The organism is Pararhizobium sp. A13 (assembly GCF_040126305.1).
Lineage (GTDB): Bacteria > Pseudomonadota > Alphaproteobacteria > Rhizobiales > Rhizobiaceae > Pararhizobium.
In genome coordinates, this window is sequence record NZ_CP149510.1 from 819,299 (window position 1) to 1,048,014 (window position 228,716).

Consider the following 228,716-nt stretch of genomic DNA (forward strand, 5'->3'; position numbering starts at 1 on the left):
GCCAGGTCTCGTGCAGGCGGGAAACCGTGGGCTTTGGCACAGCCCGGAAGGGCCTTGAAGGTCGTGAAGGCGGCAGTCGCTTCGCTGTCAGGGCTGCGTGATGCAAGAAGTGGGCATTTTTTAGCCGTAGTGCCAATGTGTTGCAAGGAGCGGTGCCTATTCTCGGGACGAATTCCATGCTGTCGCGCCAAAGAAGGACCGTTGTCGCGGTCGTCCTTTGCAGCAAATGATGTGAAATCCCCTATGACCGTCTCTTCGACACCGCTCATCCAGCCCGGAACGCGCAATGCGCCGAAAGGTTCCGCATTTTCAATTGCGACGCAGCAAGGTCTTGCAATCACCCGACCTGCGCCGTGATCCAGGCACGAAAGGCCTGACTGACCGGATTTTCGAGCTTTCCTTCCGGCACAACCAAATAGTAGCTGTTTTCGGTCTGCATCGGCCGGTCGAAGACGACACGCAAACGGTCGGCCGCCAGCTCCTTTTCAATCAGATAGCGCGGCAAGAGCGCAAAGCCGAGGCCGGCGGCTGCGGCCTCGATCACCATGGAAAACTGGTCGAATCGATTGCCGCGATAAGCGGACTTCATCTCGCCGCCATTGCTCTCGAACCATTGAGCCCACATCTTCGGGCGGGTGGCGAGATGCAGGAGCGGTTTGTCTTCCAATTCGCCCGGCTCCTTCATCGGATGCTGTTCGTAAAGGGCGGGACTTGCCACGGGCACGATGATCTCGCTGCAGAGATAGCTGCAGGTCGCGTGCGCCCAGACCGGCTGGCCATAGTGGATGGCCAGGTCGAAATTCTGTTCGTCGAAATCGAAGGGCTGTGAGCGGGAGGCGATGTTGATCACCGTGCCCGGATGCCGTTTCAGGAAATCCGGTAATCGCGGCGTCAGCCAGCGGCTGCCGAAGGTCGGCAGCGAGGCGATGGAGAGGGTCGATTCCGAGCGCGCCGAGGCCATCGCCCGCACCATCAGCTCCTCTGATTGCGCCAGCAGTCTGCGCACCTCCGGCAGGAATTTCTGGCCCGCATCGGAGAGGATGACCCGCTGGCGGACGCGTTCGAACAAAAGCACGCCGATCTGGCTTTCGAGGTCCTTGATCTGGCGGCTGACGGCGCTCTGTGTCAGGTTCAGCTCCGCCGCGGCCTGGGTGAAGCTGCCGTGGCGCGCGGCGCATTCGAAGGCCTGCAGCGTCGTGACGTCAGGAATCAGTCTTCTACTCAACTTCATTCCGGCCTCGCATGATCATAGTCAGAACCGTCGCAATCAATGCTCATTCGACCGATATATGATACGAAATGAGAATGATCGACCCTATCGGTTCAATACTGCGAGGCGCGCTGCCGTGAAAGAGAATAGTTTCGTATCCACCGACGATATCCGCTCGGCCTTTTCAGCCGCGATGTCGGCCATGTACCGCACCGAAGTTCCTGCCTATGGCACATTGATGGAATTGGTGGGTAAGGTGAACGCCGAAACGCTCGCCGCCGACCCCGATCTGCAGGCCCGCTTGGAAGGCACGGATTCGCTGGAGCGCATCTCCGAGGAGCGTCATGGCGCAATCCGGCTCGGCACACCTGCCGAACTGTCGATGATGCGCCGCGTCTTTGCCGTCATGGGCATGCATCCGGTCGGGTACTACGACCTCTCGACCGCCGGCGTGCCGGTCCACTCGACAGCCTTCCGCCCGGTCGGCGACGCCAGCCTGAAGAAGAACCCGTTCCGCGTCTTTACCTCGCTGCTGCGGCTCGACCTGATCGCTGACGAGACCCTGCGTGCTGAAGCCGAACAGATCCTGTCCAAACGCGAGATCTTCACGGTTGGCGCCATTGCGCTGACCGAGAAAGCCGAGAAGGAGGGCGGTCTCGACAAGGCCGATGCCGCGCGTTTCGTCGCGGAGGCGCTCGAAACCTTCCGCTGGCACGACAAGGCCAATGTCAGCCCGGACATGTACCACCGCCTGCACGACGCGCACCGGCTGATCGCCGACGTTGTCTCGTTCAAGGGCCCGCACATCAACCACCTGACGCCGCGCACGCTCGATATCGATGCAGTCCAGGCGCGCATGCCGGATTATGACATCGCCCCGAAGGCGATCGTCGAGGGCCCGCCGACCCGCAAATGCGCCATCCTTCTGCGCCAGACCTCGTTCAAGGCGCTCGAAGAGCCGGTCTCCTTCCAGGCCGCAGACGGCAGCTGGCATGCGGGATCGCACACCGCCCGCTTCGGCGAAATCGAGCAGCGCGGCATCGCGCTGACGCCGAAGGGTCGCGCACTCTACGACGAACTCCTGAACGCCTCCCGCAAGATCGTCCGTCCGGCTGCCGACGGCTCGAATGCGGCAGAGTATGAAAAGGCGCTCTCAGACGCCTTCATCCCGTTCCCCGACACGTGGGCCGGCATCCGCGCCGAAGGCCTCGGCTATTTCGCCTATTCGCTGACGGCCAAAGGCCGCAAGGCCAAGGCCGATGCTTCGAAGAGCCTGGACAGCCTGATCGCGGACGGTCTCGTGCAGTTCGATCCGATCGTCTACGAGGACTTCCTGCCGGTCAGCGCCGCCGGCATTTTCCAGTCCAACCTCGGCGACGATACCGCGCAGGAATTCGTGGCAAGCCCGAACCAGCAGCGCTTCGAGCTCGATCTTGGTGCCAGCGTACTGAACGAATTCGAGCACTATGCCGGCATCGAGCAGGCCTCCATTGCCGATTGCCGCCAGATGCTTTCTTCCGCCGAGGCCGCGGAGTAAACCTGAAGCGATGATCGACCAAGAGCACATCGCGGCACTGACCGGCATTCTCGGCGACAAAGGCATTGTCACCGAGCCTGGTGACATGGCAGCCTATGAGACCGGCGCGCGCTATGACGAAGGCCGGGCCGCACTCGTCCTGCGGCCGCAGACGACCGAAGAGGTCTCGGCGGCCGTCGCCTATTGCGTGAAACACGGCATTCCGCTCATTCCGCAATCCGGCAATACCGGCCTCGTTTCCGGCTCGACGCCGGATGCGAGCGGAACGCAAGCCGTGCTCAGCCTCGACCGCATGACCCAGCGTTTCGATCTCGATCTCGACAATCGGTCGCTGCGGGCAGACGTCGGGCTCCGGCTTTCGGACGTCAATCAGAAGCTCGAGAAACACGGACTTTTCTTTCCGATCGACCTTGGCGCCGATCCGCGCCTTGGCGGCATGCTCGCGACCAACACCGGCGGCTCACGATTCCTGAAATATGGCGATGTGCGCCGCAATACGCTCGGCATCAAGGTGGTGCTGGCGGACGATGAGGGCACGATCCTCGACCTCACCTCGGAGCTGCGCAAGAACAACACCGGCATCGACTGGAAGCAGACCTTCATCGGCACCTCCGGTTCCTTCGGCATCATCACGGAATGCGTGCTGAACCTCGAGCCGCTTCCAAAGCAGGTGGCGACCGCCTATCTGGTGCCGGCAAGCGGCGCACATGTCATGCCGCTGCTGCGCGCGATGGAGGACAGGCTTGGCGCCTATCTCTCCGCGTTCGAGGGCATGTCGAAGAACGCGGTCGCGGCAGCACTCGATCATGTGCCGTCGCTGAAAAACCCGTTCCAGGGCGGCAACGTGCCCGACTACGTCATTCTGGCCGAAATCTCCCGGACCTGGGAACCACGCGAGGGCGAGCAGACACTGGATGCGGTGCTGGAAACGGTGCTGGCGGAAATCTGGGAAAGCGACGTTGCGCCGCTCGCCGACGCGTTCGTCGGCCCGGCGCATGAAATGTGGGTCCTGCGCCATGCGCTTTCCGAGGGGGTCAAGCATTCCGGAAAATTGATCGCCTTCGATCTTTCCTTCCGCAGGGGTGATATCATGGCCTTCTGCGACCGAATGAAGGACGAGATGCGACAAGCCTTTCCGGAGGTGACGATCTGCGATTTCGGCCATATCGGCGACGGCGGCGTGCATTTCAATCTCGTCGTGCCGAAGGATAGCGCCTCGGCATCGGACAAGGATTTCGAGCGGCGGCTGCGCGACTGGGTATTTGCCATCGCCGTTCAGGATTTCAACGGCAGCTTCAGTGCGGAACATGCCATCGGCCGGAAAAACCAGGCCTATTACGACCTTTATACGCAACAGAAGATCAAGGACATGGCCCATGGCCTCAAAGCCATCACCTCGCCGGGAAGCCTCGGCACGGTCAGCTTCGGATAGTCCTTCGAGACAAGAAACGGGAGTTTGCTCATCATGAACATTGCAACGAAGACGGTGAACGTCGTCCAGGAAACGGCCGCGCTTCTCGAAAAGCTCGGCGTCGCCAAGGAGCTCTACGCAGGCGGCGACATGGCCTCCTTCTCGCCCGTTACCGGCGAACAGATCGCCAGCCTCAAGACGGTTTCGGCCGCTGAAACCGCAGCCAAGATCGAGAAGGCTGACGCGGCCTTCCGCGCCTGGCGTCTCGTTCCGGCCCCCAAGCGCGGCGAACTGATCCGCCTGCTCGGCGAGGAACTGCGCACCCACAAGGCCGATCTCGGCCGCCTCGTGTCGATAGAAGCCGGCAAGATCCCGTCGGAAGGTCTCGGCGAAGTGCAGGAAATGATCGACATCTGCGATTTCGCCGTCGGTCTCTCCCGTCAGCTTTACGGCCTGACAATCGCCACCGAGCGCCCCGGCCACCGCATGATGGAAACCTGGCACCCGCTCGGCGTCATCGGCGTCATCTCCGCCTTCAACTTCCCGGTTGCCGTCTGGGCCTGGAACTCGGCGCTTGCTCTGGTCTGCGGCAATGCCGTCGTCTGGAAGCCGTCGGAAAAGACCCCGCTCACCGCACTTGCATCGCAGGCTATCCTTGACCGCGCCATCGCCCGCTTCGGTGATGCACCGGAAGGCCTGGCCCAGGTGCTGATCGGCGATCGCGCCATCGGCGAAGTGCTCGTCGATCATCCGAAGGTGCCGCTGGTTTCGGCGACCGGCTCGACACGCATGGGCCGCGATGTTGGTCCGCGCCTTGCCAAGCGCTTTGCCCGCGCCATCCTCGAACTCGGCGGCAACAATGGCGGCATCGTCTGCCCCTCGGCCGATCTCGACATGGCGTTGCGCGCCATCGCCTTCGGCGCCATGGGCACGGCAGGCCAGCGCTGCACGACGCTGCGCCGTCTCTTCGTTCATGAAAGCGTCTACGACAAGCTCGTTCCGCGCCTGAAGAAGGCTTACCAGAGCGTGTCGGTCGGCAATCCGCTGGAATCGACCGCCCTCGTCGGCCCGCTGGTCGACAAGCCGGCCTTCGACAACATGCAGAAGGCGCTTGCCGAAGCGAAAGCCCATGGCGGCTCGATCACCGGCGGCGAACGCGTCGATCTCGGCCACGCCAACAGCTATTACGTCAAGCCGGCGCTGGTCGAAATGCCGAAGCAGGCCGGTCCGGTCCTCGAGGAAACCTTCGCGCCGATCCTCTATGTGATGAAGTACAGCGATTTCGACGCGGCCGTGGCCGATCACAATGCTGTCGCCGCCGGGCTTTCCTCGTCGATCTTCACGCTCGATCTGCAGGAAGCCGAACGCTTCCTGTCGCCTGACGGTTCCGACTGCGGCATCGCCAATGTCAACATCGGCACCTCCGGTGCTGAAATCGGCGGCGCATTCGGCGGCGAAAAGGAAACCGGCGGCGGCCGCGAATCCGGCTCGGACGCATGGCGCGCCTACATGCGCCGCGCCACCAACACGATCAACTATTCGAAGGCCCTGCCGCTGGCACAGGGCGTCTCGTTCGACATCGAATAATATCGGCGACATCGAATAGGACCTGACATGACCATCAACACGAAGGTTGAGGAGGCGGGCTTTTCGCCCGCCTCGCGGATTTCCACGATCGGCGTTTCGGAAATCCTGAAGATCGGCGCCCGCGCGCAAGCCATGAAACGCGACGGTAAGCCGGTGATCATTCTCGGCGCCGGCGAGCCGGATTTCGACACGCCGGACCACGTCAAGCGGGCGGCAACCGCCGCCATGCTGCGAGGCGAAACCAAATACACCGCGCTCGACGGAACGCCGGAACTGAAGGCCGCGATCCGCAAGAAATTCGCACGGGAAAACGACCTCTCCTACGAACAGGATCAAATCACCGTCGCGACCGGCGCCAAGCAGATCCTCTTCAACGCCATGATGGCGACGCTCAACCCGGGCGACGAGGTGATCATCCCGACGCCTTATTGGACATCCTATTCGGATATCGTTGAGATCGCCGAGGGCAAGCCGGTCCTGATCGCCTGCGATGCCGAAGCCGGATTCCGGCTGCAGGCCGAGCAGCTTGAAGCGGCGATCACGCCGAAGACCCGCTGGGTGATGCTGAATTCGCCATCCAACCCGTCCGGGGCCGCCTACAGCGCCGAAGACTATCGCCCGCTGCTCGACGTGCTCCTGAAACATCCGCATGTCTGGCTGCTGGTCGACGACATGTACGAACACATCGTCTACGACGGATTCCGCTTCGTCACGCCGGCTGCCCTTGAGCCGCACCTCAAAAATCGCACGCTGACGGTGAACGGCGTCTCCAAGGCCTATGCCATGACCGGCTGGCGCATCGGCTATGCCGGCGGACCGCGTGACCTGATCAAGGCCATGGCTGTGGTCCAGAGCCAGTCGACCTCCTGCCCGTCCTCGATCAGCCAGGCGGCTGCGGTGGAAGCCCTGACCGGGCCGCAGGATTTCCTGAAGGAGCGCACGGAAAGTTTCAAGCGCCGTCGCGATCTGGTCGTCGCCGCGCTCAACGCCATAGACGGCCTTGACTGCCGCGTCCCAGAAGGCGCCTTCTACACCTTCGCGGGCTGCAGCGGCGTGCTTGGCAAAACGACGCCTGGCGGCAAGCGGATCGAGACGGACACGGATTTCTGTGCCTATCTGCTCGAAGATGCCCATGTCGCCGTCGTGCCGGGTTCCGCCTTTGGCCTCTCGCCCTTCTTCCGCGTCTCCTATGCCACCTCGGAAGCGGAACTGCGCGAAGCGCTGGAGCGGATCGCAAAGGCCTGCGCGGCCTTGCGCTGAATTCCCTCCTTCACGGCCGCGGCATCGCCCGCCGCCGTGAAGACCTTTTCACCCTGTGCTGCGTCGTCGAAAGAATTTTGCACTGCGGGAAATTGCTGCTATCCGGTAAGCCGCAACGATGAGCGCGCGACGCGCCGTGACCGGATACAGACAGGGGCAGCGGGAGCATGTTCTCCAGATTACGGCAAACGACGGATATCATTGAAAAACTCAGGAAGACGTCGTTCGAGCCCGCGCATTCCGACTACTACAAGGGCAAGCCTGGGCGACCGCTGAACCTTATCCTCAAGGCCCGCCACGATTTCCTGTCGATCTGGCGCAAGGGCGACTATACCGACCGCGTCACCCAGATGAAGATTTTCGGACGTCAGGTCGTCGTCGTCAATTCGCCGGACGCGATCCGCTACGTTGTTGCCAAACGGCACGAGAATTTCGAGCGCAAGACGCCGCAGATGCGGCGCGCGCTGGAGTTCCTGCTCGGCGATGGCCTGTTCATTTCCGATGGCGAAACCTGGAAGCAGCGGCGCCCGCTGGTCAACGATATCGTCCACAAGAACCGTGTGCCGGCTTTCGGCAGAATCATGGAGAACACGGCAAGCGAGCTTGTCCAACGCTGGGAGTCACTACCGGACGGCGCACCCGTCAATGCGCTCTTCGAGATGGCTGGACTGACGGCCGAGATCATTTCCCGCGCCGTTTTCGGCAACGATCTCGGTGAAGAAGCTGCGAACGCCGTCAGCGAGGGGTTCGAGAGTTACCAGTCGCTGATCGATTCCGTCAACATCGGCTATTTTCTCGGCTTCGACGAAGGCCTGCCGGTGTTGCGGACGCCGAAGTTGCGCCGGTCCGTGTCGCGCATCCACCAGATCATCGACAAGGTGGTCGAGGACCATCTGGCCGGCCGCGGCGACGACAATTCGATGGTCGAGCTTCTGGTACGCCGGCAGAAACGCAACCCGGAGCTGAAGCTCGACGTGGTAGCGCTGCGCAACGAGGCGGCGACGATCTTCATGGCCGGCCACGAGACGACGGCAGCGACGCTGACCTGGGCCTGGTACTTGCTGTCGCGGGCCGGGTGGGTGGAGAAATCCCTGCATGAGGAGCTCGCCCGCGTCTGCGGCAACCGCGTGCCGACGCTCGACGACATTCCGCAGCTCGAATGGTGCCGCGCCGTGATCGAGGAGACGCTCAGGCTCTATCCGCCGGTGCCTATCCTCGCGCGCCAGGCGAACGAGGCCGACCGGATTGGCGATATCGACGTCAAGCCGGCTTCGCTGATCCTGATCGTGCCTTGGCTGCTGCATCGGACGGAAGCCTTCTTCAAGGACGCGCACCTGTTCAAGCCGGAGCGTTTTCTCAACGGCCAGAAACCCATACCCTACAGTTACATCCCCTTCGCCAGCGGCCCGCGCGTCTGCCCGGGGCTGCAGTTTGGCCTCAACGAAGCGATCCTGTGCCTGGCGATCCTTGCCCAACGTTTCCAGGTCCGGGTCGCGGATGATGCCAAGGTCGAGCCGCAATGCCGTTTGACGCTGCGTCCGCGCGGCGGCCTGCCGGTGACGCTGCACCGGCGCTGAGCGTACATCATGCGCCCTGAACGCGACTCCTCCCGGAAAGTCTGGGTCTACGCGCCCCGTAGAGCGCCGCCGCTCTCTGACGTTTGGCGCGGCGGCAAGGCGCGCAGGGCATTCATCAGCCACTGGATTGGCGGAACACTGCAAAACGCCTTCGACCTGGCAATGTTTTATGCCATGAAGCTGTTGCCCGCCGATGCCTGCTCGGCACTCGGCGCAAAGCTGGGTCTCTTCTCCCTCCCCCGCTGGCACAAGGGCGCCGTTAAAAAGGCACGCGTGAATCTGGCGCGGCTGCTGCCCAACGCAGGCGATACCGAACGCGACGCATTGATGGTCCGGAACTGGGAAAATCAGGGCCGGCTCATGACCGAATTCTCTGTCGTCAACCGTATGGCGAAAGATGGCAAACGCGTCACCCTGCATGGAGAGGAGTCTATCATCGATGCCGCCCGACAAGGTCCGTTGATCCTGATGGGGCTGCATACCGGCAATTGGGAACTGATCTGGTCGATCGTGCACAGGCTGGGCATCGATGCAGCGCTGAACTACGCGCCACCGAACAGTCCTGCGCGGCACTGGATCGCAAGGCGCGTCCGGCAGCAGGCGGGAATATCCTTGCTACCGCCGGGAAAGACGGCCGTCCGTCCGGCGCTGAAACGTCTGCAGGATAGCGGCACCATCATCGTCTTCTGCGACGAGGGCCTGCGCGGAAAAATCCGGGGGCCGTTTCTTGGACGCAAGCCGCACGCGGACGGCAATCTTGCATTGGTCGCGCGGCTTGCCCGCCTGACTGGTGCACGGATCTGCCCGGTCTACACCCTGCGTACCGGCGGCGCGCAGTTCAGCTTCCATGCTCTGCCGGCCATCAGCCTTCCGCCGGAGGAACGATCCGGCGCGCGCCTGATGGAAGACGTCGTTCTTCTGAATTCGGTCATCGAGCCGGTCATTCGCGACCATCTCGACCAATGGTATTTTCTCGACAACGCGCTTTGACGGCTAGCTTGTAGCCAGCGTCATCCCGCACAACTCGGCGACCAGCGCCGCGAAACGCGAACCGGCAATATCGAGGGATCCGCTATTGTCGATCGTGATCACATCCGCATCGTCGAGAATATCCGGTGCCTGCCGCTGCAGGCGCTTCAGGATATCAGCCTCGCTCTCGCGCCCGCGCGCCACGAGCCGCTGAGCGAGCGCCTGCGGCGAAGCTGTGATATTGACGACCACGACCTTCGGGAACACCTGTCGGAACCGCGCAATCGCCCCGCGACTACCATTTGCGATCAGGATCCGCCCCGCACGCACGCGATCAAGTGCCGCGCACGGAATGCCATATTGCAGCCCGTGCGCCTGCCACGCGACGGCAAAATCGCCAGCGGCAAGCCGGGCGTCGAAATCACCTTCGGAAACACTCTCGTGATCCTCACCTCCGGCATCGGAGGGACGGGTAATCACCCGGCGAACGAAGTCGATCTCGGCGCGACTGGCGAAATGCTGCGCGACGAAACCGATGACGCTGTCCTTGCCGGCGCCGCTTGGTCCGACCACGACGATGATCGCACCTTGCCGATGGTCCGATGGATAGCCGTGCATCAGGCGACCCGCCGGCCTTCGCGCCAGACGGAACGAACGACAGGGATGCCCTCGTGACGCTGGACCCTAACGATATCGGCGCGCAGGCCGGTGGCAATCCGGCCGCGATCGGTGAGACCAACCGTGCGGGCTGGGGTCGCCGTGACCATGGCGAGCGCCTGCGGCAGGCTGACGCTTTCCAGCTCGTCCGACAGCACGAAGGGCGCGTGGATGAGGCTGAACGGCACGTAGTCTGAGGAGAGTACGTCGAGCACGCCGCGCTCGGCGAGATCGCGCGCTGCGATATTACCCGAATGCGACTTGCCCCGCACGATGTTCGGCGCGCCCATCAGCACGCTCAGGCCCGCGGCATGCGAGGCTTCCGCGGCTTCGAAGCTCGTCGGAAATTCCGCCAGCCGAATGCCGAAACCGACCGATTCCTCGACATGGGCGATGGTCGCGTCGTCGTGGCTCGCAATGGTGATGCCACGCTCGGCGCAGGCCCTGGCGATCTCGGTGCGATGCGGCGCGGCATATTTGGCGGAAAGCGCCTGCTGGCGGGCGCAGAATTCCGCGAAGGCCTCGTCCGTCATGCCGCGCTTGTTCTTGTAGTAGAGCGTGTACTGATCCATCGTCTGGAACTGCCGCTGGCCCGGCGCATGGTCCATCAGCGAAACGAGGCCGACCTGCGGATCGTTCTCGAATTCCAGGAAATGCGCGAGCACGTTGTCGGTCGAGACCTCGCAGCGCAGGTGGATGCGGTGGTCTGCCCGCAGACGATTTTCCTTGGCGGCTTGCGCCAGCGCGTCTGCCATGTCGCGCATCTCGCCCTGCTCGAAGCCGCCATCCTCGTCGGAGCCCATGCGCAGGCAGTCGAACACCGTGGTGATGCCAGACGTGACGACCTGGGCGTCATGTGCCTGGATCGCCGCCATCTTCAGCCAGCGAACGCCGGGGCGCGGCGAATAGTGGGCTTCCAGATGATCGGTGTGCAGCTCGACAAGGCCGGGGATGAGGTAATCGCCTTCGAAATCCTCGCCCGTGCGGCTAACGCCTTCGGAGATATCGGCGATCTTGCCGTCGCGGATGAGCACCGAGCCGGTGAGTATCTGGTCCTCGAGGACGACGCGGGCGTTGGAGAGAACGTTTTCAGCGGTCATGTCATGCCATCTTTCGTTTGGACGTGCCGCCAAGCGGCAAAAGCGAGTGAACGGTGAAAGGCGCGCCGCGCGCGTGCTCGGTAAACAGCGCCAGCGACGTGACGGCAAGCGGCTTGCCAATGAACCGCGCGAATGTCTGCTCCAGCAGGGCCCTCATCGAGGCCTGCCGCTCCACCGGCACGGGGCCGGTCAGCGTCATGTGGAACTGGAAGCTCTCGAACACATAGGGATAACCCCAGGAGAGCAGATTGCTGCGATGCACGTCGGTCAGTGAATCCGGCTTGCGCCGCGACAAATCGTCAGCCGTGAGAGGCGCTCGAAAGGGCTCGAAACGCCGCACCGTCTCATCGGCAAGCGCCTGCAGCTCGGGACAGTCGCCCGCCGGCACCAGAGCAAAAAACGGTCCGAGCTGCCCCAGCGCCATTTCCGGTATCTCGAAGCGGGCACATTCCTCGGCAAAACCATCGAAGGCAGTGAGCAGTTGCGCTTCGTTTCTCACTGGAGCAAGCGGAAAAGGCGCCTTCAGCGTGCCATGAAAGCCGTAGCGGCGCGGATCGGCGGTAAGCGCCGTCAGTTCAACCGCATCGAAATCGCCGGCGGCTTCAAGCCGCGTGGTTTCGCCGGTGAACGGGTTGCTGCCCAGCCATTTCGCCGCCGCAATCGTCAGCGGGTGGTCTTCGTCCGGCGTCGTATAGAATGCGTAGCGCACGGTCCATTCCCTATCGAGGATGTCACGGGAGCGTCGATCGGACGGGCCGATGAGACGCCGTCGCTACGCGCTTTTCGTGACATTATCGTGATGGCCGGCGATGAGCCGGCACGTTTTTCAATGTGTTTTCTGGCCCATCAGACGCGAGCGCAGAAGATTGGAGACGCTGTCGAATAGGAAGACGACGACGAGAATCAGGATAACCATGTAACAGACGTTTTCCCAGTCGGAATTCGTCCGCATCGCCTCCCAGAGTTTAAGGCCGATACCGCCCGCACCGACCGCACCGATGATGGTTGCCGACCGGGTGTTTGATTCCCAGAAATAGAGCGCCTGGCTGGCAAAAACCGGCAGGACCTGCGGCAGGACACCAAACCGCTGCACGGTCAGCGGCGCGGCTCCGACCGATTTCACGCCCTCGCGCTGCTTGTCGTCGATATTCTCCAGCGCTTCCGAATAGAGCTTTCCGAGCGTGCCGGTATCGGTGAAGAAGATCGCCGACATGCCGGCCAGCGGCCCGGGGCCGAAGGCACGGGTGAAGAACAGCGCCCAGATCAGCATATCCACGGACCGCAGGAAGTCGAAGACGCGCTTGGTCACCTGGTTCAGCACACCGTTGCGGGTGATGTTGCGCGCCGCAAGGAAGCAGAGCGGGAAGGCGACAATCGAGGCAAACAGCGTGCCGACAAAGGCCATGACGATGGTTTGCAACAGCTTGGTCCAGACGTCGAGATGCTGCCATTCGGCATTGTAAAGGATGTTATTCCAGGCGAGCGACAGGTTGGAGCGGCTCGGATCAAGGCGCTCGCCGCTGAAGATCAGGCTCGCCACTTCGCCAAAGGACTTGTTGAAGAACGGCGAGTTGATATCGAAAATGAAATTGGCCCAGCCGGGGAAGCGATTGTGGATGCTGATCTTCTCCACATCGACATCGGCCCAGCCAGTCATGCCGAAGGCGAGCGTGATCTTCTCGCCCGGCCGCTTCTGTGTTGCCCACTTTGGCAGGGCGCCTTCCGGCTGCACGCCGCGGCCTGGATCGAGATCGATCAGCAGTGTTTCGCTGTTATGCGTGACAGTCACCTTGCGATCGGCGACATCGATGCTGGTCGTGCGGTTGTAGCTGATCGTTGCGCGGCTAACGACCTCTTCGGTGCGCCGCCCAATTTTAGCTTCGGTCTGCGCGCCGCTGCCGACCACCGAATTCGGCGCCATGAAGCTCGAACCCTTCCTGGGCGCGGCCTGCTGAGTGACAGCCGGAGCATCGATGGTGCGCTCCGCAATCCTCGTCTCGATCTTGACCCACTCCGGCTTGGCATTCGGCCCGAGCGGCGAAAATCGTGGGTAGACGATCTGCATTGCTCCATCGGCGGCGATCTTGATATCCGGGCGAACTTCGTAAGAGATCCAGTCGGCCAGGTAAGTGCCGGCGATGCCCCAATTGGCGTTCACGAGAACCTGGCCGATCGAGAAGAACCACCAGCTATAGATCATGTAGAAGGCGATGCCGGCAAAGATCAGGGCCGAGCGAATGCGCTTGCGCGACGAACCGTAGATCAGATGCGGATGGCGGACGGCGATTGCTTCCATCTCAGCGGCATTCATCATCGTGTTGACGGTCATGGTCCGCTCCTATTGTGCAAGCTGGAAGGCCTGGTCGCCGACGAGGCGGCGGCGCAACCATGCGGAGAATTGATCAACGGCAATGATCGTCGAGAACAACAGGATGATGATGGCGAGCGTCTTTGCCTCATGCCCCTGCCCGATCGACAGACGCAGCGGCTCGCCGATACCGCCGCCGCCGACAGCACCGATGATGGTCGAGGCCCGCACGTTGATCTCCAGCCGCAGCAGGAAATAACTGACGAAATTCGGCAGGACCTGCGGCACGATGCCGAACCAGACCCGCTCGATCCAGTTGCCGCCGGCGGCTCTTAAACCCTCATCCGGCTTCATGTCGGCATTTTCGACGACTTCGAAGAACAGCTTGCCCAGCGCTCCGATCGTATGGATCGACACGGCGATCATGGCCGGTATCGGCCCGAGCGACAGGACGGCGAGAAAGAAGCCGGCGATGACGACCTCCGGAAAAGCGCGCAATATTTCCATGAAGCGGCGCACAAGGCCGCGTACCCAAGGGTTCGGCATCAGGTTGCGGGCCGCAAAGAAGCAGAGGACAAAACCGAAGAACATGCCGAAGATGGTGGAGAAGATCGCGATGTTCAGCGTTTCCAGCATCTTGTAGAAATATTCGGGCACGTAGATCGCGTCCGTCAAATACATGCGGCCTTCGGGATAATTGTACTTGAGGCTGCCATCGTCATAGGGCGAGGGAAGATCGAAAATGGCGCGGCCGATTTCAGCGCCGTCGCGCGGCACGAGATCGCCGACGAAATCAAAGAAATAGGGCAACCGGTCGAAGAACTTGCCGGCATTGGTCTCGTTGGCAAACCAGAGAGACCCGGAAAGAGCCATGGCAAGCAGTGCGAGACCTATGAAAGTGTAGGTCCGGCGGCGGAGATTAAGCTCCTGCCAGTGGCGTTCGACCAGAGCGCCGTTGTCGCTCAAGGTCGGGGAAAGCGCTGACGTGGCCATAGAGTCTCCGGCAAAAGCGTGGCGGCTTCAGCGGACATCATGCCCCTGAAGCCTGTCCAGACGAGGAACGCTGGCCGGCAGGACCGGCCAGCGCTTTGCATTCAAGCGATATCAGCCGCCGATGGTCGACTTGCGGGCGTCGATGATCGGCTTGTAGAAGTCGGAGTTGACTTCGACGAAGCCCTTGTATTCGCCGCCTTCGACAGCCGCGAAGCAAGCCGCATCGGTCGTCGGCAGGTCGAGCATGAACTGCTTGAACTTGGCCTTGACATCGGCGCTGAGCGACGAACGGACAACGGTCGGGCCGTTCGGGATCAGCGGCGAGCGCCACAGTTCGACCAGGTCGTTCATGTCGAGGATACCCTTGTCGACCATCTTGCGCAGGTTGCCGGAGGTGTAGCCTTCCTTGAATTCGCCGATGCCCGAACCAAAGGTCGTGCCTGCGTCGAAGGTGCCCTTCAGCACTTCGAGAACGAGGTTTTCATGGCCGCCGCCGAAGCCGGTCTCGGCGAAGAATTCCTTGACCGGCATGCCGATCGTTTCCGGCAAGGTGACGTTCGGGATCAGGTAGCCCGAGGTGGAGTCCGGATCAGCGAAGCCGAGCTTCTTGCCCTTGAGGTCCTCGACCTTGGTGAAGCCCGAATCCTTGCGAGCGACCATGATCGAATAATAGCCGGTCGAACCGTCGATCTGTTCGGTGGTCAGGATCGGCTCGACGGCGTCAGCCTTGGCGAGGTAGATCTTGGCGTAGCCGGAAGCACCGAGTTCAGCAAAATCGAGCGTGCCACCCAGCAGACCCTGGATGACGCCGTCATAATCTGCCGCCGGGAAGAACGATACTTTCTCGACATTGAGCGCGGTCTTCAGGTGGTCGCCGAGGCACTGGAAGTTGCGCAGGCGGTCGGCTTCGTTTTCGCCGCCGATGATGCCGACGCGGAATTCCTTGAGGTCTTCGGCCTGAACGTGGCCGACGAGGGCAAAGAGCGCAACGGCGCTCAAAAGGGCTTTCTTCAACATAAGAGTCTTCTCCTGTTATCCCGGCCGTGCCGGTTCACATTCGGTTGCAAAGATGCGCCCGTGACGTGGGCTCTCGATCCTGACGGGAGGTTACAACCCGGCCAGTGCCAGCGGCCTGAGGATTTCTGATTGTCCTGCGCTGCAGGAATATTGATGCTGGTCGAGGTCATCGATTCCTCGATTTCCCCGTTGCCGCCGTAGATTTCGGCGACGGCGGCGGCCGTCAGATCCTGCGGCTGGCCGTCGAAAACGACGCTGCCATGCGCCATGCCGATGATCCGTTCGCAGTAATTGCGCGCCGTATCCAGCGTGTGGAGGTTGGTGACGACGGTGATGCCCTCGCGTTCGTTGATGTCGCGCAGCGCGTCCATGACGATCTTGGCGTTGAGCGGATCGAGCGAAGCGATCGGCTCGTCGGCAAGCAGCATCTTCGGCTGCTGCATCAGCGCGCGGGCGATGGCGACACGCTGCTGCTGGCCGCCGGAAAGCGTGCCTGCCGGTTGCAGCGCCGTCTGCTCGATGCCGAGCCGCTCCAGCGCGCCGATTGCCATGATTCGTTCTTCGCGGGTGAACATGTTGAGAATGCTGAGCACCGTCGAACGGTGATTGAGACGGCCAAGCAGGACGTTGGTGAGCACATCAAGGCGCGGCACCAGATTGAACTGCTGGAAGATCATCGCACAGTCGCGCTGCCAGTTGCGTAAGCTCGCTCCGCGCAGCAAGGACACCTCGAGATCGCCGAAATGGATGGAGCCGGACGAGACGTCGTTGAGCCGGTTGATCATCCGAAGCAGCGTCGACTTGCCCGCGCCGGAGCGGCCGATGATGCCGACCATCTGGCCCTGCGGGATGTCGAAGGTAACCGAATTGACGGCAATCTTCTTGCCGAACTTTCGTGTTACATTCTTCAGCTGGAACATGGGCACTCGTCCTCGTTGGCGGTACCGGTCATCGGTACGGTCTTTGCCATAACGGCGCTTGATGAAGTGGGAATGTCAGATTGATGTAGGTTTTGTTACAGTCCACAATCCCTGCGCAGGCAAGGGTTGTGGAGCAAAAAATCACGCATTGTGACGGGCGAGAAATGCATCGGCGTCCAGCATCCTGAAGTCGTTCAGGGCATCGCGCAGCCTGCCGTGATCCCAGTCCCACCAGGCGAGCTTTTCAAATCGCCCGGCGATCTCCTTGCCGAACCGTTCGCGGATCAGCCTTGCCGGAACGCCGCCGACAATGGTGTAGGGCGCAACGTCCTTCGAGACGACGGCGCCAGCGCCGATCACCGCGCCATTGCCGACCTTGACGCCCGGCAGCACCGTCGCGCCGTGGCCAATCCAGACATCATGGCCGATGACGACGCGGTTTCCCCGGCGCCAGGCGAAGAAATCCTGATCCATATCCGCATCCGGCCAATAATCCTTAGCCCGGTAAGTAAAATGGTGCAGCGTCGCCCGCCAGACCGGATGGTTGGTGGCGTTGATGCGCACCGAGGAGGCGATATTGGCGAATTTGCCGATCGTCGCGCACCAGACCGAGCCGTCTTCCATGATGTAGGAATAATCGCCCATTTCCGTTTCAGAAATACGGCAACGCTCGGCGATTTCGGTGTAGCGGCCGATCGTGCAATCGGTCACACGTGCCGTCTCGTGGATGAGCGGCCTTTCCGATAGCTTGATGGTCATGCGGCAGCCTTTCGCGGCGAGAAGGCGGAGACGTCGAGGATGCGGTCGGCAACGGCGTCGCGCACTTCCTCGTCATGGAAGATGCCGAGAAGCGCGACGCCTTCGGCCTTCTTGGCTGCGATCATCTCGACCACGACGCGGCGGTTCTTCGCGTCGAGCGAGGCCGTCGGCTCGTCGAGCAGAAGGATCGCATGGTCGGTGATGAAACCGCGGGCGATATTGACGCGCTGCTGTTCGCCACCGGAGAAGGTCGCCGGTGGCAATTGCCAGAGCTCGCGCGGCAGATTGAGCTTTGCCAGCAGATCGGACGCCTTTTCGCGCGCGTCCGCCTGTGAGGCACCGCGCGCCAAAAGCGGTTCGGCAACAATGTCGAGTGCCGAAACACGCGGAACGACACGCAGGAATTGGCTGACATAGCCGAGCGTGTCGCGGCGGACTTCCAGAACGGCGCGGGGTGCCGCGCTGGCGAGATCGACCAGATGGCCGTGATGCTCGATCAGGATCTGTCCGGCATCGACAGCGTAATTGCCATAGAGCATCTTCAGGATCGAACTCTTGCCGACGCCGGACGGACCGCCAAGCACGACGCATTCGCCCATTTTGACCGAGAAGGAAACGCCAGCGACCACCGGCAGGGTGACGCCATCGCGCAGATGCATGGTGAAGCTTTTGGCGACTTCGGAAACAACAAGCGGAGTGGCCATGGTTATACCTGCAGAATCGAGGAGACGAGAAGCTGGGTGTAGGGCTCGCGCGGATCGTCAAGCACCCGGTCGGTGAGCCCCTGCTCGATCACCAAACCGTCTTTCATCACCATCATTCGATGGGAGAGAAGGCGGGCGACGGCGAGGTCATGGGTGACGATGATCGCCGACAGGCCAAGATCGTGAACAAGGCCACGCACCACGTCGAGCAGGCGCGCCTGAACCGAGACGTCGAGGCCGCCGGTCGGCTCGTCCATGAAGACCAGACGCGGGGAGGTGACGAGATTACGGGCGATCTGCAGGCGCTGGCGCATGCCGCCGGAAAAGGCGCGCGGCTGGTCGTCGATGCGGTCTTCTTCGATCTCGACCCGACGCAACCAGTCGGTGGCGGTGGACCGGATTTGCCCGTAGTGCCGGTCGCCGACCGTCATCAACCGCTCGCCGACATTGGCGCCGGCCGACACTGTCATGCGCAGACCATCAGCCGGGTTCTGATGAACAAAGCCCCAGTCCGTGCGCATCAGGAAACGGCGCTCGGCCTCACCCATGCGGGCAAGATCACGGTACTGACCGTCGCGCATGTGATATTCAACAACACCGGAGGTCGGCATCAGCCGGGTAGACAGGCACGAAAGAAGCGTCGTCTTGCCGGAGCCGGATTCGCCGACGATGGCCAGCACTTCGCCCGGCCAGAGCTCGAAGGAGACATTGCGGCAGCCGACGCGGCCACCATAGAATTTCGAGACGTCGTTGACTTTGAGAAGCGGGACGGCGGTCATTGACGTGCCTCCTTTTGAGCGCGCGGAGGCTTACCCCCCTCTGTCCTGCCGGACATCTCCCCCTCAAGGGGGGAGATCGGCTGGGCGCACCATCCGGGCCTGCGCGCTATCGAAATTCGTCGCCCCCGGAAAATCATGTTTGACGGATGAGGGTTCAGTACCTCGATCTTCCCCCTTGAGGAGGGTAAGATGTCACGCAGTGACAGAGGGGGGTAAACCCTGAGCGACCTGATAGGCAAATATTCAAAAGCAATCATTCCGCCGCCTCCTGCCGCGCCAGCATCTCGCCGGCATGACCGTGTGCCCGCCGATCCTCGCAATGATCGGTATCGGAGCAGACGAACATCCGGCCGCCCTTGTCATCGAGCACAACCTCGTCGAGATAGACGTGCTCTGCGCCACAGAGCGCACACGGCTTGTCGAAATGCTGGATCTCGAAAGGATGGTCCTCGAAGTCGAGGCTGACGACGTCGGTATAGGGCGGCACGGCATAAATGCGCTTTTCACGGCCAGCGCCGAAAAGCTGCAGCGCTTCCGACATATGCATCTTCGGATTATCGAACTTCGGCGTCGGCGAGGGATCCATCACATAACGACCTTCGACCTTGACCGGGTAGGCATAGGTCGTGGCGATGCGGCCGTTGCGGGCGATGTCCTCGTAGAGCTTGACGTGCATGAGGCCGTATTCCTCCAGCGCATGCATCTTGCGGGTCTCGGTCTCGCGCGGTTCGAGGAAGCGCAGGGGTTCGGGGATCGGCACCTGGTAGACCAGCGTCTGCCCGGCCTTCAGCGCTTCCTCCGGAATGCGGTGGCGCGTCTGGATGATCGTCGCTTCGCGCGTCTTCGTCGTCACCGCGACATTGGCGACCTTCTGGAAGAAGGCGCGGATCGAAACGGCGTTGGTCGTGTCATCGGCTCCCTGGTCGATGACTTTCAGCACGTCGTCCGGCCCGAGGATCGCCGCCGTCACCTGCACGCCGCCGGTGCCCCAGCCATAGGGCATCGGCATTTCGCGGGAAGCGAAGGGGACCTGATAGCCGGGTATGGCGATCGCCTTGAGGATCGCCCGGCGGATCATCCGCTTGGTCTGCTCGTCGAGATAGGCGAAGTTGTAGGTGGCAAGGTCAGTCATTCGGCCGCCTCCTCTAAACGGGAATACGTCTCGAGCCGCTCAGCAAGCGTACCGCTGTGCAATTCGAAGAGATGGTTGTCGTCATCGTGGAAATAGACCGACCGCCCCTCGCCTTCGACACGCGGCCGCGGTGGCATGACGTCGAGATTGAGCGAGCGAATGCGCTCGAGGTAAATATCGATATCCTCGTCGCGTATCTTGAAGGCGACGTGGTTATACGTGCGTTCGCTCAGACCCTTTCCCTGCATGATCGCAATCCAGAGATCTCCGACTGTGAAGAATTTCTCCGGTGCCTGTGAGAACTGCTTTTCGCCGCTCGCATAGACCTGCTTGGCGCCGAAAACCGTCTCGAGAATCTCCGTCATCCGGTCGAGATCGCTGACGATGAAGGTGATGTGGGAGAGATCCTCGATCATTCCGCCGCCTCCGGGAGGCCGCTATCCTTTTCGGCACCGGACTTTGCGTCATATTCGGCACACATGCGGCGGACGAGATCGAGTTCGGCCTGGAAATCCACATAATGCGGCAGCTTCAGGTGCTCGACGAAGCCGGTCGCCTGGACGTTGTCGGAATGCGAAATGACAAATTCCTCGTCCTGTGCCGGTGCGACGATATCCTCGCCGAATTCCTCGGCACGAAGCGCCCGATCGACCAGCGACATGGCCATGGCCTTGCGCTCGCTCTGACCGAAGACGAGACCATAGCCGCGCGTGAACTGCGGCGGGTTCCTGGCCGAGCCCTGGAACTGGTTGACCATCTGGCATTCGGTCACCTGGATGCGGCCGAGCGAGACGGCGAAGCCGAGTTCGGGAACGTCGAGTTCGACCTCGACTTCGCCGATGCGGATTTCGCCCACGAAAGGATGGGTGCGGGCATAGCCGCGCTGGGTCGAATAGGCGAGCGCCAGCAGAAATCCCTCGTCGCCACGCGCCAGCGCCTGCAGGCGCAGGTCTCGGTTCAACGGAAACTCCAAGGGTTCGCGCGTCAGGTCGCCGGGCACATGATCCTCCGGCAGCTTGCCATCACCCTCGATCAAGCCTTCGCCGGCGAGAATATCGGAGACGCGCATCATCGGGCTCTCGTCAGCACTGCGGCGAACGGGATCAGCGACCGGCTCGTCCGTCAGCAGCGACGGATCGAGCAGGCGGTGGGTATAGTCGAAGGTCGGGCCCAGAAGCTGGCCGCCGGGCAGGTCCTTGTAGGTCGCCGAGACGCGGCGCTCGATCTTCATGCTTGCCGTATCGACCGGCTCCGACATGCCGAACCGCGGCAGCGTCGTGCGGTAGGCACGCAGGATGAAGATCGCCTCGATCATGTCGCCGCGTGCCTGCCGGACGGCAAGGGCCGCCAGTTCGCGGTCGTAAAGCGAGGCTTCCGCCATGACGCGGTCGACCGCAAGGCCAAGCTGGGCGACGATCTGGTCGATGGAGATCGCAGGCAGCGACCGATCGCCGCGACGGCGATCGGCGAGAAGCTGGTGTGCATTGACGATGGCCGCCTCGCCACCCTTGACTGCAACATACATGATCAGATCTCCCTGCGGCGAAGCTTGGTGGTGCGCGGCAGGCAAAGAATGTTCGTGCCTGCGACCAGGATCAGATCGACACCCCTTGGAAACAGCGCGCGATTTTCCGCCCAGAGGGTGAGGAAAATGCCCGGCAGGCCGACCGGCGAAATGATGGTCTCGTGCTTGATTCCGGGGCCGGTGGCGACCAATTCCGCGCCGCCTTCGAGCGACGCGATTTCAAGCACCAGCGTTGCGGAGCGATCCGGATATTCCTGCGTGCCAAGCGCGAACTGGTCGAAACCCGGAACGATGCCACCAGCGTCGACGAAGACGAGGCGGGCCTCTGGCTTGACCTCCGTCAGCGACGCGCCGGTGTGGAAGGACAGCCAGGCCGGCACCGATGAATTGGCAAGGGCAGGGCTGAGCCAGACGGGGGTTCCGTCGTCGCACAGGGTCAGCGCAATCGCTCCGGCACCGGCACCAAGCGGCGCCGGTGGACTTGCCGATGCGCCAAGCGGCGCGATCGTGCCGGGGCGTGCCATGGCATCCATCAGAGCCCGGAATACGGCCTGCGACTGGAAAACAGGCTCCGTGAAGGCACCGGCATAGGCGCTGGCGTGGATTTCGGTCTGAACGCCCATCAGTTGTCTCCCCGGACCATCGTGAAGAAATCGACGCGTGTCGCCGCGGTCTGTTCGGCCTGTTTGCGGTCTTCAGCCGCGACATGGTTTTCAACCGCGTCGATCAGCGATTCGACGGCCTGCCTATGTTCTGGTCGCTGGCGAAGCGCATCGAAAACCGCGGCAAGACGCGCCTTCTCACGGTCATTGCCGAGCAGCTGGCCGTGGCCGATCTCGCCCGAGCCGAGCCGCACCGTGGCCCGGCTGACCGTCGCCTCGCCGAGATTGAAGGCGTCACCGCCGCCGCCGATGCGGCCACGCACCATGACAAGACCGCTTTCCGGCCCGCGCACCGCATGCACCTCGGGCTTCGGCTCGATCGCCCGCCAGCCCGCGCTGAGCTCTGCGATCGAGGCCTTTGCCAGCAGCTCCATCGCCCGCTTGCGCTCATTCACCGCCGCGCCGCTCTTTTGTTTCATGGTATCCATTGCTTTCGTCCGAAATGTCTAATAATATAGACAACTATACATCTGATAAGTGTTTCTAGAATCCCAACATGACGAGCTTGTGACATGAATGCGAAAAAGGCGGTCGAGCGACAGACGGGCGTGGCTCTCTGGCGGCAGATCGCCGATCTGATCCGGCTGTCGATCAGCAATGGCGACTACGACCAGACCGGCATGGTGCCGCCGGAAGTCGTCCTCGCCGGCCAGTTCGGCGTCAACAGGCATACTGTGCGCAGCGCCCTTGCCGCCCTCGCCGAAGAAGGGCTGGTGCAGGCGATCCAGGGCCGTGGCACGATGATACAGCGGAAAGAACGGCTGAGCTTTCCGATTTCGAGGCGCACGCGCTTCTCGCAGGGCCTCGGCGGTCAAGCCCGTGAGACGGTCGCGAGGCTGCTCTCCCGGGCCGCCCTACCCGCTGCAGGCGACGTCGCGGCAGGGTTGAGGATCGCTCCTGGAACCGACTGTATCCAGCTCAATCTCGTCAGCAGCGCCGATGGCCGGCCGGTGTCCTGTTCCACCAACTTCTTCCCCTCGGATCGCTTCCCGCACATGGCAGAGAAAGTCGAAAAACTGGGTTCGATCACCAAGGCCTTTGCCGCGGAAGGCCTGCCGGACTACGTGCGCGTCTCCACGGAGCTTGTCGCCCGCCACGCCGATGCCGACGAACTGGCCCTGCTTCGCCTTTCGCCCGGCGCCATCGTCATCGAGGCGACCGCCATCAACGCCGATCCGGATGGCGTGCCGGTACAGTTCGCCCGTACCCGCTTCGCCGCTGATCGCGTCAAGCTGAAGGTCGAAACCTGAGGGCCACGAAAAAGGGCGCGATGCGGTGGCACGCGCCCTTCCTCAATTTATTGCGGCGATCAGACGTCGGCGATGAAGGTCTGCCTCTGCGTTCCCAAACCCTCGATGCCGAGCTCAACGACGTCGCCCGCCTTGAGGTACTGTGGTGGCTTGAACCCCATGCCGACGCCGGGGGGCGTGCCGGTCGAGATGATGTCGCCGGGATGCAGTGTCATGAACTGGCTGAGATAGCTGACGACATTGGCGACCCCATAGACCATGGTCTTCGTGGAACCATCCTGCTTGGTGACGCCGTTGACGGTCAGCCACATCTTCAGCTTCTGCGGATCGGCAACCTCATCGCGCGTCACCAGCCAGGGGCCGGTCGGGCCGAACGTGTCGCAGGACTTTCCCTTGGTCCACTGGCCGGAGCGCTTGGTCTGGAAATCGCGCTCGGAGACATCGTTGATGACGCAGTAGCCGGCGACGTGTTCCAGCGCGCCGGCTTCCGACACGTACTTGGCCTTTTTGCCAATCACCACGCCGAGCTCCACCTCCCAGTCGGTGGCTTCCGAGCCGCGTGGGATGACGACGTCGTCATTCGGACCAACGATGGCGGACGTCGCCTTCATGAAGATCACCGGCTCCGGCGGCACCGTCGCGCCGGTTTCAGCGGCGTGATCGGCATAGTTCAACCCGATGCAGATGAACTTGCCGGTTCCGGCAACGCAGGCGCCAAGGCGCGGGCTGCCGCCGACGACCGGCAGGCTGTCGATATCGAGCCCCTTGGACCAGCCCATATCGCTGATCGCGTCGCCGCCAACATCGGCGATGACCCCGCTCAGGTCCCTGATCTGGCCGTCTTTGTCAAGAACGCCCGGCTTTTCCGACCCTAGGGGCCCATACCGCAAAAGTTTCATGTTTCCTCTTCCCTTGGAACACAGACTATCGTGCCGCCTGACAAATCAAAGGCAGGCAGCGTTGTAAAGCGCTTTTGCTGGTTCCGCGGTGTCGGCGGGTGGGCAAATCTTGCAGCATAACGGGACGCTGCCGCCATCAGAGGTCCAGCATCTGCCCACCGAAAGAAGTCCGTGGCGGGATTTGCTCCCGCCACAATGCGTCCTCAGGCGGCCTTCGAGTAGGCCGTTGCCATGTCCGGCAGGCGCTTGACTCGGATTTTCGATGCCTGGCCGGCGGCGTTGAAGGCGATGAAGCGCTCCTTGCAGACCTCGACCATGCGGGCGGTCGCCGGCTTCAGATAGTTGCGCGGATCGAAATTGTCCGGATGCTGCAGGTGATGCTTGCGGATCTCGCCGGTGAAGGCGAGGCGGAGGTCGGTGTCGATATTGACCTTGCGGACGCCGAGCGGGATGGCCTTCTGGATTTCGGCCACCGGCACGCCCCAGGTCTGCTTCATCTTGCCGCCGAATTCGTTGAACAGGTCCTGCAGGTCCTGCGGCACCGTCGACGAGCCGTGCATGACCATATGCGTGTTCGGCAGCCGCTTGTTGATCTTGGCGATCGTTTCGATCGAGAGGATTTCGCCGTCCGGCGCGCGGGTGAACTTGTAGGCGCCGTGGCTCGTGCCGATCGCAACGGCCAGCGCATCGACGCCGGTCTTCTCGACAAAGTCGAAGGCCTGTTCCGGATCGGTCAGAAGTTCCTCGCGCGACAGTTTGCCTTCGAAGCCATGGCCGTCTTCCTTTTCGCCGGCACCGGTCTCGAGGTTGCCGAGACAGCCAAGTTCGCCTTCGACCGAGACGCCGGCCGCATGGGCGATCTTCACCACTTCCGCCGTGACGCCGACATTGTAGTCATAGCTCGCGATCGTCTTGCCGTCGGCAAGAAGCGATCCGTCCATCATCACCGACGTGAAGCCGTTGGTAATCGCCGAAATGCAGGTGGACGGCTGGTCGCCGTGGTCGAGATGCAGGCAAACCGGTATGTGTGGATATTCTTCGGCGGCACCGAGGATCAGGTGGCGCAGGAACGCGTCGCCGGCATAGGCGCGGGCGCCGCGGCTGGCCTGCAGGATGACGGGCGAATCCGTGGCATCGGCCGCGCGCATCACCGCCTGGATATATTCCAGATTATTCACGTTGAAGGCGGGCAGCGCGTAATTGTTTTCAGCGGCGTGGTCCAGCAACTGCCGCAAAGTGATCAAGGCCATTCAAAAGTCTCCCATTGTGCTGGCGCCATCATTCCTGATCAATGTCGGCACCCATATTCTCCGTTTGAGCAGAAGTGCCCGCCGCAAATGCCAACTGGTATCATCAAGACCAGGCCTCCTGGCGAAATGCGGGCGGATTTAACCGCACCATAATTGATGATCCGGGTTTGGCAACCGCTGACGCGACCGGAAAGATGGGTTTTGGTGAGCGGAAACGTTGCAGATGGGGCTCTGTGGACAAACTATCGCGCATTTTTTTGCCATACCGACTAAAACAACCCGTGATTGAAAGGCGGCCAATGTGCGCGGCGCTTTGTTTGGTGAGGACCAGTGAGCCGCCCTGGACGGCTAGGGAATGGGAATTGCATGATCATTTCCATCAAGAGGCAGCCGACGAATGCATATTACGTAAACTGCTGGAAATAATGCTCAAACTTGCGCAAGGCATTGTGGACCATCCGCCGGCGACGCAATTTACCGGGCGCAATTCCCTCGAAAAATGCCGCGATTGAAATGCAACCGCCGCGCTATAGATACATGCCTGTCAGCGACATTGCGGCGTTTGAACCACGACAGATGGCCTTGCCTTTGCGAAAAAATTGGCATTCTCTCGCCGCTTCACAACCTAAAAAGAGGGGAAGGAAAACAAAAATGACATTGGCAAAAATCAACCTCCGCACAGCGATCCTGCTCGGATCGTTTCTCATTGGCGCGAGCCCGGTGCTCGCGGAAACCGTTCTGCATCGCGGCAATGCCGGCGAACCGCAGACGCTCGATCAGGCTCACACCTCCATCAACATCGAAGAGTTCATCCTGAAGGATCTCTATGAAGGCCTGACCATTTACGATGCGGCCGGCAAGGTCGTTCCGGGCGCCGCCGAAACGTGGGACCTCTCCGACGACGGCTTGGTTTATACCTTCAAGCTGCGCGCCGACGCCAAGTGGTCGGACGGCTCGCCGGTGACCGCCGCCGACTTCGTCTTCTCCATCCAGCGTGTCGAGGACCCGAAGACCGCCGCCGGCTACGCCAACATTCTCTTCCCGATCAAGAACGCCGAAAAGGTCAACAAGGGCGAAGTGCCGGTCGACCAGCTGGGTATCAAGGCCATCGACGACAAGACGCTTGAAATCACCCTTGAGCGTCCGACACCCTTCTTCCTGGAACTGCTGGCGCACCAGACCGCTCTGCCGGTCTCCAAGGCAAGCGTCGAGAAGAACGGCGCCGATTTCGTCAAGCCGGGCGTCATGGTCTCGAACGGCGCCTACAAGCTCGTCGCCCATACGCCGAACGACAGCCTGACCACCGAAAAGAACCCGTCCTACTGGGATGCGGCCAACGTCAAGATCGACAAGGTGATCTTCTACCCGATCGACGATCAAGCCGCATCCGTCCGTCGGTTTGAGGCCAAGGAAATGGACCTTGCCTACAACTTCTCGGCCGACCAGCTGGACCGCCTGCGCAAGTCCTATGGCGAGCAGGTCCATGTTTCGCCGACGCTTGCGACCTATTACTACGCCTTCGACACGCGTCAGGAGCCCTATAGCGACGTTCGCGTTCGCCGTGCGCTCTCCATGGCCGTCGACCGCGACTTCCTCGCCAAGGAAATCTACAGCGGTTCGCAGCTGCCATCCTACTCCATGGTGCCTCCGGGAATGGCGAGCTACGGCGATCCGGCAAAGGCCGACTTCTCCGAGATGTCACAGCTCGACCGTGAGGATGAAGCGCTCAAGCTGATGAAGGACGCCGGTTACGGCGAAGGCGGCAAGCCGCTCAACATCGAGATCCGCTACAACACCAATCCGAACCATGAGCGCGTCGCGACGGCTGTCGCCGACATGTGGAAGAACACGTTCGGCGCCAAGGTGTCGCTGGTCAATCTCGACGTCTCCTCGCACTACGCCTACCTTCAGGAAGGTGGCAAGTTCAACGTCGCCCGCGCCGGCTGGGTCGCCGACTATGCCGACGCCGAAAACTTCCTGGCGCTCAGCCTCTCCTCGAACAAGACCTTCAACTACGGTCATTTCGAGAACCCCGAGTTCGACGCGCTGATGAAGAAGTCCTACGAGGAGATCGATCCGACCGTCCGTTCAAAGACGCTTCATGAAGCCGAAGCGCTTCTGATGAAGGAACAGCCGATCGCGCCGTTCCTGACCCAGGCCGATCTCTGGCTGGTGTCCGACAAGGTGAAGGGTTGGCAGGATAACGCCGTCAACGCGCATCTCAGCCGCTTCCTGAGCGTTTCCGAATAACGGATTTTTGACGCGCGGCGGCTTCGCGCCGCGCGTCACGGTCAGAGAGCAAAACCATGATCTCCTTTGTCCTGCGCCGCCTCGCGAGCGCCGTGCCGACCCTGTTTATCGTCGTCACGATTTCCTTCTTCCTGATGCGGTTCGCCCCCGGCGGCCCCTTCAATCTCGAGCGTCCGCTGCCGCCACAAACCATGGCGAACCTGATGGCGACCTACCATCTGGACCAGCCGCTCTGGAGCCAGTACCTGTCCTACATCGGCAATGCCGTCACCGGCGACTTCGGGCCGAGCTACATCTACAAGGACAACACCGTCGCCGAGCTGATCGGCAAGGGCCTGCCCTATTCGATCGAACTCGGCTCCTACGCGCTCCTGCTGGCGCTGATCGGCGGCGTTCTCGCCGGCACGCTGGCAGCCCTCCGACAGAACAGTTTCCTCGATTTCCTGATCATGTCGATCTCGACCGTCGGCGTTACCGTGCCGAACTTCGTCGTCGGTCCGGTGCTGACGCTTATCTTTGCCATCACGCTCGCCTGGCTGCCCGCCGGAAGCTGGGGCGACGGCTCGCTGCGCTTCCTGATCTTGCCGATGATCGCGCTCGCTCTGCCGCAGCTTGCGGTCTTTGCCCGGTTGACGCGCGGCTCGATGATCGAGGCGCTGCACACCGACCACATTCGCACGGCCCGCGCCTATGGCCTGCCGTCGCGCGTCGTCGTCGTCACCCATGCGATGCGCGCCGCCATGCTGCCGGTCGTTTCCTATCTCGCGCCCGCTGCCGCAGCGCTGCTCACCGGCTCGGCCGTCGTCGAGACGATCTTCACCATTCCCGGCGTCGGCCGCTACTTCGTGCTCGGCGCGATCAACCGCGACTACACGCTGGTGATGGGAACCGTGGTGCTGATCGCCATCTTCGTCATCGTCTTCAATCTCCTGGTCGACATTCTCTACGGCCTTCTCGATCCGAGGGTTCGCCATGACTGATATCGTCACCACCCCGGCTCTGCCGCCCGAAACCGCCAGCCGAAGCCTGTTCCAGCTCGCCACCATGCGCTTCCGCCGCAACCGCGCCGCCATGGCCGGCTGCGTCACGCTGGTGCTGATCGCAATGTTTTCCTTCCTCGGCCCCTATTTCGTCAGCCACACCTACGACCAGGTCTTTCCGTCCTATGTCTCGATCCCGCCGAGCTTCGAGCCACGGCCGGACGCGTCGAGCCTGCAGGAGGTGATGGAAGGCGTTGCCGGACGGGCGCGCGTCGACCTGAAGGAGTTTGCCGTCGAAGGCCAGACCTTCACGGCCACAGTGACATCCGACGAGCCGATCGATCCGCGCGCCACGCGCTACTTCGACCGGGCCAACGAATTCGACAGCACGCAAGTGGTGGCGACCGAAAACGATGGAAAGACGCTGAAGCTCACTGGCCGCGTCTCGCGGGAATATTTCCTGTTCGGCACGGATTCCAACGGCCGCGACCTGATGGCCCGCGTCATGCTCGGCGGCCAGATCTCGATTGCCGTCGGCTTGCTTGCGAGCCTCGTCTCGCTCAGCATCGGCGTTCTCTACGGCGCCACCTCCGGCTATATCGGCGGCCGCATCGACAATGTCATGATGCGTTTCGTCGAAATCCTCTATTCGCTGCCCTTCGTCTTCCTCGTCGTCGTGCTCGTCGTCTTCTTCGGACGCTCGTTCATCCTGATCTTCCTCGTCATCGGCGCGGTGGAGTGGCTGGACATGGCCCGCATCGTGCGCGGCCAGACGCTGGCACTGAAACGGCGCGAATTCATCGGCGCGGCGCAGGCGCTGGGGCTGACAGACTGGCAGATCATCCGCCGCCACATCATCCCGAACACCATCGGCCCGGTCGTCGTCTTCGTCACCGTCGTCGTGCCGAAGGTCATTCTGCTCGAAAGTTTCCTCTCCTTCCTCGGCCTCGGCGTTCAGGCGCCGCTGACGAGCTGGGGCGCGCTGATTGCGGAAGGCGCCAACAACATCCAGTCGGCGCCATGGCTTCTGATCTTCCCGGCGATCTTCTTCGTCCTCACCCTCTTCTCGCTGAATTTCGCCGGCGACGGCCTGCGCGATGCGCTCGACCCGAAGGACCGTTGACATGACTGATTCACGGGAAACAATTCTCGCCGTCCGCAACCTCAAGGTCAGTTTCTCGACCCCGGATGGAACGGTGGAAGCGGTCAAGGGCATCGATCTCGACGTGAAGGCCGGCGAAACGATTGCCGTCGTGGGCGAATCCGGCTCCGGCAAGAGCCAGACCATGATGGGCATCATGGGCCTGCTTGCCGGCAACGGTACGGTCACGGGATCGGCAAAATACCGCGGCCAGGAACTGGTCGGCCTACCTCTGAAGGCGCTGAACACTGTGCGCGGCGCCAAGATCACCATGATCTTCCAGGAACCGATGACCTCGCTCGATCCGCTCTACACGATTGGCCGCCAGATCGCCGAACCGATCGTCCATCACCACGGCGGCACGTTCAAACAGGCCCGCATCCGGGTGCTCGAACTGCTCGAACTGGTTGGCATTCCCGAACCGAAGCGGCGGATCGACAGCTATCCGCACGAACTCTCCGGCGGCCAGCGCCAGCGCGTGATGATCGCCATGGCGCTCGCCAACGATCCTGACATCCTGATCGCCGATGAGCCGACGACGGCGCTCGACGTCACCATCCAGGCGCAGATCCTCGACCTGCTCAATTCGCTGCAGGCCAAGTTCGGCATGGCCGTCGTGCTGATCACCCACGACCTCGGCATCGTCCGCCATTTCGCCAGCCGCGTTGCCGTCATGCGCCGCGGCGAGGTGGTCGAGACGGGAACCACTGCCGACATCTTCGAGCGGCCGCAGGCGGACTATACCAAGATGCTGCTGGCCGCCGAGCCGCGCGGCCACAAGGCACCACCGGCGAACAACGCGCCGATCGTTCTCGAAGGCGCGAATGTTGCCGTCGACTATGCCACCGGCGGCGGCCTGTTCGGCAGCTCCGCCGGGGTGTTTCGCGCCGTCGATGGCGTCAGCATCCGGCTGAAGCAGGGCCAGACCATCGGCATCGTCGGCGAATCCGGCTCCGGCAAATCAACGCTCGGCCGCGCGCTTCTGCGGCTAATCCCGAGCAGCGGGCGCTACCAGTTTGGTTCGACGAACATCTCCAATTTCAGCCGCTCCGCCATGCGGCCGCTGCGCCGTGAGCTGCAACTGGTGTTCCAGGATCCGTATGGATCGCTGTCGCCGCGCCAGACGGTGGGCGAAATCGTCACCGAGGGGCTCTATGTCCACGAGCCGCAGCTCAGCCGCGCCGAGCGTGACAGGCGGGCGATCGAGGCGCTCAAGGAGGTCGGCCTCGACCCGGCCGCCCGCAACCGCTATCCGCACGAATTCTCCGGCGGCCAGCGGCAGCGCATCGCCATTGCCCGCGCCATCATCCTCAAGCCGAAGGTCGTCATTCTCGACGAACCGACCTCGGCGCTCGACCGCTCGGTGCAAGGGCAGGTCATCGACCTTCTGCGCGACCTGCAGAAGGCAAATGGCCTCTCCTACATCTTCATCAGCCACGACCTGTCGGTGATCAAGGCGATGTCGGATTACGTGGTGGTGATGAAGAACGGCAGGATCGTCGAGGAGGGCAATACCGACGCGATCTTCGAAGCGCCGCGCGAGAGCTATACCCAGACCCTGATGAGCGCCGCCTTCACGGCCTGACCGGAACAGGAGTCCGGACTTGAACGTCCGGGCTCACACGGTTCGCTTCGCGTGTTCCTGCGGTTTCAGCCGCTTCAGCTGCTGTTCGCGGAAGAAGATGAACAGGCCGGAGGCGATGATCAGGGCGGAGCCGAGGATAACCGTCCATCGCGGCGTATCGCCGAAGAAGATCCAGCCGAAGACAACAGCCCAGAAGAGCAGCGTATATTGCAGCGGCACGACGGTGGCCGCATCCGCCAGTTTCAGCGAGCGGGTGACGAGGATATGGGCGAGCATGGCGACGATGCCGAGAAGGCTGAGGCACGCCAGGGCCTGCATGTCCATCGGCGCCCAGCCCACGGGATTGGCGCCGACACCGACCAGCGAGAAGATCAGGGCGCCGCTCAGCTGCCAGAAGATCAGCGTCGTATCCGGCGTTGATCGCAAGGTTCGGCCGAGAAGGAGCGCGAAGGCATAGGCCGCGCTGCCAACGAGCGCGATCAGCGCCGGCAGCGAGAAACTCTCGCTTGAGGGCTCGAGCGCGATGACGACACCGGCAAAGCCGATCAGGATTGCCGTCCACCGCCGCCAGCCCACATGCTCACCGAGCAGGAACGGAGACGCCGCGGCGACATAGATCGGCGCCGCCAGCCAATAGGTCATCGCATCGGCAAGCGGCATATAGGCGACGGCGAAATAGAAAGCGGATGCATCGACGGCAAAAAGCAGCGACCGCAGTCCCTGCAGCCACGGCCGATCGACGATGAGCAGGCTGCGCCACCCGCGCTTGACGAAAAACGGAATAAGCACCACCAGCGCCGCCAGACTGCGGATCGTCATCAACTGGCTGACGGAATAGGTCGAAACCAGCCATTTCCCCATCGTGTCGTTGAGCGAGAACATCAGCATGCCAAGCAGCATGAAGAGGACGCCGGTGCGGGCGGCGTTCGAAGTGTGAGCAATGGGGGCTGTTGCGGCAGTCATGGCATCGGTTCCGGGAAAGATGCCTGCCACTCGCACATTCTGGCACTGCAATCCATCCACGAAAATCGATGAGTCGATGAACAATCGGAATGCAAGCCTCGCTCGACCACTTCCATCTCTTTGATGCTGCACTGCAGCATGATAGAAATATCCTATTAGCGCATGCGAAATGGGCCATTGAAAGAAAACCGAAATTCGATCACAAGCCTGTGTAACCGAACTTTTTGATCAAGTTTCTTCTATCGACCGCGCGCGAGGATCGCTTCGTTCATGGGCAAGACTGTTTTCATCGGCAAGCGTTCCAGCGCGGCAGGCGGCTGGGGGGCGCTGAAAAGCTGCGGCAAGCGGCTTCTGGAAAGCGGCTCGCCGCTTTCGGGCGCCCGTGCCTTGCTGAAGGCCAACCAGCCCGATGGCTTCGACTGCCCAGGTTGCGCCTGGGGTGATCCGGAACATGGGTCCTCGTTCGAATTCTGCGAGAACGGCGTCAAGGCCGTTGCCTGGGAAGCGACGGACAAGCGCACGCCGCCCGACTTCTTCGCGGCCCATACAGTCTCCGAGCTGAAGACCTGGAGCGACTACGCGCTGGAACAGCAGGGCCGGCTCACCCATCCCATGCGCTACGACCGCGCCACGGACACCTATGTTCGCGTCAGCTGGGATACCGCCTTTGCCGAGATCGGTGCGATCCTTAACAGCTTCGACACGCCGGACCGGGCCGAGTTCTACACCTCCGGCCGCGCCTCCAACGAAGCCGCATTCCTCTATCAGCTCTTCGTCCGGCTCTACGGCACCAACAATTTTCCCGATTGCTCCAACATGTGCCATGAGGCAAGCGGCATCGCGATGAAGCAGGCGGTCGGCGTCGGCAAGGGCACGGTGCTGCTGGAGGATTTCGAGAAGGCCGATGCCATCTTCGTCATCGGCCAGAACCCAGGCACCAACCATCCGCGCATGCTCGGCGATCTCCGCCGCGCGGCCCAACGCGGTGCGAAGATCGCCGTCTTCAATCCGGTTCGCGAGCGCGGCCTGGAACGCTTCGCCGACCCGCAGGACAAGCTGGAAATGCTGCGCGGCGGCTCGACCGAGATCGCCAGCGACTATTTCCAGCCACGCCTCGGCGGCGACATGGCGGCTGTTCGCGGCATGGCCAAGGCTGTCTTCGCGGCGGATGACGCAGCACTTGCGGCGGGCGAGCCCTCTGTTCTGGACCTCGGTTTCATCAACCGGCACACTGCGGATTTCGACGCCTATCGCGCCGCTGTTGATGCGACCACGTGGGAAGAGATCGAGGACCAGTCCGGCCTGACGCGCGCCGAAATCGAGCGGGCGGCGACAATCTATCTTAGCGCCGAGCGGGTGATCTGCACCTGGGCGATGGGCGTCACCCAGCACCGGCATTCGGTGATCACCATCCGCGAGATCGCCAATTTCATGCTGCTGCGCGGCAATATCGGCAAGCCGGGTGCCGGCCTCTGCCCCGTACGCGGCCATTCAAACGTCCAGGGCGACCGCACCGTCGGCATCAACGAGAAGCCGCCGGCGGCCTTTCTCGACGCACTGGAGCAGGAATTCGATTTCAAGGCGCCGCGGCACGAGGGCCACAACGTGCTTGCCGCCATCGGCGCGATGCTGGATGGCTCGGCAAAGGCGTTCATCGGCCTCGGCGGCAATTTCGCGCGCGCAACACCGGACAGCCCAATCATCGAAAAGGCGCTGGCCTCGCAGAAGCTGACGGCCAACATCGCCACCAAGCTCAACCACTCGCACCTGATGCCGGGCGAGGTGAGCTTCATCCTGCCCTGCCTCGGCCGCACCGAAATCGACCGGAATACGAAGGGCGTCAGCCAGATCGTCACCGTCGAGGATTCGATGAGCATGGTGCACGGCTCCGGCGGCATCAACAAACCGGCATCGCCCGAGCTGCGCTCCGAAGTGGCGATCATCGCAGGCATCGCTGCCGCGACCGTCGGTTCGGTAAAGGTCGATTGGGCAGCACTTGCCGATGACTACGACCTGATCCGCGATCACATTGCCAACGTGATCCCCGGCTTTGAAAACTACAACGAGCGCGTCCGCAAGCCGCGCGGCTTCCATCTGCGCAATGCCGCCGCCAATCGCGAGTGGGAAACGCCGGAAGGTCGCGCCACATTCTGGGCCGGCCCGCTCCCCGATGCCGTCGAACATCAGGTCGCCCGCGGCCAGGACGGCGTTTTCGTGCTGCAGACCTTCCGCTCGCACGACCAGTACAACACGACGATCTACGGCATGGACGACCGCTATCGTGGCGTTTACGGCGAGCGCAACGTCGTCTTCATCAACCCGGCCGACCTTGCCGACCTCGGCGCCGAGAGCGGTGACCGCGCCGATGTGATCGGCCGCCACGGCGACGGCATCTCCCGCATCGCAACCAACTTCCGCTTCGTACCCTATGATATCCCGCGCGGCTGCGTCGCCGGCTACTATCCGGAACTCAACGTGCTCGTGCCCTTGTCGAGCGCCGGGGACGAGAGCGATACGCCGACGTCAAAATCGGTACTGGTATCCTTCCGCACCAAAGCCACAGATGCAGCCTGATGCCGGATAGCCCGTCCGAAGGCGATTTCCTTGCCCTTGTCGAGGCTATCTGCGGCCAGGATGCCACGCTTTCGCCGCTGGGTGCGGGCATCATCGCTGCCATTTCCGAAGGGATCGCCGATGACAGCCGCACCTTTGCCAAGCTATTCGGCATCGCCCACGCGCTCGTCCTGCGGGAGACCAATCTGCTTTGCGGACCGCAGGCGCCGATCGAAATCGTCCGTCGCGACGCCCGCACTCAGAGAGCGCACCTCAAACTTACCGTAAAAGGCAACATACTCATGGCCGGCGTCCTTGACCTTGGCCATATCGTTGCTAAGTAAGAACCATCTCCGCAGTGCAGGGCATTCTAACACGCCTGCGGAGTCAAACCTGATACCGGGCCCCTCTGGCGAGAATCTACGGCGCTCTCGTGATGTCGGTATCACCCGCAAATAAGCCGGCGGACTATAAGCACATGACAATCCATCTCATGCGTTCTTCGCATGCCGTTCGTGGCATGCGGGATTTCTCCATTTATTCAACCCTTGCTCCGAGCTTTGACGGATCGGAGGTGCGCCCATGAGGCCCGCCTCGCAACCCTCGACGCTCGGCTATTTCAAATGGGCCTTCATTACGACGGCCGCAGGTCTGGCGCTCGGCGCCTGGCTCGGCTGGACCACGACAGGCACTCTGGGCGGCATGGCCACCGTCTTCTTCATCTGCACGGTGCTTGCCGTGCTGGAAATCTCCCTCTCCTTCGACAACGCCATCGTCAACGCCAACAAGCTCAAGGAAATGTCGCCGGTCTGGCAACACCGGTTCCTGACCTGGGGCATCATCATCGCCGTCTTCGGCATGCGTATCGTCTTCCCGCTTCTCATCGTCGTGATCGCAGCCAACATCGGGCCAATCGACGCCCTTGTGCTGGCCGCTTCACGCCCCGAGGAATACGCCCGCATCATGAACGAGGCGCATCTGCCGATCGCCGCGTTCGGCGGGACATTCCTGATGATGGTCGGCCTGAAGTTCTTCTTCGACCACGAGAAGGACATCCACTGGATTGCTTCATTGGAACGCGGCATGTCGCGCTTCGCGACGATCAAGGGCGTCGAAATCGCCTTCGTGCTCGTGCTGATCCTGGTGTTTTCATCCTTCCTGCACGGCGAGGAAGCCACCACCTTCGTCTATTGCTCCATCTACGGCCTCCTGACCTTCCTCGCGGTCGAAGTGGTTGGCGGGTTGCTCGACGCATCGCAGCAGACGATGAGTGCTGCGGCAAGGGGCGGTCTCGGCGCTTTCATCTATCTCGAAGTGCTGGACGCCAGCTTCTCCTTCGACGGGGTGATCGGCGCCTTCGCCCTGACGCAGAACCTCTTCGTCATCGCCATCGGACTCGGCATCGGTGCCATGTATGTCCGTTCGATGACGATTATGCTCGTGGAGAAGGGTACACTCGCCGAATATCGCTATCTGGAGCACGGTGCCTTCTACGCGATCCTGATCCTGTCGGTGATCATGTATTGCCAGACGCTGGTGCATATCCCGGAAGTCATCACCGGTCTCGGTGGGGCGGCCCTGATCGGCATCTCGCTGTGGTCCTCGATCCGCCACAACAGGCGCGAGCAAGCTGAACACGCCAACGCCTGACGGCTGTCACGCAAGTCATGACCTCCACCAGAGGTGGAGGTTTGAAACGCTGCGCGTGAACCACTAGAAGTGGTTTTGTTAGCGCTTAGTAGCTAGGCTTGAAGAGGTCGGCAAAGTCGGAAGCTTTGTCGGCCTTTTCCTGATTACGGATGTATTGTCTGACGACCTGCTCATTCTAGCCCGTCGTCGAGACGAAATAGCCGCGTGCCCAAAAGTGATACCCCTTATATCGCCGCTTGCGGGCATATTTGTTGGCAACATAAAGAGCGGTCTTGCCTTTCAGAAAGCCGACAATATGCGCCACTGAGTATTTCGGCGGGATCGATATCAGCATGTGCACATGGTCGGGCATCAATTGGCCCTGCTCGATCTGGCAGCCCTTTTGCAGCGCCAGCCGAAGTAAGAGTTCACCCAACTCACGCCGTCCGTCCCCGTAGAGTCTTTTCGTCCGGAATTTGCTGCCAAAGACCACATGATATTTGCAGTCCCAGGTCGCATGTGAGAGCGATTGGTCATCCATATAACCTCCATGTTCGAATGTCTTGGCCACACCAATGGTTCAAGCAGGAGGTCTCTCAACTACCGTGTAGAACTCGTCCAGCCCTCCACCGTAGGTGGAGGTTTACTTTGCATGCAACGAAAAGCCCGCCAATCCATGGGATTGGCGGGCTTTTTTCATTCTGATTGCTGCGGCTGAACCTGCAGCGCTCAACAGTAGACCTTGGAATTAGCCACGCTTCACGGAACGGAACTTCGCGGGATCGATACCGAGAGTGTAGAGGTCGCGGTCCAGCGGACGGCGGTGGCCCTCAACAGCCGCGGCTGCGGCCGTGGCCGCGCCAAAGATGGCGATGGCATTACCGAAGAAGCCTCGGGCAGGTTTACGAAGGGCGGACATCTCTTTTGCTCACTTTCTGGTCTGGTTGATCGTGTTTCATTCGATGAGTGGAAGATGATCCTTTGGGCACCGCTTTACAATGCACAGGAATTCATCCCAGCCATGCAAATAGGAAAGGCCCGGTTAACATCAGCTAACCGGGCCTTTCCCTGTGACGGTCTTGGGAGGAGCGCCGTCAATCTTCGCTTGCGGCGAGTTGGGCGAGTACCTCGCCACGACCCCGCGCCCGCAGGATCAAGGGAATGATCAGAGCGGCCGCCGCGATCACCAGGAGAACGGCGGCAATCGGCGAGGTGAACAGCACCGTGACATCGCCTTGGCTGATCGCCAGGGCCCGGCGGAGCTGCTGTTCCGCCAGCGGCCCGAGGATCAGGCCGACGACGACAGGCGCGATCGGATAGCCGAAGATGCGCATGACATAGCCGAGCAGGCCGAAGGCGAGCAGCATGCCGAGTTCGAACACCGACGGGTTGGCGCCGATGGTGCCGAGCGTCGCGAACAACAGAATGCCGGCATAGAGCCAGGGCTTCGGGATCGTCAGAAGTTTCACCCAGAGGCCGACCAGCGGCAGGTTCAGCACGAGCAGCATGAAGTTGGCGATCAGCAGGCTGGCGATCAGGCCCCAGACGAGCTGCGGGTTGGTCGCAAACAAAAGCGGGCCGGGCTGCAGGCCGTATTGTTGGAAACCGGCCAGCATGATTGCAGCCGTCGCCGTGGTCGGCAGGCCGAGCGTCAGCAGCGGCACCAGCGTGCCGGCTGCCGAGGCGTTGTTGGCCGCTTCCGGACCGGCGACACCCTCGATGGCGCCGTTGCCGAATTCTTCCGGATGCCTGGTCAGCCGCTTTTCGGTGGCATAGGAGAGGAACGTGCCGATTTCAGCGCCGCCCGCCGGCATCGCGCCGATCGGGAAACCGATCGCCGTTCCGCGCAGCCACGCTTTCCACGAACGCGCCCAATCCTGCCTGTTCATCCAGACGGATCCCTTGACCGCTTCGACCTTGTCCGGCCCGAGGTCACCTTGTGCTGCGATATAGAGCGACTCGCCAATGGCGAACATCGCGACTGCCAGCGTCGTCACCTCAATCCCGTCAAGCAGATCGGGAACGCCGAAGCTCATCCGCGTCTGGCCGGTCAGCTGGTCGATGCCGATGATGGCGAGCGCAAAGCCGATGAACAGCGAAGTCAGCCCGCGCAGCGTCGAATCGCCGAAGGCCGAGGAGACGGTGACGAAGGCAAGCACCATCAGCGCGAAATATTCGCGCGGGCCGAACACCAGGGCCAGCTTGACGACGAACGGCGCGATGAAGGCAAGCGCCATGGTCGCGATCAGGCCGGCGACGAACGAGCCGATTGCAGCAGTGGCCAATGCCGGTCCACCGCGCCCGGCCCGGGCCATCTTGTTGCCTTCGAGCGCAGTGACGATCGACGCACTTTCGCCCGGCGTATTCAGGAGAATAGAAGTGGTCGAGCCGCCATACATGCCGCCGTAATAGATGCCGGCAAACATGATGAGCGAGCCGCCCGGATCAAGCTGGTACGTCACCGGCAGAAGCAGTGCCACGGTGAGCGCCGGGCCGATGCCGGGCAGAACGCCGACGGCGGTTCCAAGCGTCACGCCGATCAGGGCGTAGAGGAGGTTCATGGGCTGGGCGGCGACGAGCAGGCCCTGCAACAGGAAATCGAATGTATTCATGTCAGGGCCTTACCAAAACAGGTGTTCGAGCGGACCGGCGGGCAGCGACAGTTGCAGCAGTCCGGCAAAGACCAGCCAGACGGCGAGACAGAGCGCGATGCCGATCGGGATCGTCATCCACAGCTTGCGCTTGCCGAAGGCTGCCGCCGTTGCGGCAAAGAGCAGTCCGGTCGCGATCGAAAAACCGAGCGTTTTCAGAAGCAGCATCTGTACGGCGAGACCGCCGACGATCCAGACGACGGGGCCGAACTCCTGGCGGTCGCGCGCCGGAAAATCACCCCGGAGTGCTTCAAACACGGTCCAGACCGCCAGGATCAGCAATCCGCCGGCGATCACGAACGGAATGGTGGCCGGGCCGATGCCGGAGTAGCCCCCCATGCTCGCAAGCCGCGACGCATCCCAGAAGATCAGGCCGCCGAGTGCTGCAAGGAAGACGGCGATCAAAAGCGCCGCCCTGTCAGGGCGGCGTGTTTCCGTCGAAGGGGTGTGACCCTTGCTCATTGAACCAGACCAATGTCCTTGAGGACCGTTTCGGTTGCCGAAATGTCCTTGGCGAGCTGCTCCTTGAAGGCATCACCGGCGAGATAGGTATCCTGCCAGCCCTTGGTCTTCAGGGTTTCCTGCCAGCTGGCGGACTTGACCAGCTTCTCGATGTCTGTCGAAACGGCAGCTTTCTGCTCGTCGGTCAGGCCGGGAGCGGCGGCAACCATGCGCCAGTTCTGCACCACCACGTCGAGGCCGCTTTCCTTGATGGTCGGTGCGTCGACGCCGGCGATGCGCTCGGCGCTCGACACGGCGAGCAGACGAAGCGTGCCCGATTTCACTTGGCTTTCGAACTCGCCGTAGCCGGAAATGCCGGCTGTCACCTGGCTGCCGAGAATGGCGGCCAGCGCTTCACCGCCACCGGAGAACGCGATGTAGTTGATCTTGGTCGGATCGACGCCTGCAGCCTTGGCGATGAGGCCGACTGCGATATGGTCGGTGCCGCCGGCCGAGCCGCCGCCCCAGGAGACCGCGCCCGGATCCTTCTTCAGCGCCTCGACGAGATCGCCGAAGGACTTCAGCGGCGAATCCGCCGGAACGACGATCGCTTCGTACTCGCCGGTCAGGCGGGCGATCGGGGTGACATCATTCAGCGTCACCGGTGACTTGTTGGTGAGGATGGCGCCGACCATGACATAGCCGCCGACGATCAGGGCATTCGGGTTGCCATTCGACTGGCTGGCGAACTGTGCAAGACCGATGGTACCGCCGGCACCCGGGACGTTCTGCACCTGGACGTTGCCGGAAATGCCTTCCTGCTGCATCACGGACTGGATCGAGCGGGCGGTCTGGTCCCAGCCGCCGCCCGGATTGGCCGGCGCGATGATGGTGTAGTCAGCGGCAAAAGCCGGCAGCGCGAGAGCACCGGCGAGAATGGATGCCAGAAAAAACTGTTTCAAGATTAGTCCTCCGTCAGGCGCGCTCTTTGATCTGGCGCGCAGTGTTCATCTTCGCGGACGGGGGTTGGCTCACTCTGGATCGGGCGCGCGTTCGCTTCTTGGGCAAAACAACGCCGGGTCTGGTGAAACTCCTCCCATTCGCCTCGATCATCCGCCTCCACGGATGATGAAGAACCACAAGGCACCACAGGAAGCTGTCATCTACCTGACATCGAGCGGAACCTTGCCTGAATAATCTCCGCTAATTTTTCCGCTTCGTCTACTGGAGGCGCAAAACTTCGTTCCAGCGGGCGATCAGCCGCGCCCGCTTGACCTGATCGAGATAGACCATCAGGCCGGGACTGACCGGAACCGGCCGCAACTGTCCGCCCAGCATCTCCCGCATCGTATTGGCCGTGTTGGCGCCGGCGACATCCGGGCTGACGGCGGGTATCTGCAATTCACGCGCCATGATCGTCTGGCCTTCCTTCGACATGAAGAATTCCAGATAGCGCCGGCCGAGATCGGGTGAGGCGGCCGCCTGCGGCACCAGCCCGATGCGCGACATGACGACGGTATAATCCCGCGGCAGGACAATGCCGACATCCGGGTGGCGCGAGGCCCAATCGGCGGCGTAGGAACCGAGAATATTGTAGCCGAGCACGAAGCGACCGTCGGAGACCCGCTCGAGAATGGCCGAACTGGTGGAATAGAGTTTGACGCCTGCGGCACCCATCGTCTGGATCACCGACCAGATATCGCCGAACTGTTCCTGGTCCCGCGCCATGAACAGAAAGCCGACGCCGGACCGCTCGATATCGTAGGTGCCGATCTTTCCATAGACGGCGCTGCCGTGACGCTTGAGATAGTCGACGAACTCGGCCCGCGTCGACGGCGGCTTTTCCTTTGTGAAACTCGGCTTGTGATAGACGAAGACCGCCGGCTCGAAAGTCAGCGCATAGGCGGTGTTGCGCCAATTGGCCCAATCCGGCCAGCGAGCGCTCATCGGCAGGTCGCTGCGCTGGGCATAGCCGTCATTGCTGAGCTTGACCTGCAGGTCCATCGCCGAGGAGAAGGCGAAGTCCGCGGTCTTTTCGCCCGCGTCGGTTTCCTTGACGATCCGGTCGTAGATCTCGCCGGTCAGCATATCCTCGTAGCGCACCGCCACATCCGGATTGGCCTTCTGAAAACCGACGATCATCGGCCGCGCCAGGGGTTCGTCGAGCGAGGAATAGACGACGACGGTCGAGGCAGACGGGTTTCCCGAGAGCGCCGGAAAAACGACCGGCTCGGCGGCGGCGGGCAGCGAGATTCCACAGAGAAAGCTGAGACAGAGAAGGAAGCGCATAAAACGATATTGCCGCAGCCTCTGTCCGTTCACAAGCCGAAGCACGACCGCTAGAGTACCATCAGGGAGACAGCGGATTTGCGGATACTACTGGTCGAAGACAACAAGGCGCTTTCGGAAGGGCTTGTCGCCATCCTGCGCGGCAGCGGCTATGCGGTCGATGTCGTCAGCGACGGCGCATCGGCCGATGCCGTGATCGCGACCGAAAATTTCGATCTAGTCATTCTCGACCTGACCTTGCCGGAAATGGACGGGCTCGATGTGCTGCGCTCGATGCGCGCCCGGCAGAACAAGGCAGCGGTACTGATCCTGACGGCGCGGGGGACGCAGGAGGAGAAAATCCGCGGCCTCGATCTCGGCGCCGACGACTACATGATCAAGCCCTTCGACGTCAGCGAGTTCGAGGCCCGCGTCCGCGTGCTCTTGCGCCGGCAGGCGGGGCTTCGCTCCTCCCTCGTCAGCTATGGCAAAATCTCCTTCGACCTCAACTCCCGCACCTTTTCCGCCGGCGGCATCACCGTCGATATTCCGGCCCGTGAGCTTGGCCTACTTGAAATCCTGATCATGCGGGCCGGAAAGGTGGTCGCCAAGGAGGCAATCATCCAGTCGCTGACCGCCTTCGACGACGATCTGAGCGCCAATGCCATCGAGCAGTATGTCAGCCGGCTGCGCAAGCGGCTGGCACCGCACGGGCTGACGGTCCGCACGGCGCGCGGCATCGGCTATTATCTCGACAAGATGGCGGACGGCTGATGGCGCGGGCTGCCTATTCGCTGCGCCGCAGGCTGCTTGCCTGGCTGCTGATCTCGACGGTGGTCATCGGATGCCTCGCCTTGATCGACACCTACCGCGAGGCGGTGAAGACGGCGAATGTCGTCTCTGACCGTGTGCTTGCCGGCTCGGCGCTGGCGATTGCCGAGCGGGTCGTGGTTGCGGAAGACGGTTCGCTGGAAGTGGACATTCCCTATGTCGCGCTGGAAATGCTGACCTCGGCGGCGCAGGACCGCGTCTTCTACCGGGTCGACGGACCACCCGGCCAATTCATCACCGGCTATCAGAACCTGCCCTCGATCACGGACATGAAGGGCCAGTCCGCGGTGTATGCCGACGCGCAGTTCCGTGGCGAACCGATCCGCGTTGCGGCGCTGGAGCGCTCGGCCTCCACCGGCATCAACTCCGTACCCTTCGTCGTCACCGTCGCCGAGACCACCATCGCGCGGCGGCAATTGACGCAGGCCATTCTTTTGCGTTCGGCCCTGCGCCTGCTGATGATGATCCTCGGCGCCGCGGCGATCGTCTGGGTCGCCGTGACCTTCTCGCTGCGGCCGCTCTATCGTCTGGGAGACGCCATTGCCGAACGAAGTCCCGACGACCTGCACCCGATCGAACAATCGGTGCCGAGCGAAGTCGAGGGGCTGGTCGAGACGGTCAATTCCTTCATGGTGCGGCTGCAAGCAGCACTCGATGCGCTCCGGCATTTCTCCGGCAATGCCAGTCACCAGTTGCGCACCCCCCTTGCGATCATCCGCACCCAGCTTGCCCTTTCCACCCGCGCCACGACGCTGGAGGAAGCGCAGGCCGCGGCGCGCAAGGGCGACGAAGCCGTGGCACATGCCGAACGCATCCTCGCGCAACTGCTCCTGATGGCGAAGATCGACGCCGCCGGCTCGAAGGAGCCGCAACCCGTGGAGATCATCGACCTGATGGCGCTAGCGCAGGAGATCACCGGCGATCGAGTGCCCGGTGCCGGCGACGCGGGCGTCGATCTCGGCTTCGAAGGTGAGGGCGAGGCGCTGATCCGCGCCGAACCCCTCCTGATCGGCGAGCTTCTCCGCAACCTGATCGAAAACGCCATCGCCTATGCCGGCAAGGGCGCGGAGGTGACCGTTCGTGTCGGAATCGAAAACAACACCGTCCGCCTCGACGTTGAAGACAATGGCCCGGGCATCCCGACGGAGAACCGGCAGGTCGTGCGCCAGCGTTTCGCGCGCGGCGGACGCGGCGAAGCACCGGGAATGGGGTTGGGACTTCCGATCGTCGAAGAAATCGCCGGACTGTTCGGCGGACATCTCACGCTGGGCGATGGGCCGGATGGCAAGGGGCTGAAAGCCTCCGTGACGTTTCCGGCCGCTGCTGCTGCCTAGCGTTGGCGACCCGTCATCAACGAGGACGTTTCACGGGTCTGAACGAGAAGGATCGCGTTCCAGATCATCTGGACAAAACCGCGATCAGACGGGTTCGACAGCTTGCGCTGCGAAAACATGATAAGCTCCATAGGATTGTTGCGAGCGCCTGATAGCACGCCGACAGGTATTTCTCCAGAGCGCGGAAGGAAAACCTGCCTTGCGCGGCAAGCATGGCAGATAAATCTGAAATTCATCTTTATTTTATACACATCTTAAGAAGTAAGATGCAGCGATATATTTTGATATAATCGTGGATAATCGCCTGTCGATTCAAGGCTTTGTTTCGAAGCCGCCAGCAAAATTCCGCAGCTTTTTCTGATCCAAACCGTCAGACCCGATCATTGCCGGCCTCACGCCAATCTCCCCCTTGAGCGGGAGATGCCCGGCACGCCAGACGGGAGTGAGAAGGCCACTGTCGTGTGCTGGGCACATAGGCACAAACCGCCTTCCTTTGTCTTTGGTCCAAATGGCTTTTCGCGTTTTCCCATGCGATGTTGCGCCAAAACAGACGGGAGAAAACCATGACGGATCATTTCAGGGCGCTGGTGATCAAGGAGCGCGACGGCAAACCGGTCAGCGACTTCAAGGAACTGACGCTTTCGGACCTGCCAGATCACGATGTGTTGGTCGAGGTGCTGTTTTCGACGCTCAATTACAAGGATGGCCTCGCCATTTCCGGCAAGGGCCGCATCGCCCGCCGTTTGCCGATGGTCGCCGGCGTCGATCTCGCCGGCGTCGTGGTCTCATCCCGTAATTCGGACTGGAAGTCGGGCGACAAGGTCGTCGTCAACGGCTGGGGCATGTCCGAGACCGAATGGGGCGGCTATACCCGCTTTCAGAGGTTGAAGCCGGAATGGCTGACCCGCCTGCCGGACGCCTTCAGCCTCGAGCAAAGCATGGCGATCGGCACCGCCGGCTATACCGCCGCCCTTGCCATTGACGCGCTGGAACGATGGGGCAAGATCAAGACGGATGATTGCGAGGTTCTCGTGACCGGCGCCGCCGGCGGTGTCGGCTCCGTCGCCGTCACGCTTCTTGCCAGACGCGGCTACAAGGTCACCGCGTCGACGGGACGCCCGGAAACCCACGACTATCTTGCGACGCTCGGTGCAATTGGCTTTGTCGATCGCGCCGAACTGGCGGAGAAGGGCGGCGCCCTGCAGAAGGAGCGCTGGGCCGGCGCCATTGATTCCGTCGGCTCGACCACGCTCGCCAATGTGCTGGCGCAGACCGTGCAGAGCGGTGCGGTCGCCGCCTGCGGCCTTGCCGGCGGAGCCGACCTGCCCGCGACCGTGATGCCGCATATCCTGCGCGGCGTTGCGCTACTCGGTATCAATTCGGTGACGGCGCCGCATGCGGAACGCGACAAGGCCTGGGCGATCCTGGCAGAAAGCCTCGATCGCACGCTTCTGGCGGCGATGACGACGGTCGAGCCGCTGTCGAACCTGCCGCAGTTGGCCGACGACATCGTCGCCGGAAGGATCCGCGGCCGCATCGTCATCGATGTGGCGCGTTAGCCTTGGGCTGGTTGCCCATCTTCCTCCAGGCCAAAATGGTCTTCCAGCCGATGCCAGCTTTCATCCATCGCGAAGGCCGGTGAAAAATAAGGAATGGCGACGTGACCGAAGAAAAGGGAGAGCTGCCGTTCCGCGGCATCTTCCGCCATACCGGCAATTTGCTGGCTATAGATGACCGAGACCAGCCCGGTGCGATCCGCACCGGATTTGCAGTGGATCAGGATCGGTTTGGGGGCGTCCTTGAGAAGGACCACCAGCCGGTCGGCCTGCGCTGGCGTCAGCTGTTTTGACGCGGACATGGCGAAATCGATATGGGTCAGATTAAGACGCTTTGCTGTAGCGATTTCGTGATCGTACCAGGCCTTGTTTTCACTCGCACCGCGCAGGTTGACGACCGTTTTCACGCCGTATTTCCTGACGTATAGCTCAATCTGGGAGGGCGATGGTTGAGCCGAGCGGTACAGCTGGCCCGGGATAACCGTATGGAAATTTCCGCTGAGCTGCAAAAAGGCGAGATAAGCCCCAAACCCCATCGTCACGACTAACGCCATTGAAAGAAAATGGGCGATTGGCCTTTTTTTCAGTCGTCCTGACAGCACAGCGCACGCTGACCGCCTTATGAAGACGGCCCCCTGATGATTTCGACATCAGGGGGAATGCCCATCGAAACTGACAATGAGCTGAATGCATTTGCGGCACGATTGGGTGGCGCCTGCGCACGAGACCACCCCCGCGGACTGATCGCTTATTTCATCGTGTACACGTCGATGGTGAAATACTTGTCATTGATCGTCTTGTAGGTGCCGTCGGCACGGATATCGGCCAACGCCTTGTTCAGCTTCTCACGCAGATCGTTGTCGCCCTGGCGCACGGCGATGCCGACGCCTTCACCCACGAATTTCGGGTCGGTGATCGGTGTGCCGATCAGTTCACAGCATTTGCCGTCATCATTCTTGGTGACCCAGTCGAGCATGGGCAGCATGTCGCCGACCTGCATGTCGAGGCGGCCGTTGACCATGTCGAGATTGGCTTCGTCCTGTGTCGGATAGAGCTTGATCTCCGCATCCGGATAGGCTGCGGCGATAAAATCAGCCTGCGTCGTACCGGACTGCGCGCCGATCACCTTGCCCTTCAGCGCCTCGTTGGTGAACGCGGTGATGCCGGCCCCCTTCGGTGCCACATGGGTCATGGCGGCAAGATAGTAGGGATCCGCGAAGGCGACCTGTTTCTTGCGTTCCTCGGTGATGAACATCGAAGCGATGATCATGTCGTATTTCTTGGCGAGAAGGCCAGGAATGATGCCGTCCCAATCCTGCGCCACCACCTCGCATTCAACCTGCATCTTGGCGCAGAGCGCAAGGCCGATATCGACGTCGAAGCCACCGATCTTGCCGGCCGAATCGACGAAATTGAACGGCGGATAGGCGCCCTCCGTGCCGATCTTCAAGGTTTCGGCTGCATTCGCCGATGTCATGTAAATAGTGGCGGCACAGGCGAGCGCCAGTGCGATGACCTTGTGTCTCATCTACTCAGTTCCCCTTGTTGCACACCGTTTTCGGTGCTTCCCGGAAACTGTAGGCCTGACGGGCACATAAACGAAATAGATAACGGCAATAGCCGGTATAAACCAGCTTGATTGCCTCAGGCGCTGAAACACGAGAAGGGAAGCATCAGAATGTCGGCGGCGTGTTGATCCACAAAAGCACCGTCTCGCCGTCATGCCGGTTCGACCAGGCGTGATGGCGGCGGCTCTCGAAATAGAGCGAGTCGCCGGCGTTCAGGTCATGGAACTGATCGGAATCGAGCACGAACTCCACACGTCCCGACAGCACGTAGACGAATTCCTCGCCCTCATGCTTGTAGGCACCCTCGCTGGAGGCGCCGGGTTCGAGCACGAAACGATGGCAATCCATCTGGTTACGGCCCTCGGCCAGAAGCTGAACCGTCACGCCCGGCGTCGTGCGCGGCCAGGTCCGCCATTCGCCGGAACGGATGAGCGCCCGGACCTCCGGCTCGTCCTCGCCGGAGAGGCTGGAAACGGTCGTTCCGAAATATTCGGCAAGATTGTGCAGCACCGCGACGGAGACGCCCTGCGAGGTGCGCTCTAGCGTCGAGAGAACGGAAGCTGCAATGCCGATATCGCCGGCCACCTGCTCGAGCGTCTTGCCTGCCGCGTGCCGCAAGCTCCTGAGCTTGCGTCCGACCTGCGATGCCGGACTTGTATCTGCAGCAGCAGCGGCATCATCGGACTCGCCGGCTTCCGCCTCGAGTGCTTCACGAATGGCTGCCGGATTGAGGCCGCGCTCGGCGCGGAACCAGGAGACGCGCTTCAATTGGGCGACGTCGCTTTCGCTGTATTGCCGATGCCCGGTGACGGAGCGCTCCGGCACGACGAGCCCCTGCGTCTCCCAGAGCCGCAAGGTCGATGCCGAGACGCCGGCAAGCCGAGCTGCCTCCGCGACCTTGTACCGAACGGGGATGGCATCGCTCATGGGCCGCCACACGAAATTCTCATGCCGTCAATGTTCCAGATCGTGAAACAGGTCTTCGCCGCTGTCCAGATGGCGCGGACCCCGATCGCCGGGAAGCACAGGCTCGCCGTCCGGCACCTTCAGTTCGAAGGGCAGGCGCTTTTCTTCGGCAATGCGCAGCATCAAGAGGCGAATAGCGTCGGAAACCGAAAGCCCCATGGCGTCCAGCGCGGCAATGGCTTTCTGTTTTGTTGCGGAATCGATGCGGGCACGGATAATGGCATCAGCAGTCATGGCATCATGCTCCATTGCTACGCGTTACAATGATGCGGCGCCAACCCCGAAAGAGACCCATCGAGCATCGCCGCGAAAATCCTAAGTGCTCGAAGTGTCAGAAAAATATCCATTCAACGCTCACCGCATCAATGTAGCCACACATGCCGCCGAGTGACAAGAAAAAGCATCACAAATGCTGTATTTCCGATCACCATAATTAATTTGCAAACCTACAGAAAAAATATAGGATTTGCAAAAATTACGTTCCTCACACCTCAGGATGACCACCGTGACCAGTTTGACCGATCGCAAGAATGCAGCCATTTCCCGCGGCGTGGGCATGACCACGCAGATCTACGCAGACCGCGCGGAAAATTCCGAAATCTGGGACAAGGAAGGCAATCGCTACATCGATTTTGCCGCCGGCATCGCCGTGGTCAACACCGGCCACCGCCACCCTCGCATCATCGAGGCCGTCAAGGCGCAGATCGATCGCTTCACCCACACCTGCCACCAGGTCGTGCCTTACGAAAGCTATGTCCATCTCGCCGAGCGCCTCAATGCGCTGGCGCCGGGCAATTTCGCCAAGAAGACGATTTTCGTCACCACGGGTGCCGAGGCCGTTGAAAATGCGGTGAAGATCGCCCGCGCCGCGACCGGCCGCCAGGCCATCGTCGCTTTCGGCGGCGGCTTCCATGGCCGCACGTTCATGGGCATGGCGCTGACGGGTAAGGTTGTCCCCTACAAGGTCGGCTTCGGCGCGATGCCGGGCGACGTCTTCCATGCCCCCTTCCCGATCGAGTTGCATGGCGTCAGTGTCGAGCAGTCGATCGCCGCCCTGAAGAAGCTGTTTGCCGCCGACGTTGATCCGGCCCGTGTCGCCGCCATCATCCTGGAGCCGGTGCAGGGCGAAGGCGGCTTCTATCCGGCGCCCGCATCCTTCATGCGCGCCCTTCGCGAAATCTGCGACCAGCACGGCATTCTGCTGATCGCCGACGAGGTGCAAACCGGCTTTGCCCGCACCGGCAAGCTGTTTGCCATGGATCACCACGACGTGGCAGCCGATCTGATGACCATGGCGAAAAGCCTCGCCGGCGGCTTCCCGCTCGCAGCGGTCACCGGCCGTGCGGAAATCATGGACGCGCCGGCACCGGGCGGCCTCGGCGGCACCTATGGCGGTAGTCCTATCGGCATCGCCGCTGCCCATGCCGTTCTCGACATCATCGAGGATGAAAAGCTTTGCGAGCGCGCCGAACAGCTGGGCAGCCGCCTCAAGCAGCGCCTCGCCGCCATCCGCGAACAGGCGCCGGAAATCGTCGATATCCGCGGTCCCGGCTTCATGAACGCCGTCGAGTTCAACGACGTGAAGACCAATCTGCCGAGCGCCGATTTCGCCAACCGCGTGCGCCTCATCGCTCTGGAAAAGGGGCTCATCCTCTTGACCTGTGGCGTGCACGGTAATGTCATCCGTTTCCTCGCGCCGATTACCATCCAGGACGAGGTCTTCGCCGAAGCGCTCGACATTCTCGAAGCGTCGATCATGGCAGCGCGAGCCTGACGCAGACTGGACGGTATTGAAAATCACATCGGGCAGCCGTTCTGTTGCTGCCCGATGGACCCGGCCGTGTTTATCGGCTATCGGCATCGTCCCGCGACGACACGTGCCGCCCCGCGCCCTCGACGCGTGGACCGCCAGAAAGGATCACCGATGATCTTTACCGAGACGCTGATCGCCCATGTGAAGGAGCCGCGCCTGCTCGGGCTGGTCAATGCGACCGGAGCGGCTGCAGTAAGCACGTTCGATGTCCGCAATCCGTCCAACGGCACATTGCTCGCGACCTTGCCCGATATGGGCGTGGCGGAAACACGAACCGCCATCGACGACGCCTATGCGGCCCAGTTTCCCTGGGCCGAACGCCCGGCCGGCGACCGCAGCGCCATTCTGCGCCGCTGGCACGACCTCGTCATCACCCACATCGATGATCTCGCGGCAATCCTGACTGCGGAAATGGGCAAGCCACTGTCTGAGGCCCGCTCCGAGGTCCAGCACGCCGCGGCCTATATCGAGTGGTACGCGGAGGAAGCCAAACGCGTCTATGGCGAGACCATTCCAGCACCCTCGACCGACCGCCGCATGCTGGTAATCAAGCAGCCGGTCGGCGTCGTCGGGACGATCACGCCCTGGAACTTTCCAGCCTCGATGGTCGCGCGCAAGATATCGCCGGCGCTTGCCGTCGGTTGCACGGTCATTCTCAAGCCCGCGGAACAGACGCCGCTCATTGCGCTTGCCATGCACGCGCTGGCGATCCGCGCCGGTTTTCCGAAGGGCGTCTTCAATCTCATCCTCGCCTGTGAAGGCGATGCGATCGGCCGCGAACTCTGCGCCAATCCCAAGGTGCGCAAGATCAGCTTCACAGGCTCGACCGAGGTCGGCCGCATCCTGATGCGGCAATGTTCCGACCAGATCAAGAAAATCAGCCTCGAGCTCGGCGGCAGTGCCCCCTTCATCGTCTTCGACGACGCCGACATCGATGCGGCCGTCGATGGTGCCATCCAGGCGAAATATCGCAATGCCGGCCAGACCTGCACCTCGGCAAACCGCATTTATGTGCAGAGCGGCGTCCATGACGAATTCGCTCGAAAGCTGGCGGCGCAGGTTAGCAAGCTTTCGGTTGGCGACGGCTTTTCGCCCGGCGTCACGATCGGCCCGCTGATCGATGACAGGGCCATCCAGAAGGTCGAGACGCATGTGAACGACGCGACTGCAAAAGGCGCAACCCTTCTGTGCGGCGGAAAACGCGTCTCCGGCGCCTTCTTCGAACCGACCGTGCTTTCCAATGTCGACAAGAGCATGCTGGTTGCCTGCGACGAGACCTTCGGCCCCGTGGCTCCGATCATTCGCTTCGAGACGATGGAAGACGTCATCCTGCAGGCCAACGACACCATCTACGGCCTTGCCGCCTATTTCTATGCGACCGAACTCAAGAAGGTCTGGCGCGTCGCCGAAGCGCTGGAATACGGCATGATCGGCATCAATACCGGCCGCATGTCCTCCGAAGCCGCCCCCTTCGGCGGCCTCAAGCAATCCGGCATCGGCCGCGAAGGCTCCCGCCACGGCGCCGAGGATTATCTGGAGATGAAATATCTCTGCATGGGGAATATTTGAGGCGACCACTTGGGGTGGTCGCAATCAAGCATCCTCGTCGGTCCAAGGGCGTCGCCTTGGAATATATTCCAAATCCGGCTGACTGCCGCCAAGCTCCGCCAGCCTCGCTGAGGCTTCACGCTGGATAAGGGATTTCAACGCGTGCCGGATGACTGCCGATTTCTTCGCAAGTCCTGTATAGGCCTGCGCTTTGGCAAACATTTCATCGTCCAGAACGACTGTAATCCGCATAAATCAATCCCCCAAAAGAGACATGGTTTGCCACGGAACAATCCCTAGTTGGATACCCCTGGCCTCATGCCGATCTCTGCCAAGACCTCCTGCGTGTGCTCGCCCAGCCGTGGAGCGCCGTGGTCCAGCGCAAGGTCTGCCGCTGAAAACGTGATGGGCGTGCGCACGCCCGGCGCCGTTCCCGAGGCGGCTCCGGTGTGCGGCGTATCGATCCGCATGCCGCGGTGAATGATCTGTGGATCGGAAAACACATCCGCCACGGAATTGATCGGCCCTCCGGGCACACCGGCTGCTTCCAGCATGGCAAGCAGCGCGTCGCGGCTGAACGTTGCCGTCCGTGCGGCCAGTTCCGGCGTCAGGCTGTCGCGGTGTTTCACCCGGGCTGCATTGGTCATGTAGCGCGGGTCCGTCGCCAGATCGTTCAGCCCGAGCAGCGCACAGAACTTGACGAACTGCCGGTCATTGCCGACGGCGACGATCAGGTGGCCGTCGGAGACGGGAAAGACCTGATAGGGCGCGATATTCGGATGCGCATTGCCGAGCCGGCGGGGGGATTTTCCGGAGACGAGGAAATTCAGCGCCTGGTTGGCGAGAACACCGGTCATGCTGTCCAACAGCGCCATATCGATCTGCTGGCCTTCGCCGCTGCGTTCGCGCATGTGAAGCGCCGCCTGGACCGCAATGACGCCATAGAGCCCGGTGAAGATATCGGCAAAGGCGACGCCGATCTTCTGCGGCTCGCCGTCCGGATCGCCGGTCAGGTCCATGATGCCGCTCATGCCCTGGATGATATAGTCGTAGCCAGCGCGGTGGGCATAGGGGCCGTCCTGGCCGAAGCCGGTGACGGAGCAATAGATCAGCCGCGGATTGATCTTTTTCAGGCTTTCATAGTCGAGCCCGTATTTCGCAAGGCCACCGACCTTGAAATTCTCCAGAAGCACATCCGACTGCGCCGCGAGACGGCGCACCGCCTCCTGCCCCTCTTCGGTGGTGAAATCGAGGACGACCGAGCGTTTTCCCCGGTTGCAGGCGTGGAAATAGGCGGCGTCGAGATGTTCGCCACCCTCGCCCTCGACGAAGGGCGGCCCCCAGGTCCGGGTGTCGTCGCCCGCCGGGCTTTCCACCTTGATAACGTCGGCACCGAGATCGGCGAACGTCTGGCCGATCCATGGCCCGGCGAGGATGCGGGCGAGTTCGAGAACCTTCAGTCCCTTGAGTGGCGTTTCCATCGCCGCGCTCAAAAGAAGGCCTGCAGCCCGGTCTGGGCGCGACCGAGGATCAGGGCATGCACGTCGTGGGTGCCTTCATAGGTGTTGACTGTTTCCAGGTTCACCATGTGGCGCATCACCTGATAGTCCTCGGAAATGCCGTTGCCGCCATGCATGTCGCGGGCCGCACGGGCGATGTCCAGCGCCTTGCCGCAGTTGTTGCGTTTGACAAGCGAGATCATCTCCGGGGCCATGCGGCCCGCATCCATCAGCTGGCCGACCCGAAGCGACGCCTGCAGGCCGAGGGTGATTTCCGTCTGCATGTCGGCAAGCTTCTTCTGGAAAAGCTGCGTCTGCGCCAGCGGCCTTCCGAACTGCTTGCGGTCGAGGCCATATTGCCGCGCCGCATGCCAGCAGAATTCCGCCGAGCCGAGCACGCCCCAGGAAATGCCGTAGCGGGCGCGGTTGAGGCAGCCGAACGGGCCTTTCAGCCCCTCGACATTCGGCAGCAGCGCCTCCTCGCCGACTTCGACACTATCGAGCACGATTTCGCCGGTGATCGAGGCGCGCAGCGACAGCTTGCCGCCGATCTTCGGCGCATTCAGTCCCTTCATGCCCTTTTCCAGCACGAAACCGCGGATCGCATTCCCATGCGCTTCGGATTTCGCCCAGACGACGAAGACGTCGGCGATCGGTGCGTTGGAGATCCACATCTTCGAGCCGGTCAGCCGAAAACCGCCCTCAGTCTTCACCGCCCGCGTCTTCATCCCGCCAGGATCGGAGCCGGCATCCGGCTCGGTCAGGCCGAAGCAGCCGATCCACTCGCCGCTGATCAGCTTCGGCAAATACTTTTGGCGCTGCTCCTCGGAGCCATAGGCGAAGATCGGGTAGATCACCAGCGAGGACTGCACGCTCATCATCGATCGGTAACCGGAATCGACGCGCTCGACTTCGCGGGCAATGAGACCGTAGGCCACATAGGAGGCACCGACGCCGCCATAGGTATCCGGCACCGTGACGCCAAGCAGCCCGAGTTCGCCCATCTCGCGGAAGATCGAAGGATCGGTCGTCTCGTTTCGATAAGCTTCGATCACCCGAGGCTGCAACTTTTCCTGCGCATAGGCACGCGCCGTGTCGCGGATCATTCGCTCGTCTTCGGAAAGCTGGTCCTCCAACAGAAAGGGATCGTCCCATTGGAATTCCTGTCTGGCAGCCATGTCTTCCTCCCGTCGCTTTCCTTCTTGAAACGGTTATGGCAAGCCGGGCGGAACGATACAAACGAAAATGCGGCACTGCCTCATGCGCCCCGGGAATGCTGGACAAGCCGGCTTGCCACCGGGCTCACCATCGTGAATATCGTAACGAAATGCCGTGCGGGATTTCCATGCCAGACAATCGCCTCGAACGCTTCGCCCATAATCTCGATTGGAACCTGCTGCGCACCTTCGTCGTGGTGGTCGAGGAGGGCAGCATTACCGCCGCCGCCAACCGGCTGCTCCTGCAGCAGCCGGCGGTCAGCATGGCGCTGAAGCGGCTGGAACAGACCGTCGGGCAGAAGCTGATCGACCGCCGTCCCGGGCGCTTCGACCTGACGGAGGCCGGCGAGAAGCTGCACCGCCAATGCAGGGATATCTTCGCTGCCGTCGTTCGGCTGCCCAATGCGCTCGAGACGGCTGGCAAGGACGTGAAGGGCCATGTCAGCATTCATTCGGTCAGCCATGTGCACAATCCCGCCTGGGACAGGCGTCTTGAAAACTTCTTCCGCGTGCACCCCAAGGTGACGATCAGCATCACCGTGGAAACGACGGTCAGCGTCATCAGCGCCGTCGAACGCAACATCGCTACCATCGGCCTCAGCGACGGCAATATCCCGGAGGGCCTGAGCAAGGCTTTCCACATCCGCGAGCAATATGCGCTCTATTGCGGCCGCGGCCACAGGCTGTTCGGCGTCAAGGATGCCGCGCTGAACGACCTTCGCGGCGATCCTTTTATCGCCTTCATCGCAGACGTTCTCGGCGGCCAGCACATGAACGCCATAACGGCCGTGCGCGCCATGGGCTCCTTCGGCCAGCAAGTTCGCGCAGTCTCCTGCAATGTCGAAGAGGTCATTCGCCTGATCGCGGCCAATACCGGCATCGGCATGCTGCCCTGCCATCTGGCCGCGCCGGGGCTGGCGGCCGGCAGGCTCTGGCAGTTGCCGCCCTACGATCTGCTGCCGACAACGGATGTTTTCCGCATTTCGAACCCCAATGCCATTCTCAATCCAGCTGAGGCGGCCTTTCTCAAATATGTCGAGGACGTCGAGCCGTTGGATCATAGCGTCGAATATCAATGAATCTTATAGTCGCCTTTGCCGCTATAAATTTGAACGGCGGTAAAGAGACCCATAAGGTCTTCGCACCAAAAGGCGCAAAATAGGAGCCGGCAGAGAATTCTGGCGGAGAGCTGCGCCGATCGAGGGGCGGAGCACATCCCATGCAGACTTTCGACGTGGCGATCATCGGCGGCGGCATCGCCGGCCTCTCGCTTGCCTATTTCCTCAGCCCGCATCGGTCGGTCGTCGTTCTGGAGCGCGAAACGGCGCTCGGCTATCACAGCACCGGCCGCTCCGCCGCCGAATTCGTGCTGCGTTACAATGCACCCGAGGTCTGCGCGCTCGCCGCGATCTCCAAGGGCTTCTTCGACAGCCCGCCAGATGGATTCTCCAACATTTCGCTCCTGAAGCAGCGCGGCGGCGTTATGATCGCCAATGCCGAGAAGACCGCGCGGCTGGCAGAGGTTTTTCGCGCCGAGCTTGCCTTCGCGCCAGAGCTCGAACCGCTGGAAGAGGAGGAATTGCTGCAGCGGGCGCCGATCCTGAAACCCGGCTATGCGGCCGCTGCTTTCTATGATCCGAACTTCTGGGATATCGAGGTCGAAAGCCTGCTGCAGGGCTATGTCAAGGGCGCGCGGCGCCATGGCACTGAAATCCATGAGCGCCACAACGTCGTGTCGGCCCGGCATGACGGGAACGCCTGGATCATCGAGACCTCGTCGGGCACCGTGCGGGCAAAAATTGCCGTCAACGCGACGGGCGGCTGGGCCGATCCGATGGCGGAGATCTTCGGTGCGAAGGCGCTCGGCATCGTGCCGCATCGCCGCACGGCCATCACCGTCGACCTGCCCGAGGGGATCGACACATCGAGCCTGCCCGAGATCAACGAGATCGACGAGGATTTCTACATGAAGCCCGATGCCGGGCGGTTGCTCGCCTCGCCGGCCGATGCAACGCCCTGCGAACCCGGCGACGTGCAGCCGGAAGAGCTCGACATCGCCTGGGCCGCACACTACGTCGAGGAAGCGACCACCATCCCGGTGCGCCGCGTCGCCAGGAGCTGGGCCGGCATGCGCAGCTTTTCGCCCGACAGGCTGCCGGTTGTCGGCCTTGCTCCCGATTGCCCGGATTTCTTCTGGCTGGCCGGCCAGGGCGGCTCCGGCATCCTGACCTCCCCGGCGCTTGGCGCCTTGGCGGCAAGCCTCCTGACCGGCGGCGCCCAGCCGGAAGGCTTCAGAATGCGGGCACTCGATCCGCTAAAGTTCAGTCCACGACGCTTTAAGGCTTGAGCGAGAAGCAGTGAACGGACATTCCTCGTCGGAAGCTCTTAACCGTTACTACAGAGAAAAGCGGCCGTAGCGGCCATTGCTGTAGACGAGCGAGTGGCCATCGCCGGCAACGATCGAGACCACACGGCCGAGAATGATGGCATGGCTGTGCCGCTCGATCACCTCGTCGACCTCGCAGTCGATGCCGGCCAGCGCGCCGCGCAGAACGGAAGCGCCGCTGGCAAGCGTGAACCACTCAGCCCCGTCATACCGCTCGGCGCCTTTCAGCCCGCCCTTGCCGGCGAAGCGGTCGGCAACGTCCTGCTGGTCGGCGGAGAGGATATTGACACAGAAATGGCCATAGCGGCTGATCACCGGCCAGCTGGAAGAGCCGCGGTTTATACTGACGATCATCGTCGGCGGATCGACGGAAAGCGCCGTCGCGGACGTCACGGTCGCGCCCGTGCGCTCGTCACCGACACCGGCCGTGATGACGGAGACCCCGCCCGACATCCGCCGCATGGCCGCTTTCAGCGCGTCCTGATCAGCCACATGCACGAACGGCTGTTCCGGTGTCGGGGCGACCCGGTCGATCGAATTTCGCAAGGCAAGGTTCATGCGCTTCCACTCTTTTGCGTTTCGTCCATGGTGCGTGATTTACGCATGGAAAGCCCGGTCTTCTCAAGCAAAGAACGCCCGCGCACGCAGTTGAAGCCGGATCGATTTTTCAATCATCATTAAATTTATAGATTATATTATTTTCCCGCAAGCACGGGATTTTGCGACAGTGATGTGCTGCCGAAATGCAGTCCTTAGCAATAAGGCATGATTTTCATAGACTATTGACAGTTTCCTCAATTGTGGCAGGATTGTGTTAACAGCCGTTAATAAATCCAAGGGAACAGCGGAGAACGAATGTTTTATCACGGTGGAATGACACTCGGTTACCTGACGCCGCCAGCCAAGCCGGAAAAGACCGTTCGCGCCGAAGAAGCCCTGCGGCGGAACCGGGAGGAAACCATCGCGGTCGAACAGGAACGCGATCAGGAACTGAGCCGCGCGTTCCTCACGCCCTGGCATCTCTTTTACTGATTTCCGAACCAAGGCCCCGCCGCGCCAGCGGATTTATTCAGCGGCTGATGACGCAGGCGCCGCCCGGCCATTGGTAGCAACGCTGGAATACATGCCGGTGGTGCGGAACTCCGTCGGGCTTGCGCCGAAATAGCGGCGAAACACCTTGGCAAAATAGTTCGGATCCTCAAAGCCGGACATGATCGCCACTTCCTTCACCGACAAATCCGCCGCCTTAGTCAGGAGCTTGGTCGCCCGCTGCAGCCGTTTGCGCAGCACGAACTCGGCCGGCGGCATGCCTTCGCTCGCCGCAAAGACCCGGGAGAAGTGGGCCCGACTGAGGCCGGAAACATCCGCGAGTTTCTCGACGGGAAGCGGATGCTCCAGATTGGCCATGATGTGATCGATGACATGCTGCATCGTCCGGTATTCCTGGCTGAACACCGGATGCGAGCCAAAGACATCGTCGTAAAGCGCCATCGCCGCCTCATAGGCGATCGCCGATGCACTGCCCGGCGCGTCGGCACCGCCTGAAATCAGCCTCAGAGTGCAGTCGGCCAGCCGCTCGATCGTATCCGGCTTGAGGTTCAGGATCGGCCCGGTCGTCGAGAGAATGGCCTTGTGGATGCGCAGCGCCTCCTCGCCGTTCATCGATATCCAGAAGAACTCCCAGCGGCCGTTCTGTTCAAGCCAGTAGCGATGGTTGTGCGGCACGAGCACGAGCAATGTCTCACCCTCGCGAACCCTGTAGTTGCGGCTCTCGTAGCGAAGATTACCGGCACCCGCGATCGTGTGCTGCAGCACGGTGAACGGCGTCTGGCCGCGTTTTCGGCCATCCCAGTCATAGCTCGAATCCGTGCGGATCTCATAGCCCGTGCTGGTCGGCATGGTGTGCAGGCTATGGCGTCCGCGCGGCAGTGAAACCGTCCGCATGACGGGGCCATTCTCGATCAACTGTTTCAGCACAGAATTACCCATGAAAGCACAATACCTCTCTGGCGATGAAGAATATTATACGCATAATGCACCTCAACAAAGCAAGATGACCGGGTTGGAGCGGCATCGACAGGGAGAGCTGGGAGGATAAAAGCGCCAGAGCGCCTCATTTCCCATGCATTGATTTTACCCTGTCCGTTTTTCCCGGCCCAATGACCAACGACGAGGACAGCATGAGCAGCTTCAAGATTGCCATTATTGGCGCCGGCAGTGTCGGCTTCACCAAGAAACTCTTCACCGATATTCTCTGCGTGCCGGAGTTCCGCGACGTCGAGTTCGCGCTCACCGATTTGAGCGAACACAATCTCGGCATGATCAAGTCGATCCTCGACAAGATCGTTGAATCCAATAACCTGCCGGCCAAGGTGACGGCATCGACCGACCGCCGCGAGGCAATCGCCGGTGCGCGCTATATCATCTCCTGCGTGCGCGTCGGTGGTCTTGACGCTTATGCCGACGATATCCGGATCCCCTTGAAATACGGCGTCGACCAGTGCGTCGGCGATACGATCTGTGCCGGCGGCATTCTTTATGGCCAGCGCAACATCCCGGTGATCCTCGATTTCTGCAAGGATATCCGCGAGCTTGCAGAGCCCGGCGCGAAGTTCCTCAATTATGCCAACCCGATGGCGATGAACACCTGGGCGGCGCTTGAATATGGCAAGGTCGATACGATCGGTCTTTGCCATGGCGTCCAGCACGGCGGCGAACAGATCGCGGAGATCCTCGGCGCCAAGGATGGCGAACTCGACTACATCTGCTCGGGCATCAACCACCAGACCTGGTTCGTCGATGTGCGCGTCAAGGGCCGCAGAATAGGCAAGGACGAACTCGTCGCCGCCTTCGAGGCGCATCCGGTGTTCTCGCAGCAGGAAAAGCTCAGAATCGACGTTCTGAAGCGTTTCGGCGTCTATTCCACCGAAAGCAACGGCCACCTGTCGGAGTACCTGCCCTGGTATCGCAAGCGGCCGGAGGAAATTACCCGCTGGATCGATATGTCCGACTGGATCCACGGCGAAACCGGCGGCTACCTGCGCTACTCGACCGAAACCCGCAACTGGTTCGAGACCGAATTTCCGCAGTTCCTCAAGGATGCCGAAAAGCCGATCGATCCGGCCCGCCGCTCCAACGAGCATGCCAGCCACATCCTCGAGGCGCTGGAAACGGGGCGCATCTACCGCGGCCATTTCAACGTCAGGAACAATGGCGTCATCACCAACCTGCCATCGGACGCGATCATCGAATCGCCCGGTTTCGTCGATCGCTTCGGCATCAACATGGTTGCCGGCATCACGCTGCCGGAAGCCTGCGCGGCCACCTGCATTTCCTCGATCAACGTCCAGCGCATGTCGGTTCATGCCGCCATCTCGGGCGATATCGACCTTCTGAAACTCGCCGTGCTGCACGATCCGCTGGTCGGCGCCATCTGCACGCCGGAAGAGGTCTGGCAGATGGTCGATGAGATGGTGGTCGCCCAGGCTGAATGGCTGCCGCAATATGCCCATGCCGTGCCCGCCGCCAAGGAACGCCTGAGCAAGGCCACGGTCAAGACCCGTGACTGGAAGGGCGTCGCCCGCCGCGAGGTTCGCTCGATCGACGAACTGCGGGCCGAGAAGGAAGCGACGAAGCTGAAAGCGGCAAGCTGAACGGTTTCAGCGAGATATGCGAGGCCCGTTTTCCTGAGGAGGAGGCAGGTCTGGGAGTGGGCGATCCGTCGCCCGCTCTCTTCCGGCAGGCGGCATGATGCCGTCCCGCCGGGTGCTTTTAGGAGGAGAGCCGCCCATACCGGGCCGGCCCGAAGCATGAGGGAGAAACAACGACAATGAAACGCTTTCGCCATCTGAAAACGACCACCGCCCTTCTATTGGGCGTGTCGGCATTCGCCGTAACGGCCTGGGCTTCCGAGCCGACCGTCGTGCCCGAGCAGCCGCCATTCCCGGCGCAGGGCAAGATCACCTATGTGCCGCGCGATTCGATCCTCGAATTCAAAGCGCTGCCGGAATATCACGAGCCGGACTGGGTTACGGAGAAATTCGTCAAGACCGGCAAGCTGCCGCCGGTTGCCGAGCGACTGCCGAAGGAGCCGATGGTCTTCAAGACCGGCAACATGCCCGACGGTATCGGCGTCTATGGCGACACGATGCGTCACGTCATCGGCGGACGCCCGGAAGGCTGGAACTATTCGGCCGGCCAGACTCAAGGCTGGGGCGGCATCGATATCGGCATGTCCGAATGCCTTACGCGCACCGCGCCGCTCTATCAGGTCGAAGCCAGCGACGTGGAGCCGCTGCCCAACCTGGCCAAGAGCTGGGACTGGTCCGAAGACGGCCACAAGCTGACCATGCATCTGATCGAAGGCGCAAAATGGTCGGACGGCGTGCCGTTCAGCTCCGAAGACGTGATGTTCTACTGGGAGGACAATGTCGTCGATCCCAATGTGTCGCCGCTCAATGGAGCAACCCCCGAAACCTTCGGCGAAGGCACGACGTTGAAAGCCGTTGACGCCAACACCGTCGAATGGACGTTCAAGGAAGCCTTCCCCCGCCAATATCTCTATGCCATGGCTTACGGCACGTTCTGCCCCGGTCCGGCGCATATCCTGAAGACCAAGCATCCCAAATACAACAAGGATATGACCTACGACCAGTACAAGAACGGTTTCCCGGCCGAATATATGAACATCCCCGTCATGGGCGCCTGGGTCCCGGTCTCATACCGGCCGGACGACATCATCGTCCTGCGCCGGAATCCCTACTACTGGAAGGTCGACGAGCAAGGCCATCAGCTGCCCTACCTCAACGAGATGCACTACAAGCTCTCGACCTGGGCAGACCGCGACGTGCAGGCGATCGCCGGTTCCGGTGACTTCTCCAACCTCGAGCAACCGGAAAACTTCGTTGAATCGCTCAAGCGCGCTGCGTCCGACACGGCCCCGGCACGCCTTGCCTTCGGCGCCCGCCTGATCGGCTACAATCTGCGCATGAATCTCTCGGCAAACGGCTGGGGTGAACCCGATGCCCGCGGCAAGGCCGTGCGCGAGCTCAATCGCAACGAGGACTTCCGCAAGGCGGTCACCATGGCGCTCGACCGCAAGAAGATCGGGGAATCGCTCGTCAAGGGCCCGTTCACGGCGATCTATCCCGGCGGCTTGTCGTCGGGCACGAGTTTCTACGACCGCCAGTCGACTGTCTACTATCCCTTCGATCTCGAAGGCGCAAAGGCGCTTCTCGAAAAGGTCGGCCTGAAGGACACGGACGGCAACGGTTTCGTGAACTTCCCAGCCGGAGCGGAAGACGGTCAAGACGTTCAGATCGTGCTGCTGACCAATGGCGACTACGGCACCGACCGCAATCTTGCGGAAGGACTGATCGGCCAGATGGAGCAGCTCGGCTTGAAGGTGACGCTCAATTCGCTCGACGGCACCAAGAAGGACGCCGCGCACAATGCCGGTCAGTTCGACTGGACGATCCGCCGCAACGATCCGGAACTGACATCTGTGGTGCAGAACACCACCCAGCTCGCTCCGACGGGGCCTCGCACCAGCTGGCATCATCGCGCCGGCACGGACGGCACGGTCGATCTCCTGCCCTATGAGAAAGAACTCGTGGGTATCGTCAACAAGTTCATCGCCTCGAACGACAATGACGATCGCACCGAACTGATGAAGCAGTATCAGAAGGTGGCAACGGAGAATGTCGATACGGTTGGCCTCACCGAATATCCGGGCGCGCTGATCATCAACAAGCGCTTCGCGAACATTCCGGTCGGCGCCCCGATCTTCATGTTCAACTGGGCTGAGGATACGATCGTCCGAGAACGGGTCTTCGTCGCCGCCGACAAGCAGGGAGATTACGAACTCTTCCCGCAGCAGCTTCCGGGCAAGCCGGGCGAAAACGGCCCGATCAACTGATCCTTCTCGAAACACGCTCCGGCCGCCGATCGCGGACGGAGCAGCCCCCTGAACACACAAGAGAACCCAACAGCCATGTTCCGATTTCTGCTTGTGCGCATCGCATCCGCCATCCCCGTGCTCGTCGTGCTGAGCGTCGTGACATTCGCGATTATCCAGGCGCCGCCGGGCGACTACAGCGACTATATCCGCTCGCAAATGATCAACCAGGGCGGTGCATCCTTCGAGGAAGCCGACGCCCAGGCGCAGGCCTACAGGATCGCCAACGGCCTCGATAAGCCACTCCCCGTGCAATACGTCAACTGGATCACCGGCATCGTGACGCGCGGCGATTTCGGCCATAGCCTGTTCTACAACAAGCCGGTGGCCGATGTGGTTGGCGAACGCCTGCCCCGCACATTGGCCTTAGCGCTCGTCTGCCATATCCTCGCTTCCGTCATCGGCATCACCTTCGGCATTCTCGCCGCCACCCGGCAATATTCCTGGGTCGATAGCCTGCTATCCGGCATTTCGTTCCTTGGCATGACGGTGCCGCGCTTCCTGATGGCGCTGATCATTGTCTACATCATGGTCTTCCATTTCAACGTGACCGAGATCAACAGCTTCCATTCCGCCAAATACGGCGGCGCGCCCTGGTCCTGGGGCAAGTTCGTCGATCTTCTGAAACACGTCTGGCCGGTCATCGCCATCGCCACCTTCGGCGGTCTCGCCTACAATATGCGGGTGATGCGCGGCAATCTGCTCGACACGCTGAACGCCCAATATGTCGAGACCGCGCGCGCCAAGGGTCTCTCCGAACGAGCCGTCATCCTGCGCCATGCCGTTCCGAATGCGCTGCATCCGCTCGTCATGTACCAGGGCGTCGTCCTGCCCTACATGCTGACCGGCGAGATCGAGACGGCGATCATCTTTGCGTTGCCGACCGTCGGCCCGGCCATCGTCGGTTCGATGTGGGTGGGCGACGTCTATGTCACCGCCACCTTCATGCTGGTCCTGTCCGCAACACTCATCGTCGGTAACATCATCGCCGACATGCTTTTGGCCATGCTCGATCCTCGGGTTCGCCTTGGTGGAGGAGCACACGCATGAAAGCCGACGTTGAAAACATCGTCACCGTACCCGTCCCGGCACCGCATCACGGCAACGAAACCTATCTTGCCCTTGTCTGGCGCCGCCTGAAGCGCTCCTGGACCGGCATGGCCGGCCTGATCCTCGTCTGCCTGCTGATGCTCATGACGATCCTCGCCGAGTTCTTTTCGCCCGTCGATCCGAAGCTGACCGGCGTTGGCTTCGCCCCGCCGCAGACGATCAGCATCACCGATCAGGACGGCAATCTCGTCTGGCCGCGCACCTATCAGGTTGGCGAGGGTACCGAGCTCGACCCGATCACCTTCCAGCCGATCATCGGCCCGGACTATGCCAATCCGAAGAACCTCGGTTTCTTCGTCAAGGGCTTCAGTTACCGGCTTCTCGGCCTGATCCCGACCGACCGGCATTTCTTCGGTGCCGTCGATGGCACGCCGGTCAATTTCCTCGGCACCGACAAATTCGGCCGCGATGTGCTGTCACGCATCTTCTACGGCTCCCGCGTCTCGCTGATGATCGCGTTGACTGTGGTCTTCATCGTCACGGTCGTCGGCACCACGGTCGGCATGGTGTCGGGCTATTTCGGCGGCCGCTTCGACATCTGGATGCAGCGCTTCGTCGAACTCGTGCTCGCCTTCCCGCAATTGCCGCTCTACCTGGCGCTGACGTCGCTGATCCCGGTAACGGCGCCGACAAACGTCTTCCTCGCCTTCGTCATCGTCGTGATGTCCGCGCTCGGCTGGGCCCAGATGTCGCGCGAAGTACGCGGCAAGACGTTGGCCTTGGCTCGGATCGACTATGTCCGTGCGGCGATGGCGATCGGCGCCACAGACCGGCGCATCATCTTCCAGCACATCTTCCCCAACGTCATGAGTCATGTGATCGTCTCGGTAACGTTGGCGATCCCGAGCGTCGTGCTGCTTGAATCCTTCCTCGGCTTCCTCGGTTTTGCGGTAAAGCCGCCGCTGATGTCCTGGGGGCTGATGCTGCAGGACACCTCGACCTATTCCGTCATCGGATCCTACCCTTGGATCCTTTCCCCCGTGGCCTTCGTGCTCGTCACCGTCTTTGCGTTCAATGCGCTCGGCGATGGCCTGCGCGACGCCGTCGACCCATACTGAGGAGACGACCCATGGCACTCGTGGACATCAGCACTTTGGCTCCCGAACAACGGCACGATCATGCCGCCGCCGTCGGCTCGCCCATCATCGACGCCCGCCATGTGGGCGTGAAATTCAAGGTCGAGCATGGCACCGTCGATGCCGTCAAGGACGTCTCCTTCCAGCTCTATCGCGGCGAGACGATCGCCGTCGTCGGTGAATCCGGCTCGGGAAAATCGGTGACCGCCCGCACCGTCATGGGCCTGCTCACCAAGCGCGCGACAGTGTCGGATCGCTCCAGCATCGACTATGACGGCAGGAACGTCCTGAAATTCTCCGATCGCCAGCGCCGGGCGTTGCGCGGCAACCGCATCTCGATGATCTTCCAGGAGCCGATGAGCTCGCTGAACCCGGTGTATACGATCGGCGCCCAGATCATCGAGGCGATCCGTGTTCACCAGAAGATGAGCCGCAAACAGGCGATGGAGCGGACGCTGGAACTGCTGCGCCAGGTACAGATTCCCGATCCGGAATCCCGCCTCAACCAGTATCCGCACCAGCTCTCCGGCGGCCAGCGCCAGCGCATCATGATCGCCATGGCGCTTGCCAACAGCCCGGATGTGCTGATTGCCGACGAGCCGACGACGGCGCTCGACGTCACCGTCCAGGCGCAGATCCTCAACCTCATCCGCGACCTGCAGAAGACGCTGGGCATGGCGGTGATCCTGATCACCCACGACCTTACCGTCGTCCGCCAGTTCTCCGACTATGTCTACGTCATGCAGAACGGCGAGGTGAAGGAACACAACACCACGGTGGCGCTGTTCCAGAACCCGCAGCACCCCTATACCCGCCACCTGCTCAACTCCGAGCCGAAGGGCATGGCAAATCCGATGCCGGTCGATTCGGCGGCGATTCTCGAAGGCCGCGATGTCCGCGTTTCCTTCATGCTGAAGGCCGGCGGCTTCTTCAGGCCGCAGCTGAAGGAACTCATTGCGGTCGACAGCCTCAGCATCAAGCTTCACCGCCACGAGACGCTCGGCCTCGTCGGCGAATCCGGCTCAGGAAAGACGACCTTCGGCCAGGCGCTCGTCAAGCTTTTGACGACGGAAGGCGGCGAGATCCTGTTCGACGGCCAGCCGATCCAGGACAAGACCCGCGAAGAGATGCGACCGCTGCGCTCGCGCATGCAGATCGTTTTCCAGGACCCCTTCTCCTCGCTCAATCCGCGCATGTCGGTCGGCCAGATTATCGAGGAAGGCCTGATCGTCAACAAGCTCGGCGCAACCCGCAGCGAACGGATCGAGCGGGTCAAGGAAGCGTTGAACAATGCCGGCCTACCGAACAACATCCTGTCGCGCTTCCCGCACGAATTCTCCGGCGGCCAGCGCCAACGCATCGCGATCGCGCGCGCGATCGCGCTCGAACCGGAATTCATCCTGCTCGACGAGCCGACCTCAGCGCTCGATCTCTCGGTGCAGGCACAGATCATCGAACTGCTGCGCAAGCTGCAGGACGAGAAGGGACTGAGCTACCTCTTCATCTCCCACGATCTGAAAGTCGTGCGCGCGCTCTGCCACCGGGTGGTGGTGATGCAGCACGGCAAGATCGTTGAAGAGGGGCCGGTCGAAGACGTTCTATCCCATCCCAAGACCGCCTACACCGAACGGCTCGTCAGAGCCGCCTTCGAAGTGGCCGCATAATCGCTAGACAAGAGGCATATTCCATGGCGAGACAACCCAAAATCACCTTCATCGGCGCCGGCTCGACCGTCTTCATGAAGAACATCATCGGCGACGTTCTGCAGCGTCGGGCGCTGTCCGGCGCGAAGATCGCGCTGATGGACATCAACCCGCAGCGGCTCGAAGAAAGCGAGGTCGTCGTCAGGAAACTGATCTCGACGCTCGACGTCAAGGCGACCATCGAGCTGCACTCGAACCAGCGCAAGGCCCTCGAAGGTGCCGATTTCGTCGTCGTCGCGTTCCAGATCGGCGGCTATGAGCCCTGCACCGTCACCGATTTCGAAGTGCCGAAGAAATACGGCCTGCGCCAGACGATCGCCGACACGCTCGGCGTCGGCGGCATCATGCGCGGCCTGCGCACCGTGCCGCATCTCTGGAAGATCTGCGAAGACATGATGCAGGTCTGCCCCGAGGCGATCTTGCTGCAATACGTCAACCCGATGGCGATCAACACCTGGGCGATCGCCGAGAAATACCCGAAGATCAAGCAGGTCGGCCTTTGCCACTCGGTGCAGGGCACGGCGATGGAACTGGCCCACGACCTCGACATCCCCTATGAGGAAATCCGCTACCGCTCGGCCGGCATCAACCACATGGCCTTCTACCTGAAGTTCGAGCATCGCCAGCCCGATGGCTCCTACCGTGACCTCTATCCGGATCTCGTGCGCGGCTACCGCGAAGGCCGGGCACCGAAACCGACCTGGAACCCGCGCTGCCCCAACAAGGTGCGCTACGAGATGCTGACCCGCCTCGGCTATTTCGTCACCGAAAGCTCGGAGCACTTCGCCGAATACACGCCCTATTTCATCAAGGAAGGCCGTGAGGACCTGATCGAGAAATTCGGCATTCCGCTCGATGAATATCCCAAGCGCTGCATCGAACAGGTCGAGAGATGGAAGGGCGAGGCCGCCGCCTACCGCACGGCCGAAAAGATCGAGGTCGCGCAGTCGAAGGAATACGCCTCCTCGATCATGAACTCGGTCTGGACCGGCGAGCCCTCGGTCATTTACGGCAACCTGCGCAACAATGGCTGCATCACTTCGCTGCCGGACAATTGCGCCGCCGAGGTGCCGTGCCTCGTCGATGAGAACGGCATCCAGCCGACCTTCATCGGCGACCTGCCGCCGCAGCTGACGGCGCTCATCCGCACCAACATCAACGTGCAGGAACTGACGGTCGCCGCCCTGATGACGGAGAACCGCGAGCACCTCTACCACGCCGCGATGATGGACCCGCACACCGCCGCCGAGCTCGATCTCGACCAGATCTGGTCGCTGACCGACGATCTGCTCGCCGCCCACGGCCAGTGGATCCCGGAATGGGCCCGGGTCGCCAAGAAGGTCCAGGCCGCGTAACTCTTTCTCCCGGTTGCGCGACGAGGAAACCCCGGAACAACAATTCCGGGGTTTTCCTTTTGTGCCGGGTGTGGTCGAAAGGAACGACGCCCCACCGCTTGTTCAGGAGATAAAGATGCCCGCCGGTTCCGCCACGACAACGCTCGCCCGCCAACTGTCCGACGCCGACAACGGGGGCATGCGCCTTGCCACGGCGACGCTTGCGGAACCAGGCACTCCAGCGGAAGCCTTTACCGTGCAGAGCGAAACGCTGGCCTTGAATGGCTGGCTGACAGTCGGCTACAAGGTCGCCATCCGCCCGGACGGAAGCTCCATTTCCGCCCCCATGGCGCATATTACCCATGCCAGTGAATCGGGCACCGCCGGATTCGAGCGCCCCGCCGTCGATGCGCTGGAGGTGGAAATCTGCTTCGTCCTCGGCAAGGACCTGCCGCCGCCGGGCGCCAAGTCCTATACCCGTGAAACGCTTCTCGGCTATGTGAGCGGCATTTATTCCGGCGTCGAATTTTTGGGACACCGCCTGGATAACGGCAGCCGTTCTCCAGCCCTTTTGTTTCTAGCGGACCGCCTTGGCAATGCCGGCTACGTACTTGGCGAAGAATTGCCCGCCGAGGTGCTCGAACCCGGCCAGGACTTTCCGCTGGTCATCACGATCAACGGTGGCACCGCCTTCTCCGGTCCGGGAAAACATCCCAACGGCGATCCCGTGGCTCCCTTCCTCGCCTTTGCCAATGCATTGACGGAGCCCGTTGCCCAAGGCCGGATCATCACCACCGGCAGCCTCTGCGGCGCCATCCCGACACCCGAACGGGCGGCAATCGCCATCAGCGGCTTTACCACACTGACAGTGACGGCGGCATCGACGCGCGAGATTTGATGCGGGGCCAGCCGCCCCCGCCAAATTTCTACGGGATCACCGAGTCCGCTGTTTCCCTCTCACCATCGTCGGTCCCAGGATGACGGGAGGACGGCACCTTATCGAGGGATGACATCTCGAGCGATGGTCCGGTACTCCAACATAAACCGCTGAAATTTGTCACCAGCCCAAACTTGGAGGCGGGCAGATGCCCGCTTTGCGCCGCCAGAAGCGGACACTCCAGCGCGATGATGTCTCAACCACGCCGAGCAGCTTCGATCGCCCCAACGTCGATCTTCCTCATCGTCATCATCGCATCAAAAGCACGCTTTGCTTGATCACCGCCTACCGCAAGCGCTTCGGTCAGTACGCGCGGTGTGATCTGCCAGGACACCCCCCATTTGTCTTTGCACCAGCCGCAGTCACTTTCCTGGCCGCCGTTGCCGACAATGGCGTTCCAGTAACGGTCGGTTTCTTCCTGATCGTCAGTTGCGATCTGAAATGAAAAGGCTTCGTTGTGTTTGAACGCGGAACCGCCATTCAGGCCGATACAAGGAATACCGGCGACGGTGAATTCAACAACCAACACGTCTCCCTGCTTGCCGGCTGGATAGTTTCCAGGTGCACGAATGACAGCGCCCACTGCGCTGTCCGGGAAGGTCGCGGCGTAGAAGCGGGCGGCAGCCTCAGCGTCCTTGTCGTACCATAGGCAGATGGTGTTCTTTGCCATTGCGTGGTCCTTTCGCTCTTCGTTTCCCGTCTTCTCCCTGAAATAAGAGGCAAACTGTATTTCTCCAGCCCATGCAGATCATTTTGCGCGGGCAATAGCCAAGCCCCTCTAAATGGTCGACGAGCAACGCGCGTGATCTACAGGCCTGCCCGCCGCGCCATAACGGCCTCGATGGCCGACAAGCCGTCATAGATCAGCACGGCCAGCGCGCCGACGATCATCCCGCCCTGCAGGACGAAGGCGATATTGTTGGATTGCAGCCCGGCGATGATCACCTCCCCCAGCGTCTTTGCCGCCACCGTCGAGCCGATCGTCGCGGTGGCCAGGCTGATGACGACGGACAACCGAATGCCCGCCAGGATCACCGGCATCGCCAGCGGCAGCTCCACCTTGAAGAGACGCTGGCGATCCGTCATGCCGGCGCCGCGCGCTGCCTCCATCACGGAGGGCGGCAGGGTCGTGAGACCCGTCAGCGTATTCTCGAAGATCGGCAGGAGGCCGTAGAGAAACAACGCCACCAACGTCGGCTTCTCGCCGAAGCCGAGGGCCGGAACGGCCAGCGCCAGCACCGCCACCGGCGGAAATGTCTGCCCGACATTCACCAGGCTGCGCGACAACGGCAGGAATTCCGCCCCGAAGGACCGCGTGACGAGAATGGCGAGCGTCACGGCAACGATGATGGCGGCAATCGTGGCGATCGCGACGGTGCGCAGATGCAGGAGCGTCAGCGTCAGCAGGCCGCCCTGATTGTAGATCGCCGGCGCATTGTCCTGCACCAGCGGCTTCAACAGCGGCTCGAACCAGCCGGGCGAAACCAGGAATGCAATCAGGGTCGCCAGCAGCACGGCGCGCAGAAGAGAGGGACCCCAAACCCTCATTGCGGCTTTGCTGCGCGCTTGGCGAGCCCTTCCAAAGTGACCTTCCCGAGGATCGTGCCGTCAGCCGCCGCCACCGGCAACGCATCGCGGCCGGTCCAGAGCAGTTCGGAAAGCACGTCGCGCTGGCTCGTTTCCGCGCCAACGGGCTGTCCATCGGCAGTGCCGGGCTCCACCGCCTGCCCCGCCGTCTTGATCGACAGTAGCCGGAACGGCCGTTCGCTGGCGCCGATCAGGGTCTGGACGAACTCCGTCGTCGGATTTTTGACCAGCTCGGCGGGCGTGCCGTATTGAACGAGTTCGCCCTTGTCCATGACGGCGATCTTGTCGGCGAGATGAAACGCCTCGTCCATGTCGTGCGTCACCAGCACGATCGTGGTCTTCAAGAGCTTCTGGATGTCGAGCAGGTCTGCCTGCGCCTTTGCCCGGATGATCGGATCGAGCGCGCCGAACGGCTCGTCCATCAGGAGAACCTTCGGCTCCGCCGCCAGCGCCCTCGCCACGCCGACCCGCTGCTGCTGGCCGCCGGACAGCTCATGTGGAAACCGCGCCGCGAAGATGGCGGGATCGAGCTGGAACAACGCCAGCAACTCCGCCACCTTGGCATCGATGCGCGCCTTGTCCCAGCCGAGGAGCACCGGCACGGTGGCGATGTTCTGTGCGACGGTGCGATGCGGAAAAAGCCCGTGCCCCTGGATGGCATAGCCGATCCGTCGGCGTAGCTCGTAGCCCGGCATGGCGCGATTGTCTTCGCCGTCGAGGCGGATCGCGCCCGCGGTCGGCTCGACCAGCCGGTTGATCATGCGCAACAGCGTCGTCTTGCCGGAACCGGAAGTCCCGACAATGACGGTGACCGTGCGCGGCGCGATCGTCATCGTCACATTGTCGACCACCGCAAGGCCGTCGTAGCGCTTGGTGATGCAGTCGATCTCGATCATGCGGTCCTGCCTTGGTTTTTCGACGGCGTGGTCATTTCAATGAGGGCGTCGAGGACGATGGCCGCGGCAAAGGCAAGCACCACCGTCGGCACCGCGCCGAGAAGCACCAGGTCCATCGCCGTCTGGCCGATCCCCTGGAAGACGAAGACACCGAAGCCGCCGCCGCCGATCAAAGCCGCGATGGTCGCAAGGCCGATATTCTGGACGAGAACGATGCGGATGCCGGTGAGAATGACCGGCATCGCCAGCGGCAGCTCGATGCCGAAAAGCCTCTGCCGGTCCGTCATGCCGATGCCGCGCGCCGCCTCGTTGGCCTCGCGCGGAACGCCGGCAAGCCCGACTACGGTATTGGCGACCACCGGCAGCAGCGAATAGAGAAACAGCGCCACGAAGGCGGGAGCAGCGCCTATGCCGCGAATGCCGATCGCGGCAGCCCCCGGCACATGGACGGCGATCCAGCCGAGCGGCGCGATGAGAATGCCGAACAGTGCGATCGACGGGATCGTCTGGATGAGGTTCAGGGTGTTGAGCACACCGGCACGCAGGGGCTCGACGCGGTGGCAGAGAATGCCGAGCGGCAGGCCGACGACAACCGCGGCAAACAGCGACCCGAGCGCCAGCGCCACGTGCCTGCCCGCCTCCAGCCAGAACACGTCGGCGCGCCCCATATATTCCTTGAGGATCGACAGGCCATCCCAAAGTCCCGATATCAAGATCACCGCTGCGCCACCGAGCGTCATCAGCAGAAGCAGAACCCGTACGACCGGCAGCGGCCGCAACCGCGTAATCGAATCGGCGGCCAGCAGGGCATGGGCAAACAAAAGGATCCAGAAGCCGGATGCCGGCGATACGCGTGCATAGGTGTTTTCCGGCGGGGTCAGATGCGTCGCCGCCATGCCGATAAAAAGCGCAATGGCGGCGAGCGCAACCGCGGCGGTGACGAGCCGCAGCAGCGCCGGCGTTTTCAGAAGGATGACCGCGGCGGCGAGAACCATGAGCCCGATGAGGGCAACACCCGCCTCGCCGGGTAGCGCCGCAAGCATCGATTTCGCCTCGCCTGGCACGATGCGATTGGCGCGAAACGTCGCGAACGGTGCGACAAGCGTGCCATAGGCGACGAGAAGCGCGATGACCACGCCCAGTTTGTCAAAGCGAATGTTCAAGCGGCCATCCCCGTCATCCCGGCTACTGCATAATTCCTTAAATCGGTGTCGATTTAAGGATAAAATTATGCAGCAGTTTCAAAGTGCTACAGCGTCATTTGCGCGTCATATTTGACGCGCTGCGCTGTAAGGCCGGGTCCAGAGGGAACCGGCCGTTTCGCGGCAGCTTATTTCAGAAAGCCGTTCTTCTTCAGGAAATCCTCCGCGACCGCCTTGGCCGGCTCGCCGCCGACCTGGACGCGCCCGTTCAGATCCTGCAGCGTCACAAGGTCGAGCTTTTCGAAGACCGGCTTCAGCAGCGTCTCGATTTCCGGATGCTCCTTGAGCACCGCCTCGCGAATGATCGGCGTCGGCTGATAGACCGGCTGGACGGATTTGTCGTCCTCCAGGACGACGAGGCCCGACGGCGCGATGCCGCCATCCGTGCCATAGACCATGGCGGCATTGGCGCCATTGGTCTGGTTTGCCGCTGCCGCGATCGTCGCGGCCGTATCGCCGCCCGAAAGCGTGATCAGCTGCTCCGATTTCAGCGTGAAGCCATAGGCCGTCTGGAACGCCGGCAGGGCCGCCGCCGAATTGACGAATTCCGAAGAGGCCGCCAACACGACCTTGCCGCCGCCGGAGACATATTTGCCGAAATCGCTGAAGGTCTTGATCTTGTTGCCATCGGCCAGATCCTTGCGGACGGCGACCGCCCAGGTATTGTTGGCCGGCGATGGCGTCAGCCAGACGATCTTGTTGGCGTCGTAGTCAAGCTTTTTCGCCTGCTCGTAGCCCTTGGCCGCATCCTTCCAGAGCGGATCGTCGGCTTTTTCGAAGAAAAACGCCGCGTTGCCGGTATATTCCGGATAGATATCAATCTCGCCGGCGACGATCGCTTTGCGCACCACGGGCGTCGCCCCCAGCTGCACACGATCGGTCGTCTGAACGTTGTTGGCGTTCAGAACGGCGAGAATGATATTGCCCAAGACGCCGCCTTCGGTATCGATCTTGGAAGCGACGACCACCTGAGCATGTGCCGCCATGGCGGAAACGAGCACCGCAAACGCGGCCCCGATAAGCTTTGTGTTAAGATCCACGATACGTCTCCCTTGAAACAGTTCGCAATTTCTCCCACGGCTACCGACCTTCGTCGGGGCATAAACTGCCATATGTGGCGGGGATCGGAGAAAAATAGAGCACTTGGGAGCGAAATCGCGCAGTCGCATTGCAACCGCGCAGCAGCAAGCGCCGCAAAAACAAAGGAACTTGTTTGTTGCGGAAATCAGGTTCAGAGTCAGACGGTTATTTTTGGCGTATGAACGAGTTTCAAACGACCGCCGGCATCACGATAGAGCGAACGATACCCGAGGGTTGGCCTCGAGCCTTGGCCGCGCAGTTCGCCGGCATGACAGCGTCGCTAGATTTCGTCTGCTGAACGCCCCGCAGGCAGAAAGGGAGGAAAGAAATGCGAATGATGCTCAAGGTTTCGCTTCCCGTTGAGAAGGCAAACGCAGCAATCAAGGATGGCAGCCTCGTCACCAAGATTCAATCCATACTCGCCGATCTCAAACCCGAAGCAGCCTACTTCACTGAATTCGACGGGAAAAGAACGGGCCTGATTTTCTTCGACATGAAGGATACCTCGGAGATACCGGCCATTGCTGAGCCGTGGTTCCTTGCCTTTGATGCCTCTGTTGAGATCAAGGCGGTCATGAACGGCGATGACCTGGAGAGGGCCAGGCCCGGGATAGAGAAGGCAGTCAAGAGCTTCGGCTGAAGTGCGTCGGGCAGTCAATTGAATCCAAAGTTAATGCGACCTCGCCCAATGCGAGGTTTCGCAGCGCCTTCTCATGACGCTCAGCCAGCGCCAGAGCGCTGTCAGCGTGGCCCTGCGATGATTTGTGATCGTCGCCACTCAACGGCAAAAGGCGTCGGCTGACGCCGAGGCTTCGCAACGCATTTATGTCAGGTGCCAATGGCGGAGAGGGTGGGACTCTCCGCCAGATAGCTCCGCGATACCCCGAAAACCTGGGGCTCCGTCAAGTGCCTGCCTGCATTGCGGATCGTGCTCTACTTCGATGGCAAAAACTTCCCGATCGGGGTGAATTTACGTTTCTAAGGGCGACACTTCCCGCTCGGTAAGGATGGCATTGAAACTCAGAAAATCTTCCTGTACGGTAAGCCGATATAGGAGATGCTCGATGTTCAGATCCGCACGCGATTTCGGCGCTGCCGTCAGGGAAAAACGCAAAGGTCTTGGCTGGACCCAGACTGAGCTCGCCGCCCGTTCCGGCACGGGCGAACGTTTCATCGTCGAGCTCGAAGCCGGCAAGCCGAGCTGCCAGCTCGAGAAGGCGCTGATCGTCGCGCGCACCGTCGGCATCGAGATCGGTGACCTCAAAACAGCCCAAGTGTCTACAGCCGCGTTGGACGATGATCTTGGCTTCCTGCCGACCTTCGGTGATGGTCGATGACAACAATCTTCTACGAAACCTTCCCCGTCGCGCGGATGACGTTCGAAGGCGAATGGCGACTCGACTACGACCCATCCTGGGAAGCGCGCCGCTCGGCTTTCCCGATCTCGCTGACGATGCCGCTAGGCTCCGGACCGGTCGGCGCCGACAGGCTGCTGCCATGGCTCGCCAACCTGCTTCCGGAAACGCATCTCGCCGAAATCGGTCAGCGGCTGAAAGTCTCTCCTCAAGACATCGTGGGCCTGCTCGGCCACATCGGCCGAGACACGGCGGGAGCGCTCTCGATCGGCGAACCACGAAAGGCAGGCGTCAACCTCCAGCCCATTCCGGACGAGGCGACACTGGAGCGCATTCTCAACGAACTTCCCGCCAAACCCTTCCTGGTCGGTGAGCGAGGGGTCTCCATGTCGCTTGCAGGCGTGCAGGAAAAGCTGCCCGTCTTCGTTGATGAGAATGGCGCTATCTCGATCCCAGTCGACGGTACGCCGTCGAACCATATCATCAAGCCGGACACCGACCGTCTGGCTGGAAGCGTCGAGAACGAAGCCTTCTGCCTGGCCCTTGCACGGGCCTGCGGACTGGAAGCGGCCGAAGCCACGATCGGCGTAGCCGGCAAACGACGCTATTTGCTGGTGAAGCGCTATGACCGTTTCACGGACCCGCAGGGCGAGATCCGCAGACTGCACCAGGAAGACCTTTGCCAGCTAACGGGTCATTTTCCGTCGCAGAAATATGAGCGGTCTTCGACAGGCCGCGGTGTATCCCTGACGATGATGTTCGACGCCGTCAGCGATCTAGTTTCCCCCGCCGAGCGCCTGACGCTTCTCGATGCAGTGATTTTCAACGTGTTGATCTGCAATTCAGACTCGCACGCCAAGAACTACTCCATCCTGATCGGTGCCGGGGGATCTGCGAAGCTGGCGCCGTTTTACGATTTGATGTGTGCGGCGGTATACCGGCAGGTTGATCAGAGCCTGCCTCAAGGCATTGCCGGACGCTTCATCGCGCCTGACTTGAAGCGAGCCGATTGGCAAGCGTTTGCCGAGGAGGTCGGGTTGAGCGGCGCATCGACTGTCAGGCGCGTCCATGAGCTTGCGGCGGCAATTGGTGGCGCCAGCGAAGATGTTGCGAAACAGATCGTCGACACCGCTGGCGATCCGACGAGAGTCCTGGAGCGCATCACCCATAATATTCGGAAGCGATGCAGGCGCATTCAGGGGCAGATTTGAGCCTGATACACAAGCTCGAGAAACACCATCTCGGGATTACAGCCTGGGAAACATTGATTCTCACATGATTTCAATGGTTTATTGAAGTCGCCTTGAAGTCCCTCTGTTTTTCCGTCGCGAGCGATCGTGGATGCCACCTTTGCGCCCTGGCTTTGGGCCTCAGTCAACAGGGGTAGGCGGAGATAATTTCCGCTTTCGGCCCCAGTTCGGCCATGCCTTCATCGACAAAGGATACGGCGACTCCGCGCCCTCAGCTTAGTCGTTCGGGCTGTTTATTTGACTTCCTGAAAGCAGCCATCGAATCTGCTGAGATGAGCTGCGTTTGCGTTCGCCCGCCTTAGCAAATGACGCCCATCGCTGCTCAGAAAAAAACGAGCGAAGAAACAAGCTGGACCATTGCCGCTAGAGCAGCGATGACGTCGATCGCCATCACAAAATTCCCAGCCAGATTCGATCTTGAGTTTGAAGACGTCAAAAGACCGTAGTTACTGATCGCTGAGGCCCTCGGTTGCGCCTTGGATGTGGCCCTAGTTAATGGAAATGCATACACTCGGCCGGCCTACGCCACCCCGACGATATCAAATCAAACCTATCTAGTTGAAAATTAAGAAAGAATGGCGGAGAGGGTGGGATTTGAACCCACGATACCCTTGCAGGTATGCCGCATTTCGAGTGCGGTGCATTCGACCACTCTGCCACCTCTCCGGATGATTTGGTCGGCGCCTTCAAGCGCGAGGCGGTTCATAGCGGCAGTTTGGCGGGATGACAAATATCCGCTCGGAGCGGCATGCAGACGTGCCGGAAGCGTGCCGAACTGTTCTCACGTCGGCCAATAGATCCGCTTCAACGGAAGAAGCTGCTGGGTTTCCACGTCAAGCTTTTCGTAGTGCTCGATCAGCGCCTCGACGAGATTGTCGATGGTCATCAAGGCAAGCGGCACGTTCGATCGTTCCGCCTCATAATAGGCTTCTCGCGTAAAACCTCCGGTCGAGACATAGAGACCTCTGTCCTGGGCATGACGCTGTCCACCGATGAAGCCTCGAATCGCCGGCGCGCCGATGGCGCCCTGGCGATGCTTCACTTCGACGACAATCTTCGGCGCCTGAAAGCCGAAGCCGTCCGGAGAAGCGACGATGTCTTTGCCGCGGTCCGGGCCCACGGGTGATACCTGCGTCTTGTAGCCCATGGCTCGAAGAAGCCCTGCAACAAGTTCCTGCATTTCGTCCCAATCCAGGGCAGAAATACGATCCTTCGTGAACTCGACGGCCTTGGCCTGAATATTGCGGAAGATGTCTTCTTCTGCTTCTGGAGCTTGGTCGACTGCGACCGGTGGCTCGTGCGAACGGAAGGCCCGACGAAGATCTTCCATGACTTCGGCTGACAACAGGAAGAGAGCGGAGATCGCGCCGAGCGTGTTCTTGCTTGCAGCGGACAATAGATCTCTTGATACCTCTCCTTGCCATTTTACGGAGCGCAAATTGGGGTCTTCTGGATCGAATGTCTCGTCAAATCGATAGTCGCCGACCACTGCCCCTATGAGGTAGACGCGCCTGGAGGGATCATATGTGACGATGTCGTCACCGATCTTTATCTCGGATCGAAAACGGTAAATTTGTCCGGTCGACATCGCTATGCGCTGAGGCTTCCAATCCGGCCACGTCTGGGTAGTCTGTTCGGAAATTTGCTCAGCCAACAGGCGGCATCATGTTCGATCGCGAGTATTTTTTCTAGGACCTCGACTTATCCCAGACGACCCACGAGATCGTCGGCACTGAGGTGCGTATATCGCTTCAGCATCCGGAACTCTTTATGCCCTGAAATGCTGCTCACCTCGATCACGTTGAGACCGCGCTCGAACAGGCGGCTAACACCTTCGTGACGTAGATCGTGGAAGCGGAGCCCTGCTATTCCAGCACGTATCAAGAGACGACGCCAGACCTGCTCCAGCGACCCGGCATTCATTGGGAAGACGAGGAGCTGCTCGACATCAGCTCGCGCCTTCCACTCCGTCAGCGCATCAAAAGCTCGTTGTGACAGAGGCACCTCGCGCCCAGATCCGTTTTTTGTCATCATCAAGGAAATGATCCGGCGATTGCGGGAGATGTCGCTCCATTGCAGCCCCAGGATCTCACCACGGCGCATCCCGGTTTCAATGGCCAGGACGAGCAGCGTCCTGAAAAAGGGGATCTTGCCACCGTCGCATGCGTCGAGCAGACGCTGCTCCTCGTTGCCCTCAAGACGACGCTTCCGTTCGTTTCGAATGACTGGGCGTCGCACGAGCTTCACGACGTTCCGACCAAGCGGCAGGCCCCAGTCACGGATCGCGACTTCCAGCACGTGACTGAGGATGGCGAGCTCGCGCACAGTGGTAGATGGAGCTACGGTCTTAAGGCGCTCATCTCGGAACGAGGAGATGTCCTGCGGTGAGAGTCCGACCATAGTCCGGTAGGAGATGTCATGACGCTTGAGCACGTCGATGCGCTGGATCTCCTGGACCGATCCGCGCTTGGTGGGCGACACTTCGGTCTTGTAGCGCTCCAGGAGTTCGCTGAGCGTCGTGCTCTCGAGGATACGAGTGTCTGGCGCGGCACCGAACCGATCGACCTGAGTCTCAAGCTCACGCGCCCACTTCTCGGCTTCGGGCTTGCTGTCGAACGACTTGCAGCGAGGCTTCATGCCGCGCCTGCGCACCTGTGCTTGCCAGCGCCCTCTGAGTTTTCGGATCGTCGCCCTGTGATCTCCAATGGATATTGAAAGATCATGCGTAGGATGCCCCTGGAGGGGAGCCAAGGAGTATCCCGGCCCCGAGAAGCGGTTGCTTGACAGCGTCCAACAGAGCTATTTCAGCAGTTAAGCGCTTCTGCAGACCTCCTTATGCAAGCTACCATGAATTATAATTGCTCGATCGTGTCGGAGGATTGCGTCGGATTGCGCATTGGAACCATTTCCATTTACGTTTGTTTCATTTATTGCGCTTATTGCGATTAATGAGTGACAATAATGGCCGATGGTAGTATCACTGATTTGCACGAGGCTCACCACCTCGGCGACCACCACAGGAGATTGAAATGCTTGCACTCATGGACCAAACGCGTGAGCCGTTTGTCGCTGATGAGGCGGAAGCGGTTATCGCACGAAAGGCTGCCGATAAGCTGAAAGCTGTGGCAGAAGCTAATGAAGGCGTGAAGATCACGTTAGATGGAAAAGAGGACAAGAAGATTATTGTCCCTTTGCCAGCGCGTGCCGTGGCGCTCATTTACGAAGTATTGGAGGCTATGGCTAATCGCACGCCAATGTCTCTAATCCCACACGATGCTGAGCTTACAACACAGCAAGCGGCGGATTATTTAAATGTTTCGCGGCCGCACCTAATACGTCAACTTGAAGCAAACAAACTTCAGTATCGTAAGGTTGGAAGTCATCGACGAGTTAGGTTTTCTGACCTGATCGAATATGAGAAGGCTTGCAAGCACGAACAGAAAAAGGCGCTTCTCGATCTAAATGAAGAAGCAAAACGGCTTGGGCTTGAATGATTTCGACCTTTACTGCGCTTATTGACGCGAACGTATTCTATGGCGCGAGGCTGAGAAGCCTCGTGCTTTTTATTGCGCAATCGAAGATATTCCGAGCCCGTTGGTCCAATGACATCCACGAAGAATGGGTTCGAAATCTTATAAAGAACAGGCCAGATTTGAAGCCGGCAGATTTGGATCGAACAAGACAGCTTATGAACGCTGCGGTTCCAGACTGTCTCGTCGAGGGATATGAGCCCCTAATAGCGGGCCTCCAGTTGCCCGACCCTGATGATCGCCATGTCCTTGCGGCGGCGATAATGACGCGCGCGAACGTTATCGTAACGTTTAACGAAAAAGATTTCCCTGCTGAAGTAATTGCGCCTTTCCGTCTGCACACGAAGCATCCTGATGATTTCCTCGTTGAGGCATATAGCCTGTCCCCCGAAGACTTCGCAGACGCAGTCCGGAATGATTTCATGCACTACGGAAAGCCCCCGCTCGTCTATGAAGATTATCTTGCGAGCCTTGCGAAAGCAGGTGTTCCGAAAATCGCTAAGATCCTGGAGCCGTTCAAGGTTCTCATGCCCTCCGAGAATAACGGTGCGTGAGCACGTGTAATTCTACCGATCAGACAGAATTGCGCCCTGCTCGGAGCGTCTTAGCGCTTCATCGAGAAGCCACTCACCTGACCGAAATCGATCAGGAGCGCCTTGATCAAACCGTGGCGTGGCTCGATGAAATCTCACAAGGGCGTGCCGCAGTTGTGGCTCATGTCGAGAGATTCAACAGAACCGGCGCACTCTGCGGCTCCACATGCGTTCCGAAAAAGTCATTAACATGCTAGAACTATTTAGGAAAGAATGGCGGAGAGGGTGGGATTTGAACCCACGATACCCTTGCAGGTATGCCGCATTTCGAGTGCGGTGCATTCGACCACTCTGCCACCTCTCCGGATGATTTGGTCGGCGCCTTCAAGCGCGAGGCGGTTCATAGCGGCAGTTTGGCGGGATGACAAGGGGTAGGGGCAAGGAATATTTGACGAATTCGTGACGCCTGCCTTGACAGTTTTCGCAGCTTCCATTAATCCGCGCAATTGAAGTGGTGTGGCTTGTCCTCGCCGCGCCGGGTGTCTATTGCGCCCGTTCACCGGCAAGGTCCTGAGGCCTTGTCATGTCCGACTGGCAAAAAGACGGCCCCGCTTCTAAGGCGGAGAGCCGGAACGAACATGAAAGGATAAAAAATGTTCGCAGTCATCAAGACCGGCGGTAAGCAGTACCGCGTGGCCGCCAACGATGTCGTCACGATCGAAAAGCTCGACGGCGTAGCAGGCGACAAGATTGAATTCACCGAGATCCTGATGGTCGGCGTCGGCGCAGACGCAACCATCGGCGCTCCGTTTGTCGAAGGTGCCGTTGTCAGCGCCGAAGTTGTGGAACAGGGCCGCGCCAAGAAGGTCATCGCCTTCAAGAAGCGCCGCCGCCAGAACTCGAAGCGTTCGCGCGGTCATCGCCAGCATCAGACGACTGTCCGCATCCTGGACATCGCTGCCGCCGGCAAGGCGAAGAAGGCTTCGAAGAAGTCCGAAGCCGCCGCCGAAGCTGCAAACTGAGACAACGGATCTAAGGTTTAAAGGAGAACACCAATGGCACACAAAAAAGCTGGCGGTTCATCGCGTAACGGTCGTGATTCCGAGTCCAAGCGCCTTGGCGTGAAGAAGTTCGGCGGCGAAGTCGTCATTCCGGGCAACATCATCGTGCGTCAGCGCGGTACGCAGTGGCATCCGGGCGCCAATGTCGGCCTCGGCAAGGATCACACGATTTTTGCGCTTACGGCGGGCAACGTGGACTTCCGTACGAAGGCCAATGGCCGCGTGTACGTGTCTGTAATGCCGAAAGCCGAAGCAGCGGAATAAGCCGGTAGCGCTCTAAAACAGCCGGCGTCTCATCGACCCGGCTGACCGCACCTGGTTCAGGCCAAGATCAAAAGGGGAGATGGGGCAAGACCCAACTCCCCTTTTTCACGTCTTGGAGGACTGATCATGCAGAGCGAATTGATGAGGGAGAGCCAATCGCGGTCTCCCGAAGAGAGGCCAAGGCCTCAGCGGTCAAGGACCGATTGCCCGATATTGTTATCGCCCCGGCTCGTTTTGCGCGCGCCCCATGAAGACGATATCGACGCCCTTGCCCATCTTGCCAACAACGCCAATATCGCCACCATGGTTTCGCGCATGCCGCACCCGTACACGGTGGCCGATGCCGCGGATTTCGTACGCCGTACGAAGACGGGCGCGATTGGCAAGTGCGTCTATGCGATTACCAAAGCGGATAATGGCGCATTCCTGGGCTGCTGCGGTATCGAGCCGCATCCCGACGGTAGGACGGCGGAGCTCGGCTATTGGCTGGGCGAGCCGCACTGGAACAAGGGCTATGCCACGGAAGCCGCCCAAGCGCTGACCGACATGGCCTTCCGCACCCGCGACATCGACCAGATCGATGCGCGCTGCCGGGTCATGAACGTCGCCTCGCGGCGGGTCATCCAGAAATGCGGCTTCCAGTTCCAGGGATCAGGCATGGTCGACAGCCTGGCGCTCGGCGGCATGATGTCGGTCGAATGGTACCGGCTCGACCGCAAGACCTGGATGTCGCTGAGAAGCTGGGGAGGTCTGCGATGACCGCTCACCTTCGAGAGCGGCCTAAGATTGCGGCCCGCCCCGATCCCGGCCCCTGCCCGGTCATCGAAGGCACGCGATTGGTCCTGCGTCCGCACCGGCTTTCCGATGCGGACGCAGTGGCTCAGTCGCTTGGTGACTACCAGGTCTCGCGCATGCTCGCGCGGGTCTCGGCACCCTACCATCGGCAGGACGCCCTCGACTGGCTGATTCAGCAGAGTTCGGGGCTCAATGCCGGCTGGACACTGGCGATCACCACCGGTGACGATGTCCATATCGGCTGCGTCGGCATCGAGCTGCGGCACGGCCAGTGGCATCTCGGCTACTGGCTGAACCGCTTCTACTGGGGTCGTGGCTACGCCAGCGAGGCGGCCTATGCGGCGATGGAGCGGTTTTTCCGGCGTATGCCGGACACCGTCCTGCACTCCGGCGTTTTCGCCGACAATGCGGGCTCGCTGAAGCTGCAGAAGAAGCTCGGCTTCGAGATCACCGGCTGCGCCCAGATCTATGCGCTGGCGCGCAACAGCCTGGTGAGCCATATCGAAACCCGCATCACGGCGGGCGACCTGCGCAAGCCGTGACACGAGATGAAGCCCGCGGCAGCGATGCCGCGGGCTTTTGCTGTCATGCAAGTTCGAAACCGACGGGTAGATGATCGGAGCCCGCCGCGTCAAAATCGATCCACGCATCCTTCAATCGCGGCGCGAGCCCGGCACTGAGGAAACAATAGTCGAGATGCATGCGCCTGTTATGATCGGCGGGATCGATCCAGCTGTAGCTGTCCGGCGTCAGCCGGCCGAGCTGCGCCAGGGCATCGACCGGGTTTTCAAGGCGCAGCGAGCGTCCGTAAAAGGCGTCGCGCGTGCCGGCCATCGCGCAATATTCGGGGCTCTCCGGCACCATGTTGAAATCGCCCATCAGGACGAAATCGTCCGGATGCGGCAACTCGTCGAAACCGAAATCGGCGCCTCCGGTCATGGCGCCGCCTTCGATGCCATAGGAAATCGCCCTCGCCTTCAGGTAGGAAATCTGGGCGATGCGTTCGGCAGGATAGACATGGTCGAGATGAACCGAATAGACGCGCAGCGGACCGGTTGGCGTATCGATCAGCGCTTCGGTTGCGCCCCGCTGCAGGTTGATCGGCGAGATCGTGCGGGTGCGCGGCAGGGGAAGGAGGCGGGTGGACAAGATCGGGAAGCGCGACAGGATCATGTTGCCGCACTGGAAGCGGCGTTCGATGGCACGGCCATTCTCGATCGCCGATCCGGCATCGACCTCGCAGGCCGGCCAGAAGGCACAGAAGTATTGCGGCTTGAGATCGCGGAAAATCGCGACAAGATCGGCATGGCCGTTGCGATGAAAATTCCGTGTCACTTCCTGCAGCGCGATGACGTCGGCGCTCTCAAGACTTCTGGCAATGCGTTCGGGGTCAAAACGGCCGTCGAGACCGACGCCGTACTGGATGTTATAGCTCAAAAACTTCACGATATTCTTTGACCTCCGGGGTAAGCGCCTATATCGATGGCGGCAAATACGGCAGGCAAATACACAAACCAGATGGCAGTGCGATGAAATTTCTCGACGAAGCAAAAGTCTATATCCGCTCGGGCGACGGCGGTGCTGGCGCTGTGTCGTTCCGGCGCGAGAAATTCATCGAATTCGGCGGCCCGGACGGCGGCGATGGCGGCCGCGGCGGCGATGTCTGGGTCGAGGCCGTCAACGGCCTGAACACGCTGATCGATTTTCGCTTCCAGCAGCATTTCAAGGGCGGCACCGGCATTCACGGCATGGGCCGCAACCGCACCGGCGCCGGCGGCGCCGACGTGACGTTGAAAGTGCCGGTCGGCACGCAGATTTTCGAGGAAGATTCCGAAACACTGATCATCGACATGATCGCAGAGGGCCAGCGCTTCCGGCTCGCCGCCGGCGGCAATGGCGGCTTCGGCAACGCGCATTTCAAGTCTTCGACCAATCAGGCCCCGAGCTGGGCCAATCCCGGCCTCGAGGGCGAGGAAAAGACCATCTGGCTGAGGTTGAAGCTGATCGCCGATGCCGGCCTCGTCGGCCTGCCCAATGCCGGAAAGTCGACCTTTCTCGCAACGACGACACGCGCCCGGCCAAAGATCGCCAACTATCCGTTCACGACGCTGCATCCGAATCTCGGCGTCGCGACCATCGATGGCCGCGAGTTCATCCTTGCCGATATTCCAGGCCTGATCGAGGGCGCCCATGACGGCGTCGGCCTCGGCGATCGTTTCCTCGGCCATGTCGAGCGCACGCGCGTCCTGTTGCATCTCGTCTCGGCCCAGGAAGAGAATGTTGCCAAGGCCTACAAGACAGTGAAACACGAACTCGAAGCCTATGGCGGCGAGCTCACGGACAAGCCGGAGATCGTCGCCTTGTCACAGATCGACGTGCTTGATCCGGACGAGCTGAAGAAAAAACAGAAGGCACTCGCCAAGGCCAGCGGCCAGACGCCGCTGCTCCTGTCGGCCGTCGTCGGCACCGGCATGACCGATACGCTGCGGGCGCTGCGCGACGTCATCGTCCGCGCTCAGACCTACGGGGACGAAGACTGACATGGCCACGACCCGCAAACCGCTGGAAAAATACCGCCGGATTGTGATCAAGATCGGTTCGGCCCTGCTCGTCGATCGCAAGACCGGCCTGAAGAAACAATGGCTGAACGCCATGTGTGCCGACATCGCCGCGCTGAGAGCCAAGGGCGTCGACGTTCTCGTCGTCTCCTCCGGTGCCATTGCGCTCGGCCGTTCGGTACTCGATCTCGCCCCTGGTGTGCTGAAGCTCGAGGAAAGCCAGGCGGCCGCGGCGGTCGGCCAGATCGCGCTCGCCCGCGCCTGGTCGGAAAGCCTGTCGACCGACGAGATCGTCGCCGGCCAGATCCTCTTGACGCTGGGCGACACCGAAGAGCGCCGCCGCTATCTCAACGCCCGCGCGACGATCAGCCAGCTTCTCAAGATGGGAGCCGTGCCGATCATCAACGAGAACGACACGGTCGCCACCACCGAAATCCGCTATGGCGACAACGATCGGCTGGCCGCCCGCGTCGCCACCATGACCGGTGCTGATCTGCTCGTCCTTCTCTCCGACATCGACGGGCTCTATACGGCTCCGCCGCATCTCGATCCCAATGCCCGTTTCCTCGAAACCATCGCGGAAATCACCCCGGAGATCGAGGCGATGGCGGGCGGTGCGGCATCCGAGCTGTCGCGCGGCGGCATGCGCACCAAGATCGATGCCGGCAAGATCGCGACCGGTGCCGGTTGCGCCATGATCATCGCCTCCGGCAAGGCCGATCATCCGCTGTCGGCGATCGGCGCCGGTGCCCGTTCCTCCTGGTTCGCGCCCTCCGGATCTCCGGTCACGGCGCGAAAGACCTGGATTGCCGGGCAGTTGCTGCCGGCTGGTACCCTTGCCATCGACGCCGGCGCCGAAGCGGCGCTTCGCTCGGGCAAAAGCCTGCTTCCCGCCGGCGTCCGCCAGGTGACCGGCTCCTTCAGCCGCGGCGATACGATCGCCATCATCGGCGCCGAAGGCCGCGAGATTGCCCGCGGGCTGGCCGGCTACGACGCCGACGAAGCGCGGCAGATCGCCGGCAAGAAATCGGCGGAAATCGCCGTTATTCTGGGATACGCAGGCCGCGCCGCGATGGTGCATCGCGACGACATGGTGATGACGGCACCGGCAAAGCGGGGAACGGATGCGGTGAGGAGCGACGCGCATGCTTGACGACGTGAGGAAAAAGGAAATCCAGGAACTCATGGCCGTGATCGGCAGGCAGGCCCGCGCCGCCAGCCGCCCGCTCGCCACCGCTTCCGCCGAACGCAAGCACGCGGCCCTCGTCAGCATGGCAAGCAATATTGTTGCCCGCAAGGACGACATCCTTGCCGCCAATGCGCTCGACCTGGAACATGCCCGCGAAACCGGTGTTGCCGCCTCGTTCCTCGACCGCCTGACGCTGTCCGAAAGCCGCGTGCTCGATATGGCCAACGCCATCCGCGCCATTGCCGAGCTTCCGGACCCTGTCGGCGATATCATCGCCGAATGGGATCGACCGAACGGCCTGCATATCGAGCGGGTCCGCACGCCGCTCGGCGTCATCGGCGTCATCTATGAAAGCCGCCCCAATGTGACGGCGGATGCCGGCGCGCTTTGCCTCAAGGCGGGCAATGCCGTGATCCTGCGCGGTGGGTCCGACAGCCTGCATTCATCGCAGGCTATCCATGCCTGCCTGGTACAGGGGCTGAAGGATGCCAACCTTCCAGAGCATGCGATCCAGATGGTCCCGGTCGCCGACCGCTCCGCCGTTGGCGCCATGCTGACGGGTCTTGGCGGCACGATCGACGTCATCGTTCCGCGCGGCGGCAAGAGCCTTGTGGCTCGCGTCCAGAACGAAGCGCGCGTTCCCGTCTTCGCCCATCTCGAAGGCCTGTGCCATGTCTATGTCGATGCTTCGGCCGATCTGGAAATGGCGATGAAGATCGTCGTCAACGCCAAGATGCGCCGCACCGGCATTTGCGGCTCGGCCGAGACGCTGCTGATCGACCGAAAGGCGAAAGATAAATTCGTCGCACCCCTCATTGCCGTGCTTCGTGATGCCGGTTGCGAAGTGCGCGCCAGCGACGACATTCGCGCTATCGTGCCGGGGCTGATTGCGGCGACGGAAGAGGATTGGGCGACGGAATATCTCGACTCGATCATCTCGGTGACGCTCGTCGATGGCATCGATGGCGCCATCGACCACATCGCCACCTGGTCGTCGTCCCATACGGAAGCGGTGATTGCCGAGGATCCGGCCGTCGTCGAACGCTTCTTCGCTGAAGTCGATTCCGCCATCCTGCTGCACAATGCCTCGACCCAATTTGCCGATGGTGGCGAGTTCGGCATGGGCGGCGAGATCGGCATCGCCACCGGCAAGATGCATGCGCGCGGCCCCGTCGGCGTCGAACAGCTGACCTCGTTCAAATACAGGGTGCGCGGCACCGGTCAGGTGCGGACTTAAGTGCATCAAGGGCATCCGGACGGCGTCGATCGATTCTATCTGAAAATGCCGCATGTGGAGCGCGGCATGACGGTCGGCCTGTTCGGCGGCTCCTTCAATCCGCCGCATGACGGCCATGTACTGGTCGCCGATATCGCGCTCCGCCGCCTTGGCCTCGATCAGCTCTGGTGGATGGTGACGCCCGGCAATCCCTTGAAGAACCGCAACCATCTCGCACCGCTTGCAGAGCGCATAAGGCTCAGCGAAGCGATCGCCTTCGATCCGCACATCAAGGTGACCGCGTTCGAGCAGTCGCTTGGGCAAACCTACACGGCACGGACGCTGGAGAAGATCCGCGAACGAAACCGCGACATCCGTTTCGTCTGGATCATGGGCGCCGACAACCTGAAAAACTTCCATCTCTGGCAGGACTGGCAGAAAATCGCGCGCACTTATCCCATCGCCGTCATCGACCGCCCAGGTGCTACGCTCTCCTATCTTTCCTCGAAGATGGCGAGGACTTTCGACTATGCACGTGTCGACGAAGCCCATGCCGCAAGCCTCGCCTGGCGCAAGGCTCCGGCCTGGACCTTCATTCACGGACCGCGCTCGCCGCTCAGTTCGACAGCGCTTCGGGCGAAATCATGAACAATGATTAACCGTCATTTACTTCTCATGTCTTGAAACGTTAAGGCATTGGTGCCTACATTTAGCGTGGCGGTTCGACCGACAATCGAATCGTGGTGCCTGTTCTGTTCAACTGGAAAGGAAAGACCCTGACAACAGTACACGCGAAGGGAAATGTCAGCCGCATTTTCCCGCAAAGCCCGGATCGCAGCGACGAAGCCGCTGCCCGTGCTCTTCACCTGGTCCTCAACAGTCTCGAGGACTCGAAAGCAGAAGATATTGTCACCATCAACATTGCCGGAAAATCGGCGCTGGGAGACTACATGGTCGTGGTCTCCGGGCGATCGAGCAGGCATGTCATGGCGATCGCCGATCACCTGATGACCGACCTGAAGGACGAAGGCTATGGCAATGCCCGCGTCGAAGGCCTGGAAACCGGTGACTGGGTGCTGATCGACAGCGGTGACATCATCATCCACGTGTTCCGTCCGGAAATCCGCGAGTTCTACAACATCGAAAAGATGTGGGCCGCGCCGGATATGGAAGACGGCACTTTGCACTAGGCGCCGAGCCTCCCCGGAGGCGGCCGACGATAGTGGAAATTGTGGATCCTGTGGCGGTCGCGCAGGTGAAATCATCTGATTGCGACCAGTAGCAGAACGAAATTGCGGCACCGGCATTTCGCCGGAACAGATCGACTACGTGTTCAGGCGGCCATCGCGGAAAGCCTGTAGGACTGTCGGCGCGCCGAAAATCGAGGAAACGACATGCGGGTTGGTCTTTTTGCCGTCGGGCGTCTCAAGGCCGGCCCGGAGAAGGATCTTGCGGCCCGCTACCTCGATCGTTTCTCCAAGGCGGGACCGGCGATCGGCCTCGAATTGTCCCGCGTCACCGAAGTGCCTGAAAGCCGCGCCTCGAGCGCCGATACGCGCAAGCGCGAAGAAGCGGCCCTGCTTGAAAAATCCCTCCCCGAAGGCAGCCTTCTCATCCTGCTCGACGAGCGCGGCAAGGCGCTGGATTCGGAAGCGTTCGCCTCCCTCATCGGCTCGTTCCGCGACAGCGGCAAACGCGACCTGATGCTGGCGATCGGCGGCGCCGACGGCCTTGACCCCTCGCTGCACAGCAAGGCGGATGCAGTCATCTGCCTCGGCAAGATGACCTGGCCGCACCAGCTGGTGCGCATCCTGATCGCCGAACAGCTCTACCGCGCCGTCACAATTCTCTCCGGCCACCCCTATCACAGGGTCTAGGCCCACCGCCCCGCCACGCGGATGCCGCAATTGCCGGGGATGGCTGTTGGCGGCGATGGCCAAATCAGCGTAGGGTTTTGCCCGGACGCACGGCTGACAGCGAATGGCGGAATGACGACAGGGTTGAAGAGGCGGGGAAACAAAGGGCAGCCGGCACATGCCGGTTGGCGCGGCCTGCGCGCGAGCCTGTTGACCGCCGGGCTCCTGCTTGCCGCCGACGCACCCGCCCAGACCGCCGAGACGACGGATCGCGTCTCCCGGGCCGCCGCCGGACAGGCGCCCGCACAGGTCGATCCTGTCGCCGATCTCGCACTCAGGCGTGACAGCACCCGCAGCGAACTGGAAGCCCTGTCGAAGACCATCACGCTTTCAAACGACCGTGCAGCCGAACTGCAGGCGGGTATCGAGGAGCTTGAAAAGACCAGCGAGTCACTGAGAGCGGCGATCGTCGATTCGGCGAACAAGCGCAGGGCGCTGGAACAGCAGATCGTCGACGGCGAAGAGAAGCTGACCGCGCTGCGAACGAAGGAAGATGTCGTTCATAAATCGTTGCGCGCCCGGCGCAGCGTGCTCGCCGAGGTGCTGGCGGCGCTGCAGCGGATGGGGCGCAATCCGCCGCCCGCATTGCTCGTCACGCCCGAAGATGCGCTTGCCTCGGTTCGCAGCGCCATCCTGCTCGGCGCCGTCGTGCCCGGCATTCGCCATGAAACGGAAAACCTTGTCGCCGACTTGAAGGCTCTTTCCGGTCTACGCAAGGAAATCACCGCCCAGAAACAGGCGCTCGGCGACGACATGGCATCCCGGCTCGAGGAAGAGCGGCGCATGAACATGCTGATTGCCGAAAAGCAGAAACTGAAGCAACGCAGCGCCACCGAGCTTGCCGCCGAGCGCCGCAAGGCCGAGCAGCTCGCCGCCCAGGCGACCAGCCTTGAAGGCCTGATCGGCTCGATCGAGACCGAGATCGCCTCGGTGCGCGATGCCGCGGCCGCGGCCAGGGCCGAAGAGGAAAACCGCAGGCGGATGTCGGAGGAACAGCGGGCTGAAGCCCGCGAACTGGCCAACAGCGTTACGCCCGACAAAAACCGCATTGCGCCTGCATATGCATTTTCGGACCTGCAGAAAAAGCTCGCATTGCCGGTGGCCGGATCGGTCCTGCGCCGGTTCGGCGATGCCGATGGGACAGGGCATTCGCTCCAGGGCATGATGCTCGAAACCAATGCAGGAGCCTTGGTAACAGCGCCGTCCGATGGCTGGATCGTCTATGCCGGTACGTTTCGCAGTTACGGCCAGATGATCATCCTCAATCCCGGCGACGGTTACCATATCGTTCTGTCCGGGCTCGACGACGTCACGGTGCAGCAGGGGCAATTCGTCGTCGCCGGCGAGCCGCTTGGCACCATGGGTAACAAAAGAGTGGCCAGCGCGACCGCATTGGCGCTGGAAACCGAGCGTCCAACGCTTTACATTGAATTCAGGAAAGACGGAAAACCGGTTGATTCCCGACCATGGTGGACCGCAGCAGACACCGGAAAGGTACGCAATGATTCGTAGAACGTCACTTGTTCTGGTCGGGGCACTCATGGGTGCAGCGGCCACGGGCGTTGTTTATTCCTCCATCGTCCCGGCCGTCGCGGCCAACGCATCCACCTATCGCGAATTGTCGATCTTCGGCGATGTGTTCGAGCGAGTCCGCGCCCAGTACGTGACGCCGCCGCAGGACGACAAGCTGATCGAGAATGCCATCAACGGCATGCTCTCGTCGCTCGATCCGCATTCCAGCTACATGAATTCCACCGACGCCGAAGACATGCGCACCCAGACTAAGGGTGAATTCGGCGGTCTCGGCATCGAAGTCACCATGGAAGACGATCTCGTCAAGGTGACCAGCCCGATCGACGATACGCCGGCTGCCAAGGCAGGCGTTCTTGCCGGCGACTTCATTTCGAAGATCGACGGCCAGGATGTGCGCGGTCTCAAGCTCGAGGAAGCCGTCGACAAGATGCGCGGCGCCGTCGGCAAGCCGATCAAGCTGACCATCCTGCGCAAGGGTGCTGAAAAGCCGATCGAACTGACGATCATCCGCGACATCATCGCGGTGCGCGCCGTCAAGTTCCGCGTCGAGGGCGATGTCGGTTACCTGCGCGTGATCTCCTTCACCGAGAAGACCTATGACGACCTGAAGAGCGGCATCGAGAAGATCAAGGCCCAGGTCCCGGCCGACAAGCTGAAGGGCTATGTGCTCGACCTGCGCCTCAACCCGGGCGGCCTGCTTGACCAGGCGATCAACGTCTCCGACGCCTTCCTGGAACGCGGCGAAGTGGTCTCCACTCGCGGCCGCAATCCGGACGAGACCCGCCGCTTCAATGCCACGGCGGGCGACCTGACGGATGGCAAGCCGGTGATCGTGCTCGTCAACGGCGGCTCGGCTTCGGCCTCGGAAATCGTTGCCGGCGCTCTGCAGGACTTGAAGCGCGCGACCGTTCTCGGCACGCGCTCCTTCGGCAAGGGCTCGGTCCAGACGATCATCCCGCTCGGCGATGCCGGTGCGCTGCGCCTGACCACCGCGCTCTATTACACGCCGTCCGGCAAGTCGATCCAGGGCACCGGCATCTCGCCGGATATCAAGGTCGAACAGCCGCTGCCGCCGGAACTGCTCGGCAAGGTCGAAACGACGAGCGAATCCAGCCTGCGTGGTCATATCAAGGGCCAGAACGAAAACGAGGAAGGCTCCGGTTCCGTCGCTTACGTGCCGCCGGAAGCCAAGGACGACCTGCAGCTGAACTATGCGCTCGACCTGCTGCGCGGCAAGAAGTCGGACCCGGCCTTCCCGGCCAATCCGGAAAAGGCCGAACTGAAGCAGTAAGCCTTCTTGTCCGTGTGTTGCGCGGATTCCGTTGAACATCTCGCCGCCTGGCTCCGGCCGGGCGGCGGTTTCGATTCTTGAACCAGAGGCCTGCCAAGCTTTCCGCCCCTCGCAACCCAGATCGATAGAGACCCTCTTGGGAACAGACCTCAACGCTCCTCTTGGTCAGAACCGCAAGGCGCGCCCTCCCAAATCGCAAAAATTTATCTTTTCTTTCGGCCGCGCCCTTCTCGGCGCAGGCTTTGCGGGGCTGATCGGCGTCTCCGCGTGGACCGTGCTGCGGCCGACCGGCCTCATCGAACCGAAACCCACAGCGGAAGCAGACGCCGCGCAGACAGCTGAAAAACCGGGAGCGGACACGACCGCGGACGGCAAAAAACTCAAGACGTCACCGACAAGCGGCGCCCTTTCCGGCGCCCATGTCGAGGAGACGCTGACGGATGACGGCTCGATCGTCACCAAATTCTCACCCAAGCAACGTGGCGGCGACGGCCCCGCCTTCATCGAGGTCGGCCGCACGAAGGGGCAGGACCCGCGCATGGCCGCCTTTCCTAACGATGCCCTGCTGGAAGACGCGCCGGAAGGCCATTTGCCGATCATCGGTCCGGATGGCCTGCGGCCGATGGATCAATATGCGCGGCCGTGGTCAGGTGCGCGCGGCACGCGCATCGCATTGGTCGTCGGCGGCCTCGGACTGAGCCAGACCGGCACGCAGAACGCGCTGCGCCAGCTTCCGCCCGAGATCACCATGGCCTTCGCCGCCAGCGGCAACAGCCTGCAGCGCTGGATGCAGGAAGCCCGCCGCGACGGCCATGAAATCCTGCTGCAGGTGCCGTTCGAACCTTTCGATTATCCCGACAACAACCCCGGCCCGCATACGCTGCGCGTCGGGCAGGATGCCAGGAAGAACCTGTCCGAACTGCGCTCGTCGCTCGCCAGGATCACCAATTATACCGGCGTCATGAATTTCCTCGGCGGGCGGTTCCTGGCTGACGCCGATGCGCTCGAACCGGTGATGCGCGACATCGGCCGGCGTGGCCTGTTGTTTCTCGACGACGGCACGTCGGCGCAATCGCTGACCGGTACGCTCGCCGATACGATCGGCGTGCCGCACGGCTTTGCCGACATGGTCGTCGACGGCGAACTCGACCGCACCGTCATCCTGAAAAAGCTCGACGAACTTGAGCGCATCGCCCGCCGCAACGGCAGCGCCATCGGCGTCGCCTCGGCCTTCGACGAAAGCGTCGAGGCAATTTCCCAATGGGTCGACGAGGCCGGCACCCGCGGCATCGAATTCGTCGGCGTCTCGGCCCTCGTCAAGGATCCGCAACAACAATAGCGTAAGCCTGTGACGCAGGCGAAACCGCGCACCAGGGTTCATCGGCGCCGGAAAACATGATCAGCAAGGAACACTCGGATGAGCAAGAACAAGTCGAAACCGATCAAGGCGGAAGACCTTCCCTATCGCCCCTGCGTCGGCGTGATGGTGCTGAACAGGGACGGTCTGGTCTGGGTTGGACGGCGCATTGCGGTCGGCAACTCCGAATATGACGGCTCCGCCCAGCTCTGGCAGATGCCGCAGGGCGGCATCGACAAACATGAGGACCCGCTGAAGGCGGCCTACCGCGAGCTCCATGAGGAAACCGGCATGTCCACCGTTTCCCTGCTTGCCGAAGCACCGGACTGGATCAACTACGACCTGCCTGATCACCTGATCGGCATCGGCCTCAAGGGCAAATATCGCGGCCAGACCCAGCGCTGGTTCGCCTTCCGCTTCGAAGGCCACGAGACCGAAATCGCCATCAACCCGCCCCCGGGCGGCCACGACCCGGAATTCGACGAATGGGCCTGGAAACCAATGCACGAGCTGCCGGGACTGATCGTCGCGTTCAAGCGCAAGGTCTACGAGGACGTCGTGGCGGCCTTCAAGCATTTGGCGGGGTAGCGTCACGATGTCGGGCTGAGCTTGCCTTCGATGAACAACGAGAGGACAATCTCTCGAATGGCCTCAACGGCTTGGCCAGGCCCTCCATGACGGGAGACTGCCATGAACCTCAGATACTTGATGGTGGTGATCGCGGTAGCGCTGTCTGTTTTGACGATCTCCGGATGCCAGAGCGGACCGAACTACGATAATCGCCCAATGGACGGAGGCGGTTACGGGTCCGACGGCGGCAACTCAGGCTACTGAAAGCCCCGCGATGGAACCCCCATCGTTGCGCGGCTGATTACACTTGCGGGTATCTTGTTGTCTGCAGTGATCATTTTTGGCGCTCCCCTTTAGGGGCGACTGCCCCGGCGCACTCGCGGGCATTCGGTTTCCACGCCGGTTGCAGCGCCCCGCCGCCCCAAAAGGCGATGAGCCATTCATCGCTGCCCGCGTCGCCAACCCGGATCTTGACGCATAAAAATACCCGCTCCGGGAACCGAAGCGGGTTGCTGTTGGAAACGGAACCTTATTCGGCTTCGTTTGCCGGCGCGGCGTTGAGCTGGCCGTATTTCTCGGCACCGATCTTGTTGAAGAGATCGAGCTGGGTTTCGAGGAAGTCGATGTGACTCTCCTCGTCCGAAAGCAGCTCTTCGAACAGTCTCATGGAAACATAGTCGCCCGCGCCATGACAGATATCGCGGGAGCTCTTGTAGGCCGTGCGGGCGTCGTATTCACCGGCAAGGTCGGCTTCCAGCACTTCCTTGACGTTCTGGCCGATGCGCAGCGGCGCAACCGTCTGCAGGTTGGGATGGCCTTCGAGGAAGATGATGCGGGCGATCAGCTTGTCCGCATGGTGCATTTCCTCGATCGATTCAGCCCGCTCCTTCTTGGCGAGAAGCGTATAGCCCCAGTCCTCAAGAAGGCGATAGTGAACCCAGTATTGATTGACCGCACCGAGCTCGAGGAAAAGGGCTTCGTTAAGCCGCTCGATGACTTTTATGTCGCCTTTCAAGATCCGCTCTCCTGTTTTCTTCGTGGAATTGTTTGAGGCGGGTCATGAAATCAAATATCTGGTCATCCGTCGAGGGGCGGCTGGCATGATATTGCTCGGTGGTGCGGATGATGATGTCGACGACATTGGGGAAACAGCCGCAGCAACGGCCGCGCTTTTCCATCGCGTGGTAAACCTTTGCAGGAACGATCAGCTGCCAACAGTCCTCATCGAGGAGCCCGATGATGGTGTCCTCGATGTCCTTGTCGGTGATGAAATTGCAGCTACAAACCAGCATCTCGCCTGCCCGTGATACGCAACGCACTGAATTTCTTCATAAAGCAAAAGCGGATATTTACTGTCAACAAAAAATTCTGCTCGGTATTTTGCACCTAGAATATTAGATCGATTCTAAACTTGATCAAAAATATCGAATTTTCATTGACTTAATCTTGATCAGGAGAGACTGGACTGCCCTTCCCGATCGTCTTCAAAATTTCTTGACCGCCAAAAATGCCGAACAAATTTTGTTACAAGCGAGCTCTGATCTGCGCGTCGGTCTCGCCTGCCCCCAATTTGCCGATAACTGCGGGGTGGATCCTCCTGTCTGGGCTAATGAAAATTCCGCCCCTTTGGCATGACGCTCGCGGTCTCGACGATCTCGGTGCGGGCAGTCTCCCCAAAATCGCCCTTCCCGGAATGGGCCGGTACAGTCAAACGCTTCTTCTGCCGACGGTCAGCGGTCGGGCGCAGCGCTTGGTCTGCCCGCTCTGACACACCAAAATGACGGGCCTCGCGTTGCAGCAGGCCGAGCATCGATGTCATATCCTCAATATGGTCGACCACGACGTGGATCACCCCGCTTTCGCTCTGGAGCTTGCCCCTGATCTTCACCAGCCGGGCGCCCATGACGATGGACCGGTAGCGGTCGAATATCTTGTTCCAGACGATGGCATTGGCAACACCCGTTTCGTCCTCCAGCGTCATGAAGATCACGCCCTTGGCGGAGCCCGGCCGCTGGCGCACCAACACGAGCCCGGCGATGGTGACCTTCTCACCGTTCGGCACCGTCAGAAGGTCCCTGTTCTTGAGGATACCCTTCTTCGTGAATTCATCGCGCAGGAAGGAAGCCGGATGCGCCTTCAGGGATAGGGAAAGATAGCGATAGTCTTCGATCACCTGCTCGCCCGGCAGCATTTCCGGTAGGTGGGTTTCCGGCTCGACCTGAAGATCGGCACGGTCCGCGCGATCGAACAAGGGCAGCTTTTCCGCGGCACTCTTTGCGTCCAGCGCCCGCACGGCCCAGAGCGCTTCGCGCCGCGAAAGCCCGATCGACCGGAAGGCATCGGCATCCGCCAACCGCTCGATATCGGATTTCTGCAGCCCGGACCGCAGCCAGAGATCGCGCACGGAGTTGTAGCTCTGGCCACGGCTCTTGACGAGCCCTTCCATATCCGGTTCCGAAAGACCCTTGACCTGCCGGAAACCAAGGCGCACCGCCCTCTTCGTCCTGACGATATGCCGCATCGAGAGATGGCGCTGGTCGATCGCGTCTCTGTCGAAGGCGGTATCTTCCAAAAGACAATTCCATTCGGAATGATTGATATCGACGGGGCGCACTTCGACCCCGTGCTCGCGTGCGTCGCGAACCAGCTGCGCGGGCGCATAAAATCCCATCGGCTGCGAATTCAGCAATGCCGCGCAGAAAACGTCGGGGTAATAGGCCTTGACCCAGGAGGAGGCGTAGACGAGCAGGGCAAAGGAGGCCGCGTGGCTTTCCGGAAAACCGTATTCGCCAAAGCCTTCGATCTGGCTGAAGCAGCGTTCGGCAAAGTCGCGGGGGTAACCGTTCCCGACCATGCCGTCGATCATATCCTTCTTGAAGGAATTGACCTGCCCCGACCGCTTGAACGTCGCCATCGAGCGCCGCAACCTGTCGGCTTTGGCGGGAGGGAAGCCTGCGGCGGTAATGGCGATCTGCATCGCCTGCTCCTGAAAGAGCGGAACGCCGAGCGTTCTTTCCAGGACCGCCTTGAGCTCCGGCTTCTGATAGTCGATGGGCCTGTTGTTGCGCTGATCCTCCCGCCGTTTGAGATAGGGATGGACCATGTTTCCCTGGATGGGTCCAGGCCGGACGATCGCCACCTCCACGACGAGATCGTAGAATCTTTCGGGCCTGAGCCGCGGCAGCATACTCATCTGGGCCCGGCTTTCGACCTGGAAGACGCCGATCGTATCCGCCCGGCAGATCATCGCGTAGACCGCCTTGTCGGTCATGTCGCCGAAGCCGCCAAGCGTGACCTGGCGATCATAGTGCGATTCCAGGAGGTCAAAGGCCTTCCTTAGGCACGTGAGCATGCCGAGAGCGAGGATGTCGATCTTCAGGATGCCGATTGTATCCAGATCGTCCTTGTCCCATTCGACCATATAGCGCTTGGGCATCGCCGTCGGCATGATCGGCATGACCTCGTCCAGCCGGTCCCGCGTGATGACGAAGCCGCCGACATGCTGGGTGAGGTGCCGCGGAAAGCTCATCAGTTCGGTCGCGTATTTGAGAACATCCGTCGTCGTCCGGTCGGAGAGATCGAGGCCGGCGGCCTTCGCCTCGCGTTCCGTCAGATCCGCCGCCGACCAGCCCCAGACCGTGCTGGCGAGGGCCGATTGCACATCTTCCGACAGGCCGAACGCCTTGGCCACCTCGCGGCCGGCGGATCGCGCCCGGTAGCTCGTCACCGCCGCCGTCAGGCCGGCATGCTCGATGCCGTATTTTTCATAGATGAACTGAATGACCTCCTCGCGGCGCTCATGCTCGAAATCTACATCGATATCCGGCGGTTCATTGCGCTCCGTCGAGATGAACCGCTCGAACAGAAGCGTCGTTATGGTGGGATCGACTTCCGTGATGCCGAGGCAGAAACAGATGACGGAATTGGCGGCGGACCCGCGTCCCTGGCAGAGGATTTTCAGCGTGTAGCGGGCGTGATGGACGATGTTGCGCACCGTCAGAAAATAATGCTCGTATTTCATCTGCTTGATGAGATCGAGCTCATAGTCGATCTGCTTGGAGACCTTCTCAGGAAGGCCCTTTCGATACCGGTCGCGCGCGCCTTCCCAGGTCAGGCGCGCCAGCGTCTGCGACGGCGTTTCCCCCTCGACGCCTTCATCCGGATAATTGTGGCTGAGCTCATCCAGCGAGAAGGACAGGCTCCCGAAGAACTTTTCGGTATTGGCGACCGCCTTTGGGTAGTCCCGAAACAGGCGCGCCATCTCGCGCCCGTGCTTGAGATAACGCTCGGCATTGGGCGCCAACCGGAAACCGGCCTCCGTAATCGTCACATGCTCACGGATGGCGGTGACGATGTCGGACAGGGGACGGCGGGAGGGGTGGTGATAGAGCGGCTGGTTGCTGGCCATCAGCGGGACGCGGTTGCGGGCAGCCAGCATCGAGAACGCGGCGAAAACCTGGGCATCCCGGCCATCATAGGACGGGGAAAGCACCAGATGGAGTTTGTCGCGAAAGCGTTTCCTCAGGCGCTCAAGGCAGTCTTCCAGCTTTTCCTGCGCACCGGCATCGTCCAGCAAGGATGGGGTGGGGATGAGGGCAAGCATCATCTCGTCTCCCCATTCGATCAGGTCTGCTTCCTTCAGGATGCACGACCCTTTTTGGGTTCTCAGGTTTCCGGCACTCAGCAGGCGGCAGAGATGGGCCCAGCCCTTTCTGTTTTGCGGGAAGGCGAGGATATCCGGCGTGCCATCGGAAAAGACCAGCCTTGCGCCCGGTTGAAAGGGAACCGGCTTCAAAGGTTCCTTCTCCGCGTCTCCCTTTTCGCGACGCTCCCGGTTTTCTGCGACGATCTTTTCATAGTCTTCCTCCAGCGCCCTGACCTGCGCATGAGCCCGGACCACGCCTGCGACCGAATTCCGGTCGGCGATCCCGAGACCCGCGAGCTTCAGCAACGCGGCCTGCGTCACCATTTCCTCCGGCTTGGACGCGCCTTCGAGGAAGGAGAAATTCGTCCGGGCGCCGATCTCGAAAAATTGCGGTGCGGTGCTCATGCGAAAACCCCATGCATGAACCAGCGCGGCGGCGGCAGCTGGCCGTAGAGGCCTTCGCGGTAGATCCAGAAGCGATGGCCGGTGTCGTCCTCGATGCGGAAATAATCCCGCGCCCGGGCGTCAGTGCCATCGATCCACCATTCCATGGCAAGCCGCTCCGGCCCCTGGCTGCGGGAGACGCGATGCAGCATGCGCCGCCAGCGGAAGCTGTCGGGCGGCCCCTCGGGCACTTCAGCCAAAGAGACCTCCACCGATTCCGGCCTTAAGAAAAGCCTGAGCGGCCGTTCGCTGCGAGACCAGGAGAAACCGCTTGCCTCCGGCTTCTTGCCGGATGACAGCGTGCGGATGGCAGGAGCAGCAGTCATCGCCCGTTCCGGCACGTGGCTTTCGCGCAACTGAAAACTCTGCAGGCAATCGGCACCGAGACGGGCCGAAACGCGATCGACGAAGCTGGCAAGGGAAACATCCTTTTGCCGGTCGCCATCAAAATCCTCCTGCGCGGCATCGAAGGCTTCATGCCGCATGACGTTCAGCCGCAGGATTTCAAAGCCATAGCCGGCATCGAGGTCGTCATGAACGGCCTGGAGACGCTCGGAAAAGAGCGCAGCGATGCGCCTGGGATCCCGCAACGGCTGCGAAGCGCCGGCCGCGACGCGAAAGACCCGGCCATCGACCCGGAACAGCACGAGCTCGAAAGCGCGCCCGCCCGCGCCGCGCTCCTCCAGGCTGGTTTTCAGCGACAGGGCGATCTGCCCGGTGAGATACAGGATGTCTTCCTCCGCCTGAATGGGGTCAGTGAGGCGGCGTTCGGCGGAGAGGCTGGCGACGGCCCGCCGCGGTGAAACGGGCTCTTCGTCACGGCCAAGCGCCTGATCGAGCCGCAAGAGCAGGTGCGCTCCGAAACGGCGGGCCAGAGGCGCCCGTGGCGCAAGGAGGAGATCGCCGACCTGTTTCAGTCCGAGCTTCTGCAGCGCGGCGATGGTCTGCTCTTCCAGCCGCAGCGAAGCGACCGGCAGGGGCGAAAGCACATGCTCCATCTCCTCGTCCGCAATGACGCCGCCGCTGCCGAAGCGGGAGATCGCCCAGGAGAGGCCCGGCGCCGACGAGATGGCGCCACGCGCATCGATCCCCATCTGGAAGAGCCGTGACAGGATATCCTTGAGCAGCGCCTTCTCGCCGCCGAAGAGATGGGCGCAGCCGGTGATATCGAGAAACAGCCCGTCCCGGCCGTCGAGCGCCACCAGGGGCGTGTAACGGTCGCACCAGTCGGCGATACCATCGAGCAGGCGGCGATCGGCGCCCAAGTCTTCCTCGACGACATCGAGCGCCGGACAGATCGCCCGCGCTTCCGCAACACCCTGATTTTTCTTGAGGCCGATCGCTTCCGCGGCCTCGTCAAGGGCCGTCAATCGCATGGCATTGTTGAGCCGCCCGGAGCAGACGAGGGGATGGGCCTCAGGACGCCTGATCGAACGCCAGGACAGCCCCCATTTCTTGCGGGCGATCCGGTCGGTTGGCAGGTGCGGGAAGGCGAGGGCCAGAATGCGCTGCGCGCTTGCGCGGAGGCCGAGCATGTTCTGGCTCGCGGGCGGGGGAAAACTGACGGTCATGGGGGTTCCACTCCAGAAGTAGGGAGAGGGGAGCCGGATTTCGGCTCTTCTCCAGGGTGAGACGGAAAACCGGATTGCCGATGCTGCCGCCAAGCATCGACCGGTCCGGCAAAAGCCTGATTGCCGCGGGCGCCGGCTCCACGAGAAAACGAAGGGCAGCGCTGCTTGCCTCTTCTTCTCCGGATTGCCGCATCAGGAAGAGCGGCCGCCTCGCCGCCTTTGCCCTGAGACCGAGCCTTCGGCTTTCGGTCAGGCCAAAATGCGCCGGATTGCCTTTGACCTCCAGCAGAGTGACGGCGAAGGCGCCGCTTTCCATCGCCGTTTCGGCAAGCCAGAGGGCTTCGTCCAATTTGCGCGGTGCCGCATGGAGGAAGCGCTTCGGATCGAGGCCGTAATCCTTGAGCCCCAACGGATAGGGCACGCCTGCCTCCATCGACGTGACCCTGTCGGTGATCCAGAGGATCGGCGCGAGATCATCCACCGCCTGTTTTTGAATGAGGGCGGAAAGTGCCAGGGCAAAGCCGGCCGAGGCGGTCGCATCGCGCAGACATTGCGAGCGGATTTCCGACAGTCCATCAAGCGGCAAGCCGCCGTCCAGGGCCTCATCGAGCACCGTCACGCCGAGCGGCAGACGATGCTTTTCCTTGCCCGCGCCGCCACGTTCAGCCAAAGCCTCCTGTCTGGCGGCTGTCAGGGCAGGGACCGGTTTGCCTTCCAGCCTTGCTATCTCTTCACGGAGCGCAAAAAGCTGCTCACGCGCCATGGGCGTCTGCGCCATGACGTTACTCCAATCCATATTGTTCCTGTTATGTTCTTATTGATTCCAGAGCTTCAGGGAAGAGTCAACGACAATTTATAAGAATTTATTCCTTGACAGGAGGCATCCAAATTCAACCCTCGAAAAACGCTCATGAAATGGCTATATCAAGGGGTAATAAGGAGTGCCCATGGCCCGCATAGACCAGACCGATGATTGGCGTGAACGCCACGCGCCGACAATCAGCACATTCGAATCCCTGGCACTGGAGGCCTATAGCCATCTGCCGGAGGAATTCCGGGCGCTTGCCACCAACCTCACCATCGAGATCGACGACTTTCCGAGCGAGGACGTTTTCGAGGACATGGCGCTGGAAACGCCCTTTGACCTCTTGGGCCTGTTCGAAGGACGCGGCATCGGCGAGCGCTTCAGCATGGAAACCGGCCAGGTGCCGAACCGGATCACGCTCTATCGCCGGCCGATCCTCGACTACTGGGCGGAAAACGAGGAGACGCTGGGCGACATCGTCACCCATGTGCTGATCCACGAGATCGGCCACCATTTCGGCCTGTCCGACGACGACATGGAGCGGATCGAGGCAAGCGTCGAGCATGTGGGCGGTTAAACCGCCCGAAAGACCCAAGGAAAGCGCCGCGTATCAAATGATGCGCGGCGCTTTTTCATTTCACTGCTCGGAAAGTTTCATGTCCGGGTGATAGTCCTTGCCGTCGACGTCCTTGACGATCGCCTGTCCGGTCATCGGCCGGCCCGTCTGGCTGTTGAAGGAAAGCGCGGGCGAGCCGTGCAGCGACCAGCCCTTGTTGAGGGCGTCGGTGACGCGGTGGCAGAAAGCGGCATCGTCGGTGCCGGTCAGGAAACGGTAGAGTTTCATACTTCACGTCCTTTTATGCTGAATGGCCTCTGCCTTGGCGGCGAGGCGCAGGGCCTGCTCGAGATGCAGGCGCTCGACCATCAGGCCATTGAGATTGATGACGCCCTTGTCGCGGTTTTCCGGGAGCGCGAAGGCATCGATGATGGATCTGGCTTCAGTGACGTCGGCTTCGTCGACACCGAAATGATCGTTAGCCGGGCCGATCTGGGCCGGGTGGATCAGCATCTTGCCATCGAAACCCATGTCGCGGCCTTGCGCGCATTCCGCAGCGAAGCCGGCCGTATCGCGAAAATCGTTGAAGACGGCATCGATGACATCGAGACCGCAACTGCGGCCGGCAAGCAGGATCTGCATCAGCCAGGGCACGAGATAGGTGCGGCCGGGCAAAGCGGGCACGCCGGTTTCCTTGCGCAGATCGTTCAGCCCGGGCACGAAACAATCGAGCCTGCCGCCGCGCGTGCGGCCGGTCTCGGCGATCGCAGCGGCATTGAGCACCCCGTGCGGGGTCTCGATCATCGCCCAGAGACGCAGGGCATCCGGCGCGTCGTTTTCCGACAGCATGTCCGCGACCGCCAGGATATCCTGGGGGCTCTCCACCTTGGGCAGCAGGATGGCGTCGGGCGAAAGCGCCAGCATCGCTGCCAGATCCTTTTCGCCGAAGGGGGTTTTCAGGCCGTTGATGCGGACGATCACCTCGATATCGCTGCGCCGTTTGCGGGCGAGGTGATCGGCAAGCGTCCGGCGGGCGGCGGCCTTGTCGTCGACGGAAACGGCATCCTCGAGATCGTAGATCACGGCGTCACAGGCAAGGGTCGCGACCTTGGCAAGCGCGCGGGCATTGTCGGCGGGCACGCAGAGCACCGAACGGCGCAGGCGGACGGGATGGCGATCGGCAACTGAATTCATGCGGCTTTTGTGCCCGGCTTTCGCCTTTTTCGCAAGGCAGACATGTCATCCGCCGCGCAATACCAGAGAAGGTCTTGCAAGGCGGGGCGGGCGGCCCCACATTTCAGGTAACGAAAGGTACGATCATGCAAAGCATTCGCTCCCTCCTGCTCACGGCCGCCGGCATCGCGTTCACGCTGATGGCGCTGGTCTTCACGGCTTCGCTCGGCCTGGCGCTCGCCGGCATCGCGACCGTGCTCGTTATCGGCAGCGCCATTTCCGCGCGGCTTTCGCCGAAGCCGGTGCGCGCGGCAGCAGGCCGCACAGCGGGACGGCAGGAGCGTGAACCGCGCATCTGGAACGACGGACGCGGCACGATCATCGATCTCTAAGGGCGGAAAGCCGACTTTCCGGCCCTCTGCCACGAGATTTTCCTTCATTTCGGCGCAAAATTGCTCTAAACGCTGGGCGGAAATTTTTCCGTCCCGTTGAAATCGAAGGCCATTGCCATGGACAAATTCGTCAAGCTCACCGGCGTTGCCGCGCCCCTTCCCGTCGTCAATATCGACACGGACATGATCATTCCGAAGGATTACCTGAAGACGATCAAGCGCACCGGCCTTGGCACGGGACTGTTCGCCGAGGCCCGCTACAACGAGGACGGCTCCGTCAATCCGGATTTCGTGCTCAACAAGCCCGCCTACCAGAACGCCAAGATCCTGGTTGCCGGCGACAATTTCGGCTGCGGCTCCTCGCGCGAACATGCGCCCTGGGCACTCCTTGACTTCGGTATCCGCTGCGTCATCTCGACCTCGTTCGCCGACATCTTCTACAACAACTGTTTCAAGAACGGCATCCTGCCGGTCGTGGTCTCGCCGGAAGACCTGGAAAAGCTGATGGATGACGCCAGCCGCGGCTCCAACGCCATCCTGACGGTCGATCTGGAAGCCTGCGAAATCACCGGGCCGGACGGCGGCAAGATCACCTTCGAGCTCGATGAATTCAAGCGTCACTGCATGCTGAACGGCCTCGACGATATCGGCCTGACACTGGAAAAGGCCTCCGCCATCGACACATTCGAGAAGGCCAACGCCGCTTCGCATCCCTGGGCGTAAGGCCTGATGCCAAGCCAGCGCAAACTGATCTCGTCCGGCTCGCCGTTTGAAAAGACGGCGGGCTATTCGCGCGCTTTGGTACAGGGCGACTGGTGCTTCGTTTCCGGCACGACCGGCTATGACTATGCCACCATGACCATGCCGCAGACGGTGGAAGAGCAGACCCGCAACTGCCTGAAGACGATCGAGAGGGCGCTGACGGATGCCGGATTTTCGCTGAAGGACGTGGTGCGCAATCATTACTACGTCACCGATGCCGCCTTTGCCGATGTCGTGTTCCCGATTCTGGGCGAGGTCTTCGGCGATATCCGTCCGGCGGCGACCATGGTGGTTTGCGACCTGATCCGCCCGGAAATGCTGATCGAGATCGAAGTCACCGCCTTTCGGGGCTGACGACCGTCACCCCTCCACGAAGGGCGGACCCAAGGGCTCGCCCAGCCCAGCTTTTGCCAGTTCCCGATGATGGCAGAGAAACACGCTGCGCCGGAACGCGACCATCTCGCGCTCGTCGTCGGTCTTCGCCTGCGCCAGGTGTTGCGCAACCATTTCAGGCGTCGCGAGTTCGATGGTATTGGCGAAAAAATCCAGCATCTCGTCGATCTCTGCATCAGGCATTTCGCGAACGCACAAAAGCATTCCAAACCTGGCGGCCTTGCCCAGACAGCGGCGATCGCCTCGGGACGATCGTCGTGTCGCAGGTCTCCGGTGCCGGCATTCAGCATCACAGCTCCGGTACGTCACGCTTCCCATCCCGACATGTGTGCCCCACAGGCACGCCCGCCCCAGAAGGACGGAGGGGATCCATTTTCCGGGGGCTCTCCTTCCGGTCCGCCTGACGTTCGCAGCCTCCTCATCGAAGCCACGAGGTTTCCCGTGGAGCGCCAGCCCTGCCTCGCCGCAAACGTCTTGCGGTGTATCCGCGACAGGACGCCATGATCACGGCACAGGTTTTCGGGACGGGGATCAGCGGGGATGAAATTTCACGTCGGAAAATCGCCGAAGGGGCCTGGTTCGCGCTGGCGACATAACGGCGCGCTACTTCGAAGACTATAAGAAATGCCGGGTTTAAAAGCCTGTCGATCAGATTAAAGTGTCTGACGTCCAGAGCGTCGAACGCGATGCGTCACGGCGCTGCAATGCTTTGAACGTGTTTCATTATTTCATTCTTAATCGATGCCGATCCAGGCAGAAGCGGCACCCGCAAGAACGACGTGATTTTTGTTCTGTTGGGGGGGGGGCGGCGCCTTGTTCGGACGACTGGCAATTCGAGACGGCAAACATTTTTTGGCAATCCGCATTTCACCCCGGGCCGCACGGCGTGGCCCTCCCCGCAGCACGAAGGAACCGCAAGAGATGGCTACGATCACCACCAAGGACGGAACTGAAATCTTCTACAAGGACTGGGGCAGCGGTCAGCCGATCCTGTTTTCGCATGGATGGCCGCTTTCGGGCGACGCCTGGGAAGCGCAGATGCTGTTCTTCGGTCAGAACGGCTACCGCGTCATCGCCCATGACCGCCGCGGCCACGGCCGTTCCTCCCAGCCCTGGGACGGCAACAATATGGACCAGTATGCCGATGATCTGGCCGGGCTGATCGAAAAGCTCGACCTCAAGGACCTGATCATGATCGGCCATTCGACCGGCGGCGGCGAAGTCGCCCACTATATCGGCCGCCACGGCACGCGCCGCGTTGCCAAGGTCGTGCTGGTCGGCGCCGTGCCGCCGCTGATGCTGAAAACGGACGCCAACCCGGAAGGCACGCCGATCGAGGCCTTCGACGGCATCCGCAAGGGCACGGCCGAAGATCGGTCGAACTTCTTCCTCAATCTGACCATGCCGTTCTACGGCTTCAACCGCGACGGCGCGACGGTCAATGCCGGCCTGCGCGAAAGCTTCTGGCTGCAGGGCATGATGGGCGGCATCAAGGGCCACCATGATTGCATCCACGAATTCTCCGAGGTCGACTACACCGAGGACCTGAAGAAGATCGACGTTCCGACCCTCTTCATCCATGGCGATGACGACCAGATCGTGCCGATCGCCGCTGCTGCCGAAAAGGCCGTGAAGATTGTGAAGATTGGTACGCTCAATGTCTACAAGGGCAGCGGCCATGGTCTTGCCCAGGTCGAGCCGGACCGCTTCAACGCTGATGTTCTGGACTTCATCAAGTCTTGAATTTACGTGAGCCAACGGGCAGGGTTTTGAATGCTCCTCATAGCCGCCTTGTGGCGGGTATCCAGCGCGCCCAAGTCCTTGGGCGCAAAAGACTCTTTTCACGCGATCGACATCGCGTGACTGGATTACCGGCACAAGGCCGATAATGAGGTGAACCAAAACTGGCCTCCCAAAACACCAAAAACCCGGCTGCAGGGACAGCCGGGTTTTCAGGGAGGAAGTCAGAAACAGCGGCGCTTATTCGCAGACGCGGATCTTCTTGATGATCACGTTGCCGTAATAGTCGTAGGTCTTGACCTTCTTGATGAAGCAATAGGGCTGGCAGTCGTCGCTGTAATAGCCGGCCTGCGACGGGGCGGCGAAGGAAACAGCAGTGATGGCAGCGACAGCGGCGGTCAAAACGAACTTGCGCATATGGGTCTCTCCTTGAGATCTTGTTTGGATGAGCCTCCCTCATCCAGTGACCCGACTATTCCACGCCCCAGGCGCCCGCGCTGTTCCGGATGGAACAGGATTTGCTAAACTTCAGGATTTGGATTTTCCGGCAAAGAGAAGCATGTCCAGTGTGGCCCGCAAGGTTGCGGAAACGGATCGGATCAGTTTGCGCATGGTTCTTTCCATCGGCAGAACCGGAAGACATGCCCGGCCAAGGCAGAATCCCACGCTCCAGCTAGCAGCGCCTGTTCCGGCAGGAACTGAATTCTGCGCACAATTCTTTCCAAAACCGCATTTTCCTTGAACGGAAGTTGCGTTAAGAACGCGCCAACATCTGACAAGCCCACCCTTCGACTTAAAAGGAATGCCCCATGACAGTGCGCAGTCTTTTCCTTCTCCCCGGCGACGGCATCGGCCCCGAAGCCATGGCGGAAGTCCGCAAAATCATCGCCCATATGAACGCCGAGATGGGGGGCGGCTTCACCACGGACGAAGGTCTGGTCGGCGGCAGCGCCTACGACGCCCATGGCGCGGCGATTTCCGACGCGGACATGGCAAAGGCGATGGCGGCGGACGCCGTTCTGTTCGGCGCCGTCGGCGGCCCGAAGTGGGATGACGTTCCCTATGAAGTGCGCCCGGAAGCCGGCCTGCTGCGCCTGCGCAAGGATATGGAACTGTTTGCCAACCTGCGCCCGGCGATCTGCTACCCGGCGCTGGCCAATGCTTCTTCGCTGAAGGCCGAGCTGGTCGAAGGCCTCGATATCCTGATCGTGCGCGAACTGACCGGTGGCGTCTATTTCGGCGAACCGAAAGAGATCATCGATCTCGGCAATGGCCAGAAGCGCGGCATCGACACGCAGGTCTATGACACCTACGAGATCGAGCGCATCGCCGGCGTCGCCTTCGAACTGGCACGGACCCGGCAGAACCGCGTCTGCTCGATGGAGAAGCGCAACGTCATGAAGTCGGGCGTGCTCTGGAACCAGGTGGTGACGGCGACGCACAAGGCCAAATATTCCGACGTGCAACTGGAACACATGCTGGCAGACGCTGGCGGCATGCAGCTGGTCCGTGCGCCAAAGCAGTTCGACGTGATCGTCACCGACAACCTGTTCGGCGACATGCTGTCGGACGTTGCCGCCATGCTGACCGGCTCGCTCGGCATGCTGCCGTCGGCTTCGCTCGGCGCTCCGGATGCCAAGACCGGCAAGCGCAAGGCGCTGTACGAGCCGGTCCACGGCTCGGCGCCGGACATTGCCGGCAAGGGCATCGCCAACCCGATCGCCATGATCGCCTCGTTTGCCATGTGCCTGCGTTATTCCTTCAACCTGGTGACGGAAGCCGACAATCTGGAGAAGGCGATCGCCAACGTGCTCGACAAGGGCATCCGCACCGGCGACATCATGGCCGACGGCGCCCGCAAGGTCGGCACAACCGAGATGGGCGATGCGATTTTGGCCGAGTTCAAGGCGCTTTCGGCGTAAGGCCTTGCGTCAGTATCAACTGTATGGAACGGCACCCGAATCCTGAAGGTTCGGGTGCCGCTTTGTTTGCTGGGCTTGATTATTCATCAAGAGAACCACAGCTTTCCAGGAGACGCTTCCCTAACTCCGTCATTCCTGTGCTTGTCACAGGAATCCAGCCGCGCGACGTCTGTCGCGTGAAAGAGTCTTTAGCGGCGCAGACGCGCCGCTGCTGGATCCCCGCCACAAGGGCGAGGATGACGGAGAGGAGGGGAGCGCCGCGTAAAACACCCGGTCCTCGGGAAAGGCAATTCATGAACCGGCCGCTCTCCTCATCCCTCTGGCTGCTGCTGGCGACGATCATTCTGGTCGCCGCACTATTGCCCTTCGACGGCCTCATCTCCCAACGCGCGCAGGCCCTGCCGCCCGCGATTGTCGCCTTCAACGAGCGGATCACCGATTTCGGCACGTTCGCCTGGATGATCTATGGCTCCGGCTCGATCGCCATCATCGCCTATATCCTGCACCGGGTTTTCCGCAGCGCCGGGTTTTCCTCGAAAACGAAGACCGCGTGGCGGCTGGCGCTCTATTTCCTCGTGACGATCGGCAGCGCCAGCGCGCTGGTGCATTTCCTCAAATTCGTGATCGGGCGGGCGCGACCGGAGCTGTTCCTGGAGTATGGCGCCTATAGCCTGACGCCCTTTGCGCATGATGGGCTGTTCGAGAGTTTTCCCTCCGGCCATTCGGCGGCGGTCGGCTCGTTCTTCGGCGCCTTTGCCATGCTCGCGCCTCGCCTGCGCGTCCTCTTCGCGCTCGGCGCACTGACGATCGGTATCACCCGTGTCGTTGTCGGCGCCCATTATCCGAGCGACGTGGCGGCCGGGCTGCTGCTTGGTCTCTGGGTCGCCCTGATGATTGCCTTCGTCTTTGCGCGGCAGAACTGGCTTTTCCGGCTGGACGAGAAGGGTTGGCCGCGGCCGAAAGTGTCGCCGTGATGCAACATCGGCGCCTTGTTGCATATCGGTCAAACAGATGTGATCTCGCTGTAACACGGCGATAATAAACCCTCCGCGGCAGCAAGGCCGGCGGACGGGGGCGTATCGGGATCATGGACACATTGCTCGCGGCTTGCGGGATAAGGCCGAGATCGGCCGAAACCCGGTGTCTGGCCCTTATCAATCCGCTCTATCATTTCTGTTGCCTGAACCTCATCTTCATTGCCTTCACACTTTTCGACACCTGCGTTGCCGCCGCCGGGCGCTTCCCTGAGCTGGCGATCGAATTCGGGCAGACATTTACCCATGTCGGCAAATCCGGCTGGATCCTGTGCATTGCCGGCTACGTATTCCTCGCAGGATTTGCCACACTGAGGAAAAGCGCATCGGGCAAGGCGGCTGCCGTGGCACAGATGCTCACGGCGGCGGCGGCCTATGTCTTTCTCACGGTTGCCCTATCCGGCCTTGCTGCCAATGTCCTGAAGCGGGTGATCGGCCGCGCCCGGCCGCAATTCTTCGAGCAGGAGGGGATTTTGAGCTTTTCACCCTTCGCCAACAATGCCGCCTATGAAAGTTTTCCCTCCGGCCATGCGACGACCGCAGCGGCGCTTTTCGTGGCGCTGGCCTTGCTGATGCCGTCGCTGCGTGCACCACTTCTCATCGCCGGCATCTGGGTCGGGCTGGCGCGGGTGATCGTTGGCGCCCATTACCCAAGCGACGTGATCGCCGGGCTGGCGCTTGGCGCCTGGTTCGCCCTGGCGGTCGCCACCCATTTCGCCCGCAACGGCATTCTCTTCACCATCAACGCTGCCGGCTGGCCGGAAACCCGATATGCGAGCTCCGCTACGGAGCCGCAAGCAACCGGAGCACTGGCAACCGATCAACCATGAAAAAACCCGGCACCAGGGGAGGTGCCGGGCTCAGTTGGCGGGGGGAAGTGTGGATCAGTTCATCGCGTGGATGTCGCGATCCTTCGTTTCGGGCAGGAAGAGCATGCCGATCACCAGCGTGATGCCGGCAAACACGATCGGGTACCAGAGACCGTAGTAGATATCGCCCTGGGCAGCGCTCATCGCAAACGCCGTTGCCGGAAGCAGACCACCGAACCAGCCGTTGCCGATATGGTAGGGCAGGGACATCCCGGTATAGCGGATGCGGGTCGGGAAGAGCTCGACCAGAAGCGCTGCGATCGGGCCGTAGACCATCGTCACATAGATGACGAGCACGGTGAGCACGGCGATGATGGTGACCCAGTTGACGCGGGCGGGATCGGCCACCATGGCGAAGGTGCCGCCCTTGGCCACCGTATAGACCGGCATTTCGGTGACGCCGGCGGCTTCTTCCGCCGTCAAGAGCTTGGCCGCGACCAGCTGCTCAGCCGTCATCGTTGCCTTCTCGCCGCCGCGAACGGCTGCGGCATCGAGCGCCAGCTCGGGATTGGCGGCAACGAAGCCGTCAAGCTTGCTTTCCGGAACCTTGGCAGCGGCACGAACCAACGGATAGCCGCTGGCCTGGAGCGCCATGTTGACCTGCTTTTCAAAGGCGCCGCCCATGGCCTTGGCCTTGTCGCCCGCGGCAACTGCATCGTAGCCACTGATGGTTGCATCGCCGATCTTGACCGTGGCAGCCGAGCCGGCCGAACCGGCAACGACGTCATAGGGCACGGAATTGCGCGTCAGGAACGAGGTCGCGATATCGCAGGATGTCGTGAACTTCGCCGTGCCGGTGGGGTTGAACTGGAATTTGCAGTCTCCCGGAGCGGCAGTGACGGTGGCGCGGATGGTCTGCTGGGCTTCTGCCAGTGCCGGGTTGCCGGCCCAGGTCAGCGTCTTGAACAGCGGGAAGTACGTCAGCATGGCGAGCAGCAGGCCGGCCATGATGATCGGCTTGCGCCCGATCTTGTCCGACAGCCAGCCAAAGAAGACGAAGAAGCCGGTGCCGAGGAGCAGCGAAGCCGCAACCATCAGGTTGGCCGACTGGCCATCGACCTTGAGGATGTTCTGCAGGAAGAACAGCGCATAGAACTGGCCGGAATACCAGACGACCGCCTGGCCGACGACGGCACCGAACAGAGCGAGCAGCGCGATCTTGGCATTTTTCCACTGGCCGAAGGCTTCGGTCAGCGGCGCCTTGGAGCCCTTGCCCTCTTCCTTCATCTTCTTGAAGGCCGGCGATTCGTTCATCTTCAGACGAATCCAGACGGAGACGCCGAGCAGGATGCAGGAGAGCAGGAACGGAATGCGCCAGCCCCAGGCCGCGAAGGCCTCCTTGCCGAGGATCATCTGCACGGTGACGATGACCACCAGCGACAGGAACAGGCCGAGCGTCGCCGTCGTCTGGATCCACGAGGTGAAGTAGCCCCGTTTGCCCTGCGGCGCGTGTTCGGCCACATAGGTCGCAGCACCGCCATATTCGCCGCCGAGCGCCAGGCCCTGCAGCATGCGCAGCGCGATCAGGAGGATCGGAGCGGCGATGCCGATGGACGCGGCACCGGGCAGGATACCGACGAGGAAGGTCGATAGACCCATGATCAGGATGGTGACGAGGAAGGTATATTTGCGGCCGACGAGATCGCCGAGGCGGCCGAACACCAGCGCGCCGAACGGACGCACCAGGAAGCCTGCTGCAAAAGCGAGCAGGGCGAAGATGTTGCGGGTGGTTTCAGGATACTGCGAAAAGAAGGTTGCGCCGATATAGATAGCCAGCGAACCGTAGAGATAGAAGTCGTACCACTCGAAGATCGTACCGAGCGAAGAGGCGAAAATCACCTTCTTCTGCTCGCCTGTCATGGGGGCGGCTTTTGGCCCGCCCATTGCTGCAATATCTGCCATTTCGTTCGTCCTCCACTCAAAAACGGCTGGTGCGCATCCTCGGTTGCGTCCGGATCCTCCCAGATCCGACGCGGATTGCGTCATGAGAACAAAATGGCAGAAAACCTCCGGAGGCGGCAGAGATGCTTTGGGATTATGACTTTAGTCGAATGCCGTCTGATGCGGCCTCAGGCCCGCAGCGCAGAGGCGGGCGACTGCCGGTAAGCGAGGAGGGCCGGTACGAGCGCGAGGCCCGCGGCAAAAAGCGCGATCGCGGCCGCGCTTGCCAGATCTTCCCGGGCAAAACCGACCGGCAGTGCGACCCCGCTTTCACCGGAGAAAAGCCCGGAGAGGATTCTGGCCGCGCCGTAACCGATGGCGAAGCCCAGGAGGATGCCTGCGGCGACCAGCACGAAAAGCTCGAGCCAGACGATCGCAAGAACCGCCGATTGCGGCGCGCCAAACGCGCGGAGCGCACCGATCTGGCGGCGGCGCTGGCCGATATGGATGACGGTGACCAGCAGCACGGCGGCGGCAACAAGAATCTGCGCGCCGACCGCGACGGCTGACAGAACACGTTTGGCATCGCCAAGCGTCGCGTAGAGATTGGTCAGCACCTCGCCGGGAAAGACGGCGAGCGTGCCGTTGCCGCGATAGTCCTGGCGCAGCTTGTAGGCGTCGGCGATCGTCTTGGGCTTGACTAGAATGGCTGGAAGCCCGGGCGCTTCGGCCGTCCATGCTTCGTCGAGGGGAGCGGCTGGGTCGATATGCCCGTGCTCGTGAGCATGCGGTTCATGGCCGACCGCAACCTCTTCCGCGTGCTCGTGGGCGTGAACCGCTTCATCCGGGTGTGCGCCTTCCGGCTCGGTGACATGCTCTTTTTCCGCATCCTCATGCGTATCTTCGCCCATTCCATGCAGGCTCCAGACGGACTGGATGGGTACGAGGATCGCCCGGTCCCAGGAGGTGCCGGTCGGCGCCATCCGGCCGATGATGCTATAGGCGAGCTCCGTATGGGTTTCCCCGCCGAGTTCTGCAAGGCCATGCGTGGGCTTCACCGCATAGCCGAGCGGCAGTTTCACGGCAGAACCGACGACGGCTTCACCGGCACTCGCAAAGACCCGTCCTTCCGCCAGGGCCGAGAGATTGCCCGCAAGCACCGAAGACGTTCCGACGATCGGATAGCCGGAGAAGGAATCTCCGAAACCGACCGGTGCCGCCCAGGAGACACGCGGATCGGCGGAGAGTTTCGACAGCACATTGCCCGGCATCAGCGGCAGCGGCGAAGGCTGGAGGAAGACCGAGGAGAGCAGCAGTTGCGTCTCGCTGCCGGGCGCACCGACAACCAGATCAAACTTGTCGGCGGCACGCGCGCTGCCGAGACGAAGGGCCCGTTCCTGCAGCGTTACCGCCACGCCGAGCGCTGAGGCAAACGCGATCAGAAGCACGACGACGATCGAACCGGCCCAGAGACGGCGAAGATCAGCAAGGATAAAACCGGTCATGCCGCCTTCTCCCGGCGCGGAAGATCGACCGTTATCCTCCCGCCCGCAAGGGTGATGCAGCGATCCAGACGGCCGGTCAGCCGCGGATCATGGGAAATGACGATCAGCGTGCTGTCATTGCTGACGGAAAGGTCGATCAGGAGGCGAGCGACCGCATCACCGCTTTCGCTGTCAAGGCTTGCCGTCGGTTCGTCGGCCACCAGCACTCCCGGCTTGCGCAGGAGCGCGCGGGCAATCGCCACGCGCTGCATCTCGCCGCGCGACATGGTCTCGATTTTCTGATCCGCGCGGCAAAGCCCGACGGCATAGAGGAGCATCATCGCCCGATCCCTGTCACCCGGCTTCAGGGCGCGCGACAGGCGGGCGGGAAGCAGAATGTTGTCGACGGCGCTCAAGCCCGGAAACAGATGGAAGTCCTGCATGACGATGCCGACATGGGCGCCACGCCAGCGATCGCGGCTGCGCTCGGACAACGTCACGATGTCGGTTTCACCCCAGGTGATCGAACCGGCACGCACACGTTCCAGCCCGGTGATGATATTGACCAGCGTACTCTTTCCCGAACCGGACGCGCCGGTGATCGCCACCCGGTTCCCGGCGGCGATGGAAAGGCTCGGAATATCGAGGACGGGAGCCGACAGGCCCGGAAAGGAAACGGAAATCGTGTTGAGCTCGAGCGACAACATCCGGCTAGACCGCCGCATATTGCGCGTCGCGCAGACGCAGCAAACTGACGAAGCCGGTTTCCGGGTCGGTCCAGGAGCCGAATTCGAGGACGCCCCGCGCCTCGATCGTCTGGGAGGGCTGCACGAAGGTCTGTTTTTCCCCGAGATAGACGACAACGATATTATCCGGCCAGTCGGCATCAGAGGAGCAGAAAGGGCACAGCGACATCGGGATTTCCGTCAGCACGAAAAAGGCTGCCTCAGCCTTGAGCGGCGGCGCCATGAAACCACGAATGGAAACCTCTTGCCCCGAAAGCGTCTTCACCCTTTCGGAAAATTCCAGCCCGAGAACGCCGAACTTGCTGTAGAGCTCACCAAAAGTCAGGGTTGATGCCGCAGCCGCAGATGGCCGCGCGCACAGTGCAAGCGGCAGGCTGCCGATCAGCGACAGCACATCGCGGCGCGTTGTTTTCACATCTGAAGGGTTCATCGAACGATCTCCCTTCGGCATGGCCCGACCAAATTCATAAGGCGAAATCCGGAAACGAAATCCGGCGGGCTGCAGGCAGCCCGCCGAAATGATTGGCTCAGTTTGTCTGCTTGGCGCCGAGAGCCATGGTATCGACCAGAACGCGGTAGACATCGCTCTGCTCCATATAGCCCTTGAAGCCTTCGGAACCCGGGCCGGTGGACTGCAGCACGACGTCATCGACAGCGTGAACGCCGCTATCGCCTTCCTTCGGAATATTGCCCTGAACGAAGACGGCGCCGGGGATATCCTTGTAGGCTTCGTTGGCGACATATTCCTTCTTCTCGTTCTGGATCGCCGGAACGAACGGACCGTCGAGCTTCGGACGGAAGGTTTCGTAGTGGTCCGGACCATTGGTGGCGGCCAGGAAGAGGCGGCGGGTGACGTCGATCTTGTCCGGATAACCGTCGCCGTTTTCATCCGTATAGTTCGGGAAGCCGGCTGCGGCATAGGTGCCGACCTTCTCGCGCATTTCCGTGCCCGGCTTTTCGTCATCGACGGTGCCGATGATGGAAACGCCGTGGGTGTGGTCGCCGGTGACGACGATCAGCGTGTCGGGGTTTTTGGCAGCGAATTCTCGGGCGACACCGATGGCCTTGTCGAATTCGATGGTTTCGACGACAGCGCGGTCCCAATCCAGGGGATGCGACATCTTGTCGATATTGGCAGCCTCAATCATCAGGAAGAAGCCTTCCGGATTCTTCGAAAGCTCGCCGAGAGCGACATTCGTCATGTCGACCAGACCGGGCTGGTCCGGAAACTTGTCGACGGTGCCCTTCTTCAGAAAATCGCGGTCGAGAAGCGTGTCCATGTTGCCGGTGTGGAACAGGCCGAGGATCTTGCCGGTATTGGTGCCGGCAACGGTCTCAAGCTCGCTTTTGCTGGTCGCCAGCGAGTAGCCGGCTTCCTGGAACAGCTTAATGTAATCCTTCTCGTCCTTGCGCTTGGAACCGGCCGTTTCCTTCGGCAGGAAATAGGCCGAGCCGCCGCCAAGAACGACATCCGGCTTGACGTCGAGCAGCATACCGGTGATCTCGGGCTTGTCTGCGCGCTTGCGGGTATGGGAGACGACGGCAGCCGGCGTCGCGTCCTGCACTTCCGAGGTGGTGACGATGCCGATCGACTTCTTGGTCTGGCGGCGGATGGCCTCGGCCAGGGTTTCAACGCGCGGGTCGTCCAGGCTGTCAGGCGTACGGTCACCATAGACGCCGAGGGCGTTGACGGCCGTCTTGTGGCCGGTCATGTAGGCCGACATGGTATTGGCGCTATCGGTGGCAATCGCTTCCGTGGACGACGTGCCGATGAAAGCCATGTGGTCCAGGTCGTCCATGTTCAGACGGCCGTTCGCCTTGCCTTCGGTCATGCCCTTGGACATGATGCGGGCAGCCGTGCGATGCGCGACCGAGAGGCCGTCGCCGAGGATGAAGATGACGTTCTTCGCCTTCTGGGTCGTGCCGGTATTGTAGACGTCCCAGGTGACGGTCTTGGTTTCCGAACCGGCCGTGACTTCGATCTTGTAGGCGCCTTCGACCGGGAGGGTCAGGCCGCGGGCGATCAGCGCCGAGCCGAGAATCTTGTCTTCCTTACCCTTTTCTTCTGCCACGAACTCGGCTTCCTTGCCGAGAACGGTCTTGTAATCCTGGCCGTTAACCGTGATCTTCACGTCTTCCGGCTTGATGACACCATCGAACTCGACCTTGAAGTCAAACGGCGAACCGGCAAGAATGGTTGCACGATCGAGCGGATAGACGGTGGCAGCCTGTACTGCACCGGCAAGGAATGTCGTGGCTGCAAGAGCCGACAGAAGCATACGCATTGAAACCCCCTATTTGCGTTCGAAGTGATCGGCCCGCAATAGTCGCCGGCGATGACACAAGCATGACAGTTCGGTAACGTTTTGGCGGCATGCCGGGCGCGCGCTCACGACCGGTTTTGTGAGCTTTCTGTTGACTCCGCGGCAAAACCCAGTATGAGCAACAGCGGAAAAGGGACCGCCATGCACCGTTTTGGTACTTCCATCGCTGCGCTGATCGCTCCGGCATTCGTTGCCGGGCGGGTTCGTTCCTTCTCGATTTTTTCCAAAACAACGGCCAAAACGACGACGAAAACCGTCTGACGTCTCTGGCCCACCGCTCTCTCCCCGGTTAGGCCGGGGACCCGAAGCCCGCGCCCTTGGCCGGCGGGTTTCTCCCCCCAAGCCCGCGGAGAGATGAGAAAGAGAGCAAAGACAATGGGTTTCAAGATTGCCGTAGCAGGCGCGACTGGGAATGTCGGCCGCGAAATGCTGAATATCCTTTCCGAACGCGGCTTCCCGGTCGATGAAGTCGTGGCGCTTGCTTCGGCCCGGAGCCAAGGCACCGAAGTCTCCTTCGGCGACAAGACGCTGAAGGTGAAGAACCTCGAAAACTACGATTTCTCCGATACCGACATTTGCCTGATGTCGGCCGGCGGCGCCGTGTCGCTCAAGTGGTCGCCGAAGATCGGCGCTCAGGGCTGCGTTGTCATCGACAACTCGTCCGCCTGGCGCTACGATCAGGACGTGCCGCTGATCGTGCCGGAAGTGAACCCCGACGCCATCACCCAGTTTTCCAAGCGCAATATCATCGCCAACCCGAATTGCTCGACCGCCCAGCTCGTCGTGGCGCTGAAGCCGCTGCATGATTTCGCCAAGATCAAGCGCGTCGTCGTCTCGACCTACCAGTCGGTTTCCGGCGCCGGCAAGGAAGGCATGGACGAACTGTTTAACCAGACCCGCGCCGTCTTCGTCGCCGATCCGATCGAATCGAAGAAGTTTACCAAGCGCATCGCCTTCAACGTCATCCCGCACATCGACGTGTTCATGGAAGACGGCTACACGAAGGAAGAATGGAAGGTTCTGGCCGAGACCAAGAAGATGCTCGACCCGAAGATCAAGGTGACCTGCACGGCCGTGCGCGTTCCGGTCTTCATCGGCCATTCGGAATCGGTCAACATCGAATTCGAGAACGAGATCAGCGCCGACCAGGCCCGCGACATCCTGCGCGAGGCGCCGGGTTGCCTCGTCATCGACAAGCACGAGAACGGTGGCTACATCACGCCTTACGAGTCAGCCGGTGAAGACGCGACCTACATCTCGCGCATCCGCGAGGACGCGACCGTCGAGAACGGCCTCAACATCTGGGTGGTTTCCGACAACCTGCGCAAGGGTGCAGCCCTCAACGCCATCCAGATCGCCGAGCTTCTCGTCAATCGCGGCCTGATCAAGGCAAAGAAGCAGGCGGCCTGATCAGAAAATATAAAGTTTTAACCAATAAAAGCCCCGCATGATCCGTTTGACGGGATGCGGGGCTTCTTTGGTAACAACCAACTGCCACGATATTGTGCTCATTTGCGGGAGGATTCACGTGAAACACGGCCTTTCTCTCCCGAGCCAGGATCGTGACAGGCCCCGCAAAGACTGGCATTTTGCGGACACCAAATTTGGATTCAGGCGCTCACGAGGTTTTTTCATGCACAAGGCAAAGTGCGTACTGGCAGGTTTCACGGCAGTCATGGCAGCGGCAATTCTGCCCACCACGGCATCGGCAGCGCAATGCGGCAACAATGCCGGCGGCTTCGAGGCCTGGGTGGAGGATTTCAAGAACGAGGCCACCAGCCAGGGCATCAGCCCGTCCGTGCTCAATACGGCTTTCGCCAATGTCAGCTACAACAAGGCGACGATCCGCGCCGACCGCGGCCAGAAGAGCTTCAAGCTGTCGCTCGACCAGTTCATGCAGAAGCGCGGCGGCCAGGCGATCATTTCGCGCGGCAGGAAGATGAAGGCGCAGAACGCTGCCCTCTTCGATTCGATCGAAAGCCGTTACGGCGTGCCGGCCGGCCCGATCATCGCGATCTGGGGCATGGAAACCGGCTTCGGAGGCTTCATGGGCAAGGAACATACCCTGTCGGCCGTCTCGACGCTCGCCTATGACTGCCGCCGCTCCGACTATTTCACCGACCAGCTTTATGCGGCGCTCAACCTCGTGCAGCGCGGCGATCTGAGCCCGGATGCGCACGGTGCCGCACACGGTGAAATCGGCCAGACGCAGTTCCTACCGGCCAATGTCCTGAAGTTCGGTGTCGACGGCGACGGCAATGGCCATATCGACATGGTTCGCTCGAAGGCGGACGCACTTGCCTCGACCGCCAACTTCCTGCGCGGCCACGGCTGGAGCGCCGGCGGCGGCTATCAGCCGGGCGAGGCCAATTTCGGTGCGATCCAGGGGTGGAACGCCGCCAGCGTCTATCAGCAGGCGATCGCCATTATCGGCGCGGAAATCGACGGCTGAAAACGGCCCTCTTGGAAGGAAATCATCCGCAGTTTGGGAAACCACGCTGCGGATTTTTGTTTTGGGGCGGTGAGGTCTCCGCAACAGGCGGAACAGCGCTAAACTCTCCGTCATCCTCGCCCTTGTGGCCCTTGTGGCGGGGTCCAGCAGCGCCGCGTCCGCGGCGCAAAAGACTCCGAAGCTCGAAACGATCAAAAGGTTTTCCCACCGCGCGGACGCGCGGTGACTGGATCCCTGACTGGATCCCCGGGACAAGCCCAAGGATGACGGAGGAGAGTGACCGCCGCAGCAAGCACCCTCTAAAAACGCTGGCCTTGAAAATTACATCCCCGGCCGGGCAAAATCGCCGGTCTTGGCGTCCATCACCCAGAGTTCGCCGGTCGAAATGTCGAACCAGGCGCCGTGCAGATGCAGCTTGCCGCGCTGTTCGAGGATCTGGACGCAAGGGAAAGTCCGCAGGTTGGCGATCGAATTGCGGATCGAGACACGCTCGAGAGCCCGCTGGCGCTCGGCGGCGGTCATGATGTTGTTGCTCTGGATCTGCTCGGCGGCTGGTTTCAGGAGGTGCATCCAGCGGCCGATGAAATCGCCGGGCGACAGCGGCTCGGCGTCGAGATCGAGCGCCGCCTTGATGCCGCCGCAACGGCCGTGACCCATGACGACGATATCGCGGACCTTCAGCACCTGGACAGCGAACTCCAGAGCAGCCGAGGTCGAATGATAGTGCCCGTCCGGCTCATAGGGCGGCATCATGTTCGCGACGTTGCGGACGACGAAAAGCTCCCCCGGGCCGCTGTCGAAGACGGTCTCGGGTGCTGCGCGGCTGTCACAACAGGCAATGACGAGGGTTTGCGGCTGCTGCCCGGTTTCGGCGAGCACCTTGTAGCGCTGCTGCTGCTCGTTGAAGCGCCCGCTCATGAAATTGTTGTAGCCGTTCAGCAAATGGTCCGGAAAACGCTGCATGGTGCTCGATCACTCCGACTATTTAAGACAATTGGGATGTACATTGCACGCTTGCCGCCTGAGGGACACAGCCTTTGTGCGGCGCGCGCATGCAAATTTCCGGCAGCCCATGCCGTCGGTGACATCCGTGAAATCTCCGTATCGTTTCGCGTAAGGTCCAACCGGTTTATTCGGTCAGGGCAGGGGGAGGCAAGAGCGATGTGCGCCGCCGCATCAAGAGCGCCGCTTCTGGCTTGGATGTATCAACCGGCGCATCTGGACCATCGCCATCGGCGTCGCAAGGCTGGAGGCATCGCGCTCGAGCGTCAGCTCGTCGGCGCCCCGTTTGCCGGTGCGGGCAATGATTTCGAAAACGCTCGCCGTCGCCAGTTGCAGCGCCCGTTCCTCCTTCAGCCCTTCCAGAAGCCGGGCGACAAACAGCGCCGCCAGCAGGTCACCCGTGCCACTGGGGGGATTGTCGATCAGCCGATGTTCGGCAAGCAGCGCATGATTGCCAGAGAGATAGAGATTGCCGGTGCTGCCGTGCATCATCGGGATTGCCGAGGTAACCAGCATGCGCGGCGGCCCGAGCGACAGGGCAGCCTCAAGAATGGCGGCGTTGGTTTCAAGCGGAACGCCGCAGAGCCAGGACAGTTCGAACCGGTTGGGCGTGGCAAGCGAAGCCAGCGGCAAAAGCCTGTCGCGCATCGCGATCGCCGTCGCCTCGGGCACGTAAAGGCCACCGGCATCGCCCATGACCGGGTCGCAGGCGTAGAAAAGGTCGGGATTTTTCTGCCTCAGCGCCCCGACGAGCCGGACGACGCCTTCCGCCTGATAGGCAGCACCGAGATAGCCGGAGAGAACGGCACGGACTTCCCCCGTCCACGGCGCGCGGATGAGGTCGTCGATCAAGCTGTTGAAATCGTCCTCGCTCACCGTAACCCGTGTCGAGGGGCCATGGCCCGGATGCCAGGGCAGGATGACCGTCGGCAGGGCCCAGACCGGATAACCCAGCGTCTCAAGCGCAAAGACCGCGGCGCGATTGCCGACGGAACCCCGAATCACATGGCTTGAAATGACGATGACGGCGCCCGGTGCAGGCTGGGACATTACGATTTTCCGCTGTTTCGACCCCCTCAGATCGCCCGACTGTCATGCCGCTGTCAACCGTGACCACGAAAAGATGAAAAGGCGCCTTTCGCCGGCCGACTGATGGGCAGGATCGAATAAGTGGATACAACCGATTTAATTTCAAAATCGGCACATTTTCGCTGAATTTTTCATGAAACCATTCCGAATTTGCTCGAAAACAACCACAAAAACAGTCGCCAATGGCCATTCTTCTGTTAGGTTCGGCCAAAATGGTGATTGCGGGGAGAGACAGTCATGGGCGCCAAATACAATCCAAAACGAGATCGGCATTTTGACGTTGTGAGCGAAGCCGGCAAGGCGCTCGGGCTGACGATGCTGTCGCCTGAGATCCTGTTCCGCCGGGCAAGCCATGACGATCTCGATCAGTATACGCCGGAGATGCTGGCGCTGGCCGCGGCGCATGCCCTGAAGGAAGTGAGCCGGAGCGAAAGCGACCGGCCGATCATCACCGTCGAATCCGTCGATGGCGTCACACCCAACGGAACAGACGTATCGATCCTGTCCGTCACCGACCGCAACATGCCGTTCCTCTATGACTCGATCATGGGCGAGGTCACCGCCACCCACCGCGACATTCACCTTGCCGTTCATCCCATCCTGGTTCTCGAAGCTGGAAAGCCGGCTAAGATCTTCGACCCCGAAGAAAAGAGCGATCCGGCCTCGCGGGTCAGCCATATCGAGATTCACCTTTCCAGACTGAGCGATACGGAGGCGGAGGACCTCAAAACGCGGGTCGGCAATGTTCTTTCGCACGTGCATCACGCGGTTGGCGACTGGACGCAGATGACGGCCCTGCTCGACCAGGCGATGAACGAGCTCGAAAACCACGCTCCCTCGCGCAGGAAGAACGATCGTGAAGAAACGCTGGCCTTCCTGCGCTGGCTGCGTGACAGCAATTTCACCTTCCTCGGCATGCGCGAATACACCTATTCCGGCAAGGGCGACGATGCTGTGGTCGAGCGCGGCAAGGGCCGGGGCTTGGGCATTCTCTCCGATCCGGATGTCCGTGTCCTGCGCCAGGGCAAGGACGCGGTACTGACGACGCCGGAGATCCTCGCTTTCCTCAACGGACCTGATTTCCTGATCGTCACCAAGGCGAATGTGAAATCGGTCGTCCATCGCCGCGCCTATATGGACTATATCGGCGTCAAGCGTTTCGACGAGGCGGGCAACGTCACCGGCGAATTGCGCATCGTCGGCCTCTTCACCTCCAGCGCCTATACGCGGCCGGCAGCCGACATTCCGTTGTTGCGCTTCAAGGTGGAGAAAATCGTCGATCATTTCGGCTACGATCCGCAGAGCCATTCCGGCAAGATGCTGGCCAATACGCTGGAATCCTACCCGCGCGACGACCTGTTCCAGATCGATGTCGGCCTTCTCGCAGGCTTCTGCGAACAGATCAACGAACTCGCCGACCGGCCGCGAATCCGGGTTCTGCCGCGCATTGATCATTTCGACCGTTTCGTTTCGGTGATCGTCTATGTGCCGCGCGAACAATATGATTCCGATGTCCGCGAAAAAATCGGCAACTACCTGAAAACCATCTATGACGGCCGCGTTTCGGCCTACTATCCGGCCTTTCCGGAAGGCGGCCTGGCGCGCGTCCATTTCATCATCGGGCGCTACGCCGGCAAGACACCGCGGGTGCCGCAGGCGAAGCTGGAAGAGGCTGTGCGCGATATCGTCACACGCTGGATCGACCGGTTCAACCTGCTTGCCCGCCACAAGGGCGTCGAGATCAGTGTCAACGAGGCCTATCAGGCGGCATTTACGCCGGCCGAGGCCTATGCCGACCTCGACGACATCGCCGCGTGCTTGCCGAGCGACCGGATCCGCATCGCCTTCTATCAAAAGCGCGGCAAGGGTCCGGGAGCGCTGGAGCTGAAGATCTTCCATGCCGGCGAGCCGGTATCGCTCTCCCATCGCGTGCCGCTGCTTGAAAACCTGGGCTTCCGCGTGATCAGCGAACAGACGCATGATATCGGCGTGACCGACACAGCTGGCGGGCAGCGCCTCGTCGTGCTGCACGACATGGAACTCATCCATCGCGATGGGCTCGTGCTCAATCTCGACAAGTCCGGGCCAATGCTGGAGGAAGCCTATCTCGCCGCCTGGAACGGCCTGATCGAGGATGACAACTTCAACCGGCTGATCCTGCTTGCCGGCCTGACGGCCCGCGAAGTGACCGTGCTGCGCGCCTATGCGCGCTATCTGCGCCAGACCGGCATCACCTATTCTCAAGGCTATCTCGCCGAGACGCTGAACAAGTATCCGGCGATCGCTGCCGACATCTTCAAGCTCTTCGTCACCCGCATGGACCCCGCGCTTGACGACAAGCCGAGAACGAAGCGCGCGGCGGCGCTTGCGGCAGCGATCGAGCATGCGCTGAATGCGGTCCCGAGCCTCGACGAAGACCAGATCCTGCGCCGCTACGTCAATGCCGTGCAGGCGACGTTGCGCACCAACTATTTCCAGCGGGATGCAAACGGCAATCCGAAGGCGATGCTCGCCTTCAAGCTCGATCCGAAGATCCTCGACGGCCTGCCCGAGCCGCGCCCGTTCCGCGAAATCTTCGTCTACGGCACCGAGGTCGAAGGCGTGCACCTGCGCTTCGGCAAGGTGGCGCGCGGCGGCCTTCGCTGGTCGGATCGCTCGCAGGACTATCGCACCGAGGTGCTTGGCCTCGTCAAAGCGCAGCAGGTCAAGAACGCCGTGATCGTGCCGGTCGGCGCCAAGGGCGGCTTCTTTCCGAAGCAACTGCCAGTGGGCGGCAGCCGCGACGAGATCTTCAAGGCCGGCACCGAGGCCTACAAGACCTATATCCGCACGCTGTTGTCGATCACCGACAATATCGTCGGCCAGGACGTCGTGCCGCCGGCCGACACGCTGCGGCTCGATGGTGACGACCCCTATTTCGTCGTCGCCGCCGACAAGGGCACCGCGACCTTCTCCGACACCGCCAACGGGCTTGCGCAAGAAGCCGGCTTCTGGCTGGACGACGCCTTTGCGTCCGGCGGCTCGGCGGGATACGACCACAAGAAGATGGGCATCACCGCACGCGGCGCCTGGGAAACCGTCAAGCGGCATTTCCGCGAAATGGACATCGACATCCAGACGACACCCTTTACCGTCGCCGGCGTTGGCGACATGTCGGGCGACGTTTTTGGCAACGGCATGCTGCTTTCGGAAAAAATCCGGCTGATCGCCGCCTTTGATCATCGCGACATCTTCATCGATCCTGACCCGGATACCGACCGCTCCTTTGCCGAGCGCAAGCGCATGTTCAGCCTGCCGCGTTCGAGCTGGCAGGACTACGACCGCACGACGCTTTCGGCCGGCGGCATGATCATTCCGCGCACGGAGAAATCCGTGACGCTGACGCCGCAGGCGATGGCGGCGATCGGCATCGACAAGCAACAGGCAACACCGTTCGAGATCTTGACGGCGATCCTGAAAAGCCCGGTCGATCTGCTCTGGTTCGGCGGCATCGGCACATATGTGCGCGGCCCAAGCGAAACGGATGCGGAGGTTGGCGACCGCGCCAACGATCCAATCCGCATCACGGCCGACGAGGTCGGTGCCAAGGTGATCGGCGAAGGCGCCAATCTTGGCGTCACCCAGCGCGGCCGTATCGCCTTCGGTCTCAAGGGCGGCCGCTGCAATTCGGACGCCATCGACAATTCGGCCGGCGTCAACTCCTCCGACTTCGAGGTCAACATCAAGATCGCGCTGGCTTCTGCCATGCGCGACGGACGTCTGACACGCGCCAAGCGCAACACGCTGCTCGCCTCGATGACCGACGAAGTGGCGACGCTGGTTCTGCGCAACAACTACGAACAGTCATTGTCGATTTCCCTGACCGAGATGCTCGGCGCCGGCAACCGGACGGCGCTTGCCCGGCTGATGACAAGGCTGGAAGCCGACGGGCATCTGAACCGCAAGGTGGAAGTGCTGCCGAACGACCAGGCGCTGAGCGAACGCTACCAGAGCGGCAAGGCGCTGACGCGGCCCGAGATCGGTGTGCTCTTGTCCTATGCCAAGATCGTGCTGTTCGACGAGATCGTCGGCAGCGACCTGCCGGGCGATCCCTATTTCCTGGCGACGCTGCGCGACTACTTCCCGGCGAAGATGCACAAGGCGCATGCCGGCGACATCAATGAGCACCGGCTGCGCCGCGAAATCATCGCCACGGTGCTTGCCAACGACACGATCAACCGCGGCGGCCCGGCCTTCGTCAGTAGCCTCATCGACCAGACGGGCTTCATGCCGGCCGACGTGGTGAAAGCCGCGGTGCTGGCGCGGGACGGCTATGACCTGACGCGCATTCAAGGCGAGATCGATGCACTCGACACCATCGTCAGCGGCCGCGTCCAGAACGAGCTTTACCAGGAAGCCGGGCGCATCTTCGCCATCGTGACCGAACGGGCGCTGAGGACACGAGCCATCACCGGGCCGCTCGGCGAGGCCGTGGACAGGCTGCGCCAGGCGCTGGCAAAGCTGAAACCCAGTCTGCATGCCTCGATTCCGGAGGACGCGGCCGAGGAGGCGCGCCAAAAGGCGGCCTATTTCGCCGAGCGCGGCGTGCCGCAAGCCCTGGCCGACGAGGTGGCCGGCCTGTCCCTGCTGACGCTTGTGCCCGAGATCATGCAAATTTCCGCCGAGACCGGCGTGACGCTCGCGCGCACGGCACAGAGCTATTTCGGCGTCACCCAGAACCTGCGCATAGCCCGGCTTCTGGCCGCAGCCGAACGTGTTTCGGCGACGGAACAATATGAGGCGATGGCATTGTCGCGCAGCATCAGCGATATCGCCAATGCCCGGCGCGACATCACCATCGCAGCCCTTGCCAACGGGAAATCGGAGAAAAACCCGGTGCTCGCCTGGCAGGATAGCGATCGCGTCAGGGTCAACCGCATCACTGATCAGTTGGCGCAACTGACGGAGAAGGGTGAAACGACGCTGGCCAAGATCACCGTCGCCGCCGGTCTGCTGAGCGATCTTGCGCAGGACCGGGCGAGGTGACACTGTCTGCGCCGAACAGGCGGAGCAGACAGTGGAGAATCAAGTGAGCAGCATCACCGCAGAGGCCGGCGACGAGCCAAGAGTATCGCGCGCCGGCCTTGCGGGCTGGATGCTGTTCGACTGGGCGGCGCAACCCTTCTTCACGGTGGTGATCACCTTCATCTTCGGCCCCTATTTCGTTTCCCGGCTTACGGACGATCCCGTGCATGGCCAGGCGATGTGGGGATACACGATCACCATATCCGGGTTCATCATCGCGATATTGTCGCCGGTGCTGGGCTCCATCGCCGACGCGACCGGCACACGCAAACCCTGGATTGCCTTCTTCGCGGTGATCAAGATCGCGTCGCTGGCGGCACTCTGGTTCGCCGTGCCGGGATCGCCGCTGCTCTATCCGTTCATCTTCATCATCCTCGCCTCGATCGCGGCGGAATTTTCGATCGTCTTCAACGATTCGATGATGCCGCGGCTGGTGAGCGAAAGCCAGATCGGCCGCATCTCCAACATGGCCTGGGGATTGGGCTATCTCGGCGGCATGATCGTGCTGATCGCCGTGGTGACGCTGCTGGCGGCGAGCCCTGAATCCGGCAAAACAATTCTTGGAATGGATCCGCTATTCGGGCTTGATCCGGCGACCGGCGCCGATGCGCGCGTGACCGGACCGATCTCGGCCGTCTGGTATCTGGTCTTCATCCTGCCTATGTTCCTGTTCACGCCGGACGCGCAGCGGGTGTCGGTACCTGCGGCCGTTGCGGTGCGCACTGGCCTTGCCGAGCTGCGGCACACGATCGGTGAATTGCGGGAACGATCGGGTATCCTGCGGTTTCTGGTGGCCCGAATGATCTTTCAGGACGGCGTCAACGGGCTTCTGGCACTCGGCGGCACATTTGCAGCCGGCATGTTTGCCTGGCAGACGGTCGAACTTGGCGTTTATGGCATCATTCTCAACGTCGTGGCGATCGGCGGGTGCCTCTATGCCAGCCGCCTTGACTCTAGGCTCGGCTCGAAGGTGATCGTCACCGCGAGCCTGATCTGCCTGACGATTGCGACGCTCGGCATCGTCTCGACCGGCCCCGGTTTCACGCTGTTCGGGCTTGTGCAACTGCCGACCACCGACGCCGGCGGCCTTTTCGGTACCGCCGCGGAAAAGGCCTATATCGTCTTCGGACTATTGGTCGGTATCGCCTTCGGCCCGGTGCAGGCCTCGTCGCGCTCCTATCTGGCCCGCAGCGTCAGCGCCAATGAGGCGGGCCGCTATTTCGGCCTCTATGCGCTCTCGGGCCGCGCCACCTCGTTTCTCGCACCGGCCTCGGTCGCGACAATCACGCTCGCAACGGGATCGGCCCGCATCGGCATGATGGCGCTGGTGGCGTTTCTAGCGGTGGGGCTGCTGATCCTCATCCGCACTCCTTATCCGGCGAACAGGGCGGCGTGATCGGCAAGAAGACTGGCGCTAAAAGTCCCACGGCGAAACAAGTTCCAGCCCGGTCGCGCGGAAATCGGCAAGGTTTCGTGTCGCCAAACGGCCACCGTTCACCCGTGCGATGGCGGCGATCATGCCATCCGGAGCAGACATCCCGATGCCTTGCCGCGATGCTGTGCCCATGATGTCGCCATAGGCCAGCGCGGCCGCTTCGGTCAAACCGAATATCCGATCAGCGAAGCGACGCCGCCAATCGGCCAATCCCTGCTCCAGTCGCATGGCGCGTTGATCAGGCATGATCTTCTGGATGCCGAATGAAATTTCTGCAATCGCAACCGTCGGAAGAGCAAGTTCCGCATCGTACCGAACGAGCCAGGAGATCACGGCCTCCGCGGGCGACTTCCGCAATGTTTCGGAGATGACATTGGTATCGACGAAAATCAAAGCTCGGGACCCGTATGGACTTTCCGCCCTTCCCGGATAATCGCGTCGAGATCGATATCGGTACCACAACTTTCCGACAGTCGCGTATAGAAAGCCGATGCCGGTTCGCGACCCGCCTCTCGGATTTCATAGGCTTCAAGCGCCCGCTCGACGATATCGGCGATCGAGCGGTTTTCGCGGCGGGCAAGCCGATGGGCGAGATCGCGGGCTCTTGCACTGCGCACGGAGAGTTGCGGTTCAGCCATATTCGAAGCTCCTTCAGCCTCGAATATAGGCAATATGTGCGCTGCCATCAAGATGGCTGATACTATCCTGATGGCAGATTAGACCAATCTCAATGCCGGAAGTGGCGCATTCCGGTGAAGACCATGGCGACGCCGGCTTCGTCGGCGGCGGCGATGACTTCCGGATCGCGCATCGAGCCGCCCGGCTGGATGACGGCGGTGGCGCCGGCGGCGATCATCGAGAGCAGGCCGTCGGCAAAGGGCAGGAAGGCCTCCGAGGCAACCGCCGAGCCGCGCGTCAGGGGCGCGGGCAGGCCGAGCGCCCTTGCCGCTTCCTCGGCCTTGAGGCCGGCGATGCGGGCCGAATCGACGCGGCTCATCTGGCCGGCGCCGATGCCGACCGTCTGGCCATCCTTGGCATAGACCACGGCATTGGACTTCACGTGCTTTGCCACCTTGAAGGCGAACTTCATGTCTTCCAGTTCCTGCGCCGTCGGTGCGCGCCTGGTGACGACCTTCAGCTCCAGGTCCTCGACCATGCCATTGTCGCGGGTCTGCACCAGCAGGCCGCCGGCGACGGTTTTTGCGGCAAGGCCCGGCACGCGCGGATCGGGCAGGGCGCCGGTGACGAGAAGGCGCAGGTTCGGCTTCGCGGCGATGACGACCTTGGCAACATCGCTGACGGACGGAGCGATGATGACTTCGGTGAACAGCTTGACGATTTCTTCCGCGGTGACGCCGTCGAGTTCCTGGTTGAGCGCGATGATGCCGCCGAAGGCCGAGGTGGAATCGCAGGCGAGCGCCCGCTCGTAGGCTTCGAGCAGGGTCGCACCCGTCGCGACGCCGCAGGGGTTGGCGTGCTTGATGATGGCGCAGGCCGGTGCCTTTTCCGGCAGGAACTCGGCGACGAGCTCGAAGGCAGCGTCCGTGTCGTTGATATTGTTGTAGGACAGCTGCTTGCCCTGCAAAAGGGTTGCCGTTGCGACGCCGGGGCGATTCTCGCCGGTCAGATAGAATCCGGCTTTCTGATGCGGGTTCTCGCCGTAGCGCATCTCTTCCTTCAAGACACCGCCGATGGTGCGGTGGAGCGGCATCGGCGTATCGAGAACCTCGGCGAACCAGCCGGAAATGGCGGTATCGTAGGCTGCCGTTCGGGCATAGGCCTTGGCAGCCATCTGACGCCGGAAGGCGAAGGAGGTGGCGGCACCGTTGCCCAGCTCGGCGAGCAGCGCCCCATAGTCGGCGGCGTCGGTGATGACGGTGACATAGGCGTGGTTCTTGGCCGAAGCGCGGATCATCGCCGGGCCGCCGATATCGATGTTTTCGACCGTCGTCGGGTAGTCGCCGCCCTTGGCGCGCACGTCCTCAAATGGATAGAGATTGATGACCGCCAGATCGATGCCGGTGATGCCATGCGTCGTCATGGCCTGGACGTGGTCTTCGTCGTCGCGGATCGCCAGAAGGCCGCCATGGACGCCGGGATGCAGCGTCTTGACGCGGCCATCCATGACTTCCGGAAAACCGGTGAGGTCGGAGACGTCGGTTACCGGCAGCCCCGCTTCAGCCAGCGTCTTGTGTGTACCGCCGGTCGAGACCAGATGGATACCCTTCTGGTGCAGCGAACGGGCAAGCTCGACGATGCCGGTCTTGTCGGAGACGGAGAGCAGAGCGGTGCGGATGGTCACCTGATCGGGGGCGGGAATTTTCTTGGAGGCGACAGCCATCATCAAGCTCCTTCTAGGGCGCCGGATATCGGGAAATCTTCCGGCAGATGTCCGCCTGCCGTTAGCACAGCTTTCCCGATGAAGAAACCGTTTGATTCGCCTGGGTGTCGGCCTCACCGGTTGTCACGCTTCGCGCGACAGAATCCATTGGATTTCAGGCAGGGAGGCGGCAGCGAAGGTCACCGTGATCTGCGACGACTTGCGCACGCCGGAGGGGTCGGCGAAGAAAATGTCTTCTTCGATCGCGACTTCGCTGTCGCGGCAGGTGAACAGCCAGGTTTCTCCATCGGGGGCCGTGAGATAGACCTCATGCGGGCTATGCTGGCGCAGACTGATCGCCGGATGGATATGAAAGCGGGCAACGGCGATGGCCGTGTTGGTTTCCGCCGGATCCGTGCCGTCCGGCTGGAACAGCCGGTCGCGGCCGCGCACCGCACTTGCCTGGCCATTCACGCTGAGATCACGCTCGTGCATCAGGCCGAAAGCCTGGACGTAACCGTCATGGCTGGCGATGACGGCATCCGGCTGGCCATCCCCCTCTTGCCGGCGCAGGACAACCTTGGAGACGCCGCCGGTGACGATGGGACCGAGGAAACGCGATTCCGATAGGCGCGATGACGAGCGATCGTTGACTGTAACGGTGGAATGCGCCGCCGTCAGCCGCGCCAATTGGCGGAATCGTTCGCCGGCAAACTTTGGCGAGCCCGAGTTGATGATGAACCGATGGCGGCCGGACGACATTTCGAACGACAGGCAGCCGGCATGGGCGGTGCGAGACAATTCCGGCGAAAGCGGCATTCCCGTATCGACGATGACCACGACATTGTTCGCCGCCAGACGCTGATAATTGATATGCGGCAGGGCCTTGAATGGCGCGCCGGCCGTCTCGTCATACCGCAGGACGGCCATCAGCTCATTGGCGAGCGTCGAGGTGGCGCCATTGAACAACGCCAGCTCGCCGCCCTGATGGCGGAAGAACCGCAAGGCCGGATACATGCGGTCGATACAGGGGATGAGCTTGGCCGGGACGTCATGGCCGAGATTGACATAGGTCTGGCGCAGCGGCAGCAGATCAAGAAGCAAGTCGAGCCCGGTGCGCGGGTTGCGCGAGCTGTGGCCACCATCCGGCAGGATCTGCCGATCAAGCTCGAGATCGAGATTGCGGGCGGCCTTGCGGATCGCCGAGTCCGACGCGGGCATGGCGACAGAAGCCATGGCAAGGGCGATGCGCGCCCGCAGCCGCGCTTCACCGTCGCAGGTGGTGTCAGCGACATGGCGCAGATAACGGACCTGGAAGGCAAGATTTTTCAGGAAGCGGCGATAGAAGGCATGCTCGGCATTGCGCAGGATGATCGGCGAATGCGACAGCCACGCAATCAGGCGGTGGGCAATGATATCCGGTTCCCAGGCGATACCGTCAATAAAGCGACCATGCGTGGCAATCCAGTCATTGACGACATGGCGCAATCGGGCAAAATCCTCCTCTTCCTTGACCGAGCGCATATGGCGAACCCAGCCGAAGGAATGCAGCCGGACGGCAAATTCGCGCGAGGGCAGGTCGATCTCGAAGGGCGATTCGCCTTCCGTATCGAGCACGCGGCCCGCCAAGGGAAACCGACCCTGCAGGATTTCTTCGGCAACGAAAGGATCGACAGCCCGCAGATCCGTCGGCGCGACGATCAGACGATCCGGCGTGGACCCAGTGAAACGGAAGGCAGTGTTGCGGCCCAAGGCAAGCCGACGCGAGAAGCGGCGCCAGCCCTCACGCAGATACAGATAGAGAAGCCTTTGCCGGTCCGAAATCCGCATCGTTGAGCCCGTGTGCCTCCCCACTCCCGGACCGGGCTTCAAACCGCATCGCCAATCGGAATGATTGCTGTCCGCACCAGATACTACCAGGACCACGATCATGCCTAAAAAGTCATTAAACTTTTATGGATCGTACCGGCATTGTTAGGCAAACGCACCCAATGCGTCAATTGACGCGCGAAGACCGGCTGTTGACAGCCAAAATTATGCTTTTCGACGCAAGATCACCGCATAAAACCCGTCAAGGCCGCCGGAAAAGCCATCCTGCGGCGGAATCATCGCCGGCGTGGTGCGGAATTCGCCGAGCGGCGTAATCGCATCTTCCAATCCAGGCCAGTCAACCGGATCGATGGCGACGCGGTCGCAACCGCCCTCCGCAAGGATCCGTTCAACAACCTCTTCGCCCTCGCGCTTGTCGAGCGAGCAGTTGGAGAAGACGACGAGACCGCCCGGTTTTACCAGGGTCAGCGCGTGGCGCAGCAGCTTTTCCTGCAGCAGGGCCAGTTTCTCGATGTCTTCCAGTCCCTTGGTCCACAAAACGTCCGGATGGCGGCGGATCGTGCCGGTCGAGGAGCAAGGTGCATCGAGCAGGGCAGCGTCGTACAGCTCTTCTGTCCGGAAATCCGCCATGTTGATTTCCTGCGTCGCAGCCTCGAGCCCGAGACGGGCGAGATTGCCTTGAAGGCGCTTCAGGCGGCTTGCCGACTGGTCGAGCGCGGTGACGGTCGCTCCGGCCAGAACCAGTTGCGCGGTTTTTCCACCGGGTGCCGCGCACAGATCGACCACGCGTTTGCCGGCAAGTGCGCCGAACAGCTTTGCGGGAAGGGCGGCGGCGGCATCCTGGACCCACCATTCGCCGTCATCAAAGCCCGAAAGTGCCGGCACCGCGCCGGAAAAACCGGCAAGACGCACGGAACCGGTCGGCAGGACACGCCCGTTCAGGCGCTCCGCCCACCCTTCTGCGTCCGACTTGACGGTCAGGTCGATAGCTGCGGGGGTAAGCAGGGCATCGGCGATACGTGCGGCCTCATCGCTGCCGTAGTAGCTGACCAGTCTCTTATGGAACCAGGCGGGAATTGCCGGGGTCTTTTCGCCGATCGTCTCAAGCAGAGCCTGTTTTTCGCGCGAAAGGCGGCGCAGAACGGCATTGACCAGACTGGCGAAGCGCTTGTTGCGCGGATCGGTCTGGGCCTGTTCGACGGCGAGATCGACGGCGGAATGATCGGGAATATCGAGATAGAGGATTTGCGCGGCCGCGACGGCAAGGACGTGGTCCAGCGCCCGGGCGCCCTCTGGCAGCGGCGTCTGCAGCAGCGAGCCGATCATTGCCTCGATGCGGGGCAGCTGGCGCAAGGCCGAATTCAGGATCGCCCGCACCAGCGCGCGATCGGCCTCATTGAGCTCGCGATAGACCGGGTTGCCGTTTGCGGCATCGAGCATGCCATCCAGCGAGGTCTTGCGATCGACCACGGCCGCCAGCATCTTTGCCGCCGCCTGCCGGGCCTTGAGACCGGGCTTGTCGCTGCGCGCAAGAGCCGGATTTTCCGGGCCTTTCTTAACGGAGCCCGGCTTGCGGTTATTTCGTTTCGGATGCGAAGCGGTTTTATTTTCGTCTGACGTCAAGACCAGGGACCTTTCGGTGGTTCGGAACCACCGCGACCCCAGCCTGTCGGCGGCACGGAGCGCGATTTGCGCACCGGATTATCAGCCCTGACCGGCGGCGTCGAGACCGCCGACATTTCCCCGGCCATCCTTTGCAGCGCGGCAATACGGTTTTCGGTCGCCGGATGGGTGGAGAACAGGTTGTCCATGCGCTCGCCGGACAGCGGATTGATAATGAACATATGGGCAGTCGCCGGATTGCGCTCGGCCTCTTCGTTCGGTACCTGATGGGCGAAATTCGAGATCTTGGCGAGCGCCGAGGCGAGCGACAGCGGCTTGCCGCAGATCTCGGCACCGCGCCGGTCGGCGGAATATTCGCGCGTCCGGCTGATCGCCATCTGCACGATCATCGCCGCCAGCGGCGCAACGATCATCGCCACAAGCACGCCGATGAAGCCGAGCGGATTGTTGTTTTCACGATTGCCGCCGAAGAAGAAGGCGAAATTGCCGAGCATGGAGATGGCACCGGCAAGTGTCGCCGTCAGCGTCATGGTGAGCGTGTCGCGGTTTTGCACATGGGCGAGCTCGTGCGCCATGACGCCAGCGACCTCATCATAGGTCAGCGCGTTGAGAAGCCCGGTGGAGGCGGCAACGGCCGCATTTTCCGGGTTTCGCCCCGTGGCGAAGGCATTCGGCTGCGGATTGTCGATGACATAGACCTTCGGCATGGGCAGGCCGGCGTTTTTCGCCAGATCACGCACGATGCCGTAATATTCAGGCGCCGTGCGCTCATCGACCTCCTGCGCGCGGTACATGCGCAGCACCATGCGGTCTGAATTCCAATAGGAAAAGAAATTCATGCCCGCGGCGATCAGGAGCGCGATCATCATGCCGCCCTTGCCGCCGATCAGGAAACCGACCGCCATGAACAATGCGGTCATGAAGGCCAGAAGCATTGCGGTGCGCACCAGGTTCATCGGTCCATCTCCAAAGTTCAGCAAACGTTTCACGTGAATCACGGTTCCGTTTGCACGAAAGGTTCCTATATGATGGTGACATCAGCCGCATTCTTCAACATTTTCGCCGAAATTTGGGTCTTGCATGCAAAACGATAATGATAATTCGCCCGCGGAACCCCGCAAACCGCTGACGCCTGCGGCGCAACGCGCCCTGGCGGAGGCGGAAGAACGCAGGAGCCAGCAAAAGCCCCTGAATCTGCCGGAGGAACTGGGCGGTCGCGGCGGGGCTGAACCCGCCCGTTTCGGCGACTGGGAGATCAACGGCCGGGCGATCGATTTCTAAGGAAATAATTCCTGTCGCGAAGCGTTCGCTATCGGTATATTTTGGCGATATTATATTTGACAAACCCAACCTAAAAGCCTACAAAGGTTCAAGAAGTTAGGTTTGGATGTTCGCCATGTCAATTTTGAGCAAGGAATATTTTCACAACGAGGCGGCAGCTTTCGAGCATGTCGAAAGTGTTTTGTGGGCTAACGGTCCGACTTGCCCTCATTGCGGAAACGTCGACAAGATCTACAAACTGGAGGGCGTACGCTCCAAGCCTTCGAAAAAGAACCCGCATGGTGTAGAGCGTCACGGCTTGAGGAAGTGTGCAGCCTGCCGCCAGCAGTTTACGGTGCGCATGGGTACGATCTTTGAAGAAAGCCATATCCCGCTCCACAAGTGGCTACAGGCTATTCACCTGATTTGTTCCAGCAAGAAGGGTATCAGCTCTAACCAGCTTCATCGCGTTTTGGAAATCACGCTCAAGTCGGCTTGGTTCCTGTCGCACCGCATCCGCGAAGCAATGCGGTCTGGTGAACTGGAGCCGATGGGCGGCAACGGTAAGACTGTTGAAGCCGACGAAACCTATTTTGGCGACAAGAAGGAAGTCACCACCCGCACGAAGCGCGGCAAGTCTGGCCTGTCGAGCAAGCGTGCTATCGTTTCGCTTGTCGAGCGTGGTGGCAAGGTTCGTTCCTTCCATGTAGATCGCGCCGACAAGAGGACTGTCACCAATATCGTCTGGCACAACATCCACAAGGAAACGACGTTCTACAGCGACGAGAGCCGCCTTTATGGTGATGTTCATTCGAAGCTGGAGAACAGCGATTCCGTCAACCACACGTCTGGCGAATACGTTCGCGGCATGGTGCATACGAACACCGTGGAAGGCTACTACAGCATCTTCAAGCGTGGCATGAAGGGTATCTACCAGCATTGCAGCGAGAAGCACCTACACCGCTATCTGGCTGAGTTTGATTTCCGTTATAACAATCGCGTTGCGCTCGGCACGAACGATCAGGAACGCGCCTTGAATGCGCTGGTTGGCGTCAAGGGCAAGCGGCTTACCTACGTTCCATCTGGTTTCTGAGCCGATTCGGAGGCGGAACGAGATTCAGCTTTCGTTCTATTTTCTTGACGACTCCGGCTAAATACCCTATATAGGTGGTGCCGGGGATACGTCGAAACGTATCAGGGTGTAAAAACCCGCCCGGCGGCTATTCCCACCCACGTGTGGGGAATTTCACCAAGCCATAGCCGTTAATATCTCCGTCAGGCCGGGCCCTGAACGATGGGCGTAGCATTTGAAAATATAGCTCGTCCTTGTGATTGAAAGCGCGGCCGATGGCGCCAGACACCATGTCGGCCATTTGAACACCTACACTCATATGGGATGGCGTCAAGAAAATGCACTCTACGAAGTTACCGTAGTTGCTTACATAGGCGTTTTCCCCATCTACCATGTCCAAATGGTTCACGCGGAATATGTCGTCTTGCTTGCGGCCGCGATGATCCGCCACAACGAGCCCTAGTTGGGTGTTGCCTACAGTCTTACTCAGGTCTTGCAGATGGTACTGGAATCGCTCTGAGACCGGCTTGTAGGTGTAGTGGTACAGCTTTTCCGCGTCGGTAACCGACGGCAGTTTATAGGCCGCTGACACGCTTGCCACGCAAGCGATAATTTTAACGCTCTTGCGTCTGAGTAGGATGTTAAAATACTCATTCCGGAAGCTATCTTTATGCGCCTGGTCGAGGTGGCCGACGGAATTATCCGGTTCGGTATTGTGGGCGCCAAAGTAGCGCCACTTTATCTCGCCTGTTATGCTGTATTGTGGTTTAGCGCAGAGCTTGCGTACCTCACTGGCTATCCCATGCCACTGAGACTCGTGCATGATAACCGCGCCGATAACAAAGTAGGGGTTCGATTTCTTCGAATCTGGCTTTGGCGGCGTCCCGCTCTCGTCAATGAAACAGAAGTGCATTTCCTATGACCCATCCAAACGTAGAAAAGAGCCAAGCGGACAAGTTCAAGGAAGCCGCTCGCGAGCTGGAAACAGACGACAACGAGGAACGCTTCAACGCGACCCTAGGAAAATTAGCCAAATCGCCGCCGCCATCGAAAGATGAGAAGCCGACGAAGGACAAGAAGCCCGCCAAATAGGCGGGTTTTTAACGTCTACTCCTTGGGAGCGAAAATTTCGCTCGTCCCAGAGCTTCGCATGATGTCCACGCCGCGACGGCAGTCAGCTTTGTTTTTGTAGCCTTCGCTGCTAACTGCAATCTCCTCGCCGTTGGTGGCATAAAAAACCCACCTCCATTCGGAGGAATTATCTTTGTACATCCAATAACATGGGTACTTCAAACCATTGGGACGGACTGGCATGGAAAAACACCTCAACACTTACGGTTTCAAATATCGGTTCAATGACCGCAACTATGCGCTTGTGGTTGAGGCCCAGAGTGAAGCCGCCGCTAAAGAGGAAGTCTTAGCAATCGCTAAGGCGGTATTCATCAGCGAACTATCTCCAGTTTCAACCCACGATTCGCATATTAGCTGATTCTCGCGTGGGTGTGTCAAATATAATATCGCGTATATTTTCCTATAATGATGTTTCGCAACCGCTTCTGTTTTCTCGTGGCTTCGATCGCACCGTTCCTGGCCTTCCACACTTATGCCTTCGAAACCGGCAAACGGATCGAAATCACCGGTCCGGTGAGCGCAGAGATCATCCGCGTCATCGATGGAGACACGATCCTGGTCGCGGCCAAGCCCTGGCCGCAGCAAACGATGGAAGTCTACGTGCGATTGCGCGGCATCGACGCGCCGGAGCTGAAATCGTCCTGTGCGGCGATCCGCGATGCCGGCCGGCAGGCGCGTGCCGCCTTGACTGATTTGACCCGAGATCAACGCGACATCCAGCTGACGCGCATTTCCGGCGACAAGTATTTTGGCCGGGTGGTTGCCGACATCAGTTTTTCCGATGGGCGGAATCCGGCTCAGGAAATGCTGGCGGCCGGCTATGTGGCGCCCTATGACGGTGGGCCTAAACAAGAAAGCTGTTCGTCCTTCTGGAAAAGGATCGTCCTGAGCCATCCCCGGTCAAGGGATGGCTCAGGCAGGAAATCAGGCCTTCCTGTTCTGCCGATTGGCAATGAGATCGTCGACCACGGCGGGATCGGCGAGCGTCGAGGTATCGCCGAGCGCGCCAAAATCGTCCTCGGCGATCTTGCGCAGGATGCGGCGCATGATCTTGCCGGAGCGGGTTTTCGGCAGGCCGGGCGCGAACTGGATCTTGTCCGGCGAGGCAATCGCGCCGATTTCCTTGCGGACATGGGCGATCAGATCCTTGCGCAGCTCATCCGAACCCTGCTGGCCGACCATCAGGGTCACGTAGCTATAGATGCCCTGGCCCTTGATATCGTGCGGATAACCGACGACAGCGGCTTCCGACACCGCGTCATGGCTGACCAGGGCCGACTCGACCTCGGCCGTGCCCATGCGGTGGCCGGAGACGTTGAGCACGTCATCGACGCGGCCGGTGATCCAGTAATAGCCGTCCTCGTCGCGCCGGCACCCGTCGCCAGTGAAATATTTGCCCTTGTAGGTGGAGAAGTAGGTCTGAATAAAGCGCTCGTGGTCGCCATAGACGGTGCGCATCTGGCCCGGCCAGCTGTCGGTGATGCAGAGATTGCCGTCGGCCGCACCGTCGATCACCTGGCCTTCGCCATCGACGAGCTGCGGCTGGATGCCGAAGAAGGGGCGGGTGGCCGATCCGGGCTTCAAGGCGGTCGCACCGGGGAGCGGGGTGATCAGAATACCGCCGGTTTCCGTCTGCCACCAGGTATCGACGACCGGGCAGCGGCCTTCGCCGACGGTGTGGTAATACCATTCCCAGGCTTCCGGGTTGATCGGCTCGCCGACGGAACCGAGCGTGCGCAGCGACTTGCGCGAGGAGCGGGTGACGAACGCGTCGCCCTGGCCCATCAGCGCGCGGATCGCCGTCGGCGCGGTGTAGAAGATGTTAACCTTGTGCTTGTCGACGACATCCCAGAGACGGCCGGCATCCGGATAGGTCGGCACGCCCTCGAACATCAGCGTCGTCGCGCCATTGGCGAGCGGGCCGTAGACGATATAGGAATGGCCGGTAACCCAGCCCACGTCAGCGGTGCACCAGTAGATATCGCCGTCGTGATAATCGAAGACATATTGATGGGTCATCGAGGCATAGACGAGATAGCCGCCCGTCGTGTGCAGCACGCCCTTCGGCTTGCCGGTCGAGCCGGACGTATAGAGGATGAACAGCGGATCCTCCGCCTTCATCTTCGCCGGCGGGCAATCGGCCTTCACGCCCGCTACGGCCTGATGGTACCAGATATCGCGTTCGGAAAACCAGCTGATCTTGCCACCTGTCCGGCGGATGACGACGACGGATTTGACCTCGACGCCGTCCCGGCGGGCGATCTCGATCGCCTGGTCGGTATTGGACTTCAGCGGGATCGGCTTGCCGCCGCGCAGGCCCTCATCGGCGGTGATGACGAAGGTGGATTCGCAGTCGACGATGCGGCCAGCCAGCGCATCCGGGGAGAAACCGCCAAAAACGATGGAATGCACGGCACCAATGCGGGTGCAGGCGAGCATCGCATAGGCTGCTTCCGGGATCATCGGCATGTAGATGGTAACACGGTCGCCCTTTTTGACGCCGTTTGCCTTCAGCACATTGGCGAGGCGGCAGACATGCTCGTAGAGCTCGCGATAGGTGATCTTCTTGTCGTCATAGGGATTGTCGCCCTCCCAGATAATCGCCACCTGATCGCCGCGCTTTTCCAGATGCCGGTCGATGCAATTGTAGGAGACGTTGGTGAGGCCGTCCTCGAACCATTTGATCGAGACCTTGCCCTTGAAGGTGGTGTTCTTGACCTTGGTATAGGGCTTGAACCAGTCGATGCGCTTGCCATGTTCGCCCCAGAAGGCATCCGGATCGGCGACGCTCTGCTTGTACCATTTCAAATAGGTGGTGCTGTCGATCAGAGCGCGTTGCTTCGCCGGTTTGAGCACCGGATAGGTCTTGACGGACATGCTGATTTTCCTCCCTGCGCAGGCAATTTCTGGACGGCACATCTCCGTGTGCGTCCTCTCCGGGCGCATTCATATCAGGTCAAGACACGGCGGCAATTAGACAAAAGGTCATTTCTGCGAGAAGAATTGCATTTATGCGACGACGAGGGTATAGAGGCGCTAATTTCCCGGAAATTAAAGTGGTTACACCCCACGGCCCGCGACACCGGCGCGGACGGACAGAAGGACTATACCCATGGCTCAACAACTGCTTATGCCCAAAGCGACGGCCGTATGGCTTGTTGACAACACTGCCCTGTCGTTCGAACAGATCGCCCAGTTCTGCAAACTGCACCCGCTGGAAGTCAAGGCGATCGCGGACGGTGAATCGGCGCAGGGCATCAAGGGCCTCGACCCGATCGCCACCGGCCAGCTGTCGCGCGACGAAATCGCCCGCGCCGAAGGCAACGCGAACCACAAGCTGAAACTCTCCGAACCGAAGGTTCGCGTTCCCGACAGCAAGCGCAAGGGTCCGCGCTACACACCGGTTTCCAAGCGCCAGGACCGTCCGAACGCCATCCTCTGGCTGGTACGCAACCATCCGGAACTGAAGGACGCCCAGATCTCGCGTCTCGTCGGCACCACCAAGTCGACGATCGAGCAGATCCGCGAGCGCACCCACTGGAATTCGACCAACCTGACGGCGATGGACCCGGTCACGCTCGGCCTCTGCACCCAGATCGATCTCGACCTCGAAGTCGAACGCGCCTCGAAGGGTCGTCCTCTGCCGACGGCGGCCGAGCTCGGCGCGACGCTGGAAGCATCGAAGGAAACGGAAAAGCTGCCGTTCTCCTACGAGCGCGAAGAAGAAAAGGAAATGGACGCCGACGCCGTTTTCGCCAAGCTCAAGTCGCTCAAATCCGACCGCAAGGACGAAGACGACGACCATTACTGATTGGAGCGCATCGTTCCGAACGAAAAAACCCGGATCGCCTGATCCGGGTTTTTTTGTAAGTGGCTTTGGAAGACAATCAATAGGCCGAACCTTCGCTTCCATCCAGGCGGTGTCGCTCCGTCCCCTTGAGCGGCGGATTGAAGATGCTGACAAGGATCAGGTCTTCGTCGCGGCCGCCACGCAGATAGTGTTTGTCATTCTTGTCGAGAACGTAGATATCCCCCGGCGCGATCGGAAAGACATTGCCCGCCATGTCCTCGACTTCTCCGGTGCCGGCAATGCAATAGCAGGCCTCGAGATGGTTTCGATATTCGAGCAGCGAGGTGGTGTTGGCGCGCACGACCGTGTGGCAGACCGTGAAGCCCATGCCGTCGCGCTCGGTCAGGAGGCGGTGACTGGTGCCGCTTCCCCATTCGACGAAATGCGGAGTTTCTTCGATCTGCTTCAGATTGCGCACGAACATAGCTTTTGCCTTCTTCAGTAAAATTTGTCGATAAGAGTTGAAGGGATTCAAAATCCTTCTCTGATGTCCTGTATCGCTTGCATTTTCGCTCACGACAAATGATGCTTTCTCGTCGTTTCGGTGAGGAAAACTTGACTATGATGCCTTCGCTCAGCGCACTGCGCGTCTTTGAGGCCGCGGCACGGCTCAACAGCTTTTCCCGCGCCGCCGACGAGCTGCATGTCACCCACGCCGCGGTCAGCCATCAGATCCGTCTGCTGGAAGACTGGTTCGGCCGGCCGCTTTTCCTGCGCGAAAAGCGCACCGTCCGGCTCGTGCCCGACGCGACCGCTCTGGCACAGACGCTCTCGGTATCGCTGGCGCGGATAGAAGCGGAAACGCGCGCTTTCCGTATGAAGGCGACGGGCGAACTCACGGTCGCCTGCATCGCCTCGATCGCCACGCGCTGGCTCATTCCGGCCCTTCCGGATTTTCTTAAGCCTAATCCGGACATCAACGTGCGCGTCGTCTATGCGATGGGCGAGCAACGGTTTCGGGAGGGGGACTGCGACGTCCTGATCACGCTGGGCGAAGACCGGAGCGAGACGCGAGAAAGCACCTGGTTGTTTTCCCGTGCCAACCGGCCCGTTGTCAGCCCGGCTTACCTCGCGCGGCGGGGCATGCCCGAGACTGCAGAGGCGATCGCCGCCGCCGATCTCCTGCATGACGAGACGCCGGATCGCTGGCTGAAGTGGTGCAGGAAGGCGGGATTGCAAATGGACGGACCGTTGCGCGGCCCGGTGTTCCAGGACTTCAATCTGCTGGCCACAGCCGTTATCGCCGGACACGGCATCGCGCTCTGCCCGACCGAGGTATTTCGCCGCGAACTCGACAATGGCGACCTCGTCATTCTCTCCGATATCGAGACCTTGACGGACGAAAGCTATTTTCTGGTCACCGCGAGGCCGGCAAGCGTGGCAGCCGGAAAATTCCGCGACTGGTTTTGCGGTCTGGCGGGCAGTTTTCGTGAATCCGGCTAACCACCTAGGCCGCGTGACTTCAGCGCCGCGGAAATTTCCTCCAGCACGGCGGGGTCGTCGATCGTCGCCGGCATCTTCCAGCTTTCGCGATCGGCGATCTTCTGCATCGTGCCGCGCAGAATTTTTCCAGAGCGGGTCTTTGGTAGGCGCTTGACGCAGATTGCTGTCTTGAACGCAGCGACGGGCCCGAGACGTTCGCGCACCAGGGCAACGACTTCCCTTTCGATTTCGGCTGTTTCACGGGAAACATCGGCATTGATGACGAGGAACCCGGCCGGGACCTGGCCCTTGATCGCATCGGCGACGCCGATCACTGCGCATTCGGCGACATCCGCATGGCTGGCGCAGATCTCTTCCATCGCCCCTGTCGACAGGCGGTGACCGGCCACATTGATGATGTCGTCGGTGCGCGACATGATGAAGATATAGCCGTCGTCATCGATATAGCCGGCATCTGCCGTGCGGTAGTAACCCGGGAATTCGGAGAGGCAGCTTTCGCGAAAACGCTCGTCGGCATTCCAGAACGTCGGCAGGCAGCCCGGTGGCAGCGGCAGCTTGATCACGACATTGCCGAGGGTTCCGACGCTGACCGAATGTCCGGCATCGTCCAGGATCTGGACGTCATAACCGGGCAGGGGCACTGCCGCGGACCCATATTTGACCGGCAGGAGGCCGAGGCCGAGAGGATTTCCGGCCACCGGCCAACCGGTTTCCGTCTGCCACCAATTGTCGATGACGGGGACCCCAAGCTTCGCCTCCGCCCAGGCAACCGTATCTGGATCGGCCCGCTCGCCGGCAAGAAAGAGGGCTCGCAGGGATGAAATGTCATGCCGGCGGATCAGCTCTCCCTGCGGGTCCTCCTTGCGGATGGCACGGAAAGCCGTCGGCGCGGTGAACAGCTTGGTGACGCCGTGTTGCTCGATGACCCGCCAGTAAGCGCCCGCATCGGGCGTGCCGACCGGTTTCCCCTCGTAGAGCACCGACGTGCTGCCGTTGAGCAGGGGCCCATAGACAATATAGGAATGGCCGACGACCCAGCCGATATCCGATGCTGCCCAGAAGACCTCCCCCGGCTTCACTCCAAAGAAGTTCTCCATAGACCATCGGAGCGCAACCATATGACCGCCATTGTCGCGCACCACGCCCTTGGGCTGCCCGGTCGTTCCGGACGTGTAGAGGACGTAAAGAGGATCGGTGGCCAGAACCGGCGTGCAGCCCAGATCGTTTCCAACCCGCTTCGCCTCGCTGACGGCCGAAGCAAAATCGATATCCCGATCTGGATGGAGCTCTGCCTGAAGCTCCTTCCGCTGATAGACGAGGCAGCGATCCGGTTTGTGCGCGCTGATCTCGATCGCGGCGTCGAGAAGAGGTTTGTAGGCAATGGTGCGGCCGCCTTCGATCCCGCAACTGGCAGAAACGATCAGCTTTGCCGCGCTGTCGCTTATGCGCGTGGCAAGCTCGTTTGCCGCAAACCCGCCGAAGACGACGGAGTGCACGGCACCGATGCGGGTGGCCGCCAACATGGCAAAGGCCGCCTGCGGGATCATCGGCATATAGATGATGATCCGGTCACCCTTCTTTACGCCGAGGTCACGATAGACGCAGGCAAGCGCGACGACCTCTTCCAGCATGGCGCCATAGGTCCAATGTTCGACCGTACCGGTAACCGGACTGTCGTAGATCAGCGCATTCTGATCCGCGCGACCCGAAGCGACCTGGCGATCCAGACAATTGAAGCAGGTATTTGTCTCGCCACTACTAAACCAATGGCCGTAGACGCCCCGGTCCGGATCGAAAACGCGCTGCGGCGGCCGGAACCAATCGATATCCTTTGCGGCCTTCGCCCAGAACGCTTGCGAATCCTGCTTCCACGCGTCGTACACGTCGGAATAGCTGCTCGCCATCTCCGTCTCCTCCACTCCCAAAACCGGGGTCAACCGGCCTCCAAGTGGAAACATTAGGAGATTGCGGAAGGGGCGAGAAGCCGGACGAAAGCATTAGATCAACGTGTGCCGAAGATCGCCGAGCCGACGCGGACGCTGGTCGCGCCGAACTGGACGGCAACCTCGAAATCGCCCGACATGCCCATGGACAGCTTTGTCAGCCCGCAACGCGCCGCGAGCTTGGCGAGCAGGGCGAAATGCGTCCCGGGATTCTCATCCGCCGGCGGAATGCACATCAGGCCCTCGATCGGAATGCCGATCGTCTCCCGGCACAGCGCGACGAAGGCAATGGTTTCGTCCGGCGCGATGCCGGCTTTTTGCGGCTCGAGGCCCGTATTGACCTGGACGTAGAGGCGAACGGGCTTGTCTTGGCGCACAATCTCAGCCGCGACAGCTCTGGCAATCTTCTCCCGGTCGATGGTCTCGATGACGTCGAAGAGGGCAACCGCATCGGCCGCCTTGTTGGATTGCAGCGGGCCAATCAGATGAAGCTCGATATCGGAGGTCCCCGCCGCGCGAAGCGCCGGCCATTTACCCTGCGCTTCCTGCACCCGGTTTTCGCCAAAGATCCGCTGTCCGGCGTCAATCACCGGGCGGATCACCTCAGCGTCGAACGTCTTCGAAACGGCAACCAGCGAAACGGAACCAGATGCCCGGTTCGCACCGCCTTCTGCGTTGCGAATCCGGCTCAGGACATCGTTCAACCGTTCTTCCACGCTCATTGCCACCGTCTCCACCAGAATCCATCGACCGCGCCGGCCTTCCATACTTCGGAAAGCCAGCCTTTTGGCGCAATAGTCAAACATGGCGCGGATGCCAAGGCGTTATCGCCGCCGACTGGCCGAATGGCTCAAAGTTTTGCCCGCAAAGCCTTCCAAAACTTGACGCTACGCTTGTTTCATGGTGAAGGTCACGCCAAATATCTCAGGGGATGATTTCCCCTTGCCCAAATTTCCGGAACATCGATCATATGGCTACCGAACGTTACAATCCGCGCGATGCTGAACCCCGCTGGCAACAGGAATGGGATCAGAAAAACGTCTTCACCACCGACAACGACGATCCGCGCGAAAAATACTACGTGCTCGAGATGTTTCCCTATCCGTCGGGCCGCATCCATATGGGCCATGTGCGTAACTACGCGATGGGCGACGTCGTTGCCCGCTACAAGCGCGCCCGTGGGTACAATGTGCTGCATCCGATGGGCTGGGATGCCTTCGGCATGCCGGCGGAAAACGCCGCCATGGAACGCGGCGTGCATCCGGCGTCGTGGACCTACCAGAACATCGCTTCAATGAAGGCGCAGCTGAAGGTGATGGGCCTGTCGCTCGACTGGTCGCGTGAGTTTGCCACCTGCGATGTCGATTATTACCAGCAACAGCAGCACCTGTTTCTGGATTTCCTGGAAAAAGGTCTCGTCTATCGCAAGCAATCGAAGGTCAATTGGGATCCGGTCGACAACACTGTTCTCGCCAACGAGCAGGTGATCGATGGCCGCGGCTGGCGTTCCGGCGCCTTGGTGGAACAACGCGAACTGACACAATGGTTCTTCCGCATCACCGATTTCAGCCAGGATCTGCTTGATTCGCTGGATACGCTCGACCAATGGCCGGAAAAGGTCCGGCTGATGCAGAAGAACTGGATCGGCCGTTCCGAAGGCCTTACGATCCGCTGGGAAATTGTTCCGGATACAGGCGCTGACGCATCCGAAGTGACCGTCTACACGACGCGGCCGGACACGCTGTTTGGCGCCTCCTTCCTGGCAATTGCCGCCGATCACCCGCTGGCACAGCAGTCCGCTGCCGCGAACGCCGAGATCGAGGCTTTCTGCGACGAATGCCGCCGCGCCGGCACGTCGCTGGCCGCACTCGAAACGGCTGAGAAGAAGGGCATGGACACCGGCATCCGGGTCAGGCATCCGCTTGATCCGAGCTGGGAGCTGCCGGTCTATGTCGCCAATTTCGTCCTGATGGACTACGGCACCGGCGCCATTTTCGGCTGCCCCTCCGGCGATCAGCGTGACCTCGACTTCGCCCGCAAATACGGCCTGCCGGTCGTTGCCGTCGTCATGCCGAAGGATGGCGACGCGGCAAGTTTCGCGATAGACGACGAGGCCTACGGCGGCGAGGGCGTGATGATCAATTCGCGCTTCCTCGACGGCCTTTCGATCGAAGAGGCCTTCGAGAAGGTCGCTTCGACGCTGGAGAACACGAAGATCGGCGGCGAACCGCAGGCCGAGCGCAAGGTCAACTTCCGCCTGCGCGACTGGGGCATCTCGCGCCAGCGCTACTGGGGCTGCCCGATCCCGGTCATCCATTGCGACGACTGCGGCGTTCTTCCCGTACCGAAGGCTGATCTGCCGGTAAAACTGCCCGACGATGTGACCTTCGACAAGCCGGGCAATCCGCTCGACCGCCATCCGACCTGGCGGCACGTCTCCTGCCCGCAATGCGGCAGGGATGCGCGGCGCGAGACCGATACGATGGATACCTTCGTCGATTCGTCGTGGTATTTCGCCCGCTTTACCGCGCCATGGGAGAGCAATCCGACCAATCCGGCAGTCGTCGACCGCTGGCTGCCGGTCGACCAGTATATCGGCGGCATCGAGCATGCGATTTTGCACCTGCTCTATTCGCGGTTCTTTACCCGGGCAATGAAGGCGACCGGCCATGCCGGTCTCGATGAGCCATTCAAGGGCCTCTTCACCCAAGGCATGGTCGTGCACGAGACCTATAGCCGCGGCGAGGGCGCTCAGCGTGAGTGGATCACACCGGCTGAAATTGAGATCGAGGAAGTCGACGGCAAACGCCAGGCGACGCTGATCGAAACCGGCGAACCGATCACCATTGGCTCGATCGAGAAGATGTCGAAATCGAAGAAGAATGTCGTTGATCCCGACGACATCATCGCTTCCTACGGCGCCGACACGGCCCGCTTCTTCGTCCTGTCGGATTCCCCGCCGGATCGCGACGTCATCTGGTCGGAGGCCGGAGTCGAAGGCGCTCACCGCTTCGTGCAGCGCCTGTGGCGGCTGGTCTCGGAAGCATCCAGCGCGCTAAAGGCCATCGTGGCAAAGCCCGCTTCCAGCGGCTCTGCCTTGGTGATCTCGCAGTTCGCCCACAAGACGCTCAAGGCCGTCCAGGCGGACTATGACAAGCTGGCCTTCAACAAGGCCGTGGCACGCCTCTACGAGCTGGTGAATGCGCTCGCAAATCCCCTGACGCAGGTAGCCGAAGGGAACGCCGATACTGCGACCATCGCTGCCGTCAAGGACGCGACTGCTATCCTGATCAACCTGGTCGCGCCGATGATGCCGCATCTTGCCGAGCAGTGCTGGCAGGAAATCGGCGGTACAGGTCTGGTGGCGCAGACGGCGTGGCCGGTCTACAGCGAGGCGCTGGTCGCCGAGAATGAAGTGACCATGCCGGTCCAGATCAACGGCAAGAAGCGCGGCGATTTGACAATCGCGCGCGATGCAGATCAGACTGCCATTGAGAGCGCCGTGCTTGCCCTCGACCCCGTCAAGGCCGCATTGAACGGCCAAAGCCCGAAGAAAATCATCGTCGTGCCCCAGAGGATTGTGAATGTCGTTGTCTGAAAGAGCTCAAAGATACGCGCAACTTCTGGCAATCGGCACCTTCGTGGCCCTGGCGGGTTGCCAGGTGAAGCCGCTGTATTCGGAGGGGCCGCAGGGAAAGCCGGCAAGGGCGCTTGCCTCGATCGAGATTTCCGATGCCGACGACCGCGTCGAGCAGGAAGTCCGCAACGCGCTTGTGTTTCTGACATCAGGCGGCGCTGGTGAGCCGGCCAACCCGGAATACAGGATGGCCCTGAATGTCACCAGCGAGGTCATGGGTGTACTCTACAACCAGGAATCCGACACCGCAGGTGCAGGCCGCGTCATCGTCAGAGCCGACTACAACCTGACGCGCGCCGATAGCGGCGAAACCGTCCGTTCCGGAAATCGCAGTGCCGTTGCACTCGTCGACTTTCCCGAGCAGGAATTCGCCAAGGTTCGCGCCACGCGCGACGCTGAGAAGCGCGCAGCCAAGGAACTGGCCGAAATCATCCGCGCGGACATAGCGGCGGCGCTCGGCCGCTGATCAAGGTGGCGACATGACCGAAATCAAGTCGCATGAATTCGATGGGTTTCTCCAGCGACCGCTCAAGGACAACAGGCTTTATCTCGTCTACGGGCCGGATCGAGGCCTTGTTTCCGAACGCGCTGGCCAGATCGCGGCAAAAAGCGGCGTGGCGCTGGACGACCCCTTCTCCCTGATCAAGCTCGACGGCTCGGACCTGCAGCAAAGCCCCGGCCGCTTGCTGGACGAGGTCAATACGATCGGCCTCTTTGGTGGTGAAAAGCTTGTCTGGATCCGTGCCGCCGGCACGGAAAAAACGCTTGTCGATAGTTTTTCCGCATTGTCGCAGCAGCCCCCCGACGGCAGTTATGTCATCATCGAGGCTGGCGACCTCAAGAAGGGGACTGGCGTCCGAAAGATCGGCGAAACCGCACGTTCGGTCATCTCCGTTGCCTGTTACAGCGACGACGCGCGTGCATTGAATAGCCTGATCGACCAGGAACTGGGCCAGGAAGGCCTGCGGATCACGCCGGCGGCGCGGGAACGGCTGAATGAAGCGCTGGGCGGCGATCGCATCGCCTCCCGCAACGAGATCCGTAAGCTGGCGCTCTACTGCCGCGGCTTGGGCATGATCGAGGAGGGGCATGTGTCCGAGATCGTCGGCGACGCCAGCGGCGTTTCGGTCGATGATGCGATCGATGCCGTCCTCAAGGGCGATGTCGACGGCCTCCAGCATGCCATTCGCAAGATAACGGCCTCCAAGACGGCAATCTTTCTCGTGCTCCAGGCCTGCCTGAGGCAGTTTCAGCTTCTCGACTTGATGCGGGCGGAGATGGACGACAAGCGCCAGCAACCCGCCCAGATTGTTGCGACAATGGGCCGTCACATCCATTTCCGCCGCAAGCCGCTTGTCGAGGCGGCGCTGAAGACCTGGACTTTACCCGCGATCCGCCGGGAACTCGGCCGACTGCAAACGGCGATTTTCCAAAGCCGCGCCCGGCAAAGCCTGGAAGAAAGTATCGCTATGCAGACGCTGCTGGCCATCACCTTGCAGTCGGCGCGCCGATAATTTACTTATCAGTTTGATCTATAATCCGATTCCAGAGACGTTTCGGAACCGAAACAATACTAGCGCCGCTCAAGCAACCGGCAGATTTCCTCCAGCTGATCGAGCGTTTTGTAGGAGATGCGCAACTGGCCACCGCTTGCTTTGTGATTGACGGTCACGTCGAGCCCGAGGCTATCGGAAAGCGTTCTCTCCAGCGCCAGGGTGTCGGCGTCCTTTTCTTCCTTATGGGAAGGTTTGCCGTAGTTGGGGTCGTTCTGCGCGCGGATATCGTTCTGCGCCAGCCGTTCCGCATCTCGCACCGACATACCTTTCGCGACAATCGAACGCGCCAGGCCGACCGGGTCGGACGTCGGGATGAGCGCCCGCGCGTGACCAGCCGAAAGAGTGCCGGAAGACAGCATATCGCGAACAGGTTCCGGCAGCTTCAGCAAACGAAGACTGTTGGCGACATGGCTGCGGCTCTTGCCAATGATTTCGCCGAGATCATTCTGGGTATAGCCGTGCTCGGCGATCAGCTGATCGTAGCCGAGGGCCTCTTCGAGTGGATTGAGGTCGGATCGTTGGACGTTTTCGACAATCGCGATCTCCAGCGCCGTCCGATCATCCACATCGCGGACGATCACCGGAATATCGGTGAAGCCGGCGAGTTGGGCCGCGCGCCAGCGACGTTCGCCGGCAATAATTTCATAGCGCTCATCAGCAATCGTGCGCACGACGACCGGCTGAACAATACCGTGCTGACGGATCGAGCTCGCCAGATCCTGCAGTTCCGCCTCATCGAAGGAGCGGCGCGGGTTACGCGGATTACGCGCGACAAATTCGATCGGAATACGCCGGTCGGCATTGACAGGTGCAACCGGACCGCTGGCTTGCAGCGGCTGGTCCATTTCGCCAATCAAAGCCGCAAGACCGCGGCCAAGTCTTCTTCTCGAACTATCGTCATTCATCGTTTGCACTCACACTTATCGTTACGATGTCGAATCGATCGCGGTCAGGCGGCCTTCCGCTGCCTTTCGCGCTGAATCACTTCGGATGCCAATTGGAGGTAAGCTTGGCTGCCGGCGCATTTCAGGTCGTAAAGGATCGCCGGTTTGCCATAGGACGGCGCTTCGGAAACCCGAACATTGCGCGGGATCAGCGTATGATAGACCTTCTCGCCCAGATGGGTGCGCACATCATTGACGACCTGCTGGGCCAAATTGTTACGGGAATCAAACATCGTCAACACGATGCCCTGGATGTCCAGCGCCGGATTGACGGATCGACGGACCTGATCGACGGTTTCCAGTAGCTGGCTCAATCCCTCGAGCGCAAAAAACTCGCATTGAAGCGGCACCAGCACCGAATGAGCTGCGGCCATCGCATTCATCGTCAGAAGGTTGAACGACGGCGGGCAATCGACGAGAACGTAGGAATATGAAAGCGCTTCGGGCGAGGCAAGCGCCTTGCGGAGCCGGAAGACCCGGTCGCTCTCACGCGAGATCTCCATCTCGACGCCAAGCAAGTCCATCGTCGAAGGGATGATAAACAGATTGGGAACGACGGTCTCCTGCACGATGTCATCGATTCCATGCGAACCGATCATCAGTTCGTAGGATGAAAGCTTGCGGTCGCGCCGTTGAATACCCAGGCCGGTGCTGGCATTGCCTTGCGGGTCGAGATCGACAATCAGAACCTTTTCGCCAATCGCCGCCAGAGCCGTTGCGAGGTTGATCGCCGTTGTCGTCTTGCCGACGCCGCCCTTCTGATTGGCGATAGTGATGATCCGGTTCTTTTCGCCTGTCATGCCACAGTCCGCCGCTATTGATTTTTCCGCGAAAGATTTGCGATTTCGAGAACCACAGAATCCGGTTCGACAACGCTTCTGTGTTTTACCAGATCAAATTGAAAGCGGCCAACGGCTTTGTCGACTTCCTGCTGATAATCCCGGCCTTTGTGGAAGAATGCATGCGGTTTTCTGTCCGTGATCATCCACGGCACACAATAATCCAGCAGCTGGGGCAGGTCCGCCAGCGCTCTGGCAGAGATAGCATCGCATTGCGGGATGCTTTTGACGGCATCCTCGATGCGAATCGGGTGCACGGATCCGCGTGCACCGGTCTCATGCAACGCGACGCGCAGGAAAGCTGCCTTTTTGTTGTTGCTTTCCACGAGATGAACCCATCCATCCCCCAATTCGGCCAGGAAGATCGCCGTGATGATGCCGGGGAATCCACCGCCGCTACCGAGGTCCACCCACCGTTTCGGACCCGGAAACAGCTGGAAGATTTGTGCGCTGTCGGAAATGTGGCGTTTCCAGAAGTCGGATAGAGTCGACGGCGCAACCAAATTGATTGACTTTGCCCATTTCTGGAAAAGCGTCGCAAAATGCTCAAGTCTATCGGACGTTTCACGTGAAACACGCAATCCGTTCAGCTCGCGGGAAGGACTCGCAGTCATTGAATCGCCTGTCGGGAATATGCAACTGACGCCGGTTCGCTCTTGCGAATATGCGCGAGAATCAAGGATATGGCAGACGGTGTGATGCCGTCGACTTTCATCGCCTGGGCGAGATTGCGCGGCATTGCCGCGACGAGTTTCTGCTTGAGCTCATTGGAAAGACCGGAAAGCGACTTAAAATCAAATTCCTCCGGAATGACTCGGCCTTCCTCCCGTCGTACACCGGCGATATCCGCGGCTTGACGGTCCATGTAAACCGCGTAGGTCGCGTCGATCTGGAGCGCTTCAGCCAGCTTCGGATCGAGCATGGCAAGCTCCGGCCATACCGCGCCGAGTGACTGGATGCTGTGTTCTGCATAGGACAGGAGTTCAAACGCGGAACGGCGCTGACCGTCGAGATTGAGCTTCAGACCGTGAGTGCGGCCCTCGGTCGGCGTCACAGTCAGAGACTGCAACATCTGACGGCTGGACTCGAACGCCCGTAGCCACTCTTCGAACTTCGCCGCGCGCTCCGTCGACACGCAGCCAAGGGATATCGCTTCGCGTGTCAGTCGGACATCGGCATTGTCGGCCCGCAAGGACAACCTATACTCGGCCCGCGACGTAAACATGCGATAGGGCTCGGCGACACCCCGCGACGTGAGGTCGTCGATCATCACGCCGATATAGGAGTTCGTCCGGCTGAACTGATAGGCGGCGCTACCGCCGCAAAGCAGCGCAGCGTTCAGTCCTGCCACCAGCCCTTGAGCGCCGGCTTCTTCATAGCCAGTCGTGCCATTGATCTGGCCCGCCAGGAACAGACCTGGGATCTTCCGTACCTCCAGAGAAGCAGACAGTTCGCGGGGATCGACGTGGTCATATTCGATCGCATAACCCGGCTGCAAGATCGAGACCCGCTCCAAACCGGGAATGGTGCGGATGAAAGCGTCCTGCACGTCTTCGGGCAGCGACGTCGAAATACCATTGGGATAAACGGTGTCGTCATCCAGGCCCTCCGGCTCCAGAAAAATCTGATGGCCGTCGCGCTCGCCGAACTTGACGATCTTGTCTTCGATCGATGGACAATAGCGCGGTCCGACACCTTCAATCTGACCGGAATACATCGCAGATTTGTTGAGATTGTCGGCAATGATCTGATGCGTTGCGGCCGTGGTTCGGGTGACACCGCAGTCGATCTGTCGATTCGCAATCCGATCAGTCATAAACGAGAACGGCACAGGGTCTTCGTCGGCGCTCTGTCTGCCGACAGACTGCCAATCAATCGTCTTTCCGTCCAATCGGGCCGGCGTGCCGGTTTTCAAGCGGCCGAGCCGCAGGCCGAAAGCTTCAAGCGTGGCGGACAGGCCCACAGAGGGCGCTTCTCCAACGCGACCCGCGGGAATCTTCCGGTTGCCAATATGGATGAGGCCCCGCAGGAACGTCCCCGTTGTCAAAACCGCCGCGCCGCAGCTCAGGGAACGTCCGTCGGCAAGAACAACGCCGCTTACCCGGCCATCCTGAAGCCGGAGATCGAAGGCATCGCCCTCGATGACATCCATGTCTATCGATTGGATCTCCGCCTGCATTGCCAGCCGATAGAGCTTTCGATCAGCTTGCGTGCGCGGGCCGCGAACGGCAGGCCCCTTTCGGCGATTAAGCAGGCGGAACTGAATTCCAGCAGCGTCAGCAACGCGGCCCATCAGCCCGTCCATTGCATCAATCTCGCGAACAAGGTGACCCTTGCCGAGGCCGCCTATCGCGGATTGCATGACATAACGCCAATGGTGTCGCGCTTGTGCGTGACGAGCGCCGTCCGGGCGCCCAAACGCGCAGCAGCACTTGCCGCCTCGCAACCGGCATGGCCACCGCCAATGACAATGACATCGTAATCAATCATACCAACCGTCTCCATCACGGTATTAAATCGGGTGCGAATCGTTTCACGTGAAACATCCAAAGAGACTCGCGCACGTTGTATTGCCGGTTGCATCTCATTTGCCGATACAGAATTCTGAGAAGATCACATCCAGGAGATCTTCCACATCCACCCGCCCGGTAATACGGCCGAGCGCATCGCCCGCCTGCCGGAGATATTCCGCCTGAATATCGAGGCCGCGATTAGATTGCGTCAAACTCATATCGATTGCGTTGCATGCCTGTTCGAGACAATTGACGTGCCTCTTCCGGGACGGCAGCGACAACGCCGTATTGCCCGAGACGTCGGGCAGGTGGCCCTTCAACTGTTCGATAAGCCGGTCGATCCCTACGCCCGTCGTCGTCGATATCAGGACATCGGCGTCAGCCTTATCCCACAAAACGGCATTGCGATCAATCTTGGTGCCGACGCGAATAACCGGCTTCGACGCATTCGGCCCTACCATTTCCGGAAATCCACCCGGTGCGTCCGCCAGCAACAGGATTACGTCTGCCTGCTCGAGCGTCATATAGGCACGCCGGACACCCTCTTTCTCAACCACGTCGTCGGTGGGCCGAAGCCCGGCGGTATCAAACAGGCGGACGGAGAATCCGGCTAATGAAAGGTCGATAGACAGCACGTCTCTTGTGGTCCCGGCTATATCGGTGACGATCGCAACATCCCGGCGGGCGAGGTAGTTGAGCAGGCTCGACTTGCCGGCGTTCGGTTCGCCGGCAATGACGATTTTCAGCCCGTCGCGGATGATTTCCGCCGTTCCGGCGCCTGCCAGATGCGCACCAATCGCAGTACGCAAGGCCCGCATATCGCCCCAGATGGATGCTGCCACCGAACCCGGAATGTCATCCTCATCGGCGAAATCGAGCTCGGCTTCGATCATTGCCCTTGCATGAATAAGCCGCTGGGCCCAGCCCTGATAAAGCGCCGAGAGATGTCCGCTCGAATGTTCCTGTGCCAGGCGCCGCTGCATCTCGGTTTCCGCAGCAATCAGATCAGCGAGGCCTTCGATCTCCACGAGATCGAGCTTGCCATTGTGAAAAGCGCGCCGCGAAAACTCGCCGGCCTCCGCATGTTTCAGTCCGGGAACAACGGAGAGTTCGCTCAGGATGGCATCAACCACCGCACGCCCGCCATGAACCTGGAGCTCCGCGCAGTCCTCTCCCGTGAAAGAAGCGGGCGCGGAGAAATAGAGCACCAGGCCTTGGTCCAGGACGTCATTGTTTCGATTCCGAATCGACCGAAGCGTCGCGTGTCTTGGCGGAGGTGCCGATCCACACAGCCGTTCCAGCGCCGGTCTCGTCTGTGGACCGCTGATGCGAATGACGGCGACGCCGGACGGCAAACCGCCGGATGACAAGGCATAGATCGTGTCTGCCACTCTCTGATCGTGTTGATGGTTCACCGCCGGAACATCCTCGTTCGGACCTGATAACAAGTGTGATTATACGCCGTATAGCGCTTCACCGCGCGCCTTGCTGCCGTGACTCCGGCGAAGGAATCCGGCTAAGCTATAGATGGCCTGAAAACACGAAAGCCCAGGCCGAGCCTGGGCTTTGTCCCGAAATTCACCGATTCGATCAGGTGTTCATCGAATCAAAGAAATCGCCATTGGTCTTGGTCTGCTTCAGCTTGTCGATCAGGAACTCGATCGCATCCGTGGTGCCCATCGGTGCAAGGATACGGCGAAGCACGAAGATCTTCTGCAGGTCCTGGCGCGGCACGAGAAGGTCTTCCTTGCGCGTACCGGATTTGAGGATGTCCATAGACGGGAAGATGCGCTTGTCGGCGACCTTGCGATCCAGCACGATTTCCGAGTTTCCGGTACCCTTGAACTCTTCGAAGATGACTTCGTCCATACGGCTGCCGGTATCGATCAGGGCCGTCGCAATGATCGTTAGCGAGCCGCCTTCCTCGATGTTACGGGCGGCACCGAAAAAGCGCTTCGGCCGCTGCAGAGCGTTGGCGTCGACACCACCGGTCAGCACCTTGCCGGATGACGGCACGACGGTGTTGTAGGCGCGGCCGAGGCGGGTGATCGAATCGAGCAGGATGACGACGTCGCGACCGTGTTCGACAAGCCGCTTGGCCTTTTCGATGACCATCTCGGCCACCTGAACGTGGCGCGTTGCCGGCTCGTCGAAGGTAGAGGACACGACTTCGCCCTTCACCGAACGCTGCATGTCCGTCACTTCTTCCGGCCGCTCGTCGATCAGAAGAACGATGAGGTAGCATTCCGGATGATTGGCAGTGATCGAATGGGCGATGTTCTGCAACAGGACCGTTTTACCGGTGCGCGGCGGCGCGACGATCAGGCCGCGCTGGCCCTTGCCGAGCGGCGCGATCAGGTCGATGACGCGGGCGGAAAGGTCCTTCGAGGTCGGAACCTCAAGTTCCATCTTGAAGCGCTCGTTCGGATAGAGCGGCGTCAGATTGTCAAAATGAACCTTGTGCCGGATTTTTTCCGGATCCTCGAAATTGATCGTATTGACCTTGAGCAGCGCGAAATAGCGTTCGCCTTCCTTCGGTCCACGGATCGGACCCTCGACCGTATCGCCGGTCTTTAGCGAGAAGCGGCGGATCTGCGAGGGCGAGATGTAGATGTCGTCCGGACCCGGCAGATAGTTGGCATTGGCCGAACGCAGGAAGCCGAAGCCGTCCTGCAGTACTTCGACGACGCCTTCGCCGATGATCTCGATCTCTTGGCTCGCAAGCATTTTCAAGATCGCGAACATCAGTTCCTGCTTGCGCATGACGCTGGCGTTTTCAACCTCGAGAGATTCAGCAAAGGCCAGAAGGTCCGTCGCAGTTTTGTTTTTTAGTTCTTGTAGCTTCATTTCAGCCATGAAGGGGACCACACTTGGAATTCGAAAGGAAAATCGGCGTGTCGGATGTAAGGGGAGCTGCAGCGGGAAGGGGCAGACTCGTAACGTTTACATATGCCACGAAAGAGGAGGTGGCGGGAAAATAGCGATTCACTCGATGCGCCGCAAGGGGTCTGGAGAAATTACCGGACGTTTCCTCTTCAACGCTCATGAATCAAAAAGGTTTCACCACCGCCATGATGACGATGAGGATCATCAAAAGGGTCGGCGCTTCGTTCATCAGCCGCCAGTACCGGGCGCTGCGGGTATTTTCATCCCGCGCAAAAGCGCGCACCGCGCGGCTGAACAGGACATGGACGCCGGTTAGGATAACGACAAGCAGCAGCTTGGCATGCAGCCACCCGCCCTGAAATCCATAGATGCTCCAGGCGAGATAAAGCCCGAGCACCCAGGTGATCATCATTGCCGGGTTCATGATGACCTTCAACAGCCGCTGCTCCATCATCTTGAAGGTTTCGGACTGTTGCGAACCCGGCGCCGCATCGGTGTGATAAATGAACAGCCGCGGCATGTAGAGCAGCGCCGCCATCCAGGACATCACCGCAATGAGGTGCAGCGCCTTGATCCAAAGATAGAGATTGTCGGGCTGCCAGAGGAATAACACGGCGAGCAGTCCCAGGAACAGGGCGATGGCGATGAAGGCGCGCGCCCGCGCCTTGTTCCCCGGGCGGGCGTCGGTCTGGCGTTCGGTCATCGCCTTGCTCCGCGCACCCGAGAGACGAGACGGGAGACGTTTTCCGGATCGGCCTGCGGCGTAATGCCATGTCCGAGATTGAAGATCAGTGGGCCGTTGCCCAGGACTTCAAGAATCGCGTCGATACCTTCATCCAAGGCCTGGCCGCCGGCAACAACCCGCATCGGGTCGAGATTGCCCTGTACCGGACCATCCTTCTGAAGCTCGGCCGCAAAGGAAAGCGGAACCGACCAGTCGAGACCGATCGCATCCGCATCCGTTCCTTGCCGGTAATCCTTGAGGAGAATACCGGCACCCTTTGCAAAGGCGATGATCTTTGCATCGGGCCGGCGGGTGCGAACACTGTCGATCATCCGGCGAACAGGTTTGACGGCGTAGCGAAGAAATTCATCCTCGCCGAGCACGCCCGCCCAGGAATCGAAAATCTGCACCGCGTCGGCGCCGGCATCGATCTGCTCGACAAGGTAATCGGCCGAGACATCGGCAAGCGTCGCAAGCAGCCCGTCGAAAGCTTCCGGATGGCGATAGGCAAACAAACGCGCCGGCGCCTGGTCCGGCGTCCCCTGGCCGGCGATCATATAGGTCGCCACCGTCCACGGCGCGCCGCAGAAGCCGAGCAGCGTCGTCTCTTGCGGCAGTTCACGACGCAAGCGCCGCACGGTTTCGATCACAGGTTTGAGGTGATCCGAAACCGGCCGGACGTCGAGCTTTGCAATATCCGCCGCATCGATCGGATCCATGCGCGGTCCATGCCCTTCCTCGAAGCGAACATTACGCTTCAGCGCATCGGGGATAACAAGGATGTCGGAAAACAGAATGGCGGCGTCAAAACCATACCGCCGGATTGGCTGCAATGTCACTTCGACGGCAAGTTCCGGCGAATAACAGAGATCGAGGAAGCTGCCGGCTGTCGCACGGGTCAGGCGATATTCGGGAAGATAACGGCCCGCCTGCCGCATCAACCAGACGGGAGGAGGTGACAGGGTTTCACCCTTCAACACCTGTAGCACCTTGCGGCTTTTCGCGGTCACGGAAACGTTCTCCCAATATAAAAGAAATCATATATCTAAGGTTTCTATTTCTTAGAGTCGGTGACTATCAAGGATTAAAAGCCATCCGGTCTCTTTCCACATTCGCTGCCGTCTAAAAGGATAATTGAATTGCTTTCGCGATCATTTCCTCGCAAGTGGGGATAATCCAGAAAACAAACAAGGATTCAAATCCTTGGGTCTTGATCGCCGCCCGCGGTTCGATGTGGACAAACGGTGGATGAACGTGACATTTTGTCCAACTATGAGTCTTGTCCACAAGGGCTGAAAATCGGCTTCCCAAGAATCCGGATTGTGAATAACTCGCCGGTTTTCCCCTTGCCTTTGAAAAGCGGCGGCCCTTAGCTGTCGCTGTCCCGGTTTATCAACAACCTCCGGAGAATAGCGTGGAGAACCATAAAAACTATTTCCACCTGCATCTGATCTCCGATTCGACCGGTGAGACGCTGATCGCAGCGGGCAGGGCCGCGGCCGCGCAATTTCAGTCCTCGCATGCGCTCGAGCACGTCTATCCCCTGATCAGGAACCGCAAGCAGCTGATGCAGGTGATGGCCGCGGTCGATGGTGCGCCGGGGATCGTGCTCTATACGGTCGTCGATCGGGAATTGGCCGACATCATCGATGCGACCTGCAAGGAGATGGGGCTGCCGTGTGTCTCGGTGCTCGACCCGATCATCGATCTCTTCCAGTCCTATCTCGGCGCGACATCGCGGCGGCGGTCCGGCGCGCAGCATGTGATGGACGCCGATTATTTCGCACGCATCGATGCGCTCAATTTCACGATGGATCATGATGACGGCCAGATGCCGGCCGATTTCAACGATGCCGATGTCGTGCTGGTCGGCATCAGCCGGACCTCGAAAACGCCCACCAGCATCTATCTCGCCAATCGTGGCATCAAGACCGCCAATATCCCGATCGTGCCCGGCGTCCCGCTGCCGGATCGGTTGATGGAGGCGACCAAGCCTCTGGTGGTCGGACTGATCGCCACCGTTGACCGGATTTCTCAGGTCCGGGAAAACCGCGTGCTTGGAACCGCATCCAACAATTTTCGGGCGGACGAATATGTTGATCGGGCGTCCATCGCGGAGGAGTTGAAGTATGCGCGTTCGCTCTGCACCCGCAACAACTGGCCGATGATCGATGTGACCCGCCGGTCCATCGAGGAAACGGCGGCGGCAATTGTTGCCCTGAGACCGCGGCTGCGCTAAGGCGAGTCCGGTCAATCAGGATATGAAGACAATGGCAGGCTCTCTTGTCCTCGCTTCGGCGAGCCCCTTCCGGCGCATGCTTTTGGAGAATGCCGGCATACGCTTTCAGGCGAGGGCGGCCGAGATCGACGAGCGCGAGATCGAACATCAGGTAGAGGAGCAGCATTCCTCACCGGAAGAGGTCGCGCTCATTCTTGCCGAGGCGAAAGCAAGAAATGTCGGCGAGGCTTTTCCTGAAGACATTATAATAGGCTCGGACCAGACCATGTCGCTCGGCCAGCGTGTCTATCACAAACCGCGAGCTATGGCCGAGGCGCGCGACCATCTTGTTTCGCTGTCTGGCCACACCCACCAGCTGAACAGCGCGATTGTGTTGACGCTGGGCAGGGATATCCTTTGGAAACATGTGTCCTCAGCCCGGATGACCGTTCGGAAACTGGACGCCGGCTTCATCGAGCGGCATCTCGAGCGCGTCGGGCCAAAAGCGCTGTCGAGCGTCGGCGCCTACCAGCTCGAGGGGGAGGGCATTCAGCTCTTCGAGAGAATTGAGGGTGACTATTTCACGATCCTCGGTCTGCCCATGCTGCCGCTTCTGGCGAAACTGAGGGATTTGCGAGTGATCGATGCGTGATTCACGTGAAACATTTGTTAACCATGCCTTCGTCACGGGTTATCCCGTGAAGCATTCCCGCTCGCCCTTGATCCATAGCTATTGGCTGAAGCAGCTCGGCCTGGAAGGAAGCTACCGGGCGCATGAAGTCGCCGCGCAAGATTTTCCGGCTTTCATCGCGTCGCTCAGGAACGGCCAGTCCGGTTTCATCGGCGGCAATGTCACCATCCCTCACAAGGAAATGGCCTTCGCCCTTTCCGACCGGCCGGACACGTTGAGCACCGAACTCGGCGCTTCCAATACCTTGTGGGTCGAGGATAGGTTGGTACATGCGACCAATACGGACGGGCATGGGTTCACGGCGAACCTCGATGAGCGCTCTGCCGGCTGGGATCGATGCGACACCGCGATCGTTCTCGGCGCCGGCGGCGCCAGCCGGGCGGTCATCCAGGCGGTGCGTGATCGCGGCGTCAAGACCATCCATGTGGTCAATCGCACGCAAGCCCGGGCACAGGAACTGGCCGACCGGTTCGGCCCGGCGGTTCATGCGCAGCCGATGGAGGCTCTGCCGGAGGTGATGAAAGACGCCGGCCTTTTCATCAACACCACGTCTCTCGGTATGGACGGATCGGAGGCGCCCGACATCGACTTTACGGTGATGCGGTCCGGCAGCGTCGTGACGGATATTGTCTATGTCCCTTTGAAGACGCCGATCCTGCAGCAGGCGGAGATACAGGGTTTTGCGATCGTCGATGGTCTCGGCATGCTTTTGCATCAGGCAGTGCCCGGATTTGAAAAATGGTTTGGCAAGAGACCGCAGGTCGATGCGACACTGCGGCAGATCATCATCGACGACATGGCGCGACACGCATGATCATTCTAGGGCTGACAGGATCGATCGGCATGGGCAAAACGACCGCCGCGCAAATGTTCGCGGATCTCGGTGTGCCCGTGAACGACGCCGATGCCGCCGTGCATGCGCTCTATCGGGGCGCGGCGGTCGCGGCGATCGAGGCGGCATTTCCAGGAGCAACGTTGGCGGGCGTGGTCGACAGGAAGGAGCTGTCCCGGCAGCTGTCTGAAAATCCGGCGCTGTTCAAGACGCTCGAAGCCATTGTTCATCCGCTCGTGCGCCAGGTGGAACAGGAGTTCCTCGCGCGTCACCGTGCAGAAAAATCTCCGCTCGTCCTGCTCGACATCCCGCTGTTGTTCGAGACGAAGGCGGAAAACCGGGTCGATGCGGTGGTGATTGTCACCTGCGATCCGGAGATCCAGAAGGAGCGGGTGATGAAAAGGCCGGGGATGACGGAGGAAAAATTCGCACTCATTCTCTCCCGCCAGGTTCCCGATGCGGAAAAACGTGCGAAAGCGGATTACATCATCGATACCAGTGGTGAGCTTGATTCGACCCGCGCCCAAGTCGCGGACATCGTCCGGCAGGTGACCAGCCAGAAGAGGCCATGATGCGCGAAATCATCTTCGATACGGAAACGACGGGTCTCGACAACAGGCAGGACCGCGTCATCGAAATCGGTGGCATCGAACTCGACAATCATTTTCCAACCGGGCGGACATTTCATGTCTACATCAATCCCGGCGACCGGAAGGTGCATCCCGACGCTCTGGCGGTCCACGGCATCTCGGACGAGTTCCTCAAGGACAAGCCGGACTTTGCCGGCGTCGTCACCGAACTGCTCGAATTTTTCGGCGACGCCCGCTGGGTGGCCCACAACGCGACCTTTGACATGGGCTTCATGAACGCCGAGTTTGCCCGGCTCGGCCTGCCGGCGATTGCCAATGACCTGGTGACGGACACGCTGGCGCTTGCCCGTCGCAAGCACCCGATGGGCCCAAACTCGCTCGATGCGCTCTGCCGGCGTTATGGGATAGACAATTCGCACCGCACCAAGCACGGCGCGCTGCTCGACTCCGAGCTTTTGGCGGAAGTCTATATCGAGATGATCGGTGGTCGGCAGGCGGCGTTCGGCCTGCTCTCCGGTGAGAGCCGCGGCGGCCAGGCGGTTGAAATCGACGATATCATTGTCGTCGCCGGGCAAAGGCCGCGACCGCTTGCGCCCCGTTTGAGTATCGAGGAAATCGAAGCGCATGCGGCGCTCGTCGCTAAAATGGGTGTAAAGGCCATCTGGGTAAGATACGAGTCCGCCACATGAAAATGCCCGGTCGAAGACCGGGCATCATTTAAATCATATTCTACGAGAACCGGGTCAGTTCGTGTTGGCGGAGACCTGTGCCCGGACTTTCTCTTCAGCCATGCGCTGGGTGAACATCTGGGCAAAATCGATCGGGTCGATCATCAGCGGCGGGAAGCCGCCGTTGCGGGTCGCGTCGGAAACGATCTGGCGGGCAAACGGGAACAGCAGGCGCGGGCATTCGATGAAGAGCAGCGGCAGCATATGCTCCTGCGGGAAGCCGGTGACGCGGAAGACGCCGCCATAGGCGAGTTCGACGTTGAACAGCATCTTGTCGCCATCCTTGGCTTCGGCATTCAGCGTCAGCACGACGTCGAACTCCGCATCCGACAGCGGATTGGCGTTGACGTTGACATTGATGTTGATCGACGGAGCCTTGTCGCGGGCCTGAAGCGAACGCGGCGCACCCGGATTTTCAAACGAAAGGTCCTTGATGTACTGCGCCAGGATGTTCAGGGACGGGCTCTCTGCAGCGCCGCCATTTGGGGTGGATGAGGTATCGGTCATAAGGCCTTTTCCTTCGGACATGAATTTGGTGAGGCCATCTAGCACTTCGCTTCAGGGCTTACAACCCGGAGCGCCTCTTACTTCAGGCGGTCGCGCTCGTTCGGATCGGTGCGGCCGCGGCCATCGGTACGGGAAAATTCGTCTTCGTCGAGGTCGATGACCTGCGGGCCGGATGGTGACCCGCGGGCGGGGTCCGGTCCGCGCGAAAATCCACCCATGCCACCTGTCGTCACGATCGTCAGACGGTTCTTGATCAGCGACCAGCCGAGATCCCTGACGGCCGGAATGAAAAGGAGCAGCCCGATAACATCGCTGATGAAGCCGGGAATGATCAGCAGGAATGCAGCGATCACGATCATCACGCCATGCACGAGCTGCCGTCCGGGGTCGGTGCCGGTCTGCGAGGCCTGCTGAATTTTCCTGAGCACGCCGAAGCCCTGGATGCGCAAGAGAACGGCGCCGGCGATCGCGCTTGCCAGCACCAGCAGCAACGTCACGCCGACGCCGACTTCGCGGCCGACGAAAATGAAGGCGGCGATCTCCGCAAGCGGCATCAAAAGAAAAAGCAGCGGAATGATCAGAGAACGCATGGTGTCCACTTAATGTGAAAGCAGCCTGTCCCCGTTGGACCGGCAATTGCAAAGAAGTGATATAGTCGTTTGAATGATCGTGCCATGCAGACTATATGGGATGATTGCACGGCATGTTAACAGCGGTTCTGGGTGGAAATGGGCTCTTTCGACTTCATCACATTGTTTTTCCTGGTCGCCGCGGTGATCATCTTCCTCCAGTTGCGCAGCGTGCTGGGCAAGAGGACTGGAAACGAACGTCCGCCCGTTGATCCCTATTCGCCCCGCGAGGCGGCCCAAGGCCCGGAAGCAACCGGGAAGGTCGTGCAGCTCCCCCGCCGCGACGGCGCCGGAGAGGACATTTCACGCTATGCCGATATCGATGCCTTCACCAAGGCTGGAACGCCGCTCAACGACGCGCTGCGCCGCATGAGCGATGCCGATCCGAATTTCGACCCGCAGGAGTTCGTCAACGGTGCCAAGATGGCCTACGAAATGATCGTCATGGCGTTTGCCGACGGCGACCGAAAGACGCTCAAGGGTCTTCTGTCCCGGGAGGTCTATGAAGGTTTCGATGCGGCGATTTCCGAGCGCGAAAGCAAGGGTGAAGTCGTCAAATCCACCTTCGTTGGCATCGAGAAGGCCGACATGGTGCATGCCGAGATCAAGGACAGTGAAGCCAACATCACGCTGCGCATCATCAGCCAGCTGATTTCCGCGACCTACGACAAATCCGGTGCCATCATCGATGGAGACGCTGAGGCCGTCTCTGAAGTCAACGACCTCTGGACGTTTGCCCGCGACAGCCGCTCGCGCGATCCGAATTGGAAGCTGATCGCCACCGAATCCGAAAACTGATCGGGACCGGCGATGGATTTCGATTTGCAGCGGGTCGATTTTTCCGGCCTCCCCGGTTGGCGCGACGACAATCCGCTGCCGTTGCTTGGCGCCCTTGAGCGCTGTCGCCATCATGTCGCGACGGTCAAACCACACAAGACGGGTTCGCTCGGTGTCTCGTCCGCCGACCTGATGCAGGCTTATGGGGCGGCCTCGACCGTCGAGATACGGACCGCAGACGCAGCTCGGGCTTTCTTCGAAGATCACTTTGTCCCGTTCAAGATCGTCCGCAGGGACGGCAGGCCCGGTTTCGTGACGGCATTCTATGAACCCGAGGTTCTGGTCAGCACGACGCCGGACAAGACATTTCGCTTTCCCTTCTACCGTCGTCCGGATGATCTTGTTGACGTCGACGATAGCAATCGGCCCATCGGCATGGATCCTTATTTTGCCTTCGGCCAGTTGAAGGATGGCGCCATTGGCGAATATCCGGATCGCAAGGCGATCGAGCAGGGCTTTCTTGCCGGGCGCGGACTGGAGATCGCCTATGCCAAATCCAAGGTCGATGTTTTCTTCGCCCACGTGCAAGGGGCGGCCCGGCTTGTCTTTCCCGACGGGTCGATGAAGCGCGTCACCTATGCGGCGAAGACCGGGCATTATTTTTCCGCGACCGGAAAGCTGCTGATCGAGCGGGGCAAGATCGATGCGGCGACCGTCTCGATGCAAACGATCCGGCAATGGCTGGACGAACATCCGGATGAGGCTGACGAGGTGCTCTGGCACAACCGATCCTTCATCTTCTTCCGTGAGGCGGCGGTTGATGATACCGGTCTCGGTCCGGTGGCGGCGGCCAAGGTGGCGTTGGAGCCCGGCCGCTCGCTTGCGGTCGACCGGCTCATTCATACCTTCGGCGTTCCCTTCTTCATCTCGAGCGACAGCCTGAAGTCCATCGATGGCGGCCGGCCGTTTCGCCGGCTGATGCTGGCGCTCGACACGGGATCGGCGATCGTCGGCCCCGCGCGCGGCGATATCTTTACCGGCTCGGGTGACGAAGCCGGGCACCTGGCTGGTGCCGTGCGCAACGACGCCGACTTTTTCATTTTCATTCCGAAGGCCGCGGCGGCAAGATACGACCATGGCCAGGGATAAGAAGCTTACCAGCGAGGATCGGATATTGTGGGGCAAGGTCGCTCGCACCACCCGTCCGCTGCCCGGCCGAATGGACGAGCTTGCCGAATTCGAAGAGCCGGCGCTGGAACCTGAAAAGCCGGCGGCACCGCCGATCGGGGAAGGCAAGTCTCTGGCGGAATCGTTCGGTGGCGCTGCGGAAGCAGTAAAGCGCCCGCGTGTCCACCATCCTCTCGAAAAACCCGTCAAGCGCAAACTGGCAAAGGGCCATCTGCCGATCGAGGCGCGGATCGACCTGCACGGCATGGTCCAGAGTGAGGCGCATGGGTTCCTGTTGCATTTTCTCCTGCGCGCGCATGACCGGGGCCTGAGGCACGTGCTCGTCATCACCGGCAAGGGTACGTCGCTTGGCAGCGAGGGCGCGTTGAAACGGGCGGTGCCGATGTGGTTTTCGCTACCGGAATTCCGGATGCTGATTTCCTCCTACGAGCCGGCAGCACGCAACCACGGCGGCGAGGGCGCGCTCTATGTCCGCCTGTCGAAGCTGAGGGGTTCGATGCCATGACGCCGTTTGGCGAAGCGATGCACCGGCTGCGGCGGCTGAAAGGTGTCTCGCAGAAACAGATGGCGGCCGCGATCGGCGTATCGCCGGCCTATCTCTCGGCACTGGAACATGGAAAGCGCGGCGCGCCGAGCTTTGAACTCCTGCAAAGGGTCGCCGGATATTTCAATGTCATCTGGGATGATGCCGACGAGCTTTTCGGTCTGGCAGCACTGTCCGATCCGAAAGTCGTGCTCGATACTTCCGGTTTGTCGCCCGCTCACACGGCCTTTGCCAACCGGCTCGCGAGCCGTATTCGTGGCTTATCCGGCGAAACCATCCATATGCTGGAAGATGTTTTGGAAAAAGGTCGGTTTGCTGATAAGGAACTCTGATGATCCCCTGAATTCTGCCGCTTTCAGGCTGCACGGGATTTGGAACTCTGGACAAAATCCCTATATTCGGGGAGCGCCATCGAGGGCTGATTCGCACGGAATCAGATCTCCGACGACATGGCATCAAAACCTGGAAAGACTTATAGCCGAATGACCGATTTGCCTGAAACCGAAGCCGGCGCAAACGCCGAATATGGTGCCGATTCCATCAAGGTCCTGAAGGGTCTCGATGCTGTCCGCAAGCGGCCGGGCATGTATATCGGCGATACCGACGACGGCTCGGGTCTGCACCACATGGTCTACGAGGTCGTGGACAATGCGATCGACGAGGCGCTGGCTGGTCATGCCGACATCGTCACGGTGACGCTGAACGCCGACGGTTCCGTGACGGTGACCGACAACGGTCGCGGCATCCCGACCGACATCCACACGGGCGAAGGGATTTCGGCTGCCGAAGTAATCATGACGCAACTGCACGCCGGCGGGAAGTTCGACCAGAATTCCTACAAGGTTTCCGGCGGTCTGCATGGCGTTGGCGTCTCGGTCGTCAACGCGCTCTCGGTCAAGCTCAAGCTCAAGATCAAGCGCCAGGGCAAGATCCACGAGATCAGCTTCACGCACGGCGTGGCCGATGCGCCCCTGGCGGTCGTCGGCGACAGCAATGGCGAAACCGGCACGGAAGTGACATTCCTGCCGAGCAGCGACACTTTTACGATGATAGAGTTCGACTACGGCACGCTCGAACACCGTCTGCGCGAACTGGCCTTCCTGAATTCCGGTGTACGCATCCTGCTCACCGACAAGCGCCATTCCGATATCCGCCAGGACGAGATGATCTATGACGGCGGTCTCGAAGCCTTCGTCGCCTATCTCGACCGCGCCAAGAAGCCGCTGGTCTCGAAGCCTGTCTCTATTCGCGGTGAAAAGGACGGCATCACCGTCGAAGTCGCCATGTGGTGGAACGACAGCTACCACGAGAACGTGCTTTGCTTCACCAACAACATTCCCCAGCGCGACGGCGGCACGCATATGGCCGGGTTCCGCGGCGCGCTGACCCGCCAGATCGTCTCCTATGCCGACAGTTCCGGCATCATGAAGAAGGAAAAGGTGACGCTGACCGGTGACGACTGCCGCGAAGGGTTGACGGCGGTTCTCTCGGTCAAGGTGCCGGATCCGAAATTCTCCTCGCAGACCAAGGACAAGCTGGTCTCCTCGGAAGTCCGCCCGGTCGTCGAAAGCCTTGTCAACGAAGCGCTGAGCGTCTGGCTGGAAGAACATCCGGGCGACGCCAAGATCCTGGTCGGCAAGGTTGTCGAAGCGGCCGCCGCGCGCGAAGCAGCACGCAAGGCGCGCGAGTTGACCCGCCGCAAGGGCGCGCTGGATATTTCCTCGCTGCCAGGAAAACTGGCCGACTGTTCAGAACGGGATCCCGCCAAGTCGGAACTCTTCCTCGTCGAAGGGGACTCGGCAGGCGGTTCGGCCAAGCAGGGCCGGTCGCGCGAAAACCAGGCGATCCTACCGCTGCGCGGCAAGATCCTCAATGTCGAGCGCGCCCGCTTCGACAAGATGCTGTCGAGCCAGGAAATTGGCACGCTGATCACGGCACTCGGCACGTCGATCGGCAAGGACGAATTCAATCCGGAAAAGCTGCGCTATCACAAGATCATCATCATGACCGATGCTGACGTTGACGGCGCCCACATCCGCACCCTGCTGCTCACCTTCTTCTTCCGGCAGATGCCGGAGCTGATCGAGCGCGGCCATCTCTATATCGCCCAGCCGCCGCTCTATAAGGTCGCGCGTGGCAAGTCGGCGCAATATCTGAAGGATGAAAAGGCGCTGGAGGAATATCTGATCTCCATGGGCCTCGAGGACGCGGCGCTTGAACTGGGCTCCGGCGAGGTTCGTGTCGGGCAGGACCTGCGCGAAGTGATCCTCGACGCGCTGCGCCTGCGCTCGCTGGTCGAAGGTCTGCACTCGCGCTACAGCCGTTCGGTCGTCGAGCAGGCGGCGATTGCGGGGGCGCTCAATCCGGAATTCAACCAGCATACCGAGCAGTCGGAAGCAACGGCAGCCGAGGTTGCGAAGCGCCTCGACCTGATCGCCGAAGAAACCGAACGCGGCTGGACGGCCGTGGTCGCCGGCGATGGCGGGCTGCGCTTCGAGCGTATGGTGCGCGGCGTCAAGGAAGTGGCCTCGCTCGACATGGCGCTGATCGGTTCATCCGACGCGCGCCACATCGACCAGCTGACCCCGCGCCTGAAGGAAATTTACGGCCATCCGCCGATCCTGCGCCGCAAGGACGGTGCGCTGGAAATCAGCGGCCCGCGCGCGCTGCTCGACGCGATCTTCGCCAGCGGCCGCAAGGGCCTGTCGATGCAGCGATACAAGGGTCTCGGCGAGATGAATGCCGAGCAGCTGTGGGAAACGACGCTCGATCCGAACGTCCGCTCGTTGCTGCAGGTCAGGGTCCACGACGCGACCGATGCCGATGGTCTGTTCTCGCGCCTGATGGGTGACGAAGTCGAACCACGCCGTGACTTCATCCAGGAAAACGCGCTGAGCGTCGCCAACCTCGATATCTGATCGAGGCGTGCACGTTGCTCGACGTCAAAACCACGCCTCCGCAAGAAGGCGTGGTTTTCTTTTTGCAGCTACCCGGCGACGAAGGAGCCGTTGAAGGCGATTTCCGAGAGGGGGCGGCGGGGGCTCGGGGTTTCGCGCGCCTGCAGGAAGTCTGGCAGTTGCGACTTGTCGCCCAGCCGGCCGATGGCGGCGGCGGCTTCCACCCGGTGGCCCTCCGGAATGCCGAGAATTTCGACGGCCTTGTCGAAATGCAGCCCGGTCATGCCGTGTGCCTGGAACCCAAGCAGCTGCGCCTGATGGGCGATCGCGCCCCAGGCAGCACCGGTGTCGAAGCTGTGGCTATACGACAGCGCGGCTTCGGTCGCACCCGGCGCGGCAAAATGCGTTTTCGAAATGAAGACAACGAGAGCCGAAGCGGATCTGGCCCAACCCTGATTGAATTCGTTGAGGATCGGGAAAAGCGTGTCCCACTCAGCGGTCTCGCGCAGCGCATAGACGAAACGCCAGGGCTGTGAATTGTAGGCCGAAGGCGCCCAGCGGCCAGCTTCGAGGATGGTCAGGAGCTCGGTTTCGGAGATAATCTCACCGGTGAAAGCGCGCGGAGACCAACGGTTGAGAAAGCTCGGCTCGATGGGATAATCAGCTTGGCGGTAGTTGCTGGAGGTTGTCATTGCAAATTCCTGTCTTGGGAGGTCGGAAGTTGGAGGTGCCGGCGTTCGATAAAAAACGGACGCAGTCCGTATATGGCGATTGAGAGCGTCCTCGCTAGGCAGCAGTTTGGCGACGGACCGTTTCCACCGTGAAGACGAAAGGCCAAACTGGGGCGGATGAGGCGCAATTCGAAATGGCGGAAGAGGACGCAGAAACGGCGTTCAGGGTCATTGTCGAACGGCAGAAAAAAGTTGTATAAGTTCTGTAGATTTTTTTCCGAAGCAAAGGAATACCGCTGATGACCGTGACCTTGAAAGACCCTTCATTGTTCCGCCAGGCCGCTCTTGTCGGCGAAACCTGGATCGATGCCGACCCGAGCAACGCGATCGAGGTGAACAACCCGGCGACCGGTGAAATCATCGGCCGTGTGCCGAAGCTGGGTGCGGCCGAGACCAAGGCGGCGATCGAGGCGGCGCGGATCGCGCAGAAGGGCTGGGCGGCCCGGACCGCCAAGGAACGCTGCGCAACCTTGCGCAAGTGGTACGAGCTGATGATCGAGAACAAGGACGATCTCGGCCGCATACTGACGCTCGAACAGGGCAAGCCGCTGGCAGAAGCGACCGGCGAAATCGTCTATGGCGCGAGCTTCATCGAATGGTTCGCCGAGGAAGGCCGCCGCATCTATGGCGACATGATCCCCGGTCATCAGCCGGACAAGCGCATCCTGGTGATGAAGCAACCGATCGGCGTCGTTGCTGCCATCACGCCGTGGAATTTTCCGAATGCGATGATCACCCGCAAAGCCGGACCGGCCTTCGCCGCCGGCTGCGCCATAGTCCTGAAGCCGGCGTCGCAGACACCGTTCTCGGCGATCGCCATTGCGGTTCTCGCCGAACGCGCCGGCCTGCCGAAGGGGCTGTTCAGCGTCATCACTGGCTCGGCCGCGGCGATCGGCGCCGAAATGACGTCAAACCCGGTGGTTCGCAAGCTGACCTTCACGGGCTCGACAGAAATCGGCACCGAACTCTACAAGCAGAGCGCCCCGACGATCAAGAAGCTCGGCCTTGAGCTTGGCGGCAATGCGCCGTTCATCGTCTTCGACGACGCCGATCTCGACGCGGCCGTCGAAGGTGCGCTGATCGCCAAGTACCGCAACAACGGCCAGACCTGCGTCTGCGCCAACCGCATCTATGTGCAGGACGGCGTCTACGACGCCTTTGCGCAAAAACTCGCAACCGCCGTCGGCAAGCTGAAGACCGGCAACGGTTTTGACGAAGGCGTGATCCTCGGACCACTGATCGACAAGGCAGCACTTGCCAAGGTCGAGGAGCACATCGCAGATGCAACAGCCAAGGGTGCGCGCATCCTGCAGGGCGGCAAGAAGCATGCGCTCGGCGGCACTTTCTTCGAGGCGACGATCCTCGCCGACGTCACCAAGGACATGGCGGTGGCCCGCGAGGAAACCTTCGGGCCCTTGGCGCCGCTGTTCCGCTTCACGGACGAGGCCGACGTCATCGAGCAGGCCAACGACACCGAATTCGGCCTCGCCTCCTATTTCTACGCCAAGGATCTCGCCCGCGTCTTCCGCGTCGCCGAGGCGCTGGAATACGGCATGGTCGGCGTCAACACCGGGCTGATCTCCACCGCGGAAGCGCCGTTCGGCGGCGTCAAGCTGTCGGGCCTCGGCCGCGAAGGCTCGAAATACGGCATCGAGGAATTCACCGAAATCAAATATGTCTGCCTCGGCGGCATCGCGTGAAACTGAAACCTCTGAAATCAAAAGGCCGGCAGGGGGCATTCTGCCGGCCTTTCGATTCTCCTCGCATGCCATAATTCGGGGTGCACCTGAACGGAAACCGCTTCACAGTTGGTGCATCACCGTTTTAACTACGTCGGCAGAGCCGCAAGGAGAGACATCGATGCCCGCCCCGAAAAACACGTTCAAAGCCGCGATCCGCGAGGATCGGTTCCAGTTGGGTTTGTGGGTCGCTCTGGCAAGCCCCTATGCAGCTGAAATCGTCTCGGGCAGTGGCTATGACTGGCTGCTGATCGACGGCGAACATGGGCCAAACGACATTCCGCTCTTGTCTTCGCAGGTGCAGGCGGTGGCACGCTCGGGAAGCCATCCGATCGTGCGCCTGCCGGTCGGCGAAACCTGGATGATCAAGCAGATTCTCGACACCGGGGCGCAGACGCTGCTGATCCCGATGGTTGAGAGCGTCGAACAGGCACGGGCGCTGGTCCGTGCGGTACGCTATCCGCCGCATGGCGTGCGCGGCGTCGGCGCTGCACTTGGCCGGGCATCGCAGTTCAGCCGGATCGGCGATTATCTCGAAACGGCGAATGCGGAAATCTGCCTCATCGTCCAGATTGAGAGCCGGGCAGGCCTGACCGCGCTTGACGACATTGCCGCGCTCGACGGGATCGACGGGTTGTTTATCGGTCCATCCGATCTCGCCGCCGATATGGGACACCTCGGCCAGCCCGGCCATCCCGAGGTGACTGCCGCCATCAAGGATGCGTTCGAGCGGATCAGGAAAGCCGGCAAGGCCCGCGGCATCATGACCCTCAACCTTGATCAGGCGCGTCTCTATCGCGACATGGGCGCGGACTTCATGGCGATCGGAACCGATGTAACGCTTCTCGTCAGCGCCACGACGAAGCTGCGCGAGGATTTCCTGGCCGGCGGTACAAGCAGAGCAAAGCCGGTGGCCGGCTACTGATCATCGGTTCCCGGCGATCGCCGCAAGTTTCGGCATGGGGACGTCCGGGCTCCAGGCCCGGAAATCGGCGATCCGTCGGACAAGCTTTTCAACATGATGATTGGCGATGTCGGCAAGCTGGTGTTCGAGAAACGGATTGCGGAAGCGATCCAGCGTTAGGACCACATAATCGGCCGCTTCCTGGCTGAGACCCTTGGCGGCAAAGCCGGGTATGACCTCGGTCTCGTAGATTTCCATCAATGCCGCGCCGACATGCGTGTCCCGCAGTATGTTCTTCACCGTCTCGCCTTGAGGCCGGGCGGTTTTCAACCAGATATCGGCAAGCACCGTGTGGCCGAGATTGAGAATATGCAGCTTGAGCTTCTCATAGGGCGTCAGGTCTTCGACCAGAAGCACGCACGGGTGGCTACAAGGCGCCCTCAGTCCCGGTTGGTTTTCGATGGCCCAGAGCGCATAAGGTTCCGCCACGGCCCCGGCCGGTTCCAGCGGCTCGGAAACGATGCGGTCGACGAGGGTATTGCCCCAGACGACAGTTGTCGAAAGCCAGCTCGCGAAATCGGCGTTTTTGATCCGCTCGGCCTGAAGGCGAAGAATTATCTCTTTGAGCCTGTCGCCATTGCGGCTGATCAGCTCGCACGGCAGCACGGTGAGCGGGCGGCCGCCCGCAGCGAAGCGGGCGTGAAGCAGGCGGATCAATTTTCCCGGAAAGGAAACGGGAATCTCCTCATCGAGATCGTCGTCTCGGATATTGTAACCCGTATCGCCGGTATTCGAGACCAGGATCTCCGCCTCTTCCGCAATGAGCCGTTTCACCTCATCCCAATCGCGCCCCGTCGAAAGGGCGCGCGCGACGCTGGTGACATTCTGCGTGCTGTCGATCTCGACGCCGCCGGCCAGTCCGCGGATCGTGACCGGGAATCCGCCCGGCGCCGCCAGTGCGCTTAGTCGCCCGGCCCGTTCCGGCGATCCAGTCGTCTGGACCACCGTGATTTTGCCAATCGCATCACCTGTCTCCAGCGCTTCGCTGACGAAGAGATCGGCATGGGCTTGCAGAAAGCGGCTGGTTCCAAACTGGATGATCGGCGTTGTCATGATGTGCTCGTGAATCCGGCTATTGAATGGATTGCAGCAGTGTCTCGCGTGCGGACTTGAGATGCCGCCGGCAGGCGGCTTCGACCTGCGCGAGGTTACGGGTCTTTAGCGCCGCGATATAGGCGAGGTGCTCCTCCAGCGCCCGGGCATTGCGTTCGCGCGCATTCGTCTTGTTCCATTGGTAATGATAGTGGAAGACGATGGCGATGATGTCGTAGAAGTCGACGATGAAGCGGTTGCTCGAGGACTTGTGGACGAGCAGATGGAAGCGTTCGTCTAGCTCGGAGAATTCGCGATAGCGGTTGTCGATGTCGGCGAGGATGTCGTGGTGCATCGTCTCGATCCGTTCCAGCTCCAGCCATGCCTGATGATCGGGATCAAGCGCCGCAAAACTCGCGGCGGAGCGCAGCTCGAACATTTCGCGCACCTCCGTCAGTTCCAGCGCGAATTCGCGGGTAAAGCCTTTCAATATCCAGTGGCTGTTCGGCCGTTTCTCGATCAGTCCGAAGCGGCTGAAGCGGATGAGGAACTCGCGCACGCTGGTCGTGCCGGTGCCGATATCGCGCGCCAGTTCCAGCTCGTTGATCTGCATGCCCGGCTCGGCGCCGCCGGCCAGAATCCGGCGCATGAAACTGCGCTCGATGATTTCGGACAGCGAATCGGTTTCCTCGGCCGGGTAATAATCCTCGGTCTTCGGATGTCGCAGAACCACCTTTGCCCGCTTGTCCCAGGCGATCAGCTGCAGCTCTTCCATCCGCGTCAGGATCGCCCGGATGGTCGTGCGGCTGACCCCGAGCGTCGCGCCGAGCTCCGGCTCGGAGGGCAGGGCGGAGGTTTCCGCGAGCAGCTTGAGGCAGCGGTTGAAGGCGTCCTTGAAGACGGTGTTCTGTTTCGCCATGATTTTGCCGGCCGAATAGGGGTTTCTGTCGATCGAACCGCGGATTGCTGGTTCGGTTTGTGAGGCTGCTCTATCCGGTCCGTCTGGCCCTGTCTCGGCTTGTCATCCGAAGTTTCATGGTTGTTTCGGTCCCTGATTTTGTTTTTGATGCGGTCGTTGCCTTTTTGCTGCGACCGTTCTGCTGCGTTTCTGGCGGATGCATAATACCCATTGACGGCAAACTGTCTATTGTAGATAAAAGACAAAAATGAATGAGCGCGCTTGCTCAGAGAAAAGCCGTCAAGGGAGATACCAAGGGTGACCGCACCTTCGTTCATCGTTTTGTCGCCGGAAGACAATGTGGCCGTCGCGTCGCTCGCCATCGAGCCGGGCGGCGAATTGCCGGATGGCGTGCGCGCCGCAGCCAGGATCGATCCCGGCCATAAGGTGGCGATCCATCCGGTTCATGCCGGCGAGCCGGTGGTGAAGTATGGACAGGCGATCGGCCGGGCGACCGTCGATATCGCGCCAGGCGACCACGTCCACTCGCACAATCTGGCCTTCGATCAGGACCGCTTGTCGATCGGCGCGCCGGTGCCGCCGGAGGCCGCGAATGCTGCCGACAAGGCACGCACCTTCATGGGCTATCGCCGCGCCGACGGCCGCGCCGCGACGCGCAATTTCATCGGCATCATCGCCAGCGTCAACTGTTCCACCACGGTCTGTCGGGCTATTGCCGAGGAGGCCAACCGGACCATCCTGCCGCGCTACGACGGCATCGACGGCTTCGTGCCGATCGTCCACGATCAGGGCTGCGGCATGAGTTCGACCGGCGACGGCATGAAGAACCTGCATCGCACGCTTGCCGGCTACACCCGCCATGTGAATTTCGGCGGCGTGCTGATGGTCGGCCTCGGCTGCGAGGTCAACCAGCTGACGCTGTACGGCCAGAGCGGTTCCGGCGCCGGAAAACGTCATTTCAACATTCAGGATGCCGGCGGCTCGCGCCGCGCCGTTGCCCTGGCGATCGGCGTACTCGAGGAGATCGCCCAGGAGGTCGGCACGGCACGGCGCATCCCGATCCCGGTCGGCGAGATCATTGTTGGCCTGCAATGCGGCGGCTCGGACGGACTTTCGGGCATCACCGCAAACCCGGCCTTGGGAGCGGCGGTCGATATTCTGGCCGGCGCCGGCGGCACGGCGATCCTGTCGGAAACCTCGGAGATCTATGGCGCCGAGCATCTGCTGCGCAGCCGAGCGGTCAACGAGGATGTCGCGCAGAAGCTCGACGGACTGATCTCCTGGTGGGAAAACTATGTCGAGATGCATGGCGCGTCGCTCGACAACAATCCGTCGCCGGGCAACAAGCGCGGCGGCCTGACCACCATCCTCGAAAAGTCGCTTGGCGCGGTGGCCAAGGGCGGCCGCTCGCCGCTGACCGCGGTCTATCACTACGCGGAGCGGGTGACCGAACACGGCCTCGTCTTCATGGATACACCTGGCTACGACCCCGTGTCGGCAACCGGCCAGGTCGCCGGTGGCGCCAATGTGATCACGTTCACGACCGGCCGTGGGAGCTGTTTCGGCTCGCGCCCCTGTCCCTCCATCAAGCTGACGAGCAACACGGCGCTTTATCGCGCCATGGAGGAGGACATGGATATCGATTGCGGCACCATTGCCACCGGGGATGCGACAATCGCCGGCAAGGGCCGGGAGATTTTCAACCTGATCATCGATACTGCGTCCGGAAGGAAGACCAAGAGCGAACTGTTCGGCTACGGCGACAATGAATTCGTGCCCTGGCACCTGGGCGCGACACTCTGACGGAAGCAGCCGTCGGAGGGAGGAGAGGGTTGATGCAGACAAGAAGGATCGGTCGGACGGATCTGTCCGTTACCGAATACAGTTTCGGCACCGCGCCGCTGGGCGGGATGTACCGCGCCTGCCCGCGCGAGACGGCCATGGAAACGCTCGCCGCGGCCTGGGATACGGGCCTGCGGTTTTTCGATACGGCACCCTGGTATGGGTTTGGCCTGGCCGAAAGACGGGTCGGGGATTTCCTGCGGGACAAGCCCAAGGGCAGTTATGTGCTGTCGACGAAAGTCGGCCGCGTGCAGCGCCCAGTGGCAGATGACAAGGTGCCGAGCTACGGTTTCGTCAATCCGCTGCCGTTCGACACCGATTACGATTATTCCTACGACGGGATCATGCGGTCGGTCGATTTCAGTTATGCCCGGCTTGGCCTGAACCGCATCGATGTCCTCTTCGTCCATGACATCGGGGTCTACACGCATGGCGCCGAGCGCAACCGTGTCTATCTGCGCCAACTGTTCGACGGCGGCCTCAGAGCGCTGGAGGAGCTGAAATCGAGCGGCGCCATTTCTGCCTATGGCCTGGGCGTCAATGAAGTGCCTGTCTGCCTGGATGTGATGCGAGAGGCGGATCTCGACTGCATCCTGCTTGCCGGGCGCTACACGCTTCTTGACCGCACCGCCACCGCCGAGCTTTTGCCTCTCTGCGAGAAAAAGAAAACCTCGCTGGTGGTTGGCGGCGTTTTCAATTCGGGTATTCTGGCGACGGGTCCGGTGGAGGGATCGCATTTCGACTATATGCCGGCAAACCGGGAGGTTCTGGACAAGGTGGGTGCGCTGGAGAGGATCGCCCAGTCGCAAGGGCTGCCGCTTGCGGCACCCGCCATCCAGTTTCCTCTACAGAATCCGGTCGTTGCCTCCGTCCTGCTCGGAACGGCAAAACCATCGAGCCTGACGCGCAATATGGAATTGACGGAACGGCGCCTGCAGCCGGACGACTTCGCGCCTTACGACGCCTATACGCTGGTCGCGCCCGAATTGGGAACAGAAGCCGTTCGCGTTTAGCCGGATCACGAAGGGGAAAGCGGAATGCTGAAGGGAATACATCCATTGCTCGGACCGGATCTTCTGCATGCGATCCGCACAATGGGCCATGGCGACGAGATCGTGGTTGGCGACGCCAATTTTCCGGCCAGCAGCATTGGGCCGAAGGTCGTGAGGGCCGATGGGGTCGACGCCTTGAGCATCACGGAGGCGATCCTTGCCCATATGCCGCTCGATACCTTCGCCGCCGAATCCGCCTGGCGGATGGAAGTCGTCGGCGATCCGGCGGCAGAGCCGGAAGTCTGCGTCGAATTCCAGAAGCTGGTCCACAAGCTCGCCGGTAATTTCAAGGTCGTGCCGATCGAACGTTTCGCTTTCTATGAGCGCGCGCGCAAGGCAGCCTATATCGTCGCGACCACGGAGTTTCGGCTTTATGGAAATATCATCCTGAAAAAGGGCGTCGTTCGCCCGGAAGAACTCTACCGGGTGTAGGGCCTGCACATACCCGGCCCATGGAGGTGGGACGGTCATCTTCGCGATGGAAAACAAAGGCTTGGCGTTGGGAGAAAATCAATGCGCAAGGACAGAGCCCGCCGCTTGCAATTTCGAAATTGCTGAGATAGCTTGCCTGCGTAAAATGTTTTTTATCGATAAAAGGTCGAACTGTTCGCGTCTTGCGGCTCGATCCGAGGAGAACTCAACAAGACGCTGTTGGAGGAGAACAACACCATGACCCTTATGAAGCATATCCTGACGCGCCGCGCCTTCACCAGCCTCGCTGGCGCAGCCGTGTTCGCGACCATGATGCCGATGACATCGTTCGCTCAGGACGTCACCATCCCGATCATCGTCAAGGATACGACGTCCTTCTACTGGCAGATCGTTCTGGCTGGCGCCCGCGCTGCCGGCAAGGATCTCGGCGTCAATGTGCCGGAACTCGGCGCGCAGGCCGAATCCGACATCAATGGCCAGATCAGCATTCTTGAAAACGCCGTTGCCGGCTCGCCGGCCGCCGTTGTCATCTCGCCGACGGAATTCAAGGCGCTTGGCAAGCCCATCGACGAAGCTGCCAAATCCGTGCCGATTATTGGGATCGACTCGGCCGCTGATTCCAAGGCCTTCAGCTCGTTCCTGACGACGGACAACACGCAGGGTGGCCGTATCGCCGCCGACGGCCTCGCTGCCGCAATCAAAGAAGCAACCGGAAAGGAAGAGGGCGAAATCGCCATCATCACCAACCTGCCGGGCGTCGGCTCGCTGGATCAGCGCCACAATGGCTTCATGGAACAGATCGCCGCGAAATATCCGGGCCTGAAGGTCGTCGCCGACAAATATGCCGACGGCCAGGCGACTACCGGCCTTAACATGATGACCGACCTGATCACGGCGAACCCGAACCTCGTCGGCGTCTTTGCTTCCAACCTGATCATGGCGCAGGGCGTTGGCCAGGCGATCGCTGAAAACAAGCTCGGCGACAAGATCAAGGTCATCGGCTTCGACAGCGATGAAAAGACGGTTGGCTTCCTCAAGGAAGGCGTGCTCGCCGGCCTCGTCGTCCAGGATCCCTATCGCATGGGCTACGACGGCGTCAAAACCGCGTTGGCCGTCTCCAAAGGCGAGAAGGTCGAGGCCAATGTCGATACCGGCGCCAACCTCGTGACCAAGGCCAACATGGCTGATCCGAAGATCGACGCCCTTCTGAACCCGAAGGTCAACTGATCCAAGACAGGGCGGCAGGACAATACCCGTTTGGGTCAACTGTCCTGCCGCCTGCTGCACAATGCGCTCTCGACCTGCTTCAGCCCGAAACATCGGTTTGAGGCAGGTTTTTGGATAGGGAGGAAAGCCGCCATGACAGGACTTTACGACGTCAGCCACCGGCACGAGGAGGGCGCGGCGACGGTTGCCAGGCATCCCGTTCCCAGGGGGCAGCCGATCCTGGAACTGCGCGGCCTGCAGAAGAAATACGGTGCCGTCGAGGCCTTGAAGCCGGCCAGCTTGACGTTCCTGTGCGGCGAAATCCACGCCATCGTCGGCGAAAACGGTGCCGGTAAGTCGACGCTGATCAAGCTTTTGACCGGTGTTATCCGGCGAACGTCCGGCGAGGTTTTCTGGTGCGGCGAACCCGTTCAGCTTTCGAATCCGACGGAAGCGATCGCACGCGGCATCAATGCCGTCCATCAGGAAGTCGTGCTCTGCCCGCATCTGAGTGTCGCCGCCAATATGTTCCTCGGTGACGAGATGAACAAGAACGGCCTGATGCGCAAGCGGGCCATGACCGATGCGGCGCAGGCCGTGCTCAACGATCTCGGCTTCAACCTTCCGGCGGCTGCCATTCTTTCCAGCCTGACGATCGGCCAGCAGCAGCTCGTTGCTACGGCGCGCGCTGCAATGCGTGGCACGCAGTTTCTGATTTTCGACGAGCCGACCGCCTATCTGACCCGCCAGGAATCGGCGCAGCTATTCCGGCTCATTCGCCGGCTTCAGGCCGAAGGCGTGACCATCGTCTATATCAGCCATCGCATGGAAGAAGTCTTCGAACTCGCCGATCGCGTTTCGGTCCTTCGCGACGGCACTCATGTTGGCACCCGCAAGATCAGCGAGACCAACGATGCCGAGCTGATCGCGCTGATGATCAACCGCACCATCGAACAGATCTACCACAAGGAAGCCCTGCCGATCGGCGCCACCATCGTCGAAACGCGCGGTCTTACCGGCCCCGGTTTCGAGGATGTCTCGCTGTCGGTGCGCGCGGGCGAAATCGTCGGCCTTTATGGTCTGATCGGTGCAGGTCGCAGCGAATTCGCGCTCGGGCTCTATGGCCGCCAGCCGGTGACATCGGGCGAAATTTACTGGGAAGGCAAGAAGGTCGAGATCCGCAACGAACGTCAGGCGATGGATCTCGGCATTGCGCTGGCGCCGGAAAGCCGCCGCGACCAGGGGCTCTGCCTCAATCTGCCGATCGGCCTCAACATCAACCTGCCGGTGTTCGACCGGCTGACGAGCGGTTTCACCATCAACCGTCGCCGCGAGATCGAAAACGCCGACCGGCAGATCAAGGACCTGAAGATCAAGACGCCGACGCGCCGGGTGCTGGCGTCCGCCATGTCCGGCGGCAACCAGCAAAAGATCGTCATCGGCAAGTGGCTCAGCCACGGCGCCAAGCTGTTCATTTTCGATGAGCCGACCGTTGGCGTCGACGTCGGCACCAAGGCGGAAATCTACCGATTGTTTGCCCGGCTGCTGGAGCAGGGGGCAGGCATCATCCTGATCTCGTCCTATCTGCCGGAGGTCTACGAGCTTGCCGACCGGCTGCATGTGTTCCGACAGGGAAAACTCGTGGCCAGCCACAGCTATCGCGGCGGCTCGCACGAGGACGTGCTGACCCAGGCGATCGGCGTTTGAGATCGTGAAAAGACCAGAAGAAAATATGCGTGGAGGAAAATCATGACCGTTGAAGCGACGACAGAAGCGGCACCAGTGCCGAAAAGGGGCATGAACATCCTGTTCGGCCTGACTTTGCTTGGCCTTCTCTTGTTCCTCTGGCTGGTTCTGGGCATCGCCACAAACAGCTTCTGGACCCCGAACAACATCAGCAACCTTTTGCGGCAGGGGGCGATGACAGCCATTCTCGCCGTCGGGCAGACCTTCGTCATCATCACCGCCGGCATCGACCTCTCCGTCGGTGCGGTGGTCGGTTTCGCCAGTGTCGCGGTCGCCTGGCTGCTCGCCGCTGGTGTGCCGCTCTGGCTGGCGATGATCATCACGCTGCTGATCGGCGTGCTGATCGGCGCGTTCCACGCTTTCGGCATCGTGCGCATGGGGCTTCCGGCGTTCATCATCACGCTGGCGACCTTGACGTCGCTGCGCGGCATCGGCCTTCTGATCACCAACGGTTCGACGATCTCGATCAGCAACGAGGCTTTCACGAATTTCTCGCGCGCCGATTTCCTCGGCGTTCCCAGCCTGTTCTGGATGGTTATCGTCGTCGCCATCCCCGCCTATGTCTTCCTTCACTTAAGCCGTTGGGGCCGCTATCTCTTCGCCGTCGGCTCCAACAGCGAAGCGGCGCGTCTCTCCGGCGTCAACGTCAACCGGACGATCTATCTTGCCTATATCCTCTCCTCCACTTGCGCTGCCTTTGTCGGCCTGCTGCTTGCCTCGCGCATCGGCATCGGCAACGCCACCCAGGCGGAAGGCTGGGAACTGCAGGCGATCGCTTCCTCAGTCATCGGCGGTACCAGCCTGTTCGGCGCGGTCGGTTCGGTGCAGGGCCCGCTGCTGGGCGCCTTCATCCTGGCGACGATCAACAACGGCGCCAACCTTCTGAACGTCAACTCGTTCTGGCAGCGCATCATTACCGGCGCGCTGATCATCGTCATCGTCTACTTCGACCAGCTGCGCCGCCGCGGCTCGCGCTGATCGTCTGCTCCCCCATCCGGCTGGTTCCGATCCGGCCGGATGCTCCTCGGAAGCCTGTTCCCAACCTGTTGCGGAAGATTACAAGGAACTGCCTGCCATGAAAGCGGCGATCTGCCTGGAGCCCGGGCGCCTCGACATCATTGACCGACCGGTATTGCCGGTGCCGCCGAAGGGCTGGGCACGGCTTGCAGTCAGCCATGTCGGCATTTGCGGAACCGATTATCATATCTTCGAAGGCAAGCATCCCTACCTCGAATATCCCCGCGTCATGGGTCACGAGATCTCTGCGCGAGTGATCGAATCCGGGCAAGGAGTTTCGCTGGAACCGGGAACCCCTGTTATCGTCAATCCCTATCTTTCCTGCGGAACCTGTGTCGCCTGCCGCAAGAACAAGCCGAATTGCTGCACGGCGATCAAGGTTCTCGGCGTGCACACCGACGGTGCCTTCTGCGAAGAGATCCTGGTGCCGCAGGGCAATCTTTATCCGGCTGGCGACCTGTCGTTGGAGGCGGCGGCGACCGTCGAGTTTTTGGCGATCGGCGCCCATGCCGTGCGCCGTTCGCTCGCTCCGGCCGGATCGCGGGCGCTGGTCATCGGGGCCGGACCCATCGGCCTTGGCACTGCATTGTTTTCGCGTATCGCCGGCCATGAGGTAACGCTGCTCGATGCGAGCGTTGAGCGGCTGGACATGGCAGCGGATCGGCTTGGATTTACGCACGGCATTCGTGCTGGTGACGGCGCCTTGGATGCGGTGCTGGCGGTGACAGGCGGTGATGGCTTCGATGTTGTCTTTGACGCCACCGGCTTCGGCGGTTCGATGGAAAAGTCCTTCGCCTTCGTCGCCCATGGCGGCTGCCTGGTCTTCGTCAGCGTCGTCAAAGACGACATCCGGTTCTCGGATCCGGAGTTCCACAAGCGCGAAATGATGCTGGTCGGCAGCCGCAATGCGACGCGCCAGGACTTCGAGCATGTCGCCGCCTCGATCCGCGCCGGTCGTGTGCCGGTCGAAGCGCTGATCACGCATCGCACGACGCTAAATGATGTGGTGAATGACCTGCCGCGCTGGGCACATGAGAAGGCAGGATTGATCAAAGCCGTGGTGCAGGTGTCGCCATGACGCGTATCGACGCGCATCAACACTATTGGACGCTGGGCCTAGGCCACAACGACTGGCCGCCGCCGGAGCTTGCGCCGATTTACCGGGATTTCACGCCGGATGATCTGATGCCGCATCTGGCGGCAGCGGGCATCACCAAAACCGTGCTCGTCCAGGCGGCACCCAACCTGGCGGAGACCGAGTTCCTGCTTGAATTGGCGCAGTGTGAAGAAACCGTCGCCGCCGTCGTTGGGTGGGTGGACGTGTGGTCGCCAACGGCGCGTTCCGATCTGGAGCGGTTCAAGCTCCATCCGAAGTTCCGGGGAATCCGTCCGATGCTGCAGGGCATCGAGGATGCGTTTTGTATTCTTCAGCCCGAGGCGATCCGCACGCTCGAGATGCTGCCGGACCTTGGCTTGCGCTTCGATGCGCTTGTCCAACCGCGCCACCTGCCGGTGATATCGGCGCTCGCTGACCGCTTGCCCTCCCTGCCGATCGTTGTTGATCACGGAGCAAAACCGTTCATTGGCAAAGGAATCCTCGAGCCCTGGCGCGCTGACATGGCAGCGCTCGCCCGGCGGCCGAATGTCTGCGTCAAGCTCTCCGGACTGGTGACCGAAGCGGGGAGCGGTTGGACGGTCGACGAGCTGAAACCCTATGCAGGCTATCTGATCGAGATTTTCGGACCGCAGCGCGTCATGTTCGGCAGCGACTGGCCGGTTGTTAATCTCGATGCAAGCTATGAGCAGTGGTGGCTGGCTGCAAACGAACTGCTGCGGAACCTCGACGAAAGCGCGCGCCAGGCTGTTTTCCGCACGAGCGCGGCGCGCTTCTACGGGATTGATCTTGAAGGGCAGGTTCGGGCAAGCGGCTTTACCTAGTATCAAGCCATCCATGACACGGTTAGGGCTTGCCCTGCCGGGAGGGAGGCATATTTGTTGCGTCGCACAAGAAAAGTGCTACTGTTTGCCTCGCTTGCGGACACGCGGACACAAAGAACAGAATGCAAGGTTGCGTCCGGTTGGGAGCGGCGTTGTCGTCTACGGTAACAAGGAGAACGCTTCCGATGTTTTACCAGCTTTATGAGCTCAATCATGCGATGATGGCTCCTTGGCGCGCCGCGGCGGATGCCATGCGGCTGGCCTACGCCAATCCGCTCAATCCCATTGCCCACACCTATTTCGGCCGCATGGCCGCCGCTGGCCTCGAAGTTTTCGAGCGCACGACCCGTCGCTACGGCAAGCCGGAATTTGGTCTGCCGGAAACGATCGTCGATGGAACGTCTGTTGCCGTCAATGAGCGCATCGTCTGGCGCGAGCCCTTCTGCAACCTCATCCATTTCGAACGTGCAGTACCGAAAACCAGGACGGCCGATCCCAGGGTGCTGATCGTCGCGCCGATGTCCGGACACTATGCGACGCTGCTGCGTGGCACTGTCGAAGCGCTGTTGCCGCAATCGGATGTCTATATCACCGACTGGATCGATGCCCGTATGGTGCCGCTGACCGAGGGCACCTTCGACCTCGATGACTACATCGATTACGTCATCCAGATGCTGCATTTCCTCGGACCCGACACCCATGTGATCGCCGTCTGCCAGCCGGCGGTTCCGGTACTCGCCGCCGTGGCGCTGATGGAAGCGAATGACGATCCGCTGTCGCCGTCCTCGATGACGCTGATGGGCGGCCCGATCGACACGCGCATCAACCCGACCTCGGTCAACCAGCTCGCCGAAGACAAGCCGATCAAATGGTTCCGTGACAATGTCATCATGCCGGTGCCGTTCCCGCAGCCGGCTTCATGCGTCCGGTTTATCCCGGCTTCCTGCAGCTTTCCGGCTTCATGTCGATGAATCTTGACCGCCACCTGACCGCGACGAAGGAGTTCTTCGCACACCTTGTTAAGAATGACGGCGACGCCGCCGAAAAGCACCGCGACTTCTACGATGAATATATGGCCGTCATGGATCTGACGGCGGAGTTCTACCTCCAGACGGTCGAGACCGTCTTCATACGCCATGCCCTTCCGAAGGGCGAGATGATGCATCGCGACCGCCGCGTCGACACGACCGCGATCCGCAAGGTCGCACTGCTCACGGTCGAGGGCGAGAACGACGATATCTCCGGCGTCGGCCAGACGAAGGCGGCGCAGACGATCTGCACGAATATCCCCGAGAACATGCGCATGCACCACATGCAGCCGGATGTCGGCCACTACGGCGTCTTCAACGGATCGCGGTTCCGTCGCGAGATTGCGCCGCGCATCACCGCGTTCCAGCGTGAGCATGCCCGCCGCGCCAAGCCGCCGGTGCCGCGGGTAATCAAGGGCGGAAAGACGGCCTGATCCGGCTTATATCGATTTCATCGGTCGATATCAGGGGTTTGCTGGAATCTGCGAAGGTTTGTCTTGCAGAGCGGCAGACCCCTTCCCATCTCGTTATAAGCGGGCCCGAAGGAGAGGCCCACTTTTAGCGAGGACTTCTGAACATGAACCAATCTGCATTGATCCGTCCGGACTGGACGCCAGCGACCATTGCCATGATGGTGCTCGGTTTCGTGGTTTTCTGGCCGCTTGGTCTTGCCATGCTTGCCTATATCCTGTTCGGCGAAAGGCTGAAATCCTTCAAGAAGGACGCCAATTCGACCGTCGACGGCGTCTTTTCGTCGTTCAAGCGTGGCGGGGGCCGCGGCTTCTGCGGTCCGCAATTCCGCACCGGAAACGTCGCCTTTGACGATTGGCGCGAAGCAGAGCTTGCCCGCCTCGACGAGGAACGCCGCAAGCTCGATGAAATGCGCCAACAGTTCGACGACTATGTTCGCGAGCTGCGCCGCGCCAAGGACCAGGAAGAATTCGACCGCTTCATGCGCGAACGCAATTCCGGCGGTTCCGGCTCGGTGCCGGGCTTTCCCGGCCGTTGATCGCAGCGGTGAGATAAACGACAAAACCGGCGTCCTACCAGATGCCGGTTTTTCTTTTTGATAGGGATCCGCGCCGCCAATGCGAATCATGCGTCCTTCAAACGAATCGGTTATCACATCTTCATGTTCTCTTTGCTTCGCAAGTCACGCCAAGCCAAGCTCCCGCCACCCCCAGTGCAGCGGACGATAGACGTTGCCGGCAAGGCGATGCCGCTGACCATCCGTCAGAATGCCCGCGCCACGCGGATGACGCTGCGGATCGAGCCCGGCGGCCGGGCGTTGAAGATGACGATCCCGGCCGGACTGCCGGAGCGTGAAATCAATGCCTTTCTCGACCGGCACCAAGGCTGGCTGATGACCAAACTCGCGCGGTTTTCCGGCGAAAGCGTTCTGGAAGAGGGCGGCACCATCCTGCTACGCGGCGTTGCCCACCGGATCGAGCGCACCGGTAAGCTGCGTGGTCTGACCGAAGCCGTCATCATCGACGACGAGCCTGTGCTCCGCGTGAGCGGAGCCGAAGAGCATCTGCGGCGCCGGATCGCCGATTTCCTGAAGAAGGAGGCGCGGAAAGACCTGGAACATCTTGTGGCGATCTATGCCCGGATGGTCGGCCGAAAGGTCAAGTCGTTGAGCTTCAAGGATACGCGCAGCCGCTGGGGCTCCTGCGCCGCCGATGGGAGCTTGAGCTTCTCCTGGCGCATCGTCATGGCGCCGCCGAAAGTGATCGACTATTTGGCGGCGCACGAGGTGGCGCATTTGCGCGAGATGAACCACGGACCGGATTTCTGGGATCTCTGCGAGGAGCTTTGCCCGGCCATGGACGATGCCAAGCGCTGGTTGAAGCGCAACGGCACGATGCTGCACGCGATCGATTTCGATTGATCCGACGCTCAGCGCCGATACTGGTTCCCCAAGGCTTCCCTGATCTTTTCGTCCGTCTTGTACTGGCTGAGCGCATAGACCGACCAGATCGCAGCCGGAACCCAGCCGATCAGCGTGATCTGCAAAATCAGGCAGATGATCCCCGCGATCGGCCGGCCAATGGTGAAAAATTGAAGCCAGGGCAGGATAAGGGCAAGCAGAAGGCGCATGGGGTTCTCCGAGCTATTTGCCTCGATATAGGAGGCCATAATGGCGGTGCAACGGTTTAGAGGATGTAGGGTACGCGGATGAAAGGCGAATCCGTCGCGAAGTCCTTTGTATTCCTCGTGACAAGAAGCATGGAATGGACCGCCGCGGACGCTTCTATAATCGCGTCCGGGAGCTTGCTTCGCCGCTTTCGGCGCACATTCACCGCGAGATCGGCAATCGGCGCAGTCAGTCCGATCACATCGAAACTGGCGAGAAAGGCGCGCGTCGCCTGCTCCACCTCTTCCCGTGCGCCGGTCACGACTTCCATCCACGAGATGATGCTGATGGCCCGCTCTTCGTAAAGGGCCAGTTCATCGCGTGCCTGCGGCACACCGTTCAGGTAATCGATCAGGATATTGGTATCGAACAGCGCCTTCACCACTCGCTGCGAACCTTCTCCTGATATTCCAGCCCGTCCATTCCATCCCCACCCCAGAGCCCGAAAGCATTGTCATTCTCGATCCGGCGATGACGCCGAACATAATCATCGATAGCCGCACGGACGACGGCCGCACGCGACAGCTTTTTAGACTTAGCGATATCTTCCAGCGCCTGAACCTGCCGCTCGGTAATGTCAATCAAGGTTCTCATTGGTCACTTGCCATATATCGATATATGATATCATCCCGTTAGAATGCTGTCACTCTGATGGTCTCGAAGCCCGTATTTGTCGGTTTCAGGCTCGACTCGCGCGGCATTTCATGTCAGGTCGCTGTCATGAAAACGGAAGTGAAAATTTGCGGGCTGAAGACTGTCGAGGCCGTGGATCGGGCCGTCGCGCTCGGTGCGCGCCATACGGGTTTCATCTTCTTTCCGAAGAGCCCGCGCAACATCGAGCCCGATGATGCCGGCCGCTTGGCTGATCGCATTCGCGGCAAGGCGAAGATCGTCGCGGTGACGGTCGATGCGGATAGCGATCTGCTCGACGAGATCGTCTCGGCACTGTCGCCGGATATGCTGCAGCTTCACGGCAATGAAAGCCCCGAGCGTGTCCTGACGGTCAAGGCCGTCTATGGACTGCCGGTCATGAAGGCACTCTCCATTCGCGACGCCGACGATCTGAAGCGGATCGAACCCTACATCGGCATTGCCGACCGGTTTCTGCTCGATGCCAAGCCGCCGAAAGGCTCGGAACTGCCGGGCGGCAATGGCGTGTCTTTCGACTGGCACCTGCTCGACGCGCTTGACGAAGGCGTCGATTACATGCTTTCCGGTGGATTGAATGCGGGCAATATCGGTGAAGCCCTGGCGCTCACGGGCGCAAAGGCGGTCGATACGTCGTCCGGTGTCGAAAGCGCGCCGGGCGTCAAGGATATGAAGCGCATGGACGAGTTTTTCGATGCCGTTCTGCGCGCGGAAACGGCGATCGCCGGAGATAGAGCATTGGCAGGGAGAAGCGAGTGAACGCGACGCCAAAATTGAATTCGTTTCGATCGGGTCCCGACGAGGATGGCCGCTTCGGCATTTTCGGTGGCCGCTTCGTTGCCGAAACCCTGATGCCACTGATTCTCGACCTGCAGGATGAGTGGAACAAGGCCAAGACCGATCCGGAATTCCAGGCGGAACTCAAGCACCTCGGCGCCCACTATATCGGCCGGCCGAGCCCGCTTTATTTCGCCGAGCGGCTGACCGAGCATCTCGGCGGTGCCAAGATCTATTTCAAGCGTGAGGAGCTGAACCATACCGGCTCGCACAAGATCAACAATTGCATCGGCCAGATCCTGCTTGCCAAGCGCATGGGCAAGACCCGCATCATCGCCGAAACCGGCGCCGGCCAGCATGGCGTCGCTTCGGCAACGGTCGCGGCGCGCTTCGGCCTTCCCTGCGTCGTCTATATGGGCGCGACCGACGTGGAGCGCCAGGCGCCGAACGTCTTCCGCATGAAGCTGCTCGGTGCGGAAGTGAAGCCGGTAACGGCAGGCTCGGGTACGCTGAAGGACGCGATGAACGAGGCGCTGCGCGATTGGGTCACCAATGTCGACAGCACCTATTATCTGATCGGCACGGCCGCCGGCCCGCATCCCTATCCGGAACTCGTCCGCGATTTTCAGTCGGTGATCGGCACGGAAGCGCGCGAACAGATTCTTGAGGCCGAAGGCCGCCTGCCTGATCTGGTCGTCGCAGCCGTCGGCGGCGGATCGAATGCAATCGGCATCTTCCATCCGTTCCTGGACGACGAATCCGTCAAGATGGTCGGCGTTGAGGCCGGCGGCAAGGGGCTGGAAGGCGACGAACATTGCGCCTCGATCACGGCAGGGTCGCCGGGCGTGCTGCACGGCAACCGCACTTATTTGCTGCAGGATGGTGACGGACAGATCAAGGAAGGCCACTCGATTTCGGCCGGCCTCGACTATCCCGGCATCGGTCCGGAACACTCCTGGCTCGCCGATATCGGCCGCGTCGAATATGTGCCGATCATGGACCATGAGGCGCTGGAGGCATTCCAGGTGCTGACGCGCCTCGAAGGCATCATTCCCGCGCTGGAGCCGAGCCACGCGATTGCCGAGGTCATCAAGCGCGCGCCGAAGATGGGCAAGGACGAGATCATCCTGATGAACCTCTCCGGCCGTGGCGACAAGGACATCTTTACCGTCGGCAAGTTACTCGGAATGGGGCTGTAACAGCATGACCGCACGCATGGACAAACGATTTGCCGATCTTGCCGCCGAACGCCGCCCGGCGCTCGTCACCTATTTCATGGGCGGAGACCCGGATTTCGAAACGTCGCTGGCGATCATGAAGGCGCTGCCTTCGGCTGGCTCCGACATCATCGAGCTCGGCATGCCGTTTTCCGATCCGATGGCCGATGGCCCGGCGATCCAGCTGGCCGGTCAGCGTGCGTTGAAGAGCGGACAGACGCTCGCGAAGACGCTGGAGATCGCCCGCCGTTTCCGTGCCGACGACCAGCAGACGCCGATCGTCATGATGGGCTACTACAACCCGATCTACATCTACGGCGTCGAACGCTTCCTCGATGATGCGCTGGAAGCGGGCGTCGACGGCCTGATCGTTGTCGACCTGCCGCCGGAAATGGATGATGAACTCTGCATCCCGGCGCTGAAGAAGGACGTCAACTTCATTCGCCTCGCGACCCCCACCACCGACGACAAGCGGTTGCCGAAGGTTCTCGAAAACACCTCTGGTTTCGTTTATTATGTCTCGATGAACGGGATCACCGGGTCGGCTCTGCCGGATCCTTCCGTCGTCGGCGGCGCCGTACAGCGGATCAAGAGCCATACGACGCTGCCGGTCTGCGTCGGCTTTGGCGTCAAGACGGCCGACCATGCACGTGCGATCGGCGCGTCGGCCGACGGCGTGGTCGTCGGCACCGCCATCGTCAATCAGGTGGCATCCAGCCTGACCGAGGACGGGAAATCGACGGGGGCGACGGTGCCGGGCGTGGAAGCCCTGGTGCGTAGCCTTTCCGCCGGCGTTCGCTCCGCACGACTTGTAGCGGCCGAATAATTGCCCACATTATGGGGCAGGACCGGTTTTAAATATTCAGGAGTTTGGATTTGAACTGGATCACAAATTACGTTCGACCGAAGATCAACTCGATGCTCGGCCGCCGGGAAGTTCCGGAAAATCTCTGGATCAAATGCCCGGAAACAGGCGAGATGGTGTTCCATCGCGATCTCGAAGAGAACAAATGGGTCATTCCCGCCTCCGGCTTCCATATGAAGATGCCGGCTAAGGCACGGTTGAAGGATCTGTTCGACGACGGCGTCTATGAGGCACTGCCGCAGCCCAAGGTAGCGCAGGATCCGCTGAAGTTCCGCGATTCCAAGAAGTATGTCGACCGCCTGCGCGACAGCCGCGTCAAGACGGATCTGGAAGACACGATCGTTGCCGGTGTCGGCCGCGTCCAGGGCGTCAAGCTCGTCGGCGTCGTGCATGAATTCAATTTCATGGGGGGCTCGCTCGGCATGGCGGCCGGCGAAGCGATCATAAAGGCTTTCGAAAAGGCGATTGCCGAAAAGTGCCCGCTGGTCATCTTCCCGGCATCGGGCGGCGCGCGCATGCAGGAAGGCATCCTGTCGCTGATGCAGCTGCCGCGCACCACGGTTGCGGTGCAGATGTTGAAGGAAGCGGGTCTTCCCTATATCGTCGTGCTGACGAATCCGACCACCGGCGGCGTCACCGCCTCCTATGCGATGCTGGGCGACCTGCACCTTGCCGAACCAGGCGCCGAAATCTGCTTTGCCGGCAAACGGGTGATCGAACAGACCATCCGCGAAAAGCTGCCCGAGGGGTTCCAGACATCGGAATATCTGATGGAGCACGGCATGGTCGACATGGTCGTCAAGCGCCACGATATCCCCACAACGCTCGCCCGCGTCCTGAAAATCCTGATGAAGAAGCCGATGGATGCTGCCAAGCTGAATGGCAGCGGAGCGCTTGCCGCGTTGCCGATCGCAGCTTCGGCCAGCGTTTGAGGGCACCCTGCGTTCACCCCGAGCGCAGGCGGAATGTTGAAAATTTGAGATTGTAGCGTTCTCGGCTCGCTCGATAGCGTGCAGCGCTCCAACGGCGGTTTGCAGGAGCGGTGATGACGACAGCGCATGTCAGCGAGGCAGGGCAGGAGATCGACAAGCTGCTGGCCCTGCATCCCAAGGGCTTCGATCTGTCGCTCGACAGGATCACGCGGCTGCTCGACACGCTCGGCAATCCGCAGGACAGGCTGCCGCCGATCATCCATGTCGCCGGCACCAACGGCAAGGGCTCCGTCACCGCCTTTTCGCGGGGCATCCTGGAAGCCGCCGGTCTCAGCGTCCATGTGCATACGTCGCCGCACCTCGTCAACTGGCACGAACGCTACCGCATCGGCAAAAAGGGCGGGCGCGGCGCGCTGGTCAGCGACGCCGTCCTGGCGGACGCGGTCCGCCGCGTGGCAGAGGCGAACGGCGGGCAGAAGATCACCGTTTTCGAAATCCTGACGGCCGTCACCTTCCTGCTCTTTGCCGAACATCCGGCAGATGTGGCGATCATCGAGGTCGGCCTCGGCGGCCGCTTCGATGCGACCAATGTCATCAAGACGCCTGCCGTTTCCGTCATCATGCCGATCTCGCTCGACCACCAGGCCTATCTCGGCGACCGGGTCGAACTGATCGCCGCGGAGAAGGCCGGTATCATGAAGCGCGGTTGCCCGGTGGTGATCGGCCATCAGGAGGAAGACACCGCGCGCGACCTGCTGGTGTCGACGGCCGAGCGCCTGAAATGCCCGGTCTCCGTCTATGGACAGGATTTCATGGCGCATGAGGAATTCGGCCGGTTGATCTATCAGGACGAGTTCGGACTTGCGGACCTGCCACTGCCACGCCTGCCGGGCCGCCACCAGCACGCCAATGCTGCCGCCGCTATCCGCGCCGTCAAGGCTGCCGGTTTCGATCTGACCGAGGGGGCGATCGAAACGGGACTGACGACTGTCGAATGGCCGGGTCGGCTCCAGCGCCTGACCGACGGCAAGCTCGTTTCGCTTGCGCCGAAGCGCGCGGAAATCTGGGTCGATGGCGGACACAATCCGGGCGCGGGACAAGTCATCGCCGAAACCATGGCCAATCTCGAGGAACGCGACCCTCGTCCGCTGTTCCTGATCATCGGGATGATCAACACCAAGGATCCGGTCGGTTATTTCAAGGCCTTCAAGGGGCTGGCCGAACAGGTCTTTACCGTGCCGATCCGCGGCTCGGATGCCGGGATCGACGCGGTGGCACTCGCCGACGACGCAGGCGTGGCCGGCTTCGAGGCAACACCGCTCGAGACGGTGGCCGAAGCGCTGGCGACCATCACAGAGATGTTTTCGAACGATCCGGCATCGCCGCGCATCCTGATCGGTGGGTCGCTCTATCTGGTTGGCGACGTGCTTGCCGATAACGGCACCCCGCCCCAGTGATCACGATCAACAAAAAAGCCCGGTCTCCCGGGCTTTTTCAATTGTGTTCCAAAATCAGGAATTAAGCGGCTGCGTTGGAAATCCAGGACGACAGCGCGGTCTTCGGAGCAGCGCCGACCTTGATGTCGGAGACTTCGCCGGCCTTGAACATGGCGAGCGTCGGAATGGAGCGCACGCCGTACTGGGCAGCGATTTCCGGGTTCTCGTCGATGTTGACCTTGGCGACCTTCACCTTGCCGGCAAGTTCGTTGGAGATTTCTTCGAGGCTCGGGGCGATCATCTTGCAGGGGCCGCACCATTCGGCCCAGAAATCTACGATGACCGGCTCGGCGGCATTCAGCACTTCATCCTGAAAATTGGAGGTATCGACTTTTACGGTAGCCATAGGCTGCTCCTTGTTTCGAAATCGGCGTTCTTCGAACGGTTGGGCAAGATGTGATAGCGGAACGCATCTTTTTCAATATTCGGTATCTCACTTCTTCGAGAGCTCCACAAGGCTCCTGTCCAGCATCTCCCGCGGCAAAGTCAGCACCGCAGGGCCTTCGGTGTAGATCAGCGCGCACCGAAAGGCGTGGTCGGGATAGAGCGGCGCGAGAAGAGTGCGGTAGATCGCCAGCTGCGCCCGGTAGACGAAGGGTACGTCTTCCGGCGAAGCGGGTACTTCCCGGTTGGTCTTGAAATCGGCGAGAATGACCGTGTTGCCGGAGACTGCAAGCCGGTCGATGCGGCCGGAAACGGCGAAATCGCGCGTCCCGAGCGTCAACGTGCCCATCACGGACACTTCCGCGCGGCTCGTCTCGGAAAACAGTGCGGCGAGTTCCGGATGCTCGATCACGCTCAGCACCGAAGCCGTCAACGCTTGCCGCTCGCTTGCCGACCAGCGGGGCACGGAGCGAGCCAGGTAGCGCTCGGCGGCGGCGTGCCGTTCCTCGGGCGCGATCGACGGCAACACCTGCAGGAAGCGGTGCAGGATCGCACCCCGTAGTAGAGACCTGTTGGCGCCGGCTTTTTGCGAGAACAACGCCGAACCGACGATGGCGGCTCCATCGTCCTCGTCAATGATGACACCCGCGCCGGAGGGGCTTAACGGGCGCGGCAGGTGCCGTTGCGGCGGCAAGGGCTGCAGAAGGGAGGCGGGCAGGCCCACTGGCCGGACATCTGCAGCTTCCTTGACAGCGTCCTGCGTCTCCAGGTCGCGAGCGGCGGATGAAGCCTGCCACGAATAGCCGGTCCATTCCTGATTGCCCGCCGTGAATGTCTTGGGCGTGCTGCGACCGCACTCGTCCCCGGACAGGCTTGTCGTGACCATGGCATGCCAGCTTTCGGGATTGGCCCGTTTGCCCTGATAACCACAGACGATCAGTCGGTCTGCCGCACGCGTCATGCCGACATAGAGAAGCCGGCGATATTCCTCTTCGGCGGCGGTCTTCAGCCGAGCGGTGTCCGCGTCGATCAATGTGTTGGACGCCGCCCCCGGCGGCCGCCAGGCAGGAAGCGGCAGTGCTGCGTTGCGATTGTCCGGCTGGATCAGGCGCAGGCCGGAGACATGCTGCGAATTAAAAGCCTTGCCGCCGCCATCGACCAGGAACACCACCGGCGCCTCCAGCCCCTTGGCGGCATGCACGGTCATGATGCGCACTTCGTTGCGCTCCTTGTCCTGCTCGCGCTTGACCGTCGGCGCTTCCATTTCGAGACCGGAAATGAAGGCCTGCAGGCCGGGCAGCCCGTTTTTCTCGTGATCGAGCGCAAAGGTCAGGAATTCATCGAGGATATCGCTGACTTCGGTTCCGAGCCGGCCGAGGAAAGCGGCGCGGCCGCCGTCATGACCGAGGATACGGGCGTAGAAATCATGGACAGGCAGCGTGCGCGACAATGCCCTGTATCGCTGCAGCTTTTGCAGGGCACCTGTGTAGCGCGCGCCCTCGTCGGCGCCGAATTCCTGCAGGCGTTGCCAGACGCTGACCGACAGCGGACGGGAGACCGCGAGATCCCTGACGTCGTCCTCACCCAGATTGAACAGCGGGCTTTTGAGGAGGGCGGCGAGCGAAAGGTCGTCCTGCGGCAGGAGCACGAAGCGTCCAAGCGCCATCAGATCCTGCACGGCGATGTGGTTGGTGAGAACAAGCCGGTCGGCCCCGGCAACCGGAATGTTGCGGCGCGTTTTCAAGGCTCGGGTGAGAGCGTTGACGAAGGCATCGCGCTTGCGCACGAGAACGATGACGTCGCCCGGCTGCATCGGCCGCTTGATACCTTTTTCGATCACCGTTTCCTTGCCGATCCAATCGGCGAGCACGGCGGCGATACGTTGGGCAAGAATGTTAGCCGGCGCATCCTCGGGTGTAGCGTCGAAGGCAGCGGTCCAGTCATCCTCCTGAATGCTGTCGGCCGGCGCGATCGCATCCCACACTTCGACCAGACCGGGGTGACCGATGCGGTTGGAGGCATGCACGACCGCATCCTGCCGGGCGCTGAGCCCGCGCGCGTGCAGCGGATTTTCGAACACAGTATCGACGGCCGACAGAACGTCCTCGGTCGAGCGGAAGGAGAGCTGCAGCCGGATCGGGCTGAAGGCCTTGCCACTGTCGCGGACGCGCCGCTCCGTCTCGATGCTCTCGTCGGAAAAACGTTCGGGCCGGGCACCCTGAAAGGAGTAGATCGATTGCTTCTCGTCGCCGACGGCAAACATCGTACGGTTACCAGCACGCGCCGTTTCGCCGGAGAAGAAATCCTCCGCCAGCGACTGGATGATGGTCCATTGCACGGGGCTCGTATCCTGCGCCTCGTCGACCAGAATGTGGTCGATGCCCTGATCGAGCTTGTAGTGGATCCAGCGGCTGACATCGCCGCGCGACAGCAGCGCCGCCGTGCGGTTGATCAGGTCGTCGAAATCGAGCTGGCTGCGGCTTTTCTTGATGTCCTCGTAATCGCCGTTCAGCCGGTCAGCGAGGGTGAGTGCCGCTTTCGTCGCCTCGAACACGGCGACGAGGTTAAGACGATCCATGGAGGCGGCGATGTGATCGCGGGCGGCGAGGACAAGAGACTCCAGATCTGGTGCCTTGTCGCGGACCGGTTTCGAGATGAAGACCGAATCGGCCTTGATCTTGCCGTTCTGGGTGTAGAACAAGTCCCGCAGCATGTTGAAGCGTTGCAAGGGATCGGCGAGCTTGGCGACGGCGCGAAGACCGTCGGCGAATTCCGCAACCTTCGCCCCGCCGTCCGAAAGCGCGATGCCGATGTAGCGCTCAAGCGTTGCGCCGTTTAGACCCTTCAATGGCCAGAATCCGGCTATCGCTGTCTCGGACGTTTCGTCCGGTCCGAGATCGAGCGCTGTTCGAAGCGCCGGGTCGATGCCACCGTTAAGATTGGCATCCTCCAGAAATGCCTGAATGGCGGTGCGGTTGGCGACGATTGCCGTCAGCAACTTTTCGAGCCCGGTATCGTCGGCGAGATCGAGAACGGTCGCAAAGGCTTCCGTCAGTTCGCGGTCATCCTCGCTTGCCGTCGCCGTGAGGTGCGCGCGGCGGGCATCGGCAAGAAGCGTTGCGGAAGCACGGTCGTCCAGTACCGAGAAATGCCCGGCAACGTTGGCTTCGAGCGGAAACTGGTGCAGCAGCGCCTCGCAGAAGGCGTGGATCGTCTGGATCTTCAGTCCGCCCGGCGTTTCCAGTGCCCGGGCAAACAGGCGCCGCGCTTCCTGGCGTTTCAGCAGATCCGGCCGCGCGCCCTCGATCGCCGCAATCCGGTCATCCAGCGCCTCGTCGTCGAGCGTCACCCATTCGGCCAATCGCTCGAAGACTCGGTTGGACATTTCCGACGCGGCAGCCTTGGTATAGGTCAGGCAGAGAATGGCAGACGGCCGGCATCCGGATAAGAGTAGCCGGATAACGCGCTGCGTCAGCACATGCGTCTTGCCCGAGCCGGCGTTGGCCGACACCCAGGCCGAGCGGGCGGGATCGGAAGCAAGCGCCTGCTTGGAGGACGTCCAGTCGAGCCACCCTTGAGGCGAAGGCTCGAGAGGGCCGAAATCGTCATCCCTCATTGGCATCCTCCTCGCCTTCCGCCGTCGCCCATTCGGCAACGCGGGCAAGATGATCATACTCGCCGCCGTAATCGCGCTCTTTCTGCACAATCACGCGTGAGGCAAAGCCGTGTTTGCCGTTCATCAGGGCGGTGAGGAGCCCCGCCAGTTCCTTGAGCGATTCCCCGGCCAGTTGCTCGGCGGATTTGGTCTCGACGTTGGCGCGCGTTTTGGCGTGTTCGTTGTTGACTTCCTCAGGCTTAAATCGTTCGCCGGGTTTCAGGCGGACATAGACCAGCGACTGCGGATGCCGTGATCCCGCGTGCTTGAAAGCGCCCGCCTTGAGCGCGGCGGCTTCGAGCGCCAGTTGCGGATCAAGCAGCGCACGCGCCTCGTTGACCGACGGGCTGGAGCCGGTCTTGTAATCGACGATCACGGCGCTGCCGTCGCCGAGAATGTCGATACGGTCGGCAATGCCGGTCAGCTTGATGTCCTCGACGCCGATCTCCATCGAGGCATAAAGCTCGGTGTAGGATTTCCGGATATCGGCGTGGCGAGCGATTTCCCACTCGATGAAGGCCTTGCCAACGGCGGCAAAGCGCGGTCGCCAGACGACGTCGATATGGGCGGGCAGCGCTTGTTCGTCGAAGGCCTCGTTGATCAGCCGGCTCATTTCCTGCGCCGCGTCCGGTGACGCGGGATCGAGATCGGCGCGGACGAAGCGTTCGACGATCTTGTGATAGAGCGTGCCGCGCTCGGCCGCACCCGGATCGCGGTTGAAGGGATCGATCGGCTGCAGGCGCAGGATTCGCTTGGCATAGACAGCATAGGGATCGCGTCGCAGGCGGGCGACCTCGCTGAAGGAATAGCTGCGCGGCTGCAGCTCCGGCGAAGGTTTCGGCTCCGGGCGGGTCGCCAGTGGTTGCGTAACGCCCTGGTCGAGCATGCCCGCCCAATGATGATAATCCCTGCCGTTCTCGCGAAGCCTTGCCGCGAAATCGCGGCCGCCGACGGCGAGAAGCCGTTGCAACCAGCGCGAGGCGACGGTCGGCGTGGCACCCTTGCGCATCGCTCGTGTCAGGATGAGCTTGCGGGTGCCGCAAGCCATCTGGAAATCATGGGCCAGCTGGCCGATGCGCCGCTCCGGCGGCTCCAGGCCGATGGACGTTTTCATGGTGCGCGACAGGAAAGGATCATTGGCGGTCTGCCCGGGCCAGGTGCCTTCGTTCATGCCGCCGAGAACGACGAGATCGACGCTTTGCAGACGGGATTCCAGTGCGCCGAAGATAAACACGCGGGGATGGCGCATGGAACGCGGCTTTATCGCCTCGCTCGCCGATAGCGCCTCCATGATGTCGCTCCATTGGGGTCCGTCGGCGGTCATCTGGCCGTCGGTGTCGATGACGGAGCGAAAAAGGGTCGCCAGGGCTTCGCCGGCTTCACCCGACCAGAGACCGGCAAGACTGCCGCGTTCGTCGACGGTGGCCGCTTCGAGCGCTGCGCCGGTTTTTTCTGCCCATTCGGCAAGCGTCAAGGCCGCGGTCAGACCCCGGCCGGTTCTGTGATGGCGCACCAGCGTTCCAGCCAGCGGTTCTACAGCGGCGGCAATGCGCCGGGCAAGATCGCGGGCCCGCTCGATCGCCGCCTCGTCGATCCGGCTGCGCCATTCCGGCAGATGTCTTTTGTTTCCTTCGCGCTGGAGCGCCTCGTCGAGAAGAACCACCAGTTCGGAAATATCGGCGCTGCCGGTGCCGCCGCGCAGCGCCATCAGTTCCAGCGTCTCTGCCGTTGTGTTCATGACATCCGTGGGTAGGCCGAATCGCGCCAGCGGATGCTTCAACAGGGCGGTGATCGAAACCGGATCGCCGGGCCGCAGAGCGGCCTCGAGAAGCAGCCGCGTCAGGCTGCCGGGGCCGGTCGCCGAAAGCGGTGTACCGGCCGAATCGTCGGCCTCGATGCCAAACCGCAGGAGTTCGGCCGCCACCCGGCGGGCAAGGTCTCGGTCGGGCGTGATCAGTGCGGCCTGGCTTTCCTCGCTGCCGTGCAGAGCGAGCCGAAGGGCGATAGCGATCGCCGTCGCCTCCTCGCGTTCATTGGCCGTCTCGATCAGCGCGGCATCCTTAAAGGCGTCCGTAAGCTGGGCCTGATCGACGGCGCCGCGAAGGGCTGTCCAGCCGCTCGTTGCCTGAACCGGCAGGAGGGCATGGGACATGATCTCCGCGCGATAATCGAGGTCAGCGTCCGCTGTGCCGAGCGGCATGACATCGCGGCGGTCGATGCCCATGCGGTTCAGCAAGCGGAAGAAGCCGTATTGCGGATGGCTGCGGCTTGCCGGATCACCGGCCAGCTTGGCCGTTTCCGGCGCGATCATCATCCACTCCGCATTGCCCATCGTCCGGTCGAGACCGGGCAGCACGATGGTGCCATTCGGCAGTTTTTGCACCGCGGCGATCAGACTGGCCGTCGCGGGGATAGAGCCGGTCGACCCGGCGATAATGATCGGTCCGGTGACTTTTCCGTCGGCGATACGCTGCCTCTCGGCTTCGAGGATGGCGTTGCGGTGGCGGGCGGGCGAGGATTGCTTGAGCTCCTCCAGTCGCTGCGGCCAGTAGGTGCGGGCGATCTTGAGGAATTCGAGCGTTAGCTGCCACCACAGCGCATGGTCGGCGTCGTCGAGTTTGTCGAGCGCCTCCCAATCCAGCTCTTCGGTTTCCATCGCGTCGATGATCTCGGAGAGATTGCGGGCGAGCCAGATCGCGTCGGCGGGGCTTGCGGGAGCTATCAGCGGGCTTTCCGCGTGCACATCGACCACGGCCTTCGGAAGCTGGTTTCGCCAGGCGAGGATGAGGCGGCCAAGCTCGATCAGCCGGGCGGTGTTCGTCAAAGGCGGCGCCAGATCGAGGATCGCCGGGATTTCCGCGTCGAAGAAGCCGCTGTCGTCGTCGGTTTCCCCCAACGCCCGGATCATTGGCAGGATGGCAGAGCGGCCGCCGAGGCTATCGACCAGTTCCGAGCGCAAGACGCGCGCCGAGCGGCGGGTCGGCACGAAGATCGTGATGCCGGCAAGGGCCAGCGGATCGGCTTCCGCATAGCGAAAACCGGGCACCAATTCGCCGGAGCACAGCTTTTCGACCAGCGTCTTCAGGAAGGGAAGGCCAGGGGGAATGGTGAAAACGTTGGAAACGGTTTCCGCCATGTCCTCATGCTCCCGTCTGGAAGCGTCTGATCGCCTCTTCGGCCTCGCCGACTGCTTCCGGCGTGCCCACGGTCAGCCAGTGACCTTCGAGAAGGATGCCGAAAAGCCTGTTTCTGGCAATCGCCTTGTCGAAATAGATGTTGAGGTTGAAAGGTCCTTCCGGGGCGTCGGCAAAGAGCCTGCTGTGCATGGCGATCGCGCCCGCATAGACGACGGGGTTTTCCATGCCCTCCCTGTAACGCGAGAGCCGGCCCTGCGGATCAAGCGCGAAATCCAGCTTGCCGTTGTGGCCGGTCGTATCCTCGTTGCGGACACAGAGCAGAGCCATGTCCATCGTTTCAGGGTCAAAGAAGGAAGCAAGCCGCTCAAGATTTGACGGTGCGTCCGGCTTTTCGCCGATCCAGAAGAGATCGGCGTTCATGACGAGGACCGGACCGCCATCGAGCAGTTTCAATCCCTTGGCAAGACCACCACCGGAACTCATCAACGCATCCCGCTCGTCGGAGATGACGATTCTCGGCCGGTGCCTGTCCTTCAGATGCGCCTCCATCTGGTCGGCGAAATGGTGGACGTTGACCGCCGCCGTCTCGATGCCGGCACCTTCGATCGCGTCGAGTACGTAATCGATCATCGGCTTCCCGGCGATGCGCACCAGGGGTTTCGGCATGGTATCGGTGATGGGCCGCAGCCGGGTGCCAAGCCCCGCCGCGAGCACCATGGCATTCTTGATGGACATAGGCACGTAATCCACTGAAGTCCTGACCGCTGATTCGGTTTTAAAGGATTCCAGCCTTTATGCACCAATCACGCAAGGGCGCGAGCGCTTCATGTTCGAGCGCCACGTGAAGATAGGAGAATGTCCGCGGCATGTGCTTCATGTAGAAGGGCTTGCCGTCGCGCTGCATCAGCCGGACCCAGATGCCGGCGAGCTTGCAGTTGCGCTGCGCCGACATCAGATGCCAGTCGCGCCGGAACGCTGCCTCGTCGAAACCGCCGAGAGCGTGGCGTTCAGTGCAGTAGAGCGAGAGCATCTCGCCGCAGAGGTCCGGCTCGATCGTCACCCGCGCATCCTGTGTGATGGATGCCACGTCATAGGCTGTCGGGCCGATCATCGCGTCCTGGAAATCGATGATGCCGACACGGTCGAAGCCGGAGTTCTTAGCGCGCCAGATGATGTTCGGCGAATGGAAATCCCGTAACAGTAGTTTCTTTTCCGACGTGGCGAGAAGATCGACCAGTCTATCCCAGACCGAGAAATACGCGGCACGCTCGGCGTCGGAGGCCTTCTCGCCGCGCTTCCACGGAAGATACCAGTCGATCAGCAGGCTGGCTTCGATCTTCATTGCCGTACGATCGAAATCGGGTATGTGGTGCGTAATGGTATCGGACAGGGGTATGTCGCGTGTTACCGGCTGCGCGTGCAGATGCGCGAGCACGCGAACACTTTCTAGATAACGTTCGGCGACCGGCTGTCCATCCGCATCGAGGATACCCTCGCTGCCGAGATTTTCGATCAGAAGGATGCCTGCGTCGAGATCTCTTTCGTAAACCTCGGGCGCGCAAAATCCCTTGTCCCGAATGTCGCTGGCAATTGCAACGAACGGAATGACGTCTTCGGCAAGATGGGCGAGCTGCTGGTAGTATTTGCCATCCTGCAGGATCGGCCCGGCCTTGTGGCGGGCCGAATCCATCAGGATTCGCACCGGTTGCCCCGCGATCAAAATCCGCTCATAGGCGCGTGCCGACGCATCGCCGCTCAGATGCCGGCGCTTTGCCTCTCCATATCCGCCGTGTTGCAGGAAGGAACGGATCGCAAGGCTGCGCTTGATCCGCGCCAAGGCCACCGTATCGCCGGATATGGTGACGCGGCGGCCGTCATCGAGGTGGGAAAAGGTCGCGGTCAGTCGGGTTTTCGGCAGCGCCGAGAGCGCGTTTTCCGGCCATTCCACCAGGCAGATACCGTCCGAGAGCGCTTCGTCGAGGCCGAGTTCGTCCAGTTCGGACACATCTGCCAGCCGGTAGAGGTCGAAATGCGAAACAGGAATGCGCAGGTCGTAGCTTTGCACCAGGGTGAAGGTCGGGCTCGGCACCTCGAGCGCCTCGTCGTCGGCCATGGCGCGCAGGAAGGCGCGGGCGAGCGTCGATTTGCCGGCGCCGAGATCGCCGGAGAGCGCCAGGCAGTCGCCGGGCTTCAAGGCCAGCGCCAGGTCTTCGCCGAGCTGAATGGTCGCGGCCTCGTCTTTCAGGAAAATTGCGATGTCCTGCATCATTCCGCCGCTGCGAATTTCGGAAGATCACCCGAGGGGATGCGGCAGGTCACTTCCGTTCCCTCGCCTTCATGGCTGCGGATCGACACCGTGCCATGGTGCAGGCTGACGAAACTTTCGACGATGGAGAGGCCAAGACCGGCGCCGCCGTGTGTCCCATGGCTTTCGAACCGGTTGAACACGGTATCGAGAACGTCCTGCGGGATGCCGGGGCCGTTGTCGCTGACGCTGAAGACGAAATCGCTGCCGTCGCGGCGGCATCTCAGGCTGATGGTGCTGCCGTCGGGCGCGAAATTGGCGGCATTGGTCAGGAGCTTGATGAGGATCTGCTTCAGTCGTTGGTGGTCGGCGACGAAAAGGCCGAGCATGTCGGGCGTGTCGATCTGCAGCGTCACGGCGCTTTCCTGCAGCCGATCGGCCATCTGAAGGGAGACTTCGTCGAGGAAGTCGGTCAGGTTGACTTCCGACAGGTCGAGCTCGACGATGCCGGCATCGACGGTCGCGAGATCGAGAATGTCGTTGACGATCGTGAGCAGCAATGAGGACGAGGTGGAGATATGATCGACATATTCCGCCTGCCGCTCGGTCAGTGCGCCGAAGGCGGGCGTTTTCAAAAGATCGGCAAAACCGATGATGTTGGTGAGCGGCGAACGCAGTTCGTAGGAGACGTGCTGGACGAAGTCGTTCTTCAGATGGTCGGCCATCCGCAACGCCTCGTTCTTTTCGGTCAGCGCCCGCTCGACGCGCACGCTATCGGTGATGTTGACGAAGGTCAGCATCGTCTGCGCATTCGGCAGCGGGATGACGGCAAAATCCAGAATGAGACCGGTGCGGAGTTCGAGGATGCCCTGGCAGGACGGCCGCTCGTCGTCGAAGCTGGTAATGAGATGCGAGAACCGCTTCCAACCGTCCGGCTGGTCGTAGGACGGCGCGCAGACCTGCTCGATGGCGCGGATGTGCGTGCCAGGCTTGGCTTCCGCCTCCGTGACGCCCCAGAGCGCGCGGAAGGCTGGGTTGGACAGCTTGATGCGCCCGTCCGGCCCGAACACGGCGACGCCTTCGGACAGATGGTCGATGGTCTCGCCCTGAACCTGCACCAGGGTATTGTAGCGGGTTTCGAGATCGACCTTTTCCGTCAGGTTCTCGAACACCCAGGTCGCGCCGCCTTGGGGACGGGCCGTTGCGAAAACGCGCAGCGTCTGGCCGTTCGGCAGGTGCCAGAGGTCCGATTGCGTGTCGAGCGCCTGATAGACGGCGAGCGCATTTTCCTTCCACTGTTTCCAGTTCAATTGTTCGGGCAGCTTCGCAGCAGCGCGCAGTCGGTCGAGAATCTCGCCATTGCCCGGCTTGCGTTCGAGGAAGCCCATGTCGAGATCCCAGAGCCGCTGGAAGGCCTGGTTGTAGAATTGCAGACGCTGCCCACCGTCGAAGATGGCGACGGGCGTCGCCAGATGATCAAGCGTCTCGGCGTGGCTTTTCAGGGTGCGGTTCAGCTCTTCGCGAACAGCCTCGACATCCGAGACGTTGATCGCCATGCCTGCCGATCCGGCCGGGCTCCTGGCATCGACCACGTCGAAGAATGTCCGGTTCCCCCGGACGACGGTGGAGACTTTTTCGCGATAAGCTGAATCATAGGTGCTGAGCGCGCGGATCTTTTCGCGCGCCACCGTCGCCAGAAGCTCCCGGTTTTCCTTCACCGCAGCACCCGGATCGGCGGCCTCGACCGCCTCCGCATAGGCTTCGTTGACCCAAAGGAGCGCGCCGTCGGCACCGCGCTGCCAGACCGGCAGATCGATCGCATCAAGCACCGTCTGAAGGCTCAACAGCGATCCGTGCAGGCGATCCCGCTCCAGTTTCATCTCGGCAAGCTCGGCGCGCAGATTGTTGAGCGCGACGAAGCGGACGAAAGCCCGGCCACCGGAGACACGGCCCTGCGTCTCGATGATTTCGCCGCGGGTGGTTTCAACGATCAGATCGAAGCTCTGGGCGCTGGAGCGCAAAAGCTCGATGGCCTTTTCAAGTTCGGAGGCAGACTGGGATTTGATCCAGCGGCCGAAAGCGAGGAAGTCGCGGTCATCCTGCGGAGCGCCCGTTTCGACGGGCAGGTGTCCCAAGAACTCCGGCTTGTTCGAAAGGCCTTCCCAGACGACGATACGGCGGTTCTTGTCGGCGATCAGTGCCTGAAAACGCGAAATCTTGTGATTGGCGTCGGCCAGTGCGGCGTTCAGTTCGCGATTGTCCGTTTCGATATTGCCGCGCTGGCGGATCAGCCAGATGGCGGAAATCATTGCCGCCGAAATCACCCCGATCAGGACGGAAAAAGTGACGACTTCGGAGGAGTGGAAAACGCTCGCCGTGGAGATGTCTTCGGCCGCCGCAAGGGCAGGGCAGGCGCAGATCGCAAGCGCAGAACCCGCCATGAACCGGCGCAGCAAGGACGGAATCCGGCCGCCAGCGCGTTTCGAAGGACCTGTTTCCATGGCATGCTTCCCCGTTTGCATCACATAGGATGCCATGACCCGAAAAACCGAATCACGGACGATCTCATGTGTATTCAATACCTTGAAGCGTGCCCCGACCTTTCGGCGGAGCCCGTGCAAGGTCCTTAGTCCGGTTGCAAATCGCCACGTAGTGCGAAATCGAATCCTGCCAACGGCAGGCCTCGTTCAATTTCGATTGCAGTCCGGCATGTCTCCGTTTGTTTGCCGCATAAACGACAAGACATCCCATTCGCGACGCGTCTGTACCGCATCTTTGTCACGAATCATTGTCCCAAAAACATACGCCTTCGGCGAATCGTCGGAAAGGGCGAGGCAAAAAAAGAGGCCGCGATCTGCTGTCAAGATCGCGGCCTCTACATGTTGTGGATTATCCAGGTAAGGATTAATACCGGTAGTGTTCAGCCTTGAACGGACCCTGCGTCTTCACGCCGATGTAGTTGGCCTGTTCTTCCGAAAGTTCCGTTAGCTTGACGCCGAGCTTGCCGAGGTGAAGGCGGGCAACCTTCTCGTCGAGGTGCTTGGGCAGGATGTGGACCTTCTTGTCGTACTGTTCACCCTTGGTGAAGAGTTCGATCTGGGCCAAGACCTGGTTGGTGAAGGACGCCGACATGACGAAGGACGGATGGCCGGTGGCGTTGCCGAGATTGAGCAGGCGGCCTTCCGAGAGAAGGATCATCCGGTTGCCCTTGGGGAACTCGATCAGATCGACCTGCGGCTTGACGTTGGTCCATTTCAGGTTGCGCAGAGCCGAAACCTGGATCTCGTTGTCGAAGTGGCCGATATTGCCGACGATCGCCATGTCCTTCATCTCGCGCATGTGGTCCATGCGGATGACGTCCTTGTTGCCGGTCGTGGTGATGAAGATATCGGCGGTCGAGACGACGTCTTCGAGCTGCACGACTTCATACCCGTCCATGGCGGCCTGCAGGGCGCAGATCGGGTCGACTTCGGTGACCTTGACGCGGGCGCCGGCGCCCGACAGCGAGGCAGCCGAACCCTTGCCAACGTCGCCATAACCGCAGACGACGGCGACCTTGCCGGCCATCATCACGTCGGTGCCGCGGCGGATGCCGTCGACCAGCGATTCCTTGCAGCCATACTTGTTGTCGAATTTCGACTTGGTGACCGAATCGTTGACGTTGATCGCCGGGAAGGGCAAGAGGCCCTTGGCATGCAGCTGGTACAGACGATTGACACCGGTGGTGGTTTCTTCGGTCACGCCCTTGATCGCGTCGCGCTGCCTGGTGAACCAGCCCGGGGAGGCGGCAAGGCGCTTCTTGATCTGGGCGACGAGGATTTCCTCTTCTTCCGAGGTCGGGTTCGACAGCACGTCCTCGCCGGCTTCGGCGCGAGCGCCGAGCAGGATGTACATGGTGGCGTCGCCGCCATCATCGAGGATCATGTTGGAGACGCCGCCATCGGCCCATTGGAAGATCTTGTCGGTATAGGTCCAGTAGTCCTCCAGCGTCTCGCCCTTGACGGCGTAGACCGGAACGCCGCTGGCGGCGATTGCTGCTGCAGCATGGTCCTGGGTGGAGAAGATGTTGCAGGATGCCCAGCGGACTTCGGCGCCGAGTGCGACCAGCGTTTCGATCAGCACCGCCGTCTGGATGGTCATGTGCAGCGAACCGGTGATACGCGCACCCTTCAGTGGCTTCTTCGAGCCGAATTCCTCGCGGCAGGCCATCAGGCCCGGCATTTCGGTCTCGGCAATGGTGATTTCCTTGCGGCCGAAATCGGCAAGGCCGATATCCGCAACGAGATAGTCGTTCGTCGTGCTCATGAAGCTCTCCGGGCTTGAGGCCATGCACCGGGACCTGATGTGTTTATGATCCGGGCAGGGCACACTGAAATTCGCAACTTCGGCAAGGAGCCGAGAAGTTTGTTCTCACCTAGCAGGATTCATGAAAAGGAGCAACAGGACATAAAGAAGTCTTTATGTCTTTATGTCCCCAGACTGCCCGGTTCCGGCCTGACCGGAAAACAGGCTTGTCTCGAGGTCGGAAGAGAGCTCAGATCTCTTCGCCGAACTTGTCGGCCACCAGCGCGTCGAGGGCGTCGAGGGCTTCCTGGGCCTGGCGGCCGCTGGCAACGACCGAGATGGAACAGCCAGTGCTGGCGGCAAGCATCATCAGTCCCATGATCGACGTACCGCCGACGGTCATGCCGTCTTTCGACACATGGATCTCGGCGTCGTAGCCCTCCACCGTCTGGACGAACTTGGCGGAGGCGCGGGCATGCAGCCCTCGCTTGTTGATGATCAGCAATTCGCGGGAAAGCGCCACTGTGGCCACTTCGCTATTTGCCACTGAGGACACGGCTTGCGACATTGATATACTTTCTGCCTGCTTCGGATGCTTCGACGAGTGCCTTGTCCATGTCGCTTTCGCCACGGACGCCGGCGAGCTTGATCAGCATGGGAAGGTTGACGCCGGCAATGACCTCGACGGTGCCGCTCTGCATGACGGAGATCGCCAGATTGGACGGCGTTCCGCCGAACATATCCGTCAGAATGATGACGCCATTGCCTTCATCGGCCGAGAGAACCGCTTCCAGAATATCCTGGCGGCGTTGATCCATGTCATCCTCGGGGCCGATGCAGACAGTCTCGATCGACTTTTGGGGACCAACGACATGCTCCAGCGCATGACGAAACTCTTCAGCCAGCTTGCCGTGTGTGACAAGCACAAGTCCGATCATGGTGTCTCCGCTCCAACCGCATCTGCTAATCTTCGATGGTCAGATATCGCAATGCAGCAATTTCGTCCACCTTTGGGGCGGCCATCTTGGCAAGGAAAAGGCGAAGTGCAAGTTAAAAATCCAAAAATGCTACTTTTGAAGGCATCATCGTCCTTGAAAATTGGCATTTTGAGGCAAAATAAGCCGCAAAATTTCGAGGGAATTCAGCCCCTCTGCGAAGGGAAGCCGCAGCAACGGCAAAAAATTGCCTGACGGAAGTGCAAACACCTCGTTTTCAGGCGGCAGCCGCGGTTCAAACGGCGATTTGACGGGCTGAACAGCAAAATCCATCACGGCCGCGGGTATCGTCTCCACCTTTACGATGCCGGCGCCGCGGATCTCCGCCAACCCGGCGATGGAGGCAGGTCGCCGGGCGACAATCCTGCCATTTCGAACCGAGATCAGCACCTGATCATCGGATACAAGGGCGCCAAACAGTCCGCTCCCTCTTGCGGCCGCCAGACAGGAGAGCGCCGCAGCTGTCTTGCCCGCGCCGGAAGGGCCCACGAACAGGAAACCACGGGTTCCGAGCACGATGGCGGTTGCGTGAATATTGACCGCCTCGTCCGTCATGCGTTGGTCTCGACCGGCAGCGACAGGATGAAGCGCGCGCCGGTGACCTTGCCGCGCGCGTCCATCATGTTCTCGGCTTTCAGAGAGCCGCCATGGGCTTCCGCGATCTGGCGGGAGATCGACAGTCCGAGGCCCGAATTCTGGCCGAAATCCTCGCCCTCCGGCCGGTCGGTATAGAATCGTTCGAAGATGCGGTCGATGTCTTCCGCCTGGATGCCAGGGCCGTTGTCTTCGATATAGATGAGGCAGCGGCTTCGGGTTCGTGTCAGGCGCAGAATGATGCGGCCACCTTCCTCGGGCACGAAGGAGCGGGCGTTTTCGATGAGGTTGGTGATGATCTGGCCGATCCGCAGCTCGTAACCGGCGACATCGAAGCGGGCCCTCGGATTGTCCTTGCGCTCGACGACGAAGCTGAGTTGCACCACCTTCTTGCCACCGCGAATCTGCCGGGAAATATCGACGAGATCGCCGACCAGTTTCTCCAGATCGATGGCCTTGGCGTCGCTGCGGGCAAGCTCGGCATCGAGCCGCGAGGCGTCGGAGATATCGCTGATCAGGCGATCCAGGCGGCGTACGTCATGCTGGATAACATCCATCAGCCGCTTCTTCGAATCGTCCGTACGGGCGAGCGGCAGGGTCTCGACGGCGCTGCGCAGCGAGGTCAGCGGGTTTTTCAGTTCGTGACTGACATCCGCCGCAAAATTCTCGATCGCGGCGATACGGTCGTAGAGCGCTGTAGTCATTTCGCGAAGGGCCACGGAGAGGTTGCCAATTTCGTCCTGACGGGACGAGAAATCCGGAATTTCCTCGCGCTCCTTGGCACCGCCGCGCCGCACGCGAATGGCGGCGGCCGAAAGGCGCCGCAGAGGGTTGGCGATCGTGCTCGACAGAAGCAAGGAGAGGATGACGTTGACCAGGGCTGCGACACCAAAGACACGAATGATGGCCAGCCGCTCGGCATGAACGATCTTGTCGATATCGCCAGCCTGCGTCGAGAGAAGAAGAACGCCGAGAACGGCGCGGAACCGCTGGACTGGAACCGCAACAGAAACGATCAGCTCGCCCTTTTCGGTGACGCGCACGACGGCGCCGCGAACGCCAGTCAGCGCGTTCATGACCTCCGGATAGATGGCGCCGTTGCCGCCGGGAGGTTCCTTGTAGAGCGGCAGGTTGCCGGGCTGAAGGACGCGGTTGAACCACGAATTCAGCCGCTCGGACCAGGTCGCCGATTCCGGCTCGATCGGCGGCAGGTCGAAACGCAGCACCTGTCCGCCGGTATAGAGGTGGCGTGAATCCAGCAGCAGGTCCGCGTCGGCGTCGAACAGGCGGGCGCGGGTGCGGGTCGGCGAGATCAACCGTCTCAGAACCGGTGCCACACGTTCCTGGTTGATTGGAAATTCGAGATCCTCGTCGCTCGGCAGCGGGGTGATGCTTTGTCCGGCCTGTAGCTCCAGCAGCTTTTCCGGGTCGATGGTGATCGAGTTGGTATCGACCGAAGCGGAAGCCGCGATGGCGCCGGCAATGATCTCGCCTTGCGTCAACAGGCTTTCGACGCGGGCATCGATCAGCCCCTCGCGGAACTGGTTCAGATACATGATGCCACCGACGAGAACGACCAGCGCGACGAGATTGAAGAACAGGATACGGCGCGTCAGGCTCGAAAACACGGCATTGCCGAAGATGCGGCGAATCAGCGTGAAAGGATGCGCCCACTTCCGGCCGGACGCGGTTCTCGTGTCACTGTCGTCCACATCGATGTTTCGCAAGACTTCGACCAAGCCTTCAACTCCCGCTCGCGCGGCTCCTGCATATCAATGGCAGATATGGCTGTTCTCAGCGAAATCCGACTGCGGTTCGCTCCGGCGCGGAGCCGTATCATACAGTTCCGTGACAAGCCATGCCAGTGTAGCCGCGCCGCGCTATATCGCCCGCGCCACGGCCGTCCATTCCGGTTTTTAAGCCGATTCGCGGAAACGATAGCCGACGCCGTAGAGCGTCTCGATCATGTCGAAGTCGTTGTCGACCATCTTGAACTTCTTGCGAAGCCGCTTGATGTGGCTGTCGATCGTGCGGTCGTCGACATAGACCTGCTCGTCATAGGCGGCGTCCATCAAGGAATCGCGGCTCTTTACGACGCCGGGGCGCTGCGCCAGCGAATGCAGGATGAGGAATTCGGTGACCGTCAGCGTCACCGGCTCGTTCTTCCAGGTGCAGGTGTGGCGCTCCTGGTCCATCGATAGCTGGCCGCGCTCCAGCGAACGCGCCTGCACGTCGGCGGCGGTCTTGGCCGCGCCACCGGAATTCGCCGCAGCCGCGGCTTCCCGGTTGGCCGAGCGTCGCAGGATCGCTTTGACGCGCTCAACCAGTAGTCGCTGCGAGAAGGGCTTGGTGATGAAATCATCGGCGCCCATCTTCAGGCCGAACAGCTCGTCGATCTCCTCGTCCTTGGAGGTGAGGAAGATCACCGGAATGTCCGACTTCTGGCGCAGGCGGCGCAGCAGTTCCATGCCGTCCATCCGCGGCATCTTGATGTCGAAGATGGCCAGCTGCGGCGGGCGGGCAAGCAGGCCGTCGAGGGCCGAGGCACCGTCGGTATAGGTTTCGACCTTGTATCCTTCGGCTTCCAGCGCAATCGACACCGAGGTCAGGATGTTGCGGTCGTCATCGACAAGTGCAATCGTCTGCATTGTATAAGGCTCCACCATTTCACTACGCCTCCGAGGCCAGCCCGGTTGTCCGGGTCCGTGCTGCGGTACGACGTGTTTCTTGAGTATAAAGGTGGAACAAATTGTGGCGAAGTAAAAAGCAAAAGCAATGCGGCAGGCGCGACAAGCGCGATTTGGCGGAAAAAAGGCCGCTCAAAAAGCGTCGATTCAACCGATTAAAAAAGCAATAAATTCTTTTAAATCGATTAATATACTGAAATTATTGGATATTTTGAGACAGCAACCTTGTCTTTTCCCGCTGCTCCTTTTATGGTCATTCACATTCAACGTTCTTTAGGCAAACCACGGAGGAAAGCTGAACCATGAAGGAACTCGGCATTCGCAACCCATCCCTTGGGCTGGAATCAATCGGTTTCACCAACCTGGACATGGTTCGGTATAACTTTGGCACCGCTGAACTCTATGAGGAAATCCTGCGCCGCAGCGAAGCGCAGCTGACCGCTCATGGTGCTGTGCGTGCACTGACGGGACAGCACACGGGCCGTTCGCCGAAGGATAAATTCGTCGTCCGCGACGCCAATACGGCGGACGAAATCTGGTGGGATAACAACAATGCGATGTCGCCGGAACACTTCGAGCTCCTGCACCAGGACATGCTCGATCACGCCAAGGGCAAGTCGCTCTATGTTCAGGACCTGATCGGCGGCGCCGACGCGGAAAACGCTCTGCCGACACGGGTCGTTACGGAATTCGCGTGGCATTCGCTGTTCATCCGCAACCTGCTGATCCGTCCGGAAAAGGCAACCCTCGCCACCTTCGCACCGAAGCTGACGATCATCGACCTACCGGATTTCAAGGGCAATCCTGCCCGTCATGGTTGCCGCACCGAAACCGTGATTGCCTGCAATTTCACCAAGGGCATCATCCTGATCGGCGGCACATCCTATGCCGGCGAGATGAAGAAGTCGGTCTTCACCATGCTCAACTACCTGCTGCCGGCCAAGCGGGTGATGCCGATGCATTGCTCTGCCAATGTCGGCCCGGATGGTGATGCGGCGGTCTTCTTCGGTCTTTCGGGTACCGGCAAGACGACGCTGTCGGCCGATCCGAAGCGTACGCTGATCGGTGACGACGAACACGGCTGGGGCGAGGACGGCATCTTCAATTTCGAAGGCGGCTGCTACGCCAAGACCATTCGCCTGTCGGCCGAAGCCGAGCCGGAAATCTTCGCAACGACGCGCCGCTTCGGCACCGTGCTCGAGAACGTCATTCTCGACGAGAACCGCGCGCCGGATTTCAACGACGGTTCGTTGACCGAAAACACGCGCTGCGCCTATCCGCTGGACTTCATCCCGAATGCCAGCAAGACCGGCACAGCGGGCCATCCGCGCACGATCATCATGCTGACGGCAGATGCCTTCGGCGTGATGCCGCCAATCGCGCGGCTGACGCCGGATCAGGCGATGTATCACTTTCTTTCCGGTTACACCGCCAAGGTGGCAGGAACCGAAAAGGGCGTGACAGAACCGGAAGCGACCTTCTCGACCTGCTTCGGCGCTCCCTTCATGCCGCGCCATCCGTCCGAGTACGGCAACCTCCTGAAGACGCTGATCGCCGAACATGGCGTCAATTGCTGGCTGGTCAACACCGGCTGGACCGGCGGCGCCTATGGCACCGGAAACCGGATGCCGATCAAGGCGACGCGCGCTCTGCTCGCGGCGGCGCTCGACGGCTCGCTGGCATCGGCCGAGTTCCGTACGGACGGCAATTTCGGCTTCGCCGTGCCTGTGGCCGTTCCCGGTGTCGACGGCAAGATCCTCGATCCGCGCTCGACCTGGAGCGACGGTGGCGCCTATGACGCGCAGGCCCGCAAGCTGGTAGACATGTTTGTTGCCAATTTCGCCAAGTTCGAAAACCATGTCGACGGCAGCGTCCGAGATGCTGCCCCGGGCGCCAAGCTCGCTGCGGAGTAAAAAAGACAACCGAATATAAATCGTAGGCTATGATTCACGTGAAACCCGGCTTGAGAAAGCCGGGTTTTCTTTGTCATGGCGGTTCATGCGTTTTCAAGTTCGCCATCCTGTGAGATAGAGCGGTGGAAGGAAGAACGTCATGGCCAGCGATCCGCTTTATATCAACGACAACATCGTCATCGCCGGCTGGGAGCTGACGGAGCAATTCGTACTGGCCGGCGGTCCGGGCGGGCAGAACGTCAACAAGGTCTCGACGGCCGTCCAGTTATTCTATGGAATCAAGGCCTCGCCTGCCCTGCCGGAGCGGGTGCGCGAGAATGCGATCAAGCTCGCTGGCCGCAAGGTGTCCAAGGACGGCGTCCTGATGATCGAGGCGAGCCGGTTTCGCAGCCAGGAGCGCAATCGCGAGGATGCGCGCGAACGGCTGAAGGAGCTGATCCTCAAGGCTGCCGAGCCGCCACCGCCGCCCCGGCGAAAGACCAGGCCGACGAAAGGCTCGATCGAGCGCCGCCTGAAGGAAAAGACCGGGCGCAGCGAAGTCAAGAAGATGCGCGGTCGTCCTGAAAGCGATTGAATAGCGCATTTTTACGCAGACCTTGTTTTTGCGCGTCACCGCACTCTGTTAGGCTGGAGCAAATCACGAAGGGAGACTGCCATGGGTCTGTTTAGCTTTATCAAGAATGCCGGCAAGAAGCTCGGCATTGGTGGTGATGACGACGCGCCGGATGCCGAGGCGGTGAGGAAGGAGCTGGCCTCCCATGACCTCGGTACCGACAAGGTGGACGTCGCCGTGGAAGGCGACAAGGTTGTCCTCACGGGCGTCGTCGAGGATCAGTCGGTGTTCGAAAAGGCTGTGGTTGCCGTCGGCAATACGCTCGGTATTTCCAAGGTCGAGGCGACCGAACTGAAGGTCGCGGCCGGCGCGGCGACGCCCGCTCCGGCCAAGGCGCCGGTGTTCTACACGGTCAGGAAGGGCGATAATCTCTGGAAGATCGCCGAAGCTCAATACGGCAAAGGCAAGGGTGCAAAAAACACCGTCATCTTCGAAGCCAACAAGCCGATGCTGACCCATCCGGACAAGATCTATCCCGGCCAGGTGTTGCGCATTCCGGATCTGGACCAGGCCTGAGTATGAGAGAGGCCAGCGTAACGGGGTTGGTTCTTTCGTTTGCCCTCATGGCGGCATGGAGCGGAACGGCGCTGGGCCAGGCTTTTCGCGAGCCGGCAAAGGGATCGGCGGAGCGGTCGGCAATTCTCGATACCCTCCGTCCCGCCGTCGAAGCAGAGATGCGCGGGCCGGTTGAATTCGTGGTGACGACTATTCGCGTATCGCCGAACTGGGCGTTTGTGCAGGTCGAACCGCAACGGCCTGGCGGCGGTGCGATCGATCCGGAAAAGACCGGTTTTGCGGGAGAATCCGACATGATGGACGGGCTGACGGTCTATGGCCTGGCGACCTTCCAGTCCGGTCGGTGGAATCTGATCGATCATATGGTCGGCCCGACGGATGTCGGTTATGCAGCCTGGCAACAGCGCTATGGCGTGCCGCCCGCGATGCTCGGCCTGGAATAGGCCCTTTCCATGCGCAGCCTTCCCCAGGGTATCCGCCATATCCCCGGCTTTCTCGATCGGGAGAAGCAGGAGGCGATGGTCGAGACCATTCGCGCGATTGTCGCGGAGGCTCCGCTTTTCGTGCCGGCGATGCCCCGCACCGGAAAGCCGATGTCCGTGCGCATGACCAATTGCGGCCCGCTTGGCTGGGTGACGGACAGGGAACGCGGCTACCGTTATCAGCCAGAGCACCCCGTCACCGGAAAGCCATGGCCGGCCATGCCGGATGCGTTTCTCGACATCTGGCGCGCCGTTTCCGGCTCCCCGAAGGAGCCGCAGGCCTGTCTCGTCAATTTCTACACCGAGGACGCCCGCATGGGCTTGCATCAGGACCGCGACGAGCAGGATCTCGAGACGCCGGTCGTGTCCATTTCATTCGGCGACAGCTGCCTGTTTCGCGTGGGCGGGCGGGAGAGAAATGACAGGACCCTGTCGTTCAAGCTGTCGAGCGGGGATGTCGTCGTGCTGGGCGGCGAGGGGCGCCTTGCTTTTCACGGTGTGGACAAGATCTATCCCAACACCTCGACGCTTCTGAAAAACGGCGGCCGCATCAACCTGACGCTTCGCCGGGTTACCGTTTGAGCCTTAGAGTTTGCGCAGCGCCACCGTCTCGGTGAGATGATTCGGTCCCTTCTGCAGGATCAGGTCGGCGCGCGGCCGCGTCGGCAGGATGTTCTGGCGCAAATTCTTCAGGTTGATGTTGTGCCAGAGCCCTTCGGCGATCGAAAGCGCTTCCTCCTCGCTCACCTCCGCATAGCGCTTGAAGAAGGAATCGGGATTGCGGAAGGCCGTCTGGCGCAGGTGCATGAAGCGGTTGACGTACCAGCTATGGATCAGGCTTTCCTCGGCATCGATGTAGATCGAGAAATCGAAGAAGTCCGAAACCATCGGCACAATCTTGCCGTCGGCGGGCAGGTTGCGCGACTGCAGCACGTTGATACCTTCGAAGATGAGGATATCCGGGCGGTCGATGATCTGGAACTGGTCCGGCAGCACGTCATAGGTCAGGTGCGAATAGCTCGGCGCCTTGACGTTTGGCTGGCCGGCCTTGATCGCTGACAGGAAGCGCAGGAGCGCGCCGATGTCGTAGCTCTCGGGAAAGCCCTTGCGGTCCATCATGTTTTCCCGAAGCAGCGTCGAATTGGGGTAGAGGAAACCGTCGGTCGTCACCAGGTCGACCTTCGGGCTCGACGGCCAGCGCGATAGCAGCTCGGCAAGGATACGGGCCGTCGTCGATTTTCCGACCGCGACTGAACCTGCGATGCCGATGACGAAGGGCGTCTTCGCCTCACCGGACAAGCTGAGGAAGCGCTGGCGCTGGGCAAACAGCATCTGCGAGGATTCGACATGCGCCGACAGAAGCCGCGACAGCGACAGGTAGATGCGACGGACTTCGTCGAGATCGACGGGGTCGTTGAGCGAACGCAGTCGTTGAACCTCGTCGGCTGTCAGCGTCAAAGGCGTGTCGGCACGGAAGCGCGACCATTCCTCCGCCGAGAAGAAGCGGTAGGGCGAATAGTCCTTGTTGCCGAAGTGATCCGGAATGTCGGCCGGCCCGATGTCTTTTGCCGCGATGCTCATGAACTGTCTACCGGCTCGCCTTTTCCTGGAGACCCGACTGGCTGGTGCGCCGTTCGAGCTCGCTCATCACATCCTGCAACGGAATATCAGCAATTTTCAATACGACCATAAGGTGATAGAGCAGATCGGCGCTCTCCGAGACAAGATTAGCGCGATCGTTGCTGATCGCGGCAATCACGGTCTCCACTGCTTCCTCACCCAGCTTTTTAGCCGCCTTCGTCTGCCCGTGGGCGACGAGTTTCGCGGTCCAGGACTGCTCTGGCGATGCCTTGGCCCGATCAGCGACGATCGCTTCGAGACTGGAAAGGGTGAAGTCACTCATCTGTTTGGTCCTCTGGCTCAATCGAGCCGCATGGCAATGCCATGCTCTGCCATATAGCGCTTGGCCTCGCCGATGCTATAGGTGCCGAAATGGAAGATCGAGGCGGCAAGCACAGCCGTCGCATGCCCGTCACGAATGCCTTCCACCATATGGTCGAGATTGCCGACGCCGCCCGAGGCGATGACCGGCACGGAAACGCGGTCGGCGATGGTGCGCGTCAAAGCGATATCGTAGCCGGTCTTCTGGCCGTCGCGATCCATCGAGGTCAGCAGCAGTTCGCCCGCGCCGCGCTCCACCATCTTTTCCGCAAAGGCGACGGCATCGATGCCGGTTGCCTGGCGACCGCCGTGGGTAAAGATTTCCCAGCGATCTTCCTCGCCGGGCTGCGACACCTTCTTCGAATCGATCGAGACGACGATGCATTGGTTGCCGAACTTGTCGGCCGCCTCGGCGACGAAATCCGGGTTCTTGACGGCTGCAGAGTTGATCGAAACCTTGTCGGCGCCGGCGAGCAGCAGCTTGCGGATATCGGCAACCGTGCGCACACCGCCGCCGACGGTGAGCGGCATGAAACAATGGTCTGCAGTCCGCGCCACTACGTCGAAGATGGTGTCGCGGTTGTCGGAGGAAGCGGTGATGTCGAGGAAACAGAGCTCGTCGGCACCGGCCGCGTCATAGGCCTTGGCCGATTCGACGGGGTCGCCGGCATCGATCAGGTCTACGAAGCTGACGCCTTTCACAACGCGGCCGTCTTTCACGTCCAGGCAGGGGATAACACGGGCCTTAAGGGTCATGCCGCTTTTCCTTTCGCGCCGCGAATGAGCGCCAGCGCCTCGGCCGGGTCGACGCGTCCGTCATAGAGCGCACGGCCGGAAATGGCGCCTTCGAGTTTTGCCGCATCCGGCTGAACCATCCGGCGGATATCGTCCATCGAGGCAAGGCCTCCAGATGCGATGACGGGAATGGAAACGGCGTCCGCCAGTTCCAGCGTCGAAGCCCAGTTGATGCCGGTCAGGATGCCGTCGCGGTCGATATCAGTATAGATGATCGCCGAAACGCCCGCGCCCTCGAATTTCTGGGCCAGTTCGATGACGCCGAGTTCGGAGGCTTCCGCCCAGCCCTCGACCGCCACCTTGCCGCCCTTGGCGTCGATGCCGACGGCGACCTTGCCCGGGAATTTCCGGCAGGCCTCGATGACCAGCGCCGGATCGCGCACGGCAACCGTGCCGAGAATGACACGGGCAAGCCCGCGCGACAGCCAGTTCTCGATATGATCGAGCGTGCGGATGCCGCCGCCGAGCTGCACCGGGTTTTTCGTCGCTTTCAGGATCGCATCGACGGCAGCACCGTTTACCGTCTCACCGGCAAAGGCGCCGTTTAGATCCACCACGTGCAGCCATTCGAACCCCTGGTCCTCGAAGGCCTTGGCCTGGGCGCCGGGGTCCGGATTGTAGACGGTCGCCTGCTCCATGTCGCCGAGCTTCAGGCGCACGCACTGGGCGTCTTTGAGATCGATGGCGGGAAAAAGGATCATGTCAGGGCTTCCAGCGCAGGAAATTCGAGATGAGGGCGAGGCCGAGCGTCTGGCTCTTTTCCGGATGGAACTGCGCACCGGCCTTGTTGCCGCTGGCGACGAAGGCGGTCACCGCGCCGCCATAGGAGGTTGTGGCAATCAGGTCGGCGGGATTTTCAACGGAGAGATGATAGGAATGGACGAAATAGGCGTGCAGCCCGTCCTCACCGGTCTTGATGCCATCGAACAGCGAATGCTGCTGCTTGAGTTCCAGCGTGTTCCAGCCGATCTGCGGGATTTTCAATGTGGGATCGGAAGGAACCATCTCGATGACGTCGCCCTTGATCCAGCCCAACCCTTGCGTCGTTGTCTTTTCAAGGCCGCGCGAAGACATCAACTGCATGCCGACGCAGATGCCGAGAAAGGGCCGGGCGGAGTTTTCAACCGCTTCCGTCAGAGCCTCCTGCATCCCGTCGACGGCATCGAGGCCGCGGCGACAGTCGGCATAGGCGCCGACGCCTGGCAGGACGATGCGGTCGGCGCTTGCGACGCGGTCGGCCTTGTCGGTGAGCTCGATCTCGGCGTCTAGGCCTGCTTCACGCGCCGCACGCTCGAAGGCCTTCGTCGCCGAGCGCAGATTGCCGGATCCGTAGTCGATGATCGCCACGCGCATCAGCGTTCTCCATAATTCTCAAAGAGGCCGAAGGCAGCACGGCCGTCGGCGGACTTGGTCGTCGCGGTCGGCAGGGCCGGGGGTTGCCAGGCGGCTTCACCGCCCGCTGTCGCGTCTGTGGCTTGGTCATAGATCATTTCCGCTGCAGTCAGATCGTCGGCCGTGACGATAGACTGCAGCGTCCAGCCATCGGATTCCAGTCGCCGGGCGACAAAGGCGGGGCCTTCGAGTGCGACGAGCAGGCGCAGCGCCAATTCGATCAAAAGCCCGGCCAGCATGGCGCGCGGCTCCGAGGTGAGGAACGTCACGGCCGACTGCAGGATCGCAACGGCAATACCGGCAATCCACTGCCGTTTGAAGAGCAGCCAGATCGCCGGAAAGAGGAAGGCAATCCAGGAAAACTTGTCGACGATGAACCGCGCATCCACGTCGTTTGGCCGGGCGGCGGGCGGTGTCAGAACCAGATAGGAGGCCATATCAGCCAACTTTCAAACTGGGCCGGTCAGACCAGCGTTCCCTTGGTGGAGGGAACACGGCCTGCCTGGCGTGGATCGATCTCCGTTGCCGTGCGAAGCACGCGGGCAACGGCCTTGAAGCAGGTTTCGGAGATATGATGGTTGTTGGCGCCGTAGATGTTCTGCACATGCAGCGTGATGCCGCCATGCTGCGCCAGCGCCTGGAAGAACTCCCGCACCAGTTCGGTATCGAAAGTACCGATCTTCGGCGCCGAGAAGGCAACGTTCCAGACGAGGAAAGGACGGCCGGAGACATCGACGGCGGCGCGGGTCATCGTCTCGTCCATGGCAAGATCGAGCGAGGCGTAGCGGGTGATGCCGCGCCGGTCGCCGAGTGCCTTGGAGAGGGCCTGGCCGATGGCGATGCCGGTGTCTTCCACCGTGTGGTGGTCGTCGACATGCCGGTCGCCGTCGGCGACGATGTCCATGTCGATCAGCGAATGGCGGGAGAGCTGTTCCAGCATATGGTCGAAGAAGCCGACGCCCGTCGAAATCCGCGATGTGCCGGTGCCGTCGATGTTGACGGTCACGGTCACCGAGGTTTCGTTGGTCTTGCGCGAAACGCTGCCGGTGCGCTTGGCTTGCTGGTCTGCCATCAGGTTCTCCCAACTGTCATAGAGCCGCTCCATATCAGGCGGTGGGCGAAATATCCAGAAGTGCCGCCATGATTCTCGCGGTTGCGAAACGGAGCCGGATTAAGCACGACAGGGGAGCGGGCTGCGGGCTATTTGCAATCGGCAAAAGCGCTCTTACATAGGCTTCAACAGGGCCGATGTGCGGTTCTTCGAAAGGGTCCGGCAACCGGACAGGTAGGGATTTCATGACAACAATTATTACCGTCCGAAAGGGCGGACAGGTGGTGATGGCGGGCGACGGCCAGGTGAGCCTCGGCCAGACCGTGATGAAGGGCAACGCCCGCAAAGTCCGCCGCCTCGGCAAAGGTGATGTGATCGCTGGTTTCGCCGGCGCCACGGCCGATGCCTTCACGCTGCTGGAGCGGCTCGAAGCCAAGCTTGAGCAGTATCCGGACCAGCTGATGCGCGCCGCCGTCGAACTTGCCAAGGACTGGCGCACGAACAAGTATCTGCGCAATCTCGAAGCGATGATGCTGGTCGCCGACAAGTCGATCACGCTGGCGATCACCGGCAATGGCGACGTGCTTGAACCCGAACACGGCACGATCGCCATCGGTTCCGGTGGCAACTATGCCTTCGCCGCGGCGCGCGCGCTGATGGATTCGGACAAGACGGCCGAAGAGATCGCCCGCCGGGCAATGGAGATCGCCGGCGATATCTGCGTCTACACCAACGGCAACATCGTCATCGAAAAGCTCGATGCAGCCTGATCCGGCCATCGCCTTCACGGCTGTTGACGAGAACCATATGCCGACGCTGTTTGGCTGGTTGTCGCAGCGGCATGTGCGGCAATGGTGGGGCGAGCCGGATGAGGAGCTGAAACTCATCCGCGACGGCTGCGCGACCGGTGAAGTCGAAGGCTTCGTCTTTTCGGTTGATGGCGAGCCGGCCGGCTACATACAGTCCTGGCTGCTGACGCAATATGACAGTGAGTCCTGGGCAAGGGACCTGACGCCGGATACCCCCGGCATCGACATCTTTGTCGGACCGCCGGAGATGACCGGCAAGGGGGTAGCGCCGGCGTTTATCAGGGCCTTTGCGGCCCGGCTTTTCAGCGGCACCGCGCCACGGATCATCATCGATCCCGATACAGAGAATAAACAGGCCCTGCGGGCTTATGCCAAGGCGGGTTTTACCCCTTATGGCGAATGGAACGACAGCACTGGGCGTACAATCCTGATGGAATTGACCCGGACAGAATTTGAGAGGATGTCATGACCACATTTTCACCCCGCGAAATCGTGTCGGAGCTCGACCGGTTCATCATCGGCCAGCACGACGCCAAGCGCGCTGTCGCCATTGCGCTGCGCAACCGCTGGCGCCGCCAGCAGCTCAATGACGAGCTGCGTGATGAGGTGATGCCGAAGAACATTCTGATGATCGGTCCGACCGGCGTCGGCAAGACAGAGATTTCGCGCCGCCTCGCCAAGCTCGCCGGCGCCCCCTTCATCAAGGTTGAGGCGACGAAATTCACCGAAGTCGGCTATGTCGGCCGCGATGTCGAGCAGATCGTCCGTGACCTCGTTGAAGTCGGTATCGGCCTTGTGCGCGAAAAGAAGCGCGCTGACGTCAAGGCCAAGGCGCATCTGAACGCCGAGGAACGCGTGCTCGATGCTCTGGTAGGCGCCACCGCCTCGCCGGCGACGCGCGACAGCTTCCGCAAGAAGCTGCGCGCCAACGAACTGGACGACAAGGAAATCGACATCGATATTGCCGATACATCGACGCCCGGCGGCTTCGAGATTCCCGGCATGCCCGGCGCCAATATCGGCGTGCTCAACCTGTCGGAAATGTTCGGCAAGGCCATGGGCCAGCGCACCAAGAAGGTCCGCACGACGGTCAAGGACAGCTACGGCATCCTGATCAATGACGAGTCCGACAAGCTGCTCGACAATGAAGAGATCCAGCGCGAAGCGGTCCGTTCCGCAGAGAACGACGGCATCGTCTTCCTCGATGAGATCGACAAGATCGCCGCGCGCGATGGCGGGATGGGCGCAGGTGTTTCACGCGAAGGCGTGCAGCGCGACCTGTTGCCGCTCGTCGAAGGCACGACGGTGGCGACCAAGTACGGGCCGGTGAAGACCGACCATATCCTGTTCATCGCCTCCGGTGCCTTCCACGTCTCGAAGCCCTCGGATCTGCTACCTGAGCTTCAGGGCAGGTTGCCGATCCGCGTCGAGCTGAAGGCGCTGACCAAGGAGGATTTCCGCCGTATTCTGACGGAAACGGAAGTCAGCCTGATCCGCCAGTACAAGGCGCTGCTGGAGACCGAGGGCGTCAACCTGGACTTCACAGACGACGCACTCGACGCGCTCGCCGATGTCGCGGTGCAGCTCAATTCGAGCGTCGAGAATATCGGCGCCCGGCGCCTGCAGACGGTGATGGAGCGGGTTCTCGATGAAATCTCCTATGCGGCTCCGGACAAGTCCGGTGAATCGCTGAAGATCGACGCAGACTATGTGAAGAAGCATGTCGGCGATCTCGCCGCCAATACGGACCTGTCGCGTTATATCCTCTAACGGCACTGCCGCTTAAACTAAAACCGATGAGGGCACCTGTCGCTGACGGGTGCCTCAGACTACCGACAAACCCTGAAAAACGGGTGTTTGACGAAGTGGGCACCCCATTTCTCCGTCATCCTCGCCCTTGTGGCGGGGATCCAGCGACACGACGTCCGTCGGGTCAAAAGACCTTTCAGCCCAATGATTTGGGCTGGCTGGATTCCTGCGACAAGCACAGGAATGACGGAGGTTTTGGCTGGCGTTTAATTTCCCCAATGACCTGCCAATGATAAGAAATGACTTTGTCAGCAGTCTCAGCGCGCCTTGTTGTTTCCCGAGCCCGCACGCGATAAGCCTTTCTTCGTGCCGGGCATGATTCCGACACGATTTTGCCGCATGCGTCCCCGCGCATCAAAGCCAGTCTTGACAGGTCACAGGAAACCGCTCGTGCGCGCTATTGTTCAAATGCTTCTTCTTGCGGGAATGATTCTCGCTACCGGTCCCGCCACGGCAGACGGACTACGCGTCGTGCCCGAAGGCAACCGGTATCAGGAGCAGCCGAACGTGCCGGGCGCCTCCGTGCGCCGGACGAAGGCTGGGAAGACATCCTTCGATGCGAAATACGAGAAAGTGCGCAATCTTCTCGCCACTGATGGCAAGCTGATCAGCAAGATCAAGGCGACGGCGCGTGCCTATGGCATCGATCCGATCCACATGATCGGCGCCATCGTCGGCGAGCATACCTACAACGTCGATGCCTATGACCGGCTGCAGTCCTATTATGTCAAGGCGGCCGCCTATGCCGGCGACAGTTTCCGCTTCGGCTATGAGGGTGAGACGGTCGCGGAATTCGTGTCGCGGCCGGAATTTGCCAAATGCGCGGGCAAGAAGAGCTCCTATGCGCTCTGGAGCTGCCGCGAAAGCGTGTGGGACAGCCAATTCCGCGGCAATACGGTCGGCGGAACGTCCTATCCGAACAATCGCTTCAGCGCCGTCTTCTTCCAGCCGTTCTTTGCCGGCCAGACATTCGGCCTTGGCCAGATCAATCCGCTGACGGCCCTGATGCTGACCGACATGGTCTCACGCGTCTCCGGCTATGACCGGCTGGATGAAAACGACGCCTCCGGCGTCTACACGGCGATCATGGATCCCGATCAATCGCTCGCCTATATGGCGGCCTCCATCCGTCATTCGATCGACGCCTACAAGTCGATCGCAGGCATGGATATTTCCGATAATCCCGGTATCACCGCGACCCTCTACAATGTCGGCAATCCCGACCAGCGCGCTGCAGCGCTTGCCGCCAGGAACCAGGGCGGCGAGATGCAGTGGCCCGAGGAAAATTATTATGGCTGGCTGGTCAACGACAAGCTGGCGGAATTGAAAGCGCTGCTTTAATTTTCCTGAAATCGCCACACCTTTATGCAAAACTGAGCGGTTGGAGTCGCCAATGTGTGGCGGCGCGGAAAGCCCATCCATGGATATGAGAGCTGAACCTTTCGAGCCGCCTGCGCCGATCCCGCGCGCGGTGCCGCCCTCGCGTCTCCAAATCATCCGCACCGTGATGCGCAATCCGCTCGAATTGTGGGGCGAGCCTTCCTATACGCTGCCCTGGATCGACACAAAGTTCATCAATCAACGCACCCTGATCGTCAACGACCCGAACCTGATCCGCTACGTGCTTGTCGAGAATGCCTCGAATTATGAAATGTCCAAGGTTCGCCGCCTCATTCTGCGGCCGATTCTGCGCGATGGGCTGTTGACGGCCGAGGGCGAAGTCTGGAGGCGATCCCGCAAGGCGATGGCGCCGGTCTTCACACCGCGCCATGCCAGAGGTTTTGCCAAGCAGATGCTGGCGAAGACCGAGGAGTACGTCGCGAAATACGACGAGGTAGCGGCGACCGGCGCGGTCGTCAATATCGCCAATGACATGACCGAGCTGACCTACGGGGTCCTCTCGGAGACGCTGTTTTCCGGGCAGATCGCCGCCGAGACCGAGGGGTTTGCCGACAGCGTCGAACGCCTGCTGCATCGCATGGGCCGTGTCGATCCCATGGACCTTCTGCTTGCGCCGCCCTGGGTACCCCGTCTGACCCGCATTGGCGGTGCCAAGGTGATGGCGGAATTCCGCGGGATCGTCGAGAAAACCATGGATCACCGGCGGCAGCTGATCCGCTCGGATCCGGCGGCCGCACCCCAGGATTTTCTGACGCTGCTTCTGCAGCTGGAGCGGCCGGACGGTCTTTCGACCGACGAAATATCCGACAATATCCTGACCTTCATCGGCGCCGGGCACGAAACGACCGCACGGGCGCTTGCCTGGACGCTCTATTGCGTCGCCAATTCCCCGCATGTACGCGAGAATATGGAGGCCGAGATCGATGGCGTACTGTCGAGCGGTGCCGAACCGGTGGACTGGCTCGATCTGATGCCGCATGTGCGCGCTGCCTTCGAAGAGGGAATGCGGCTCTATCCCCCGGCGCCCTCGATCAATCGCGCGGCGATCGAGGCCGATTCGTGGACCTCGCCCGAGGGAGAACGTGTGGACATCCCGAAGGGTATTTCGGTCCTGATCATGCCCTGGACACTACATCGTCACGCACTCTACTGGGAAAAGCCGCGCGCCTTCATGCCGGAACGTTTCCTGCCGGAAAACCGCGACAAACTGCACCGCTTCCAATACCTGCCGTTCGGGGCAGGGCCGCGCATCTGTATCGGTGCCACCTTTGCCTTGCAGGAGGCGGTTATCGCGCTGGGTGTCATGATGAAGCGTTTCCGGTTCGACATGACGCCGGAAACCAAGCCCTGGCCCGTGCAGCGGCTGACGACGCAGCCTAGGGGCGGGCTGCCGTTGAGGGTGTCGGCTCGGTAAATGTCTTGCCTGGCGTTTCCGATTGCACGGAGCGGATCGGCGAATCGGCAGGGACCGGCTCTTGCAGCTGTTTTTTCGGTTTCTTGATCGTCTTGATCGCTGCGCAGGTGGAATCGCCAACGCCTTCGCACGGCTTGTAGACGACGATTTCGCTGCCCGCTCCGTCGTCCCAGACAGCCTGGATGGTCAGCGTTTTCGCTTCTCCAGCTGGCAGCGAGATATAGATATACTCGTTGGTATTGTCCTCGGGCAGGTTGAAGGGGATCTGCGGATTGCATTTGCCGAGCGGGAAGCGTTTGTCGAGAGCATCCGAATTGACCGAGTAACGGATTTCCGAGAGCCGGCAATGCATGGTCTGCAGCGTGGTGAAATAGATCAGCTGCTTGTCGTCGTAATTGCGGAACTGGATCCAGCCGGTTGTCTTGTTGGCGTCGAGCATCGCCTTGTAGATCGAGACATCGGGAAGGACCGGCTTGTATTCCTCCTCGTCCTCGGCGTCCTGGGCAAAACCAGGACCGGAAAGGGCTGGGCAACCCGCAAGCGCGAGCACCAGAAAGAGCATGCGTGAGAAACAGGTCATGCGAGGTCCTCTTGTGTCGCGTTGTCGCTGCGTTGAAATATCCACGTCGGCGCAGCGATGGCCTTTCGCTGAAAGATGTCATATCACCTCGACCATATGCTTTGAAGCCGGGTTTCCGGCGCTGCGGGAATGGACGTTGCTTTGACTGATCATCTTCTCCTCGGTATCGACACCGGCGGAACCTATACCGATGCGGTTCTCTTCAGCGAGACTGCGGGCGTCGTCGCCAAGGCAAAGGCGCTGACCACCCGCCACGACCTCTCCGTCGGCATCGCCGGCGCCGTCGAGGCGGTGCTGGAGCAGGCCAAAGCTCCCGCTTCCGCCATTAGCCTCGTTTCGCTGTCGACGACACTTGCGACCAATGCGCTGGTCGAAGGTCAAGGCGGGCGCGCCGGCCTCGTCATGATCGGTTTCGGTCCTGATGACCTGAAGCGCGACGGCTTGGCAGAAGCGCTCGGCTCCGATCCGGTGATCTTCCTGCCGGGCGGCCACAATGTGCATGGCGGCGAAACGCTGCTCGACATGACGGCGCTGGATGAGGCGCTGCCGCAGCTTTCGAGAGAGGTTTCGTCCTTCGCGATCGCCGGCTATTTCGCCGTGCGGAATCCGGCTCACGAACAGCGGGTGCGCGACCGTATCCGTGAGGTCTCGCATCTGCCGGTCACCTGCAGCCATGAGCTGTCTTCCAAGTTGGGCGGCCCGCGCCGCGCCCTGACGACGCTGCTCAACGCCCGCCTGGTCTCAATGATCGACCGGCTGATCGGTGCCTGCGAAGGCTTTTTGCAACAGCGCGGCATCGACGTGCCGATGATGGTGGTACGTGGCGATGGCGCTTTGATTTCCGCTGCCGAAGCCCGGTTGCGGCCGATCGAGACCATTCTGTCCGGCCCCGCTGCAAGCCTTGTCGGCGCCCGGCATCTGACCGGCCTCGACAATGCCGTCGTCTCCGATATCGGCGGCACGACGACGGATGTGGCAGTGCTCGACCAGGGACGCCCGCGTCTCGATGCGGAGGGCGCGGTCGTCGGCGGATTCCGCACGATGGTCGAGGCGGTCGCCATGCGGACCTTCGGGCTTGGCGGCGATTCGGAGGTCCGCATCAACGATCGCGGCCTCAAGGCGAAGATCGATCTCGGACCGCGCCGGTTCCTGCCTCTGAGCCTCGCGGCTGCCCAGCATGAGGATGCGGTGATTTCCGTGCTCGAACGGCAGTTGCGCACGGCCCATGTCGGCCGTCATGACGGCCGTTTCGCCGTCCGCACCGGCCTTCCGGACCATCTGGCGAGCGGTCTTCACACGCTGGAACAGGCCTTGTACGAGCGGATCGGCGCGGTGCCGGTGTCGTTGGAACATCTTTTGACGAGCACCCCGCAGAAGGCGACGCTGGACCGGTTGGTAGCACGCGGCCTTGTGCATATCTGCAGCCTGACACCGTCGGACGCCATGCATGTGCTCGGACGCCAGGGGCAGTGGAATGTGACGGCCGCGCGGTTGGGGGCTGAACTTGCCGCGCGCACCAAGGACGGGTCGGGCAAGCCGATTGCCGCCTCGGCCGAGGAACTGTCGGAACTGATCGTCGCCCGGCTCACGCGTCAGTCCGCCGAAGTCATTCTTTCCTCCTGTCTGGCGGAGGACGGCGCGGCGATCGATCCGGCCGTGTCGCTGGCTGTTGATCGGGCGCTGAAGCGTGAGCGTGGCATTGTCGGCTTTTCCCTCTCGCTCGACCGGCCGCTGGTCGGGCTCGGTGCTTCCGCGCCGGTCTATTATCCGGCTATCGCCGAAATGCTGCGCGCAGAGTCGTGCATTCCGGAAGAGGCGGGTGTCGCCAATGCGGTCGGCGCGGTCGTTGGCCAGGTGCGGGCTTCAGTGACCGTCTTTGTCACGACGCCGGAAGAGGGTATCTTCATCGTCAACGGTGCCGGGCCGAGCAGCCGCTTCCTGGATGAAGGCAAGGCCTTCGCATCCGCGCGAGAGCGGGCGGAAACGGCGGCGCTGGCTTCGGCCCGGGCGAATGGCGCGGACGAGCCGGCTGTGATGATGCGTGAGGATATCGATGCGCCGGAAGTTGAGGGCAGTCGAAAGCTCATCGAGGCGCGGTTCACGGCGGTTGCCAGCGGCCGGCCGCGCGTCGCGCATGACTGATTTGTTCCATTCTGGAAATAATTCTTCGCATTTTCGCTGGATTGACAGGGAATGAAACCATGAGAGACTGCGGCCTCTCATATTTGCGCGTTATTTCAGGGAGTTGCCGATGGGCCGGATTGAAAAGAATGGATTGAAGATCGATGCGGGCCTGCACGATTTCCTGTTGAACGAGGCATTGCCGGGCACCGGTATCGACGCCGATCGATTCTACACCGCTTTTTCTCAGATCGTTCACGATCTGGCGCCAAAAAATCGCGCCCTTCTCGCCAGACGTGACGTGCTTCAGGAGACGCTCGACACCTGGTACCGCCAAAACGGCGCGCCCGTCGACATGGCTGCCTATGAAAGCTTTCTGAAGGAGATCGGTTATCTTCTGCCGGAAGGGCCAAATTTCTCCGTCTCCACCAGCAATGTCGATCCGGAAATCGCCACCATCGCCGGACCGCAACTCGTCGTTCCTGTGATGAACGCACGCTACGCCCTGAACGCCGCCAATGCCCGCTGGGGCTCGCTCTATGATGCGCTCTACGGCACCGACGCCATCAGCGAAGACGGCGGCGCGGAAAAGGGCAAGGGTTATAACCCGGTTCGCGGACAGAAGGTTATCGCCTGGTCGCGTGGCTTTCTCGATGCCAGTGCGCCGCTTGCTGCCGGAAGCTGGAAGGACGTCACGGGGTTTGCGGTTACCGGCTCAAACCTGACCATTTCGACGGCTGCCGGTGCGACGACGCTCGGCGATGCGGCTCAATTTGCCGGCTCCCGCGGCGATGCCGCGTCGCCATCTCATCTGCTCTTGAAAAAGAACAACCTGCATATCCAGATCGTCATCGATGCATCGACGCCGACCGGCAAGGACGATCCCGCTCATATTTCCGACGTCATCCTCGAATCGGCGATCACCGCGATCATGGATTGCGAGGATTCCGTCGCCGCCGTCGATGCAGAGGATAAGGCCGTCGTCTATCGCAACTGGCTCGGCCTGATGAGGGGTGACCTGCAGGAGGAGGTCACCAAGGGCGCTAGCACCTTTATCCGCAAGCTCAATCCGGATTTCGGCTTCACCGCGCCGGATGGATCGGAGATTTCGCTTAAAGGTCGCGCTCTGATGCTGGTGCGCAATGTCGGCCACCTGATGACCAATCCCGCCGTTTTCGATCGCGATGGCAACGAGGTTCCGGAAGGGATCATGGATGCGATGATTACCGGTCTGATCGCGC

213 protein-coding genes, 2 tRNA genes and 5 pseudogenes (1 of these 220 cut by a window edge) are annotated in these 228,716 nt (G+C 61.2%); 112 read left to right on the plus strand and 108 right to left on the minus strand.

Going from position 1 to position 228,716, the window contains the following annotated elements; all coding sequences use genetic code 11:
* Positions 1-337: 337 nt before the first annotated feature.
* Positions 338-1,231, minus strand: coding sequence for a LysR family transcriptional regulator (locus tag WI754_RS03880; RefSeq protein ID WP_349436335.1), 894 nt, complete (start codon positions 1,229-1,231; stop codon positions 338-340).
* A 115-nt stretch (positions 1,232-1,346) separates the two neighbouring features.
* Between WI754_RS03880 and WI754_RS03885 the strand changes: the two genes are divergently transcribed.
* The 6 genes from WI754_RS03885 (at position 1,347) to WI754_RS03910 (ending at position 9,572) form a co-directional block, all read left to right on the plus strand.
* Positions 1,347-2,747, plus strand: coding sequence for a VOC family protein (locus tag WI754_RS03885; protein WP_349436337.1), 1,401 nt, complete (start codon positions 1,347-1,349; stop codon positions 2,745-2,747).
* A 10-nt stretch (positions 2,748-2,757) separates the two neighbouring features.
* Positions 2,758-4,179 carry an FAD-binding oxidoreductase gene (locus WI754_RS03890; protein WP_349436339.1) on the plus strand — a complete coding sequence of 474 codons (1,422 nt, stop codon included), beginning with the start codon at positions 2,758-2,760 and terminating at the stop codon, positions 4,177-4,179.
* Positions 4,180-4,212: 33 nt separating this feature from the next.
* The gene (locus tag WI754_RS03895) at positions 4,213-5,745 is read left to right on the plus strand and encodes an aldehyde dehydrogenase family protein (RefSeq protein ID WP_349436341.1); all 1,533 of its coding nucleotides are present in this window, start codon (positions 4,213-4,215) and stop codon (positions 5,743-5,745) included.
* A gap of 27 nt (positions 5,746-5,772) precedes the next feature.
* Positions 5,773-7,005, plus strand: coding sequence for a pyridoxal phosphate-dependent aminotransferase (locus tag WI754_RS03900; protein ID WP_349436343.1), 1,233 nt, complete (start codon positions 5,773-5,775; stop codon positions 7,003-7,005).
* Between the two features lie 167 nt (positions 7,006-7,172).
* The gene (locus tag WI754_RS03905) at positions 7,173-8,582 is read left to right on the plus strand and encodes a cytochrome P450 (RefSeq protein WP_349436345.1); all 1,410 of its coding nucleotides are present in this window, start codon (positions 7,173-7,175) and stop codon (positions 8,580-8,582) included.
* 9 nt (positions 8,583-8,591) lie between these two features.
* Positions 8,592-9,572 carry a lipid A biosynthesis lauroyl acyltransferase gene (locus tag WI754_RS03910; RefSeq protein ID WP_349436346.1) on the plus strand — a complete coding sequence of 327 codons (981 nt, stop codon included), beginning with the start codon at positions 8,592-8,594 and terminating at the stop codon, positions 9,570-9,572.
* 3 nt (positions 9,573-9,575) lie between these two features.
* Here the strand turns inward: WI754_RS03910 and phnN are convergent, their stop codons facing one another.
* From phnN to phnG, 15 genes and pseudogenes are all read right to left on the minus strand, one after another.
* Positions 9,576-10,169 carry a phosphonate metabolism protein/1,5-bisphosphokinase (PRPP-forming) PhnN gene (phnN, locus tag WI754_RS03915; protein ID WP_349436347.1) on the minus strand — a complete coding sequence of 198 codons (594 nt, stop codon included), beginning with the start codon at positions 10,167-10,169 and terminating at the stop codon, positions 9,576-9,578.
* On the minus strand, positions 10,169-11,308 hold the full coding sequence (locus WI754_RS03920; protein ID WP_349436348.1) for an alpha-D-ribose 1-methylphosphonate 5-triphosphate diphosphatase: 1,140 nt from the start codon (positions 11,306-11,308) through the stop codon (positions 10,169-10,171). The genes phnN and WI754_RS03920 overlap by 1 nt, the downstream gene beginning before the upstream one ends.
* Position 11,309: 1 nt before the next feature.
* Positions 11,310-12,017: a DUF1045 domain-containing protein gene (locus tag WI754_RS03925; protein WP_349436349.1), complete on the minus strand. Its 708-nt coding sequence runs from the start codon at positions 12,015-12,017 to the stop codon at positions 11,310-11,312.
* A gap of 117 nt (positions 12,018-12,134) precedes the next feature.
* The gene (gene phnE / locus WI754_RS03930) at positions 12,135-13,637 is read right to left on the minus strand and encodes a phosphonate ABC transporter, permease protein PhnE (RefSeq protein WP_349436350.1); all 1,503 of its coding nucleotides are present in this window, start codon (positions 13,635-13,637) and stop codon (positions 12,135-12,137) included.
* 9 nt (positions 13,638-13,646) lie between these two features.
* Positions 13,647-14,609 carry a phosphonate ABC transporter, permease protein PhnE gene (phnE, locus tag WI754_RS03935; protein WP_349436351.1) on the minus strand — a complete coding sequence of 321 codons (963 nt, stop codon included), beginning with the start codon at positions 14,607-14,609 and terminating at the stop codon, positions 13,647-13,649.
* Positions 14,610-14,720: 111 nt separating this feature from the next.
* Positions 14,721-15,626, minus strand: a complete 906-nt coding sequence (gene phnD, locus WI754_RS03940) for a phosphonate ABC transporter substrate-binding protein (RefSeq protein WP_349436352.1) — start codon at positions 15,624-15,626, stop codon at positions 14,721-14,723.
* A 90-nt stretch (positions 15,627-15,716) separates the two neighbouring features.
* Positions 15,717-16,546: pseudogene (gene phnC / locus WI754_RS03945) on the minus strand (phosphonate ABC transporter ATP-binding protein).
* 141 nt (positions 16,547-16,687) lie between these two features.
* Entirely contained in the window at positions 16,688-17,305 is a 618-nt protein-coding gene (locus WI754_RS03950) for a DapH/DapD/GlmU-related protein (protein WP_349436353.1), read from the minus strand.
* On the minus strand, positions 17,302-18,009 hold the full coding sequence (gene phnL, locus WI754_RS03955) for a phosphonate C-P lyase system protein PhnL (protein ID WP_349436354.1): 708 nt from the start codon (positions 18,007-18,009) through the stop codon (positions 17,302-17,304). Before phnL ends, WI754_RS03950 begins: the two co-directional genes overlap by 4 nt.
* A gap of 2 nt (positions 18,010-18,011) precedes the next feature.
* Positions 18,012-18,788, minus strand: a complete 777-nt coding sequence (phnK, locus tag WI754_RS03960; RefSeq protein ID WP_349436355.1) for a phosphonate C-P lyase system protein PhnK — start codon at positions 18,786-18,788, stop codon at positions 18,012-18,014.
* Between the two features lie 253 nt (positions 18,789-19,041).
* Entirely contained in the window at positions 19,042-19,920 is an 879-nt protein-coding gene (locus WI754_RS03965) for an alpha-D-ribose 1-methylphosphonate 5-phosphate C-P-lyase PhnJ (RefSeq protein ID WP_349436357.1), read from the minus strand.
* Positions 19,917-20,336 (minus strand): FosX/FosE/FosI family fosfomycin resistance hydrolase, encoded by a 420-nt coding sequence (gene fosX / locus WI754_RS03970; RefSeq protein ID WP_349436358.1) that lies wholly within the window; start codon positions 20,334-20,336, stop codon positions 19,917-19,919. The genes WI754_RS03965 and fosX overlap by 4 nt, the downstream gene beginning before the upstream one ends.
* A complete protein-coding gene (locus WI754_RS03975) occupies positions 20,333-21,445 on the minus strand; it encodes a carbon-phosphorus lyase complex subunit PhnI (protein ID WP_349436360.1) in 1,113 nt (370 codons plus the stop codon). Before WI754_RS03975 ends, fosX begins: the two co-directional genes overlap by 4 nt.
* A 2-nt stretch (positions 21,446-21,447) precedes the next feature.
* Positions 21,448-22,068, minus strand: coding sequence for a phosphonate C-P lyase system protein PhnH (gene phnH, locus WI754_RS03980; protein ID WP_349436361.1), 621 nt, complete (start codon positions 22,066-22,068; stop codon positions 21,448-21,450).
* Positions 22,068-22,535 (minus strand): phosphonate C-P lyase system protein PhnG, encoded by a 468-nt coding sequence (phnG, locus tag WI754_RS03985; RefSeq protein WP_349436362.1) that lies wholly within the window; start codon positions 22,533-22,535, stop codon positions 22,068-22,070. The genes phnH and phnG overlap by 1 nt, the downstream gene beginning before the upstream one ends.
* Positions 22,536-22,619: 84 nt before the next feature.
* Here phnG and phnF point away from each other — a divergent pair, with 84 nt between their 5' ends.
* On the plus strand, positions 22,620-23,357 hold the full coding sequence (gene phnF, locus WI754_RS03990; RefSeq protein WP_349436364.1) for a phosphonate metabolism transcriptional regulator PhnF: 738 nt from the start codon (positions 22,620-22,622) through the stop codon (positions 23,355-23,357).
* A 59-nt stretch (positions 23,358-23,416) separates the two neighbouring features.
* Here the strand turns inward: phnF and WI754_RS03995 are convergent, their stop codons facing one another.
* Positions 23,417-24,256 carry a fumarylacetoacetate hydrolase family protein gene (locus WI754_RS03995; RefSeq protein ID WP_349436366.1) on the minus strand — a complete coding sequence of 280 codons (840 nt, stop codon included), beginning with the start codon at positions 24,254-24,256 and terminating at the stop codon, positions 23,417-23,419.
* Between the two features lie 203 nt (positions 24,257-24,459).
* Entirely contained in the window at positions 24,460-25,506 is a 1,047-nt protein-coding gene (gene fba / locus WI754_RS04000) for a class II fructose-bisphosphate aldolase (protein ID WP_349436367.1), read from the minus strand.
* 74 nt (positions 25,507-25,580) lie between these two features.
* Between fba and WI754_RS04005 the strand changes: the two genes are divergently transcribed.
* The 5 genes from WI754_RS04005 (at position 25,581) to WI754_RS04025 (ending at position 31,462) form a co-directional block, all read left to right on the plus strand.
* A complete protein-coding gene (locus WI754_RS04005) occupies positions 25,581-26,018 on the plus strand; it encodes a hypothetical protein (protein ID WP_349436368.1) in 438 nt (145 codons plus the stop codon).
* A gap of 139 nt (positions 26,019-26,157) precedes the next feature.
* Entirely contained in the window at positions 26,158-27,756 is a 1,599-nt protein-coding gene (locus tag WI754_RS04010) for a peptide ABC transporter substrate-binding protein (RefSeq protein ID WP_349436369.1), read from the plus strand.
* 56 nt (positions 27,757-27,812) lie between these two features.
* A complete protein-coding gene (oppB, locus tag WI754_RS04015) occupies positions 27,813-28,736 on the plus strand; it encodes an oligopeptide ABC transporter permease OppB (RefSeq protein WP_349436370.1) in 924 nt (307 codons plus the stop codon).
* The gene (locus WI754_RS04020) at positions 28,729-29,859 is read left to right on the plus strand and encodes an ABC transporter permease subunit (RefSeq protein ID WP_349436371.1); all 1,131 of its coding nucleotides are present in this window, start codon (positions 28,729-28,731) and stop codon (positions 29,857-29,859) included. Before oppB ends, WI754_RS04020 begins: the two co-directional genes overlap by 8 nt.
* Before the next feature lies 1 nt (position 29,860).
* Positions 29,861-31,462 carry an ABC transporter ATP-binding protein gene (locus WI754_RS04025; RefSeq protein WP_349436372.1) on the plus strand — a complete coding sequence of 534 codons (1,602 nt, stop codon included), beginning with the start codon at positions 29,861-29,863 and terminating at the stop codon, positions 31,460-31,462.
* A gap of 33 nt (positions 31,463-31,495) precedes the next feature.
* On the opposite strand, the gene WI754_RS04030 is transcribed toward WI754_RS04025, so the two are convergent.
* Entirely contained in the window at positions 31,496-32,425 is a 930-nt protein-coding gene (locus WI754_RS04030; protein ID WP_349436373.1) for a DMT family transporter, read from the minus strand.
* Between the two features lie 270 nt (positions 32,426-32,695).
* Here WI754_RS04030 and WI754_RS04035 point away from each other — a divergent pair, with 270 nt between their 5' ends.
* The 3 genes from WI754_RS04035 to WI754_RS04045 all read left to right on the plus strand — a co-directional run bounded on the left by WI754_RS04035 (position 32,696) and on the right by WI754_RS04045 (position 36,628).
* Positions 32,696-34,999 carry an FdhF/YdeP family oxidoreductase gene (locus WI754_RS04035; protein ID WP_349436374.1) on the plus strand — a complete coding sequence of 768 codons (2,304 nt, stop codon included), beginning with the start codon at positions 32,696-32,698 and terminating at the stop codon, positions 34,997-34,999.
* Complete coding sequence (locus tag WI754_RS04040; RefSeq protein ID WP_349436376.1) at positions 34,999-35,322, plus strand: hypothetical protein; 324 nt, start codon at positions 34,999-35,001, stop codon at positions 35,320-35,322. The genes WI754_RS04035 and WI754_RS04040 overlap by 1 nt, the downstream gene beginning before the upstream one ends.
* Positions 35,323-35,560: 238 nt before the next feature.
* Complete coding sequence (locus tag WI754_RS04045; protein ID WP_349436377.1) at positions 35,561-36,628, plus strand: DUF475 domain-containing protein; 1,068 nt, start codon at positions 35,561-35,563, stop codon at positions 36,626-36,628.
* Between the two features lie 85 nt (positions 36,629-36,713).
* On the opposite strand, the pseudogene tnpA reads toward WI754_RS04045, so the two are convergent.
* The 6 genes and pseudogenes from tnpA to WI754_RS04075 all read right to left on the minus strand — a co-directional run bounded on the left by tnpA (position 36,714) and on the right by WI754_RS04075 (position 41,988).
* A pseudogene (gene tnpA, locus WI754_RS04050) lies at positions 36,714-37,148 on the minus strand (IS200/IS605 family transposase).
* Between the two features lie 207 nt (positions 37,149-37,355).
* The gene (locus tag WI754_RS04055; protein WP_349436378.1) at positions 37,356-37,526 is read right to left on the minus strand and encodes a hypothetical protein; all 171 of its coding nucleotides are present in this window, start codon (positions 37,524-37,526) and stop codon (positions 37,356-37,358) included.
* A gap of 175 nt (positions 37,527-37,701) precedes the next feature.
* The gene (locus WI754_RS04060; RefSeq protein ID WP_349436379.1) at positions 37,702-39,219 is read right to left on the minus strand and encodes a tripartite tricarboxylate transporter permease; all 1,518 of its coding nucleotides are present in this window, start codon (positions 39,217-39,219) and stop codon (positions 37,702-37,704) included.
* 9 nt (positions 39,220-39,228) lie between these two features.
* Positions 39,229-39,720, minus strand: a complete 492-nt coding sequence (locus WI754_RS04065) for a tripartite tricarboxylate transporter TctB family protein (protein ID WP_349436380.1) — start codon at positions 39,718-39,720, stop codon at positions 39,229-39,231.
* The gene (locus WI754_RS04070) at positions 39,717-40,661 is read right to left on the minus strand and encodes a tripartite tricarboxylate transporter substrate binding protein (RefSeq protein WP_349436381.1); all 945 of its coding nucleotides are present in this window, start codon (positions 40,659-40,661) and stop codon (positions 39,717-39,719) included. The genes WI754_RS04065 and WI754_RS04070 overlap by 4 nt, the downstream gene beginning before the upstream one ends.
* Before the next feature lie 259 nt (positions 40,662-40,920).
* Entirely contained in the window at positions 40,921-41,988 is a 1,068-nt protein-coding gene (locus WI754_RS04075; protein WP_349436382.1) for an ABC transporter substrate-binding protein, read from the minus strand.
* A 78-nt stretch (positions 41,989-42,066) separates the two neighbouring features.
* On the opposite strand from WI754_RS04075, the gene WI754_RS04080 reads away from it, so the two are divergent.
* Both WI754_RS04080 and WI754_RS04085 read left to right on the plus strand, forming a co-directional pair.
* On the plus strand, positions 42,067-42,741 hold the full coding sequence (locus WI754_RS04080; protein WP_349436383.1) for a response regulator: 675 nt from the start codon (positions 42,067-42,069) through the stop codon (positions 42,739-42,741).
* Positions 42,741-44,132 carry a sensor histidine kinase gene (locus WI754_RS04085; protein WP_349436384.1) on the plus strand — a complete coding sequence of 464 codons (1,392 nt, stop codon included), beginning with the start codon at positions 42,741-42,743 and terminating at the stop codon, positions 44,130-44,132. The genes WI754_RS04080 and WI754_RS04085 overlap by 1 nt, the downstream gene beginning before the upstream one ends.
* On the opposite strand, the gene WI754_RS04090 is transcribed toward WI754_RS04085, so the two are convergent.
* Positions 44,129-44,251 carry a hypothetical protein gene (locus WI754_RS04090; RefSeq protein WP_349436385.1) on the minus strand — a complete coding sequence of 41 codons (123 nt, stop codon included), beginning with the start codon at positions 44,249-44,251 and terminating at the stop codon, positions 44,129-44,131. The two genes, WI754_RS04085 and WI754_RS04090, sit on opposite strands and share 4 nt — an antisense overlap.
* Before the next feature lie 444 nt (positions 44,252-44,695).
* On the opposite strand from WI754_RS04090, the gene WI754_RS04095 reads away from it, so the two are divergent.
* Positions 44,696-45,691, plus strand: a complete 996-nt coding sequence (locus WI754_RS04095; protein WP_349436386.1) for an MDR family oxidoreductase — start codon at positions 44,696-44,698, stop codon at positions 45,689-45,691.
* On the opposite strand, the gene WI754_RS04100 is transcribed toward WI754_RS04095, so the two are convergent.
* The 4 genes from WI754_RS04100 to WI754_RS04115 all read right to left on the minus strand — a co-directional run bounded on the left by WI754_RS04100 (position 45,688) and on the right by WI754_RS04115 (position 48,456).
* Entirely contained in the window at positions 45,688-46,224 is a 537-nt protein-coding gene (locus WI754_RS04100; RefSeq protein ID WP_349437720.1) for a dual specificity protein phosphatase family protein, read from the minus strand. The two genes, WI754_RS04095 and WI754_RS04100, sit on opposite strands and share 4 nt — an antisense overlap.
* 212 nt (positions 46,225-46,436) lie before the next feature.
* Positions 46,437-47,216, minus strand: a complete 780-nt coding sequence (locus tag WI754_RS04105) for an ABC transporter substrate-binding protein (protein ID WP_349436387.1) — start codon at positions 47,214-47,216, stop codon at positions 46,437-46,439.
* A 145-nt stretch (positions 47,217-47,361) separates the two neighbouring features.
* Positions 47,362-48,183, minus strand: a complete 822-nt coding sequence (locus tag WI754_RS04110) for a MerR family transcriptional regulator (RefSeq protein WP_349436388.1) — start codon at positions 48,181-48,183, stop codon at positions 47,362-47,364.
* Positions 48,184-48,210: 27 nt separating this feature from the next.
* Complete coding sequence (locus WI754_RS04115; protein WP_349436389.1) at positions 48,211-48,456, minus strand: type II toxin-antitoxin system RelB/DinJ family antitoxin; 246 nt, start codon at positions 48,454-48,456, stop codon at positions 48,211-48,213.
* A gap of 271 nt (positions 48,457-48,727) precedes the next feature.
* On the opposite strand from WI754_RS04115, the gene WI754_RS04120 reads away from it, so the two are divergent.
* Both WI754_RS04120 and WI754_RS04125 read left to right on the plus strand, forming a co-directional pair.
* Positions 48,728-49,996 carry a 4-aminobutyrate--2-oxoglutarate transaminase gene (locus WI754_RS04120; protein ID WP_349436390.1) on the plus strand — a complete coding sequence of 423 codons (1,269 nt, stop codon included), beginning with the start codon at positions 48,728-48,730 and terminating at the stop codon, positions 49,994-49,996.
* Positions 49,997-50,146: 150 nt separating this feature from the next.
* Positions 50,147-51,604 carry an NAD-dependent succinate-semialdehyde dehydrogenase gene (locus WI754_RS04125; RefSeq protein WP_349436391.1) on the plus strand — a complete coding sequence of 486 codons (1,458 nt, stop codon included), beginning with the start codon at positions 50,147-50,149 and terminating at the stop codon, positions 51,602-51,604.
* Between the two features lie 24 nt (positions 51,605-51,628).
* On the opposite strand, the gene WI754_RS04130 is transcribed toward WI754_RS04125, so the two are convergent.
* From WI754_RS04130 to WI754_RS04140, 3 genes are read right to left on the minus strand one after another with little or no spacing between them, the layout of a single operon-like run.
* A complete protein-coding gene (locus WI754_RS04130) occupies positions 51,629-51,835 on the minus strand; it encodes a type II toxin-antitoxin system VapB family antitoxin (protein WP_349436393.1) in 207 nt (68 codons plus the stop codon).
* A 44-nt stretch (positions 51,836-51,879) separates the two neighbouring features.
* Positions 51,880-53,064, minus strand: a complete 1,185-nt coding sequence (locus tag WI754_RS04135; protein ID WP_349436394.1) for a CaiB/BaiF CoA-transferase family protein — start codon at positions 53,062-53,064, stop codon at positions 51,880-51,882.
* A gap of 8 nt (positions 53,065-53,072) precedes the next feature.
* Positions 53,073-54,260: an acyl-CoA dehydrogenase gene (locus WI754_RS04140; RefSeq protein WP_349436395.1), complete on the minus strand. Its 1,188-nt coding sequence runs from the start codon at positions 54,258-54,260 to the stop codon at positions 53,073-53,075.
* 167 nt (positions 54,261-54,427) lie between these two features.
* Between WI754_RS04140 and WI754_RS04145 the strand changes: the two genes are divergently transcribed.
* Together WI754_RS04145 and WI754_RS04150 are read left to right on the plus strand one after the other, a co-directional pair.
* On the plus strand, positions 54,428-55,378 hold the full coding sequence (locus tag WI754_RS04145) for a LysR family transcriptional regulator (protein WP_349436396.1): 951 nt from the start codon (positions 54,428-54,430) through the stop codon (positions 55,376-55,378).
* Between the two features lie 140 nt (positions 55,379-55,518).
* Positions 55,519-56,646: an FAD-binding oxidoreductase gene (locus tag WI754_RS04150; RefSeq protein WP_349436397.1), complete on the plus strand. Its 1,128-nt coding sequence runs from the start codon at positions 55,519-55,521 to the stop codon at positions 56,644-56,646.
* Positions 56,647-56,694: 48 nt separating this feature from the next.
* Here the strand turns inward: WI754_RS04150 and WI754_RS04155 are convergent, their stop codons facing one another.
* Positions 56,695-57,147 (minus strand): flavin reductase family protein, encoded by a 453-nt coding sequence (locus WI754_RS04155; protein WP_349437721.1) that lies wholly within the window; start codon positions 57,145-57,147, stop codon positions 56,695-56,697.
* Between the two features lie 393 nt (positions 57,148-57,540).
* On the opposite strand from WI754_RS04155, the gene WI754_RS04160 reads away from it, so the two are divergent.
* A complete protein-coding gene (locus WI754_RS04160; RefSeq protein WP_349436398.1) occupies positions 57,541-57,717 on the plus strand; it encodes a hypothetical protein in 177 nt (58 codons plus the stop codon).
* Between the two features lie 33 nt (positions 57,718-57,750).
* On the opposite strand, the gene WI754_RS04165 is transcribed toward WI754_RS04160, so the two are convergent.
* Positions 57,751-58,674 (minus strand): AraC family transcriptional regulator, encoded by a 924-nt coding sequence (locus WI754_RS04165; protein WP_349436399.1) that lies wholly within the window; start codon positions 58,672-58,674, stop codon positions 57,751-57,753.
* Positions 58,675-58,865: 191 nt separating this feature from the next.
* Here WI754_RS04165 and WI754_RS04170 point away from each other — a divergent pair, with 191 nt between their 5' ends.
* The 7 genes from WI754_RS04170 (at position 58,866) to WI754_RS04200 (ending at position 68,762) form a co-directional block, all read left to right on the plus strand.
* A complete protein-coding gene (locus WI754_RS04170) occupies positions 58,866-60,338 on the plus strand; it encodes an alpha-glucosidase/alpha-galactosidase (protein WP_349436400.1) in 1,473 nt (490 codons plus the stop codon).
* A 176-nt stretch (positions 60,339-60,514) separates the two neighbouring features.
* A complete protein-coding gene (locus tag WI754_RS04175) occupies positions 60,515-62,602 on the plus strand; it encodes an ABC transporter substrate-binding protein (RefSeq protein ID WP_349436401.1) in 2,088 nt (695 codons plus the stop codon).
* Positions 62,603-62,677: 75 nt separating this feature from the next.
* Positions 62,678-63,691 carry an ABC transporter permease gene (locus WI754_RS04180; protein ID WP_349436402.1) on the plus strand — a complete coding sequence of 338 codons (1,014 nt, stop codon included), beginning with the start codon at positions 62,678-62,680 and terminating at the stop codon, positions 63,689-63,691.
* Complete coding sequence (locus tag WI754_RS04185; RefSeq protein ID WP_349436403.1) at positions 63,688-64,809, plus strand: ABC transporter permease; 1,122 nt, start codon at positions 63,688-63,690, stop codon at positions 64,807-64,809. The genes WI754_RS04180 and WI754_RS04185 overlap by 4 nt, the downstream gene beginning before the upstream one ends.
* A gap of 11 nt (positions 64,810-64,820) precedes the next feature.
* Positions 64,821-66,491: an ABC transporter ATP-binding protein gene (locus tag WI754_RS04190; RefSeq protein ID WP_349436404.1), complete on the plus strand. Its 1,671-nt coding sequence runs from the start codon at positions 64,821-64,823 to the stop codon at positions 66,489-66,491.
* A 23-nt stretch (positions 66,492-66,514) separates the two neighbouring features.
* Positions 66,515-67,885 (plus strand): alpha-glucosidase/alpha-galactosidase, encoded by a 1,371-nt coding sequence (locus tag WI754_RS04195; protein ID WP_349436405.1) that lies wholly within the window; start codon positions 66,515-66,517, stop codon positions 67,883-67,885.
* Between the two features lie 115 nt (positions 67,886-68,000).
* Complete coding sequence (locus WI754_RS04200) at positions 68,001-68,762, plus strand: hypothetical protein (RefSeq protein ID WP_349436406.1); 762 nt, start codon at positions 68,001-68,003, stop codon at positions 68,760-68,762.
* 235 nt (positions 68,763-68,997) lie between these two features.
* Here WI754_RS04200 and WI754_RS04205 read toward each other — a convergent pair whose 3' ends face one another.
* The 5 genes from WI754_RS04205 to WI754_RS04225 all read right to left on the minus strand — a co-directional run bounded on the left by WI754_RS04205 (position 68,998) and on the right by WI754_RS04225 (position 73,472).
* The gene (locus WI754_RS04205; protein ID WP_349436407.1) at positions 68,998-69,471 is read right to left on the minus strand and encodes a VOC family protein; all 474 of its coding nucleotides are present in this window, start codon (positions 69,469-69,471) and stop codon (positions 68,998-69,000) included.
* A gap of 137 nt (positions 69,472-69,608) precedes the next feature.
* Positions 69,609-70,349 carry an ABC transporter permease gene (locus tag WI754_RS04210; protein ID WP_349436408.1) on the minus strand — a complete coding sequence of 247 codons (741 nt, stop codon included), beginning with the start codon at positions 70,347-70,349 and terminating at the stop codon, positions 69,609-69,611.
* Complete coding sequence (locus WI754_RS04215) at positions 70,346-71,284, minus strand: ABC transporter ATP-binding protein (protein WP_349436409.1); 939 nt, start codon at positions 71,282-71,284, stop codon at positions 70,346-70,348. The genes WI754_RS04210 and WI754_RS04215 overlap by 4 nt, the downstream gene beginning before the upstream one ends.
* Positions 71,281-72,447, minus strand: coding sequence for an ABC transporter permease (locus tag WI754_RS04220; protein ID WP_349436411.1), 1,167 nt, complete (start codon positions 72,445-72,447; stop codon positions 71,281-71,283). The genes WI754_RS04215 and WI754_RS04220 overlap by 4 nt, the downstream gene beginning before the upstream one ends.
* Positions 72,448-72,614: 167 nt before the next feature.
* On the minus strand, positions 72,615-73,472 hold the full coding sequence (locus WI754_RS04225; protein WP_349437722.1) for an ABC transporter substrate-binding protein: 858 nt from the start codon (positions 73,470-73,472) through the stop codon (positions 72,615-72,617).
* A 428-nt stretch (positions 73,473-73,900) separates the two neighbouring features.
* Here WI754_RS04225 and WI754_RS04230 point away from each other — a divergent pair, with 428 nt between their 5' ends.
* From WI754_RS04230 to WI754_RS04240, 3 genes are all read left to right on the plus strand, one after another.
* A complete protein-coding gene (locus tag WI754_RS04230; RefSeq protein WP_349436412.1) occupies positions 73,901-74,206 on the plus strand; it encodes a hypothetical protein in 306 nt (101 codons plus the stop codon).
* Positions 74,207-74,630: 424 nt separating this feature from the next.
* Positions 74,631-74,903 (plus strand): helix-turn-helix domain-containing protein, encoded by a 273-nt coding sequence (locus tag WI754_RS04235; RefSeq protein WP_349436413.1) that lies wholly within the window; start codon positions 74,631-74,633, stop codon positions 74,901-74,903.
* The gene (locus tag WI754_RS04240) at positions 74,900-76,132 is read left to right on the plus strand and encodes a type II toxin-antitoxin system HipA family toxin (RefSeq protein WP_349436414.1); all 1,233 of its coding nucleotides are present in this window, start codon (positions 74,900-74,902) and stop codon (positions 76,130-76,132) included. The genes WI754_RS04235 and WI754_RS04240 overlap by 4 nt, the downstream gene beginning before the upstream one ends.
* 615 nt (positions 76,133-76,747) lie before the next feature.
* On the opposite strand, the gene WI754_RS04245 is transcribed toward WI754_RS04240, so the two are convergent.
* The 3 genes from WI754_RS04245 to WI754_RS04255 all read right to left on the minus strand — a co-directional run bounded on the left by WI754_RS04245 (position 76,748) and on the right by WI754_RS04255 (position 78,808).
* Positions 76,748-76,837 (minus strand) — tRNA-Ser (locus WI754_RS04245).
* A 115-nt stretch (positions 76,838-76,952) separates the two neighbouring features.
* Positions 76,953-77,825, minus strand: a complete 873-nt coding sequence (locus tag WI754_RS04250) for a restriction endonuclease (protein WP_349436415.1) — start codon at positions 77,823-77,825, stop codon at positions 76,953-76,955.
* A 47-nt stretch (positions 77,826-77,872) separates the two neighbouring features.
* On the minus strand, positions 77,873-78,808 hold the full coding sequence (locus WI754_RS04255; RefSeq protein ID WP_349436416.1) for a site-specific integrase: 936 nt from the start codon (positions 78,806-78,808) through the stop codon (positions 77,873-77,875).
* A gap of 392 nt (positions 78,809-79,200) precedes the next feature.
* Here WI754_RS04255 and WI754_RS04260 point away from each other — a divergent pair, with 392 nt between their 5' ends.
* Both WI754_RS04260 and WI754_RS04265 read left to right on the plus strand, forming a co-directional pair.
* Positions 79,201-79,665, plus strand: coding sequence for a helix-turn-helix domain-containing protein (locus tag WI754_RS04260; protein ID WP_349436417.1), 465 nt, complete (start codon positions 79,201-79,203; stop codon positions 79,663-79,665).
* Positions 79,662-80,255, plus strand: coding sequence for a PIN domain-containing protein (locus tag WI754_RS04265; protein WP_349436418.1), 594 nt, complete (start codon positions 79,662-79,664; stop codon positions 80,253-80,255). Before WI754_RS04260 ends, WI754_RS04265 begins: the two co-directional genes overlap by 4 nt.
* 253 nt (positions 80,256-80,508) lie before the next feature.
* Here the strand turns inward: WI754_RS04265 and WI754_RS04270 are convergent.
* Positions 80,509-80,598, minus strand: a tRNA-Ser gene (locus WI754_RS04270).
* A gap of 289 nt (positions 80,599-80,887) precedes the next feature.
* On the opposite strand from WI754_RS04270, the gene rplU reads away from it, so the two are divergent.
* The 4 genes from rplU (at position 80,888) to WI754_RS04290 (ending at position 82,896) form a co-directional block, all read left to right on the plus strand.
* Positions 80,888-81,256, plus strand: coding sequence for a 50S ribosomal protein L21 (gene rplU, locus WI754_RS04275; RefSeq protein ID WP_349436419.1), 369 nt, complete (start codon positions 80,888-80,890; stop codon positions 81,254-81,256).
* 33 nt (positions 81,257-81,289) lie between these two features.
* Positions 81,290-81,559: a 50S ribosomal protein L27 gene (gene rpmA / locus WI754_RS04280; RefSeq protein ID WP_037128768.1), complete on the plus strand. Its 270-nt coding sequence runs from the start codon at positions 81,290-81,292 to the stop codon at positions 81,557-81,559.
* A gap of 126 nt (positions 81,560-81,685) precedes the next feature.
* Positions 81,686-82,318, plus strand: coding sequence for a GNAT family protein (locus WI754_RS04285; protein ID WP_349436420.1), 633 nt, complete (start codon positions 81,686-81,688; stop codon positions 82,316-82,318).
* Positions 82,315-82,896, plus strand: a complete 582-nt coding sequence (locus WI754_RS04290) for a GNAT family N-acetyltransferase (RefSeq protein WP_349436421.1) — start codon at positions 82,315-82,317, stop codon at positions 82,894-82,896. Before WI754_RS04285 ends, WI754_RS04290 begins: the two co-directional genes overlap by 4 nt.
* A gap of 43 nt (positions 82,897-82,939) precedes the next feature.
* Here the strand turns inward: WI754_RS04290 and WI754_RS04295 are convergent, their stop codons facing one another.
* A complete protein-coding gene (locus tag WI754_RS04295) occupies positions 82,940-83,800 on the minus strand; it encodes an endonuclease/exonuclease/phosphatase family protein (protein WP_349436422.1) in 861 nt (286 codons plus the stop codon).
* Between the two features lie 83 nt (positions 83,801-83,883).
* Between WI754_RS04295 and obgE the strand changes: the two genes are divergently transcribed.
* The 11 genes from obgE (at position 83,884) to WI754_RS04350 (ending at position 94,248) form a co-directional block, all read left to right on the plus strand.
* Entirely contained in the window at positions 83,884-84,894 is a 1,011-nt protein-coding gene (obgE, locus tag WI754_RS04300; RefSeq protein ID WP_349437723.1) for a GTPase ObgE, read from the plus strand.
* A 1-nt stretch (position 84,895) separates the two neighbouring features.
* Entirely contained in the window at positions 84,896-86,065 is a 1,170-nt protein-coding gene (proB, locus tag WI754_RS04305; protein ID WP_349436423.1) for a glutamate 5-kinase, read from the plus strand.
* On the plus strand, positions 86,058-87,338 hold the full coding sequence (locus WI754_RS04310) for a glutamate-5-semialdehyde dehydrogenase (protein ID WP_349436425.1): 1,281 nt from the start codon (positions 86,058-86,060) through the stop codon (positions 87,336-87,338). Before proB ends, WI754_RS04310 begins: the two co-directional genes overlap by 8 nt.
* Positions 87,339-87,383: 45 nt before the next feature.
* Entirely contained in the window at positions 87,384-87,965 is a 582-nt protein-coding gene (locus WI754_RS04315; RefSeq protein WP_349437724.1) for a nicotinate-nucleotide adenylyltransferase, read from the plus strand.
* A gap of 104 nt (positions 87,966-88,069) precedes the next feature.
* Positions 88,070-88,507 (plus strand): ribosome silencing factor, encoded by a 438-nt coding sequence (gene rsfS / locus WI754_RS04320; protein ID WP_349437725.1) that lies wholly within the window; start codon positions 88,070-88,072, stop codon positions 88,505-88,507.
* Between the two features lie 204 nt (positions 88,508-88,711).
* On the plus strand, positions 88,712-89,194 hold the full coding sequence (rlmH, locus tag WI754_RS04325) for a 23S rRNA (pseudouridine(1915)-N(3))-methyltransferase RlmH (protein WP_349436426.1): 483 nt from the start codon (positions 88,712-88,714) through the stop codon (positions 89,192-89,194).
* 111 nt (positions 89,195-89,305) lie between these two features.
* Positions 89,306-90,745, plus strand: a complete 1,440-nt coding sequence (locus WI754_RS04330; protein WP_349436427.1) for a murein hydrolase activator EnvC — start codon at positions 89,306-89,308, stop codon at positions 90,743-90,745.
* Positions 90,735-92,057: a S41 family peptidase gene (locus WI754_RS04335; RefSeq protein ID WP_349436428.1), complete on the plus strand. Its 1,323-nt coding sequence runs from the start codon at positions 90,735-90,737 to the stop codon at positions 92,055-92,057. The genes WI754_RS04330 and WI754_RS04335 overlap by 11 nt, the downstream gene beginning before the upstream one ends.
* 136 nt (positions 92,058-92,193) lie before the next feature.
* Positions 92,194-93,396: a divergent polysaccharide deacetylase family protein gene (locus tag WI754_RS04340; RefSeq protein WP_349436429.1), complete on the plus strand. Its 1,203-nt coding sequence runs from the start codon at positions 92,194-92,196 to the stop codon at positions 93,394-93,396.
* 78 nt (positions 93,397-93,474) lie between these two features.
* Positions 93,475-94,002 carry an RNA pyrophosphohydrolase gene (locus WI754_RS04345; protein WP_349436430.1) on the plus strand — a complete coding sequence of 176 codons (528 nt, stop codon included), beginning with the start codon at positions 93,475-93,477 and terminating at the stop codon, positions 94,000-94,002.
* Positions 94,003-94,104: 102 nt separating this feature from the next.
* Positions 94,105-94,248 carry a hypothetical protein gene (locus WI754_RS04350; protein ID WP_349436431.1) on the plus strand — a complete coding sequence of 48 codons (144 nt, stop codon included), beginning with the start codon at positions 94,105-94,107 and terminating at the stop codon, positions 94,246-94,248.
* A gap of 265 nt (positions 94,249-94,513) precedes the next feature.
* Here the strand turns inward: WI754_RS04350 and bfr are convergent, their stop codons facing one another.
* From bfr to WI754_RS04375, 5 genes are all read right to left on the minus strand, one after another.
* Complete coding sequence (gene bfr, locus WI754_RS04355; protein WP_349436432.1) at positions 94,514-94,999, minus strand: bacterioferritin; 486 nt, start codon at positions 94,997-94,999, stop codon at positions 94,514-94,516.
* Positions 94,965-95,276: a (2Fe-2S)-binding protein gene (locus WI754_RS04360; RefSeq protein WP_349436433.1), complete on the minus strand. Its 312-nt coding sequence runs from the start codon at positions 95,274-95,276 to the stop codon at positions 94,965-94,967. The genes bfr and WI754_RS04360 overlap by 35 nt, the downstream gene beginning before the upstream one ends.
* Before the next feature lie 314 nt (positions 95,277-95,590).
* Positions 95,591-99,034, minus strand: coding sequence for an error-prone DNA polymerase (locus WI754_RS04365; RefSeq protein ID WP_349436434.1), 3,444 nt, complete (start codon positions 99,032-99,034; stop codon positions 95,591-95,593).
* The gene (locus WI754_RS04370) at positions 99,031-100,449 is read right to left on the minus strand and encodes a DNA polymerase Y family protein (RefSeq protein WP_349437726.1); all 1,419 of its coding nucleotides are present in this window, start codon (positions 100,447-100,449) and stop codon (positions 99,031-99,033) included. Before WI754_RS04370 ends, WI754_RS04365 begins: the two co-directional genes overlap by 4 nt.
* Positions 100,450-100,489: 40 nt before the next feature.
* Positions 100,490-101,422, minus strand: coding sequence for a hypothetical protein (locus WI754_RS04375; RefSeq protein WP_349436435.1), 933 nt, complete (start codon positions 101,420-101,422; stop codon positions 100,490-100,492).
* A 169-nt stretch (positions 101,423-101,591) separates the two neighbouring features.
* On the opposite strand from WI754_RS04375, the gene WI754_RS04380 reads away from it, so the two are divergent.
* The gene (locus WI754_RS04380) at positions 101,592-102,026 is read left to right on the plus strand and encodes a metallopeptidase family protein (protein ID WP_349436436.1); all 435 of its coding nucleotides are present in this window, start codon (positions 101,592-101,594) and stop codon (positions 102,024-102,026) included.
* A 60-nt stretch (positions 102,027-102,086) separates the two neighbouring features.
* On the opposite strand, the gene WI754_RS04385 is transcribed toward WI754_RS04380, so the two are convergent.
* Together WI754_RS04385 and WI754_RS04390 are read right to left on the minus strand one after the other, a co-directional pair.
* Positions 102,087-102,293 (minus strand): DUF1737 domain-containing protein, encoded by a 207-nt coding sequence (locus WI754_RS04385; protein WP_349436437.1) that lies wholly within the window; start codon positions 102,291-102,293, stop codon positions 102,087-102,089.
* A 3-nt stretch (positions 102,294-102,296) separates the two neighbouring features.
* Positions 102,297-103,199, minus strand: coding sequence for a CoA ester lyase (locus WI754_RS04390; protein WP_349436438.1), 903 nt, complete (start codon positions 103,197-103,199; stop codon positions 102,297-102,299).
* 125 nt (positions 103,200-103,324) lie between these two features.
* Between WI754_RS04390 and WI754_RS04395 the strand changes: the two genes are divergently transcribed.
* The 3 genes from WI754_RS04395 to WI754_RS04405 all read left to right on the plus strand — a co-directional run bounded on the left by WI754_RS04395 (position 103,325) and on the right by WI754_RS04405 (position 104,686).
* Positions 103,325-103,570, plus strand: a complete 246-nt coding sequence (locus WI754_RS04395; RefSeq protein WP_349436439.1) for a hypothetical protein — start codon at positions 103,325-103,327, stop codon at positions 103,568-103,570.
* Positions 103,571-103,687: 117 nt separating this feature from the next.
* Entirely contained in the window at positions 103,688-104,293 is a 606-nt protein-coding gene (gene leuD, locus WI754_RS04400) for a 3-isopropylmalate dehydratase small subunit (RefSeq protein ID WP_349436441.1), read from the plus strand.
* A 6-nt stretch (positions 104,294-104,299) separates the two neighbouring features.
* Complete coding sequence (locus WI754_RS04405) at positions 104,300-104,686, plus strand: RidA family protein (RefSeq protein WP_349436442.1); 387 nt, start codon at positions 104,300-104,302, stop codon at positions 104,684-104,686.
* 6 nt (positions 104,687-104,692) lie between these two features.
* Here WI754_RS04405 and WI754_RS04410 read toward each other — a convergent pair whose 3' ends face one another.
* Positions 104,693-104,908: a hypothetical protein gene (locus WI754_RS04410; protein ID WP_349436443.1), complete on the minus strand. Its 216-nt coding sequence runs from the start codon at positions 104,906-104,908 to the stop codon at positions 104,693-104,695.
* 738 nt (positions 104,909-105,646) lie between these two features.
* Between WI754_RS04410 and WI754_RS04415 the strand changes: the two genes are divergently transcribed.
* The gene (locus tag WI754_RS04415) at positions 105,647-106,468 is read left to right on the plus strand and encodes an alpha/beta hydrolase (RefSeq protein WP_349436444.1); all 822 of its coding nucleotides are present in this window, start codon (positions 105,647-105,649) and stop codon (positions 106,466-106,468) included.
* Between the two features lie 237 nt (positions 106,469-106,705).
* On the opposite strand, the gene WI754_RS04420 is transcribed toward WI754_RS04415, so the two are convergent.
* Positions 106,706-106,882, minus strand: a complete 177-nt coding sequence (locus WI754_RS04420) for a hypothetical protein (protein WP_018328377.1) — start codon at positions 106,880-106,882, stop codon at positions 106,706-106,708.
* A gap of 392 nt (positions 106,883-107,274) precedes the next feature.
* Between WI754_RS04420 and leuB the strand changes: the two genes are divergently transcribed.
* From leuB to WI754_RS04435, 3 genes are all read left to right on the plus strand, one after another.
* Positions 107,275-108,387 carry a 3-isopropylmalate dehydrogenase gene (gene leuB, locus WI754_RS04425; RefSeq protein WP_349436445.1) on the plus strand — a complete coding sequence of 371 codons (1,113 nt, stop codon included), beginning with the start codon at positions 107,275-107,277 and terminating at the stop codon, positions 108,385-108,387.
* A 293-nt stretch (positions 108,388-108,680) separates the two neighbouring features.
* Positions 108,681-109,361 (plus strand): phosphatase PAP2 family protein, encoded by a 681-nt coding sequence (locus WI754_RS04430; RefSeq protein ID WP_349436446.1) that lies wholly within the window; start codon positions 108,681-108,683, stop codon positions 109,359-109,361.
* A gap of 113 nt (positions 109,362-109,474) precedes the next feature.
* Positions 109,475-110,251, plus strand: a complete 777-nt coding sequence (locus WI754_RS04435; RefSeq protein WP_349436447.1) for a phosphatase PAP2 family protein — start codon at positions 109,475-109,477, stop codon at positions 110,249-110,251.
* Positions 110,252-110,305: 54 nt separating this feature from the next.
* Here WI754_RS04435 and WI754_RS04440 read toward each other — a convergent pair whose 3' ends face one another.
* From WI754_RS04440 to WI754_RS04460, 5 genes are all read right to left on the minus strand, one after another.
* Positions 110,306-112,192: an MFS transporter gene (locus WI754_RS04440; protein ID WP_349436448.1), complete on the minus strand. Its 1,887-nt coding sequence runs from the start codon at positions 112,190-112,192 to the stop codon at positions 110,306-110,308.
* Positions 112,193-112,359: 167 nt separating this feature from the next.
* Positions 112,360-113,676: an ABC transporter permease gene (locus WI754_RS04445; RefSeq protein ID WP_349436449.1), complete on the minus strand. Its 1,317-nt coding sequence runs from the start codon at positions 113,674-113,676 to the stop codon at positions 112,360-112,362.
* Positions 113,673-114,362 (minus strand): ATP-binding cassette domain-containing protein, encoded by a 690-nt coding sequence (locus WI754_RS04450; RefSeq protein WP_349436450.1) that lies wholly within the window; start codon positions 114,360-114,362, stop codon positions 113,673-113,675. The genes WI754_RS04445 and WI754_RS04450 overlap by 4 nt, the downstream gene beginning before the upstream one ends.
* 4 nt (positions 114,363-114,366) lie before the next feature.
* Positions 114,367-114,831, minus strand: coding sequence for a hypothetical protein (locus tag WI754_RS04455; protein WP_349436451.1), 465 nt, complete (start codon positions 114,829-114,831; stop codon positions 114,367-114,369).
* Positions 114,832-114,928: 97 nt separating this feature from the next.
* Entirely contained in the window at positions 114,929-116,686 is a 1,758-nt protein-coding gene (locus WI754_RS04460; protein WP_349436452.1) for an alkaline phosphatase, read from the minus strand.
* A 153-nt stretch (positions 116,687-116,839) separates the two neighbouring features.
* Between WI754_RS04460 and WI754_RS04465 the strand changes: the two genes are divergently transcribed.
* The 3 genes from WI754_RS04465 (at position 116,840) to WI754_RS04475 (ending at position 119,177) form a co-directional block, all read left to right on the plus strand.
* Positions 116,840-116,986 carry a hypothetical protein gene (locus WI754_RS04465; protein ID WP_162710573.1) on the plus strand — a complete coding sequence of 49 codons (147 nt, stop codon included), beginning with the start codon at positions 116,840-116,842 and terminating at the stop codon, positions 116,984-116,986.
* A gap of 114 nt (positions 116,987-117,100) precedes the next feature.
* Positions 117,101-118,135, plus strand: a complete 1,035-nt coding sequence (locus WI754_RS04470) for an aspartate-semialdehyde dehydrogenase (RefSeq protein ID WP_349436453.1) — start codon at positions 117,101-117,103, stop codon at positions 118,133-118,135.
* Between the two features lie 223 nt (positions 118,136-118,358).
* Positions 118,359-119,177 carry a lytic transglycosylase domain-containing protein gene (locus tag WI754_RS04475; protein ID WP_349436454.1) on the plus strand — a complete coding sequence of 273 codons (819 nt, stop codon included), beginning with the start codon at positions 118,359-118,361 and terminating at the stop codon, positions 119,175-119,177.
* A gap of 321 nt (positions 119,178-119,498) precedes the next feature.
* Here WI754_RS04475 and WI754_RS04480 read toward each other — a convergent pair whose 3' ends face one another.
* Together WI754_RS04480 and pdxY are read right to left on the minus strand one after the other, a co-directional pair.
* Complete coding sequence (locus WI754_RS04480; RefSeq protein WP_349436455.1) at positions 119,499-120,140, minus strand: carbonic anhydrase; 642 nt, start codon at positions 120,138-120,140, stop codon at positions 119,499-119,501.
* Between the two features lie 213 nt (positions 120,141-120,353).
* Entirely contained in the window at positions 120,354-121,229 is an 876-nt protein-coding gene (pdxY, locus tag WI754_RS04485; protein WP_349436456.1) for a pyridoxal kinase PdxY, read from the minus strand.
* A 276-nt stretch (positions 121,230-121,505) separates the two neighbouring features.
* Here pdxY and WI754_RS04490 point away from each other — a divergent pair, with 276 nt between their 5' ends.
* A complete protein-coding gene (locus tag WI754_RS04490; protein ID WP_349436457.1) occupies positions 121,506-126,293 on the plus strand; it encodes an NAD-glutamate dehydrogenase in 4,788 nt (1,595 codons plus the stop codon).
* 43 nt (positions 126,294-126,336) lie between these two features.
* Positions 126,337-127,728, plus strand: a complete 1,392-nt coding sequence (locus WI754_RS04495; RefSeq protein WP_349436458.1) for an MFS transporter — start codon at positions 126,337-126,339, stop codon at positions 127,726-127,728.
* 18 nt (positions 127,729-127,746) lie between these two features.
* Here the strand turns inward: WI754_RS04495 and WI754_RS04500 are convergent, their stop codons facing one another.
* The 6 genes from WI754_RS04500 to htpX form a co-directional block, all read right to left on the minus strand.
* On the minus strand, positions 127,747-128,160 hold the full coding sequence (locus tag WI754_RS04500; RefSeq protein ID WP_349436459.1) for a type II toxin-antitoxin system VapC family toxin: 414 nt from the start codon (positions 128,158-128,160) through the stop codon (positions 127,747-127,749).
* The gene (locus WI754_RS04505) at positions 128,157-128,405 is read right to left on the minus strand and encodes a type II toxin-antitoxin system VapB family antitoxin (protein ID WP_349436461.1); all 249 of its coding nucleotides are present in this window, start codon (positions 128,403-128,405) and stop codon (positions 128,157-128,159) included. The genes WI754_RS04500 and WI754_RS04505 overlap by 4 nt, the downstream gene beginning before the upstream one ends.
* An 89-nt stretch (positions 128,406-128,494) precedes the next feature.
* Complete coding sequence (gene purH / locus WI754_RS04510) at positions 128,495-130,108, minus strand: bifunctional phosphoribosylaminoimidazolecarboxamide formyltransferase/IMP cyclohydrolase (protein ID WP_349436462.1); 1,614 nt, start codon at positions 130,106-130,108, stop codon at positions 128,495-128,497.
* A 123-nt stretch (positions 130,109-130,231) separates the two neighbouring features.
* Positions 130,232-131,917, minus strand: coding sequence for a heparinase II/III family protein (locus WI754_RS04515; protein ID WP_349436463.1), 1,686 nt, complete (start codon positions 131,915-131,917; stop codon positions 130,232-130,234).
* Positions 131,918-132,121: 204 nt separating this feature from the next.
* Positions 132,122-133,540, minus strand: a complete 1,419-nt coding sequence (locus WI754_RS04520; RefSeq protein ID WP_349436464.1) for an RsmB/NOP family class I SAM-dependent RNA methyltransferase — start codon at positions 133,538-133,540, stop codon at positions 132,122-132,124.
* Positions 133,537-134,496: a zinc metalloprotease HtpX gene (gene htpX, locus WI754_RS04525; RefSeq protein ID WP_349436465.1), complete on the minus strand. Its 960-nt coding sequence runs from the start codon at positions 134,494-134,496 to the stop codon at positions 133,537-133,539. The genes WI754_RS04520 and htpX overlap by 4 nt, the downstream gene beginning before the upstream one ends.
* A 124-nt stretch (positions 134,497-134,620) precedes the next feature.
* Between htpX and WI754_RS04530 the strand changes: the two genes are divergently transcribed.
* Entirely contained in the window at positions 134,621-134,821 is a 201-nt protein-coding gene (locus tag WI754_RS04530) for a DUF1674 domain-containing protein (RefSeq protein WP_349436466.1), read from the plus strand.
* Positions 134,822-134,936: 115 nt separating this feature from the next.
* Positions 134,937-135,893 carry an IS1595 family transposase gene (locus WI754_RS04535; RefSeq protein WP_349436467.1) on the plus strand — a complete coding sequence of 319 codons (957 nt, stop codon included), beginning with the start codon at positions 134,937-134,939 and terminating at the stop codon, positions 135,891-135,893.
* Between the two features lie 127 nt (positions 135,894-136,020).
* On the opposite strand, the gene WI754_RS04540 is transcribed toward WI754_RS04535, so the two are convergent.
* Positions 136,021-136,785 carry a DUF3800 domain-containing protein gene (locus WI754_RS04540; RefSeq protein WP_349436468.1) on the minus strand — a complete coding sequence of 255 codons (765 nt, stop codon included), beginning with the start codon at positions 136,783-136,785 and terminating at the stop codon, positions 136,021-136,023.
* Between the two features lie 5 nt (positions 136,786-136,790).
* Here WI754_RS04540 and WI754_RS04545 point away from each other — a divergent pair, with 5 nt between their 5' ends.
* Positions 136,791-136,964 (plus strand): hypothetical protein, encoded by a 174-nt coding sequence (locus WI754_RS04545; RefSeq protein ID WP_349436469.1) that lies wholly within the window; start codon positions 136,791-136,793, stop codon positions 136,962-136,964.
* A gap of 627 nt (positions 136,965-137,591) precedes the next feature.
* A pseudogene (locus WI754_RS04550) lies at positions 137,592-137,771 on the plus strand (thermonuclease family protein); the annotation flags it as partial.
* A gap of 156 nt (positions 137,772-137,927) precedes the next feature.
* On the opposite strand, the gene acs reads toward WI754_RS04550, so the two are convergent.
* On the minus strand, positions 137,928-139,880 hold the full coding sequence (acs, locus tag WI754_RS04555) for an acetate--CoA ligase (protein WP_349436470.1): 1,953 nt from the start codon (positions 139,878-139,880) through the stop codon (positions 137,928-137,930).
* Between the two features lie 235 nt (positions 139,881-140,115).
* Between acs and WI754_RS04560 the strand changes: the two genes are divergently transcribed.
* The gene (locus WI754_RS04560; RefSeq protein WP_349436471.1) at positions 140,116-140,814 is read left to right on the plus strand and encodes a DUF1013 domain-containing protein; all 699 of its coding nucleotides are present in this window, start codon (positions 140,116-140,118) and stop codon (positions 140,812-140,814) included.
* A gap of 76 nt (positions 140,815-140,890) precedes the next feature.
* Here WI754_RS04560 and WI754_RS04565 read toward each other — a convergent pair whose 3' ends face one another.
* Positions 140,891-141,277, minus strand: coding sequence for an ectoine synthase (locus WI754_RS04565; protein WP_349436472.1), 387 nt, complete (start codon positions 141,275-141,277; stop codon positions 140,891-140,893).
* Between the two features lie 137 nt (positions 141,278-141,414).
* Here WI754_RS04565 and WI754_RS04570 point away from each other — a divergent pair, with 137 nt between their 5' ends.
* Positions 141,415-142,296: a LysR substrate-binding domain-containing protein gene (locus WI754_RS04570; RefSeq protein ID WP_349436473.1), complete on the plus strand. Its 882-nt coding sequence runs from the start codon at positions 141,415-141,417 to the stop codon at positions 142,294-142,296.
* On the opposite strand, the gene WI754_RS04575 is transcribed toward WI754_RS04570, so the two are convergent.
* Together WI754_RS04575 and WI754_RS04580 are read right to left on the minus strand one after the other, a co-directional pair.
* Positions 142,293-144,200, minus strand: a complete 1,908-nt coding sequence (locus WI754_RS04575) for a propionyl-CoA synthetase (RefSeq protein ID WP_349436475.1) — start codon at positions 144,198-144,200, stop codon at positions 142,293-142,295. The two genes, WI754_RS04570 and WI754_RS04575, sit on opposite strands and share 4 nt — an antisense overlap.
* Positions 144,201-144,298: 98 nt before the next feature.
* Entirely contained in the window at positions 144,299-144,961 is a 663-nt protein-coding gene (locus WI754_RS04580; RefSeq protein ID WP_349436476.1) for a YggS family pyridoxal phosphate-dependent enzyme, read from the minus strand.
* A 248-nt stretch (positions 144,962-145,209) separates the two neighbouring features.
* Between WI754_RS04580 and leuS the strand changes: the two genes are divergently transcribed.
* The 3 genes from leuS to holA are packed head-to-tail and all read left to right on the plus strand — an operon-like array spanning position 145,210 to position 149,390.
* Complete coding sequence (leuS, locus tag WI754_RS04585) at positions 145,210-147,837, plus strand: leucine--tRNA ligase (RefSeq protein WP_349436477.1); 2,628 nt, start codon at positions 145,210-145,212, stop codon at positions 147,835-147,837.
* A complete protein-coding gene (gene lptE, locus WI754_RS04590; protein WP_349436479.1) occupies positions 147,824-148,342 on the plus strand; it encodes an LPS assembly lipoprotein LptE in 519 nt (172 codons plus the stop codon). Before leuS ends, lptE begins: the two co-directional genes overlap by 14 nt.
* A gap of 13 nt (positions 148,343-148,355) precedes the next feature.
* Positions 148,356-149,390, plus strand: coding sequence for a DNA polymerase III subunit delta (holA, locus tag WI754_RS04595; RefSeq protein ID WP_349436480.1), 1,035 nt, complete (start codon positions 148,356-148,358; stop codon positions 149,388-149,390).
* Between the two features lie 59 nt (positions 149,391-149,449).
* Here the strand turns inward: holA and WI754_RS04600 are convergent, their stop codons facing one another.
* From WI754_RS04600 to hemE, 8 genes and pseudogenes are all read right to left on the minus strand, one after another.
* Complete coding sequence (locus WI754_RS04600; protein ID WP_349436481.1) at positions 149,450-150,337, minus strand: ParB/RepB/Spo0J family partition protein; 888 nt, start codon at positions 150,335-150,337, stop codon at positions 149,450-149,452.
* A 44-nt stretch (positions 150,338-150,381) separates the two neighbouring features.
* Positions 150,382-151,176, minus strand: coding sequence for a ParA family protein (locus tag WI754_RS04605; protein WP_349436482.1), 795 nt, complete (start codon positions 151,174-151,176; stop codon positions 150,382-150,384).
* A 14-nt stretch (positions 151,177-151,190) separates the two neighbouring features.
* Positions 151,191-151,829, minus strand: coding sequence for a 16S rRNA (guanine(527)-N(7))-methyltransferase RsmG (gene rsmG, locus WI754_RS04610; RefSeq protein ID WP_349436483.1), 639 nt, complete (start codon positions 151,827-151,829; stop codon positions 151,191-151,193).
* Positions 151,826-153,705, minus strand: a pseudogene (gene mnmG / locus WI754_RS04615) (tRNA uridine-5-carboxymethylaminomethyl(34) synthesis enzyme MnmG). Before mnmG ends, rsmG begins: the two are co-directional and overlap by 4 nt.
* 94 nt (positions 153,706-153,799) lie before the next feature.
* Complete coding sequence (gene mnmE, locus WI754_RS04620; protein WP_349437727.1) at positions 153,800-155,119, minus strand: tRNA uridine-5-carboxymethylaminomethyl(34) synthesis GTPase MnmE; 1,320 nt, start codon at positions 155,117-155,119, stop codon at positions 153,800-153,802.
* Positions 155,120-155,318: 199 nt separating this feature from the next.
* Positions 155,319-156,584: a transcription termination factor Rho gene (rho, locus tag WI754_RS04625; RefSeq protein WP_349436484.1), complete on the minus strand. Its 1,266-nt coding sequence runs from the start codon at positions 156,582-156,584 to the stop codon at positions 155,319-155,321.
* Positions 156,585-156,777: 193 nt separating this feature from the next.
* Positions 156,778-157,317, minus strand: coding sequence for a protoporphyrinogen oxidase HemJ (hemJ, locus tag WI754_RS04630; protein ID WP_349436485.1), 540 nt, complete (start codon positions 157,315-157,317; stop codon positions 156,778-156,780).
* Positions 157,314-158,348: a uroporphyrinogen decarboxylase gene (gene hemE / locus WI754_RS04635; RefSeq protein WP_349436486.1), complete on the minus strand. Its 1,035-nt coding sequence runs from the start codon at positions 158,346-158,348 to the stop codon at positions 157,314-157,316. Before hemE ends, hemJ begins: the two co-directional genes overlap by 4 nt.
* Positions 158,349-158,752: 404 nt before the next feature.
* Here hemE and WI754_RS04640 point away from each other — a divergent pair, with 404 nt between their 5' ends.
* The 5 genes from WI754_RS04640 to dnaQ are packed head-to-tail and all read left to right on the plus strand — an operon-like array spanning position 158,753 to position 162,358.
* Positions 158,753-159,577 (plus strand): pyruvate, water dikinase regulatory protein, encoded by an 825-nt coding sequence (locus WI754_RS04640; RefSeq protein WP_349436487.1) that lies wholly within the window; start codon positions 158,753-158,755, stop codon positions 159,575-159,577.
* 31 nt (positions 159,578-159,608) lie between these two features.
* Positions 159,609-160,208, plus strand: coding sequence for a Maf-like protein (locus tag WI754_RS04645; protein WP_349436488.1), 600 nt, complete (start codon positions 159,609-159,611; stop codon positions 160,206-160,208).
* Positions 160,201-161,061: a shikimate dehydrogenase gene (locus WI754_RS04650; RefSeq protein ID WP_349436489.1), complete on the plus strand. Its 861-nt coding sequence runs from the start codon at positions 160,201-160,203 to the stop codon at positions 161,059-161,061. The genes WI754_RS04645 and WI754_RS04650 overlap by 8 nt, the downstream gene beginning before the upstream one ends.
* Entirely contained in the window at positions 161,058-161,651 is a 594-nt protein-coding gene (gene coaE, locus WI754_RS04655; RefSeq protein ID WP_349436490.1) for a dephospho-CoA kinase, read from the plus strand. Before WI754_RS04650 ends, coaE begins: the two co-directional genes overlap by 4 nt.
* The gene (gene dnaQ / locus WI754_RS04660) at positions 161,651-162,358 is read left to right on the plus strand and encodes a DNA polymerase III subunit epsilon (protein ID WP_349437729.1); all 708 of its coding nucleotides are present in this window, start codon (positions 161,651-161,653) and stop codon (positions 162,356-162,358) included. The genes coaE and dnaQ overlap by 1 nt, the downstream gene beginning before the upstream one ends.
* A gap of 54 nt (positions 162,359-162,412) precedes the next feature.
* Here the strand turns inward: dnaQ and secB are convergent, their stop codons facing one another.
* Both secB and WI754_RS04670 read right to left on the minus strand, forming a co-directional pair.
* A complete protein-coding gene (secB, locus tag WI754_RS04665) occupies positions 162,413-162,904 on the minus strand; it encodes a protein-export chaperone SecB (protein ID WP_051977859.1) in 492 nt (163 codons plus the stop codon).
* A 77-nt stretch (positions 162,905-162,981) separates the two neighbouring features.
* The gene (locus WI754_RS04670) at positions 162,982-163,494 is read right to left on the minus strand and encodes an FxsA family protein (RefSeq protein WP_349436491.1); all 513 of its coding nucleotides are present in this window, start codon (positions 163,492-163,494) and stop codon (positions 162,982-162,984) included.
* 138 nt (positions 163,495-163,632) lie between these two features.
* On the opposite strand from WI754_RS04670, the gene WI754_RS04675 reads away from it, so the two are divergent.
* From WI754_RS04675 to gyrB, 5 genes are all read left to right on the plus strand, one after another.
* A complete protein-coding gene (locus WI754_RS04675) occupies positions 163,633-164,331 on the plus strand; it encodes a Tim44/TimA family putative adaptor protein (RefSeq protein WP_349436492.1) in 699 nt (232 codons plus the stop codon).
* A 12-nt stretch (positions 164,332-164,343) separates the two neighbouring features.
* Positions 164,344-165,459: a murein transglycosylase A gene (locus tag WI754_RS04680; protein ID WP_349436493.1), complete on the plus strand. Its 1,116-nt coding sequence runs from the start codon at positions 164,344-164,346 to the stop codon at positions 165,457-165,459.
* Complete coding sequence (locus WI754_RS04685; protein WP_349436494.1) at positions 165,446-166,003, plus strand: Smr/MutS family protein; 558 nt, start codon at positions 165,446-165,448, stop codon at positions 166,001-166,003. The genes WI754_RS04680 and WI754_RS04685 overlap by 14 nt, the downstream gene beginning before the upstream one ends.
* A complete protein-coding gene (locus WI754_RS04690) occupies positions 166,000-166,374 on the plus strand; it encodes a helix-turn-helix transcriptional regulator (RefSeq protein WP_349436495.1) in 375 nt (124 codons plus the stop codon). The genes WI754_RS04685 and WI754_RS04690 overlap by 4 nt, the downstream gene beginning before the upstream one ends.
* A 150-nt stretch (positions 166,375-166,524) precedes the next feature.
* Positions 166,525-168,960 (plus strand): DNA topoisomerase (ATP-hydrolyzing) subunit B, encoded by a 2,436-nt coding sequence (gene gyrB, locus WI754_RS04695; protein ID WP_349436496.1) that lies wholly within the window; start codon positions 166,525-166,527, stop codon positions 168,958-168,960.
* Positions 168,961-169,028: 68 nt separating this feature from the next.
* Here the strand turns inward: gyrB and WI754_RS04700 are convergent, their stop codons facing one another.
* Positions 169,029-169,631 (minus strand): nitroreductase family protein, encoded by a 603-nt coding sequence (locus WI754_RS04700; RefSeq protein ID WP_349436497.1) that lies wholly within the window; start codon positions 169,629-169,631, stop codon positions 169,029-169,031.
* Positions 169,632-169,915: 284 nt separating this feature from the next.
* On the opposite strand from WI754_RS04700, the gene gabD reads away from it, so the two are divergent.
* Complete coding sequence (gene gabD / locus WI754_RS04705) at positions 169,916-171,370, plus strand: NADP-dependent succinate-semialdehyde dehydrogenase (protein ID WP_349437730.1); 1,455 nt, start codon at positions 169,916-169,918, stop codon at positions 171,368-171,370.
* A 160-nt stretch (positions 171,371-171,530) separates the two neighbouring features.
* Positions 171,531-172,334, plus strand: coding sequence for a 4-hydroxy-2-oxoheptanedioate aldolase (gene hpaI, locus WI754_RS04710; RefSeq protein ID WP_349436498.1), 804 nt, complete (start codon positions 171,531-171,533; stop codon positions 172,332-172,334).
* Here hpaI and WI754_RS04715 read toward each other — a convergent pair whose 3' ends face one another.
* Positions 172,335-173,426: a mannitol dehydrogenase family protein gene (locus WI754_RS04715; protein ID WP_349436499.1), complete on the minus strand. Its 1,092-nt coding sequence runs from the start codon at positions 173,424-173,426 to the stop codon at positions 172,335-172,337. It lies immediately after the preceding gene.
* 19 nt (positions 173,427-173,445) lie between these two features.
* Positions 173,446-174,324 carry a GntR family transcriptional regulator gene (locus tag WI754_RS04720; RefSeq protein ID WP_349436500.1) on the minus strand — a complete coding sequence of 293 codons (879 nt, stop codon included), beginning with the start codon at positions 174,322-174,324 and terminating at the stop codon, positions 173,446-173,448.
* A 297-nt stretch (positions 174,325-174,621) separates the two neighbouring features.
* Here WI754_RS04720 and WI754_RS04725 point away from each other — a divergent pair, with 297 nt between their 5' ends.
* From WI754_RS04725 to WI754_RS04775, 11 genes and pseudogenes are all read left to right on the plus strand, one after another.
* Positions 174,622-176,127, plus strand: a complete 1,506-nt coding sequence (locus WI754_RS04725) for an altronate dehydratase family protein (protein ID WP_349436501.1) — start codon at positions 174,622-174,624, stop codon at positions 176,125-176,127.
* Positions 176,128-176,159: 32 nt separating this feature from the next.
* A complete protein-coding gene (locus WI754_RS04730; protein WP_349436502.1) occupies positions 176,160-177,179 on the plus strand; it encodes an aldo/keto reductase in 1,020 nt (339 codons plus the stop codon).
* A gap of 24 nt (positions 177,180-177,203) precedes the next feature.
* The gene (locus WI754_RS04735; protein WP_349436504.1) at positions 177,204-177,650 is read left to right on the plus strand and encodes an RbsD/FucU domain-containing protein; all 447 of its coding nucleotides are present in this window, start codon (positions 177,204-177,206) and stop codon (positions 177,648-177,650) included.
* Between the two features lie 237 nt (positions 177,651-177,887).
* Positions 177,888-178,877 (plus strand): ABC transporter substrate-binding protein, encoded by a 990-nt coding sequence (locus WI754_RS04740; protein WP_349436505.1) that lies wholly within the window; start codon positions 177,888-177,890, stop codon positions 178,875-178,877.
* A gap of 132 nt (positions 178,878-179,009) precedes the next feature.
* The gene (locus tag WI754_RS04745; RefSeq protein WP_349436506.1) at positions 179,010-180,563 is read left to right on the plus strand and encodes a sugar ABC transporter ATP-binding protein; all 1,554 of its coding nucleotides are present in this window, start codon (positions 179,010-179,012) and stop codon (positions 180,561-180,563) included.
* Between the two features lie 42 nt (positions 180,564-180,605).
* Positions 180,606-181,580 (plus strand): ABC transporter permease, encoded by a 975-nt coding sequence (locus WI754_RS04750; RefSeq protein WP_349436507.1) that lies wholly within the window; start codon positions 180,606-180,608, stop codon positions 181,578-181,580.
* Between the two features lie 97 nt (positions 181,581-181,677).
* The gene (locus WI754_RS04755; RefSeq protein ID WP_349436508.1) at positions 181,678-182,697 is read left to right on the plus strand and encodes a zinc-binding alcohol dehydrogenase family protein; all 1,020 of its coding nucleotides are present in this window, start codon (positions 181,678-181,680) and stop codon (positions 182,695-182,697) included.
* Positions 182,694-183,557: an amidohydrolase family protein gene (locus WI754_RS04760; protein ID WP_349436509.1), complete on the plus strand. Its 864-nt coding sequence runs from the start codon at positions 182,694-182,696 to the stop codon at positions 183,555-183,557. Before WI754_RS04755 ends, WI754_RS04760 begins: the two co-directional genes overlap by 4 nt.
* 185 nt (positions 183,558-183,742) lie before the next feature.
* A pseudogene (gene phaZ, locus WI754_RS04765) lies at positions 183,743-185,019 on the plus strand (polyhydroxyalkanoate depolymerase).
* 143 nt (positions 185,020-185,162) lie between these two features.
* A complete protein-coding gene (locus WI754_RS04770; protein ID WP_349436510.1) occupies positions 185,163-185,594 on the plus strand; it encodes a DUF2852 domain-containing protein in 432 nt (143 codons plus the stop codon).
* A gap of 123 nt (positions 185,595-185,717) precedes the next feature.
* A complete protein-coding gene (locus tag WI754_RS04775; protein WP_349436511.1) occupies positions 185,718-186,476 on the plus strand; it encodes a M48 family metallopeptidase in 759 nt (252 codons plus the stop codon).
* An 8-nt stretch (positions 186,477-186,484) separates the two neighbouring features.
* Here the strand turns inward: WI754_RS04775 and WI754_RS04780 are convergent, their stop codons facing one another.
* The 3 genes from WI754_RS04780 to WI754_RS04790 are packed head-to-tail and all read right to left on the minus strand — an operon-like array spanning position 186,485 to position 187,316.
* Positions 186,485-186,685 carry a YqaE/Pmp3 family membrane protein gene (locus tag WI754_RS04780; RefSeq protein ID WP_349436512.1) on the minus strand — a complete coding sequence of 67 codons (201 nt, stop codon included), beginning with the start codon at positions 186,683-186,685 and terminating at the stop codon, positions 186,485-186,487.
* Between the two features lie 56 nt (positions 186,686-186,741).
* Positions 186,742-187,107 carry a type II toxin-antitoxin system VapC family toxin gene (locus WI754_RS04785; RefSeq protein WP_349436513.1) on the minus strand — a complete coding sequence of 122 codons (366 nt, stop codon included), beginning with the start codon at positions 187,105-187,107 and terminating at the stop codon, positions 186,742-186,744.
* Positions 187,101-187,316, minus strand: coding sequence for a CopG family transcriptional regulator (locus WI754_RS04790; protein ID WP_349436514.1), 216 nt, complete (start codon positions 187,314-187,316; stop codon positions 187,101-187,103). The genes WI754_RS04785 and WI754_RS04790 overlap by 7 nt, the downstream gene beginning before the upstream one ends.
* A 126-nt stretch (positions 187,317-187,442) precedes the next feature.
* Here WI754_RS04790 and WI754_RS04795 point away from each other — a divergent pair, with 126 nt between their 5' ends.
* From WI754_RS04795 to WI754_RS04815, 5 genes are all read left to right on the plus strand, one after another.
* Positions 187,443-188,129: a phosphoribosylanthranilate isomerase gene (locus WI754_RS04795; protein WP_349436515.1), complete on the plus strand. Its 687-nt coding sequence runs from the start codon at positions 187,443-187,445 to the stop codon at positions 188,127-188,129.
* Positions 188,126-189,346, plus strand: coding sequence for a tryptophan synthase subunit beta (trpB, locus tag WI754_RS04800; protein ID WP_349436516.1), 1,221 nt, complete (start codon positions 188,126-188,128; stop codon positions 189,344-189,346). The genes WI754_RS04795 and trpB overlap by 4 nt, the downstream gene beginning before the upstream one ends.
* Positions 189,347-189,350: 4 nt before the next feature.
* A complete protein-coding gene (gene trpA, locus WI754_RS04805) occupies positions 189,351-190,190 on the plus strand; it encodes a tryptophan synthase subunit alpha (RefSeq protein WP_349436517.1) in 840 nt (279 codons plus the stop codon).
* Positions 190,191-190,240: 50 nt separating this feature from the next.
* Positions 190,241-191,161, plus strand: a complete 921-nt coding sequence (gene accD, locus WI754_RS04810) for an acetyl-CoA carboxylase, carboxyltransferase subunit beta (protein ID WP_349436518.1) — start codon at positions 190,241-190,243, stop codon at positions 191,159-191,161.
* Positions 191,162-191,274: 113 nt separating this feature from the next.
* Complete coding sequence (locus tag WI754_RS04815; RefSeq protein WP_349436519.1) at positions 191,275-192,618, plus strand: folylpolyglutamate synthase/dihydrofolate synthase family protein; 1,344 nt, start codon at positions 191,275-191,277, stop codon at positions 192,616-192,618.
* 61 nt (positions 192,619-192,679) lie between these two features.
* Here the strand turns inward: WI754_RS04815 and trxA are convergent, their stop codons facing one another.
* The 12 genes from trxA to WI754_RS04875 all read right to left on the minus strand — a co-directional run bounded on the left by trxA (position 192,680) and on the right by WI754_RS04875 (position 210,599).
* The gene (trxA, locus tag WI754_RS04820; RefSeq protein ID WP_349436520.1) at positions 192,680-193,003 is read right to left on the minus strand and encodes a thioredoxin; all 324 of its coding nucleotides are present in this window, start codon (positions 193,001-193,003) and stop codon (positions 192,680-192,682) included.
* Between the two features lie 87 nt (positions 193,004-193,090).
* Positions 193,091-196,657, minus strand: a complete 3,567-nt coding sequence (gene addA, locus WI754_RS04825) for a double-strand break repair helicase AddA (protein WP_349436521.1) — start codon at positions 196,655-196,657, stop codon at positions 193,091-193,093.
* Positions 196,647-199,832: a double-strand break repair protein AddB gene (gene addB / locus WI754_RS04830; protein ID WP_349436522.1), complete on the minus strand. Its 3,186-nt coding sequence runs from the start codon at positions 199,830-199,832 to the stop codon at positions 196,647-196,649. The genes addA and addB overlap by 11 nt, the downstream gene beginning before the upstream one ends.
* A 4-nt stretch (positions 199,833-199,836) precedes the next feature.
* Positions 199,837-200,568 (minus strand): nucleotidyltransferase family protein, encoded by a 732-nt coding sequence (locus WI754_RS04835; protein ID WP_349436523.1) that lies wholly within the window; start codon positions 200,566-200,568, stop codon positions 199,837-199,839.
* 40 nt (positions 200,569-200,608) lie between these two features.
* Positions 200,609-202,099 (minus strand): tRNA (adenosine(37)-N6)-threonylcarbamoyltransferase complex ATPase subunit type 1 TsaE, encoded by a 1,491-nt coding sequence (gene tsaE / locus WI754_RS04840; protein WP_349436524.1) that lies wholly within the window; start codon positions 202,097-202,099, stop codon positions 200,609-200,611.
* A complete protein-coding gene (locus tag WI754_RS04845; RefSeq protein WP_349436525.1) occupies positions 202,099-204,579 on the minus strand; it encodes an ATP-binding protein in 2,481 nt (826 codons plus the stop codon). Before WI754_RS04845 ends, tsaE begins: the two co-directional genes overlap by 1 nt.
* Before the next feature lie 403 nt (positions 204,580-204,982).
* A complete protein-coding gene (gene ahcY, locus WI754_RS04850) occupies positions 204,983-206,383 on the minus strand; it encodes an adenosylhomocysteinase (protein WP_349436526.1) in 1,401 nt (466 codons plus the stop codon).
* A gap of 229 nt (positions 206,384-206,612) precedes the next feature.
* Entirely contained in the window at positions 206,613-206,930 is a 318-nt protein-coding gene (locus tag WI754_RS04855) for an HPr family phosphocarrier protein (protein WP_112847600.1), read from the minus strand.
* A complete protein-coding gene (locus WI754_RS04860; protein WP_018327133.1) occupies positions 206,899-207,300 on the minus strand; it encodes a PTS sugar transporter subunit IIA in 402 nt (133 codons plus the stop codon). The genes WI754_RS04855 and WI754_RS04860 overlap by 32 nt, the downstream gene beginning before the upstream one ends.
* Positions 207,301-207,444: 144 nt before the next feature.
* A complete protein-coding gene (locus WI754_RS04865) occupies positions 207,445-207,912 on the minus strand; it encodes an HPr kinase/phosphorylase (protein WP_349436528.1) in 468 nt (155 codons plus the stop codon).
* Positions 207,909-209,690: a sensor histidine kinase gene (locus WI754_RS04870; protein ID WP_349436529.1), complete on the minus strand. Its 1,782-nt coding sequence runs from the start codon at positions 209,688-209,690 to the stop codon at positions 207,909-207,911. The genes WI754_RS04865 and WI754_RS04870 overlap by 4 nt, the downstream gene beginning before the upstream one ends.
* 177 nt (positions 209,691-209,867) lie before the next feature.
* Positions 209,868-210,599, minus strand: coding sequence for a response regulator transcription factor (locus WI754_RS04875; RefSeq protein ID WP_085995046.1), 732 nt, complete (start codon positions 210,597-210,599; stop codon positions 209,868-209,870).
* Positions 210,600-210,940: 341 nt separating this feature from the next.
* On the opposite strand from WI754_RS04875, the gene WI754_RS04880 reads away from it, so the two are divergent.
* The 5 genes from WI754_RS04880 (at position 210,941) to WI754_RS04900 (ending at position 214,744) form a co-directional block, all read left to right on the plus strand.
* Entirely contained in the window at positions 210,941-212,551 is a 1,611-nt protein-coding gene (locus tag WI754_RS04880; protein WP_349436530.1) for a phosphoenolpyruvate carboxykinase, read from the plus strand.
* Between the two features lie 139 nt (positions 212,552-212,690).
* Positions 212,691-213,125, plus strand: a complete 435-nt coding sequence (arfB, locus tag WI754_RS04885; RefSeq protein ID WP_349436531.1) for an alternative ribosome rescue aminoacyl-tRNA hydrolase ArfB — start codon at positions 212,691-212,693, stop codon at positions 213,123-213,125.
* Positions 213,126-213,206: 81 nt separating this feature from the next.
* Positions 213,207-213,680 carry a peptidoglycan-binding protein LysM gene (lysM, locus tag WI754_RS04890; RefSeq protein WP_349436532.1) on the plus strand — a complete coding sequence of 158 codons (474 nt, stop codon included), beginning with the start codon at positions 213,207-213,209 and terminating at the stop codon, positions 213,678-213,680.
* A 2-nt stretch (positions 213,681-213,682) separates the two neighbouring features.
* Positions 213,683-214,123: a hypothetical protein gene (locus WI754_RS04895; protein WP_349436533.1), complete on the plus strand. Its 441-nt coding sequence runs from the start codon at positions 213,683-213,685 to the stop codon at positions 214,121-214,123.
* Positions 214,124-214,132: 9 nt separating this feature from the next.
* Positions 214,133-214,744 (plus strand): alpha-ketoglutarate-dependent dioxygenase AlkB, encoded by a 612-nt coding sequence (locus WI754_RS04900; protein ID WP_349436534.1) that lies wholly within the window; start codon positions 214,133-214,135, stop codon positions 214,742-214,744.
* A gap of 3 nt (positions 214,745-214,747) precedes the next feature.
* Here the strand turns inward: WI754_RS04900 and coaA are convergent, their stop codons facing one another.
* The 7 genes from coaA to hisB are packed head-to-tail and all read right to left on the minus strand — an operon-like array spanning position 214,748 to position 219,362.
* Positions 214,748-215,743, minus strand: coding sequence for a type I pantothenate kinase (coaA, locus tag WI754_RS04905; protein ID WP_349436535.1), 996 nt, complete (start codon positions 215,741-215,743; stop codon positions 214,748-214,750).
* Between the two features lie 7 nt (positions 215,744-215,750).
* Positions 215,751-216,065 (minus strand): phosphoribosyl-ATP diphosphatase, encoded by a 315-nt coding sequence (locus tag WI754_RS04910; RefSeq protein WP_349436536.1) that lies wholly within the window; start codon positions 216,063-216,065, stop codon positions 215,751-215,753.
* A gap of 17 nt (positions 216,066-216,082) precedes the next feature.
* Positions 216,083-216,859, minus strand: a complete 777-nt coding sequence (gene hisF, locus WI754_RS04915) for an imidazole glycerol phosphate synthase subunit HisF (protein ID WP_349436537.1) — start codon at positions 216,857-216,859, stop codon at positions 216,083-216,085.
* Complete coding sequence (gene hisA / locus WI754_RS04920; protein ID WP_349436538.1) at positions 216,856-217,599, minus strand: 1-(5-phosphoribosyl)-5-[(5-phosphoribosylamino)methylideneamino]imidazole-4-carboxamide isomerase; 744 nt, start codon at positions 217,597-217,599, stop codon at positions 216,856-216,858. The genes hisF and hisA overlap by 4 nt, the downstream gene beginning before the upstream one ends.
* Before the next feature lies 1 nt (position 217,600).
* A complete protein-coding gene (gene hisH, locus WI754_RS04925; protein ID WP_349436539.1) occupies positions 217,601-218,251 on the minus strand; it encodes an imidazole glycerol phosphate synthase subunit HisH in 651 nt (216 codons plus the stop codon).
* Positions 218,251-218,727, minus strand: a complete 477-nt coding sequence (locus WI754_RS04930; RefSeq protein ID WP_349436540.1) for a DUF2628 domain-containing protein — start codon at positions 218,725-218,727, stop codon at positions 218,251-218,253. Before WI754_RS04930 ends, hisH begins: the two co-directional genes overlap by 1 nt.
* A 26-nt stretch (positions 218,728-218,753) precedes the next feature.
* On the minus strand, positions 218,754-219,362 hold the full coding sequence (hisB, locus tag WI754_RS04935; protein ID WP_349436541.1) for an imidazoleglycerol-phosphate dehydratase HisB: 609 nt from the start codon (positions 219,360-219,362) through the stop codon (positions 218,754-218,756).
* Between the two features lie 224 nt (positions 219,363-219,586).
* Here hisB and hslV point away from each other — a divergent pair, with 224 nt between their 5' ends.
* The 5 genes from hslV to WI754_RS04960 all read left to right on the plus strand — a co-directional run bounded on the left by hslV (position 219,587) and on the right by WI754_RS04960 (position 224,774).
* Positions 219,587-220,111, plus strand: a complete 525-nt coding sequence (gene hslV / locus WI754_RS04940) for an ATP-dependent protease subunit HslV (protein ID WP_349436542.1) — start codon at positions 219,587-219,589, stop codon at positions 220,109-220,111.
* Entirely contained in the window at positions 220,101-220,619 is a 519-nt protein-coding gene (locus WI754_RS04945) for a GNAT family N-acetyltransferase (RefSeq protein WP_349436543.1), read from the plus strand. Before hslV ends, WI754_RS04945 begins: the two co-directional genes overlap by 11 nt.
* The gene (hslU, locus tag WI754_RS04950) at positions 220,616-221,920 is read left to right on the plus strand and encodes an ATP-dependent protease ATPase subunit HslU (RefSeq protein ID WP_349436544.1); all 1,305 of its coding nucleotides are present in this window, start codon (positions 220,616-220,618) and stop codon (positions 221,918-221,920) included. The genes WI754_RS04945 and hslU overlap by 4 nt, the downstream gene beginning before the upstream one ends.
* Positions 221,921-222,367: 447 nt before the next feature.
* Entirely contained in the window at positions 222,368-223,300 is a 933-nt protein-coding gene (locus WI754_RS04955) for a DUF1402 family protein (protein ID WP_349437731.1), read from the plus strand.
* A 79-nt stretch (positions 223,301-223,379) separates the two neighbouring features.
* Complete coding sequence (locus tag WI754_RS04960) at positions 223,380-224,774, plus strand: cytochrome P450 (protein ID WP_349436545.1); 1,395 nt, start codon at positions 223,380-223,382, stop codon at positions 224,772-224,774.
* Here WI754_RS04960 and WI754_RS04965 read toward each other — a convergent pair.
* Positions 224,737-225,354 (minus strand): hypothetical protein, encoded by a 618-nt coding sequence (locus WI754_RS04965; RefSeq protein ID WP_349436546.1) that lies wholly within the window; start codon positions 225,352-225,354, stop codon positions 224,737-224,739. The two genes, WI754_RS04960 and WI754_RS04965, sit on opposite strands and share 38 nt — an antisense overlap.
* A gap of 141 nt (positions 225,355-225,495) precedes the next feature.
* On the opposite strand from WI754_RS04965, the gene WI754_RS04970 reads away from it, so the two are divergent.
* Positions 225,496-227,496 carry a hydantoinase/oxoprolinase family protein gene (locus WI754_RS04970; RefSeq protein ID WP_349436547.1) on the plus strand — a complete coding sequence of 667 codons (2,001 nt, stop codon included), beginning with the start codon at positions 225,496-225,498 and terminating at the stop codon, positions 227,494-227,496.
* Positions 227,497-227,605: 109 nt separating this feature from the next.
* On the plus strand, positions 227,606-228,716 hold the 5' portion of the coding sequence (locus tag WI754_RS04975; RefSeq protein ID WP_349436549.1) for a malate synthase G. It continues 1,058 nt past the right edge of the window; only the first 1,111 of its 2,169 coding nucleotides appear in the window; the start codon lies at positions 227,606-227,608; its stop codon lies beyond the right edge, outside the window.

Bases quoted from the DNA above. Each gene is read 5' to 3' on its own strand.
- WI754_RS03880 (WP_349436335.1), bottom strand. From the start codon at position 1,231: ATGAAGTTGAGTAGAAGACTGATTCCTGACGTCACGACGCTGCAGGCC.
- WI754_RS03890 (WP_349436339.1), top strand. From the start codon at position 2,758: ATGATCGACCAAGAGCACATCGCGGCACTGACCGGCATTCTCGGCGAC.
- WI754_RS03895 (WP_349436341.1), top strand. From the start codon at position 4,213: ATGAACATTGCAACGAAGACGGTGAACGTCGTCCAGGAAACGGCCGCG.
- WI754_RS03900 (WP_349436343.1), top strand. From the start codon at position 5,773: ATGACCATCAACACGAAGGTTGAGGAGGCGGGCTTTTCGCCCGCCTCG.
- WI754_RS03905 (WP_349436345.1), top strand. From the start codon at position 7,173: ATGTTCTCCAGATTACGGCAAACGACGGATATCATTGAAAAACTCAGG.
- WI754_RS03910 (WP_349436346.1), top strand. From the start codon at position 8,592: ATGCGCCCTGAACGCGACTCCTCCCGGAAAGTCTGGGTCTACGCGCCC.
- phnN (WP_349436347.1), bottom strand. From the start codon at position 10,169: ATGCACGGCTATCCATCGGACCATCGGCAAGGTGCGATCATCGTCGTG.
- WI754_RS03920 (WP_349436348.1), bottom strand. From the start codon at position 11,308: ATGACCGCTGAAAACGTTCTCTCCAACGCCCGCGTCGTCCTCGAGGAC.
- phnE (WP_349436350.1), bottom strand. From the start codon at position 13,637: ATGACCGTCAACACGATGATGAATGCCGCTGAGATGGAAGCAATCGCC.
- phnE (WP_349436351.1), bottom strand. From the start codon at position 14,609: ATGGCCACGTCAGCGCTTTCCCCGACCTTGAGCGACAACGGCGCTCTG.
- phnD (WP_349436352.1), bottom strand. From the start codon at position 15,626: ATGTTGAAGAAAGCCCTTTTGAGCGCCGTTGCGCTCTTTGCCCTCGTC.
- WI754_RS03950 (WP_349436353.1), bottom strand. From the start codon at position 17,305: ATGACCATCAAGCTATCGGAAAGGCCGCTCATCCACGAGACGGCACGT.
- phnL (WP_349436354.1), bottom strand. From the start codon at position 18,009: ATGGCCACTCCGCTTGTTGTTTCCGAAGTCGCCAAAAGCTTCACCATG.
- phnK (WP_349436355.1), bottom strand. From the start codon at position 18,788: ATGACCGCCGTCCCGCTTCTCAAAGTCAACGACGTCTCGAAATTCTAT.
- WI754_RS03965 (WP_349436357.1), bottom strand. From the start codon at position 19,920: ATGACTGACCTTGCCACCTACAACTTCGCCTATCTCGACGAGCAGACC.
- fosX (WP_349436358.1), bottom strand. From the start codon at position 20,336: ATGATCGAGGATCTCTCCCACATCACCTTCATCGTCAGCGATCTCGAC.
- WI754_RS03975 (WP_349436360.1), bottom strand. From the start codon at position 21,445: ATGTATGTTGCAGTCAAGGGTGGCGAGGCGGCCATCGTCAATGCACAC.
- phnH (WP_349436361.1), bottom strand. From the start codon at position 22,068: ATGGGCGTTCAGACCGAAATCCACGCCAGCGCCTATGCCGGTGCCTTC.
- phnG (WP_349436362.1), bottom strand. From the start codon at position 22,535: ATGGATACCATGAAACAAAAGAGCGGCGCGGCGGTGAATGAGCGCAAG.
- phnF (WP_349436364.1), top strand. From the start codon at position 22,620: ATGAATGCGAAAAAGGCGGTCGAGCGACAGACGGGCGTGGCTCTCTGG.
- WI754_RS03995 (WP_349436366.1), bottom strand. From the start codon at position 24,256: ATGAAACTTTTGCGGTATGGGCCCCTAGGGTCGGAAAAGCCGGGCGTT.
- fba (WP_349436367.1), bottom strand. From the start codon at position 25,506: ATGGCCTTGATCACTTTGCGGCAGTTGCTGGACCACGCCGCTGAAAAC.
- WI754_RS04010 (WP_349436369.1), top strand. From the start codon at position 26,158: ATGACATTGGCAAAAATCAACCTCCGCACAGCGATCCTGCTCGGATCG.
- oppB (WP_349436370.1), top strand. From the start codon at position 27,813: ATGATCTCCTTTGTCCTGCGCCGCCTCGCGAGCGCCGTGCCGACCCTG.
- WI754_RS04020 (WP_349436371.1), top strand. From the start codon at position 28,729: ATGACTGATATCGTCACCACCCCGGCTCTGCCGCCCGAAACCGCCAGC.
- WI754_RS04025 (WP_349436372.1), top strand. From the start codon at position 29,861: ATGACTGATTCACGGGAAACAATTCTCGCCGTCCGCAACCTCAAGGTC.
- WI754_RS04030 (WP_349436373.1), bottom strand. From the start codon at position 32,425: ATGACTGCCGCAACAGCCCCCATTGCTCACACTTCGAACGCCGCCCGC.
- WI754_RS04035 (WP_349436374.1), top strand. From the start codon at position 32,696: ATGGGCAAGACTGTTTTCATCGGCAAGCGTTCCAGCGCGGCAGGCGGC.
- WI754_RS04040 (WP_349436376.1), top strand. From the start codon at position 34,999: ATGCCGGATAGCCCGTCCGAAGGCGATTTCCTTGCCCTTGTCGAGGCT.
- WI754_RS04045 (WP_349436377.1), top strand. From the start codon at position 35,561: ATGAGGCCCGCCTCGCAACCCTCGACGCTCGGCTATTTCAAATGGGCC.
- WI754_RS04055 (WP_349436378.1), bottom strand. From the start codon at position 37,526: ATGTCCGCCCTTCGTAAACCTGCCCGAGGCTTCTTCGGTAATGCCATC.
- WI754_RS04060 (WP_349436379.1), bottom strand. From the start codon at position 39,219: ATGAATACATTCGATTTCCTGTTGCAGGGCCTGCTCGTCGCCGCCCAG.
- WI754_RS04065 (WP_349436380.1), bottom strand. From the start codon at position 39,720: ATGAGCAAGGGTCACACCCCTTCGACGGAAACACGCCGCCCTGACAGG.
- WI754_RS04075 (WP_349436382.1), bottom strand. From the start codon at position 41,988: ATGCGCTTCCTTCTCTGTCTCAGCTTTCTCTGTGGAATCTCGCTGCCC.
- WI754_RS04085 (WP_349436384.1), top strand. From the start codon at position 42,741: ATGGCGCGGGCTGCCTATTCGCTGCGCCGCAGGCTGCTTGCCTGGCTG.
- WI754_RS04090 (WP_349436385.1), bottom strand. From the start codon at position 44,251: ATGTTTTCGCAGCGCAAGCTGTCGAACCCGTCTGATCGCGGTTTTGTC.
- WI754_RS04095 (WP_349436386.1), top strand. From the start codon at position 44,696: ATGACGGATCATTTCAGGGCGCTGGTGATCAAGGAGCGCGACGGCAAA.
- WI754_RS04100 (WP_349437720.1), bottom strand. From the start codon at position 46,224: ATGGGGTTTGGGGCTTATCTCGCCTTTTTGCAGCTCAGCGGAAATTTC.
- WI754_RS04105 (WP_349436387.1), bottom strand. From the start codon at position 47,216: ATGAGACACAAGGTCATCGCACTGGCGCTCGCCTGTGCCGCCACTATT.
- WI754_RS04110 (WP_349436388.1), bottom strand. From the start codon at position 48,183: ATGAGCGATGCCATCCCCGTTCGGTACAAGGTCGCGGAGGCAGCTCGG.
- WI754_RS04115 (WP_349436389.1), bottom strand. From the start codon at position 48,456: ATGACTGCTGATGCCATTATCCGTGCCCGCATCGATTCCGCAACAAAA.
- WI754_RS04125 (WP_349436391.1), top strand. From the start codon at position 50,147: ATGATCTTTACCGAGACGCTGATCGCCCATGTGAAGGAGCCGCGCCTG.
- WI754_RS04130 (WP_349436393.1), bottom strand. From the start codon at position 51,835: ATGCGGATTACAGTCGTTCTGGACGATGAAATGTTTGCCAAAGCGCAG.
- WI754_RS04135 (WP_349436394.1), bottom strand. From the start codon at position 53,064: ATGGAAACGCCACTCAAGGGACTGAAGGTTCTCGAACTCGCCCGCATC.
- WI754_RS04140 (WP_349436395.1), bottom strand. From the start codon at position 54,260: ATGGCTGCCAGACAGGAATTCCAATGGGACGATCCCTTTCTGTTGGAG.
- WI754_RS04145 (WP_349436396.1), top strand. From the start codon at position 54,428: ATGCCAGACAATCGCCTCGAACGCTTCGCCCATAATCTCGATTGGAAC.
- WI754_RS04150 (WP_349436397.1), top strand. From the start codon at position 55,519: ATGCAGACTTTCGACGTGGCGATCATCGGCGGCGGCATCGCCGGCCTC.
- WI754_RS04155 (WP_349437721.1), bottom strand. From the start codon at position 57,147: ATGCGGCGGATGTCGGGCGGGGTCTCCGTCATCACGGCCGGTGTCGGT.
- WI754_RS04160 (WP_349436398.1), top strand. From the start codon at position 57,541: ATGTTTTATCACGGTGGAATGACACTCGGTTACCTGACGCCGCCAGCC.
- WI754_RS04165 (WP_349436399.1), bottom strand. From the start codon at position 58,674: ATGGGTAATTCTGTGCTGAAACAGTTGATCGAGAATGGCCCCGTCATG.
- WI754_RS04170 (WP_349436400.1), top strand. From the start codon at position 58,866: ATGAGCAGCTTCAAGATTGCCATTATTGGCGCCGGCAGTGTCGGCTTC.
- WI754_RS04175 (WP_349436401.1), top strand. From the start codon at position 60,515: ATGAAACGCTTTCGCCATCTGAAAACGACCACCGCCCTTCTATTGGGC.
- WI754_RS04180 (WP_349436402.1), top strand. From the start codon at position 62,678: ATGTTCCGATTTCTGCTTGTGCGCATCGCATCCGCCATCCCCGTGCTC.
- WI754_RS04185 (WP_349436403.1), top strand. From the start codon at position 63,688: ATGAAAGCCGACGTTGAAAACATCGTCACCGTACCCGTCCCGGCACCG.
- WI754_RS04190 (WP_349436404.1), top strand. From the start codon at position 64,821: ATGGCACTCGTGGACATCAGCACTTTGGCTCCCGAACAACGGCACGAT.
- WI754_RS04195 (WP_349436405.1), top strand. From the start codon at position 66,515: ATGGCGAGACAACCCAAAATCACCTTCATCGGCGCCGGCTCGACCGTC.
- WI754_RS04200 (WP_349436406.1), top strand. From the start codon at position 68,001: ATGCCCGCCGGTTCCGCCACGACAACGCTCGCCCGCCAACTGTCCGAC.
- WI754_RS04205 (WP_349436407.1), bottom strand. From the start codon at position 69,471: ATGGCAAAGAACACCATCTGCCTATGGTACGACAAGGACGCTGAGGCT.
- WI754_RS04210 (WP_349436408.1), bottom strand. From the start codon at position 70,349: ATGAGGGTTTGGGGTCCCTCTCTTCTGCGCGCCGTGCTGCTGGCGACC.
- WI754_RS04215 (WP_349436409.1), bottom strand. From the start codon at position 71,284: ATGATCGAGATCGACTGCATCACCAAGCGCTACGACGGCCTTGCGGTG.
- WI754_RS04225 (WP_349437722.1), bottom strand. From the start codon at position 73,472: ATGGCGGCACATGCTCAGGTGGTCGTCGCTTCCAAGATCGATACCGAA.
- WI754_RS04230 (WP_349436412.1), top strand. From the start codon at position 73,901: ATGATGCTCAAGGTTTCGCTTCCCGTTGAGAAGGCAAACGCAGCAATC.
- WI754_RS04235 (WP_349436413.1), top strand. From the start codon at position 74,631: ATGTTCAGATCCGCACGCGATTTCGGCGCTGCCGTCAGGGAAAAACGC.
- WI754_RS04240 (WP_349436414.1), top strand. From the start codon at position 74,900: ATGACAACAATCTTCTACGAAACCTTCCCCGTCGCGCGGATGACGTTC.
- WI754_RS04255 (WP_349436416.1), bottom strand. From the start codon at position 78,808: ATGAAGCCTCGCTGCAAGTCGTTCGACAGCAAGCCCGAAGCCGAGAAG.
- WI754_RS04260 (WP_349436417.1), top strand. From the start codon at position 79,201: ATGCTTGCACTCATGGACCAAACGCGTGAGCCGTTTGTCGCTGATGAG.
- WI754_RS04265 (WP_349436418.1), top strand. From the start codon at position 79,662: ATGATTTCGACCTTTACTGCGCTTATTGACGCGAACGTATTCTATGGC.
- rplU (WP_349436419.1), top strand. From the start codon at position 80,888: ATGTTCGCAGTCATCAAGACCGGCGGTAAGCAGTACCGCGTGGCCGCC.
- rpmA (WP_037128768.1), top strand. From the start codon at position 81,290: ATGGCACACAAAAAAGCTGGCGGTTCATCGCGTAACGGTCGTGATTCC.
- WI754_RS04285 (WP_349436420.1), top strand. From the start codon at position 81,686: ATGCAGAGCGAATTGATGAGGGAGAGCCAATCGCGGTCTCCCGAAGAG.
- WI754_RS04290 (WP_349436421.1), top strand. From the start codon at position 82,315: ATGACCGCTCACCTTCGAGAGCGGCCTAAGATTGCGGCCCGCCCCGAT.
- obgE (WP_349437723.1), top strand. From the start codon at position 83,884: ATGAAATTTCTCGACGAAGCAAAAGTCTATATCCGCTCGGGCGACGGC.
- proB (WP_349436423.1), top strand. From the start codon at position 84,896: ATGGCCACGACCCGCAAACCGCTGGAAAAATACCGCCGGATTGTGATC.
- WI754_RS04310 (WP_349436425.1), top strand. From the start codon at position 86,058: ATGCTTGACGACGTGAGGAAAAAGGAAATCCAGGAACTCATGGCCGTG.
- WI754_RS04315 (WP_349437724.1), top strand. From the start codon at position 87,384: ATGCCGCATGTGGAGCGCGGCATGACGGTCGGCCTGTTCGGCGGCTCC.
- rlmH (WP_349436426.1), top strand. From the start codon at position 88,712: ATGCGGGTTGGTCTTTTTGCCGTCGGGCGTCTCAAGGCCGGCCCGGAG.
- WI754_RS04330 (WP_349436427.1), top strand. From the start codon at position 89,306: ATGACGACAGGGTTGAAGAGGCGGGGAAACAAAGGGCAGCCGGCACAT.
- WI754_RS04335 (WP_349436428.1), top strand. From the start codon at position 90,735: ATGATTCGTAGAACGTCACTTGTTCTGGTCGGGGCACTCATGGGTGCA.
- WI754_RS04345 (WP_349436430.1), top strand. From the start codon at position 93,475: ATGAGCAAGAACAAGTCGAAACCGATCAAGGCGGAAGACCTTCCCTAT.
- WI754_RS04350 (WP_349436431.1), top strand. From the start codon at position 94,105: ATGAACCTCAGATACTTGATGGTGGTGATCGCGGTAGCGCTGTCTGTT.
- WI754_RS04360 (WP_349436433.1), bottom strand. From the start codon at position 95,276: ATGCTGGTTTGTAGCTGCAATTTCATCACCGACAAGGACATCGAGGAC.
- WI754_RS04365 (WP_349436434.1), bottom strand. From the start codon at position 99,034: ATGAGCACCGCACCGCAATTTTTCGAGATCGGCGCCCGGACGAATTTC.
- WI754_RS04370 (WP_349437726.1), bottom strand. From the start codon at position 100,449: ATGCGATTGACGGCCCTTGACGAGGCCGCGGAAGCGATCGGCCTCAAG.
- WI754_RS04375 (WP_349436435.1), bottom strand. From the start codon at position 101,422: ATGGCGCAGACGCCCATGGCGCGTGAGCAGCTTTTTGCGCTCCGTGAA.
- WI754_RS04380 (WP_349436436.1), top strand. From the start codon at position 101,592: ATGGCCCGCATAGACCAGACCGATGATTGGCGTGAACGCCACGCGCCG.
- WI754_RS04385 (WP_349436437.1), bottom strand. From the start codon at position 102,293: ATGAAACTCTACCGTTTCCTGACCGGCACCGACGATGCCGCTTTCTGC.
- WI754_RS04390 (WP_349436438.1), bottom strand. From the start codon at position 103,199: ATGAATTCAGTTGCCGATCGCCATCCCGTCCGCCTGCGCCGTTCGGTG.
- WI754_RS04395 (WP_349436439.1), top strand. From the start codon at position 103,325: ATGCAAAGCATTCGCTCCCTCCTGCTCACGGCCGCCGGCATCGCGTTC.
- leuD (WP_349436441.1), top strand. From the start codon at position 103,688: ATGGACAAATTCGTCAAGCTCACCGGCGTTGCCGCGCCCCTTCCCGTC.
- WI754_RS04405 (WP_349436442.1), top strand. From the start codon at position 104,300: ATGCCAAGCCAGCGCAAACTGATCTCGTCCGGCTCGCCGTTTGAAAAG.
- WI754_RS04410 (WP_349436443.1), bottom strand. From the start codon at position 104,908: ATGCCTGATGCAGAGATCGACGAGATGCTGGATTTTTTCGCCAATACC.
- WI754_RS04415 (WP_349436444.1), top strand. From the start codon at position 105,647: ATGGCTACGATCACCACCAAGGACGGAACTGAAATCTTCTACAAGGAC.
- WI754_RS04420 (WP_018328377.1), bottom strand. From the start codon at position 106,882: ATGCGCAAGTTCGTTTTGACCGCCGCTGTCGCTGCCATCACTGCTGTT.
- leuB (WP_349436445.1), top strand. From the start codon at position 107,275: ATGACAGTGCGCAGTCTTTTCCTTCTCCCCGGCGACGGCATCGGCCCC.
- WI754_RS04430 (WP_349436446.1), top strand. From the start codon at position 108,681: ATGAACCGGCCGCTCTCCTCATCCCTCTGGCTGCTGCTGGCGACGATC.
- WI754_RS04435 (WP_349436447.1), top strand. From the start codon at position 109,475: ATGGACACATTGCTCGCGGCTTGCGGGATAAGGCCGAGATCGGCCGAA.
- WI754_RS04440 (WP_349436448.1), bottom strand. From the start codon at position 112,192: ATGGCAGATATTGCAGCAATGGGCGGGCCAAAAGCCGCCCCCATGACA.
- WI754_RS04445 (WP_349436449.1), bottom strand. From the start codon at position 113,676: ATGACCGGTTTTATCCTTGCTGATCTTCGCCGTCTCTGGGCCGGTTCG.
- WI754_RS04450 (WP_349436450.1), bottom strand. From the start codon at position 114,362: ATGTTGTCGCTCGAGCTCAACACGATTTCCGTTTCCTTTCCGGGCCTG.
- WI754_RS04455 (WP_349436451.1), bottom strand. From the start codon at position 114,831: ATGAACCCTTCAGATGTGAAAACAACGCGCCGCGATGTGCTGTCGCTG.
- WI754_RS04460 (WP_349436452.1), bottom strand. From the start codon at position 116,686: ATGCGTATGCTTCTGTCGGCTCTTGCAGCCACGACATTCCTTGCCGGT.
- WI754_RS04465 (WP_162710573.1), top strand. From the start codon at position 116,840: ATGAGCAACAGCGGAAAAGGGACCGCCATGCACCGTTTTGGTACTTCC.
- WI754_RS04470 (WP_349436453.1), top strand. From the start codon at position 117,101: ATGGGTTTCAAGATTGCCGTAGCAGGCGCGACTGGGAATGTCGGCCGC.
- WI754_RS04475 (WP_349436454.1), top strand. From the start codon at position 118,359: ATGCACAAGGCAAAGTGCGTACTGGCAGGTTTCACGGCAGTCATGGCA.
- WI754_RS04480 (WP_349436455.1), bottom strand. From the start codon at position 120,140: ATGCAGCGTTTTCCGGACCATTTGCTGAACGGCTACAACAATTTCATG.
- pdxY (WP_349436456.1), bottom strand. From the start codon at position 121,229: ATGTCCCAGCCTGCACCGGGCGCCGTCATCGTCATTTCAAGCCATGTG.
- WI754_RS04490 (WP_349436457.1), top strand. From the start codon at position 121,506: ATGGGCGCCAAATACAATCCAAAACGAGATCGGCATTTTGACGTTGTG.
- WI754_RS04505 (WP_349436461.1), bottom strand. From the start codon at position 128,405: ATGGCTGAACCGCAACTCTCCGTGCGCAGTGCAAGAGCCCGCGATCTC.
- purH (WP_349436462.1), bottom strand. From the start codon at position 130,108: ATGGCTGTCGCCTCCAAGAAAATTCCCGCCCCCGATCAGGTGACCATC.
- WI754_RS04515 (WP_349436463.1), bottom strand. From the start codon at position 131,917: ATGCGGATTTCGGACCGGCAAAGGCTTCTCTATCTGTATCTGCGTGAG.
- htpX (WP_349436465.1), bottom strand. From the start codon at position 134,496: ATGAACCTGGTGCGCACCGCAATGCTTCTGGCCTTCATGACCGCATTG.
- WI754_RS04530 (WP_349436466.1), top strand. From the start codon at position 134,621: ATGCAAAACGATAATGATAATTCGCCCGCGGAACCCCGCAAACCGCTG.
- WI754_RS04535 (WP_349436467.1), top strand. From the start codon at position 134,937: ATGTCAATTTTGAGCAAGGAATATTTTCACAACGAGGCGGCAGCTTTC.
- WI754_RS04540 (WP_349436468.1), bottom strand. From the start codon at position 136,785: ATGCACTTCTGTTTCATTGACGAGAGCGGGACGCCGCCAAAGCCAGAT.
- WI754_RS04545 (WP_349436469.1), top strand. From the start codon at position 136,791: ATGACCCATCCAAACGTAGAAAAGAGCCAAGCGGACAAGTTCAAGGAA.
- acs (WP_349436470.1), bottom strand. From the start codon at position 139,880: ATGTCCGTCAAGACCTATCCGGTGCTCAAACCGGCGAAGCAACGCGCT.
- WI754_RS04560 (WP_349436471.1), top strand. From the start codon at position 140,116: ATGGCTCAACAACTGCTTATGCCCAAAGCGACGGCCGTATGGCTTGTT.
- WI754_RS04565 (WP_349436472.1), bottom strand. From the start codon at position 141,277: ATGTTCGTGCGCAATCTGAAGCAGATCGAAGAAACTCCGCATTTCGTC.
- WI754_RS04570 (WP_349436473.1), top strand. From the start codon at position 141,415: ATGATGCCTTCGCTCAGCGCACTGCGCGTCTTTGAGGCCGCGGCACGG.
- WI754_RS04575 (WP_349436475.1), bottom strand. From the start codon at position 144,200: ATGGCGAGCAGCTATTCCGACGTGTACGACGCGTGGAAGCAGGATTCG.
- WI754_RS04580 (WP_349436476.1), bottom strand. From the start codon at position 144,961: ATGAGCGTGGAAGAACGGTTGAACGATGTCCTGAGCCGGATTCGCAAC.
- leuS (WP_349436477.1), top strand. From the start codon at position 145,210: ATGGCTACCGAACGTTACAATCCGCGCGATGCTGAACCCCGCTGGCAA.
- lptE (WP_349436479.1), top strand. From the start codon at position 147,824: ATGTCGTTGTCTGAAAGAGCTCAAAGATACGCGCAACTTCTGGCAATC.
- holA (WP_349436480.1), top strand. From the start codon at position 148,356: ATGACCGAAATCAAGTCGCATGAATTCGATGGGTTTCTCCAGCGACCG.
- WI754_RS04600 (WP_349436481.1), bottom strand. From the start codon at position 150,337: ATGAATGACGATAGTTCGAGAAGAAGACTTGGCCGCGGTCTTGCGGCT.
- WI754_RS04605 (WP_349436482.1), bottom strand. From the start codon at position 151,176: ATGACAGGCGAAAAGAACCGGATCATCACTATCGCCAATCAGAAGGGC.
- rsmG (WP_349436483.1), bottom strand. From the start codon at position 151,829: ATGACTGCGAGTCCTTCCCGCGAGCTGAACGGATTGCGTGTTTCACGT.
- rho (WP_349436484.1), bottom strand. From the start codon at position 156,584: ATGGCTGAAATGAAGCTACAAGAACTAAAAAACAAAACTGCGACGGAC.
- hemJ (WP_349436485.1), bottom strand. From the start codon at position 157,317: ATGACCGAACGCCAGACCGACGCCCGCCCGGGGAACAAGGCGCGGGCG.
- WI754_RS04645 (WP_349436488.1), top strand. From the start codon at position 159,609: ATGGCAGGCTCTCTTGTCCTCGCTTCGGCGAGCCCCTTCCGGCGCATG.
- WI754_RS04650 (WP_349436489.1), top strand. From the start codon at position 160,201: ATGCGTGATTCACGTGAAACATTTGTTAACCATGCCTTCGTCACGGGT.
- coaE (WP_349436490.1), top strand. From the start codon at position 161,058: ATGATCATTCTAGGGCTGACAGGATCGATCGGCATGGGCAAAACGACC.
- dnaQ (WP_349437729.1), top strand. From the start codon at position 161,651: ATGCGCGAAATCATCTTCGATACGGAAACGACGGGTCTCGACAACAGG.
- secB (WP_051977859.1), bottom strand. From the start codon at position 162,904: ATGACCGATACCTCATCCACCCCAAATGGCGGCGCTGCAGAGAGCCCG.
- WI754_RS04670 (WP_349436491.1), bottom strand. From the start codon at position 163,494: ATGCGTTCTCTGATCATTCCGCTGCTTTTTCTTTTGATGCCGCTTGCG.
- WI754_RS04675 (WP_349436492.1), top strand. From the start codon at position 163,633: ATGGGCTCTTTCGACTTCATCACATTGTTTTTCCTGGTCGCCGCGGTG.
- WI754_RS04680 (WP_349436493.1), top strand. From the start codon at position 164,344: ATGGATTTCGATTTGCAGCGGGTCGATTTTTCCGGCCTCCCCGGTTGG.
- WI754_RS04685 (WP_349436494.1), top strand. From the start codon at position 165,446: ATGGCCAGGGATAAGAAGCTTACCAGCGAGGATCGGATATTGTGGGGC.
- WI754_RS04690 (WP_349436495.1), top strand. From the start codon at position 166,000: ATGACGCCGTTTGGCGAAGCGATGCACCGGCTGCGGCGGCTGAAAGGT.
- gyrB (WP_349436496.1), top strand. From the start codon at position 166,525: ATGACCGATTTGCCTGAAACCGAAGCCGGCGCAAACGCCGAATATGGT.
- WI754_RS04700 (WP_349436497.1), bottom strand. From the start codon at position 169,631: ATGACAACCTCCAGCAACTACCGCCAAGCTGATTATCCCATCGAGCCG.
- hpaI (WP_349436498.1), top strand. From the start codon at position 171,531: ATGCCCGCCCCGAAAAACACGTTCAAAGCCGCGATCCGCGAGGATCGG.
- WI754_RS04715 (WP_349436499.1), bottom strand. From the start codon at position 173,426: ATGACAACGCCGATCATCCAGTTTGGAACCAGCCGCTTTCTGCAAGCC.
- WI754_RS04720 (WP_349436500.1), bottom strand. From the start codon at position 174,324: ATGGCGAAACAGAACACCGTCTTCAAGGACGCCTTCAACCGCTGCCTC.
- WI754_RS04730 (WP_349436502.1), top strand. From the start codon at position 176,160: ATGCAGACAAGAAGGATCGGTCGGACGGATCTGTCCGTTACCGAATAC.
- WI754_RS04735 (WP_349436504.1), top strand. From the start codon at position 177,204: ATGCTGAAGGGAATACATCCATTGCTCGGACCGGATCTTCTGCATGCG.
- WI754_RS04740 (WP_349436505.1), top strand. From the start codon at position 177,888: ATGACCCTTATGAAGCATATCCTGACGCGCCGCGCCTTCACCAGCCTC.
- WI754_RS04745 (WP_349436506.1), top strand. From the start codon at position 179,010: ATGACAGGACTTTACGACGTCAGCCACCGGCACGAGGAGGGCGCGGCG.
- WI754_RS04750 (WP_349436507.1), top strand. From the start codon at position 180,606: ATGACCGTTGAAGCGACGACAGAAGCGGCACCAGTGCCGAAAAGGGGC.
- WI754_RS04755 (WP_349436508.1), top strand. From the start codon at position 181,678: ATGAAAGCGGCGATCTGCCTGGAGCCCGGGCGCCTCGACATCATTGAC.
- WI754_RS04760 (WP_349436509.1), top strand. From the start codon at position 182,694: ATGACGCGTATCGACGCGCATCAACACTATTGGACGCTGGGCCTAGGC.
- WI754_RS04770 (WP_349436510.1), top strand. From the start codon at position 185,163: ATGAACCAATCTGCATTGATCCGTCCGGACTGGACGCCAGCGACCATT.
- WI754_RS04775 (WP_349436511.1), top strand. From the start codon at position 185,718: ATGTTCTCTTTGCTTCGCAAGTCACGCCAAGCCAAGCTCCCGCCACCC.
- WI754_RS04780 (WP_349436512.1), bottom strand. From the start codon at position 186,685: ATGCGCCTTCTGCTTGCCCTTATCCTGCCCTGGCTTCAATTTTTCACC.
- WI754_RS04790 (WP_349436514.1), bottom strand. From the start codon at position 187,316: ATGAGAACCTTGATTGACATTACCGAGCGGCAGGTTCAGGCGCTGGAA.
- WI754_RS04795 (WP_349436515.1), top strand. From the start codon at position 187,443: ATGAAAACGGAAGTGAAAATTTGCGGGCTGAAGACTGTCGAGGCCGTG.
- trpA (WP_349436517.1), top strand. From the start codon at position 189,351: ATGACCGCACGCATGGACAAACGATTTGCCGATCTTGCCGCCGAACGC.
- WI754_RS04815 (WP_349436519.1), top strand. From the start codon at position 191,275: ATGACGACAGCGCATGTCAGCGAGGCAGGGCAGGAGATCGACAAGCTG.
- trxA (WP_349436520.1), bottom strand. From the start codon at position 193,003: ATGGCTACCGTAAAAGTCGATACCTCCAATTTTCAGGATGAAGTGCTG.
- addA (WP_349436521.1), bottom strand. From the start codon at position 196,657: ATGAGGGATGACGATTTCGGCCCTCTCGAGCCTTCGCCTCAAGGGTGG.
- addB (WP_349436522.1), bottom strand. From the start codon at position 199,832: ATGGCGGAAACCGTTTCCAACGTTTTCACCATTCCCCCTGGCCTTCCC.
- WI754_RS04835 (WP_349436523.1), bottom strand. From the start codon at position 200,568: ATGTCCATCAAGAATGCCATGGTGCTCGCGGCGGGGCTTGGCACCCGG.
- tsaE (WP_349436524.1), bottom strand. From the start codon at position 202,099: ATGCAGGACATCGCAATTTTCCTGAAAGACGAGGCCGCGACCATTCAG.
- WI754_RS04845 (WP_349436525.1), bottom strand. From the start codon at position 204,579: ATGGAAACAGGTCCTTCGAAACGCGCTGGCGGCCGGATTCCGTCCTTG.
- ahcY (WP_349436526.1), bottom strand. From the start codon at position 206,383: ATGAGCACGACGAACGACTATCTCGTTGCGGATATCGGCCTTGCCGAT.
- WI754_RS04855 (WP_112847600.1), bottom strand. From the start codon at position 206,930: ATGTCGCAAGCCGTGTCCTCAGTGGCAAATAGCGAAGTGGCCACAGTG.
- WI754_RS04860 (WP_018327133.1), bottom strand. From the start codon at position 207,300: ATGATCGGACTTGTGCTTGTCACACACGGCAAGCTGGCTGAAGAGTTT.
- WI754_RS04865 (WP_349436528.1), bottom strand. From the start codon at position 207,912: ATGACGGACGAGGCGGTCAATATTCACGCAACCGCCATCGTGCTCGGA.
- WI754_RS04875 (WP_085995046.1), bottom strand. From the start codon at position 210,599: ATGCAGACGATTGCACTTGTCGATGACGACCGCAACATCCTGACCTCG.
- WI754_RS04880 (WP_349436530.1), top strand. From the start codon at position 210,941: ATGAAGGAACTCGGCATTCGCAACCCATCCCTTGGGCTGGAATCAATC.
- arfB (WP_349436531.1), top strand. From the start codon at position 212,691: ATGGCCAGCGATCCGCTTTATATCAACGACAACATCGTCATCGCCGGC.
- lysM (WP_349436532.1), top strand. From the start codon at position 213,207: ATGGGTCTGTTTAGCTTTATCAAGAATGCCGGCAAGAAGCTCGGCATT.
- WI754_RS04895 (WP_349436533.1), top strand. From the start codon at position 213,683: ATGAGAGAGGCCAGCGTAACGGGGTTGGTTCTTTCGTTTGCCCTCATG.
- WI754_RS04900 (WP_349436534.1), top strand. From the start codon at position 214,133: ATGCGCAGCCTTCCCCAGGGTATCCGCCATATCCCCGGCTTTCTCGAT.
- coaA (WP_349436535.1), bottom strand. From the start codon at position 215,743: ATGAGCATCGCGGCAAAAGACATCGGGCCGGCCGACATTCCGGATCAC.
- WI754_RS04910 (WP_349436536.1), bottom strand. From the start codon at position 216,065: ATGAGTGACTTCACCCTTTCCAGTCTCGAAGCGATCGTCGCTGATCGG.
- hisF (WP_349436537.1), bottom strand. From the start codon at position 216,859: ATGACCCTTAAGGCCCGTGTTATCCCCTGCCTGGACGTGAAAGACGGC.
- hisA (WP_349436538.1), bottom strand. From the start codon at position 217,599: ATGATCCTTTTTCCCGCCATCGATCTCAAAGACGCCCAGTGCGTGCGC.
- hisH (WP_349436539.1), bottom strand. From the start codon at position 218,251: ATGCGCGTGGCGATCATCGACTACGGATCCGGCAATCTGCGCTCGGCG.
- WI754_RS04930 (WP_349436540.1), bottom strand. From the start codon at position 218,727: ATGGCCTCCTATCTGGTTCTGACACCGCCCGCCGCCCGGCCAAACGAC.
- hisB (WP_349436541.1), bottom strand. From the start codon at position 219,362: ATGGCAGACCAGCAAGCCAAGCGCACCGGCAGCGTTTCGCGCAAGACC.
- hslV (WP_349436542.1), top strand. From the start codon at position 219,587: ATGACAACAATTATTACCGTCCGAAAGGGCGGACAGGTGGTGATGGCG.
- WI754_RS04945 (WP_349436543.1), top strand. From the start codon at position 220,101: ATGCAGCCTGATCCGGCCATCGCCTTCACGGCTGTTGACGAGAACCAT.
- hslU (WP_349436544.1), top strand. From the start codon at position 220,616: ATGACCACATTTTCACCCCGCGAAATCGTGTCGGAGCTCGACCGGTTC.
- WI754_RS04955 (WP_349437731.1), top strand. From the start codon at position 222,368: ATGCTTCTTCTTGCGGGAATGATTCTCGCTACCGGTCCCGCCACGGCA.
- WI754_RS04960 (WP_349436545.1), top strand. From the start codon at position 223,380: ATGGATATGAGAGCTGAACCTTTCGAGCCGCCTGCGCCGATCCCGCGC.
- WI754_RS04965 (WP_349436546.1), bottom strand. From the start codon at position 225,354: ATGACCTGTTTCTCACGCATGCTCTTTCTGGTGCTCGCGCTTGCGGGT.